The sequence below is a fragment of the Niallia sp. NCCP-28 genome, assembly GCF_023168165.1.
Classification (GTDB): domain Bacteria; phylum Bacillota; class Bacilli; order Bacillales; family Cytobacillaceae; genus Niallia.
The window spans coordinates 1-184,677 of record NZ_BQYJ01000007.1; the positions used below are offsets into that span (position 1 = coordinate 1).

Here is a 184,677-nt window from a genome sequence, read left to right on the forward strand (position 1 = left end):
TGTACATTATATGGTAAAATATGGAGTGTTAACTACCTCCTTTATTTATCCATGCCTCCACGAAGCCAAAAATAATCTGAACTCATTAACATCGTATATTATCTGAATAAAAGGGTTATGAAATCCTGCGAATAAGTGAGCATTCGAGAGATATCCGTATCAATCTGAGGGAGTTTAGTTAGGATTAACACAAACTTTCTAAATAAAACAATCTCAACTATAGTGAAAGGCATCTTGGTGTAATACTAAGGTGCCTTATATATTATTCAAGCAGGATTTTGTGTAGTTTTTCACTTAAACTAATCAACCCTTTTGTGAAAAAGAAGGATGCTCTTCATTTACCATTAAAAACGATTCCATGTTTGTTGGTTAGACAGTTCATTTATCACCGAAATGCTGACAATTTTTTTAAAAAAACCTAGGTAAACCTAATCGGTTCCCTTAAAGGGGAGAATGGTCCTTTTTAATTGGTATTAGGAGACTTGTAAAGAATATAGACTGGAAAACGCAAAAATTTCTTCCAGTGAACTTTCGTCTAAACGGAATAAATCATACAAATCAAAATATTTTTTGCATTAATCCCTTTTGTATATGGTTTAGAGTTTCGCAAGCTCGATTCGCAACCGCTAAAGGAAAACCACGATACAAAATTGTCGGTCAATCAGGGCACAAAACTATAGAATGTAATTGTGACCCAATCTATCCGAATAGAGGGATGATCCTAATTAGGTCTGAAGTTGCTTATGCTTGGGATGCTAATTTTAACTAAATCATAACTGATACCAAAATATTTAAAGAAGAACACCTTCACGATTTTGTCAGAAAAAATGCAAGACTGAGATTCATTTATTACCCACAGGAACTTACTGAAAATGATACACAATCAATGAGTGAGTATCAAAATGACCTTTAACGATTTAACGGGAGAGAACGCTATATTGATGGTTTGTATACAAATTCCACATATACTTCTATGGCACACTTTTGGTTGATTAAAGAGATGTTGAATGAGTGGCGATTTGTAACAGATATTGATACACCCTTGTTGTTCGCAATATAATATATATAGTGTTTTCAAATGAATTTAAGGGATTTGATGCTTACTCTTTCTTGTGTTTAACAGTCCGAGGAAAATCCAGAAAAAACAAGCTTTTACTGAATTCAAAGAAATGCGCAGGATTTAATTAATTGGGGATTAGCCAATAGAATAGAAAGTCGTTCTTTATAAACCATCGCTTACGAATACTTAACAGATATTTTTAAACATAAGGGCCATTCTTTTCAGAAGGAGATTGTTTTGCTCACCCATAGCTATTTAGTAAATTAGAAGAAGGCTGTCTGTTTTGGAGAGACCTTTGACTACTGCAAGAGGCGATGGAAAGAGCTATATTTATTCTAAATTTAATCCTTAATATGCTCAAAGGGCTTTGACCATCTAAGAAGCTATTACAATTTTTGTTTTCCTTACCAAACTGGCGATAAAAAACGAATGACTCCGACTCAACGTTTAGGTATCACGGATAAGATTTTCAAAATAAAAGATATTCTATATTTGAGATAACAAGATCGAATTACTTTCCCTGTGTTGAAATAAAATATATAATATTAATGGAATTTAAATAGGCGATGGAGTTCGCCTTTAACCGCCGAATGGCTAATGACTCCTGCTGGTAACATTATTACTGGCAGGAGTCTTTTTATTTTTAAGAAATAGGGAGGCAGCAGAATGATTTACTTTTGGGTAGGAATTGCAGGGACACTAGGAGCTATTTTAAGGTATATGATTGGAGTTTCATTATTTACAAATAGCACATTCCCATATGCGACATTAATGATTAATTTGATTGGGAGTTTTCTTTTGGCTTGGTTAACAACTAATTTATTTAAAAGGCTCTCGATTTCTCCTATCATTGCAACGACGTTAGGAACAGGATTTGTTGGGTCCTTTACAACCTTTTCAACTCTTAGCGTCGAAACTGTCAATTTGTTTCGGGCTGGAAATATTGTTTTGGGCTTATCTTATGTATTCGTAAGTATTATTGGTGGATTAGCGATGAGCCGCTTAGGTTTTAAAGTAAGCCAGGAAGTGCAAAAATCTTGACAGTAGCACATATTTTATTAGTTGGTATTGGCGGTTTTTTCGGAGCGATTTCTCGATATTCAATCAGCAAGAAACTAAACGGTAAATCAACATTAAAACTCCCCCTGGGAACTCTTACAGTAAATCTATTGGGAGCCTTTCTACTAGGGATTATTACTAGTGCTAAAGCAGATACGATGATAGCTCTTCTGCTTGGAACTGGTTTTATGGGAGCTTTTACAACCTTTTCCACACTCAAATTAGAAATGATACAATTACATTTAAGTTTATATAAAAAGATATTTACCCTCTACACAATCATCACCTATGGTGCAGGTATTATCCTAGCTTACTTAGGATATTTAGTCGGTAACTTCATTTTGTGAAATTAATGTTAAAAGAGCATCGAATTCGATGCTCTTTTTCGTTGTTTTGATGTCTATTTCAATTGCTAAAACTTATACTGAAATCTAGGGGAAACTTAATGTTATTTTAACAAAACTCCCCATCTAGAGAACCCGTTAAGGTAAACCTAGAATCTTTTTGATTGTTTAATTATTTATTCTTCTTATAATTTTCGTAATTCTTATTACCACCAGAAAGATTATAGATATAGTTAAACCCTAAGTTACGTATAACATTTTTGTGCAGTATTCCCAGTCACTCCACCATTACAGTAAGTTTACTGTTGGAAAATTGGGATCAAGTTCTTTACATTTCCCACGCAATTCGCCTAGTGGTATATTTATTGCAGTCGCCACTTTTGATACATTATATTGTTTTGGTGGACGTGTATCAATAACTTGAATGGCTTCTCCCTCTTGGGTGTAATTAGCTTATTTTTCTTATCAATAGCTTTTTGCAAAGCCATCCCAGTATACATAGCTGGATCTTTAGTTGTGCTGAATGGTGGTGAGTAGGCAAGATCAAGATGGAATAAGTCTTCTGCTTTTTCCTTAAACGTAAGAGCTGTTACAAAAGACATCAATTCTTTTATCCACTCCTTCTTCAACTACTATTTGTACACCTAAAACCCTTACAATTTTTTCCTTAATAACTATTAATTTCTCCCAAATACTCTGAACTAGCTGGTTTAATATTATGAAGTATTTCAATATCATAGCCTTCTTCTAACGCTTCTAGCTCATTCATACCTGTTTGACTAACAGCTAAATCAAATACACGTAGTATACCTGTGTCTAAAATACCTCTATGTTCTAAAGAGCCACCCGTAAATCATTTTCTTGTCTAACTTTAATGCTCTAACCATCGCTAAAACAATTGGTGTTAAATTATGCCCCATCATTTGCGAAAAACGCTGCAACAATAGCCCCCTAGAATAGCAACGTAAACAAACATCTTCAAGCTGTTACCACCAGCATCTAGCTTCTGCCATATGTAAAGCTGCCCATTCAAAAAATCCAATTTCATCTAAGATTAATGAAATAATAATGAATGCAACAAATGCCATTGTTGCATTCCGTACAATCCCTGTTACGTCAACGAGATCATTAAAATCAACTACACCAACAAGAAGCGCTAATATTGCTCCGCCATTAATGGTGAAGTGAAAGGTACAAGATTTAGAATAATACTTTAGGATTTAGAATAAATATGGTAAAGGCGATGTATAAACTACATACTACGGGCGAAGAAGAATATTATTCAGATTCCTATAAGCATATCGATTTAATCATCGTTGATGAAATTGAACGATTAAAACTGCAAAGTTTAGAACAACTTAGGGATATTTACGATCAAAACAACGTAGCAATGATATTAATTGGAATGCCAGGAATTGAAAAGCGATTAGCTCGTTACCCTCAACTATACTCTATAATTGGTTTTGCTCATGAATTTGACAAACTAAGTAAAGATGAAGCTCATCATATACTGGAGTATAAATGGGAAGAACTTGGACTAAAAATAACTATTAAAATAAGTGAAAAATAAAACTTAAATTTACACATTAATACAAAAAGCTATCCTTAATTTTTATTTAATATGATTTAGCAGTATTTAACCCTTCGACTAAAAGAGAAGAGAAATTGGACTGGTGTAATTAAGAACTCTTCTATCTATTTTTGGTTTAATTGCGTAGATGAAGTTAATATCATAAATAAGGATGAATGGCATTACTAACTTGTTCAAAGTTCTGAAATAGTAAAAATAACTGCCCAGGTAAGTTCCCTTAAACAATAATCACCAAATAATCATATATATTTAATTCCTGTAGCATTTGGTATTTTTTATGAAGATGACCTAGCAAAGGATAAACAATAGTTTTTGGGTTTATCCTTTTTATTTGTTTATTTATGCATGGAGGACTATACTTTATGAAATAAAAAAAGCCCTGAGAAAATATCAGGACTTTAGCTTTATCATCTAGAAGTATAGTTCTAATTTGAAAACTTACTTACTTATCAGAATTCCGATTGATTAGCAAATATTTTTGCACTTTCTGGAAAAATAGATTTTCCTTAATCTCTTGTACCGATAAAAATAGTTTAGCCATATCCATTATCTTTTGTTTCTCAATTAGTATCTTTAAAAATAGATATGGGTATAAGTGCTCAACCAATACTAATTGAACGGATAAAATGGGCGGTTGAAGAATTGAAGAAAGCAAATACAATGCATATAGCAAAGCCAAATATCGTATGCTGTCATTATCAAAATAACGCTAATTTATATGGTGCTTTATATCATTTGTTAACAGAGAATGATAGATTAGAAGGTCGGGTTACAGCATATAATTAAAGATTATATTTTGGTTGGGGAAAAGGTATATTTCAACTAGAAATTCTACTGCAGATCCTTCAAAACCTACAAAAGTGGCTTCGTTTGTCTCCTTACTCATACCAGACATGACAAAACTTAATTCTCCAGAGAGTAAATTACCCCCGTGACGTATCTTGCCGTTCAGAATAATCCCACCACCTACGCCACTCCCCAATACAAGTACAACAGCGTCCTGTTTACCTTTAATGCTACCTAGCCATAGCTCCGCTAAGGCTGCGCATCTTCCATCATTTTCTATTGCTACGTCAATATTGTAATGATCAGCTAACTTTTTCTTTAGATTCACATTGTGCTGAAAAGGAAAGGATCCACCGTTATATATAATTCCTTTTTTTGTATCAACAGCACCAGGGCAGCTAATTGCAATTTCTCTGATATCCTTACTGTAATAGTCATCAATTACATGAAATAATTTTCGGTCGAATTCTTCTATATTTTTACGTGAAATAGGACAGCTATCACTTTTGTAAGCTTTTAAGTGGTTATAACGCTCCCAAATAGGATGTTTAAATAATCCATTTATTGATATAGAAGTTAGATATGGAAATAATGTAGATGTGTATGGAACAGCTATTAAAGAAATTAGAATCATACTATTATTTATAAGTGGCATACTTTATCTATTTGGTATTTACTATTTAATTACAGGAATTAAGAGGTAACACTATTATGAAATGAATGTGCGATATTTTAGGAGGTATCGCATTTTCTCTTGCACTAAGAGAGTAGAATTCCTTATAGAAGAAACGCTTGTGTCATAAACATGGCATTATTCCTGTAATAATTAACTCAAAAAGGCTGAGTTTGTGAAAAAATGCACTTAAAGAAACAGGGGCGATCGTTTAACAACATATAGCAATATAAAAGATTTTTCAGTGCAATTTAACGCCTAAACTAAATGAAAAATAACTCCTAAATTGACAGTCCGTTGTTTTGGTGTCAATTCTTTTAAGTTACGACTCATACAAAAAAAGAAACATCTTCTATAATATTAAATGCTTCTACTTTTTTTATAAACTTTCATTTCTTTTCTTCTATACATTGCGAAAATAACTCTTGTACTAGTTCTAATCTTCGATTCCCTAAAAAGATTATTTGTGATAAAAATGCAAATGAAACAAATACTAAAAAAATAAAATCTATATATCCAAAGCTACTAAAAATATTTAACATCTCTACATAATCCATAGTAGAAATATAAAAGCACCTTAAGTATCATACTTTGACTCAACTTAGGGTGCCTTAGTGTATAGTACTATTCAATATTATAGTAAGAAAAAACAGCTTTTTTGACTTTTTTGCCCAAGTAAGAAGAACACTCAGGGGAAAATAACTTTTTTATTAAACCTTCAAACTTACCTTTACTAATGATACCATGTTCAAATGCACAACATAATATTCCAATGGTTCCTGTACATTCAACATTATATTCGTTACAGATACTTATAACTCTTTTTTCATTTGATGTGCAGTAGATCATCTTTTCCCTTGCAATTGCGATACATTCTGCATCATAGTCAGAAAGAGCAGGCTTGTCCTTTAAAATTTTACTCAAAAACTCGTACGATTCAACCTTTTCTATGGCAGTTGGTTGATATTCTAACCATTCAATATTCGATTGAATAGTTTCGAGAATAGCCTCACGTTCTAAAATACTTTGTGGTATATAGACTTTTACAAATACTTGATTAATTAAGGATATACATTGAAGCTCTGTAAAATCATTCAGAATGTTATTATCCAGCACTCCTACTTTTCCCATAAGATTTTTAATCTTCTGTGTATTGATCTCCATAGTCCTCTTCTTCAGCCCATGCTTTAACGAGCAGGCGTGCCTCCTTGTCATTTAATGATAACAACTCGGCAACCTTATTTGTAGTCACCTTATCCTCCAAGTACAATCTACGAAGAATGGATTTTAACTTCTTATTTTTTTCTATTGGTTCTATTGGTTGAGGCTCTTTATGGTCAAATCCTGAATTTTTGAGTTTGTTAAATAGGGCACCAAATGTTTTTTGCTCTATATAACCTTCCTCTTTTAATGCCATTAATAATGATTTTGCACTTACACCGAATTCCTTTTTCACTTCAAAAACACTATTAAAGTTAGATATAAAACCTCTAAACAGTCTTTTATAACCTCTTAATTTATGTCTAGGAATCAAGAAATAACCCGCAAATTTATCAACAATTTTTTCATTAATATTATTACGCGTTTTACTATAAGTTAACTCTCCTGGTTCTCTATCATAATCCTCTCGATGAAATATCAGATGCCCAAGTTCATGTATGACACTAAATATCTTTCTTTCCTCAGGAATATTAGGGCTATCATTTATTATAATAAAGGCACCCTTATCTTCTGAATAGGCAGATAATCCAAATATTTTTTCGTTATCTAACTGTAAAGCTAAAACATTTATATTATTTTTTTCTAAAATTGAGTAAATATCGTAATCAAGAATTTCTTCTACTCCAAATGCCATTCTTTGTTTTTCAGCTATTTCTCTTATAATTTCAAGATCATCATCAGTAAGTTTATTTTCTTTTAAATGTAACTTATATGCTTGAGGTAAAAAAGCTACATTATTTTCTCCAGCCAACTCTAAGATTCGGATGTATTCATTTAGAAAATTGTTAAGAGAAAGGGCTAAATCATCTTCAAAGTTTTCTTGAGGATTATCTGCTCTAAACATAAAGGACATGGATGAATCCTCATCAGATTCTAAAAACCATTTAAATGGTAAGTTAAACTTAGTAGCTAATCTGAATAGTCTTGCACTATCGATTACCTGATCCCCAGATAAATATTTAGCAATCGTAACTCTAGTCACCCCAATAATGTTACCGATGTCCTCATTAGTTAATCCTTTAGATTGCTTTAATCTTTCTATGTTTTGTCCAATCACCTTTGCAATGTTTTCCATCTACACACCTCCTCTTAATTTAACTTGAATGTTAAAAATAATTTACCCTAAACAGATTATATTATACATTGAGTGTAAAGAAAAGTTTCTTTTTTGCTTGACCATATAAAAAAAAACAACTATATTAATAATTGTAGATAGTTGTTTTTTCGCATAGACCAATAAAACCAATCAAAACTGATACTGCAATATCAGATAATAGGTTTGTCTACGTTCCATATTAATTTCAATCCAATACATTATATAAGAAAATTTCTAGAAAGGCAATGTAATTTGTCTTATTAGAAATGAATATATAAGGAATATAGACTTATCTTTTGATTCGGTAAGGAAGGAGAATTAATCAAATAGGTCTTAATGCGGGAATACCTCCATCTAACAAAACTATTGGAGGCAAAAATAATGAATATTATTTACTTGCAAGAAATGACAGCAACAATTCAAAGATTATCCCGTTATAATGGAGGTAAATCAGACCGGGTTAAGGTTCAAACTCTTCTTGAAACAGTTGAACCAATTTCCGAAGGTCAATTCTGGTATATTCCTTCTGGATCTACTGTTCCACCACATGTTTTAGAATTTCTTCGTAAAGATGCAGAATCAAAAGGTGAAGTATTCCAGCTGCCAATGATTCCACTTAAGGCAGATATCCTTGAAAGCACTGAAGATATACAAGAACAAGCAATTGCTGGAAATCTTCGAGAAGTATTAGACGATGCAAATAAAAACATTCTTGTTTCTATCATGAATCGAACTGAGCTCACAAAATTACCTGGACAATCCAAAGAAGGTCATTTTGTCTACGAAGTTAATTATGAACATAATATCTATGAAATTCCTGGTCAACCAAACCACTATGAATTTGTAACACAGCTTCCGTTTTCAGGATTACAGTTAGATCCAAGTGGAGGTAGAGTCGAACTAGTAGTAGTGCTTCCTACTGGAGCTGTAGTTGATGCTAACTTGACTAAGGGTATTGATGAACATAATGCTGAACTGCAAGAATACATTACTTCTATTCCTGCTACAAATAAAAATGTTGTTTCTTTTGAATATAGATTAGATCCAACTTTCACTGTACATTATTCATATAATGATTAATAATATGCAAGGGACTTACTAGTCCCTTGTTTTTTTGTTCTCTACGCCCTATAATTCTTAAACTAAAGAAGTGTAATTATTCACAAATTTATTTGAATGATGAGCCTCCGAGTAGATTTTTTGTCCCTTTTAGCTGGCGGGCTCAGGACACATTTATCTTATCAAGAGGTCTTTTTTCTTTCAAATCTCATTTTCAGTTAATATAGGAATGCTGCCACGTTAGTCATTTAAATATATAACCTTCAAAGAGCACTTGCTAATCTGAAAATCTGTGAAAGTCACCCATATAGATAACCAAATTATACCGTCAGAATAATATAAAAACCGAGATGTCATTAGTTAGACATCTCGGTTTTTTTAACCTTTTATTCGCAATAACCGTAATGCATTTAAAATAACGATTAAAGCTGCTCCTGTATCACTTAATACTGCCATCCAAAGTGTTAACCACCCTGGGAAAATCAATACTAAAGCAATAACTTTTATGAGGATAGAGAACCAAATGTTTTGCTTTATAATGCTTAAAGCTTTTTTACTTAATTTAATGGTATGTGGCAGTTTCTCTAAATTATCTGCCATTAACACAATATCTGCTGTTTCCATGGCAGTATCTGTACCAGCCCCACCCATTGCGATTCCTAAATCAGCCGTTGCCAATGCTGGCGCATCATTTATTCCGTCACCAACCATTGCTACTTTGTATCCTTCTTCTTGCAATTTCTTTACCGCATCGACTTTATCTTCTGGAAGTAAATTAGCAAAATATCGATTTACATTCGCCTTAGAAGCAATCAATTTAGCTGTTCCTTCATTATCTCCTGTTAACATAACCGTTTGCTTGATACCATTAGATAATAGTGATTTTAGCGCAACGGCAGAGTTTTCACGTATAGTATCAGCAACCGAAATAACTCCCAGAATATCGGTTTTTGTCCCTATGATAACTACTGTCTTCCCATTATTTTGCACTTCATTTACATACGCTTCAACCGTACCTAATGGGATACTCATTTCTTTAAACAGTTTCAGGTTTCCTGCATAGTATATTTCTCCAGTGATGGTAGCTTGCACACCTTTTCCTACAATGTTTTTGTATTCTGCTCCATCTTTAGCTGGCTTCCCTAGTTCTCTTACATGATCTACAATTGCTTTAGCAATAGGATGAGTAGAATATTCTTCCAAAGTAAGAGCTATGGATAGCAATTCTTCTTCAGAACCATTAAAGGTTTTAATGTCTGATACTTTTGGTTTCCCTTCTGTCAGCGTACCCGTTTTATCAAAAGCAATTGCATTGATGGCCCCAGCAGCTTCTAAGAAAGTTCCACCTTTTATTAGGACACCATTTCTAGCAGCATTGCCGATAGCAGACACAATCGCAACAGGAGTGGAGATAACTAGCGCACATGGACAAGCAACCACTAATAACTCAAGCCCTTTATAGAACCATTCTCCCCATGTTCCCAATCCTATCAATGGAGGAATAACAATAACTGCCAAAGCAGCTATAAATACGATAGGTGTGTAGATACTTGCAAATTTGTCCACAAATGCTTCTGTTGGTGCTTTTTGTTCTTGTGCTTCTTCTACTAAATGAATGATTTTAGAGATAGTAGTATCTTCTACCAACTTCGTTACTTTTATTTCTAATAAACCATGTTCATTTATTGTACCAGCGTATACAGAATCACCTATAGCTTTATCTACTGGTATAGATTCTCCTGTTATAGGTGCTTGGTTTACACTGGATTCACCTTGAACAACATCGCCATCCAAAGCAATTCGGTCACCAGGTTTTACCACGATAGTAGTACCAACTGAAATCTCCTCAACTGGCTTTTTGATTAAGTCATTTCCAATCTTAACCCAAGCCTCCGATGGAGATAAATCCATTAAACTTCGAATAGAATTTCTAGTTCTTTCAATGGACTTTGTTTGCAGGTAATTTCCGATGGCGAACAACCATACTACTGTGGCACCTTCCAACCATTCTCCAATTAAAGCAGCTCCAATTGCGGCCGCAGACATTAGCACGTTCATATCAAGGGATCGGCTCTTAATGGCATAAAAGGCACTTTTCACTGGTTTATACCCACTAATTACGATAGCACCAGCATATAAAATAGTGGATACAATCATCGGAACAGATATATAAGATAGTAAAAAACCTATGACTATAAGAAGACCTGAAGAAATAATAATCCAGTTTTCTTTTTTACTTTTCGGTTGTTCCACCGATGATTTCTTATTTAATTTCAAACTAGCACTGTACCCAATTTTACCTACTTCTGAGATTATTTCGTCTACACTATTGGTATGTTCTATTTTCATTTTTCCTGTAGAGAAATTAACACTTACTTCTTTAACGGAAGGGTTTTTTTGAAAGTGGTTTTCAATACTTTTTGCACAGCTGCCACAGTCCATTCCCACGATATCATAAGTTCGTAAATTTTTGTTTTGTTGCAGCACTTCAGCCGAATATCCAAGTTTCTTTATTTCCTTTTCAATAGAAATGAATGAAGAAGAATTAGCTGCGTGTACTTGCATTTTTGCCGTACTATAGTTTACTTTTACTGTCTCGATACCTGGTAATGATCCTAATCCTTTTTCAATGGTCTTGGCACAAGCAGGGCAATCCATCCCAGTAATAAGGAAATCTTGCCTTTCTCCAGCATTAGTTTCCATTATATTTTCTTCGACTTCAATTGTAGTACTACAACAAGAGCTAGCCTTTTCTTCAGACTTACTAACTTGAGAAGCACAGCAATCACTTACTTTTTCAGCTGACTCCTTACTGCAACATGAGTCCTTCTCCGGCTCTTTAGTACTGTTACAGCAGCTACTTGCCACCGGTATCACATTAAATAGCTCAGATGTATTCGATGGTTGCTTTTTATTGGTCGAACAGCAACTTGAGCTTATTTCTTTCATTTCTTCTTTCGAGGAACTTGAACTGCAACATGTACTTTCGTCTGTCTCTTTGGAATTACTGCAACAGTTGCTTTCAACTAAAATCACTTCAGAACTTTCTTCTGTAATTTTCGTTTCGTTAGAACAACAATTTGTTGTGGTAACTAGTTTATTATCTTTATTTTCATTGTTTGAACTACAGCATTTTTCAGGCACTATTATTCACCTCACTCCATATGATTTTCACAACAAATAACGTCATTCTGAACATCATTTAGAACTACATCAAACATATCTAATAAATCACGAATATATTGGTTTCTCAGACTATAAAAGCAATATTTGCCTTCATTTCTTCCAACGATAATGCCACAACCCTTTAAACAGGCTAAATGTTGAGAAATATTCGATTGATTTCCTTTTATCTGCTCGACAATTTGTGATACAGTTTTCTCCTCATTTTTCAGACATTCTAGAATCTGAATTCGAGTTTTATTCGAAAAACCATGAATTAGTTTGACCTTCATATCCAAAGTGCTATTTTGCATAATTACCCCCTCGTATTAGTTGTTTCTAATATGTCTAATGCCATCATATTAACTTTTACTAATATGTGTGTCAATAAATTACTGTTTTTTAATGTGAGAAATAAATTCTTAAATAAAACTAGCCAATTAAAAAAGTCTGGAGATGTCTCTATCTCCAGACCACACTTTATTTTATGAAACAATATACATTAACGATAAATAAATACTTACTAAAGAGAGAATTCCCAAAACGAGTGACAAATACGAACTTTTTTTCTTAAAGTAAAATACAACTGTTAGTATTAAAAATACAAGGGTTAACAATAAAAATAGAATACTTATTAAGCTAATACCTACTTGTAAGTTTACTCCTAACTCAACTTCCCCTTGATGGAAGACTTTAAAGATTGGTGATACAGACTCTTCTGTTATGGCTGTTTCTTTCGGTGGAGATTGTTGACTTAATGCTGATGTAGCTGTAAAAACAAATAAAATTATTATACTTTCAATCCTAGCCCATGGTTTAGGATTAAAGTTTTCTTCTTTATTAAGTCTTCTTTTAATAAAAAAACCATTAATAAATGCATACACCAGTAAAGGGATAATTAAAATATGCTTTATTAGTAATGATTGACCATATGGAATCATCCAGGAATTATAGTAATTATTAAAGTCGATATCAAATGTCATTAGAACAATACCGCTAATTGCTGTAATAACTAAGCAAGAAATAGCTACTGGTGTAAACCATTTTAAAAACGGCAACCAATTTGACTCATCTTTGGAAAACCAACTAATTATAAATAGGATACCAACCCAAACACTTACAGCAGTCAGATGTGTACTATCACTCAAAAATCCCTTAACAGGATTCAATGAACTCGCATGACTTGACCAACCTACTGCGCTAATTAAGATTAAGGTAAATAAAATACCAACAATGTTTTGTATTGTTTTCCGGTTGTTAAAAAAAACTAGAAACGGAACAAATGTTAGAGAAACAACAAAAGTGAATAACCAAGACTTTCCGATTTGAAATGTAAGCAGAACTGAATTTACCGCGTCAGTAAATCCAAGTAGTGAATTAAGATGCAAGATAAGTGGTAATACCGGAATAAATGAAAATATTACTATTCCCCCAAGAGAGATTAGTAATATTTTTCTAGGCAAATATATTAATGGCTTATAGTTATTAGGGACAAGATTCAAAAGAAAGCTTCCCATAATAATTGAGTAGCAAATATATAATAAAGCTTGAGTAACTGTGATTATGATAAACATTATACCGATTTATTTTTCCTTGTTACTATATATGCTGCAACTATAATAATTACTATTATCCCTACTAATATTAAAATTGCAGGAATTAATACAGTAGAAGGATCGGAATTTGCTTTCTCATATGCAGCATGTTCCTCTGGAGACATAGTTGAATGATCTATTTCCTCTGTATCCTTTTTCGTGTCATCTTTAGTTGTTTCTTCTTCTTTAGCATCTTGTTGTGTTGTTGCTTTCTCATCTGTTTCGGCTTTCAACTGATCCTCTTCTTCTCCCACAGGAGCATCAACTGTAAAAGTAAACTCTCCCTCAATAATATGACCATCTACTCCAATAATTTGCCATTGGATATCATAATTATCATTTTCTAATGGAGAAGTAAACTCCCCGATAAGTTGGTTATCCGTTTTTTCAATATTTTGCACTTGTATCACTTTGTTTTCCGAATTTATTAGTGTAAATGTACTTCCCTGTTCAATTTTAGTTTCAAATGTTAGTGTGATTTTTTGCAATTCTTCCTTTACTATCTCCTCATTCCCAGGTGATGAACTTTCCAACCCAGTATGAGCAAATGCATTATTTGTCCATACAAAAAAGAAACTAATAAAAAATATATACAAACCCTTTTTCATTTTTTCCCCTCTTTTTCTCTAGTCATTATATTAACAACATCGTTATAATGATAACATGATTCTAATTATTATAATTGTGACAATTTAGTGAATAAGTATTAATTTATACTAATACTTGTTGAGGTATATGTTTCAATTATAAGTTTAATGAAATTGCCTGACTCCCCATTTGTTCCCAAGCCTTTATAAATGGTTGTATAGGTACCTGTTTATTTTTCTTACCATCAATTGGATCATTGAAATAGATATTAGCTTCATCATAACCTGTTATTAAAACAGAGTGTAATCTATAAGTGATATTAATTTCGCCTGATGGAGTATTCCATTTTTCAAATGAAGATGACGGCAAATAATCATAGCTTGCATTTGTTATAATCCAGATAGGTCTATTATTAGAGAGATATCTTTTTAAGTCCTCTAAATTACTTCCGGTCAAATTTACTATTTTCCCTGGAAGATATTCTTCAGCTAAATCCAGAATAGGTTTATGATATACACCATACCCAGGATTATTAAAAGAATACATATCACCTATAAATCCATCATTTGGATTTCCCCAGAATATCTTTCCATTTCTCTTAGTTAATGGAGTTTTATCCTTTTTTACTTTTTTAGCTAAGTCCATTTTATTAACCTTAATATCGTAATATTGGAAAAACATTGCTAAACTAGTTACTTCACATCCTCTTGGTAGTTCAGGAAATTGTTTAATTATAGGTGCATCAAGAATTATGTTTTTTTTGACTTTTCCTCTATTTTCATCCTTTTCATTCCATTCTTTGTTTATTTCCTGTGCTGGTTTTTTCTCTATTCCCTCCTTCTTTTCACTGCTTGTAATGTCAACTTCCTTTTGTAAAAAAGACTCCACTTGCTTGCTATTATAAGTAAACAAGCTTATTAAGATTAAGAAATAAAAGGCAATTAAAGAAGGAATCATAGTTCTAATACTTTTTGAAATAAAAATGATTATTAAGGTAATTAATACTAAGCCCACAAGTACAATAACAATATTTTGCATATCGACTTCTCCTAATTAATTTTACAGGTGAAATTCAACATCAGTATATATCCATAAAAGTAAATTGCAAAAAACAGCATCATTATCAGCTTAGTTACTAAATAATGATGCTGTTTTAGCTAATTATTAGGATTAAGAAAAAGGATCGTCATTTGTTACTTTTAGTATTCTCATAGCATTCAATACTGCGATAAGTGTAACTCCTACATCAGAAAATACGGCTTCCCACATTGTTGCAATACCAAAAGCCCCTAACAATAGAAAGATTGCCTTTACTCCTAATGCGAAAATAATGTTTTGCCATACAATACGTCTAGTCCGCTTAGCAAGTGAGATTGCCGTGGCTATTTTAGAAGGTTCATCTGTCATAATAACAATATCAGCCGCTTCAATTGCTGCATCTGAACCTAACCCCCCCATAGCCATTCCTACATCTGCTCTAGCTAATACTGGAGTATCATTAATACCGTCTCCAACAAACAAAATTTTGTCTTTAGCATTCTTAGAAGCATCTAATTTCTCTATTTCTTCTACTTTATTTTGAGGAAGTAACTCTGCATGAACCTCATCTATTTCAAGCAGTTCTCCTACCCTTTTCCCAACCACTTTAGAATCCCCTGTTAACATAACGGTCTTCTTGATGCCTATTCTTTTTAGTGTTTGTATCGCGCTATAGGAGTCCGCTTTTATTTGGTCTGAAATTGCAATGGAACCTACGAATTGTTTATCGTATGCAACATAAACAATCGTACCAATTTCGTTATTCCTGTAAAAATCAACCTTTTCTTTTTGCATAAGTTTATCGTTTCCAGCTAGTATTTCTTTTCCGTCCACTACTACAGAAATACCATGACCAGCTATTTCATTATAGTCTTGAATTAATTCTTCCTTTATCTTATCTCCAAAGGCCTTTCTAATTGAGTCAGCAATTGGATGATTGGAGTGTGTTTCAGCGTAAGCAGCAAACTTAATTATTTCTTCCTCTGAGTATCCATTAACAGGATAAACCGAGTCTACTTCAAATACACCTTTTGTAAGGGTTCCTGTTTTATCAAATACGACATACTTAACATCATTAAGTGCTTCCAAATAGTTACTACCTTTTACTAATATTCCTTTTTTAGAGGCTGCTCCAATTCCACCGAAAAAGCCTAAAGGAATAGAAACAACTAAAGCACAAGGACAGGAAATAACTAAAAAGATAAGGGCTCTATATACCCAGTCTGAGAAGGTAGCTCCACTAAAAAGTAAGGGTGGAACAATAGCTAACAGTAATGCAATAATTACAACAACTGGTGTATAGTAACGAGCGAATTTAGTGATAAAGTTCTCCGTTTTAGCTTTTCTATTGCTAGCATTTTGTACTAATTCTAAAATTTTAGAAACAGTTGATTCTCCAAATTCTTTTTTTACTTCTACCGTCAGAAGACCATTTTTGTTAATAAAACCACTTAATATATCACTTCCCACAGTTACATCACGTGGCACTGATTCCCCTGTTAATGCAGATGTGTCAACGCTCGAAGTTCCTTCTAATATAACACCATCTAATGGAACCTTTTCTCCAGGTTTAATTACAATAATATCGCCAATTTCAACATCTTCGGGTGATACTTTTTTGACATCTAATCCAACTTGAAGATTGGCAAAGTCTGGTCGAATATCCATTAAACTGCTGATTGATTTTCTAGAACGATTAACTGCAATTGATTGGAATAGCTCACCGACCTGATAAAATAGCATTACGGCTACACCTTCTGGATACTCCTGAATAGCAAAAGCACCGATTGTAGCAATAGCCATAAGGAAATGCTCATCGAAGACTTGCCCTCTTGTTATATTTTTTATTGCTCTTAATACAATATCGCCACCAACTATAACATAAGCAAGTAAGAACACCATCAATTCGGTCATTCCTGTTATTGGCGCAAAAATCCCTAAACCAAAAATTAGTCCACCTAAGAATAAACGACTAATCATTTTTTTGATATCATTACTTCCATGCTCATGGGAATGGGAATGGCCATGATTATGGTCATTTGCATCATTGTGGGAATGGTCATGATTATGGCTATGAGCATGACCATGGCTTATGAGTTTAGTATTCCTTCTCCCACTTTGTTTTTCAACTAACTTAACATGTGGCTCTAAACGATTAATTGTTTTCTTTGTATTTAATAATATACTTTCTTCTTCGTTACTTTCGTATCGCAAGGATATTGTCTGTGTAGCAAAATTCACATTACAATCCTTTACACCATTTATAGACGAAACTCCTCTTTCAATTTTCATTGCACAGTTAGCACAGTCAAGACCCTCTAATAAAAATTCCTTTTTTAACTGTTGTCTGACTTCTTCCATAAATACTCTTTCCCCTTTCTACAAGCGTTCAAAAACTTATATATGACCAAATATTCATATAACCATATATGTATTATATACTATCCAAAACAAGTGTCAATGGTTATCAACTTTTAAGAATAAAAAAGGATGGTATACACTCCACCATCCTTTTACCCCATATTCTTTCTAAATAATCTTCTTATTAATGGTGTTGTGCATGATCAATCATTTGTTCTAATACACCCATTACATGCGCATCATCACACGAATAAATCATAGTAGTTCCTTCTCTTTTATATTTAACAAGCCTCAAATTTTTCAGAAAACTTAATTGATGAGAAACAGTTGATTGTAACATCTCCAACCTTTCTGCTATTTCATTTACAGAGTGCGGTCTTTCTGCTAACAAATGCAATATTTTTATCCGTGTTGGTTCAGAAAGAGCCTTAAACGTTTGAGACACTATAAATAATGTTTCCTCATCCAGTTGATTTATATATTGTTTTGTCTTCCCCTCATTTTTTTCATGTAAAGATCCCATTATGTAATCCCCTTATTTAGTTCTAATTTCTCTATTATAGCATAAATATATAATTCCCCTTTTTTATTTACTAAAAAAAGCAACTGTTTACTATAATTCTAATGGGATATATTACACATTAATCTAAACTACTTTACCTTCCCGTATTTAAATATTATTTGTGGTATACAGAAAATTATTTTTTTAAAGCTAAAAGTCTTAATGCATTAAAAACAACAAGTATTGTGGATCCCTCATGTATTAAAACAGCTAACCCAATTCCAGTAAAACCAAATAAAGTTGCAGGTATCAGGAAAGCAGTAACGCCTAAACTTATCCATAAATTTTGCTTTATTATGGATTTACTTTTCCTACTTAGATTTATTGCGAAAGGTAAATCATTTAAATTATCTGCCATCAAGGCGATATCTGCTGTTTCTAACGCAACATCTGACCCTGCAGCACCCATTGCAATACCAACAGAACTTTTTGCCATAGCAGGAGCATCATTAACACCATCCCCTACCATAGCAACCTTCTTTTCAGTTTCTTTAAGATCATTTATTGCTTTAACCTTATCTTCAGGTAGTAGTCCTCCCCAAGCCTCTTTAATTCCGATTAATTTCGCAATACTATCCGCTACTCGTTGATTATCACCTGTAATCATTATCATTCGTTTTATTCCGTACTTCCGCAAACTTTTAATAACAGATTCAGCCTCTTCTTTTGGAGTATCCATCAGTCCAATAATACCCAGAAACATTTCTTCTTTTTTTACTATCATCGCAGTATTTCCATTTGACTCCAATTCATTTAAACTGTTTGATAAATCATCGGGTAAACTAATGGAGAGGTGCTCCTCAAATAAACTTCTGTTTCCAATATAAATGGTTTCATTATTTAACTGTGCCGTAACACCTCTTCCCGTAACGGCTTTTAAACTATCTGCTTCTTCTATTGGTCTATTTCCGAGTTTCTCTACTCCACCTTTTACTATGGCGGCTGCTAGTGGATGATCACTTAATTTCTCTACCGCAATAGTAGTTAATAATAACTCTTCCTCACTAACATTATTAACAGTTACGATTTTATTTAGTTTTGGTTTACCCTCCGTCAATGTTCCTGTTTTATCAAAGGCTATTGCTTTTAATTCTCCTAAATTTTCAAGAGGTAACCCACCTTTTATTAATACACCTCCACGAGCAGCTCTTGCTACTCCACTTAATACAGCACTTGGCGTAGAAATAGCTAATGCGCAAGGGCTTGCTGCAACCAAAACTGCCATTGCCCGATAAAAGCTTTCACTAAATGTTTCATCTAAAACAAGAAAAGCAAAAAGAAGTAAAAACACCAATATAAGTATAGCTGGGACAAAATACTTCTCAAAACGATCAGTAAATAATTGAGTAGGCGATTTCTGTGATTCCGTTTCTTTCACTAATTTTATTAAACGACTTAAAGTCGAATCGTTAGCCTCTTTTAATACCTTAACTTCTAAAGTATCAGTACCATTAATGGTTCCAGAAAACACTCTACTTTCAGAAGGTAGATTTTTCTCCGATATATTATCTGGATTACTTATAGGAATTTTATCAACAGGCATGCTCTCACCCGTTATTGGAGCTTGATTAACACTACTCTTACCTTTCACGACCACTCCATCAGCTGATATTTTGCTATTAGGCTTTACAATTACGATATCTCCGATTGTCAAATCCTCGATAGGCACTTCTTTTTGATCTTTTCCAATTCTGACAATAGCTGTTCTAGGGGCAATATCAGCAAGGGCAGATATTGAATTACGCGCTCTATTCATCGCAAAATGTTCTAGTGCATGTCCTGCACTAAACAAAAACAGTAACAATGCACCTTCAGCCCACTCACCTAGAAAAGCTGCCCCAATTGCTGCCAAGATCATTAGAAAGTCTATTTCAAATTTTCCTTTTTTTATAGATGAAATAGCTTCTTTAAGCGTAAAAAATCCGCCAAAAAAATACGCTATAACATACAAAGTAATGGATATTAAACTGACATTATCTTTCGTTATACTTATCAGATAACCAATTCCTAATAAGGCACCACATAGTAATGAAAAAATAAGTTCTGTATTACCTCCAAAGATTCCTCCGTGATGGTGATTATTTTCATGGTTTTCTCCTTTATGAATTGAATCTTTCTGCTTTTTATTCTCCAAACTAATTACCTCCATTGGCTGGTTCGTTATTCAGTGTAGTATTTCCTTAAATATGAGATATTGAAACAATTTCTTTAAAATATAATAGGCTTTATTAAGTGAATACTCGTTTCATTTATCCTAAGTGGTTAGAAAATAAAATAATAATCAATAAAAATCCAATATAAATTTAACTTATCCTAATTTTATGAGAAAAAACTCTGTTCAATATTTTAATCAGAGTTTTTTCTCAGTGTATTCATTGCTTTATATTACTGTGGTTCTCTAATTTCAACTGGTTCTTTCAACTCAAATGGATTATTTATTTCAATGAATGGTTCGTTTGATTCTTTAATTCCTAAATTATTTAACAGACTTATATCATCTGGATTTCCCATATTATTTATTACACCTAAAAACTTATTTTTATTAAACATATTTTTTCACCTCCCAAATCTATTTTTATCTAAACTAAACTTTAATATGAATGATATTTTTTGAAATTTTCTCCAACCATACAAAGTTCATTTTATTATTATAAACCTGAATACATTATTCATTTGCGGAGATAATATTTTTGAAAAGTAGATATGAGGAGGGGGAAAAAATGAGAGCACAAATTCTATCTACCCCACATTTAATTTTAATTATTATAGGAATAATTGGTGGTACACTTGCTAGGGTACTTATTTTAAGAGAGGACTATAGACAATATCCCACCTATCCAAATGGGGTTCTTAGCCAAATTGCACTTGGTTTTGTTGCATCAACATTAGGGGCAACTTTCATCCCTGCAATAATGACAAATAACGTTACAGCTGCTACTTTTTTAGCTTTGGCAATAACTCAATTTCAGGGTGTTAGAAAGTTAGAACAAGACAGCCTAAAATCCTTAGAAGAAACCGAATACACAAAACGCGGAAGTGCTTATATCGATGGTATTTCGAAGACCTACGAGGCGAGAAATTATATAGCTTTATTTGTTGCATTAACAATAAGTGTCATAGCTGAGTCACTCGAAACAATGCCAGTGTTCATCCGTATAAGCTTGGGAATATTAGGGGGAATTTTAATCTTTTTAATCTTAGTCCGTTTCTCAAAAGGGAAAACTATATCTGATTTTGCAGTAGTAAACCAAGCAAAGATAATTATAAAAAATAACGAGCTTTATGCAGATGATATGTTTATTTCTAATCGTATAGGTAGTATTCGTGGGCAAGAGATGATACTTCAAGAGGGGATAGCTGTTATTTTAAGCCCTAAACAAGAACACTATAGAATCTTCCTTGATAATTTTGGCCAAAGACAAGCTATTTTATTTGAAATCACCAGAACTCTTGGCTTAAAAAGGTACCATTTTACCAGAAAAGATTATTCTAACGGGAGAATTGCTTTTGTAATCGTACCTATAATTCATAATATTGATAATATGATTTCTTCTATTCTTCGCACCCCTGTTCTTGAAACAGTCCAAAAGAATCATAAATATTTACAAAAAAGGAGAAATAATTGTGGAAGACATTAAAATTTTTGCCGTTATTGGAAGCAGTAGTCATACAAATGAAACAATTAACTCTGGAAATGCACTTTTCATTCAGGCAAAAGAAGAGAAAGAACAGCAATCGTTAGTAAGGGAAGTAGCCCTAGCTGTTAGAGGGGATACAGTAAAATTAAGTAATGGTTTATATCTTGTTATAACTGCTGATCGCTAATTTTAGGAGTTAAGTGCTTTCGACTGAGATATCTTGGAATTATAATATGAAGATTTTACTTTGTCCTTTTTTCCTAATTTTATAGGTACTAAAACATTCTTTGGATTGTCAACATTAAATCAAACAGCTTTTTTAAGGGACGATTGTTTGTAGTCAATGGGGCTTACATAACCTAGTGTTCCATGGATTCGAAGCTTGTTATAACAGTTAACATAGTCACTGAATTCTAGCGTTAAATATTCTAAACTATCAAATTTCATTTGGCTAATAAACTCTGTTTTAATGATTTTAAATGTAGCTTCCGCTACAGCGTTATCATATGGACAGCCTTTCATGCTTAAAGAGCGACCAATCTGGAAGGCCGCTAACGTTTGGTCGATGAGCTGGTTTTTAAACTCGCTACCACGGTCGGTGTGGAACAGCTGGATATCCCGCAGATCACCTTGAATAGAAGAAAAAGCTCGTGCGACAAGGCTCGCATCTTTGTTGGTTCCTGTACTGAAACCAATGATTTCTCGATTAAAAAGATCGACAAAGATACATACGTAATGCCATTTATTTTTGACTTTAACGTATGTTAAATCACTGACCACTACTTTTTTTACTTCTGTCTGCTGAAACTTACGTTTCAATTCGTTTGCCTGAGCCGACTCATTACAGGGAGTTTTCTGTGGCTTGAACTGTGCTACTGTATAGGAGGAAACTAGCCCTTGCTCCTCCATGATACGGCCAATTCGTCTTCTAGAAACTGTAAATCCACGCTTGTAAAGCTCGACTTTAATCTTACGCGTGCCATAGGTGTTGCGATTTTGTTTAAAAATTTCTATAACAGTGCCTGTTACGTCGTCTTCTGACTGACGTTCTTTGGCCTCATAATAAATAATACGTACTACGTGAGATTTGTAGGACGCTGCACATTGCTGATACCGAGTATTTGTCTTTATTTTGCTTAATGACATTTACTTTCGTCCCATTATCAGCGCGGCTTGCTTTAAAATGTCGTTCTCCATTCTTAGCTGTTTTAGTTCCTTGCGGAGTTCTAAAAGCTCCTGTTGTTCAGAAGAACGATTGTCTTTTTCTTTAAAAGAACCGGAGGTTTCATCCTGGTTGATCCACCGGTCAAGAGATGACGGAGTCAGATCATATTCATCAATAAAGGCTCGTTTCGTTTTTCCATTCTGGTATAGCTGCACCATTTGCTTTTTAAACTCGGGCGTGAAAGTACGGCGTTCTCGTTTTGTCATAGTGGGTTCTCCTCATCTGTTTTAGATCAAGTGTACGTGACCTTAATTTTTCTGTCCAGATAAGTGTAGACGCTCCACTTAAACCTTACCTATTCGATAATGTCTCTTTTAAATTTTCTTAATTAACTTTGCTATAATCTCTAATGTTAGTAGGATAACCCTTTACCCACCTACTATTAGAAAGCATAAATTTCCGCAAACAACCAAGCAAATTTATGCCAAAACAGGTAACAATAAAAAAACTTTGAATATGACCAACGGCTGCATAACTTACCAAATAAAAAAGAAAACTGGACATATTAAACCATGCCCAGCTTAGAATACAATACATAAATTATTTTATCTTTATTAATAATATCCCCAAATTAAAGTTAAAAGTGTTCCAAAAACAGTTACCAAGGCGATAAAAACTCCGTAATAAATATTAATGTATATTACATTTTTATCTTTTGATTCACCTGCATGCATGAAGATTACTAATTGTACAATTGCCTGAATAAAGGCAGTAACTAGTAATATAGTAGATCCAACAGCAAATGACATATCCAAGAAATAAACAGTTAGTGCAATTGCGGTTAATATTAAGGAAGACACAAACCCAATCACATGTTTCTTTGGAAATAATTCACCCATTCTACATCATTCCTTTCAAGAACACAAAACTATAAAGGAAGATCCAAACTACATCGATAAAATGCCAATATAGTGAGAATATAAAAGCTTTATTGGCAGTTCTTTCATTTATCCCATCTCTTATTACCTGCAAAATAATCATTGTTCCCCAAAGAATTCCAAATGCTACGTGAGCTCCATGAGTTCCTAAAAGAGTGAAGAGAATGGCAGTAAATCCGCTAGTTTGCAGAGTAGCACCTTCATGTATATAAACAACAAAATCATAAATTTCGACTCCCAAGAATGCTAAGCCGAGTAATAACGTAAGAGCGAAAAAAGTGACCATTGCTTTCTGCTTTCTTAATCTCATAGCATTTATACCAAGGCCAATGGTAAAACTGCTTGCCAATAACAGTATCGTTTCAATAATCACTGGTAATATCTCGAATATTTCAGCACCTGTTGGTCCAGATCCTGTCCGATCAACGAGAGTAAAGTAGGAGGCAAAAAGTGTTCCAAACAACGCAATTTCAGCTCCTAGAAATATCCAAAAACCAAGTATATTTAACCGATTTTGTTCTGTACTATATTCAAGAGGCAAAGTATGATCTATTTTCATTATTTCGGACCTCCTAACGAATTTTCTATTTTCTCTACTGTTTCCTTAGGAATATATCTTCCGTTATCTTTTTCGTTTGATCTAAATGCTAAACAAATAAAGATAGCTACTGTTGCTATAATTAATAAAATCCAAAGTGCAAATACAAAGGCAAATCCCCAAACAAAGAAGATAAAACCTAGAACAAAAGGCATGCCACTGTTATTTGGCATATGAATTTTATCTACTTTCCCTTTAAATAACTTATAACCCTTTTTCTTTGAATCCCAAAATGCTTCTGTTGAATCAACTGTAGGAGTTATAGCAAAATTGTACTCTGGGACAGGTGATTTAGTTGCCCATTCTAAAGATCTTGCATCCCAAGGGTCGGAAGAAATATTTCTTGGTGCATTCTTGAAGCTGTAAAGAATATTGTAAACTATTAGGACAAACCCAACTAATAGTCCTAAAGCTCCTATAAAGGAGATCATATTCCATATACCAAAACCTGTTGACTCAGAATAGGTATACATTCTTCGTGCCTGACCATCTAATCCTGAAATGAACATTGGGAAGAAAGTGACACAGACGCTTATAGAAATAAACCAGAATGCCCATTTTCCAATTCTTTCGCTTAGCATGTATCCAAACATCTTTGGCCACCAATAAGTCAACCCAGCAAGCATTGCAAAAACAACCCCAGGAATAATTACTAAGTGAAAGTGAGCTACTAGAAACATTGTATTATGGTATTGGTAGTCAGCACTTGCCATTCCAAGCATTACTCCAGTCACTCCACCTATTGTGAAAATAGGGATGAATCCTAGAGAATATAGCATCGGAACCGTAAACTGTATTTTACCCTTCCTTAAGGTAAACAGCCAGTTGAAAATCTTAATACCCGTTGGTACCGCAATAGCCATTGTAGTAACAGAGAAGATACTATTTACTAATGCACCTTGTCCCATAGTAAAGAAATGGTGAACCCATACTAAGAAGGAAAGTACAGAAATTGCAACGATCGATATTACCATTGATTTATATCCATATAAATTTCTCTTAGCGAAGGTTGGAATAATTTCACTGTATATACCGAAAGCCGGCAATATGAGGATGTATACTTCTGGATGCCCCCACACCCAAAATAGGTTAGCCCAAAGCATATCCATCCCACCATCAGTGGTTGTAAAGAAGTTCGTACCAAACAGTCGATCCATTGTTCCCATGATTAATGCAATGGTTAAAATAGGAAAGGCAAATACAATGATTAAGTTTGTAATCAGTGCTGACCAAGTAAACATCGGCATTTTCATAAGAGTCATACCTGGAGCTCTCATTTTTAAGATAGTAGTAACAAAGTTAATACCTGTTATTAATGTACCTATTCCAGAAATTTGTAGTGCAGTCATGTAATAATTCGTACCTACAGATTTACTAAACTCAGTTCCGGCTAATGGGAAGTAAGAAGACCAACCAGAATCTGGTGAACCTCCAACTACGAAAGAAATATTGAATAACATGGCTCCAAAGAAATATAACCAAAAACTAACTGCGTTTAGCCTTGGAAAGGCGACGTCTCTCGCACCGATTTGCAGCGGTACTACAAAGTTCATAAGAGCCATGATAAATGCCATCGCCATAAATATAATCATAACTACACCATGTGTAGTAAAGATTTCATTATATTCCTGAGCATTTAATAAATTATTATCTGGAACCGCTGTTTGCGCCCTCATCATAATGGCATCGGCTCCACCACGGAAAAGCATTAATAATGCTGAGATTAAATATAAAATACCTATTTTTTTATGATCTACAGTTGTTAACCACTCTCGCCATAAATACCCCCACTTTTTTGTATACGTTATAAACACTAATGTCCCTATAACGGTAAGGGCTATTGCAACCATAGAAGCATAGATTGTTGGCCCTGGATTTGGAACAGCAAATCTATCGAAAAAATCCATACGGTAGTACTCCTTTCAGGAAAAAGATTTATTATTAATGGTTCATACCATCCATGTTCGTATCTGACATATTACCTGTCTCATTTGAATCTGCGGAATTCCCTTTTTCTTCATCTTCCGTATTCGCTTTCATATCATGAGGCGGTGGAGAAAAGCCCAAATGAGTTCCATTATAAGTTGACTGACCCAAATGACCAGGTTTTAACAATTCATTAAATTTTTCCTCTGTTAGTTTTTCTGCTGTACTTTTTACTTCTGTTACCCACTCCTTATATTCATCCTCCGGCATTGCCTGAACATTAAAAGTTTGCTGAGCAAATCCTTCTCCAGTGAAATTTGCATTACGACCTGGATATTCACCTGGTACATCTGCAGCTAGATTTAAGGTGTTCAGCATATCAGCCATTGCATATTTCTGGCCACCTAATTGCGGGATCCAAAAGCTAGAGATAGGTCCGTAAGAATATAACTTAAACTGTATTGGTCGGTCTGTAGGAATAAAGAGGTAGTTAACTGTCTCTATATCCTCTTCTGGGTAACTAAAGTGCCACTTCCAATTGGATGACGACGCATAAATAACAAGTGGTTCTTGACTATATCCCTTTGGTATATCTTCCACTTCATAGGTAGATTTGATTGTTATGAAGGATAAAAAAGCAACAATTAGAATAGGTATAGCTGTCCAAATTATTTCTAATTTTATGCTACCTTCAATATGAGGCGGTTCGTAATCCTCTTTTTGTTTGGAAGCCCTGTATTTCCATACCATATAAGAATATAAAGCTAATACAGAAACTACTACGATAGCCATTGTCCATATAGATATCTTAATAATATCGGCAGTTATTCTTCCTTGTGGGCCTTTTGGATCCAAAACCATTAGAGGCTCACACCCTGTTAAAAGAACAAGACTTAATATAGCTGTAAAATAAACAATCTTTTTTGTTTTCATCATCTGTATCCTTTCTTTAAAAAATTTGATTAATAAAGTCTTATCCCCCCTCACACTTAATCACTACATGCACACCTAACCATATTTAAATAAATATATATGTGCAATCATTCATTTAAATCTGATATTTTCACTATCTTTATAATGGTAACATATAAAAATAAATGTAATTGTGACGAAATTAAGAAGTAATATTTTTCCATTTTATTATTTAGTTACCAGATACTTCTGTGTTTTTGCTATTCAATATAAAACAAAATGTATTATAATAATACATGTTCACTTAGACATATTAAGTTAATCGTCAAGTGAGATACAATAGACATAAAAGAGGTGTAAATATGGAAACTAGCTACCTTAATAAATTTAAAAAATTAAATAATATCATGGTTATTTATCTTTTTATGGTATTTTTAATATGGTTAAAGACCTACTTTGTACAAATAACACAATTTAAATTAGGGATTGAAAACCTCTTACAGCAGTTTTTATTATTTTTAAACCCGCTTGGTTCTTCTTTATTATTTTTAGGCATAGCATTGCTATTTAAAGGACGAAAAAAATACTATCTACTATTTGGCTTATATTTCTTTCTATCATTCTTATTGTATGCAAATGTTCTATACTATCGTTTTTTTAATGATTTCATTACCCTGCCAACTTTAACCCAAACTCAAAACTTTGGTGATGTAAGTAGTAGCCTTTTTTCATTATTAAAACCGTATGATTTTCTATTCTTTTTTGATTTTATTATGTTACTAATATTATTTGCAGTAAAATTTATTAAAATCGACAATAGAAACTTAAAAAGAAAGCAGAAACTGGGTTTGTTTGCTATTGGTTTACTCTTGTCTATAGGTAATTTGATTTTAGCGGAGACAGATAGGCCACAATTATTAACAAGAGGATTTGATAGAAATTATATTGTAAAGTATTTAGGTTTATATAACTACACTATTTATGATGGTATACAAAGTACAAGAGCTTCCGCACAAAGGGTATTAGCTTCAAGTGACGAAATAACAGAAGTTGTTAACTTTACTCAAGCAAATTATGCTAAGCCTAACCCAGAATACTTTGGTATTGGTAAAGGAATGAACGTTATATATTTCCACTTAGAGTCCATTCAAAATTTTGTTATAAACTATAGTTTAAACGGCGAAGAGGTTACTCCGTTTTTAAACTCACTAACACAAGATGAAAATACTTTATATTTTAATAACTTCTTCCATCAAACAGCACAAGGAAAAACCTCTGATGCAGAATTTATGATAGAAAATTCACTCTACGGCTTGTCTAGGGGTTCTGCCTTTACAACTAAAAGTGGTAATTCTTACCAAGCTGCACCTGGTATTTTAGGACAACAAGGCTATACTTCTGCCGTTTTCCATGGTAACGCAGGTAGCTTTTGGAACAGAAACGAAATGTATAAGTCTTTAGGTTATACTAATTTTTTTGATGAAAGCTATTATGATGATGTAGACCCTGAACAAATGACCGGTTATGGTATTATGGACAAGCCATTTTTTCAAAAGTCCGTTCCTTTACTTAATTCTCTGAAACAGCCATTTTATGCTAAGTTTATCACTGTTTCCAATCATTATCCTTATACGATGAATCAAGAGGAAACTTCTATAGAGCCTGCTACTACAGAAGATAAATCTGTAGACAACTATTTTCAAACAGCACGTTACGCAGATGAGGCTTTAAATAACTTTTTTGATTACTTAAAGAAAACTGGTTTATATGATAACTCTATTATCATCATGTATGGAGACCATTACGGAATTTCAGAGAATCATAATACAGCAATGGAGAAAGTGATTGGAAAAGAAGTAACTCCCTTTGAATCAGCTGCACTACAGCGTGTTCCTTTATTCATTCGTGTACCCGGCCAAAAAGGTGGAACGATTGAAGAGTATGGTGGACAAATTGACCTGTTGCCAACACTATTACATCTTCTGGGTATTGATACGAAAAAATATATTCAATTTGGGACAGACCTTTTATCTGAAGACCATAATGAACTTGTACCATTTAGAAACGGTGACTTTGTAAGTCCAACCATATCATCAATTGATGAAAAATTTTACAATTCAAAAACGGGAAAGGTAATACAGGATGAGCAAACCATTGAGGCAAAAAGGCTTCTAGATAAGGTCACTACCACCCTTTCTCTTTCCGATAAAGTAGTAAATGGTGATCTTTTAAGATTCTATACTCCTAAAAACTTTAAACCGATAGATCCAAATGATTACTTTTATACAAGAACTGATAATGATAAAGAATAAATTTCATATCCAACAGAAAGAACCTATCTAGTAACTTACTGGATAGGTTCTTCTGTTGGATGAAATATAACTTTGGTATTTGATATTATTAATATGCTTGTTTTAATAATTGGTTTATTGTAATAATTAGTTCTTCGTCGTCATGTCTATAAAAATTCTCTGACCCTTTTCTACACTCAATATATTTTACATTTGTTAAATAGTTTACTTGATTAGATATCATAGAACTAGACATTTTCAGTCTGTCAGAAATCTGATTTATTGTTAACTCTTTTTTATATATCAAAGATAATATTTTTATTCTTGTTGGATTTGTAAGTACTTTACAAAGACGTGAAAGTCCCTTTATATTTTCATCAGATAACAAAGAGTTGATATCTCTTTTCATTTACTTATCCCACCATCTTTCTAAAAAATAAATTAGAATGCATCTATATTCTTAAATGCGCACTCATTCATATATAGAATATATGAATATCCTTGTATTTGTCAAACTTTATACCACCAAATTTATTAGTAGGATTATTATAGGTTCCTTAGTAACTTTTAGTAACTTAATAGCCACTTCTTAGGATAAGTAGTGCAACAATTAGATTGCATACAGTAACAAACCTTATCTAGGACTTCTAATTTGTTAAACTGCCTGGGATATTTTTAATATGCCTCTCAACAGCTTTCAATGAATTTGATGGGAAAATTGACAACTTATGAAGAATCAAATTATAATCTGAATGTTTTCAAGAGTATAGAGATTAAGGTCAGGTCTATGGGAATAATAAAGTGGTTGATATAGGAATCCTTGAAACTTTTTTATAAAATTAGGTTATCAAAAAAATATGTTATTTCAAGCAAAACTTATGAACATTGTACATATTTCTTAGAATCAGCAAATACCCCTTTCTGCAAAAATTCCAGTACAACAATTCAAAAAGCCAGTTACCTAGGAGGAACTGGCTAATCTGATATTCATTATACTACACATAGTATTAATAATTGTGGTGAAAAAACGACACCAAAATACAATAGCTCTTATATCTAGTGCATAGTTGGCGTGTTTCACACTCTTGTCTATTATTTATTCCTTTTTAAAGTAAACTTTCTTCTAATGTTTTCATTTGAAAGAAATATCCTTCTTTGTTCAAAAGCTCTTGGTAGGAACCGTATTCTATAATATTTCCTTGGTCCATTACAATAATTAGATCCATTCTGTCTAATCCTTGCAGCCTATGACTGATTAGTATTAAAGTATCCTCTTTTGCATATTCGAAAAGTCGCTGATAAATACTTTGTTCTGTCAGTGCATCTAATGATGAAGTGGGCTCATCTAATAACCACAGATGTCCTTTCTTTAGGAAAGCTCTAGCAATGGCTAATCGCTGTTTTTCTCCTCCTGAAAGATTTTCACCGTTTTCTAATACTTGCTGATCTAATGAAAATTGTTCAAGATTTACGTTAGTTAAGGCAGCTTTCAACTGATCATCTGTAAGTTCAGCTCCAGCTAATTTTAGATTTTCTCGGATGGTACCATAAAAGAAATGATTTTCCTGCAACACTACCTTTGCTTGTTCCCAGATTGCTTCGCCTGCAATACTTGCTGTATCTTGTTTATCCCAGAATACTTTACCGTTTTGAACTTGTAGTAACTTTAAGGCAATTTGCAGTAATGTGGATTTTCCAGAACCACTTGCACCTACAATTGCTACTTTCGATTTAGATGGTATCGTTAATGAAAGATTAGGGATTGTTGTCCGCCAATCGCCTTGGTGTGTAAACTGGATTTCTTTAAAGTGTAGTGATGGGGCATTATCCGGTAATTTAAATATAGTCGCCTTAGTCTCATTAACCTGTACGTCTGGGTCTTCTACTACATCATATAAACGCTTGGAAGCATCACTGCTTTCTTGCATATAGATTGGAAAGACGGCCATTGGTGCTGCAGGCTCAAAGACAGTAAGGGAAACCATGACTAGCATTGCCAAAAATATCCCTTCTAATGTACCATTCGTAACTAAATATGCTCCAAAGGCTAAGACAAACCAGCTGACTACAAAGGTAATAAATCCATTAAACGATTGACTGGATATTTTATTTATATTTTTAGCTTTTTGTTGAGCAATATAGGCTTCTGATTGACTTATTAAATGATTTTGTTTTGTTTGTAATTGTTGAAATAACTTTAAATCACGAAAGCCAAACATCATTTCTGTAATATATGTGGATAATTCACCACGTTCATTTCTAACTTTGCCATTAATCTTCACTTGTCTTAAGGTAAATAGCGCTGGAATAAGGACGGTGGTCAATAAAAATCCAATTAAAAGGATTACAGCAATCTCCATTGAATAGAAGCTAGCAAAGAAAATGGTACTAATAAAAACAAGTAATAACACCATTGGTGGGTAAAAAACTCTCAGAAAGAAATTTTGTAAACTTTCTACGTCTCCAACTACACGTGCTAGTAAATCTCCACTTCTATACTTTTGAAAAACATTTGGAACAAGTGGGGTTAATTTTTCAAAAAAAGCCACTCGCAAATTACTTAAAATGGTAAATGTTGCTCTGTGGGAATAAAGACGCTCTCCGTATTTTGCCCCTGCTTTAACTAGACCTAATAATTTTACAGTTGATGTTAATACAATTAATGTATAAAAGGGAGGGGTTAAGGCCGATTTAGAAATAAGATAACCACTTGCTGCAAATAAACCTACACTACTAATTCCAGCAATAAAGCCACAGATAACCGCAATAACGATATCTTTTTTCTCTATTAAAACTAGTTTAATTACTTTTAGCAAAGCGCTCATTGTTTAGCCCCCCCTTTTTGAATGGTAACAATTTTTTTATATGCTGGGATATTCTCAACCAAGTATTCATGCGAACCAGTTGCTTGTAACTGCCCATTCTCTAGATAGAGAATCTGATCTGCATTTTTAATGGTATGCAATCGATGTGCTACCGTTATAACAGTCGCCTTTTCACTTAGCATTTCAATCGATTGCTGCAAGATACTTTCCGTAGCAAGATCAAGTCCTCGTGTTGGCTCATCAAGTAAAACTATATTCGGTTTTTTCAGAAAGGCTCTGGCAATGGATACCCTTTGTTTCTCGCCGCTAGATAATCCCCTGCCTGCTTCCCCTATTTCTGTTTGAAACCCTTTTTCTAAAGATTTTATAAGTGGTAAAAGCCCAGCCAATCTTGCAGCCTCTTCTATAGCTGTTTCTTCTACCTTATCTGTAATCCCCATTGATATATTTTCGGCTATCGTACCAGAAAAAATATAAGGGTGCTGTGAAATGTAAGAGATCTGATTTAACCAGGAAGCTTCTGTATAGCTAGTCAGCTCTCTACTATTAATTTTAACTGACCCATGATCTGGAGTTATCATTCCTGCCAATATGTTAAGTAAAGTAGATTTCCCTGTTCCACTTGCACCAACTATGGCAATCTTTTGTTTTGGCAAGAACGTAGCAGTGACCGGCTTTAATTGAAAGTCCCCAACAGGATAGGTATATCCTACTTGATCAAGTAATATAGTTGGAGGAACATCCTGCTTTGGCAGCTCTTCTTTTCCCCATAACAACAAGTTTTCTTGTTCCTCAAATTCTTCTAATACTTTTTTCGTCGCTCCCATACTTGCTCTGCCATTATGGAATGTTGTTCCTAGTTCTTTTAATGAAGTAAAAAACTCAGGAACTAATATAAGAATTAAAAAGGCCGTAAAGAATGACATGTTTTCATAAATAATCATCTGTATAGCCAATTCCAGTGCAACAATTCCTATACTTAACATGGAGATAAGTTCAAGTGCAAAGGATTGTGTAAAAGCAATCTTTAGTATATCAAGAGTTGTGTCACGAAAACTCAAACTACTTTTTTCTAATTCATCCTTTTGACGTTTCGTTTGGTCAAATAACTTTAACGTAACGAGTCCTTTTAATGCATCTAAAAAGTTACCAGAAAAAGAAGCTAGTTTTTCTAACTTCTCTTCTGATTTTTTTTGCGTTTTAATTCCGATGATAATCATATAGATCGGAATAAAAGGAGCGGAAACTAATAGTATTAAACCTGAATTGATATGTTGTGTAAAAATGATTATTAGCACTAAAATCGGTACAAAGGTGCTCTGCATCACTTGCGGAATAAATTGACTATAAAAGCTATCCATCTCATCCACACCATCAAGCAGCATACTAACCTTTTTACCTGTTTGCCCTTTTTCTGCTAACTGAATAGAGCTACCAGCATATTTCGTTAATAATTCTTTACGCGTAGCATTCTTTACATCGCTCGCAATGGAAACACCGATACGTTTACTTAGATAATCAGAACTAGATCTAATCAATAGTATGAATAATAATAGGATTAACCATGGTATAACTGCTGAAAAGGTTTGATGATTCAAGAAGACACCATCCACTATATTCGTCATTGCGAAAGCCTGTGTAATAACGGCTATACCAAGTATTAATGTTAATCCCATTAAAAGAAAAATTCTTTTTTTATATAACCAGATGGTCTGCTTTAATTTTTGCATAATCAATTCAGCCCTTTGTTCAATCTCATTATTTTTTACCCTTCGCGTAATCTGCATCAAATAAGAACAGACGCATTAACAAAATCAGGGAAGGAACTAATAATAGCAGTCCAGCTATAAATGCAACAATAAGTGCAATTCCCATCGAAGGATTTGTAACACTATTTTCTATACTGATTTGCGGATATAGTAAATATGGAAACTTGGCCATGCCGTATCCAAAAAAGGCAAAAAGAAATTGCAGCATAATCGCTATAAAAGCAACACCATAATACTTGCCAATATACAATAGACTAATCGCAATTAAGAAAAATGCCATCGATAGACCAAAAACCCACCATAAATCAATCATATTTTCGTAATTTTGCTGATTGCGCTGACTTAAAGCTATCATGGTTGTAAGTGCCATAATAATGGTTGGTGTTGCCCAAAAAAGTGCCCATTTTCTTACTAAATGAAGTGCCGGTATATCATTTGCTCTTGATGCATAGTACGTTATAAAGCTCGCACTAATAAACAGGACAGAGACAATAGCCAAACCAACAATGCTCCAAGCTAATGGACTAGTAAATAACTCAAAGTATTTTAATGATACGTGTCCATTTTGTTCTGTAATGAATCCGCCCTCAGAAATCGTTAAGGCAACCGATAGAGAGGCTGGGATAAATAGCCCTGTTGCACCATATAGAAACATATAAATATTACTTTGTTTTGACCCATAATTTTCAAAAGCATAAAAGGAACCGCGAATAGCTATCAAAATGATGGCAAAACTTGCGGGTACAAGTAATGCTGATCCATAGTAATAGGCTGTTGATGGAAAGAATCCAACAATACCAACAAAAAAGAATACTAAAAATACATTTGTTACCTCCCAAACTGGAGATAAATAACGTGAAATAATTTTATTGATAATGTGATCTTGTTTCGTAACTTTTGCATAGTAAGCGAAAAAGCCTGCACCGAAATCTATGGATGCCACTATTAGATATCCATATAAAAATATCCATAATACACTAATCCCAATTACTTCATAGCTCATTTTTTATCCCCCTTATTAAGTTCAGGGTAGTATTTCTCTAATTCGAGTTCCACAGGCTTATCTTTAAATAATTTCCTTAAAGTAAGGACAAATAGGGTTCCAAGCACTAAGTATAGTGCTAAAAATAAGAAAAACATGTGAACAATATAGGGAGATTTAGTTGCTGCCTCTTCCACTGTCATATATCCTCTTAAAATCCATGGCTGTCTGCCCAGCTCTGCAAATACCCAGCCAAATTCGACTGCTAACATCGCAAGTGGACCACCTAAAGCGAGTAACCATAATATAAACTTGTTGTGGACATCCCATCGTTTAAATCTACTTAATACTAGATACAAGGACGAAACCCCTAATAAGAATAATCCAATCGAAACCATCAAATCAAACAAATAGTGAATGATTAATGGTGGTCGTTCTCCTTCTGGTGTTTCCTCAAGCCCTATTACCTCACTCGTAAAATCACCATTTGCTAAAAAGCTTAAAAAACCTGGAATTCGGATCGCCCCAACTACTTCATTATCTTCATTTAACCATCCGAAAAGAACAAGATCAGCATTACCCTCTGTTTCAAAGTGCCACTCTGCAGCTGCTAATTTTTCTGACTGGTACTTGGCTAGGTATTTTGCTGACAAATCTCCACCTAATGCAGTTAGCAAAGAGAACACAACCATAGAAATAACAGTCATTTTTAATGCTTTCTTATGATATTCTGCAGCACCTTTCTTTTTTAAGAGTGCAAACGCAGCAAGGGCAGCTAAAATTGCAGCAACTGTTAAATATGAACCTCCTAAGACGTGAAAGACTCTTGTGGGAGTTGATGGGTTTAACATGGCTTGCAATGGATTTACTGCAGTAAACTCACCATTCACCATGGTAAATCCGTCTGGTGAATTCATAAACGAATTCACTGTACTAATGAATACCGCCGACATACCTGCACCGATAATGACAGGTAAAGATAATAACCAGTGTGTATATTTCCCTTTAAATCGATCCCAAGTATATAAATAAATCCCCAGGAAAATTGCTTCAAAGAAAAATGCAAAGACTTCCATAAACAGCGGCAATGCAATCACATTGCCGGCAAGCTCCATAAAGTTTGGCCAAACTAAAGATAACTGTAGGGCTATAGCCGTTCCCGTAACCACCCCAATAGCTACAGATATCACAAAACCTCTGGACCAACGTTTAGCTAATAATTCATAATGTTTGTCTTTCTTCTTAATACCAATAAATTCAGCTAACGAAATAAATAATGGTACACCTACGCCTAAAGTAGCAAAAACAATATGAAAAATTAGTGTCATAGCGGTAATTAATCTACTTATTGTAACTGTATCAAACTCCATTTTAAAGCCTCCTCAAATGTTAATTTATGTGAAATTCTGAACAAGTTTTTGTATACTTATATACTCTTAAACAATAGATTGTCTGGTTTAAACATTTATCATTAAAGAACTTTTACACATATTTATCAATACCTTGTTCATATAACAGGATTTCTTTCTTTATAAGAACTATAGATAATCCTTATACAACTATCAACCATTCTAATCATGTAAATGATAGATTGTATTTTTCTATTTTCACTATGTATACAATGTTATCATGGAAGTATATAAAAAAATGTGTACAAATAGTGTACGTTTTGTGTACAATTCCGTAAGGGTATTTTTACCACTAACTTCCGAAACCCTCAACTTTACAAAAATTGAACTCCTAAACTCCAAAACGGCATAAACAGCAAGAGCATCATTAGAGACTGAAATCAAAAAGATTATGATAGTGTTCTATTTTTATTTTTACTCAAACAAAAAGGATCCAATCCTAGTTCCTATTTAATTAATAAAAAAAAAGGATTTCCCCTTTTTTTGCTTACTTTGCAAAAGTTTGTTACCAAATCTGACATTCACTTCTCTTCTTTAGTTAAAATCCATTCCCTTTTGATTGTAGAAGTATAGAGACCTTGTGTCCTCTCTATAGACAATGTTTTATCCAATGCCTTGTTTCCTATGCTTGTAGAGTCTTATTTATTTTGCCTATTTTAACAAGCAAGATAATAAAATAACTGTTAGAACTATTAAAATTAACTTTTCTAATTGTATATGAAAATGTATTAATATAAACACTGATTCAAGACTAAATTCCTAATGCAACTTTTAAGTTCATATGGTTCTCCTAGTGCTTCTGCATAAGATAATTGAATTAATAATGTTCTATTAGTAATTTTTTAGCAACCCTTGATTCCACCATAACTCTATCAAGTGGTTTGTACCTAAGGTCATACTCCTAAAGCATTGTTCCAAACTTAACGCCTGTCTTGATCCAATAGAATATGACTACAAAGCTTTCTTAACCAAGACTGTCACTTAATAGAGATTTCCATTCTGATACACTATCTGCAGTTGTCTTAGAACTCGGTTCTATGTGAATGAGAGTCCGAATGCCACCAGTTAGAAACATACAGACATATAAATGTGATAAAAGGAAACTATTAAATTTTTGTTGATTAACTAAACTATTGATCCTTTATGCCGAAACAATATAAGGTTCTATACCTTACTAAGGGCCTTAAGAGGAAAGCTCTCACACACTTACTTCGCTTTTCTTTTAGGGCCTATATTAGCATGGAATTCATATAATTTTAAACCACGGGTTCTATACAAACATAAGGAAAGAATATATACCTTCATAAACAATTCGTTTAATTGAGGATTGCTGTCTTTATTTATAAAATTAACCACCGTATGGCAGCCTAAATTATTCATGGAAAAAGCTACTTTATCTTTAGCTTTACAGTGAATGCAAGTTTACCTGCTAATGGTTTTCCATAATATTTCATAAACCGTTACATAGCCTAGTGTGCTAATTCCAGCTCCCATGAACATAGTTGTTATTTTTGGTGATGCAATGTTTAACTCCATCCCTACATACACATTGATTGCTAGTGCAGCCGATAACATAGCGCATAAAATCCAAAAAATGTTTATACCGGCTTTTGAAATTAATAGAGAAGTCATCAAAACCATCCCTTCTGGGATATTATGAGCCAATGTTACTTTCAAAAGGGAAGTATCAGTTTCACCAATATTAATTCCAAGAGCTATACCTGTAGGGATACTGTGGATGAATAAAGCGAAGAATAATAAAAATATAACTTTCATATTTTGTATACCGTTATACTTTATGTTATGAGTATATTTTTCTACAAGCACAATAAAAAAAATACCTACAGAACTTCCTGCCATTAGACCAAGGATATCATATCTAGCTATGGCTTCAGGAATAAGTTCAAATCCCAACATTCCAGCTAAAACTCCACCGCCCAAAAGGGGCAAAAAGTAATATTTATCTCTCAAAAAAGGGAATAATATTCGAATGAGTCCTCCCCCTAGTACTATCCCCATAAAAACTAAACTCATAATGATTAAACTGACCTTAATTTCTACAGACATTCCACGCCTCCATATAGAACTAGTTTTAACAAATATATTCAGAGGTAAAATTCTATATTCCCTTAGCTTATTGTTTTAATTAATATTTTTTGAGTCCAAATTAATATTAAAGAGTTTAATCGTATAAGATAGGTTAACGAATAACTTATATAGCATTAGAAGATATACACTCTACATTATTTCATTATTTTACGAATGATTTTAAACCTTTGGTACAAAATATGTGTGTAAAATCTATTGTAGAGAAGAGGGATATTAATGGAAAATTGGTTTTCTATTGTTCCGTTTGTCATCGCCGTATTTGTGGCAATGACAACCCGACAAGTATTAGTTGGTCTAGGATTGGGACTTCTAATTGGCTCATACTCATTAAAACCCGGAATCTTTAACTCTTTGTCTAAAATGAGTGATTATGTGTTTATTGCCATTTCAGATAGAGACAACCTTAGAATCATCATTTTTCTATTTGTTTTCGGAGGGCTTGTTGGTATGATGCAAGTTGCTGGAGGCATTAAAGGATTTGCAAAAACAGTACAGAAGCGAATTAAAACCGAGCGAAGCGCCTTAATCGTTGCATGGTCTACGATTCTCGTCACCTTTATGGATTGCGAGTTTAGGATTATGACTACTGGACCAGTTATGAAGGCTGCAAAAACATCCGTTGCCATTACGAGGGCAAAGCTTGCATATGCAATCGACGTTTCCACCGTTCCAGTAATTGTCCTAATGCCTGTGGCCACAACTTACACTGGATATATGGTTTCTGTTGTAGGAGGTTCGTTAAATCAATTAAATATTAACCGATCTCCTTATCAGCTTTTTTTAGCAAGTATCCCTTTTAATTTTTGGGCTTTGTCAATAGTGACAATCGGTATATTTGCAGTACTGACAGGGCGATATATTGGAAAAGGAATTGATTCAAATAATGGTCATAACGTGTCTGAAATTGAAGAAGAGATTCACAGGGAAAGTATTGAATCCGAATTAGAAAAGGTAGAACCAAAAGCGATGAACCTTATTTTACCTTTACTTTTACTTCTATCTAGCACATTTTATCTAATATGGCAAGATGGTTTACATAAGGGAGCAAACTCGTTCTTAGATGCAATGCAACAAGCTGATGCAACGCAAGCAATGTTAATTGCCCTTTTTGCGACAGTCATTTTTTCTTTATGTTTGTTCCTTCTACGAAAGGAAAAAATCTCTGAATTAATGTTTCATTTCATTGATGGCGGAAACCAAATAATAATGGCTATCATACTATTAGTACTCGTTTGGGCACTTGCAAATATGGCGGAAGACCTTGGGTTTTCCAGCTTCATAACAGGAACAGCAGGAACCTTTTTGTCAGGGGCTTTTGTACCGGTAGCAGTTTTTTTATTTGGTTCGCTTATAGCTTATTTTATAGGTTCATCTTGGGGTACATGGGGTCTTTTAATGCCTCTAGCAATTTCATTAGCAGAAGCTACCGATGCTTCACTGCCACTGGCGGTGGCAGCAGTGTTTGCCGCAGGATCCTTTGGTGACTTCACTTCGCCCTTAGGAGAGACAACCGTCACTACTGCTTCAGTTTTTGATTTGCCCGTTGTTGATTATGCTAAGGCCAAATCCGCTTCCTCTTTCGTAGCATTGGGTGTCTCAACTATTTTGTTTGTAATTGCCGGCTTATTTTTTTAAAGTTAGGGTTCCGCCAACAACCACATATGTTAGCGGGATTCTAATTATAACTAACTAATTGGCTGAATTATTCTTTTTAACAGTCTAACTTCAAAGTAGAGCAACTTTCCTATAATATTTTAAATTAGGTCCTTTTTTGGTTTCCTTATATTTACATGAATAATCACAATAAATTTATACCTTCAATAGTTTTAGTGTCCAGAAAGGGATAGCACACCAGTATGAGTGGTAACATATCTTGTTTTGCATATATCCCAAATGAAATTACTACTACAAAAACAAGTCCAGCTATACCCTACTCTTAAGACATAACTCCCATTATATGCAATTAAAGGATAACAGAAGAACCAATAGCGCGATTACAGCTGAAGAATGCAAAAAAATAATAAAGCCTTATAGCAGCATCAATGAATGCAACAAATCAGTTACCGTTACAAACATTTCCTCTATCCATAGACCAAAAGAAACTGGTTCAGGTCATTGCTCCTAAGCAAAATCAAATAAATTTATTCCTTTTACGACTCCAAGTTTTGCAGACATAGAAAAAAATAGCCATTAAGTTTAAAAATATCACAACCAAAAAAGTAACATAGCGTATAGATATACTCTCCAATATCGTCTCTAAGTTGCCCGGACATAAATGCCCGATCGAGGAATGTCAACAACTTCTATATCCACGCGTTTTGCCACCTAAATATCATGAGCATATTTTTCTAATGTCTTCTATTTTAATGATTCTGCATCCATACTTTTCATCTTTTATCCATGGTGATATACCTAATTAAATAACTAGAAAAAAATTACTTAATTCCATTAACTCAATATTAAAGTTTTGATTATTGCAATTCCTATTAAAGAATAAAAACATAAAATTTACTAATCTAGTATAAATTTTTATTTTCCTGGCTATCCTTCATATATAGAGGGAGTTGAGAAGTATGAAAAAATTAATTCTATTATTTTGTTTTTTCTTATTAATAACTTTAACAACAAATGAAGCTAAAGCTTTTTACCAAGATAATGAATTAAGTCAAATTACACAAATTGCAAAGCAAAACAATATATTTATTAATAATTGGTCTATGTATATTAAAGAACCTATTAGGAAATATTCTGATATGAAAGATCTTGATAGGACAATAGATGATATTAAAGACACTGAAAAAGATTATAGTTGGTCAAAAAAGAAATTTGTGAAAGATTACTATAAAATTGAAGGCAAGAAAAAAACTTCTATTGCAGACCTAGAGGAGAAAGTTCTAATCATTATATACTCACAGAGCGGTAAGTATAATTTAAGTGTCACCTATGATATAAAGGGCAAATGGGATGAAACTAAATGGCCAGCAATCTTCAATATGTATAAGAATAAAATAGAGGATTATTCGGCGTTTTATACCGTCCAAGGAACAAAAAATATTAATCAATCTTTGTATACTGAAGCATCTAAACTATTAACTAATTTTTCAGGAGAAGAAATACAAAGTCTAAATGAAACAAAATTCGTTTCTCTATCCGCATATACGAAACGCTGGGAGAATAAACTCCCTCTTGGTGATAACCAATACATGAACCTCCATATTGCATACAGAGAAACTAGTGAATCTACGAATCAAGTAAAAGTAACAATTGGAACACCTATTATCACTTCCGAGTATTAAATAGCAAATACGAGATATCGCATAATCAGACACTTCTTCGTTTTATTATCTTAACTTTTCATACGTAGTTTCCATAATGCAATTAAAATAAAAATTAAAACTGTTCCTGTATTACTTAATACTACCATCCAAAGCTTTACCACCCTTGAAAAATTAATATATGGAAATATTGGAGTTCAAAATAAGTATTGGACCTAGCTCCATTCCTTGATAATCCTGTGCTTTAGCTACGTGATGATGTTTAGCGATATACATACCAATTACGATGGTTTAAGTTGTGAAATCTAAGCTAATGTATGATTTTGGTTATGATTTATGTGAAATTCTGAGTAAAATTTTTTGTCCCTTTTAGCTTGCCGGCTCAAGACACAATTATCTTAAAAAGAGGACTTGTTTTAAGATAATTTTTAACCAGGGATTATCCCTTTTAGAAATACCGCTTGAAGGTCATTTACGCTTCCTTCAGCATCATCGTTCTTTTTTATATTCATATCATTATCTTGTCTGGAAGTATTTTTACTTTAAATAATGTGTTTTAAAATTACTCTTTAGTATGACAAAACGTTCTAAATTGCTGTAGCTACTTAAATAAGAGACAGATTCTTGATAAAAGTAGATAAAAGCATAACTATAATCTCCTCTCACTGAAAGAAAGGCTCTTAATCATTCACTACTATCCTATGAAGAAAATTACGAAATGCGCTCGTCCTTGTTAAATACAGTAAGTGATACAAGATTACCTGCCAAAGGGTTTTTCTTTCTCGTTATAATTTCAAACTTAACAGTATTTAATGATTACACAGTTAGGATTCCTCTCTTTAAGGAAAACTTCAAAATAGAATAACCAAAATATAAATCAGAAAAGAAACTGAATTTTTTTCCGATCTTTATTTTGGCTTTTTTAAAGGGCAAAGGTCCTTCCCTACAACTACTTATTGATTTTTCCATTCCAGTTCAATTGTTGAATGGGTAATGTTCAGGTCAGAAGTGACGTCCCGTACAGACTTCTTAATTACCTCACAATCACTCAGGCGGTTTCCTGTGACACAAAGGTGTGCATTTAAGGCAGTTTCTTCTCCATCGATGGACCAGATATGCAATGAAGAAACCGAAACAACCCCCTGTATCCTTTCAATTTTCGATTGAATTTCTTTTATATTAACGCCATTTGGTACACCTTCTAAGAGTATCTTCATGGTTTTAATCAAATTTCGTACAACATTAATTAAAATAAACAAGGCTATCGCAAGAGACAAAATCGGATCAAGAATATGAATATCCTTAAACAACAAAACAATACTGACCATTAAAACAGCTGCCCAACCTAAAACGTCTTCTATCATATGCCAGGAAATAACACCTTCGTTGATGGAGTTCCCCTTGTGCAGCCGAAAAGCGGCAAATCCATTTAAGAGTACTCCTACAATGGCAAACCAAAACATTCCCTGCGCATTGGAATGTACCGGATTAAACAACAGAGGAACGGCTTTAGAAATAATAAAGACGGATCCCCCAATTAAAACCAAAGAATTAATTAATGCACCAAGGAGAGAGAATCGCTTATAGCCAAAAGAAAATTGTTGATCCCCTTTCTTATTAGAAAATTTTTGGAGAAACCATGAGAGCCCCAACGAAAGAGAGTCTCCTAAATCATGAACAGCATCCGACATAATAGCAACACTGTTAATCAAAAAGCCGCCAATAAATTCTAATAATGAAAAAAGAAGATTAATCCCAAAGGCCAATTTAATATTTTTTGCAGACGCATGAGATTTTTCCATTTACTTTCTCCTTTCATTTCTAATTCTTGTTTTTCAAATAACATTCTTATTAATGTCTTTTACCTTATTTTATAAGTATTAAACTAATCCACTTGTTCATATATGCAAATAGGATTAAGGTAGGTAAATTCTCCTATTGGAAACAAAATCGAAACAATATTCATTAGCTTTGGTTTTTTATATAATTGATTAACCTACAAACTTAATTTAGATATGTCAAAGACTTTTTTGGATTTATAGAGGTAACTATTAATGATTGTGAAAATACTGAATTAATCTTAATAATAGATTTTTCTATAGTCAATCGTAAAGAAGCATTAAAGTATATAGAGAAGTTAGGCAGCCTAGCAGCCTATGATAACCCATCTCTTGATCAGTTGCGTTTAAACTAACAGGTGGTACGATTGAAGAATATGACGGGCAAATTGACCTGATGCCTCCCCTTTTATATACTGGGTATTGATACTAAAAACTACATCCAATTTGGCATAAACCTTTTATCTGAAGGTCATAATGAACTTGTACCATTTAGAAATGGTGACTTTGTGAGTCCAACCATATCAGCAATTGATGAAAAATTTTACAATTCAAGGAAAGGTAATACAGGATGAGCAAACCATTGAGGCAAAAAGGCTTCTAGATAAGGTCACTACCACCCTTTCTCTTTCCGATAAAGTAGTAAATGGTGATCCTTTTAAGATTTTATACTCCTAAAAACTGTAAACCGATAAATCCTAATGATTACTTTTATACAAGAACTGATAATGATAACGAATAAATTTCATATCCAACAGAAAGAACCTATCCAGTAACTTACTGGATAGGTTCTTTCTGTTGGATGAAATTTAACTTTGGTATTTGATATTATTAATTTGCTTGTTTTAATAATTGATTTATTGTAATAATTAGTTCTTCGTCGTCATGTCTATAAAAATTCTCTGACCCTTTTCTACACTCAATATATTTTACATTTGTTAAATAGTTTACTTGATTAGATATCATAGAATTAGACATTTTCAGTCTGTCAGAAATCTGATTTATTGTTAACTCTTTTTTATATATCAAAGATAATATTTTTATTCTTGTTGGATTTGTAAGTACTTTACAAACACGTGAAAGTCCCTTTATATTTTCGTCAGATAACAAAGAGTTGATATCTCTTTTCATTTACTTATCCACCAGCTTTCTAAAAAATAAATTAGAATGCATTGCTATATTCTTAAATGCGCACTCATTCATATAAAAAGAATATCCGATAATTATCATATTTGTCAAATCACTATGCCAACCGATTTTATATAGTAGGACAACTAAAAAAATATAATTTTTCTAAAATAAATCTGTTTTTAAAGAAAAATAACATCCTATTAGTAGATATATTGAAAAAAGCGAAACGCTTTTTTCAATATTCGTTAATAAATTCTAAAGCAACAAAGTACTGACCTATTTTTAGGTCTTGTATAAATTTAATGTTGATGATCATGCATAGGTTCATTTTTCACTTGGCATAAGACCTCATTTTCATGGTTATGCTCGCTAGTTTCCAATTGAATTGTTACATGGGTAATTCCTTTATGCTCAAGTTCATGTTCAATATCACGTAGAATAATTTCGCCTTCTGCAATAGTTAATTTACTGTCTACAACAGCATGGCAAGAAAGTGCATTCAATCCACTAGTAATCGTCCATATGTGTAAATCATGGATTTTAATAATACCCTTTGTCCCCTCAATTGTTGTAATGATATCTTTAACATCTATATTTTTAGGAGTTCCCTCCATTAATACATGGATAGCATCCTTAGTAACATAATAGCCACTTCTTAGGATAAGTAGTGCCACAATTACACTAGCAAGAGGGTCAGCCCACCCCCAACCAAAAAACATTATTAATAAAGCAGCAATTATTGCTCCTAATGAACCAAGCATGTCACTAATGACATGTAAATACGCCCCTCGCATATTTAAGTTATGTTCCGTATCACCGCTACGCAACATTATCCAAGCAACCAGTATATTGACCAATAACCCGATAAAACTGATTAACAGCATTCCTGTTGTAGCAACTTCAGGTGGGTTAGCAAACCGATCAATTGCTTCATAAAATATAAAAAGAGAGATCAGTAATAATGTTACTCCATTTATTACTGCAGCAATAATTTCAAAGCGTTTATAACCGAATGTCTTACTATGACTTGCCGTTCTTTCAGCTAATTTAAATGCGATAAGAGCAATCATTAAAGAGATAGAATCACTTAACATATGGCCTGCATCTGATATTAACGCTAAGCTGTTTGTTAAAAATCCTCCAAATGCCTCAATAACCATATAAATAGTAATAATACTAAAAGAAATCAATAAAACTTTTTTATTTGTCCCACTTGCATGATTATGGGAATGGTCATGTCCGTGTCCCATTGTTCTTCCTCCTTATGAATTTCATTTAATCCTGTATCTTGCACCATCTTCTTTTCTTAATATCACATTCTTTAAAGTGTATCGTAATAAAGAAAAAAATACACTGTAATTATATGAACATATATTCATATTAATAATATGCTTATTTCCTAAATAAGTCAAAATTTTCGAGTAGATGAAAATTCACATTATCACATTACTTGCCTAATTATCATTAATAACTTATGCTTTACTCATAATATGTTTTACAATGTATTTTGCATCGTATCCAACTCCTTGAAGTAAGGATGACCCCCTTCTATATTGCCACGGTAAGCCAATAAAATATAATCCCATTACGTTTGTGACACCCCGTTGATGAATTATTTCACCTTGTTTATTATATATTTCATTAACCTTCAGCCAAGGTAATGGATTTTTAAAACCTGTAGCCCATATAATATTGTTTACTCTTAATGATGATTGATCTTTAAAAATAATTTCGTCCTCTTTTATATCGATTACCCTTCCTTTGATAACTATTTTCTTTTTTCTAATAGTATGTTTTAAATCGTATCCGAATATTGGATCTCCCTTACTCTGAATGAATTTCCCTAACCTAGTGTTATAATTTTGTTTTAATAAACCTATTTTATCAAACCACCAAAAAATACTTTTTTTTAGTAATATTAAAGGTAAATACAGTAACTTTTCACCATGTGATAAATAAGTATCTTTTTCTTTAGACAATTCAACAGCAATCTGAGCACCGCTATTTCCCCCACCAACAACTAAAACATTACCATCTGCAAGTTGCTGAGGGTTTTTATATTGCGATGAATGTATTTGAAATATCCCTTCTGGTAATTTTCTTGAGAAAGACGGAATTTTAGGTGTTTGAAAAGCTCCAGAAGCAACTATAAGGTTTTTCGCCATATATTCTTTATAATTTGTTTTCACTAAATAATAGCCGTCTTGTTTATAGGCACTTTTTACTTCAACACCTAATTTAATTGGTATGTTAAACTTCTTGACGTAATTCATTAAATAGTTCGCGACTTCATCTTTTGTTGGGAAACCATGTTTATCTCCTTCCATTTTCATTCCCGGAAGAGAATTATACATACGTGGAGTGAATAAAATTAAAGAATCGTATCTATCCCTCCAACTTGACCCTATTTCTGACCTCCTTTCAAGAATAACGACATTTCGATTTAATTTGTTCAAATGATATCCAATAGAAATACCAGCTTGACCAGCCCCTATAATTAAAGTATCATACATATTTAACTCTCCTCTCTTTATATGATTATACATTCATATAATCATATTATTTGAATTACTTTAGAAAATCAACTAAATATACCATATTTTTCAAACACAAACACATCTATTTATTTTTAAAAAATTTAATAACAAATAAGTTGACTCTGCTTTATTGCATATTTTAAACTTCCGGAAATACATGAATCAAAACAAAAAAAGTTAAATCACATAAAATACTTTCTTAATAGACATAATTATAAAAGGAAGAAAAGCCTACTAATAATTTTGCCATAGAGAAGAGAAAGTAAATAAAATAAAAACGAATCCCACTAAGCAAAGAAGTATTTAAAAAAGAAGTTAATGTTATTTTAATTAAAATTAATAACATAACAATCTTCCAAAAATTATTATAATTAAATACATGGATTGTATAAATGTTTTATATTTAGAAAAACTAAAATTTCAAAGCACTGGAGAAAGAAATGAAAAACTTTACAAAGGACTTATCACTACAAATTCTAAAAAATGAGATTAGTGTAGAAAAACTTTTGACTCAATATCCGGAATATAAAGGAGATGTTTTAAAGGAGATAAATGCCATAATAAATTCAAAAGATTCTAATTTAATTAACACAATAATTGAAAAATACACTTTAAATGCAAAAATAGCTAGTAAAAAAATTGCAAAGAGTGGGTATAACGAAAAAACATTAAATGCCTTTATGCCAAATATAATCAAAGCCCGATTTGCCATATTTTTGTTACAAAGGCTTATCTTCGCTTCTTCTACAAATAAAATAAAAAACAAAACACGGTTAAATATATGGGACGGATTTATTTTACAGAAGCTCCTATTTGAAAAAGATTTAATAAGGAAACCAGTCTCATTAGGTTTATTTACGTTCTTTTGGAAATTCATTGTAAATAAAAAAGTTTTACTACCTCTTGTGAATGAGAGAGGAATTTATTGTTTTTATACAAAACAATTAATTAATAATCTCTCAACTATATTAGACGGTAAATATTGTGTAGAGATTGCAGCAGGGGATGGTACATTAACTAAGTTTTTGAAAGACAAAAATATTAACTGCATAGCCACAGATGACTTTAGTTGGGATTATTTTATAAACTATCCCGATTTTGTTGAAAAAGCAAATGCAAAAGCTGCTCTTAATAAATACAATCCAGAAGTTGTCCTATGTTCGTGGCCCGTTCCTAATAATTCATATGAGAAACACGTTTTTAAAACTAAATCAGTTGAATTATATATTGTAATTGGTACAAAAAAACCTAAAATTACTGGCGATTATGATGCCTATTATAACGCTGCGTCTGAAAACTTCACTATGGAACTAGATGAACGATTGTCTTCTCTCATTTTACCACCATCGGAAGATAATGCTGTTTATCTCTTTCGCCGAAAGAACAACTTTAGCTAATTCTGCTATACTATAAATTGCTAACAATAGGTAGCAGAATTATAATTAAAATTATAGATAACAATACACCCATCATAATTACAATGTATTCGCTGTTTTAACCATTGAAGATACTGTCAGGACAAACTCTAGCTTAAATAACATTTTTCGCTGTATGGCTTAAGCATTTAATTTACGACCGCCAAACAGTATAGGCCAATTTTGCTGGTACCCTTCTGATGAATGTCTAATGTATATATGCTGAGTATACAAATTTATTATGTTTCCAGCTTCCTTCAATAAATTCGTTTATAATTAAATTGTTTGTTAAATTTACGGTTTAAATTTAAATTCATTCGACGATAGCCAAATATTGCTTCAATCTTATGATGAATTACTTTTATTTCCTTCAAAAGTTCTTCATTTTTCGTATCCTTTAGTAGTCGGGGTGCGGTTTTGACATTTATAGTAGGAGGGTAATCAGGCGATCCCTGCCATTTTACATAGTTGAATAATAGAGTACTTTTCCTTTTCATGTAATTCTTGAATAGCTATTTATTTATCCATGTAACGAACTTGGTTTAATGTCGCCTCCTTTTTAAATCCTCTAACTTTTATAAGAATGCATTTTCAGCAAGTATCCGTTCGTTTCCTCTTTCAAGTCGTTTCATTTCAAGTTTAAAATTTTCTTCTGCGGTTAACTCCTGTTCCTCTTTGTTTCTTCCTCATTTATCTTGAAGACCATCTGAGCCACTAACTTCATATTTCAAAAATGAATAATCCCCAGTTAAATAATCTCTAACTGGCAGTCTCCATCGTTTTAAAGCGGGATAAGTAATGTTTATTTATTACAAAGTTCGTAAGAATCATCCCCCACCTTTAAGCAACGAACTTTTTGTTTTTTGTCTGCCAATTTTAAGGAGAGCATATCACTGGATTAATGCCCTCTTTCTTCATATATTTAGAGTCATACACTTATTTATTAAATTCTTTCATCATAAAATATCTTTTTTCATAGAAGAGTATTATATTTCCTTCGCAATATAAAATGGTTACATGAAAGTTCTTTTAACACTGTTGAAACCAATTTAATTCCTAAACCTTCCTTCCGATATAAACTATGAATAACTATATCTTCTATATAGGCTCTAGAGTTCCCATCTGACACTGCTCTTACTAAGCCAATCAAAGATTCGTCCTTCCAAGCACCAAGGGTCAGTACTTTATTTAATTTATCCTCTTTATCTTGAAATACTCTCTCCTCTAACAACTCCGAATTCCTATAAAGTTTGATAACTTCTTCGTAATCAATTGGTCTTTCATTACATGCCATTATTTTCACTATTACATTACTCCTACAACTATTTATTGAATGAAACACATTAATTAGTACTTTATCAATAACTCCCTCAATAAACAAACATTTATCTCTAAAAAACGCAGTTTCACGTAGTGAATGAGCGTAATCTTTCTTAACATGGTATTAAATATTAAAAGTCGTAGGATATTTTAACGTTGCAGGCAGCCTGGATAGTAGGATGGTACGTCATTGTCCCACTGGCTTTCGCTTCGTTGCTTACTGGTATAATTATAATATATCACTTGGCACACCATAGGGTTTATTCAAGCACTATTGAGTTCTCTTCAAACTTATTCCATTATCGTTTTCTATTGCATATGCCATTAGTGAGCGCTTTAGCTGCTAAAACAAAAAGAAGGGATACTGCCAATTTTGTTCTACCAAGTGAACTTTTCCATCCAGGGGTTGGTTTACTTGTGTTAATCCTGATTGTAATCTTGTCTGTATATAAGCCAATGGGATTGACTCCCTATGGTTGGCGTAAACACCAAGAGTTGCGTAAGATGTGATAGAACTTATATTCATATTTATCTACTCTAATAAAGTTATAAAAAAAGTCGTAATCAAATTCGTTCAAGTTCCTAAATTTAATAAAAACACAAAGGGGTCCCCTTTGTGTTTCATGTTTGTTTACTTTGCAAAAGAATGATTTCCAATTCTCACCGTTACTTCTTTAATTAGAATCCACTCACTTTTTGCTGTTTTGGGATTGTAAAAATACAGGGATCTACTCCCTTTCCCTCTATATGCTACTGCCTCATCTACTACTCTATATTCTACCGTAGTTGGGTTATTCTTTATTTTCCCATTTTGAACTGGCGAAAAAGCATAATATCCATTAGAACGTTCATATATTACTTCTCTTATTGTATTAGGAAAAAAGATTACTATCTACACGGTTTAGAACTACAGTCGCGCTACTGCAACCTTTCCAGAATAAAGTTCTCCCTGTGCTTCGGCATAAATCAATTGTGCTAATAAAGTTCTTTCGCTTTCAGTAATTGGTTCTGGTAATGTCAATCGTTGTCCTACATTTAATTTATTAACTTTTAGATTATTTGCTATTTGTATAGATCCTATAGGAAATCCATTTTGCTGACTTATTTTTCACAGTGTATCTCCAGATTTCACTGTGTATAATGAAGATGCTTCTGAATTTATTCCAAAAAATAACGATAATAGTATTACTAGTAACGTTGAAGATAAAAATTTATTGTTAAAGTCCATATACCCCCCTAGTACTAAAGTCTACGAGAACAATATTATCAACGAAACTATTTATACACTACCTCCAAAATTTTCCTATGCACTTTAAAGCCTGTGATTTAAAGGTTACTAAAATGTGTTACTTATTTCCACTTGAACTGTAATTCTGTTAATAAGTTATTCTTAGTTTAACTTTAATGAAAGGGCTTGGCTCCCCATTTGTTTCCAAGCATCTATAAATGGTCCTAATTGTACTTTTTTGTTCTTTTCACCACTAATGGGATCATTAAAGAATACGAAAGAATTATCATACCCTGTAATTAGCACAGAATGTTCTTTATACGTTATTTCAACTTTTCCATTTGGTGTCTCCCATTCCTCAAAAGAGGTATTAGGCAATTTTTTATAACTTGTGTTAGTAATTATCCAAACAGGTCTGTCATTTGAAAGATATAATTTTAATTCCTCAAACTGTTTTCCTGTTAAATTTTCTATTTTGTTTGGTAGATACTCTTCTGCCAACTCCATTATAGGTCTATGATAAACCCCATATCCTGGATTGTTATACGAATACATGTCTCCAATATATCCTTGATTTGGATCTCCCCAATGTATCTTTCCATTTTGAGTTGTTAAAGGAGTTGAATCCCTTTTTATGTTTTTAGCAAGTTCCATTTTATCTGTTTCAACTTGATAATATTGTAAAAACATTGCTAAACTAGTTACTTCACAGCCCCTAGGCAACTCTGGAAATTGCTTTATTATAGGTGCATCTATTAAAATGTCATCCTTAATTAGTTCTAAATTAGATATTGTATCTACTTCATTATCTTTGTTATTTAGTTCTTTAGGGTTTTCCCTTGTCTGTTTCAACAAAGACTTCGGTATAGAAATATCTATCGCTATTTCTTTGCGTAAAATTTCATTGACTTTCTTATTATCAATACTAAATAAAGACAATATTATGATTAAATACAAAGAAATAAGTGAAATTATAACTAATTTGGTTCTTTTCACAAGCAATATTATTAAAATACTTATACACAACAAACTTATCATAATCAAGACAATAAACTGAAATTGCATTATTATTCTCCCTAACTACTTAATAACATGAGTTTATAATCAATTCATCAAAAAAGTATGGAGAAAAGAAGGTAATTTGATTTCTGCACAATTTCTTCAATAATAATTTCTATAATAGAAAAAGTTATTATTAAAGCAAAATTAAAAAGGTGTGGAAAAATGACTGTGTATAGAAGGAGAATTTATAACAATGGACAAATCTCTGTTCCAAAAAAAGTACAGAATCTGTTGAACTTAAAAGATGGAGACCTTTTATTTATTGATATATTAGACAAATCTATTATAATAATAGCAAACCATGATAATAAAAATTTAAATCAATGTTATTTAAGCAGGAATCGTATTTCTATACCAAAGGAAATACGAAATATACTTGGAATAACAAGTGATACACCACTTATTATGGGCATCACAGATGATGAAAAGGGAATTTTTATACACATAGAGACTGGTAAGTAATTCCACTGATTTAACATTTCAAAATAAACTAAACTAGTTTATTAAAAACTTTAGAAAGAAATAGAAAAAGAACACCTTAAAGTGGAATTAAAACACAATAAGGTGTTCTTTTATAATCTTAAGAAACATCAAATCATTTAGTAGAAATTTCATTTAGTTTCCTATGCAATTCTTTATTTTCGATTTCCAAATTAATAATTCTTGCATCTAGTTATTTATTGTTCACCTTATCTTTATGTCCTCCATGACTTTTCATCATAAATAACATCATAATTGGACATATAAGTACTAGTAAAATAGATAACCATTCCATTTTTTATCACTCCTTTACTTTTTATTAGGATAATATTCAAACAAGGATTTTTTACGAGAAATTACGAAAATATTTTCAAATTTTTAAATCAAAATGAATAATATACATAGATGAATAAATTTCAATAAAAGTAGTGCAAATAGATAAATTAATAACTTGAATAATGAACTGTTTTTTATAAAGATTTTTATTCATTTTAATTTTAAGGTCGCTAAATTTTTCTCGCATAACAGAAAAACAATACTCTCCTTTTTTTCTTCTTTTTTTAGAGGTACGAAAACGAATCGCATCGAGGGGACACATATATAAATGTCCAATCCGCTATAGCATATTAATTTCTCTTTCCTTTAACTTTCGATAAAATGAAGCCTGACTAACCTTTGTAAAGGCACATATCTCATTTACCGTTTTATCTGTCAATTTCCCCCTTTTGGGTTCCATATTTATATTAAATAATTCAAAAAAAAACATTAACTTAATTAAACTTTTTTTAATCAAGTTAATGATAAAATAATTATTGTGATTAATTGGAATTTTTACAATGGAATATAGTCGAGTGGGTTGACAGCATTCGATTTAGACGCATTCCACTGACCTTTATGGAGTTCAAAATGCAAATGCTGACCAAATGATTGTCCAGTGTTACCTATAATTCCTACCTGTTGCCCCTTAGAAATAGTTTCTCCTGCCTCAACGACTCTACTATCCATGTGCGCATAAACAGTTGTATAGACCTGTCCATTAATAGAATGAGAGATAAAGACTACATTGCCATAACTTGTGGAATAATAAGATCTACTAACAACTCCATCAGCAGCAGCAACTATTGGAACATCGGCACTATTAGCAATATCTATACCAGCATGAAACTTGTTCCATCTTTCACCAAGAGTAGAAGTTAAACGCCCCTGAACTGGAGCTGTCCACGCTCCTTTTGCCTGTTTAGAAATAGTTGTATTCGAATCATTATTTATTGAAGAATTACTTGATCCAGTTTTATTTTTAACTACAGTTTCCTTCTCAGATTCTAATTTTATTGCTTTTCCAATAGCTTCATCTTGAGAATTAAGCAATGAGTTTTGTTCTTCCAAACTTAGTTTTTCATTTTCTAAATCTTTTTCTTTAGACTTTAAGGATTTCATAATATTATCCTTTTCCTTCTTTTGTATGTCTAAATCGCTTTTTAGCTTCTTTTGAGATTCACCAAAATTTTCAAGTTTTTCTAACAGGTCTTTTGCTTGATTTTGCTTATCTTCTAACAATTTTTTTTCATCCAAATGTTTTTGTATTAACTCTTGATCTGCAGTGATTATGGTTGTTACCGCTCCCGCTCTGTCTAGAAAGTCACTAAAACTTTGTGATCCTATTAAAACATCTAAATAGTTAATAGTTCCAGTCTCTTGATAGGAACGAGCTCTTTCCTTTAGCAACTCCTCACGTTGCTGTATGCGCTCTTTAAGAGTTTTTATCTCCGTATTTAACTTTTTAACCTTAGTGTTTGCTTCTTTAATATTTTCATCGTTTTCACGTATTTCGCTATTGGTTTTGGAAATCAATGTATCCAGACGTTTAATTTCTGCATTAATATCATCTTGTTCCTTTTTTATGTTTTCAAGTTCTTCTTCTGCTTTGTCTAAACCACTTTGGACTTTACTACGATTTTCTTGTATATTAATTTTTACATTTTGCAAATCCTTCTCAGAAGATGCTAATGCTAAAGATGTATTATTAAATAAAGTTAATGAAGCAGCAATCCCAATCGTTATGGTAGATTTCTTAATCAATAATTTACTCATTAGTATTTCCTTTCTTTTTAATTCTCTAGTAACAAGCAAAATTATAACATCACATTTTGTCGAATTTGGAGATGAAAATTATTACAATTACATTTCATTGTAATATCCTGATAAAATTTAAGGAGTAATTTACCACAAAATGTATGATAAAGGAGTACTTTATTCATAATAAAAATCCTATAGTGAATTATACTACCTACCTCCCTGCATAATTTCTTCATACAAATGTAGTATTATAAAAATACAATAAAAATTCAGGTGAGCTAATGAGAAAACTTTCAATAAAATTAGGAATTCTATTTTGCATAATTATTTTCGGACTAGAAGCATTTATGTTTTCTTATCTTCATAATTCTATAGTTAATGCCAGAATTGATGATGAGCTATCATCCTTACAAGCAAGAGGTAACTCTCATAGAGATATTCTAGAGAAACATTTTGTAGAAGATTCCATTAGTCACGTAATTTTAATGGAGTCAGAGGCTTTAACAGATGTAGTAATTGTTAATCAAAAAGGAGAAGTTCTAGGTTCCTCATTTGATAATGAAAATTTCAAGAAATACTTAATTTACCCCCAAAAAACAGAAATAAAGAAAAAGGGGGAAATTGTAGAGGATGACTGGAAAAATAAACCTTACATTATTACTATAAGTCCGATATTGCAAAAAAAGGAAATTATCGGTTATGTTTACATGTACCAAGAAACAGACTCCATTCACACTTTAATTGGAAGGTTAAATGAGCATTTTGTTCTTGCTGGTATAATTGCACTTCTTTTAACCTTTATTGTGATTATACTCCTTACTAAAGCTTTAACTAAACCACTCGTAAAGATGAAGGAAGCTACTTATCAAATAAGTAAAGGGAATTTCTTAGTCGATCTCCCAAAAACAAGTAATGATGAATTAGGAGAATTAGCAGTATCCTTAAAAGAATTAGCAAGAGACTTAAATTTCTTAAAAAAAGAGAGAAATGATTTTTTGGCTAGTATTTCTCATGAACTTAGAACGCCGTTAACTTATATAAAGGGTTATGCTGATATTTCTCTTAGAAAAAATATTGAAGAGGAAGAAAAAGAAAAGTACCTTCGAATTATTGTAGAAGAAGCAAATAGACTTTCTACTTTAATAGAGGACTTATTTGAGTTAGCAAAGATTGATAAAAACACATTTCTCATCCAGAAACAACAAATAAATCTATATGAGCTATTAGTGAAATTACAAATAAAAATGTCACCGGCCTTTAAAGAAAAAGAAATCGATTTAACAATTAATTGTCCTAGAACTTCTTCTTTACATGGAGACCCAGCGAGAATGGAACAAATAATATTCAACTTATTGGATAATGCTATGAAGTACTCTCCAAAAAACAGTAAAGTAGAAGTTATAGTAACAGCTAGAAAAAAAGAAACGGAAATAATTATCCATGATAATGGAAACGGAATACCCGAAGAGGATCTTCCTTATATTTTCAATCGATTTTACCGTGTTGACAAGTCAAGAACAAGATCTTTAGGGGGTACTGGACTAGGTTTATCCATTGTACAAGAATTGGTTCAAGCACATGAAGGAACAATAAGAGTAGAAAGTAAGCTTAATATCGGAACAACATTTATACTATCTTTTAAAACGTATGGAGGGGAAGTCAATTGAAACAAATCTTAATTGTAGATGATGAACAGCAAATGCTTGATCTAATTGCTCTGTATTTGTCACCATTAGGCTATCACTGCAAAAAAATAAATTCAGCAATTGATGCTTTACTTTATTTAGAATCAAACCCCGTTGATCTTATTTTATTAGATTTAATGATGCCTGATATGAATGGCTGGGAAGCATGTATAGAAATTAAAAAATACTGGGAAACTCCAATAATAATGCTTACTGCAAGAACAGATAAAAAAGATGTTGTTAAAGGGTTAAATACAGGGGCAGATGACTATATATCCAAACCTTTTGATGGTGAGGAACTTGTTGCTAGAATTGAAGCAGTATTAAGAAGAAAAGGTAATAGGTCCGAATTGATAGAGTTTGATGGCTTAGTCTTAGATCAAGAGTCCTTTGATTTACAATACCAGACGAAGAATATTCCTCTAACTCCAAAGGAATTTGCTCTTATGAAACTTTTTCTCCAAAACCTAAATAAAGTATTCACTAGAGACCATCTGATACACTCCATATGGGGACATGGAGTAGAAACTGAAGATAGAACAATAGATTCACACATAAGAAATTTGCGTGACAAACTTAGAAAGGCTGGTTTTCCTTCAGAGGAATACTTATTAACAGTATGGGGTGTTGGATACAAGTGGATTGGAAAAGAATCTGATTGAAGAACATCTTTATAGAGTATTTACCAGGGAACCCCATCGTCATAGCTGCTGTTACTATAATTGCAAATATTATAATAGCAATTTTTGGAGTTATTCCTAGTGCCTTTCTTACTACTATAAATATTATTTATTTTGATTTAAAATTAGCAATTATTATTTCAATAATTGGTGAATCATTAGGTGCTATAGTAAGTTTTATCTTATACCGTAAAGGGTTAAAACGCTTTACCACTAAGTATAAGATAAAAAGTCACTTCTTAAAAAAGTTACAAAACACAACTGAATTTAATGCCGTAATACTTATAATCCTGTTAAGAATTCTTCCTTTTATTCCTTCATGTGCCGTGACATTAACAGCAGCATTAGGTAGCATTAGAATTATCCCGTTTACTATAGCTAGTACAATAGGAAAAATTCCATCGCTTCTAATTGAAGTTTATTCCATTAATAAGGTATTCAATATCAATTTATCTGGATGGAAAGAGACAATAATATATTGCTCAATAATCCTGTTATTAATATATATTTTAAAAGAGTTAAAAAAAATAAAGCAACAAGATAAAAAATGGAGATAAAGTCACCTATCATAGAAAAAACAACAAAAAATAGGCTTCTGAAAAACTGGTGCCTATTTTTTGTAGATGTTAAATTATCTAAGTTTTTCACATTCCTGCCTTCTTCTATACCAGATTAATAGTACAGCGGCAATAAAGAATATCAAAGAAATTACTTGTGCAACCCGTAAGTTATCTGTAAGCATTAAGCTATCCGTTCTTAACCCCTCAATAAAAAACCTCCCAAAAGAATACCACATTATATAACCTAAAAATAGTTCTCCCTTTTTAAGGGTAATAATTCTTCTAACAACAATTAATAAAGTAAAGCCAAGAATATTCCATAAGGATTCATACAAAAAAGTGGGATGATAATACGCGCCCTCAATATACATTTGATTAATAATAATATCTGGCAAATTTAAATTCTCCAGAAAATCTCTAGTAACCTTGCCACCGTGAGCTTCCTGGTTCATAAAGTTCCCCCAACGTCCTATTGCCTGACCTAGTATAAGACTAGGTGCTGCTATGTCAGCCAATTGCCAAAAGGATAAACCTTTCTTTTTAGCAAAAACCCAAGCAGTCAGGACCCCTCCTATAATAGCTCCATGTATCGCAATACCCCCTTCCCATATTGCCACGATTTCTCCTATATTCTCTTTGTAATAGTCCCACTGAAATAAAATATAATAAATCCTGGCACTAATAATTGAAATAGGTATAGCCCATAATAAGAGATCGGAAAAAATGTCTTTAGGAAGTCCTTGTTTTTTAGATTCATTAGTAGCAAGAATCCACCCAAGAAGTAAACCAGCTCCAATAATTATTCCATACCAATAAACAGTGAAATTTCCAAACTCAAAAGCGATTCTATTTAACTGTTGTATGTTCTCCACAAAGATTCACCTCGTTTTAAATTTTCAAGACTGAGATTTTGTTTCAAATTTCCGGTATTGCATTTTTCTTTCTTATACAAAGAAAATACGTAATGCCAATAGAAATAACACTTAGCCAGAAAGTAAAATAGCCTATTTGCGGAATATAATTATCCAATACACTATATCTTGGCATCATGTTAAATAGATAATCAATCACATCATTATGAAGAGTCCAAATTGCAGCAACTACTAGATGCCAACCTTTTATTTTATAGAAACTTTTATATAGTAAACCCTGAATTGCCATGGCTCCATGGGAGAAAATCAGCATGTAACTAGACCAATCTAAATATCCTATCTCTATCAGAACTAATACATTCATTACAACTGCCCATATTCCATATTTAAATAACGTTACAATAGCTAGAGCCTCAAACAAAGGTAAATTTGTTCTTAAAATCAAACCAATTAATACAAACACAAAAAACAAACTAGCTGTTGGGCTATCAGGAACAAAAATTAGATATTTATTAGGTGTAACCGAAAGTTGACCACCATACCAAATAAATCCATATAATGTGCCTATAATATTGACAACTAATAGAATAAACAACACCTTTTTATCCCTTAATAATAAAGTAAAATTCAAATGTTCCCCGTCCTTTATCGGTTACTATTTTTATTAGCAGTAAAATGCTGCCCTAAAAGGCCGCATTTTATCCTATTTTATAAGATAAATTATTCTGGCTGATTATTTGCATTTTTATCAGGAGTAAAAGATGGCTGAAACCCTTTATATTTAACCATTGTTACCATACCTGCAGAAGCATGATGTAAATCATGGCAGTGGAATAGCCAATTCCCAGGATTATCAGCTTTGAAAGCTATTATATACTCATCTCCAGGTTCTAGATTTACAGTGTCTTTAATAATAGAAGCTCCCTCAAGATTTTTTCCGTTTTTACTTAGAATTTGAAAAGATGTACCATGTAAATGCATAGGATGGTCTTCACCTTTAGAGTTATTAACAAGCTTTACTTTTACAAGGTCCCCTTCTTTAACTGAAATATTTTCTGTATTCGGAAAAGCCTTTCCATTAATTGTGTAAGCCGTATTATTATCTAATACCTCTGTATTTAGGTTCATTGTATATTTAACATCATATTTCTGATTTAAAGTGAACTCACTTTCTTTTGAGGAACCATAATTTGTGTAAGTGAACTCTGGAAGTTCTTTCTCCTGATTCGGTTTGTCTGTAGATAAGGAACTTCCTTCATATTGTAGTTTCACTTTCATTCCAGCAGTTCCTTCCATATTTCCATGACACTCCAGAAACCACTCCCCTGGGTTATCTGCTACAAACTCAATATCATACCGTTCACCTGGCGATATAGAAATTAACTGATTTTCTATTACTTCTGGGTTGTCTATTTCTTGCCCATCAATCGCAACAACCTTAAATTTCTGACCATGCAAATGCATTTTGTGTGTCATATACCCAATATTAGCCAAACGGAGTCTTACCGTCTCACCCTCCTTCATTTTTAAAGGCTCAATAATCTCACCACTTTTTCCATTGATGGTAAAGATGTCATATGCGCTCATATCGTCCATCGTCATGCTTGCACCATCATTACTCGTATCCATATCCATATCTTCCATTTCATCACTTTCACCCATGTCCATACCTTCCATATCACTCATATCCATACCTTCCTCTGGATTACTCATCCATTCGTCAAGCATTAACGTATAATCACGATCGTATGTTTTTTCTTTTGGTTCAACAATTAAGGCACCATATAGACCTTTATCAAGTTGATTAACACCGTCTTGATGAGTGTGATACATATAAGTGCCAGGAGTTTGGGGTGTAAACTCATAAGTAAATGTTTCACCTGGTTGTACAGCATTTTGAGTAACACCCGGAATACCATCCATATTATTTGGGAGAACAAGTCCATGCCAATGTATAGTTACAGGATCGGCTAATTCATTTTTTAAGTTGATTTTTACTTTCTCCCCTTGCATTACACGTATTTGAGAACCTGGAACCGAACCATTAAAAGTCCAAGCATCTACACTGACTTCTTTTGTCAATTGATGCTTTGCTTCTTTCGCGACAATAGAAAACTCGTTCCCTTTTAAGATTTCAGGTTCAGTTGTTTCTTCTGTAGTAATCTTCTCAGGCTGATTTTCAACATCTGCTCGATTTGTATTTTCGTTTTGTTTATTTGAGCATGCCGAAAGAATTAACAATATAAATCCAATTAATGCTATTATTTTTAATTTCATTCTCTCTCCTCACTTTCATGAATTATCATATTAAAAATAATTGGAGATTTTATGCATTTTATATGAACAAAAGTTCATAAATTTTAACGTTTTAACCTAACAAAAACTAGAACTTATTGGTAGAAATAAATCTGCAACAACAATAAACAGTAGTTACTTAAATAAAACAAAGAACCTGCAAGATATTTGCAGGTTCTTTTATCAACTTATCTAATAGGTTTCCATCTACGGAGGAATAATGTATTTCCTACAACAGATACGGAACTAAAAGCCATAGCACCACCGGCAAGTATTGGATTTAATAAACCAATTGCCGCAACAGGGATAAGGATGATATTATATGCAAATGCCCAAAACAAATTCTGGCGTATCTTTCGCATCGTTGATTTCGAAAGAAGAATTATATCGACTATCCCCATCAAATCTCCCCGCATTAAGGTAATATCAGCAGCCTCCATTGCAACATCAGTACCAGTCCCAATTGCAATTCCTACATCAGCCGAAGCAAGTGCGGGAGCATCATTAATTCCATCTCCAACCATTGCAACAACTTTTCCTTCTTGCTTCAGTTTTTCTACTTCGGCAGATTTGTCTTCTGGCAGAACTTCAGCAAGTACTCGGTCCACACCAACTTGCTTGGCAATAGCTTCTGCTGTAAGTCGGTTGTCCCCAGTAATCATGATGACCTCAATACCTAGTTGCTTTAGAGCCTTAATAGCATCTGTAGATGTTTCTTTAACAGTATCTGCCACAGCAATTATGGCTGCTAGACTTTCATCAATAGCCATAAGCATAGCAGTTTTTCCCTCACCCTCGAATTTTTCCATAGTATCAATAGAAGAACTAATATTCACCTTATTTTGAGCCATAAGCTTTTTATTACCGATTAAAATCCTTTGATTATTGATACTAACCTCAATCCCATGCCCCGGTATAGCTTTAAAGTTAGTTGCATTTAATAAATTTAACCCTTTATCAGACGCACTGTTTACAATAGCTTCACCAAGTGGATGTTCTGAACCTTTTTCTGCAGTTGCAGCAATTTGTAAAATTTCATCTTGAGAAAGATTTCCGAAGGGAACAATATCTGTTACATCAGGTTCGCCCTTTGTAATAGTACCGGTTTTATCTAACACAACTGTTGTTACACGCTGTGAGTTTTGTAGATGTTCTGCACCTTTTATAAGTAATCCATTTTCAGCCCCTTTACCTGTCCCTACCATCACAGCTGTTGGTGTGGCTAATCCTAAAGCACATGGACATGCGATAACTAGTACTGCAATTGTACTAACTAACGCTGGGGTAAATCCAAGAAGTACGAATGTAATACCAAATGTCGCTAAAGCTATTACAATTACAATTGGTACAAATACTGCTGATATTTTATCTGCAACTTGCTGAATTGGCGCTTTGGATCCTTGGGCTTCTTCAACTAGTTTAATTATTTGCGAAAGAGCAGTATCTTTTCCAACTTTAGTTGCCTGGAATTTAAACGAACCATGTTTATTCATAGTAGCACCAATAACATTATCTCCAGCTTTCTTACCAACAGGCATGCTTTCTCCTGTTAACATAGATTCATCAACTGTAGTATTTCCTTCTATAATTATTCCGTCAACTGGTATCTTTTCGCCTGCCCTAACGAAAATAATATCTTCTGTTTGAACATCTTCTAGTGGTATATCCACTTCCATACCATTACGGATAACTCTAGCTGTCTTTGCCTGTAAACCCATTAATTTTTTTATAGCCTCAGAAGTTTGACCTTTTGCCCTTATTTCCAGTAGCTTTCCTAAAACAATTAGAGTCATAACCACAGCTGCGGCTTCAAAATAAAGAAATTGCCCAGTCCCCATTATGGTAACAACTAAACTGTATAAATAGGCCGCTGATGTTCCTAGCACTACTAGTACAGCCATATTTGCGCTACCTCCTCGAACTGAATTATAAGCATCGCGGTAATAATGACCACCAACATAAAATTGAACTACTGTGGCTAGTAAAAATTGAATCCAAGGATTTAAGTGGAAAAACCCTCCATTTCCGTACTCCATCATAAAATCTGATATCATCATGATTAAGAAAGGTATAGATAAAATAGCACCAACAATAAATTTTATTTTTTGTTTTCTATATGCTTTTTCTCGAGCACTTTGTTCATAATCCCCATCATTTTCACTAATTAATTTTGCATCATAGCCAGCCTTCTTTACTACATTAACTAATTGATCTACATTGGTACTTCCCGGAATATATTCAACACTGGCCTTCTCTGTTGCAAGATTAACAGTAGCATTTTTCACTCCGTCTACCTTATTTAATACTTTTTCAATACGAGTAGCACAAGCGGCGCATGTCATACCTATGATATTTAAATTTACTTTTTCTTGTTCAACCCCATACCCTGTTTTGTTAACTTTTTCAATTATTTCCTCAATTGAAACTTGTGATGGATTATAGGTCACTGCTGCTTTTTCTGTAGCTAGATTTACATTTGCTTGTTGAACGCCTTGCACTTTTGATATGTTTTTTTCAATACGAGTTGCGCATGCTGCACATGTCATTCCAGTAATATTTAGTGAAACATTTTCACTAGTATTAGGTTTTGGTTGTGCTAATGAACCATTTTCTGTTGACATTTTATACCCTCCTATAACTTTCATTTACAGTTATAAAATCCTTTATTAATTTGACACAAAAAAGGTTTTATATTCTCTTCATAGTCCACATAAAAAATACCCCCTACAGGTATATTTATTTTATAAAGAGAGGGCAACGTTATTTTTTAACGTTCGCCCCTGTTAGTATTACTGTACTTCGTAACCCTGATCATCAATTGTTTCTTTAATTTTATCTAATGTAACTACCTCTTTATCAAACTCTACAAATACAGATCCGGCTCCAAGATCAACTTTTACATTTGATACGCCATCAATTTTACCTACACTACCTTCGATTGAGTTTACGCAATGATTACAAGACATACCCTGTACGTTCAATTTTACTTTTTCCATAATTATCTTCTCCCTTATTTTTTCATTAGTTTTTGTATTGTTACTAAAACTTCATCTAATACTTCTAAGTCACCTTCTTGTATTCGCTCAACAACGCACTCTTTCAGGTGACCCTCCAGTAAAATCTTTGCAACGCTATTTATAGCAGCTTGTGTAGCAGATATCTGTGTTATGACATCATCACAATAAGTATCTTTCTCTATTAATCCTTTTATACCTCGTATTTGACCTTCAATCCGATTTAACCTAGTTATAAGGTTTTGTTTGACCTTATTGGAGTGATGGCTTTTTCGATCACTTGAAGTGGAACAATGAGTTTCCTCTAAAGACTCATCATTATCTAAAAAAGATGTCATTAATACATTCACCTCCACAAACAAAGTATACTATACCCCCGCACCCTATGTAAAGCCTAAAGTTAATTTTTTCTTCTATTTATCGCTGGTCATACCCAAGGGTTTTTTTCAGCTTTGTCTTTGTAATAAGATTTTATAGAAGAATAAGTCACATATAACTCCCCTTGTTTTAAAAAGGATTTAAATGGTACTGTAGCAAACGTATGTATGAAATAAACCTAAAGTAACCTAGGCGTACCCTTTTCAGATTTTAATTAAGTTACTTAAGATCAACGTGTATATGGTTACTTAATATTTGATGACCATCACATTTTGTTGTGATTATATCCGATTACTATATTCCTATCTTCTTTCATTTCCTTACATACATATTCTTCTTCAAAAACCTGTACATCCTTGTTATTTTTAGAAATCACTATATTGTCTGGAATATCGACTAAATTCCAATTTTTATCTAACTTATAATTATTTCTTATAAGAACTACTTCTTTTACTTTTTCTTTACTATCCACCACGGATTTTGTTTTTTCATTTTGCGCGGTTATACATGCTGCTAAGATAAGGATGATTAAAGAAAGGAATGTTGTTTTTACTGCCAATTTGAAATTCATTCTCTTTTCTCCATTCCATTGTTCTAGTGGTTAATATAAATTAAAATTTGGAGAAAGTGTGGATTTTTAATCTTTACACCAAATTTATATGTTTATAATAATCACCCGCACAATTAGTACTGGAAATATATTTAATTATTTACTTCCTCTACTTGTTTATAATATTCACTAAACACCTCTGCAAATTTTTCAACCGTATTTGAAAGTTCCTTCTGTGTATTATCCACCCCACCAAATTCCAGGAGAATAGAATTACTTGATAAATCTTGATTATAAACTCCATTACCTTCATCTTTACTTTTCACAAAAACTCCTCTACTAATCCCAGGAATTTTATTTTCTAATCTTTCGTTTAAATCTTTGGCCAATTTAAGATTTCGTTCATAGTTTTTATTATCCTTTCCAACTACAAAGAATAATCTTGCATATTCGATTCCATCATAATTTAATGTAGTTATTTTTCTTGCCTGTGAATCCCTATGTATATCAATAAGGTATACTAAAGAGTTTTCCTTGGCAGTTGCTTCTTGTACGATTTCTCTTGTTAAACTATAAGATTGTGAATAACCCCAACCCTTCTTTTTAAGTTCTGCAGTTACATTGGTAGTACTATGTTCAGTCCCTATACCTCTCTCTAGTAATTCATTCTGTAATTGGGTACCCACTTGAATAACATTTCTCGTTTCATCTATGCTAGACGCCTGATTAGGATTTGTCACACCTGAAAGTTGTGGTAAAAAAGCTTCCCAACTATGAGTATGATATATATAAACAACCTTTTTATCAGAAGTATCCTTCTTTGGGGTTTCAATTTTCTCTTCATTAGAGCTGCTATTTTTATTACTGTCATTTAAAAGAATGGCATCATTAGGAGGTGGAGACTCAATTGGCAATGTTGCTAAATTCGTTCCTTTCCCCGCAATAGCTATCTCTGTATTAAATTGCGAAAATCCTACTAATTCTCTTCCTAAAAAGGTTCTTATATCATCTGGCCAAATATTTGAAGTAACCCAAACCACACCGTTTAAAATGGAGGGTTTTACTATTTCTTTGTTCACATCTGATAAATTAAATTGTACAATTTCATTTGCTAATAAAGAGGAAAGCATATCTGCATCTAGTTGCTTTGTAGAGGTTGATACAATATCTGAAGAAAGCTTGATATCTAATTTCAGATAATTTATTAGGAAAATACTAAAATACATCACTAAAATAATAGCTAGTAGATAACCATTTACTTTTAGAATCATATTAGACCCTCCTTATTAGATAGTGTTATCTACATATTTATATGTGATAGATTCACCAGTAGTCTGCATATTTTCTGCACATTAATAGAGATAGAATTTTTTAGAATGGTATAATCTACTTCTCTTGCATAAAAAAATGGCATACTCATTATGGTAGCCATAGTTAAAACCTTCAATATTCTTCTGTTATTATGGGGCTTCCAATTGTTAAATTATAAGCGTTTTGGAGATCTTTATTAGTCCTTATACCAAATTGAACATTAAATTTATTTTTTTTACTACTAGTTAAATAATTTTCCCACGACTTGTTATAGGCTGTAATTGAGACAAAATCATCCTCAACTAATTTTTCAATAGATTTTACTGAAAATTTTTTTACAAGTAAAGTTGAAATTTGTTCAATATTTTCTTGCTTTTTCATTAATGCCTTGACTGTAAAATAGTATTCTTCTTTCTCATCTATGTTAATAATACTTTTTTGTATTCCTCTTTATTCCAACCCCTATTTTTATAACTATAGGTTTCCAAAATATTATATTTATCAGTTTCTTTAAATGCAGTTAGGGTAATTAACTGTTCTCTATTCTTCTCTTTTAATGAACCAGTTAACTTAATATGATGGTTTTCATCTTTCTCCACTTCCCAGTTAAACTGTTGATATTTTTTCTTCAACTCAGATTTTCTTTTATAGTGGAATGTCAACACCAAACTGGACAACTTTTATAAGGCCTGTTTCTTGAATTCTACTGGCGTTAAGTAACCGAGTGTTCCATGAATTCGAATATGGTTAAACCAATGAACATAATCATTTAATTTCAGTTTTAGCTGTTCAAGAGAAGTAAAATGGGCTCCATTTGCGAATTCCGTTTTGAAGACTTTGAACATAGCTTCGGCGACGGCGTTATCGTATGGACATCCCTTTGTACTCAAAGATCTTTGAATCCCAAATGTTTCTAAAGCCTCGGAAAGTAGTTTATTATCAAACTCTTTTCCTCGGTCTGTATGAAACAGTTGAATGTTATGAAAGTTACCTTTAATGCTTGCCAATGCTTTATATACCAGGTCAGCTGTCTTATTTGGACCAGCACTATAGCCGATAATTTCTCGGTTGAAAAGATCGACAAATAAGCATACGTAATGCCATTTTTTCTCGACACGGACGTATGTTAAATCACTTACAACTACTGTTAATGCTTCTTCTTGGTTAAATTGACGTTTTAACTCGTTTCGGGTAGGAGCTTCATTACTGGATTGTTTATATTGCTTGTATTGTGCCACCGTATAATTCGATACCAAGCCTAGTTGTTTCATAATCCGACCGATTCGACGACGAGAAACGATCCAGTTTTGCTTCTTTAACTCTACTTTGAGTTTGCGAGTACCATAGTTACAACGACTTCCCTTAAAAATGCGTTGAATTTCATTGGAAAGCTCCACTTCTTCTCTTTCATGGGCTTCTTTTTCGCACAAATTGGCTTGATAGTAGTAACTACTTTTGGGTATATGGAGGACGTTACACATTGCTGATACTGAATATTTGTGTGTGTTATTTCGAATCACATTTATTTTCGTCCCATGATCAGCGCAGCTTGCTTTAAAATGTCATTCTCCATCATTAAGCGTTGGTTTTCTTTGCGTAATCTCATTAACTCGTTCTCTTCCTCTGTACGATTATCTTTCGCAAAAAAGGATCCAGTTTCTTGATGATTTTTAATCCAACGATCTAATGAGGATGGTGTGATTTCATACTCTCGGCAGATATCCGCACGGGACTTTCCATTTTCATATAGCTTTACTAATTGAAGTTTAAATTCGGCTGTAAAAGTTCTACGTTGGCGCGGCATTGTACCAAGCTCCTTTAGGTTAGTATGTTTAGTGTACTAGCCCTTATAAATTCTGTCCAACTTAGTGTAGCCGATTCATAGTATTTCTTTAATGAAGAATCACTCTTCTCCTCTTTTTTTGTGAAGATAGACCACTGAGCAATATTAGCATTTATCGATTGGAGATTATCAATAGTTTGTAGTAATTTATCCTCTTTTCCAAGGACCTTAAAATTAAAATGAAAAAATAAAGAAATTAAAAGGACAGAAGCTGTTGAATAGATAATTGTTTTCTTCATATAAATATCCCCCTTCTAGCTTCATACTGTCCTATTTTAATTGTTTTTATACCTAATAGTCTTTTAATCTATTAAGCAAATATTAACTAGCAAAAATATGAAAAGGTTATAAAGCAAACTCTATAACCTTTTCTATCAAAATCAAAGACTTTCCTTGATTCGATCTATTCCCACTCGCTTAACAAATTTATAAAATTTTTCTCTCTTCTTACCTTCACAAATATATAATTCTATGATTTTATCAGCCTTTTGATATAGTTGCTCTGGTGAAAGATCCTTAAATAATAATGTTCCTATTTCTGCATCTTTCCCAGTACTTTCCCCCCCAATATACAAGGAATAAGTATCTTTTATTTTCATTACTCCTATATCGTTTACTAATGGTTCACCACAACCCACGGGACAACCAGTATAAGCAAATTTCAAAGTAAATGGTACTTCCCTACCTGCAACTCTTCTGTTCAATTCCTGTGCTACAGGCATACCTTCCTCCTCAGAACCTTTACAAAAATTACATGTACGTAGGCTTTTCACATAATTGCCTACTGGATAACAACTTAATCCAGACATCCTAAATTCCTTCATTATTTCTTGAGCATTACTTTTTGGAATCTCTAAATATATTTGTTGGAAGGTAGTTAATTCTACCTCTTGATTCTCATCTAAATATTTAGCCAGAATCGATAGTTGCCTTGCATTTATTCTAGCTCCGAACTGGATACCACCGTTAACAGTAATTTTTATCTTTTCAGCCCCCATTTTGTCCAACTCCCATATTAATTTTAATGATAAAAAAAGGCTACCGTAAGGTAGTGACCCCTTAAAGTTAGAGTTTTTATTACACAGCTAATTGGCTGGCATGAGTTCGGAATTTTACCGGACTCATGCCGGCCAGTTTTTGTTTAATTCGATCGTTGTTATAGTAATGGATGTACTTCTCAATCTTCATCTTCAAGGCTTCATAAGAAATTAATTGTTCTCCGTAATACATTTCCTGCTTCAGTAAGCCAAAGAAGTTTTCCATTGCTGCATTGTCTGCACATGTTGCTTTGCGAGACATGCTTTGGTACATCTTATTTTCTTTCAATGTGTGTACCCATTTGTAGTGCTGATAGTGCCAGCCTTGATCGGAGTGAATGGTGGTTCTATATTTGGCACGCTCTTGAATAATAGGAAGCACCTGTTTTAATGAATCCATCACAAATTCCAGCGTTGGACTTTTAGACATACTAAACCCAATAATTTCGCCGTTATATAAATCCATGATAGGGCTTAAATACAACTTCTCATCATTTGTACATTTGAATTCCGTTACGTCGGTCACAACTTTTTGAAGGGTATGTGGTGTGTGGAAACGACGGTTCAAACGATTTTTCGCCACTTTCCCAACCGTACCTTTATACGATTTGTAGCGTGATTTACGCACGAATTTTTCGCATTTCAAACCTAGTTTCTTCATGATACGTTGTACTTTCTTATGGTTAACGGGGTAACCTTGCGTTTTCAATTCCGCATGAATACGACGGTAACCATATCTGCCTTCATGCTTCTCAAACGTCTCTAAAATCAGCGTTTCCCACGTTTCATTTGGATTCTTTTGTTTCATCTGTTTGATTTGATATTGATACGTTGCCTCTGGAATTTTCACTTGTGTTAAGACATCTTTTAATCGGAATCCTTCTTCTTTAAGTTCGAAGGCGATGGCTGCTTGTGCTTTTCGAGGAAGGCATCCGGATTCTCTCGAAAAGCCTTCAACTTTTTTAAATAGGCAACCTCTAAACGAAGCATTTCATTTTCACGTTCTAACTGTTCCTCACGTGACATTGGTTTATTCTGTTTATTCGCTGTTGTTTTTGGTTTTTTAGACATAGACGGGCGCCCCTTTGCTTTTTGTTGCAGGCCCTCTATTCCTTCTTTTTCTAATTTACTGTTCCAATTGGCGATTAAACTCGGATTATTTATCCTAAATTGAATCGCTGTCTCTTGAAAAGAAGCACCTGTTTGTTTCATAAAGTGTAATACATCCAATTTGAATGAACAGGGTATTCCTCATTAACTATTTTCCGTTGTAACCCTTCCTCGCCAAAAGCTTTATAAGCACTTACCCAATTCTTAATTGGCGAAGAAGATGGAATACTGTATTTTTGCGCCAATCGGTCATAACTTAAAGCACTTTGCAAATACTCTTGTACAATTTTCAGTTTGAAATTCCCACTATATTTAGCCATAAAAAAACACCCCCAAAAGTTAGATTTCAACTCTAACTTTTGGGGTGCAGCACTTAAGATAGCCTTTTTTATTATTCTACTGGAGATAATTCACTTTCAGTAACCCATTGATGGTTCGTTACTTTTTCTCCCCCTGTAGTTGGAGTGTAATCGACCATATAAACCGTTGTTTTCTCTGCAGAATCAATTGTAGCCTTTGCCCCATTCATGCCTTCCATATGAGCTGCATTGATTATTACTTCTGTACCTGGCTCAATTGCTTCATCCCCAGCATCTTCAATTTCTTCTTGAATCACCCATTTATGGTCTGTTACTTTCTCTCCACCTGTTGTAGGTGTGTACGATATCGTATAAACAAATGTATCATAAGCACCTACAATAGTTGCCTCAGCACCGTCCATGCCTTCCATATGGTCTGCATTGATGATAGCATTACTTCCTACATCATACTTAGGATTTTCAGCGACTTTTAAACCTTCAGGCACTTCTCCTGATCCTGACATATCCATACCTTCCATATCTTGAGAAGACATATCCATACCTTCTTCTTCACTTGAGTTTGAGCTATTATCGTTGTTATTGTTAGAACAAGCAGCTAATAATAAGACCAATAGAGTCAAGATAAGACTGCTTTTCATAAAAGTTTTTTTCTTCATTTTTCCTCTCCTTTTTCTGGTTCAATAATTAGAATGCTTTTTCTCATAAAAACATCTGAAAAATGATGGGAAATATTGATTAGAATTCAGCTTCTGCTCCTCCCTATGTATTTTTCCCTATTTTACTAAGAAAAAATGCATAAATTATGCAGAATTTTTTATCCTAAATTAAGAACATCCTTATAATACTAAATAATAACAATAACGGAACAACTGAAAAAACAAAAATCCAATAAGTTATTTATTTGGTAAATAACTTATTGGATTTGTTCTATTGATAAATCAGCTTAAGAAACCATTTTTCGGCAAATCTCTGCGCATTTAAAACAAGACTCTGCACATTTTTGGCAGTGTTCATGATGACTGTGTTTTTTACATTCTTCTCCACATTTTTCACAAATCTCTGCACATAACAAACATATTTCCTTCATTACTGGACTATTAGACTGGATAGCCTTAGCGGCTAAGCTACAAATGTCTGCACACTCTCTATCTAGCCTGATGCAATCGACCATCATTTTAACGTCATCCTCTTTTAAACAAGCATCAAAACAGTAATTGCATGCCTCCATACATTCTAAACAAGCTTTTACACATTCTTCGTAAGTCATATTCATATTATTACCTCCTCAATAGTTTTAGTAACAATATTATACTTCCCATAAGATATTTAAATAAACTACATAAAAAATGCATATTTAATAGGATTTTGTTTAATTAAATGCAAAATTTCTACACAATTTTTTTATAAAATGATGAAAAAAACGCTAGGAGAATTATGATGAAAAAAATCTTAATCATAGGAGGAGACAAAGGGTATTATTGGTTTAAACTCCTAAAGAGATACGGATTTGATTGCATTGAACCCGTAAATCCTAAAGATATGATTAATTCTATTATTAGTCAAAACATTACTATGGTATTAATAGATAACTCCTCACTAAAACTAAAAGTGGAAGACATATGTAAGGAAATTAGAGTTGTTTCTTCTGTCTTTTTAGTAGTAATTAGTAATAATACTAATGATTCACTGGTTAGTATCCTTAAAAATGGTGCGGATATTTGTTTAAAAGAACCAATTTATGAAGAAGAATTATTAGCTAGGATAAACTCATTATTCCGTACTCTACCTAAAGTGAAGAGTGAAGTCTATACATTTAATCATTTACAATTAGAGAAAAGTAAGCATGAATTGACTTATAATAAAAAACTGATACCACTTTCTCAAATTGAAATTAAAATTATAGAATTGCTGATTAATAATCCTAATAAAGTTCTAACCCCCAGTTCCTTAATAAAAAGTATTTGGACACACAATCCTATTAGTCAACAAACTCTTCGCTCATACATTAGAAACATTAGAGATAAAATTAGAGAAACAGGATTTCCTATTGATAAACATTTAGAAACAATATGGGGTGTTGGTTATATTTGGAAGCAAGATGGTTGATTTTATTACGGTTATTATAGTTGATTTTTTCACTCTCTTTACCTCCCTTTAAAGTAATTTTTCCAAAAACGTTTATGATTATGCTACAACCCTAGCGACATAAAAAGGACTTCCCTTTAATTAGGAAATCCCTGTTATACTTAATACGAGGAATTACTCTTCAACACAAGAGTAGAGCTATTCCTTTACTTATAAACAAAACACTCTCTGTCTAGAGAGTGTTTTGTTTAGTCAAAATTGTTTCCCTTTTGGGTTATCTCATTCACTTTTAAAATATGTATCCATTATAACATTACCTGTTATTTTATAAGTTTTTGTAATTCTTTTACCGTTTTATCTTTTTGTTCAAATAGGTTTTGAAGTTGATTGTTTTTTGCTTTTTCCATAGTGGATATGACACCGTTTAATCTATTCTTCTCTGTTTTTTCTTTTGACTCTAAATTGCTAATTTTGTAATTAAGAACTGTTTTAGAAATCGATCCCCTTTTAAATTGAGAATTCCATTTGTCCTTTTCGAAACTAGTTGTTAAACCTAGTAATTTAATCTCTGTTTCCTTCCCTTTTATATCGTTATCAAAATGTAATCGAATGGCCTGTGTTTTGTATTTAACAACAGCTTTATTGATTAAAGTAATATTATTCATAATCTCATCTGTTCCAGCATTCATTTCTATTCTTTTAGATTCTTCTTTTTGCATGGAAGAGATATTGTATTCCATCGATTTCCCTATAGAGGCTAATTGTTTCGATTGAGAATCATTTAATTGTGCGATCTTCTTTTCAAAATTCTTCTCTATGTTCGTTTGTTCCGTATCTATATTACTTAATTTTTTATTATACGTTTGCTTCGCTTGTGTAGCATTCTTCTTTTTTTCCTCTTTATACACTTGTAACGCTTCATATCTTTGTTCCGTTATTTTAAATAGCTGACTTTTCTTTGTGACTTCCTCTACTAGAATAAGGCTCTCTATTTCTGTCTTTACTGTTTGTTTTTCCTCTTGATAGTAATCCAACATGGAATTATTCAAGTATCTTAAAATCTCATTTTCCTTCTTGGGTATACTTCCACTTGTATCAACATTAGAAGCTGCTTCTACACGTGTGTTTTCCAAAGTAATTGGATTAACCAATCCTCCAATAGTCAGTATTCCTGTAAGTGTTAATCCCATCATAAATTTCTTTTTTCTATCCATCTATTCATCTCTCCTAAGCTTTAATAGAGTAATTATATAGGGTTAAAAATAGTGCAATTGTTACTTATGTCAGTATAATCAAAAAAAGTTATTCGACATTATCCCTGACACTGTGAAAAACCTTAGTTGGTATTAACTTTCAACAGCTGGTTGTAAATGAAGCAAGAACAGCGTATTATGTTCGTTAAGTTAATGCGATGCGATAAAACTATAGAAAGAAGGATATTTATGCTTAAATTAGGGCTAAGAATATTAGATCGGTTAGGTACAAAAGAAAACATTACCTTTGGTTCCGTTTATATTGCGTTAGGCTGCATTTATAAATTAGAAGAACAAATTCTATATGTACGTAAATTCGCTGAAATAGATCCGGATTATGTTATAACTTTAAGAAAGTATGTGGAGAGAGAATCTAGGAGAACAGGAGATATGGAGATTGCTAAGGGCTGGTATAAAGCCATTTCTATTGTGGATTCTGAGAATGATGAAAATTAAAAGTCAAACCTTTAAAGACATAGGTTTTAATGGCTTATGGTTGGGTCACTCTTGGAATCCCAGTAAACAAGAGTGCCCCAACCACTTGCATGTAAGGTGATAGCAAGCAAATGGATTTAAACTTGCTACTCTTATATTATTCCCAAAGTTATAACATTTATGTATAGTTATATCGCACCTGGAGTCACAATGTAAAAAAGGTTTAAAATAACAAAAAGAAGAGGATATTACTCCCCTTCCTTTTATTGAGTTTCGCTAATAACTTTTGGTTAGAAGTGACGAGCTTCTACCCTCTTATTATACCATGAATAGGAACTGATTCTTGAATCATTAAATATTAGTAACTCGCTGAACTCGGTGATTAAATTTTTCTTTCCAATAGCCTGTAGTCATATCCTCTATAGCTACCCCATTGGAACTTTGAGCACCAATGAATTTACCATCACCTATATAAATACCGACATGCCCATCCTTTTTATATGTATCAAAAAAGACTAAATCACCTGGCTGCATTTCCTTCTCTTCAACAGCAGTACCCCTATTTTTTAATGTCTCCGTACTTACTGAGCTTTGTTCTCCTAACTGAACCCCTATTTGATTATACGCCCAATAAACGAAGCTAGAGCAATCAAATCTACCGTTCTTTACATCCTCTTGATTGCGACCACCACCAAATACATAAACGGAGTTTCCAATCCACCGGTTACCTACAGTAGTAACGTCATACTCCCCACCGGATTTCAGTTGAACATCTCCATCCTTAGAGATTTGGGTACCATTTTTGAAGTTTTCAGCTAAGTTGATTACTTTTTCCACATACCAGTCTGCATGGTTATAATGCCAGATAGCTTTTCTCGGATCTGTGGCAAATCCATTACTAGATAAATAGTTAGCAGCTGCAGCTACTCCATCTGCAACGCTATAAGGGTCTGCTTTGCCGTCATTATCTGCATCCACACCATAACCATTTCCCTTTTTGATTGTTTCTAGGTCAGTAATATCTACATCCTCTCCAACCAAACCTCCGCTCGATTCATACTTGTACCCAACCCAAGTACTTGGAATGAATTGCATGCTACCAATTGCTCCAACCGAAGAAGTCATAGTAGGACTAGTGGAGAAGCTTGTCTCTATGGAATGAATGGCAGCCAGATAGTACCAAGGTACACCATATTCTTTTTCTCCGTACAGATAGTACTTCATATACTGTGATGGAACTCCAGTAACGCTTGTATCTATAGATGGACTAATAACAGTAGTATTAGAAGGGATATTACTTTGACCAAAGAATGCACTTCCCTGTTCTGCTCTCTCCTCTTCATTGCTGATTGCCTCTTCTATTAGGTTCTTTTCTTTCTCTATTTTCTTGTTTTTTTCTAGGAGTTGTTGCTTTTGTTCCTTGGAAGCTGCTTCTTTTTGTTTCAGCTGCTCCACCAATTGTTCCTTTTCACTTTGTTGTTCTTGTAGCTGTGAAACCATGCCTTCTAATTCCACTTGGTTACTTTCCAGTTCCGACGTAGCTTCATTTAGCTCTTCTTGCAGCGTAAGTAATTGACTTACCTGTTGAACGTTATCCAATAAATATTGTTGTTTATTAACTGTCGTAATGGCAGGAATTCCAAGGATTAGATCTTGATGGACCATTTTACTTAACTGACCATCTGGATCTATTTCCTTCATTTGTTTGTTAATCGTTTCTAACCGAGAAGAAATAGATTCTAATCGTTCCTGTTCTTTTTTTATGGTAAGTTGATTCTGCTCCAACGCCTTATCATACTGGTTCAATTGTCGTTCCAGAATAACTCGTTCATTTTTATAAGCGTTTATCTCTTTATCCATCTTTGTGACTTGTTCCTGAATGCTGTCTTGATTACTTTGTAAGTGATCGGATACCGTTTGACTTTGTTCTTCTGCACTTACATGCGTTGTTCCAATTACCCCAACACTTAAACAAATAGCAGCTATTTTCTTCATATTTCCTCCTTAAATATAAAAACCCCTAAGAAGACATAGGATTACTATATCTCCTTAGGGGCTCTCCCTTTATTTATATTTGATTATTAAATCCCTTTACTAAAGTCACTCCACTATCCCTGCAGCAATCGTCTGAAATAAAGGGCGTAACGGACTTTTTCGTTTCTTCATTATCTTTACCATTTGAACGATTTCTCTGAGCTCTGTGTCGGATGAAACTTCAATTATTACTTCCCCTAAAGCTTCCCCCCTCATAATAGAACGATTAGAGCAAGGTACCGAGATGAACTTTTCTTTTTTCAATATATTTCTGAGAAACCTCTTGTCGTGCTCGTGTGCAACCGATTTAGGGTCTGCCTCTAATAAGTATGCCTCCATATTCACTTTTCCTTCTCCCTTACGCTACTTCCTCGGCGATAGTGTCGTTTACCTTGTTCGCAAACTCCTGAAGGTTCCCTTTTTCTAGGATAGAGATTTGAATAGGGATAGAATGGCCAGCATTATTGGTTACAATTAAGGTAGATGTATAAGAATTAAATAGCGGCACGATTCCTAACACCAAAAATAAAAGACCAAATAAATTAAAATTAAATAACTCTGGTATACCAATCAAGGTAAAAACTAAACCAATCGCAAAGCGTTTTAAGTGGAATTTTGTAGAGGTAGAAACGCTCGCAATAGATTTCAAAGGCATCGTTACTTCGTTTTTTCCTAATGGCAAAAGGCTAAATAAGGTGTTGCGATCATATCCCTTAAATCGTTTATTCGTTAGCGCTAAATCAGTAGTTAACCACCTTAACACCACATTGGTACAATAAGTATCCTCCATAATCACTCTTTCATTTTTAATTTCTGACATGATTAAAATCACTCCTTTTAAAAATAAAAAAGCCCCTAGAAGAGAACATACCTGTGGCATGTTCTACATCTAGGGGCTCTCCCTTTAGTGTTATCTAAATTAAGTTAAGTTTATCAATGTAACGGGATATTGTAAAGAAGGAATAAGGTACTAACCTAAATCCCTATTATTTTCATCCTTAATCAACCGTTTTTTAATTATTTCAACTCTACTCATTTGTTTACTGTAACTAATCACGAATAATAAATTTTTCTCTTTCTTCATCTGTAAGATCCTTTGGCTTTTTCCCATGTTCAGCACAATATTTAGACAATGCTCTGAATCGAATTTTAGGTTCATTAGTTTCCTTTGGATCTACAAAGATGCCATCTGGAAAATATTTATCTGCCTTATCAAATTCCTTAAGCATATCATTCCTCACCTCTTCATTATTGTTTCCAACATGAAGATTCCGCAAAACACTATAATCTGATAAATCACGAGCTATTTTACCCATTGTATAGCACCTCCAGGAAAATACCTTTTTGCTAGTCTCTGACCAATGTTCTCATCAAAAATGATTAATTGACTTTTCTCTTCGAATAATTCGCCACCAAGCTCATTTGATGTGTAAAAATTAATTGTTTCTGTCTTAGATGTTAAATGCATATAACCATCGCAACCATTCTCTAAACTATACTGGCAAGCAAAGGCAACAAGATTATTTCCTACACCTTTATATATTCTAAAATCGTTAACTCCATACCTCTCTAATCCAATCCTGTAAAGCTTATTTTCCTTAGAAGATTCAGCTGAAACTAGTTGTACTCTATATTCCCCCTTATACACTCTTAAGGCAACTATACCTTGAGCTATTCCAGGGTATTCTTTTGTCTCTAATGAAAAGACTTCACAATCTTTATTAAAATCATTTTTAAAATTGAATACCCAATTTGGAGGAATATATTCTCCTACTTCATTTTTACCCACTCTACGGTAATAACAATCTACGAATTGACGCGTCCTGATATTATATAGCATAGTCTCATTCACTTTCTATATATATTATACAATTATACCATATTCTAAAATCATAGAATCCAAGCATTTAATAAATTCAAACTTTTCAGACATATAATATAGTAATACTATAATGGTTTAATTATGTTTTTTGATTTATTCTCCCTGAGCAACAGATACTGTATCCCTGTATTTAAACTTCTTTTAATGTCAACCTGATGTCTATGGAAATTTTAAGTTCTTATAGGTGCAAAAATTATGAGTCATTCTCCCAAAACAAAAGGACAAAGATCAACTCTTTATCCTTTACTTTTTTTATTTTGATATTAAAAGGCTCTACTCCTATTAACTTGGAATAAAGCCTACTTTTTTATAAAGATGCAACCTTAGAAAGTTTAGATAACCTTCTTCTATTTATTAAATTACTGATTTTAAATGCAAGAGATTCTTTTCGCTTCGCTGTAAATTCAACTGTAGCCGATTGTTCTTCTGAGGCTTTTAGCATCTCATAATAACGAGCTCTAGCTGAATCCAATATCTCATTAATATCAGAGACTATGATAGCTCTTTGTTTGTCTCCAAAAGCATCCATAAGCAACAATTTTAATTCATCAACTTTTTGTTTTTCTTCATCAGTCAATACATCCAATAATCGCATAGGTCAATGTTCTCCTTCCATGATCCTTAAAGTAACTTCGGCCTTATTTGTTATTTACATTATACTACATTTGAGCCAATACTAAATCTAATTAAAGAAGAAGCAATTATTGTTCCTTCTTATTTTTAGGCATTGGTAAGACTTCCTTTACTATGCTATCCACCTTTTTCATTTTAGGTTCTTATAGGTGCAAAAATTATGAGTAATTTCCAAAAACAAAAGGACAAAGATCAACTCTTTATCCTTTACTTTCTTTATTTAGATATTAAAAAGGCTCTATTCCATTTATCTTGGAATAAAGCCTACTTTTCTATAAAGATGCAACCTTAGAAAGTTTAGATAACCTTCTTCTATTTCTTAAATTACTGATTTTAAATGCAAGAGACTCTTTTCGCTTCGCTGTAAATTCAACTGTTGCAGATTGTTCTTCTGAAGCATTTAACATTTCATAATATCTAGCCTTCGCTGTATCAAATATTTCTCTAACTTCTTGTCCTAAAACATATCTTTCCTTATCACTAAAAGCATCAAGAATAAGCAATTTCAATTCATCTACTCTTTGCTTTTCTTCAGCAGTTAATACATCCCTTAAGCGCACCATGGTCATTTCTCCTTTCTCTTTTTGCCTCAACGTTCTATATAATTATTAATATTATACCACAAATGACCTTTTGCTAAATATGAAGAAGGAGCAATTTTTATTGTTCTTTCTTTTTTTTATTAGCTGGTGGTAATTCTTCGTTCTCCTCTAAAACAAGTGAATTTACAACTTCGCTGTTCTTTAATGTTTTATCTTTCTCGACCATATTAATTGCATTTTCCCCTGCATATCCGCCTAAAATTGCTGTTAAAAAGATACGCTCCATTCCATTAGGATCTGCAAATAAAATCGCAACAACTGCAACAACTGCACCAAATCCAATGTCTAAGAGTACACCTGGGTTAAAAGTTGTTTTATGGTTTCTTGGTTTTTTAATAGTATTGTTTCTTTTCGCGTGAGTTAACAAACCCATAAAACCGCCAATACAACCCGCAATAACTAAATTTTCCAACAAACTTATCACCTCTTTATGCTTAATTGTCAATAAACGCAAAAAAGCCTTTGAGATAATAAACCCGATATTTACGCAAAGTAAATAAAGAGTCTATTAGCCCAAAGGCTGCTACGTTTATTAGTTAACCTGCTAATCTAAAAAGATTGCAAAAAAAAGTAAAAATGAAAAAGTAAAATACTTTTCTATTTTACTATATTTTACGTTAACTACCAACTAGTTTTATATTTTTCTCTTTGAACTTAAGAGATTTGCTTTTCCCCTATATTTAATTTCTGATATTGCAGGATCAGATCATCTAATTTTTTACTTAATTTAAGTGTTTTATCTGACCTAAAACCTTCGCTTAATCCTATATTAATCATCTCATTTCTAACATTCTCTATGCGATCTAAGATCTCTTCCAATATTGTTCCTCTCCTAACTTCGTATGTATTATCTCCGTTCCCCTAATATCTGTAAATCCATATTTTATCTATACAATCTCCTCATTCTAAACTGAGCGGCTGTCTTACCATTTCCTAATTCTTCATAAGATTTTTAGCATGATTAAGGTAATCTAGAACACTTTTTACAGTAGTAGATGCTTCATCCAGGATTGATTCTTTTACTACATTTGTATTAAAGACATTCTCTTCACTGTCGGCATATCCTGAAATACTCCAGATATTAAGGCTATTATTTTTCGCTAATTCCTCTGCTTCTTTATATAAATCCGTATATTCATAATCATTATAAAGATAAGCAACTTTAGCTAATCCTTCTGCTATAAGTAAATACTGTATACTCTTACCACCGACAAAAGCATGGACTAGTAATCTTCCATATTTATCGGTTTCACCAGCCTTAGGATCACTCTTAATTTGTATCTCTTTCCCTTCCACAAGCTGTGAAAGAAATGCTTGTGCGTCTTGTCCGTAAGGTTCATTTTTCCCTTTTGTAATCTCTGGAGTGTTAATGGATAAAAGGCGGGCTTTCGATCCATCTTGAAATACAACGGTATCACCATCAATAACCCGTTCAACGGTCATCGTTCGCATCTCTTCTATTGTAGATTCTTGTGTTTCTTCTGTGCCATTTATCAGATTTTCAAGGAATGAGCCACTCTCACTTGCTGAATCCTTTGCAACTTCATATGTTTTCCTATCTGTATAATCCATTAGATCACTAGAAGAACAGCCACTTAGCAAAACAATCATACATATGGCGATAATTACATTTTTAAAATTTCTCATTAAAGTCCCACTCCTATATAGAAAAATAAAAGAACACCAATATACCACTAAAACTTACCTAAAAGTTGTATTCGAGGTGTTCTCATCCATTTTTTATTTAATTATCTTAACTACATCCAGATCCTTTTCCTCTTTCTCTTTGTTTATCCCTCAAGCCTCTCTGTACACTTTAATTAATAATCAACTCTCTAAATCCATCTCTTTTTTGCCCCCTTTTAAAAACAAAAAGAAGCCTTCAGGCCTAAACAAAATTTGCATACATCGAAATGAAATACAAAATTTGTTTTTTAGGCCCAAAGGCTTCTTGTTTATTAGTTAGTCTGCTAATCCATACGGATCGCTAAAAAATTGAAATTTAAAATAATATTACCAATACATCTTACCATATTTTTCTTACTTCATCTATTTGAACATGAAAAATTTCGCTTTTCTCTTCTCTATCCTCTCTTTTAATTCTTCATACTCTTGTAGTAATTCCTTTGTTCGAGCATCTCTTTTCTCTTTCGGATCACCAAATTCTACAACTTGGTACTTTGGTTTAAACGGAAAGATTTTTCCCATTTCGTACACCCCTTCTTAATTTCCATCATTAAAATAATTAGAAACAATGTCTGCTAAAAGTTCTTCCATCGTTATATTTTTTTCATCAGAAGCTTGTTTCACTTTCTTCTTGAGAGAAGAGGGTACCGCAAAAGTTAATATCTCATGATCACTATCAATATATATACCTTTACGAGATGGAGTAATACTTCCCTCTTTAAGGTGAAGATTTAAGAGGTCAACGATTTTTTCGTTAAGCAAATTGTCTGGAAATACATATGGCTTTATTTCTAAAGTTAATATAGACTCTTCTAATCCTAATTTCATATTTTTTGGCCCCAGGTGACTATAACAAATTTCAATAAAATCATAGAGAGGGTAGTCAATCTTGTCCTGATAAGAAAATGCGAATGTAGCATATCCCTTTTTAGATACATAACCATGGTCCACAATAAGTGTTTGTGGTAAGTAACCGTTACCCTCTATTTCATTTATTGTTATCCTTAAACCTGATTTAGTTACCAGCACAGGTTCATAATCTTCTATTAAAATCCTTGCCTCCATACCATCCTGGTTAGCAAAGCGTTGAAACCATGCAGTTTCTAAATCCTTATCATAAAACTCCTTTTTTTCTGCACGCTTTTTACCTAGATACTTTTTAGAGAAACGATCAAATTCTTCTTTACTTATGAAATTAAGTTCTCTTCCTTTATATATGTGTTTTTCTGCTTTTAATAATCCTTTAGCTACATATTGAGAAATAGTGACAGTATGTAAATTTAATATCTTTGCGACATCACCAGTTGTATAACCTGGCTTTTCTAATTCTTTCTTAAGACGAAGTAGATCTGCTTCATAAAAGTATTTTCTATTATCTATATGCCAACTCGCCTCATTCGAAGGAGTAAGTTTGCCTTCCTTAACATATTTATGAATTGTTGTTACCTTAACATTTAACAGTTCAGCCGCTTCCTTCGTAGACAGCTCTTTACTGTACTGTTTATCATCCATTTAGTTCACCCTTAATAATCATATTTGGGTATATTATATCATTTGAAGACCGTTTTTATAAACACGCTAATAAAATAGGTAACTTTTATAAAATAAGCACTTAACTTTATATTACATCATGAATCTTCGGTTTCTCTTTTTTTGATTGCCTCATTAATAAGGGTAGCTGCATTCGTACAATATTCCTTCACCAGTGATTCTAATTCTTCCTTTGTTGGATTTGGTAAGGCTTCACTAACGGCTGTAAACTGTTTGACTTGAGATTTACCTCCTCCTAACATAAGACTTACCTCCACTACATTAGAATAGAAAAATCTATTTACCTCGACACGATAACCATCTTTAAACTCATGTAGAAAATAAACTGTCTTCCTCACTCTTACCTTTTTTCTAAACCCAATTTCTCTTTCTTCTTTTTTAAAGGCTGTTTTCGCATAGATTGTTGCTATTTTGACCATCTTTATAAGAGGTGATAAAATACTCTTTCAGGAGGCGGTTTTTCTATGATGAAAGATATCTATGCCCATTTTTCGGATTTAACTAAAGATGAGCAAATTCAACTTTTTAACCTTTTAAAAGAAGATTTCATAGATAATAATGATGCAGATATGAAAGATGCGTTTACAATAATTAGAGAAACCCGTTTTAAAGAGGGCTTAGGTTGCATTCATTGTGGAAGTGTGAAAGTTAAGCGTAATGGGAAGTACAGAGATAGACAAAGGTATCTCTGTCGTGACTGCGGGAAGTCCTTCAATGACCTCTCTAATACACCGATTTCTGGGACACGATATCTTGGTAAGTGGGCTAAATACTTTCAAATGATGGTAGAAGGATACACTCTACCGAAAATCGCAAAGAGGTTAAAAATCCATATCTCTACTGCATTTTACTGGAGGCATAAAATCCTTTTCGCCCTGCGTTCAATTGGATATCAAATGTTGAAAGGGATTATCGAAAGCGACGAAACCTTTTTTAAAGAGTCTCTAAAGGGGAGGAGAACTTTGGACAGGGAACCTAAGAAACGTGGAGGTAGAGATAAAAAGAGAGGTATTAGTAATCTTAAAATTGCTGTTGTGGTCGCTCAGGACCGAAGTGGGCAGGTCATTGCTCAGAAGGCTGGAACTGGTCGAGTAAGAGCTGAAGAAATTGACGCGGTTATTGGAAGTTATATTGACCCGTCTTCTTTGTTATGCACAGATACAGCTACCAACTACAAAAAATTCGCTCTTATCAAGTCACTAAAACACGAACCCATCAATCTGAGCAAAGAGGGATATGTCAAAAAAGGCATCTACCACTTGCAGAACGTGAACAACTACCATAAACGATTAAAGGGGTGGATGGATAGATTTCAAGGAGTGGCTACAAAATATTTGGATAATTACCTTTATTGGTTCAGCTTCCTTCAACAAAGCAAGAAGTTGGCTGAAAAAGAACAGATAAACCAAATGCTCCTCAGTTCTTGTCAAAACTCAAATAATATAACTGTGAATTTCTTACGAGAGATATAGAAAAGCCATTCTGTTAAGGAACGGCTTTAATTGTTATTCATTTAAGGAATTCTGAGACAACATTTTTCTAATTATTCTTATTTGACCTCTATGGTTAATTTCATCTTCAAATACGTGAAACCAAATAAAATAGTTGTTAGATTGGTGGTTATCCCATATTCTGTTTTCGTACAACCAAACATCATCTAGATTAGCGAATTCTTTAAAAGTTCTATTTCTAACTTCTTCTAGTTTGGCTATATAAAACTCTAAGGGATGTCCTTTGATATGTGTCCTGCCTTTATCTCCAAGACTGTATGGTGCACCCCATTCTTCCATTTCTTGTCCGTTCGGTTTCCGACCATCAAAAATCTCTATTTGAAACCCCTTTTCAACAGCAGCCATATGCAATAAAAGGGCACCGATACTATTACTATCCTTGCTCGGTAAATAGTCTAATTCGGCAGTCGTTAAGCCATTTACGGCTTCTAAAGTCGTTTTTCTAGCATAGTTCATTTGCGAGACAAGATGACCTATTTGGGAGCTAAATCCATCTAATTTTTCAATCTTAAATTCCATAGAACTTGCACCTCATTTACTCGGATAGAAATCTGGATATCTTTTATAACAATAATACCATAAAAAGTAAATTTTATCCTTGTCTTTATTGAAAGCAACAATTCTTACGAAAAGAGCCTTTTTAAAATAGTATTTTTCCTCCATGGAATTTTTTCTCCTTCTAGAGTAAATCTAATTTTTGTTAGTAAATCAATTTAACATCATTTAAACAAACGTAAAAATTAACTATAAATTTAACTATAAAATCATAATTAATTTTATCATAAACTTCCAAATGTGGTAAACACATAACTTATAAGTATTATTTATTAATAAAACTAACTTATATGATACTGTTAAGAGTTCCCAACTTTTTTTACTCTTATAAGGAGGTGTATAGAATGAATGATCTTGTTAGAGTAATCGGAGAAAGAATAAAATACTTCCGCTTAAATAAAGGGTATACGCAAGAAAAACTAGCTGAAATCGCCAACATTCATTCCGCTTATATTGGTGGTGTGGAAAGAGCAGAGAGAAATATTTCTCTTGGAACATTAAATAAAATAACGCAAGCATTAGAAATAGAAGCTAAAGATTTATTTAAACCAATTAGTGAAACGGAACAAATTATTAATAAGGACGTTTTGTTAACAACACATATGAACCTTTTAAGTTCAAGATCCCAGGAAGAGCTTATACTAATCCATGAATTAGTAAGTAATTTAGTATCTATATTGGATAAAAATCAAACTAATGAAGATTAAACAGTAAAATTAGTGTATAGAGGGGATTGTTTATGAAAGACCCAGGAATGTTAGGTTAAAGAGAACATACTCCTGTTCAAATGGGAGATTCAGGTGAAGGTATACAAATTAGATTTTGGTTTTAAGATAAATAAGATTCAGGTAAAATTGGTGTGAAAACTAGAAAATATCCAGGGGAATAGATGTAAGGATTTAGCAATTAATCCTCAATGGTGGTTGAATTTTGCTTTAAACAGATTTATATATCCACTTACTATTGGTATGGTTCATTTTTTATTCGAGTGGAATAATTTAATTTAGCATGCATATATGTGTATTTTTCTACTCTACTTTAAAATAAATTATTTTCGGCAGATTTTCACAATATCATCGTGCTCTTTACGTTTTCATAACAAAAAGGGATAAATCACTAGTGTGATTTATCCCTTTTTGTTATTTCTTTACATAATTACCATATATCCAACCAAAGCTTTTACCATCTTTGATTTTATACCAGTTGTTCTTTTTCTCGACTACTTCTACTACTTTATTTTTAGCCAAATGCTTATAAGTCTTTGCTTTTCCACTGTCACTTGTATGAACAGCGGCTTTATCTTTTGTTACTTTCATCTTGTATAGTGTATTTTGCGTTAGGTTAGTGGATACATATTGATTCCAAACCCAGCCATAACTTGATCCGTCTTTGATCTTATACCAAGTACCTTTTTTCTCTACTACTTCCACAATATTATTTTTGTACAAATGCTTGTATGTTTTAGATTTTCCACTATTACTTGTATGTATAGCGGCTTTATCCTTTACAATTCTTAAATCGTACAATGATTGTGGTGTTAGATTAGTGGATACATATTGGTTCCAGATCCAACCATAACCTGTTCCATCTTTAATTTTATACCAAGTACCTTTTTTCTCTACAACCTCTACAATATTGTTTGTATAAAGGTGTTTATACGTTTTGGATTTACCACTATTACTCGTATGAACAGCAGCTTTTTCCTTAGTTACTCTTAGTTCATAAAGTACTTTTGATGGTACTTCTGGTGTTAAGTCAGTGGATACATATTGATTCCAAATCCAACCATACGTTGAACCATCTTTAATTTTATACCAAGTACCTTTTTGCTCTACTACTTCTACAATGTCATTCAGGTTCAAATGCTTGTACGTTTTAGAACTGCCACTATTACTTGTATGAACAGCTGCACTATCCTTTGTCACTCTTAAGTTATAAAGAACTGTTGGTACTTCTGGTGTTAAATCAGTTGATACGTACTGGTTCCAAATCCAACCATACGTTGAACCATCTTTAATTTTATACCAAGTACCTTTTTGCTCTACCACTTCTACAATGTCATTCAAGTTCAAATGCTTGTACGTTTTAGAACTTCCACTATTGCTTGTATGAACAGCTGCATTGTCCTTTGTAACTCTTAAGCTATAAAGAACTGTTGGTACTTCTGGCGTCAAATCCTTTGAAACATATTGATTCCAAATCCAACCATAAGTTGAACCATCTTTGATTTTATACCAAGTACCTTTTTGTTCTACCACTTCTACAATGTTATTTAACTTCAAATGCTTGTAGGTTTTAGAACTACCACTGTTGCTTGTATGAACAGCAGCATTATCCTTAGTTACCCTAATTTTAAAAAGTGTCGGTAGATCTGTATCAGATCCCTCTTCATCTTTACTACTATCTTTAATGTAGACAGTTAAGTCTGCTTCCACATGATTATCATCCATTACAGCCATTGTAAATACTTGTCCATTTTTTGTAACAGTATCATGAATTAACCCGAATAGATTATAAGTTTTAGAATCTGGAGCATAATATCCAAAAACTTGGTCATTACAAGCCCCCGATGCAGATGCTGGATTTGCTTGTGTATTTTTAGCAGCATCAATTGTCATAGTACATTGTGCTTTTTCTAACTCAGCCGCTTTAATCCCGATTGGTATTATTGTTAGAAAACTTAAAATAACTACCAATAGTATAGTAAGATGTTTTTTCATTATTGAATTTCCTCTCTTTTCCCCTTTATTAATAACTATGTATGTATATATATGTATATTTTACTATTCCATCTAATAATTTTAAATACGAAATAGTAATAAAAACACAGGACTTTTTAACTATTTGTGTAAAAGTCATTTTATTTGCAATAAATAATATCGCTCAATATCCAGTGTACATCCTCTTAAAATACTCACCTCTCATTCTTTTTTGAACGCAAAAAAGCCTTTGAGTTAACACCTCTTTAAATACAAACGTAAATAAGAGTATGTTAGCCCAAAGGCTGCTGAGTTTATTAGTTGAGACTGCTAATCTAAGTAGATTGCAAGAAAAAGTAAAATATAAAATATATACAATATTATTTTACTTCAATAGCTAAGTATTTTCAAATAGAAATTTTGAATAATTCATCTAAAACCCTCTTATAAAGTATAATATATGTAACTAGTTATACTATTATCAGTGAAAGGATTATCAAATGACTATCTTAGATAAAGAAAAAATACAGGTAATTAATCTTCAAAACAACCCAAGTCTTAATAGTGAGCAAATTTATATCCCATCTAAACAAAGTGCCAACGTTTTGTTTAGATTTATGAACAAATTAGAATTCCTAGAAGATATTATTTTAAAAAAGGCAATAATTCCAAGATACTACGAAGAGAAACTAGATTATTTACAACTTGATAGCCTAGAAAAAATCGCAATTCCCATGAGTTGTTTTTGTGATATCCATTTAAATAAACTTGCTCCTCACATGGAAAATTACGGATTATACGGGATAGGATTGAGTAAAGAATGGGGAATTAAAAGAGGAATTCAACCGATACATTACGTTAATCAACATTCTAATTTACTATCAGATTTCAAAGAAGTTATTAATAAAACTCTTTCTGCACAAACGGAAGAAGAAAGAAGTACCTATACAGTTTATAACAATCTAATTTTACATCAATTATTTTATATGAAACCAATCGAAGGAGAAATGAGATATTCAGTTCAGAACAAAAGTAAGTACGAAAAAAGAAATTTCCACGATGAAAAAGAATGGAGATTTATACCTAATATAAATGGAATAGATACAGATCTTCCCCTGGTTATTAGTCAAGACCATTTAAATCCCAAAAGTTATAATACTTATTCAGATGGATTACGCCATAAGCCGGAGTTGTGGCTGGATTTTGAATATGATGCCATTAAATATATTATAGTGAATGATCAAGCAGATAGAAGTGAATTGATTTCATACATTGTCCATAACTGTAAAATAAGCGAAATAGAAAAGTACACCCTAATTTCAAAGATTTTAGTTTTTAATGAATTAAAAGAGGATTGGTGATTATGTTTACAAATTTTGAAAAAGCATTTTTTAAGCAAAATGAAATAGATCAAAAAATCCCTGCCGAAGTAATGCAATCTTTAAATGAAAAATTACCAGAGGGGTTTGTTTATACAGACTTAGGAGAAGGAGCTGCCGGACTCTTACCTAATACCGGAGGCGACTTCCAGCTTTCAGGTTTTAGTGTTCAATTGCCAGCTGATCTCCCTGATGATTTAAAACCATCAACTTTCTTTGAATTAATAGAATATATGTATAGAACGCAAACAAAAATTAAACTTATATCTAAAAATAATATTATAAAAATTAACAATAAAGAATTTGATATAGATGAATTACTAAAGCTCCCTTTTTCTGATTTGGAAGTAAGAGATTCTGAATTCTATATGGTGCCTAAACCATTTCAAAATCCCTTCAAAGTTATCCTAGAAAGTGATGAAGTTAAGCGGGAGTTTTTAATGAAAAGACAACCATATCCACACATGCATAAAAGTCTATTCAAAAGTATTGATAATAGTGTATTAGAAATTTCTTATTTAATCGATGAAATAAATAATCAAATTAAATTTAACTTTACATTAGATATTGATAAAACGAAGGACATCAAACAGTTGATAGAAGCATTAAAAATATATAAAGCTTGTATGAATGGACACATAAAAATAAATAAACAACCACTACCTCAAGCAACAGATAGTAAAACTGAATTAACTTCAATCGATGAAAATATTAATTTCTGGGTAAAGGTTTTGAAACTCCAAAGCTTATTAGGGGTAAATTTTATACCTACGTCAGAAATAAAACACAACGATGTTTTATTAGTCGAGGAACTTTATCGCTCCTTATATGAAAACAAGCCATTTAAGGAATATATTAAATTAAATGATTTAACCCTTAATGGAGTACGTGGAGTTAACCCTAAGGAATTAATAGATCAAAGCTTATCATTCCAATTTATAAGGAATAGCAAAAAAGAATTATTTGGTTGTGAAATCGAGCTTTTCAGCTTGATTGGCTACTTCGATTTTAAAGTTATTGGTGTTAATATATTAGATAATGATAAATACATGTTAGAAACTGAACCTACACCAACAAAAAAAACCTTTCAGACAACCATACACTTTATCAATGAAATAAATGCTAAAAGGTACCAAGAAGAAAAGGATATGGATGTTTTTCAAAACGCAGAAGAAATAATTTTATAAGTTACTGGACAGCAGATTACCTGCTGTCTTTTTATTTTTATATAAATATATTATTTTTTACGTTATTATTAACATTATAATTAAATATAAAAGTTATAATAGTTTATATATAATAGACAAATAAACTGTTTTTCTATATATCCCTAGATTATTATAATTTATCTAATTAACTTTAAAGATATTATAAATGTATTAACTTTATATTTAAATAACAAAAATTTATTAAATATTTATTAACTTAAAATAAATAAAATAAAAAACTATGCCTTTTATTCAAATTTTAAAAAAGAGGATAAACTTATGAACAATTACCCTACTAATCACAAAATTACAAACAATAGTATAATTAACTTCGAAAATTTCAATAATACAAAAGAATTAACAACCTTTATGTTAAACGAAAAATTATATACAAGATTATTAGTAGAGACAGATTTTTTAGATAATCCCAATGCCCTCCAATTTAGCGATCTAGAAATGATATATCTATTTGTACATAATAAAAAAGACATGAATGAAAAAAAGAACAGAATGACGAACACTAAGCAAGAGTACTTAAGAGATCTTTTAATTATTTATAAACAACTTTTAGAAAACCTAACTACTTTCCAAATTAAATTAAGCTATCAAGTATTGGGCCATGCTCCTTCCTTATTTCAATCGTTAACTCATAGCAATTTAAGAAAGTATCAAGAATGGTTGTTAACAGCTCCTTTAGGAAAAGGCGGAAAGCCTTATGCAGCTGCAACATTAAACCGAAAAATGATTATCCTTAAAAGTTTTTTATCTTACCTATATATAAATGAATATATAAAAATCCCCTTACATGAAAAGATGTTAAGCAGCAACGTGAGGGATGCAGATATTCCAAATAGAGACCTTAGCTCAAATGAGGTTCTTCAATTACTTGACTACTTTAAAGGACACCCAATTCTTCATTGTTTTATTGCCGTCCTTTCTACAACAGGCTTAAGGATTCGAGAATTGTGTAGTAGCCGGATTTCAGATATTACTTATCAAGATGGTGATTACTGGTTGAATGTAATGGGGAAAGGAAGGAAACAACGAGAGGTTCTATTGCACCCTAATATAATAGAAGAAATTAGATTGTTTAGGATAAGAAGAAGATTAGAATTCAAACTAGATACTACCGATGATTCTCCTATTTTTACAACTGCTACCGGAAACCCTTATAACTATAAATACTTGTCTAACTACTTAACGAAGCATATTAATAAGGCCGACATTACATTTATCAAAATACGCAGAACACCAATAACGCCTCACTTCCTGCGTCATGCTTATGCAATAATAAGTGCGGAGAACGGAGCAACATTAGAATCAATAAGTCCTAGTTTGGGCCACTCAAGCTATCGAACAACAGCTCGTTATTTAGAAAAACGACTATCACGTAAAAACAGTGCTTCTCATACATGGAAGAATTCAAATATAATTAATAGTCTCTGACAAGGGATTAGACTTAGAACAATTAAATAGATGGAATTTATTTAATTTATTAAAAAATATAAACATAAAAGGGATTGCTTCTTTAGCAAACCCTTTTATGTTTATATTCCCTTCCTTTTAAAACTTACCAGATCAAAGAAACAGCTTATTTTGTCTGCTGTGTGTAAATCACCGGACCAATGTTGAAAGGCTTTATTTTCTTGTAGAGAATTCTCAAGTATACCTACAAACCTCACAGTATTACCTGATTCTAACTCACCACAAGCCTCAAAATCCTCTTTAATCTTTTCAATGCTAGAGTTATTAAGATACCTTAACCAAGTTCTTAATATACCAGCTACTATGTCAGAGAGCTGTGTAAATTTATTTTCATGTGAATGTAAAAATTTATAGTTATTAAGCGGTATATCATTTATTAACATTGATACACTATTAATCTTTTCTTCAATAGTTGCCTCTTCATCAAAATAGTGATATGAGTTTTTAAATATTATTATTCTAGTTAAATATATGTCTTCAAAAGAGGATATTAATTCTAGATTTTTATTATTTTCCAACAATTGAAGACCATCATTTCTGGCAGATTTTAAGGATTGACGAAAGTACTCCATTAAAAAATCCTCTTGCCAATCCTCAAATTCTTTATCAGAAAGCCAATTCAAAATACTTTCAACAAAACCATTAACATCCGTAATGTTTGGATAGTTATAGTATCTTAAAATAGAAATAAAGTTCTCCTGATCGATTTTGATATATTTATATAATATAGTTTTCAGCTGTGTAAGCATCTCTCTAGGTAATAAGTAAACTTCCCCTAAGGTATCAATTAAATCCACTAGGCCATAATACAAATTATCTCTATATGAATAATGTATCCAAATCTTATTGTCTTCTATCCATTTTAGAACTAATCCTATCTTTTTTGCTTTCATAGTTGAATAAAAATCTTTAGCCCCATTTGAAGCTTGCTTAAATTTTATTTCTTTCATGTTTTTCTGAGTTATTAACTGAGCAAATAACTGTTCTACTTTTTCATTAGATATGTGATTTTCACTTCTATGTACTATTCCACCAAGAATGAAAAAATCATTTTCATTTACATTAAAACCTTCATTTGTAATTTTAAATTTCTTAGGATTATTTGTCTCATCATAAAAAAAGGAATAATTAATATCTACATTTTTCAAATCATTCATCTGAATAGCTCTTTCTCTTTGTAAAGAGACGTCCAAAATAGTCATCATTAAATATTACCCTTCTATTTACATATTGAAGACTTCCGATTTGTGCATGTTAATCTTAATTCCACCTATATCGCTTCAATTCACCATAATCAGATTTTCAAATTAATTACTTTATGCACTCAATAACTCATATAATGATACTAATCTGAACCAATTATATTGATAATCAAAAAAGACATAATTATAAACATCATCGTTAAACTTACTTCGGTATACAATACCAGTTATACCTTTACTTTTTGCACATTGGGCTATAAAGTTTGGGACAAGATAATCTAAGCCAGAGGAGCTTTCCAAGCTATAAGTGCAAAACTCAACAAGTGGATGCTTTTTATTAGTTAAATCAATCATTTTTACTGGCTCGATTAACTCCCATTCAATTACATCAACCGTTGTATCTTTATCTTTTACACACTCTCTAATAGCAATCTCTTTATTATCACAAGTATATAATTCTCCTTGCCCTACAACATTATATCTACCTTGTTTCGATAATCCGAAAGGTGCCGAAAACATTTCTGGTTGTGTATATGGGATTGGTCGCTTCTTTTTATCTCTTGGTCTTGCCCTAAATAATTTTATATTCTTCTCTAAACTAATAGTTTTTACAGTGTCTAGTTGCTCTATAATTCTGCGACCTACCTCGTGTTCTCCTCCAAGCATTGGATAATCTGCCAAATGCAAATAAAACGAAACAGCTTCATTTTTAGAAATACTCTCTAAAAGATCCGTAGCCCCAACGGTACTTACAAATGATTTGACAGGTATTTCTTCTTTACCACTGCTTTTTACAATAATAGTATTAAACTTATTGTTCTCAATATTTGATTTAATAGAATAATCATCTGGTGAAATACCTTTAAAAATTTTATTAGCAGATTTATTATCTACATTAGAATAAAATTGATTTAATGTTTGTATCGGAACAACAAGATTCTTAGAAAATTTAACGGAGCTAATCTTATTAGATGTTGTGCTCAAAGCAGTTGAGATTCCAGTTATAGATTTACCTACAGAAGCAGTTTTCCAAGTATCTAAGATCTCTGTTATTGGTTTTCTTACAGAAGTTGCAGTCTTCCAGGCCTCTAAGACTTCCGTTATTGGTTTTCTTACAGAAGTTGCAGTCTTCCAAGCATCTAAGATTTCCGTCATTGGTTCACTTACAGAAGTTGCAGTTTTCCAAGCATCTAAGATATCCGTCGTAGGTTTACCTACAGAAGTTACAGTTTTCCAAGTATCCAAGATTTCTGTTATTGGTTTCCTTAAAGAGGTTGCAGTTTTCCAAGCATCCAAGATTTCCGTTGTAGGTTTACCTACAGAAACAGTTTTCCAAGCATCTGAGATTTCTGTTGATGTTTGGTTAATCAACATTGATTCAACTAATGATTCGGTCTTATCTTTGTTTTCATTGGTCATATATTAGCTCCTGATTTCGAATTAAATATACAAAGAGTATTATAAATTTTCATTTACATTATTAATATACCAGATTCTAGCAGAAAATCTAAATATAGATTAACCTTAAAACCAAAATAATTTTACATGATATTCTAAAAGGCAACCTTAAAAATCTAATCGTCCAATAGTTAATAAAGCTTACAAGATAAAAAGGTAGCAATTAAGCTCTAAACCTGCATATAATACTTATCGTATTAGCCTTCATTAAACGTTTAATAATAATCATATTTACATTTTAAACGTAAACATATAACAGCCAATTTTATGATTTATAATCCAGTTATTGGCCATATTTTAAAAGATGCTTCCCCTAATATATGCGAAATTGGAAGGGTTCCAAATACTCGACTATCCGTACTATGATCTCTATTATCACCCATAACAAAAATTTCACCATCTGGTATACTCATAGTTTCAAAATCCTCAGTTTCTTCCTTTAGAAAAGACTCCTTAACTATTCTTCCATTAACATATAAATGGTTATTTTTATATTCTAATATTTCACCGGGTAAACCTATAACACGTTTGATTAATACGGAATTATCCGGAAGGGTAAACATGATGATATCAAAACGTTTTGGTTCCCCTATTTTATAACTAACCTTATTCAACAGAACATAATCATGGTCATTTAAAGTTGGATACATGGACTCCCCATCTACCTTACCTAAGGAAAAGAAGTAAGATCTTATAACAAATAGACAGATACATGCGACAATAAATACAAGAAGTTTATTTCTAATATATTTCTTATTCATTAAACGGTACTCCTAATTAAGCTAGTGGTTTTTCAAAGTTATAAATGATATGTTGCTGGTTCAACGTATCCGATGTAATAAAGTCTGCTCTACAATATCATCTATCACACCATGTTTATCCTGTTCCCCTATAGTTGGATTGGACATCTTATTTTTCTGGAATTGAACATAAGATCTTGTCAGATATTTAGTTAGAATAGCTTCTGTTTGTTCTAAAAACAATTTTGCATGGTAAGCACTTTTAAAAGTTATTACTGTCCCTTCTAGCAATTCATTAAAGGTACGTGTGGTATAAATCATCTTTTCAAATTGACTATTATATGGGTACATCCTTAATTTAATGTTTTTCTCGCGCTCTTTCAGTTTTACGCTGAAGTCTCCACCATTAAATTTTGGTTTCAACAAGATATATTCTAAGAATTTGTTATTAATAACACTTACCTTAATCCTTAAGTTATGGCACCGGTTTGCACTATCTTCATGATCATGTTGGAATTCATGTTCTATGGAAAGTATTTTTAATTTTGGTTTATGTAAATTCATATGTTTTCCTTTCTTTCTATGTTTTTAAATGCATTTATTTAGCTTTATATTAAAAAACTTCTCCCCTTAGAGGTAACGCCTGTTTCAATCGTTAAATCCAATCATAAACATCCTCTAAGGTAAAATGAGATTCTGATAAAGTTTCTGGAAATGACTCTTCTTGCTCTAATATCCTATGCATTTTATTAAGAGCTTCTGGCATTACGCCAAAACTGAATAAGTATCTATGCTTCACTGAGTTACTCTCTCTATAGGATTGCCTAACATAAATATAAAATTTCCCTTTTGTATATTTCTTTGTAAGATAGCCTGCTTTACCCATTTAACCCCTCACTTCGCCCTGTTTCCCCTACATAAACTTATATGGTCCGTGTAGGGTAAACCACGTTTTAAATATGGATTTATCGCCGTTATAAGTAAGTGATAACAATCTTAAGCCAGCCTAATATAGATATCCATAAAGGAACACTCAAAAGAGTTCCCCAAAATAACCCAACACTAAAGCTGCCGTCAGAATGATTCCATGTTACAACCTCTTTCATATGCTGTTTTTTCGTTACTGAAATTTATAGACAATGCTTTGTTTAATAGAATCCCAAGGTTCCATCTTTACCATTCTTTTTGAATCCCTTAATTAGAGATGTTGTACCGGTTGTAAGTAGTTTCTCTATATTAACCTTGGTGATGGTTACGCCTGCCTTCTGTTTGGGAATGCTAAAAGTACAGTTATTGGCGGAATAATTACTGCATCCATAAAATTTATCTCTCTCTATTAAATTTCCACCACAAGATAAACATCGTCCTATCTCTTTTGGTACTATATCCTGAATTAATTGCTCAGAGAAGTTCCAAGTCTTAGATTTCTCCTTTAATTCATTAAGAACAATCAAACTCATCTTTTCTGTTCTTTTTAAAAAATCATCAACCGAAGCTTTCCCATTTTTTATATCATCCAGATACCTTTCCATACGTCCTGTAGTTAGAACCGAAGTTAAATAACTATTCGCTCCTAAAGCCTCAATTAAAACCCTTCCTGCAGGTAGTAATAAACCTGATTATCTTGAACAGATATGTATTTATCTTTAACTTTGTTTATAATTTCATGTATGGTAGCGGCAGTTCCTAACACTAGTTCTTTATTCTTGAAATCCTCTTTTTCCCTGACCCAATTACCAGCGTTACTCATTATCTTGATAAGATCTCCATCTGTAAATCTAGGTTTTGGTTTTGTAAATCCTTCTTCTAATGAATGAGATAAGAGTATTCCTGTTTCTCCCTCATGTACAAGAGGAAGCATCTTCATTTCTAACTCTGTGTCTTCTTGTTCATCAAGGGATTTATTATATAGTTGTTTCCAACCATTTTGTGTGATTACTTTCCCGTTTGCCTTAAATGTAAATTGGTCATCGATAGAGAGGATCATTTCTCTAGACTGATATATGTGGTCTGGATAATGAGCAGCGATTAATGATTTAACAATTAAATCGTAGATCAGTCTCTCTTTACTACTAATGAATGAGTAATTACTAACATCCTCTGTAGGAAGAAGCGCAAAGTGATCCGAAACCTTAGAAGAATCTACATACCTCTTGTCATCTGTAATATCCTTCATAGCATCATTTAGGAGCGGTTTGTAATCCTCTAACTCATTTAGCTTTCGTAGAATATCAGGGAGTGTAGCTGCTTCCTCCGCTGTTAAGTAACAACTATCAGTCCTTGGGTAAGAAACGAGCTTCCACTTCTCATATAACGATTGTAAAAGCTTTAGCACGCGATCCGAAGAAAACTTATATAATTGATTAGCCTTTGATTGCAGAGTGGATAGACTAAATAGTTGAGGCGGCTTAACGATGTGCTCCTTCTCTTCAATGGAATAAACCTTTGGGCTTTTATTCTGGCAGAAATCCCTTACTAATAAGGCAGCTTCCTTATTAAAAATGTGACTTTCCTTATCGTTAAACCACTTTGCTGTTATGGTTCCATTCTTAAATTGTGTAGAAATGTAGAAGTCCCAATAAGATTCACTTTCAAATGTTTCAATTTCTAATTCTCTTTGATAAACAATTCCCATTAAACTGGTTTGTACTCTTCCAGCATTCATTGTTATATTCAAACCTTTTTCACCCATCAAAGTCGTTAACGCTCTTGTTGTATTGATCCCAATTAACCAATCAGCTCTTTGCCTCGCAATACCCGCTTGATATAAATGATTGTATTCCTTATTACTCTTCAGGGATTTAAACGCTGTCTCTACTCCATTTTTCGTGAGGGATGAGGTCCATAAACGTTTCACAGGCTTTTTGTTTCCTAAGTAATATAAAATTTCATCTATGAGCAGTTGTCCCTCCATGGCTGAATCTCCAGCATTAACAATTTATTTAATGGATGGATCCTTTAGAAATTTTCGAAACGTTTGTAAGGAACGATTTTTACTAGGAATAACCTTTAATTTAAATGTTCTAGGTACGATAGGTAAGTCTTTAATATTCCACGACTTAAGAGATTCATCATAGTCTCCAGGATTATAAAGTTCTAAAATATGACCAACTGCAGATATAAAGACAGCGGAATCAGGAAATGTCTTGCATGGTTCCACTAAGATATGATCACCTACCTTTTTATGTGGAAATGGTGCTACTAATTGATTCATCTGAATAGGCTTTTCGCAACAAACTAACACTTTCCCCAAAATCTCTCTCCTCTTTTCTGGTTAACTTTTAAGCTTTAGGAAGCGGCAATGGTATCTATTGTTCTTTAAATGCATTGGTTCTCTATTTTGTTTTGGTGGTAACGGTTATAATGTATCAAAATGGAAGCACCCACTTCTGGATGAACAAAATACTCATTGTTTTCTAGAATGTCTTCTATCGCTTGCTTCATTTCTGAAGCACTCATATTTTTAGAGAGAAACCCTGTAAATAAGTGAAGATCTTCCGGCAATTCAGGACCGTCCTTAAGTATCACTAATTTTGCGCCATCTCTCTTTTGGTTTTCTAGCTGAGTAAAGGAAGAAGCTTCTTTTAGATGGGTTGAGGTTACTACGATTAATCTAGGTGATTCATCATTAACCTTAAGATCACTTTTAGATATAACAGAGTATTTTGCTCCAAACATAATATCTATCACATCTTTTAATCCACTTTCGAAGCTAATGTTACTGCCTCCTACTACACAGATATCTGCACTCATAAATAATTCTCCTTTTTAATAAAAAAAGACCCTTTTCCAAAAAAACACATGCTGCATGTGCTTCAATGAAAAAGGGTCCTTCCCTTGATTTATGATATTGATTTCATTATAATCCAACAACATTACCTTATCAATAGCTTCTTTTCCAATTGCGTGGTCTAGGATAACGGGTTTTAGTTATATCGCCATTGAATATAAGCGCATATTGACCATATCCTTCCTCATCTACTACCCAGGCAATTCTAGATGCAAGGCCTAATGATGATTTATGGTCATGAAGAGGAATTGGTGAACGATATACATTTGCATGCCATCTTTTTTCTACCTCATCAACATCTTTAACGATAGAAAATTTGTTTGCAGATCCGTTTATAATCCAGCAACCGTAGGTTCCACATGGGGCGACAAACCAGGTAGCATCTAAGTCCGGTTTCATAGGATATTTAGAAGCATCTAATATTGCTTTTTGCTCCAATACTTCTTTTAACATGGAGTCATCGTCAATATTGTTAAGTGCCTTTGGTTTAGGTCGCTCATAATTCTCATCAGGAACTATTTTACTGAGGAAGTGAGTGCATCCCAACACTTCATATGTACTATCTACATTTACATTCGATTTAATCGAGCAGCTTTCGGTTATTTCATCATAATATTCACAAGAGTTTCTACAAGTTAGTTTTTCCTCTGTATTTTCTTGGTTTGTTGTATTATTTACAACCAATTTCAGCAATGTTATCACCTATTATTCAAAATATCTGCAGCTCGCTTAATTCTGTCCTTTTTTAGTAAAGGCATATCATTAGTAACACCCGTTTTTAACAACTTTTCTACGTGGATTATCTAATATCATTTTAACTTCTGATTCATTTACCTTATATCGAGCTGGCATACTTGTACTTCTCCTTACACTGCTCCAAATACTACTGGCATGATGCTTGTTAAGACAAATAATAATCCAGCAGCTACCCATAATCTTTTACTCCATCGCCCGAACTCTGGATGTTTTAAAAATTTAAAGAAAAGGAACATGGCGAATCCTATGAGAACCATCCCTAAAACGGTAAAATAACCAGTAGTACGAATTAAACGAATCACATCTGATGCAATCAGTGTAACATTTGTGCTGTTAATTGTAAATAACAAGATTAGAAAAATTCTAATTAAGAAGAATGCGATTGGCACCCATATCAGTAATCCAGTAGATCCCTTCATTACTTGCCCTGTTTTAGTGATAATAGAGTAACCTAACCTTACAACTCCAAATAAAAACATTAACACAAAGATAGCAGAGAAAAGGAAGGAAACTGTAGGAGCATATGCATTAATATTCGATGTCCAATTTACAACATCACTACTAAAAGATGATCCTTGATTAAAATTAATAGGGCTTGCGAATGCTTGAATGGGAAAAGCTATAGCTGCCACTAATAGCATTAGTAAAGGTATTCCTCGCTTTTTTATATTCATTTAGTATTCCTTCTTCGAATCATTTTTAAATCGGAAGGAAGTAGTAGATTCATAGGATATATTAGCCATACGCCCATTTAGCACTTGTAAATGCTCTACATATTTGTAATCTTTTTTTCCGTAATCAATTATTTTATCTGCAGTGGCCATCCATTGATTCAAGCATTGATGATTAATTCCTGGGTTATCTTTGAGATGAGGAACTATTTTCTTCCCTTCGATCTCCAAGATAAAGTCCACTTTGGTAACCATATGGTTATTACCAAAGAAAACAACTTCTTTCACAAAGGATTGAAACTTAACAACCCTCATAAATGGATTATATAGAACCTCTTGTACTCTATGCTTATTTCCATTGCATTCAACAGGAACTGGAACCGTTACTACTAGTCTAACCTTATTATGTTCCATGTCTCCTTCCGGCAGTACCTTTAAATTCGCAGTAAAATTAATATTTAAGGCTTCGCACATTGGTGAGATCCAGTTGAAATCAGCATAAACCAAATTATCTTCAATTGCTTCGTAATAATCATCAGTTTGGTTAATCCCTTGAATACCTTTTCCATCCAACAACAGTGATTGTTCACGAGCACTATATTTCAAGTGAAAACTATTAAGGTTGTACTTTTTCTCCCTTAGTACATTTATGATGGTGTTAATATTTTCTTCTGTTAGCATTGGCTGAATAGTCACTACAACTATCCCCTTTCCTGTTTATTGCAGTTTTCTTTCCTTGCTTACTTTATACATTATAGACATATAAATAACTCAACTTTGTCGAATTTTGTCAAAAACAAGCATCTTTTGACTCACTAAATAAAATACACAATAAATCTTTAGACTCATTTTGATGCAATGTCTATTTTTTTATGTATTTAATACCATAGGAACATCTGCTCCAAATATACATAAAGATATATATTTGGAGCAGAAGGTGACCATGATTGGTCACTTCCTACAAACTATATAGCTCTTGAATAGCTGTTATTGAATTCTATTTCTTCGTCCGGAATGAGATAATCTTCCGATATAGTTGAATCTAAAAATGTAATATTTAATACTTCAATGTTTCTTCCATGGCGGATGACATCAACAGCTAACAAGTCACCTCGTTTCAACCCCTGTGCATCCTCTCCAGCGTTTATCCAAGCGCGATGGCCATCAGATACATGTAAGTATTCTTCTTCTGTACCAATGATCGACACCACCCAATGTTGTTCACCTTCTAAACAATCTCCTATTTTTGCGGATGCTAATTGTTCAAAATTTGCTGATGAAACATCAGAAGTATCGCCATTATCTGAATCATAGTCTGATAAACTGATACAATCAGAATCAATCTTTTTATCGAATAGAACATTTCCTTCTACTTCTTTCTCTTGAATTGATTCAAAACTAGAAAGCTCTAATTGCAATTCCGCTAGTAAAGCTTCAGCCTCTTGGTTTAGTTCCGTTTTTACTACAAGAGGTTTTGACAAAATTGTAGGTTCCTCAATCTGTGCAGTTACAGCATCATCTGTAGAGAATTCTTCCTCTTCCATCTCAAAACAATAAAACTCTCTAGGATATAACTCATTTTGCAAAAAGTAATTTTTCATTCTTAAATCCGTACAATAAACAAAAAATATATTTTCAATTAGGTAATATAGGCATACAAGCCAATCCATGGTTATTGTAATCGTCATAAATTTTTCCCCCTTATGATTAAAGAAGCGCAAATGCTAATTGTCCACTGATAACTGCATTTTTCTTCTTTTTGATTTTATTGATATCATCGTTAGTCATTTCAAATAATGATATTTGCTCTATTTCTTTGATCCTTGTACTTTCTTTCCTTTCGATTTCTGTTAGATAACCAACTATCTCCCCATCTGCAACACTATCCCTGCCAAAGGCTTCTTTTCTAAATAGTTTTTAAAGCTATCAACAACTAATTTTTTAGCCTCTTCTAAATTGCCCTCACAATATGTAGTAAAAGTATGAGTCGCTTTTTTAGTATGATCACTGAACCAGTAGTATTGATTCAAACAACCTTGAAAATTCTAAATAAAAGCGAATATTGTTATTCTTCAAGTTGTAGGATATTTGTTTGAACCATAATGAATTACCTGTCCTTTATAGATTGCTATCTTTTTGTTTTGGCTTTTTGCCATGTTAATCTTCCTCACCTTTGTTTTAATTACCATCATCAACCGTTTTAAACGAAAACTAAACGCAAAAAAGCCTTTGGGGTCAATGATAGAAAACAGCTAATTTATTTCAGCTATTCTTATTCATCAACCACAAAGGCTGTAAGTGTATTATTGTCTGTCTGCTAACCCTAAAATGGATTGCACAAAAAAAATAAAAAATAAAAAGTAAATTAATATATGGGTATTATATCCTGTTTATATTAAATGGACAAGCTCTTTTCAGAATAAATCCACGGACGATTTCCCTATATATAATATTTAAATAAATTGTATTTATTAATCTTTGTATTTATTCCGGTTAAAAATTTTTTAATGGTACCTTAAAAATTTTTTAACTTATCATACCTTAAAAAATTTTTGACCTATAAAAATAAGCCGTTTTGATACCTTAAAAAATTTTTAACCTATGAAATTTGATACCTTAAAAATTCTTTAACCCTACCTTAAAAAATTTTTAAGGTAGGGTTAAAAATTTTTTCACCCTGCATTAAAAACTTTTTAAGGTATAAGAGTAATCTAATTGATAGATAAACTAAATGAATTTACATGTCATAAAAACCACTAGTTTATATTGGGAAATGGATTGTAAATAATTCATCTTAAAGTAAGATTTTATTTATTTGTTACCATTTTTCTTGCTTGTTCCATTAGATCAACTAACCCTTTATATGCCTCCTCTTTAGAATGTAATTTCTTCTGTAAATACTTATTTTGATTAATTAATTCATTAATTTTGTCATGTAAATCTTGTTCATGGCTATTACTAACTTCGCTTTGATGATTGAATATTTTCGACTTATTATATATTTCTTTTAAATAATGAATGATGCCGTCAAATTGATCAGCATTTGTTGTTTTAAATACTTGCTCCTCTTCTCTTGAAAGTTCTGTTACTAACTCCTCCACTAGAGGTTTCCCCTGCTTTAGTTGTTTTCTTTGCACTTTTGCTGCTTCTATATTCGATTTATATTGCTTTCTTACGTAAGCATTCCATCTAAATCCACAAGCAGCACTTGTACGAGATAATTGTTTCCCTACTTCTTCAAATGCTTGAAGCTGCGTACTGCCCTCACTAATACTTCGCAGTACAACATCAGCTAATAGTATGTCTTCTTTTTCTGTCCAGGAATCTTGTCTTGTTTTTGGCATAAGAAATCTCTCCTAGTGTTTTTTATTACATATTATTCGGGTCATAGAAAAGTAAGACTCAATTATGTTATTTAAATGATCAATTCCCTCACTTTTATTCAGCTGACAAACAAAACAGAGTAAGATACTAAAATAAAAAAGATGTGCCAGTTAGACACACCTTCGGAATTATTGTTGAATTACTATAGCGTCAATCGATTTATCATACTCTCGAATAGCATTCGAGATGAGATCTGCATATTTATTCTCCAGCCAATCTTTACAAAACTCATTAGGAGCTAGTACATAACAGTTGTTTTGCGTGAGTTTTATAGAAATTCCTTTAAACCATGTATCAAATGAAGGTTTGGAAAGCTTCTTAGACACATAGGTAAGTAGATAATTTAACATATTGGCTTCATGTTTATCCATTTCTGCTTTTCCATAGTCAAGTACTACCTCTTCATTTAATGCTAGAGGTTTGTTATTATTTTTAATAATTTCTCCATATTGTTGCCAGACACGATATATTTCTTCATAGTCCATTTGATTTTCAAGATTTATTTTCTCGTTGTTTCGAATCATTTCATTTACATACTTGTCATGTTCTGCTCTTAACTTTTTAGGAAGTCCTTCCTTTTCTTTTTTCATAGCTTTCTTAATATGAGCCGAAACATTATCTGGAATTTCTAATTCCTTATTCCCTTCAAGTAATGCCTTAGTTAATAAGGGTACTTTCTTTCTGATTTTGAAAATTGGGCCTTCTTCCTTTTCTCTTGATCGGTTTATAACATTGAATTTATAGACAAACCCATATCTCTCCAATATTTCTAAGTAAGCATGTATAGTAGGTCTTGATTTATCCATTTTAAGACTGATCATTTCAAAATTAGGAAAACACCAATCTTTATTCCCATAAGTATATCTTTTTAAGTGGGCATATAAAGCTAAGCCCTCAGCGTTTATAAAGTATCCCCAGTAATCAAATAAATAGTTATTTAGAATGGTAAGCTCTCCGTCAATATAAGGGATATTTTCGCCATAAGCATCTAAGGAAAATTTTCTTACTTCCGTTTCTGAATATACGACCTTATCTAGTTCTGGAACATAGTAAGTTAATTTACTTTCGTCCTGTTTAACTAATTTCATTCTTTGCTCAAGATTCCCCGTATCAATTGTTCTGTAATACTCTAATTTGTCATTTTTTCCTTTTAAGTTTAACTTTTCAGATTCCATACTATCCTCCAGGGATTACCTATTAAAGACATATATGTAGGTTTTTTCTTGAAATTAAATGCTTATGTGATAGAATAAACGGAATGTAATAATTAAGAAAAAACCCCTTGTCGTTTCTATTAACCTCAGGTCCTAAACTGATAGGTTAGTAAATTATAGGTGTTTTTTTTACATTAGTAAACAAAATACATAAAAAGGACCCCACAAGAAAACTACCGTAGCTATAGCTCGGTTTTTTCAGTGTAGGGTCCTTCCCTTTTTGTATACTATTGTTCTTATTATTAAAGCATACTTCTCCTTAAATCTCAATGTCTGTCAACCATCCATGTTTATGAATAATAGAGGTTGTAATAAACACAACACTTTTGGGGTGTAAGTAATTAATAGAAGTAAATCTATTAAATCTATTTAAACTACTACACTTCTCTTTGTTTGTGCTTGTTTATATAAATCTATTTAACTTGTTTATACTTGTTTAACCTGTTTACAGATCTAGCAAACTGTTGGGGCAGTAAGGCTTGAGCAATTAAAGCACAACACTTTTGGGGTGAAAGCACAACACTTTTGGGGCAAAGCACAACACTTTTGGGGTGAAAGCACAACACTTTTGGGGTGTGAAAGCACAACACTTTTGGGGTGAAAGCACAACACTTTTGGGGCAAAGCACAACACTTTTGGGGTGAAAGCACAACACTTTCGGGGTGTAAAAGCACAACACTTTTGGGGTGAAAGCACAACACTTTCGGGGTGAAAGCACAACACTTTCGGGGTGTAAAAGCACAACATTTTTGGGGTGTAAAAGCACAACATTTTTGGGGTGTAAAAGCACAACATTTTTAGGGTGTAAAAAGTAAACGTTCTATTTTCTTAAAACACAACAAATTTGGGGCCAAAACATATCATTTTGACTGATTTAAGTGTGTTCTTAAAGATTAAACACAACATTTTTGGGGTGGTGCATAATGAATATTGTTTAAAACACAACGTTTTTGGGGTGAAATAACACATCTTAGGGTGTAAAGCACCTCATTTAGAGAATTTAGTTTGGAAGATATGTACATATAGAGTACTAACAGCAAAGATAAACACAACACTTTTGGGGTCAATTTACACAGTATCAGAAAATAAAGCCCCTCATTATTAGGATTAGTTTGAACGATGAATACTATTAGAGTACTAACAGCAAGAATAAACACAACACTTTTGGGGTCGGTATTTTATAAATACCTAAAACAAACATTTTTTAGTTTACGTTTGTTTTAGCTTACGATAAAATAAAACTACCAATATTCTAGGAGTATAAATTGTCATGGAAAATAATAGAGAGATTATTTTTAAAGATACAAACTTAGTATCAAAGGCAAACTCAATAGTAGAAGCAACCTATAAGTTAGGGGTAATGGAACAAAAGATAATATCTGTAATAGCTTCTAATATCCATCCCAATGATAAGGATTTCCAAACCTATACTTTTTCTATTAAACAATTCGGGGATTTAATTGGTTCAAAGTCGAAGAACTTATATAAAGAAGTTGATAAGATAACAACCCAATTAATGCAACCCTTTTTATTTATTAACCACGAAGGGAAACCAACCCGTATAGCTTGGTTATCAAAAGCAACTTACAATATAAACGAGGGTTCTGTAACAGTTCGCTTTGATCCAGATTTAAAACCTTTCTTCCTTTTGTTAAATCAGAAATTCACTAGGTATAAACTAGGGAATATTCTGCATCTACGTAGTAACTATTCTATTCGTCTATATGAGCTTTTAAAAAGTTATGAGGGTTTAACAGAGAGAACCTTTACGCTTGAAGAATTACGGGCTAAATTAGGGCTCCAAGACAAATATCCAGTTTGGATTAATTTTAGGCAGAGAGTTATTGATCATGCCCAAGCAGAACTTGCTAAAAAAACAGACATATCCTTTACTTACGATGCAATCCGAAAAGGACGCTCTATACATAAGATAAAGTTTAAAATAAAAACGAACAGTTCTTCTGACCAGATAATAAAGATAGAAGAAGATACTTATTCTCAGGATGTTATTGATATTCAGCGACTTGGTCTAGAAATAGGAATGAATTTGAATAAAAAAGTTATCACTGAATGGCTTAATTACGGAAAGAATAATATCGTTGAGTTGATGCAATCTATTAAATATGACGATACTATAAAAAATCCTATTGGCTATATTTCAGCTGTACTTCCTAAAAAAGCAACAACCGACGAACAACTTGCCTTATTTGACGATGATAAATCCATTCTTATTGAAAAAGCTATCCGGGAATTTATTATGAGTAAGTTACCTAAACGGAAAGTTACAAGAATTGAGAAGATACCACATTATATGCATAGAAATGACGCTTTAGAAATCCTGAAGAAATATTTTGATGAAGAAGAATCTAAAAGAATTTGGGAAGAGCAAGGCGCTGAAATAACTGAAAAACTTTATGAAGAAAGTCAGAGCAAATTGATAAAGGCACCTTCCTTATAAGGTGCCTTTTTATGATCTAGTCAGTTTATTAGCGACTCAATTTCATTAATGAATAAGGCTTCTTCCATATTGGAGCTTAGTATTGTAGCAATTTCTGGTGTAACTTCCGCTTCAATATCTTCAATGTCCTTTAATCTTGCTGGGGCTTCTTCTCTTATCGCAGACATTAATATGGTTACTTCGTGGAAGCTCTTATTATCAACCTGCTTTATACTGTCCTTTGAAAGGGAGTATAATTCTACTAATGTATTTTCCTCTATATTATTAAAACAAGTTTTCTTAATTGTGTATTTATCTGCCACTAGTATCATCCTCTTTTTTGTATTCTTACCACAAAAAAAGCCAACTAAACATATGTTTAATTAGCCGGTTGCGCTACTAGCTTCAAATCATCCAAGCGCCCAAATAAAGATGATTTTTCATCGCTTCTAAGTATAGTGACTTTATACCTATATTATATTCAGTTTTTACCAAAATGCAACTTTTCTTCTTTAAAGTATTTAATAAACTTTTATTTTTATATCCGCTTCTTTTTTTTCTACTGCCTCTTCTTTTTTTTCTGGTGTAAAACAGACGGAGATATTTCTATTTCCTATTACCTTATTTGCGTAGGGAAGTAATTTTTCTGTTTTTTCATAGTTTTCTAGGCTACGTTTCTCGCCACGTTTATCATTGTCTCTAAAATGACTAAAATAGATTTTATTATGTTCGTTATCTTTTGATGTCGGATAGGAATGAGAACATACTAATCGATCAAAATTTTCTTTTCCAGCCTTTGTGGGAGTTGCTTTGTCTAATATTCTATAGAAATTGTGTAGGCTAAACTCCCTTCTTTCCGTGCCGTTAAGTTCTAAGAATTTCATTAAATCTTTAAATAAATCCTCTCCTAACCTATTAGGAAGCTCAAAGCTTTCGAAATTATCACTTTTTTTATAATCTAATGGCAAGGTCAAATATTGGTGTGTCTTTCTTTTAAATAGACCTAATATATATTCTTTGGGTTGTGAATTATCTGTATAGGGTCGCTTCTTTATGATTTTATAATCATATTTAAAAATCGCACATATCTCCAGGTCTTTTTTATAGGGGATGTTATTAATAACTTGATAGTCTATTTTTTTATTTTTCATTGATTTTGCGAGAGAAAATAAATTATTTAACCTGTAACCTCTACTCATCTTAACCCTCCATTAAATAATTGCTCGTGCTTTTTTTTATTCCTCATCAACTTAAAACTTAACTCTAATCTCATCAGAATCATCTTCTAATACAATCTCTTTTACTGATATCTAATATTGTGTATCGATGCAGAAACGGTGCCTATACCACTAGCAGTTTCTATACTATAAAGTTTGATATTTTAATAGAATATAGTTCAAAAGTTTCGATACTATTTTACCATATTTAACCTTTTATATACACTAAACTCTATTTTTGGAACGATATCAATGATCCTTTTTCATCATAGTATCTAAAAAAAAAAGGACTAGCTCTTGGCTCATCCTTCGTCTCGACATGAAATTAGATAATTTCATATTTTTTTAGTATCGTTAGCAGTAAATCAAATTGCTTGTTAATTGTAGTCCTTTCTTCCCCTACTGGAAACGCTATAGGGTCTTTTGTGCCTGTTACAAGGTAGTCACTAACACGGTTATTAGCAAGGAGTTTATCCTGGATAAAGCTTTCAAAAGCCCTCGCAGTAAGCTCAATAATATCTGCCCAATATAGCTTATTACCTTTATCTAGCTTCATTGAAGCTGAAACATAATTAGAGAGATGTGATGGATAAGGAATTTTTTCAACTCTTTCTCCTGTTTCTTTTTCATGAAACCATGCTAAGGATAAAGCAAACTTTTTTAGATCTCTTTGCTGTTTGGTTAGTATTTTCTTTTCCATATCAGTTAAATCACCTGACCCATAATACTTTTCCATCTCAAGAGAATCCTCCAAATCAATTCTTTGCATTTCAGTATATTCTTCCATGCAAGCTAAAAGGTCTCCATTATAATTTCTATATATCTTTCTAAACTCTAAGCCCCTATACGAAACGCCTGATTTATTGGTATTTTCGAAGTGAGAAATACTATTTCCGCTCCTAATAGTCTTTATCAGGTCCTCATAAGCATTAATAACCGTTTTATCTATGTGGGAACCTAAAGTATCTACATTGGAAGCATATCCCCTTCTAGAGGTATCTGCATGGCTTAAACAATAGATATAATGATCAAGAGCATGCCACCATTCATGAGCCAGAACACCTAGTGATCCTTTGTTTTTCGTCATATTAATAACTCTCGAAAGAGCTTCATAATGTGCAAGAGCTTGTCCTCCTCTTCCTCTAGCTCCATATGCCATACCTAATGTTCCCACCTAGAGAAAGTGTTTTATAATCAATATCTAAAACCTCTGCTAAATCCATCATGGCTTCTGAAGAACGAATCAGATGCTCTATAGCTTTTTCATCGTCTAATGGCAATAGGTAAGACTTTGAAGTTATCTCCATCTTTTCCCCTGCCCCACACCGTACGTGCGACTTTCACCGCATACGGCGTTCCATCGAGTCTTAAGTCTCTGTAAGACTATCCATATTACACCTCACAATGTAATAGGACTCCTTATCCTCACATCTAGTTATTTATAATCTCTCTATATTTACTTAGTTTTTTGTAAACTTTTACGTCCTTTTCGTCTAATTCTTTCATATGAATTTTAGAGTGACATGTTTTGCATAGTGTAGCCAAATTGTTTAATTTGTTCACCTTATCTATTGGAAGTTTGGGGTTTATATGATGGCAATGCACAATAGTAGAAGTTACGTTCCTTCCACAAGCTTTGCATTTACCTTTATCCCTGTTACATGCGTAGTCCCTGTTTAAAACAAATTCAAAGTTGTATTTATCTGAACTAGTTCCTGTATGCTTTAATTTACGAAGTACAATATTATTCATATAACTTTCATCGTAGATTGTAGGTCTAGCTCTCTTTAATTTACGTTCAGATTCCTTTTCATATAATATTCTTCCATGTTTCGTGTATGGTGTCATTTCTGGTTTGAAGTTTAGTGCCTTTATACATTTTGTATAAGATAACTTCGTCAATCCTATTTTCACCGAGTCCACTTCGATATAAGGTCTTTCAGCTGCGCTATCTTTATGCCTATCAGTTCTATTGTCTAGTTTATTGGCAGGAATCAACCATTCTCGATAGTTTCTTCCTTTGTATAGTTTAGAAAAAGATTTACACATAGAGTGATATAGCATGCTGTCTTGTTTGCTGAACAGTTTTGCGCTATTGGCTATTTTGTAGTAATTGCTGATACCTATTAGTTCCATATTGATAGTTTCAATTTCCTTAGCAATATCCCAAGGATTGGTATTGAATCTAATGTTTCTGATTTTCCTTTTAACATTAGCAGTTTTTGCATGGAATTTTATCGGATTAGGTACCGCTTTACCTACTATGCTATTTTTTAATCTTGACTTCTCTGCAAATATGTCGAATCCCAAGAATGTCATTCTTTGTTCCCTTAAATCAGTAATGAATGTTTTTTCTTTGGATAGTTCGATTTTCAGTACATGTTGGTAATACTTCTCAGTTTTGAGTAATAGTCTTTCGGCATTTTTCTTTGTTTTAGTTAATATTATCCAATCATCAGCGTATCTTATGAGGAAGCAAGGTTCATGACGTTTCTTAACTTTTGCAATTCCTTTGTTTTTATAGTCTTTCAGGGAATATCTAGCCGGGTGCTCCTCGTATTCTTTTGCAATTAACCGGTCAAAGGAGTTGAGATAGATGTTGGCTAACAAGGGAGAAATAATTCCACCTTGAGGAGTTCCGGAATCAGATTTTTGGATATGTCCATCTTCCATGATTCCTGCCTTAAGCATCTTTTTTACAAGCGTTAAGATTCGTTTATCCCTTATTCCTATGCCCCATAATATGTTTATCAGTTTGTTATGATTAATGTTGTCAAAGTAGCTTTTGATGTCACCTTCAACTGCATAATAAGTTTTGCTTTGTCTTATTATGTTAATCACTCTAGCGATTGCATGTTCCGCTGAACGATAAGGTCTAAAACCATAACTATGTTTAAAGAATTTTGCCTCTGCTATAGGCTCGATTACGATTCTGACCAATTCTTGAATGATTCTATCTAATATAATCGGTATCCCCAGAGGTCTTTTCTTACCGTTAGACTTTGGTATCCAAACACGTCTGACTGGAGCAGGTTTGTAATTATCAATCACTTCACGAATGATTTTAATTAACTCCCCATATTCCATTTGTAGAAAGTGATTTATGTCCTTTTTATCAATACCGTGAGTAAAACTGCCCTTGTTGCTTTTAATATTGTGAATGGCTGTTTTAATGGTTTGCTCTTCCTTCATAATTTCAACTAGGTTGAAGAACGGTTTGTTTGAATTGCTGCTAATTTCATATAGATTATCTAGTTTTTCTCTGAGTTGTGTTTCACTTTTGATAGGTAGTCTTTTATCCCTCATTATTACACCCTCATTACATTATATTTAGAGAGTTAATGGTTAACTGTTTAATTCCCACATTCCACTTATAGTAGAAAGGTTCATTTAGACTAACTTTCTTGTGAGTTATGGATAAGTACCCGACTGGTCCCCTTCGCTCCATAAGAGTTACCCCATTTCTTCACTACTACGGGACCGCTGCCACTCAATTATTTCTCTAATGGCTCCTCTTAAGCCTTGAATTAATTGAGCTTCCCACGTTCCTCTATTCCTATCCCTTATTTTACTGTGCCTTAGATTCTTACTTTACGCCGACGATACTCACCAACCTTGATTAACCGTAACATGTTGGCTCGTCATTACTAGCAACTACGACACTAGTAAGACGTGGAATCATACATATTCCCATATTCATATAGTTCATCCATTCTCGTGGTTTTCTTCCTTTGACCTATATTAAGAAGAAGATTCGGTGACGACGCTTCAAACATAAGTTCCTTGCGTAATCATAGCTCAGTTTTTAAGGACTACCGCATTATTTTGATTGTTTATAGGTACAACCTCAAATTACGACTTTACCTAGCTCTACACCATTTACCCAAGAGGGGGTATCTAGCATATAGGAGTATCATAGTCAGGAGATTTTGGATAAAATCGGTTATTTCTCCTGGATAGGGATTTCACCTATCAAATTGGAATAGAAGTTAGGCTTATATACATTCATAAGCCCTTCAATTTCACGCTACCGCGTTTATATGAGAACGTGGCGCACCATAATTCCCGAACTGAACGCCTCTATATCCGAAAAAGGATATTATGTCTTCTGGTTTTTGTATACTACTTGGACTTCCTCCTTTTCTATCAGGACGTTCTGGTAAGTCCCTTAACCATGAAGAGGATTTTTTCTTTGGTTTAGAAACAGACTTTTTAGTTAATAACTCTTCCCAGCTGTTTATTAGAAAGGCTGTTTTAAAACTACTTCGAAACCCACCTTTTAAATAGAAGTCTCTAAATTTAGATCCAAGAACACCTAAGCGAGCAGGACCATTATATTTGTCTTTATGTTGTCTTTCTGTACGTAATTGATTACCTAGACGGTTAATAAAAGGGGCTACATCATCAATTACTCGAAGATCTTCCATACAAATCAATAAATATTGGGCAGCTTCCATAAAGGATTTACGCCCTTCTCTTGTTTGGTTTGCCGGTATATTATCAACACGATGAAGGATTAATTGCTTTAGTTTCGCAATAGCCGGTTGAGTTCCTTTTTCCTTTTCTGCCTCGAAAGAGAAATACTTAAAAAATTGTTTTTTAGAAATTAGTTCTTCAGATAACATAGGATTAATTTTTTCTATTATCTCTAATAGTTCTGAGCTTTGCTTTTCTTCAAATGCTTTTCGCAGCTCTGCAAGCTCTTTTCTCGAACCTCCTATAAGCTCTCCTACATCATAAGAAACCTTATTTGTAGCTTGTTTCTCTGTTCTAATATCTCTTATCTCAGTTGTCTGATCCATAAATAAACTTAATTGATTAGTCATTTATTTTTCCTCCTATATAAAAAGGACTAGTGGCTTTACCGCTAATCCTCTCAAATTCTTTATATTAGTAAGATTGATATTCCTCTTTGATTAGTAACTACACTAACTTTTTTATTACCCCTTTAGGACTGATTAGTTTTACAGAAACATCCCTTTTGGTCTTGGTTTTAGTAATAGTTGTTTTTCCGCCATTATCATGATTTTTCACTTCACTCTCGACAACTTTAGAGACGACTTCGATTCCTTGTACAAGATGATAATTATCTCCTTCACCTATTTCTCCATTAATAGCTCCACTGGCCATTAAAAGGGACAGCTGACCTTGATTTAAGGGTAGAATAGGATCTCCTCCAATGACCAATTGTCTTGGCTTGGTACGATTAATAAAAGCGGTAAAGACTTTACTATTCTTTATTCCTTCTACAAAATCACTTTTATTCCCAAGCTTCGTGTAGAATGTCTTTAATTCTTGAATACCAGCGGGAACTTCCCATTTTTTATTAGCTCTTATAATATGGGCAATTGAGTTCACCTTTGTTTGAACAAAAACCTTTGATTCCATTTGAAGTAGAAATTTATATAAATCCTTATTAACTTCCTTATCTTTACCACTCTTCTTTCTTCCAATGAAAATACAATGATTATAATCGTCGTAGTCTTCATCCAAAAATCGCATAATCCCAACATCGAAAAAATGGGATGCTAGAAATTGGGCAATCTGGTTATCTGCAAATCGATAGGAAGGAATAATATAAATCATTATGCCTCTTTTAGATAAGTACCGAGTATTGCGATATAAATCGTTCCATTCCTTCTGATCAGAAGAGTCATCTTCCCTGATATTCATACTATTTGAAGGATTTAAAAATAGTAGCAATACAGCTTCGTTTTGGATAATCATGCTTTCTATGGGAGCATTTATACAATGCTGTAGGATCTCCTGTGCCTTTAAAGCTCTCTGTGTGTTTGTTTCTATCCCATACGTTGTAATCTTACAATTATCATTCTGGAAAGGCTGTGCAAGCTGATGAAGAATTTTTCCTTCTCCGCAATTGGAATCAAACCATACTCCACTACCTGTTACACTTAATAACTTTAATAGCTTATCCCCTTGTTTTTCTGACATTTCAAAGAAACCGCTGCTTACTTTACTTCCTACATTGTTCATTATTAATTTCCTCCTAAATTCTAAGTACTCTGTAATTAGAAAAACGTTCATTCTAAAACAGAATGAACGTTTCTCTTTCCTCTTTTGTAGGTTCTAATTAAATATCGAAGAAATAACCTAAGAAATCTCTTTTTATTCGAACTAATAAACTTACGTCTTTTTGATAATTTGTGCTCATATTATAATTTTTATCTCCTTTAAACCTCCACATAACTTTGTCACCAATTGCTTCTTCAATAGATTTTACAAAATTAATGACTTCCTTAACTGCGTATTTTTTTGAGTCCGATTTAGCATGATAAATGCGACGATCTCCATTTTTAAAGATTATCTCTGCACTCATTCGTGTAGTTCTTTCATAAACATTAACTGTCTCCATATGCCTTCTACAATCCTCAAATACCTCATGATTGATTGATAATTTATTAGTAGTTGTGTTCATTCTTCTTCATTCCTCTCATTTATAAAATTTGTTTATAAAACGCAAAAAAGCGCCCAGAGAGATCGTTTAATAAGCATAACAATGCCATTAATTTCGATCCCAAAGGACGCTGCGTTTATTAAGTAACCTGCTAACCAAAAGTGGTTGCTGAAAAATTAAAAATAAAAATATATTTATACACTAATATTACTATCTAAATTTGTGATATTCAACTAAATAATTATGGGTACCTAAGAATTTAAGTTTTCCCACTGTAAATGTGAAACTGTTCGTTATAAAATATGTATATAAGGAGGATTCTATGGATAAATTACAAAATATTTCAATATCAGCACTGGTAGTATCGATTATAGCTGTTATTTTAAGCTATTTAACTAATATGAAAGTAGAAGCACCACATCCTGATGGTAATTCAACTACGATGGATATTAGTTATATTTATGGAGAGGCTGCAGTAATATTTAATAAAATAGAGCCTTACGGGATTTGGGGAATAATAATTTCATTTGTGGCATTAATTTTCATTAGATACTATCGTAGGTCTTATTAAGAAAAAGAGATACCTGAACTAAACTGGTATCTCTTTTTATGTTAACTAATGAATTATTGAGAAGATGAAGATATAGATTTTTTATTTCTTAATGTGTCTATCTTAATATACGTTAATCTTCTCCATAAAAATTCAATTGGGCCTTGTTTAAATAAGAGTAACCAAATGTAACTTAACCAGATTTGGAACACAGCCACTATAAAGGAAATTATTATTAACTTAGTTGGAGGCAATGTTCCATACAAATGGAATACCTTAAAAATGACGAACCCTATTATGTTTTGCAGTAAGTAATTACTCATAGAAGTTCTACCGATATTGCCAATTAAGGAAAGACTCCCTTTGAGCTTGGTTATCATCAATAAAATACTCAGTCCGTAAAATAAAGACATAAGCGGATTACCAATAGATTCAGCTGCTTGCAAGTATAGTAATGAATTCGGCTTAACAACTGGGAGTAGTTTAATAGTTAATCCCACAAGCCCAAATACTACCCAAAACACATAGTGTTTTTTAGTTATATTCAATAGAATGGATTTACTCTTAGCAATCAATACGCCAATTAAGAACATAGGGAATATGCTCATATAGAGATATGGTAAGTTTCCTGGCTGGTAGGTATTTAGCCAATCATATAAATTTTGTAGAAATCCTACTGTTCCGCCTGATTGGTAATTCATTATAACCGAAACTATATAATTGTAATCAAGATATTCAGCCGGATCATAGTTATAGCCAATAAGGTTATAGAGAATTACGACATTAGGCAGTAAAACAATGGCTATCATTAAACTTATAATCCATTTTGGGGCCTTATAAAGCGGTAATAATAAAAATCCAAATAATGCATAAACGATTAATATGTCGCCATACCATATAAATAAAGCATGGAGTATTCCTATCCCCAGCAATATAAACTGTCTCTTAGAAAAAAGTATGTAAGGGTTATTCCCCTTTGCTGCAGATCGTTCCATAAATATGATAAAGCTGAATCCGAATAACATGGCAAACAGAGAGTAAAAATTCCCTTCCGCCAAGATAAATAATAACTTTTCAATTAACCGGTCATGACTTGATGTCCATAGGCTACTTGGAAAGCTATCATATAAAATCGGAGTACTTAGAGGCAGTATATTAGCAAATGCAATACCTAATATAGCAAAGCCTCTTATGACATCAATGGAATGAATCCTTTCTAATTTATTCATTTCTTATCCCTTCTTTCAGAAAAAAAGACTCCCCAAACATGGCAAAGATAACCTTCGCTAAGTTTGGGGAGTCCCATTAGTCTAATTTTTTATTAAATAAAGCATAGCAACTATTGTATATGTAGTCAATATCCTTTAAATGCTATACTTTTATATTTTTTGTTGAACACTCTAGTATCACTTCTGGAGTAACAGTATATTCACGTAGTCCAATTCAAACATACGGTAAAATAAAAAAAGAAACTCGTGTTTCGAGTTTCTTCTATCATTAATTGTTACTTTTGTTATTTAAGTTTAATTCATCCAACATTCCATCAAGTTCTTTAAATATTTGAGCCACTTTATGATCTCTTTCTTGACGACGCTTCTCGTTTAGTTCAAGTTGACTTTTAAAATGGATCGTTTGAACTGCATTAGTTTCTTGCATAGTATCCTTCTTTTCTACTTGTACGGTGGACATTAGGAACGCCTCCTTCTTTCTGTTGATAAAAGATAAGACTTAAAGCATGGAATAGCCGAAATATTTCTTCATTATTAATGATATCACTATTTCTTAACAAATACCATGCTTTACGATTAATGTCATCGTACATGTGAAAGTTCATTATCCAGGCTTTTTTTCCGTCCACTCCTAACTTCATTCGAAAAGAAATAATATTATAATTATTTCGAGGTTGGTTAGTCCTGGGTTCTTTTAACTTTCCTTTAGAAACAGCTACTACGGAATAATCCTTGTACTTATTATTGTCTATATTGATTGTTTCAGGACTGGCACCTGTTGTACCAACGTCATAAATCTTTTTCAATTCTTTTTTTCCCAATTCCTCATAAATAGTAAAACCAGAAATAAATCGTAGATCTGTTATATCATAAACACCATTTGCAATTCTAAATAGAATTACATTCACATCGGCTTGTAACTCGATTAAGTAGCGGAGAATTATGTCTGTTTCGGTTGCCTTATCTCTGATTTCTCTTATGAACTGTTTCGATTTTTCTATCTTAACAGTAAATTGTTCTTTTAATAATTGATTCTCCTGTTTTAACTCGGCTTTGTCCCGATTATACTGTTCTGTAACAACACTAATAGTCTGAGAGACATTCTCTTGTTTTGTCAGAACTCCCGTCACATAATCATAGAGTCCTGCATACGAAATGTCATTTTCTACTGCATAACTTATTAAGTCATATTCCTGTTTTCGTTGCTTTTTGTAGGAAGGTAGATGAAATGCAGGATCGTTAAATATCAACATTCTTTTCAAATAAGAGGGGACTAACAATGCAAATAACACGATCAGTACGCCCAATATAAACAATCCCTTCAAATAAATTGGCCACTCTGTTAATATTCCAGTGGAAAAACCAGCTAGGATACTCCCGATCACTGGAATAACAGTAATATTTACATTCTTAATGCCTTTAAAAATCTTTAATAATTTTTTCATGTCTTTAAATAGAAGAGTAATCAAATGTGGTATCCTACCACTTTCTGCGTCTATCCTTCTATTAATTCTTTGTATTTTTCTTAAAACAGGATCTACTTCACTGGAAATCCGTTCTAGTGAAGTATGATAGTTAGTATTTTGATTACTCATATATTCATCTCCTCTAATAAATCCTGGTTGATAGTTTATAATCTAGTACTCCTCTAATCTATGAGAATAAAAAAAGAGACCTAGCTTGATCTTGATAATGCGAATGCTTCTAGGTCTCTCCATTATTTTACTGGTTTAATGTTTAATGGCTCAAAAATACACCATTCTTTAAAATCCTTATAAGCTTGCGGCAAAGAGGTAGAAAATAATAAAAATTCCTCTTCTATTCCTACAACATTGAGTGTAGCTGCATATAAGCTTAAATTAATATTCTTGTTCGAAATTCCTGAGAATTTTCCCTTCGTCACTAACATGTTTGTATTATCTTTAACTACCAATGTAGAAAGAGTTCCTTCCTTCCATAAAACAGGAAGAAACTCTTCTTTAATAAGTACATTTTGGTGTTCGAGATTAGAAATACTAAAAAAATTCATTCTTCTCATCCTTTCCTCTTCCTCCCATTGATTAGTTTATAATGCTACGTAACTTAGCTATATTTACACTAATACCAAGGCCCTTAAATCTTTCCTGTACCAAGTTTCTAGCATGGTTTTCCTCCATTGCTAATACCTCGATTTCCTTTATTAGTTTTTGATCAGCAAATTGCACAAAGAATGAAACGATATAATGTTTCCTTTCTGTTGCTCTCCCTTTGTATCTTTCATCTCTTGGATTCACGATTCTAACTTGTTCTGTATGTAGATAGGTTAGTAGCTCTCCAGATTCTATTTCTATTAAGGCATTTTCGTCTTGAAGTATATTTATGATGGTCGTTTTGCCAGAAGCTATTTGATGCCCATCCATGTATATACAATACGGTTCTATTCGGTACATGTTTTTTTGAGTAAAAAATGTAATACTCATGCTATAACTTCCTCCCCAAACGAAAACAAATCGAATTCTTTAGGAGATAGATCTTCCCTAATAAAATCGATTTGTTTTAAAGTCTCTTTTAATTTTAATTTTTGATTCTTTCTAATTCTCTTCTGAATAATTAAGGAGTCATTGACCACAGTCAAAAAAATATCTCCTAACACGAATAATCCTCTGGCATCAATCATTTTACAAGAAGGCCTCTTCATTAATTCATTTATCCAATCTTGGGAAGTCTTGAATGGATAGTCCAGGATACAATCAATATTAGTTACTTGTGCCCCCAGACATCCTATAGATAAGTTGAATAAATGGTAACCTCCTGAAATATCTCCGTTAAAATATACCCGGTAACCTTTTAGTAACTCTCTAGATTGATTTTGAAAAGGTTCTATACGAAAGGTACTTCCATCCATATTCCATTCCAAATCATTTTTCTTTTTTGTAAACCTTAATCCTTTTAATGCATTTTCTAACTCATTGGGTTCCATAGGGACAAAACAAGTAAGTTTGTACATCAAATTCCTCTCCTATCTCTTTTTCTTCTTTAAAACACAAAAAGAGCCTTTAGGACAGTCTTTAATAAAGCAAGTTTGCTTAGACTGAACCCAAAGGCTCTAAATTTAGTAAATAACCAAAGAAAAAATAACAAAATGTAAAAAAATCTATAGGTTCATTTTACCTTTTTTATTTACTTGTTTCAATAAGTGTATTTAATTAATGAATTGTTGTCTCGATTTCAATTTGTTTAACGAGCTCATAGGCTTTCTTTTCACTAATATTCTCGGAAGAAGCTAGATCATCATAAGTTCCCATTTCCAAAACTAATTTATATTCACTTGTAAGTTGTTCTATTGGTGTTTCTGTTAACTTAGCAGCCATGACTTCATCTTCCACGATGGAAGAATTGGAATAGAAAATTTGTTTGTTTACAGAATAAATCTCGACTAAATTCCCTTCTGAATGGAAATAAGACTTTTTCGTATAGTAATTTACGCTTTGTTCACCATTAATAAGCAAATGATTATGTAATAACATAGTATCAATCCTTTAATATTTTTATCTTTCGTTTCATTTTCAAGTAGTTTTCAACTCGGTTATAATTTCATTTTAAGGCAGAAAGACTATCACTTTGTGTCAATTATGTCAGTATTATATTAAAAAGGAATAAAAATCTTTTACTACATTGTTAAAATTATAATTAATTCTTATATGACTCGTAAAGCCAATATCCCCAACTGGATAACGGCAGTTTTTTTATTTCATTAATTTTCGATATATGAATCGTTGAAGCAATAAAATCAGTACAGTAAATACATAAATAAATATGTAAGTTATTAAAGAACCCAAGAGTAGAAACAACCCGAATATTGAATAAATTGCATGCCCTGCATTTATAATTGAAAAGTATTCATTGCTATAAGTAGTAAGATCATTTATTAAAAATACAATAGTAGGAAAAAGAGCCAATAAAAATACAAAAATAAAATTTTGTTTTAAAGTCATGATTTCTTTTTTTAATATCAAATAGTTCACTAGTATAGTAAGAAAAATATTTATGAGTAATACCATTATTCTATTTTTTCCTTTCTAATCAAAATGGAGAATTAATCTTAATTATTTTAGATTTTACTATCCTTTGAATTCTTTTTACTATGACTTATAAGTTATAACTTATAACTTATAATCAGATAATAATTTATAAATATGGGATAATTATACTATAAAACAAACTTCTGGGATATGTGTTGGTTATCAACCTATTTATTGATCTTAGATAAATAGGTAAGGCAATCTATAAGAATAGTAGCAGATACCCCATTCCGCTAATCGAAATGTAGGAGCTAAAGCAATTAACCCACCAGCATTTGCTGGCGGGTTTTATTTTTTATTACATATTATTGATTAATCCTTGTATAGCTGCTTGTACAAATCCTTGTACATCTTCTTTAAGCAAGTATTCTATTACTGCCCCTAACAACATCTCTCCTAATCCAATCAATAGTTTTTCAACTAATTTTCCTGGCATTCTCCAGTTCACCTTTAATTTGATCCCTAATTCAGTAACCTCTTTTGTTTTTGTAAAATTAAAATCTAATTCTGTTTTCATCTACAAGTTCTCCTTTTAGTAATTTATTAATAGATTTGATTTTCACTCTAGTAACGGGGAATCTGCTTATTTATGACGCTAGATTCCCTGGATTTTTTGTTTATGCTAATTTCACTGTTAACTTCCTTCTTGCAAACCTTAAACAGTAAACACTCTGTTTTCAGACATTCATTTACTAAAGAGCAACAAAAAAAGAGCTGATTTAAAATCAACTCTTCTCCTCTCTCATATATGTTGCTAACTGATCGATTCCATTTTAAGTAACCCCTTCACTATATATAGCAATAGCTTTACTGTTTGTTGCACTTTTTTAGAGAATTTAAAATATCTCCTTATTAAAGAGGGCTTAAAACCTGTATGTTTTACAGGTATCCACGAGAAGGTTTCACTTTCTATGTGTTTGAAAGGCAAAGAAATTAACAGGTTTTTCAAAAAAAGTTCCGAAATGTATAATTTTTTTTGTTTTGACACAAAGATATTTAATAAAAAGTAAACAGAAAGGAGAATTTAGATGACAAAAGAACCAGCCAGCTACAGGATAAGACCTAAGTTAAAGAAGGAAATCGATTCTTATCTCTCTCTGTTGAAGGCCCAAGGACATATCGAAGATTACGGAGAAATGCTTGAAATTTGCTTTCCTCTATTCAAAAGAAGAATGGACATAGAAAAGTTAACAGGGTTTCGAAAAGAAGCAGTTTTATCCGTGGAGAGGGCTTATGAGACCTCTTGGGATGCTATTAATAGGTTATCCTATGAACATGAAATGGAGATAAAAGCAGTTAAATCTGCGGCAGAATTCGAATCGGAAAGATACGAACAACAAATAGACGCTCTCTTGATATATAAAATGAAACATGAGGAATCTGAAAAGATTATTGCCTCTCTAGAAAAAGAATTAGAAAAGGCCCAAACTACTATTGAAAAGGATAGAAAGCTTCATTATAAAGAAATGAAAACCTTAGCTTCCTCTAAATTACAACTATTACCCGTTGAAAATGATAATGAATTAGCAAATTGACACATCCTACATCCTTTAGATGTGTTTTTTCGTTTACATGTTTACGTGTTTACTGTTTACGTGTAAACATAATAAAAGAAAAACCTTCTGTCAAAAACAGAAGGTTTCCTTTTAATACACTCTATGATATTTGTAAACTTTTAAAACATCATCTATTATCTCAATGTCAACAGTATCTTGCTTGATGACTCCATTGGTATACTTAACCTCAAAATCAAACTGAGCGGGACCTTTCTTTAAATTGGTTGGATACTCTTGATGCTTTTCATCGTAGATGAAACCATCATATAGAACATCCGATAATGAAGATAAGGTCTTTGTAATCTTAACAGGAGTGTTATCGGTTTGTTCCGCTATAAGTGTTGTTTTAACATACTCAATAGGATAACTAGAAACATCTGCCTGCAGGAAAAACTTTTCGCCGCTATAGAATTTATCTAAAGAATGACCTAATTCATTGTGCTTTTCTAACCAATCTTCCGCATGGTTCACATGCCCAATTATGATTAAAGGTTTGGCGTAAAACCAGGTTTCCACCTCTGTCGTATCATATCTATCGTTCACTTCAACCGATAGATCATACCGACCTTTTTCGCTTTCTTGTTGTTCATAACATACCGTACTACCAGAGATTACTCCATTTTTCTGGAGGACTAACGATTTTGTCGTATAATTTTTATTAATATAAAGCTTTACATCCATTTTTTGTCCATCAGGGTCTTTCACATCAACACAGATATTTACTGTATCACCTTCAAAAACATCATCAGGATTATACGATAATGTCACTTCAGGTACTCTGTTTTTTACCACCAGTGATTTTGTTTTACTAGCTGTTTCCCCACTGTCGTCCTTCACTATTAATCTAATTTTCCACTCTCCGATGGTATCAAATACCCTAGAAGGATTTACACCAGTTGAAAAACTATTCCAGGTAAAGGAATTTGGTGCTTGGTATTCCCACTGATATGTTAATGGATCTTTGTCTACATCATTTGATTGGTTCTTAAATGTAACATTTGTGTTGTTATAGATAGTCGAAGGACTAAACGTGAAATCCGCAACCGGTGGTCGGTTTTTCACTTCGATTGTTTTACTAATCGAATCACTTGCGTTACTACTATCTGTAACGGTTAGTTTCACTTTCCAACTTCCTTTTTGATTAAGGACCTTGGTAATATCCTTAACGGTGGAGATTTGCGTCCAAGTGGTTTCATTTGGTTTCTGCATTTCCCATTTATACGTAAGGGTATCTCCATCTTCATCACTAGATTTGTTTGTAAACGTAAGATTCGTGTCATTATAAACGGTTGTTGGATTATAGATATAATCCGCTTTTGGCGGTCTATTTCCAACTGTCACTGTTTTTGTCATCGAATCGCTCGCTTTGTTGTCATCCATAACGGTTAAACGAACCTTCCAATCGCCTTTTATCTCAAGAACTTTACTCGTATCTTTCTCCGTCGAAATCTGAGACCATGTAGTTGTGTTTGGTTTTTGAACCTCCCACTTATAAGTTAGTTTATCCCCATCAACATCTGTTGAGGTATTTTTAAATACTACATTGGTTTCGTTATATATGTCTTGTGGACTGTAGGTAAAATTAGCAACTGGCGGCCTATTTAATACTTTAACCGTTTGAGTGACACTGTCACTTGCGCCATCCCCATCTGTAACCGTTAAACGAATTTTCCAATCTCCTTTTTGAGGGAGTACTCTGCTGGGTTCTTTATCCGTCGAAAAGCTCGTCCAAGTAGTTGTATTCGGTGCTTGATACTCCCATTTATATGTCAAAAGATCTCCGTCTTTATCCGTTGAAGCATTGGAAGCTTTAACTACCGTATCATTATAAATAGTTTTAGGACTATAAGTAAAGACAGCTGTAGGAGGTCTGTTTCCTACATTTATAGTCTTGGTTACATTATCACTAGCTCCCGTTACATCTGTGACAGTTAGGCGCACTTTCCAGCTGCCCTTTTTGTTTAAAATACGATTAGGATCCTTAGATGTCGAGAATTCCGTCCAAGTCGTAGAGTTTGGTTCTTGAGCCTCCCATTTATAGGTGAGCGTGTCCCCATCCTCATCGGTAGATAAGTTCTGGAAACGAACATTCGTATCATTATAAATGGTGTCAGGGCTGTAGTTGAATTTGGCTACCGGCGGTCTGTTATCTACTGTTAGAGTTTTTGTAACAGAAGTAGAAGCTTCACCATCATTTACAGTCAAACGGATTTTCCAGTCTCCACGTTCCTCGAACACTTTCCGTGGATCTTTTTCTTTTGATAAGTTATTCCAACTGTCCGTTCCCGATTTTTGATATTCCCAAGTATAAGAAAGTGTATCTTTATCTAAATCATTCGATTTGTTGATAAAAGTGACCTCTGTATTGTTATAAATGGCTGTAGGATTCCAAGTGAAGTCTGCAACCGGCGGTCTATTTATGACATATAAATAGTGGCGAACGGATACTTCTTCTTCCCCATCCGATACAGTTAGCTGGAAGGTATAGTTTCCTTTCTCCAAAGTGAATTTATCCGGAGTTTGGTCAGTCGAGAATACTTGGTAATTCGAATCATCTGAACCATAAGGTTTCCTTTCCCATTTATACGTAAGAGAGTCTCCATCCACGTCACTGGAAGTATTAATGATGCCAATAGAAGTATCATTATAGACGGTGTTACTAGGATCAAAAGAGAATTTAGCAACCGGCGGTCTATTTATGACATATAAGTATCTTCTAACCGATGCCTCTTCTTCCCCATCTGAAACGGTCAATTGGAAGGTGTAATCTCCCTTCTTCATTTTGAAGTTTTCTGGTGTTTTATCCGTTGAAAAGACTTCATAGTTGGAGTCATCCGATCCATAAGGCTTCCTTTCCCATTTATACGTAAGGGAATCTCCATCAATGTCAGAAGAAGTATTAACTATTCCTATAGAGGAATCGTTGTATACTGTATTGCTTGGATCAAACGAAAATTTAGCTTCTGGCGGTCTGTTGTTTACATACAGGTAATGCCTAACGGATGACTCTAATCTCCCATCAGAAACAGTTAGTTGGAAAGTGTATCTTCCTTTAGCCAGTTTAAACGTTTTAGGCGTTTTAGATGTAGAGAACACTTCATAGTTCGAATCGTCCGACCCATAAGGTTTCCTCTCCCATTTATAGGTTAATGTATCTCCATCTGGATCAGAAGAGTCATTTATTAATCCTACAGAGGTATCATTATAGACCGTGTTGCTTGGGTCAAAGGAAAACTTAGCAACTGGTGGTCTATTTGCTTGGAAGTCAAGAATAGCTTGAGATCCTTGGAAGGTCCAATAGGATGTTTGAGCCCATTTCTTTTTATTTTTATCAACGGGGCTAGTTACGCCATACCAAATTGCAGTTTGTGATTCTTCATAATCGATTGTAGTGTACTTTTCACCTAAGTTAAAATAACGGTCATCACCTAAGTCTGCAATAACACTAGGTGCTGACTCTCTAGGTTCTTTTCGTCTTAAAACACCAGTATTATTCATTCTAAGTAAATCTGTATTTTGTCCACTTGATAATGAAAGTTTCCCTCCACTATATTCCTTATCAGTGAAGTCAAATGGCAGTATTAAAGGAGAATATACAATGTGATCATCAACTCTTTTTACAATAAACAGTTGGTATTTAGAATTTTCATCTTCGGCAAATAGTTCTTCTAAAGGTAAGTACGCTTGATAATTAACATCTGCGTATCTCATATTACAATCGTCAACATTTTTATTTGTTGAACCAGCAGGACATTCATTCCAAACACCGGACCCTTGGTTGTTATATTCAAGATCCTCAGTTGCATCAGCTTCCCATTGGATTGTTTTATAAATCTTTACTGAGTTTAAATCACGTTCCCCTGCAACTTTCTTTGCTGCGATATAAGTATCTTGATTAGTTGAAGTATGTTCTTTATAACCCATTATTACTGACCAACCACTAAAATGAATATAGGGTTGCTTTCCCTTACCGAAATCTTTGTTGACTACCTCATATCCGTTCTCAACATACTTATTCATGTAAACATCTGAGATAATTCTTCTACCTGTTGTATTTGGAAACTCTTTATCTCCAACAGTGGAATTCCAATTAGTTTTTACTTTTGAAGGTACATTGTAAATATCATCATCCCCTGGAGCTGCATAAGCACTTGGAATAACGAAAAGAAACAAGCTAAAGAATACTACTAGTGGCATTACATATATGAATCTTAAATATCTCATTTGCCTCCTACTTTCGAAAGGTAGGCTTTTTTAATGGCAGTTGTGTCATTAAATTTCCTCACTCTCCTAGATTAGATTTAGCAAAAAAAAAACAACCCAAGAAACTATAGATAGAGAGACTCTATCTATAATTCTTGGGTTGTTCCCATTAGTTTTATGTAATTTTGCTATATATTAATTCTATAGCAATTTAACTGTTAAATCAATATATATTTAGCGCAAATTCAACTAGTTCATACATATAACGATAACGTTAATTATTTTTATATTGATAAACCGCTGCTTGTCTAATCATGGATAGATTACCTTTAAACCAGCGAGGACTTTCGGTAGTCATTACTGCAATAATAGAGGGACCTTCTATATTTTCTAATATGTGATAATTAGAATTAGAATAAACAAAAGGGTAGCTATCTGTGTTGCTGTCATCAATAAACTCTAAGTCAACAAGATAAAGATCTTGTTTGAAAAAGGAGGAATCAGTTGGGTTATAAACATATCCTGCAGTACTCGATAAATCTAGGTTATTTTCCAAACTAGCCTTAAAGTTTTCCATCGCTTTGTTTTGGTCGAAAACAATCTTACCTTCCGAAAGAGCTTCCTGTTCAACAGCCAAACCTGAATCGTGGACTGCTATTTCGGTAGCGTTTTTCAGCTGCCTAATGGCGGTTTTATCGGCATCTAAATTAAATTGGATTTGAGTAATTAATGCAAACAGTAATACAAATATGATGGTTCTTAATGTAGTAGCCATGAGATTGCTCCTAGTTTACATATTCGCTTAAGATTTTAGTATGTTTCGTAATGGTGCTTGGACCTTGGTTGAAAATATCCAATATGAAAATAAAAGTTCGAGGTACCTGTATACTGGCTTCCATATACTCATTTCTAGGAGTTAATGTTTGAGTAGCTGTTATGTTAATTTTCGATTCATTAAAGTTATAATTTTCAACCAATGTTTGTTTCATATCTTCTACAATACTTGGTGAGAATTTACCTTCTATAGATGCTTGCTTAGCCCCTTCAGCAAGTACTACTTCCACAGCCTCACGATTAAGACTATCTATATAGGCAAGTATGGGAGCGAACATAATGTTCACCGCAATAAAAATCGTCATCCATTCCGCTAATGCTTTAGCCATATCAAAACCCCCTTATTTTTATAAAAGGAAAGGAGCAATTATAAAATAATAGTTGCTCCTTTCTTTTATTCTTTATTTTCCTGAGCCATCAGGTAGGTTTGTTTGCATGTTAGTTACCTTTGTTCCATATGCGCTTGTTTCACTGTTAATTAGGTTGTAACCTCCAATGAATAAGAAAGCTGAGATACAGATTACTGTTATTGCGATTCCTAAAAATGTTGATAATGATGTTTTCATGTTAAATTGTCCCCTTTAATAGTTAATTTTTAGTTGATGTTCGTTCTGTAACATTTCTTCATGTTTCGTGTTTTTATCGGCTAATGCGCCAAAACTAATTCCAATGACCAATGACACCATGATAATGGCCGTAGCCGCTAGTATCATATAAACAGCAAGCGTCTTTGACATGTGTTGCTTCCTCCTTCTTAACTGCTGTCATTAGTGTAAGTCGCCACATCATCAGACAGATCCTTCATCAGATAATAGAGACCCCCAAAGATAAAGGTACTAATTACGATAGCTGTTAAAGCAATTGTCATATAGGTTGCGATGGATTTTTTCATGGAAATCACCCCCCTTAAATAAAAAGTAAGTATAAATGAAGCGAACAGTAAGCAAACAGAATGTTTAGCCTCTTGTTTGTTGTAAAATTAGCGTTACCATAGAAACAATTAAAACAAGGAAGTTCAGTATAATTAAGAAATGCGTCACCTTTACTGGAATGTTTAAGACATCGTTTGTAATCTTTGTTTTTCTTCGGTAGTTTTCTATTTGATTCTTCACAAACATTTGATGCATGCCTCTTAGTTGTTGCAGAGCTGTTTGTCTGTCCATTCCATCCAGGTTTTTAATTACTCCAATTAAAGCGGCCGATTCCTTAGAATCTATCTCCATTAAAAAGTTATCTAATGCGGTATCAGATCCTAAATCACTCGTCCAAGTAGATAATAGCCTCGTTAATGGTTGTTCTAGGTAGATGAAGTAAGGCTTCATACTTCGAAGAACATTATAGGTATTGATTCTGTTTACCGTCATCATCTCTATTTCATTGATTAATAAGTCATAAAGCATAAATACTTCGGAATGTACTTTTGCTTGTTGAAAGTTAACTACTCTTTTCATGACAAAGTTAAATATAGAGAAAGGAAAACTCGGTAATGAAAATAAAATCAAGATGAGAATGACGATACCACTGATATAACTTGTTTGAGTGATGGTTCCTTCCAGTAGCAATGGGATTAGTACATAGTAGATAATGAGAAATCCATATATACTTCCAAATAAAAGGTAGTACCTAAGCCCATTTAACCCAAGAGGATATTGTGCTCTTCTGAGTTGGTCCTCCGCTTTAGAATGTTTAGATCCTTCAATTAATTTGTTTCTGCTTTTTTCAATGCTGGAAGATAAACGAATTCTATAATTTTGGCGTTCTGCTTTCGTACTAAGGCCGGTATACACTAAGATTCCAGCAATAATAGATAAAGAAATGACAATTAGATATACAATGACATTCATCAATTTAAAAAGTACAATTTCATTTTCCATCTTGTTACCTCCCGTCTTTATAAATCATTTTTTGGACTCTTTAAGAAGATGGAAATAATGATGGAAAAAATAACACCGACTAAACATAGACAGAAAAGAAACAAGTTCCATTTCCCTCCAAATTGTAAGGAGAACCAATCCTGAGCACCACTTGAATAGTAGCCTAAGATTAACGATCCAATGAATAGCGGTGCAGTAATAAACCCGTCATAAATCGAATCTTGCATTTGTGACTTTTCTTCTTCTAACATCTCTTCTGTATCTTCCATTTGTTTGGTTAAAACCATCAAGGCATTTGAAACTTTTTCATTATACAGATAGGCTTTTAAAATAATGCTCCCTAGACGTTTGGACCAATTGGTATTGGCTGTATACGTAAATACCTGGACACTTTCTTTTAATTCCTTTTCGCTACGTGATACTTGTAAATCAGAAATTAAACGGATGGTTACTTTTCTGAGATCCTCATTCTTAATTTGCTTTTGGGTTTCTACTAATGCATAGTACATATCCTGTTGGTTGGCACTATAATTTTGCGTTAATCTTTGTACGATAGATAGAAACTCTAAGCTCATGAGATAGCGAATCTTGTTTAATTTCAATCGCAAAAATATATAGGGAATAGTGGAAAGTAACAATCCAAAAATGGCAGCAACGACCAAGTCATGGAGTGCTATGAAAAAAAGAACGAACATGGAAAACCCTATAATCCCACTAAAAAGAACAAAAACTTGAGCGTCTAACTCATTCCGATTATCGCTTGTGGTCCGAATTAGGAGTGAAATATGCTTCACTAAAGGATTTCTGCTAACTGGGCTTTCCTTTACATCTAAATTCTTTTTAATTCTTCGTATCCTATATTTATAATTCCAGTCACTATAGGTAACTTTTAGCGATTCCATCATGATTAAGTAAGCAACTCGCAAAGCTACTACGAGCAAAATACCATAGAGAATGTAAATTACACCGATATGCCAAATCCAATGTACGATGTTAACCATTAGAATTCTCCAGCATGTCATGAAGTAGCTGATCTTTAATCAGTTCATAATCAGACATAGGCGACTCTTTTGCTTTTCTCGCTAAGTGATTAATTAATATTTTGGCATCCTCTAGACTTTCTCCCGCCATTAAAGCAAGTAGTTCTTTTGAGATATTAGAAGAATAGTAATACTGATTTGTAGTCGGACTATAACGAACTAAATCTTGCGTTCGGTGGCGTCTTTTCTCCTCATCCCAAATGATTTCCGTTACCCCAATGACACGTTTCCTTCTCCTGTCTCTATCAGCACTCATTGTTACAATAATATCTATGTTTCTAGCAACCCGCTCCAACTCATTTTCAAAGTTCCGGTTAGGAAACTCATCTAGGATATGTCGTGTAATTTGGGGAACGACATGTTCTACCGTTGTTAAGTGGTAGGTAGAGTATGCTCCTCTTTCCCCACGTTCACATGCCTGAAGGTAACCCTCCGTCTCTAATGATCGAATTTCACCAACAACTATAAAATCATGTTCCATCCGTAATAAACGTGGAATGGCGTGATGTAAGTCACCCTCTTTTGCCTGTATCTCAAAGATGAGTCGGTTCATTTCTTTGGATAAGTTTAATTCAAAGTGTTTCTCTAATACGCCAATTACATAAGAAGGATCTCGTTCTTTAATCATGGTTTTCATAAAGGTTGATTTGGCTGAACGTACCCTTCCTGCGAAGATGGTATTGGCCATAACTCTAGATAAGGAGCGGAAGAAAGGTATATCATCTTCCAATATTGTTCCTAAACGGGCCTGTTCTTCTAAACCGAAATTTTTCACCACAAATCGGCGGAACATAATATAGTTTTCCTTTCCCCGCGGCTTTTGTATCATGGTGATACGGCTACCATCTTCTCTTTCAATCTCTAATTCTGGAGATTGTTCATTGATAATGGCATCCTTGATTCGGATAGTAAAAGCCTTCTTGATTCTTTCGACCCTTTCAATACTTTCAAATTCTTCCTCTTGTTTTACAAAAGTACCGTCTACATCAATCCAGAGTTGAGTTCCTCTTATTACGGCTGCTTCACTGTTTGGCATCTTGTCCCACTTATGAAGAATGCTGACTCCCCATACTTCATGGAAGATAGCTTCTGATAAAGAATTATAAAAAGATGGATAATCCGTCGAAGAGATATTCTCTTTATGAAGCACCTCGTTAATCTTCGTAATGAAATAAGACATGGCTTGCTCATCACCGATAACTGCTCTATGTTGCCGTTCTAGCCAAATGTTGCTATTGTCTTCTACAATATCTGTTATGTCATTTGGTGTTTTTTTATCAATGGACCCATCAATGACAATCTCTTGTAACTGACTTCTTACTTTCGTACAAATATCTTTAAAGGAGCGGGTTCTAGCATATGTATTTATTCTAACTACCTGCTTCAATCCATTCTTTGAAATGGTATCAGCCAACCATTCTGAGATAACAAACTCCTTTTGAATACCAATTTCTCTTTCCATGCTGTTCAGGTTCACTCACTCCTTTCTAATTAAAGAGAGAAAATAATCCTCTTTTCTCTTTCGTTTTTCCGATAGGATTAATAGATTCAGAAATATTACCTTCTGAGATAATTAATTTTGATAGGAAATCTATCTCTTTTGAATAAGCACTTTCCGTAAAGTCGTATAGTAACTTTCTTTGATAAGCAGCCATTGTTCCAAGTTCTTTCACGTCTGGTATAGTCGATATCTTCACCATATTTAACTCATCTTCTAGATCTTTTTCATTGATGAGTGTGTTTCCAGGTTGGTATTTATTAATAATGAGCAAGAAATCATCGGCGCTACCACCTGCAGGTTCAATTAGCTGATGAAAGACATAAGGGAAGTAACCACGGTAACCCTTTACTTCCTGATTAGTTACTAAGAATTTTAAACCACTAGATAGGTAAGACTGAACGGTTGGAGCAGTATCAAAATGAGTACCTGCATCAATCAAAATAACATCGAATATTTGCTGTGCTACCTGGATTAGATGTTCAATCTCATATGGTTGGTACATTCTCTGCAATTTAATATCTCGATTTCCTGCTAAGTGATAGAAAGAGTCATTGTAATGGATTGCTTCTGACAATCTCTGTACCGTTAAATTCTTTAGGTTAAGATCTACTTTCAAATCATTCAAATATTGGCCTTCATAATGGTAAAGATAATCAGCTGGGTCCCAACTGTTAAGACTCAATACTAATACCTTTTCATCTGTTTTTTGAGATAAAGAACGAGCAAGATTTAGAACCGTTGTAGTGACTCCTGCTCCACTATGTGTTCCGAAAAAGCTAATAATTCTTTTGGTAGAGGTATTATCTTTTTCAAATAATCTAGCTGTAATTTCGTCTACGAGCTGTTCCTCCGTACTGTACTCATTCATGACATGGATTTTAACAGCTGCTGCTACTTTCGAAATTCGTTTCGTTAAAATATCACTCTTTAATGCAACTGGTTTGAAGAAAATAGTCTGATTAGGATATAGCTCTCTAATATGGTTTAAATCATCGATTTGTATCATTTCACCATCTAAAAAAATGGCATCAATGTTTTTTTCTGTATTAGATAATGAGCTAGTAAGAAAGGCGGTCAGCCCCTCTTCCCGTTTCTCAAATAACTGTTTATACGTTGAGTTTTTTGAAACAATAAGTAACTTCATGTTTTTAGCCTCCTTCATTAATAAGTGATATAGAGCTTAGCTTCATTCCCTAACACTTGGTCCATTAACATCGTAAAATCTTCATCATTTAGGATTACTTCTAGATCACTGATAGTTGATGTAGCATTTAACCTTTGATCCTCGGTAGTTTCTTCTGTAGTTGCAGAGACGACTTCTTTGTTACCAGAATCCTTTACGTATACTACTTTGACATCTTCTAAAAATGGCATAGCACTGGTAGAAGCTTTTTCACTACCTTTTGAATTTTTACTGGACGAGCCATCTTCTTGCATACTATTGGAACCATCTTTGCTCACTAGATAAATATCTACGGTATCTTTCCTTCTAAGAGAGCCTGGCTGTGCGTAAATCATATCCTTCGTGATAGGTCGAATCGCTTCTCCCTCTTCTTTATTTGGAACGATTTCTTCCACATCCAACATATTGCCAGATATCATCGAGTTACCATCAATTAATTGGCTAGAATCTATGCCGATAATGGAATTGATATCTTTGGCTAGTACTACATTGCTAATAAGGGTTTCCTTTGGTCTTCTTTCAGTAGTAATCTTATCTGCAGTTATTTTTTCGCTTTTTTGTATTTCCTCATTGGCTTTCACTACTACTACTTCAACTGAATCAATTCGATCTCGTAAGAACATATCGTAGACAAAGATGAAAGCTATTGTACAAAGTGCAGTCATCAAGCCGAGAGTAATTTTGACAGAGGGTCTATTTAAAAACTTCATTATTTTGTTTTGCCTCCTGATTTGATTTTTGGATAGAGATTTTTTTATGGAATATACTTCTTAAGAATCCACCTTTCGTTTTATTGGTTAATACTTCTTTTGGTAGAAGCAGCTCCGTTATAGGTGAGAACAGGTTGGATATTTTCAATGGATAGTCCTTTTGATCATTTAGGAAAACTCCTTGATATTGTGCTTGGAAAACATCCGTATCTATAAAGGAAGGCAAGGTTAAAATCAATTTCTCTGCTAGTAAATCCTTAATTAATGGATTATTGGTTATCCCTTCTGAAAAGCGATTACCAATAAAATGAAGCTTTTCAGATTGGATGATCGACTTCAGCTTTGGACTCTCTTCTAGTTGTTGCAGAAGCGGAACATCTGGAGTCACTACCATTAATGCAATATCCGCAATATCCAATAAGTCTTTCGTAATTTCTTTATCCCAGCTCGTTCCGATATCAATGATGTTAATTAAAGCATCACTGGAATATAGAACCTTTATAAATGTCTCCAATGAAATGTCATTTGGAGCTTCATAATCTGATGTTGGGTTTTGGCAGATGATTTGAACACCATCTTTCGTCCATTCACTTGTCTGGTTTGGAATTTTATATTCCATTATTAATTCTTGAAAGAGGCCCCTATAATTTGGAGCATATTGAGTACCAAAAAAACGATCATAAGTATACGGAGTAGTTAGTGGAGACTCCATGTAACTAACCGAGATACCTGTTCTCGCAATGTTCCTTGCTAAAAGGTGAGAAACAAAGGAGCTGCCGTTTCTTGCCGAGGGACTTCCAACTAAAACTGTTTTTCGTTTAACGGGTATCCCAATTACTTTCTCTGTATTGTTATGTACATGAATGTTATAGTCCCGCTTGATCACATTCTTTTGAACCACTTTTTGTACTACTTTTTTCTCTACAACCTTTTGAACAACTTTCTTTTCAACCACTTTCTGAATGACCTTTTTTTCAACTACTTTAACGGGTCTAACCGTTTTTTCTTTCTTCTCTTTATCCTTTTGCTTTTCTAATTCCAACCGCTCCTCTTCCTGTTTAGCAGCAAAAAGAGGAATAGTAGTAGATAAGTACTTCTCTACCTGAGAGAATTTAGGCGGTTCTGAAAGCTGTTGAATAAACTGGTCTAAATCAATGGTGTTTTGATTAAAGATATCCATGATACCGACACTAACTAAAGTAGAAAGATACGGATCTTTTGTCGGGCGTTCACATAAAAAGACAATACGCATTTGATTATCGTATTGGATACGACATTGTCTAATGTAGGCCAGCAATTCATTATCTCTATCCACTTGTTCCGCAAAGGAACTTTCCAAGTAACGGTCATGGATAATTAAAATATCTGGGGTTTCGAGATCGACAATTTCTTCTAAATATCGTCTATGTAAAACCTCTTGATTAGCTAGGGTGAATAGGCTTGTATGCTTGTCAAAAGCATCGCACAAGATTTCTGTATAATTACGATCCCCAACCGCTATAAGTACCTTTTTCATGAATAAAAAGCTCCTTTAAACACAAAAACACCCGAACAGAAAAACCTACTACACGCATGTGTAGTATGCTTTACGTTCGGGTGTTTCCCGTTAATTTATATGATGTTTTTATCGTTCAATTTAAAGTTATAGTCTAGTTAATTATAGCTGATCTCAATACTTCTTAAAAGAGAATCACTAATTTACTTTTTCATAATATCATTTGGTCTTAAAAGTATCAAGGGGAAAAAGATATTTTTCCCAAATTTAATATTTAAGATTTAAAATAGTTGTCTTTAAGTCTTTTGGTATCTATAAATCTATGATTCCCATCGGGTAGAGTATACTTCCTTGATCCTGCTGTTATTGGTTCACCTTCTGAAACCTTTTTAAAATAAAAAAAGGAACCATCCTTTTCCAACATTAAATCATGTCCTTTATCCTCATAATATTTACCTTCAAGTAACTCAAATGTGTGATTAGTGTTTTGGGTAGCTATTATCTGTATATCTAGATTAGTAGGTTCTATATCTTTTATATAATCCGAAAAGGAGAAATTATTTTTTTCTAACCTATTATCAGTGTTTATAGGTAATAAGAATACCACAATTAAATCAGCTGCCATAGTATCTGTTGCAGCGTATGGTACAGGATCTTCATTTCCTTCAGCATCAGGATTATATAGATATATATTAACATCCATGCTAACAACAACATTTGCAGCAATTACAATGTTATCACCGTATATAGTAACATCTTCTAAGTTAATATCGGTTATATCACCATTTAAGGATGGTGTTACATAACCACCCATAAAATAATCAGGATGAATATCTCTCGGAGAGATTTCATTAAAGTAAGCTTCTACGTCTACTTTAATTGAATTAACAAAGTTTTTTGTAATAAGTTCTGTAAGAAGGCCATTTCTTAATTCAATCTCAATATGAGGTAAAAAGTCCTCATACAACATTTTGATATGAAGGTTTTCATCTTTAAATAGCGTGTTAATAATTTCCTCGTTGTGTGCAAAGAAATCATTTGTGTTTTTATAGGCAACTATATTTACATCATCAATTAAATCAGGATGAAGAGGATAAGGATGTTCTGCCGGACTTTGATTAGCATCCGGAGCTCCAAAATCTTTAGTGTTATTGGTAATGAAAAAGCAGTTCTCTAATTGTTGTTTTTGAATGAATAGCTTGTATGTATTCCAGATTATAGCATCACGAATTTCTTTTCTTGCATGTTTAGAACCTTTGCTTTTAACAATAAATGGTGGTTTTTCATTCATATCCAATTCAACAATAAGAGGAAGTAGATCAATATCGTAAGGTACCCAATCTAATTGATTCTCTGCCTCTAGCTTTACATAAAACTCTTCGACACAATTTATCATTAATTCTAGCTCTTTTTCAGTATCAATTGCGATAGAGGGAGTAATTAAATACCGACTTACCATATTATAAGCCTGGGACATTTTATTAAGCTGTTCCTCTATAAAGGCTTTATGACCTCTCAACATCTCTTTATATACCACATCATTTATATATAATTTCACATCTTCATGTTTGGCTAATTGAAGTAGTAATGCATTTTTTCCTTTAGTTAAAAAGGGGTCTCTATAGATAAGATTAGTGTCCAAAAAGATATTCATTGATATGTGCTCTCCTATTTCTTGAATAATGGTAATTATATCAAGAAATGCCTTTTTTGTGTTGGATCTTTAATTTTGGCTTTGAAGGTTTGCAAATCTTGAAAAGCTAAACTTTAAAAACTCTTTATACGTTTAATAATTTTTGGTATGCTTGTTAAGCTAAATATGAAAAAGGGTGATGAAGTTGAGCGAAGAGAAGTTCAACGGGTATGATAGTTCAATTATTTATGACTATAAGGAATATCCTGACAAGAAAAGTGGTCGCTGTGATAATTGTGACAATGCTCAGTTTAAAAGTTCTGCTAAGAATTTCACTTTTATTCGGGAATGCCGTAAATGCGGAATGAAAAAAAGTATTTAATATCTATTTTTGCAAAAATAAAAAATTAAAAGGCATGGGATTATATATCCCATGCCTTATTTTATCTTAATGCTAATCACTTTAGATTCCTTCTTCATATCTGATAACTTTTTTGCGAATTTTTTTACCGCTGGATCTTGCTTCTTCTTGCTACTTTTCATTTCATCTCACCTCGTAATTGTCTATAAAAAAATTATTACCAATAAAATCTTAAAATATACAAGTATAGTTAAATAAAATTGTTCTAATCCCCTCTCTGCTTGTCTATATATCTATTAGAGCGGAAAAGTGGAATAGTGACGTAGAGATAAGGACATTTTTTGTAATGGGAGAGGATAGGATGGGATATATCAATCCTTTATTTAATGAACAAAGAATAATAAAGGAACAGAGTAAACCAGTGTTACTTCCGGAAATAAAGCAGGAGAAAAAAGTAAAAGTAAGGCAGATTAGAGCTGATAAAACACACAAATTAAAATTTCCAGTAACCAATATAGAAAGAATGAAGTTGCAGTCTTTGTGTAAACAAGTGCAAAGATCCTTAAAAAGTAAAGGGGCAGAACCAATACAACAAACAAAGTTGAATACGTTATTACTTCATTATGGTTTAAATAATCCAGCTATTTTGGAATGGGACTGGCCATACAAAGACTCTAAACACTATATGCATACTAATCTTTTAGAAACTGTTTTTGAAAGGGAAATTGGAGGACCATATGGTTTGGCAATACGTAAAGGGCTATCTGAGCGAAAAACAGCATATATGGTGATAATGTCAGTATTAAAATGGTTAGAAGGAGGTGGTAATATTGAGGAAATCTTTTAGTGGATTAGATATTTTAAATGGAAGGATGACTGGTGCATATAAAGGTTTTTTCCAAAGTTTTTTTTCCTCCAAAAAATACATCTCAATAAAGCTACCTTATTACGATTACCTTAGAGGACAGGTTTTTATACAAGATCTTAAAGATAATTATCCCGAGGCAATAACCTCTTATATTGATATTGGTCATTTAATTGAATTGTTGTACAAGGACTTTTTGAATCAAATAAAGAGAGGTGTAAAGAATGAAGATGTTGCTATATACCTGAAACAAAGTATGGAGAAGTACTTTCCAGTAAAAGTGGTTGAGAAAAGAGTGTTTAAACAAGTAAACCATCACTTGTTTAAATATGAAGAAATGGCGGAAATGGACGAGGATGAGGAAAATGAAGAAAAGTTTGCATATATAGAGATACGTTATTCAGAGAAAGTGATATTGAGGGGAGAAATCCTTTTATATGATCTTACTCCATTCCTAGATAATACAACTATAACGGTAGAACAACTGATTTCGATTATATATCTTGATTTTATCAAACGGGTTCAGGAGCATGGGAATTCAGTCACTGTCCAGCAGACTATCCTGAAAAAGCTTCAGAGTAAATAGAATGAGACTGAAAAGGTGTATTTGGAATGGAATTCCCAATACACCTCCATTATTCACTGCAGTTTAAAACTATAGTTTGAAATCTTCTTAACAATTGCATCTTTATTTTCAGCATTTGTTAGTTTTTCTGTTATACCTTCTATATTCCCATCCGCTATTGAGCGGAAATATAAGGTATCTTCATCTTTTACGATTATAAAGTTACGGCCCTCTCTTTTAGAAAAAGAGCTTTCTATATCTCCATATACTTCTTCAGCAACAAGTCTATATACTTCATACTTATCAACTTTCTCTCCAGTTTTTTCTACAGATGTAATATTATAATTGGTATCATCTTTATGTTCATCTTTTATAGTCCAAGAACTTGGAGAATCTACATGTATAATTTCATTCGTAGCATGAATGCCAATATAAGTATCTCCTACTGGAAGTAATCCAGCAGCAGTCGCTGTTTTACTCTCCTCTTTTGTAGCACAAGCTGTTAAGGTAATGATGGTTAATAAAGATAGAATTAAAGATATAGCATATTTTTTTAAATTCATTCCGTTACTCCTTTACTAGTGTTTCTAAATAAAATGCATAGGTACTTGGTTATGTAATGACTTTTGGTTTATTCGAAAAGGGCTAATACCGATAAAAAGGAATTAGCCTCTTTTGATTAAGTTATTCAATGGTCTTTATAAAAGAAATAAATTTGTCCAATAAATTAGAGTCATAATATTTGTCCTTTAATTCAATTAGTTCGGACAGTATTCTTTCTTTTTTTAATGGTTTTTGATAAATACGACCATTTAACATGGTGTCATAGGAATCAATAATTCTAATTATTCTGCCCAAGAGTGGAATGTCATTCCCTGCTAAAGAATAATAACCACTTTTGTTGATATTTTCATGATGGAATAGAATACTTTTTGCATAAGTACGGGGAAAATCAGCTGTATCTAAAATTATCTCATAACCGTACCTGGTATGTTTTTTTATTTCTTCATATTCTGATTTAGTAAGTTTCCCCTCTTTATTAAGAAGTTTAGAGGGAATAAGAAGCTTCCCGCAATCATGGAGAGAACCTAACTCAAACATATTGGAATTCTCCATGCCAAGAAGGCCTCTAGAAGCTTGCCTACTCTTATAGAGTGTTCATAAGTAGCGGTGCAATGTGATCTGAGAGACTCTAATAATGTTTCTACAGTGAATTGTGTAGTTACAGCCATTTATTCCTCCTATATAGGTAAACGGATACGATTCAAACCTTCTTTATGTGGTTGGAAGAAAGAAGTGTTTAGCCCCTCTTCCATAAACTCTTCTACACAAAGAAGTATATTAAAGGGATACGTATCTAATAAAAGTTCTTTTTGAATCTGCTCAGCAATACTTAGAGTGGATGTATAAAGGATAACCATTTGGACATTCTCAGGGAAGTCACTTACTGGTAGACAGCCATATTTTTCGTGAACATATTTCCAGTTTTCCAGTTTATCACGAAAATACCCTATGTAATTCTGGTTCATTTGAGCACGATCAATTAGAAAATTTATGTTACCATTCTGTGTTTTTATTTCCCCTACTCCTAGCGGGAACTTATATCGGTGATTATTCGCAATTCTTGCATTCCATTTCCACTTGCTTAGTACTTTTCTTTCAATAAGTTGGCAGCGGAGTTCGTTCATTGCTACATATCTTTTAATACCACCAATACCGTAGTTATCCCAACGGTTAGGGTCCATATAGAACTGGTCATTGTAATAATGCTTAAGTAATTTGAAGCCCGCTACTCCTAATGTAAAGGGAGCGGCTGGTTTAATCGCTTCTTCTACATCTGTACGGATTCGTACTTTCCATCTTTCCACTATTCCATTGGTGCGTAAGCGGTCCAATCTTTTAGACGTGTCTGATCGGCTCATGATTGGTTCCATATACCGACGTAATTGTTCTTCCGTAGCACATATAGCATCTCCTAATACCTTTATAAGGGTAAAGTCCTTATCATCAATGATTTTTCTATTTAAGAGTGTTATTGCACCTTCAATACCTGTGTAAGGGAAATATTTTTTTGGGAGTATCTTGCTACCTTTTAGTAGAGGGTGGTCCCAAAAAGGAACCTCCCCATTTCTGGTAGTAAACATAGGGTATTCAATTTCTTGTTCCATCGTATTCATTACTCAAACAAGAAACTTGCTGGATCTTTTAATTTCTTTTTACCCCTTGGATAACCTGTAATGGTTACTCTTGCTTTTCGATTCTTTTTGTCTACGCTACGTACTACACAAGATACGATATCCCCAGGCACAGGCTCATCTAAATAGTTTGGCTTAATCCCTTTCACTTCTAAGCCAACATCCAGCTGCACAAAAATACCATGAATAGGGCTGACAGCTGTTACTTTACCTGCAATTGTATTCATTTCCTTTAATGTTTCTAGCTTATTAAACGGGTCTTCAATGGTAGCTCTTCTGCTTACTTGAATTAAGAAGTTTTCTTTATCGAAGCGGAGTACCTTCACTTCAATTTCTTCTCCACGATCAAATAATGTTTCTACACTTCTGCTTCTATCCCAACTCCAGTCATTCGGCAGCATGTAGCAGTCAGCACCATTTACTCGAACGAAGATACGTCGTGTAGTGGGATTGAAACCACGCACAATACCTTTGAATACTGTATTCTTTAGTTCATTGGTTTCCTCTAGTTCTGTTAACTGTTCCATGAAAGCAGCTCTTTTCATGTTGTCTGCTTCCCGAACACTTACGATTGCTATCTTATCTTCTAGGTTTAAGTTAGTTATGATAAACTCCTGGATACTCCCAGTAAATCCATTTAGAGATTTGTACTCATGATCAGAAAATTCATTACTAGGGCAATAAGCTGTTATATTACCCTCGAGTTGGAAAACTGCTACCTCTATTGATTTATCTACATAACTACCGTCTTCTAAGACTTTGGATGTTTTATAACCTACGGAAGTAACTACCCCTTTAATGATTTCTCTATTTCTTCGGATTCTTGCTAATTCCTCTAATTGTTGGTCGTTTGTCCATGATGCTTGAGTTAATTCTGCCACTTATTGTTCCTCCTAAAAATTAATTTGAGTAAATAAGCAAAAAAAAACAACCCAAAACAAAAGTAGTGATAACTACTTCGTTTTGGGTTGTTCCCATTAGTATATTTGGTTATTTTGCTTACTCGTTTTCTTAATAAAGAAATTTTACCCTAGATTTCTAATTATTTCAAGGGTTGGTTTATGAATCGAAGGGTTGAATAAAACCATCTAAAGGAGAGGAAGTGCTTTTTTCTTCCTTTTTCACCTGATTTACTTCTGATTGCAATTCTTTAATCAGAGCTAATTCCTCGTCTCCCAACTTGGATTGCTTTACTTCTTTTTTTTCTTTTAATTCTATTTCTGTTATATACATTTGCTTATTAAATAAGCTGCCAAGATCAAACTCTTCAATTTTTGCTGAGTTTTTTTCGTGGTCATTAACTTTCTCTTCTTTAGTTAATAAATTCGAATTAATTAGAGGTACAGATTCGTTAGGTTCGCTGCCCAAAGGCTCCAAAATTGTTATTTGATTTTTAATAGCTAAATTAGAATGGTTTGAGTTCTTATTAATCCCATTTGATTTAAAAGTAGGTTTTTGTTCTGGTGCTCCACTTGGATTTACAGAAAATTTGATTACATCCTCTTCTAATTTCTCTTCCTTCTTTTCTTTCATAAGATCAGGAGGGGCAGCTTTAACTTCTTCAATACCTTGTTGAATCAATTCTAAATCATTCCCCTTAGCTTTCCTTCTCTCTTCTAACCATATATCCCCGTTTTCTGGTAACACCTTCACAACAGCTTCTTTAAATTCAGCTCTTGGTACAAAATTGGCATCTATTTGTCGTACAGGTACAGGTTTATTATTTACCACAATTTTAATGGCTGCCTGGAAAGCTTTCTGATAGATAATATCGCTAGGAGAAAGGATTGCTTCTTTCTTCTTTTGATAGCTACTTCCAGTCCTAAGCATAGGTTGTTCCTGAAGAGGACTAACAGCTTGTTCATTTTTTCCTTCTTCGAATTTTTCATCTTCTCCAAATATCTCTGAGAAGAGCTTTGCATCATAGGAAGGGATGTCTCCATAAACCATCTTATGCCGGAGCGTACCAAGTAAAGTTTGCATATACGTCTCTCCGTATTTATCAGCTAGCTGTGTAATGGTTTGGGCAACAACGGTAACGATGGCTTTATATTTACGACTTTGTGCTGGAAATTCTTTAAATGGTTGAAATATATAGTCGGGAAACTCATCCGCAATTATATGCGCGAATGTACTTGTATTCGGTTTACGACGGAAGACAGCATTCTGCAGACTAAGTAAGACGAGCTTACCTAGGATATTAGAAAGGCCAGCTAGTTCCCCTTTTGCAGTATTAACTAAGAGGATTCCCCCTTTTTCTAAATGTTCATCGAATGAAAAGTTCGATTTCCCGAATAGGACTCTGCGAATAAGAATGTTCGCTCCAATGTCATTTAAAGTGTTGCGCAACCCCTTTACATACTCTCCTTGAGCATCAACATATACATCTTGTCCTCTATATTCACCATGAGCTACTTTTTCAGCTACCGCATTACCAGCAACTCGAAAAACTTTAGGAATATGGTTCATATCAAACCATTCATCAATTTGCTTCACGATTGCCCAATGGTTACGATCATCCCGATTCTCTATTAAATCGAAGTCTGGAGGTATGGTGTCTTTTAACTCAAGGTGCATTTGTCTAACTAGTTGTGGGTTATCATACATTCTTAGTAATATATCAAAAGTTACCTCTTTATCCGGATTATGAAGCTTCAATAAATAAATATAGTTTTTCAAATGGTTTCTTTCACTCTGTTTGAAGAAGTCATTTCCTCCACCTTCCGCCAATCCCTCAATGACCATTGCGAAGGCTTCAGCAACTTGATCAACAGGTCCTTGCATAGGATTAATCGAAGGCGTATTCTCGTTAGTTGGATCTATATAGAAGACAGACTCTTCTGGAATACCATGTGCTTGAACTAATTGATAAGCCTTCTGGCATAAGTCGTTAGAAGGTTCAATGATACTAATACTATTCAGATACTTCCCGCGCACATCCTCTGAATCATAATTCTCTAATTTAGAGATCTTAGGATAATCATTGATAAACTTAGTCATCCAGTGAAGGTCTTGATTTATTATGGGCAGTAACAATGCCGCTGTTTTACCAGTACCGATGGAACCAATAATGATATTATTAAGTGTTCTATCGCGACCTGGTTGTATGATTAATTCTTTGGTTTCGGAATCTGGACCTAATACTACATCTGGCCATTGTTCAGTATCACTTTTCCTAAACCATTTCTGTAAGAGTGAATTCTTATATTCAAATTCATAAAAAGCAGTCTTAATATCCTCTGAGTATTGGGAATACTGCCCACCTAACCACATTAATATCATTCCAGTTACTACAGAAGGTGTAAAAATAATGGTTATAAATAAAGTGTTAATATCCCCTACAGCTACAGCGAACCAAATATTATCTACCTGAAGTTTTTCAATAAGATTTCCTAGATACGGAATTAGAGTATTGTAGACAGGCATAGTAATCAACCATAGATAATAAAAGGTGATCCCCAAAAACATGTTCCAGAACCATATAAGCCTCCAAAAAGGAGTTTGAAACTTTTTGTACTTGGTACTTATTAGCCAACCACCAATTAGTATAACCGTGGATATGGAAAATCCAATAAATCCTGGATACATGGTACTACCGAATAAAACGAAAGAAGCAATGCTTCCTGTGAATTGACCAGTCATGACAAATAGATAATTTACTATGGAGCGGATTGATAAATATAGAGACAATACCCCTATGACTGAAATGGAGATAGCGGGAACTTTTGGGTGAACTCTCCAATTACTCAATCACTCTCACCACCTCATTAGTCGGTTTAGGTGTTGGTATCTTTTTATAATGCCATACCTGTGTTTGTGAAAAGGACGTATTTTGGAAATCTCTCGGGATTACATCATTCTGCATAGCGGCTGTGCTTAGATATAAAACATTCAATTTGTCGACTTCTCGTTTTATTCTTTTAGAAGAAATTAGAGTTTCTAAATAGGATATCTTATCAAGTGTGTCTACACTTCCCTCTTCGGCTAATTTAAAAATAATATCCATCTTCTTATTACTTACATGATCAATCACACTAAAATGACTATCCGCATATAACTCTTCAGATACGTCGTTGGAGTAATATGCACTAGCTTCTCTTGGTTCCATCGTGTAATCAATATCATCATTTAATTGTACAGAAAGGACAGCTAATTCTAACTCGCTCTCTTTATGACTTCGCGTAATTGGGTAGACACCTTTTAGGATGTTGCTAGCAATACTTGAGCCTCTGTAGGCAGAGCAAACATAAAAGTGTAAGTTTTCTAACCGGTGCGCGAGTTTGTTAATAATAAGTTCTTTGATATTGAGAACCCGAGTTTCTCGAGTCGAGGCATACTCAGTCGTATATATTTCAGATCTATTATCAGCAACAACAAATAATACAAAATGATTTTCCGCTGGTCTGGCCTTTGCTAATTCCATGTAGTTATCCACTTTTTCATGAATTCTATTTAGATTCTGAGAACCTGTATCAAACTCGATATTAAGAATTCTTCCCTCAGAAGTTTCGATCTTCCAGTCAGGAATAATAATGGTTTCTTCTTTGTTAAATTTAGTTTCGTCTGACAAATAAGTTCTGTAATTAGGATGGGTAGAACTTATTATAGATAGTTTGTCTTTCATTTCAATTAAAGTATCTATTACAACATCTTGAATTCCAAAATAGTGACTTGGTTGTTTGATATTCTTTATGTTTACTTCTACTAACTCTCCATCTTCAATTACCCTTTCATTACGCAAAATATGAAATCCGTTTTTTCCAATTTTATAGCAGGATACAGCTGGTTTCCCTAATGTGCGTAAATAATCAATAGATACGATATCGTTAGATAACCATCTTTTTAATTTTGATTTAATCGTAGATTCTGGAGAGTTAAGAATGTATCGTCCATAACGCTTTATTTGTTTAAGGGTTAAGATTCTGTTTGTGTAGAGTAACTTCAACAGTTCTAAATCCTTCGTATTGATCCAGGCTCCTTTTCTTGTGTATTTCACTGAATACCAAACTTTTTGATCTTTTTCCACTTTTCCCACTCCTTATTTTTGACAAAAAAAAGACCCTATCAAATAAGAAGCAGTGATACTACCTCTTAAATGATAGGGTCTTTCCCTTTGGATAAATTAAACTGAAATTAGTATAACATTGGAGATAAAGGGACACAAGAGTGTATATATAAACTGTATAAATATAATGCTTCATACAGGATTTTTAGAAATGAATAAACAAATTTAATGTAGTTGGTTGGGTTCAAATCTTAAGGACTTTTAGGGTACTAGTTCACGGGAAAATTGATCATTTTGAAGATGAAAAAAAGGTATGAAGTCTGGATTTCAGAGGGCGATTGAACCCTTGATATCACTGGGTTTCTACCAACTCTATAGAATCCGCGCACCTTAGACGGATGTAAAACAAGACTTAGGGTGGAACCTGGGGTCTTGAACTCAACAGATTTTGAGAAAATTGGAGTGGAGTATTTCATGAATAATATTTTGTATAAAAACAGCTAATAAAATGCTAGGGAAATCGTAAGGAAAATATAGGTGATCAGTTTTCAGGACACCAATAACCAGGTGGTTTTTGAAAATAAAACAGAAATAATAACAACATTACATGAGTACCTTTATATTTTCTAAATGATTATTGAATATCCCATATATCAATTTGAGAAATGGTGACCGATGTAGAAAAAGCATTATATGTTATAAATAACTATATGCAATGCAGTTCTTTTTAATGATGGATCCCCTCTTATTGCTTAGTGTAAGATGGTAATAAAAAGAGTTTTGAGTCAGGAGGACTATAATGTTTGGATCATCATTAACAATATTAATAATTGGTATTATTTGTTTAGTATTAGGTTTCTATCTCCGTAGAAAATGGCTTATAGGAATATCATTTGTTCCTTTTTTAGTTGTATTTATTGGCATAGTTAGTTTAATAATTGAAAAAATGACTTAGGCATGAGCTTAAGTTATTTTTTTATACAAATATTTACATGAGTGGATTGATGCGTAGGATATAAAAAAAATTTCAAGTGAATCTGTTGCTTCAATCATTAATTTCAAAGAAATTCAGCATTATCAGCAATAATTGCAGGTAATATCAGCAATTATTGCAGTTATTACCTGCAATAAGATCGTTGCTCTAAACGTACTAACAACAAGCATTGGTATATAGGGATAAATTAATAAAGTTTTATATTTGACTGGTAATAATTTCTTCGATATGATTAGTGTATTAAGAGTATTGCTGTTATTATCAGCTATTATTGCAGCAATAACTGCTGCTTATATCTGAGGTAATGAACATAGATATACTTTGGAAGGAGGTTTTTGAATTTATGAGTACAATAAGTGCTGGAGAATTACTAGATATTTTAGGCGATCGTTTAGGAAATGAAGGCCTTTGTTTCTTAATTGCACTTGCCGAATCAGATAGACCTCTTTTGAAAGCTCAATTAGGAGATCGCGCTCAAGAATTACATAAGAATGGTACAACAGCTTTAAATTCAAGGCATCATTTAGACATACTTACAGCACGGATAGAAGGCGCAGGATTAGTCGATGTTACTGAAGTAGGTCGTTCTAGACTATATTCTTTGTCCAATTTAGGTAATATTTTAATCGAGCATTTACAACAAGAAAAATAAATCTAGGTGCTTTTATCAAATAAACAAAAAGGTTTTGATAACTTATGAAAAAAAGACAAAGGTTTAAATTAAACAAAGATAAAAGGAGAGAAAATGCAAAAATGACAAAACAAACTATTAGCAATACTAGTATACCGGTCAATACGACTGTTGGATTAAAGTTCGGTTTTATTGGATTAGGTATGGCAGGATGTAATATAGCAGCTGAATGCGCTAAATATACCGATAGTAACGGAGGTAGTCCATATAGCGCTGTTCTTGTAAACACCAACATTAGAGACTTCTCTAAAGTGAAACATAAAAAAGATGCTTTTACAGAAGTAAGACTGAGTGGATATGAAGGCGGAGCTGGAAGAAATATCGAAAAAGGTGAAAAAGCATTTAAGGATAATAGTTCAGAATTTTTAAATGCTATTAAACCACTATCTGATCGTGATTTCATCTGGGTAGTAGCTGGATTAGGTGGTGGTACTGGTACAGGTGCAATAATTGAGGCTGTTATAACTCTTGCTGAGAGTGGATATGCAGAGAAATTAGGTTTAATCCTTACCTTACCTCGTCATAATGAAGGCGGTAATGTGTTAGGTAATGCATTTAAAAGAATCCAAGAAATCGGTAAAATTAAGGATGCTATTGGCTCAATAATTATCGTAGATAACCAGAAATTATATACAGACTTCCTTAAAAAAGAAGAAAATAAAGCCAAAACAATGGACGATTTCTTAACATATTGTAATAGATATGTCGCTGACACTTTACACGAGTTAAACACTATTACCAATGCATATGAAAATATGACAATGGAATACTTTGATTCTAGTGAATTTGAAAATACAATTAAACAATCAGGTTACCTTACTCTTTCTAAACTTACATTAATTGATAAACCAGATGTTTCAAATGAAGCACAATTTGTAAGCAAGCTTAAAGAATCTATTGAAAATGGTGTTTTATCAGATGGTTATAACTTTGAAACAGCACAAACAGCTGCTGTAACTACTATCGCTAATGGTGGACAAGTAGACTATATCACTAATATGGCGTTTGAAAGTAAAGTGAAAGAAGTTATTGATAGTATGGCTCCTTACCTAGATGAATATCCAGTAGCTGGTTATAAAGCGAATAATACTGTTGGGATTAATATTTATACAATCTTTACAGGTTTAGAAACCCCTACTTGTCTCGGGATTATCGGACAAAAATATGACGAATTTATAAAGGCTAAGAATGCAGCTAAGAAAAATGATGAAGTTTTAGAAAGATTAAACTCTTTAAATCATGAAAAGAAAGAAACAAATAAACCGAAAGATCTTAGAGCATTGTTAAGCGGTAACTCTAATAAAGATGAAGAGAAAACAAATGCTAGCTCAAATTTACGCGGTTTATTAGATAGATAGATAGAAAATAAATCTAAAATAAAAAACTCAAAGGAATTACTTTCCTTTGAGTTTTTTATATAGAAATCCCTTATATACCAATGTTTAGCGCTATCGAACGATTAGCAACGCATTTCTAGAATCGTACATATTTCTTAAAATCAATTACACATTTGATTAATTAATAGCTATGTTAAATGTAAAGGTTGATAGAATGGGTGCCCTATCTTTTATTTTTTGCCTTTTACATCAAAAACAAAAATTCAGTAAAAATGGATTATATTTCATCTGGCTTTAACGAGCTGCTTTCGGTATCAATCTATGAGGCATTCTGTTTACAGAGGACAATTGGATTACTCATTTTATTTATTGATTAGCAAAGTGACCACCAATGTTTTTTATGCTAAATCAACCAAAAACTATAACTTAGCCCAATCAATTAACACTGCGTACTCATCCTATTCTTTTTTTCTTCTACTCCCATTTGAGTTTGGTTACAATCCTCATTTTTTCGGGTCTTCCGTTTTCTCTAGATCTATCACCATTGCTTCTTCTGAATTTTTTCCTACTCGAGATCTGAGTTGAGTTTATATATTTAGATGATCTGGCATTTTCTTTTAAAATCTTATTGTATCAACACTTAACGCTCTCAAACGATGAGTAGCTCTGTGTTCGAACGGTACAAACGATGCGCAACTACAACAATCGATTACATAAATGAATCGTTTGAATGTGTAGTCTATCGGTAGTTAGCGTATAGAACGATTCGATTATGTATTTGAATCGATATAAATGATTGTTAATCGTTCAATTGGATATCGTTTAAGTGCGTTATTGTTAGCGCTGTGGTTCGTTTGCGAGAGTTTTTAATTGCGTTACCAAACGGTAACGCTGTAAAACGTTTGTTTCCGTTGATTTATCTAAGTGATTTAGGTAGTATTTGATTAGGAGTATCAAGGGAAGGAGAGTAACTATGGAAGAGATAAATGTGAAAGAGTTACTGATAGAGAACTTTAAAGATGACCCTATATATAAACTATGCCAAATCAGTAAATTAGATGATTATCTATTTGATGAAAATATATTAGCTCTTCATCCTGCAACAACTTATAGTACGGTTGAAACTGGGAAAATACTAGGGAAGAATGATTCGACGATTAGAAACCATTTTCGTTCTGATCTAATAGAATATATTGAGCCAGAAAAAGCAGGGAAATACTTTAGATTAAATTATAAAAGCATTTTTCGCTTACATATGATTTTTCTATTAATGAATAAAGTTGGTAAAACTTCAGTGGACATTTTGGTGGAAGCTGGAATACATGCTTCTCAAATGTATGGTGGTTCAGGAACTGGTAAAACGAATAATAAAGAGGAAGACAGTCTACGTGTTATAAGTAACGAAGCACCAGATGAATTATTTGAGAAAATGGATTTAATTGAAAAGCATCTTGCTACTCAATCTATACAAATGGCTATGTTAGCCTATGAAAAGAAAATTACAGACTGTGATTTTGATATTTTACAAAATCAACATGCTATTGAACTTATTAAGCAAGAAGAGTATCAGCGCTATTTAGAAGAAAAGCAAACAAGACTTTTAGCGTCAGCATTAAAAAAGACTTATAAGAAGTCAATGTTTGGTTTTGTAAAAAGAGATGAGAATGCTAACATTGAAAGTATATCTAAAGAAATAGAAGTTGCTCTACAGGAAAAAAAGGAGCAAGTTATTAAGGAAAAGGTAAAATCCCATGAAGATAGGATAGCGGAGTTAAAGGATGAAAAGTTAAAACTCCAAAATTCGTTAGAAGACGAAAGAAAGAAACTATCCTTTCAATATCAAGATAAACTAGAAACTAGCAACTAATGCTAGTTTCTTTCTATTAAATAGACTATTAAAAAGTTAATTTAAAAAATACTAGAGACTACTAGTTAAATAGATTGAAAATTACGATAACTTGTTTTATAATAGTTTATATACAAATTATGAGGTGAAATGCTATGTTTTATTTAATTAACAAAAAATCTGAAAAGGTAATTGGAACATTAATAGTTGGAGCAGCTGCAGCACTATTAGTTGGATCAATTATACTGTCAGTATTATAAGAAATAGTAACTAAAGAACCTAAGCTTAAGTTTTTGGTATCCCAAAGACTCAAGCTTAGGTTTTTTAATGTTCTAACAGCTGTGTTATGCATTTTTCGTTATCTTTTAGAGTATGTAAGAACTATAAATTAAATAACAGAAATATACCAAACCACACCATAAGGTGTAATTTTCACCTAAAGATCGACATCAGATTTACCTTAAATCTTATTCTATATTATTAAAAAATAAAATAAGGTATTTACTATATGTGTCTTCTTTATTGAATATATCATTAATAAAAACTAGAATAAATATAAGAGGGGAGGTAGTTTAATATGCCCTATGGGTTTATAAAGCATTTGGAGAAAAGAGGATTTAGTCAAGTTACGCTTATTGGTTATGAAAAAGTAATGGGACAATTTTTTTCCTATTTAGCTAAACTATATCCTGAAAAAAAAGAGCCCTTTCAAATTAGTTCGAAAGATATCAAAGATTATATCAGAGCTCAAGAAGAGAAAGAAAAAAGCCCTTCGACCATTAATAAAGAATTAGCAATAATTAAATCTTTTTTCAATTATTTATGGGAAATCGATAAGGTTCCTGTAGATCCTGCTGTTAAAATAAAAAGGTTAAAAGCAAAGAAACTGGTAGAACTAAATACTTTTTATGAAGAACTTAATAGTTTACTGGATCCTATACTAACTCATAAAGATTATCCAATAGTAAGAAAGGCCATTTATGTCCTAGCTTTAAAAGGATTAAAATATTCTGATTTTCTATTCAAAAAAGATAACGTACTTATAAGTAATACACAAGATCAAGTGGAGATTGTATTAGAGAATAGGACTATCTTACTTTCAGGACAAGAGGCAAGTATCTTTATTGAATTTTACAATCAATCGCTATTTAATAGTTCGGATTTTGTATTTACCTCAAAAATTTATCTTAAAAGGAAAAATGATTTTGGTAACCTTGAGAATTATGGTCCTATCCAACTAATGACTATTCTCAATCATTTGAAAGTGATTTCTTCTGATTTTAATTTGGGAGAAAACTTAACTCTGACTATTTTCAGAAAATCCATAGCTTACTTTATGTATACAAAGCAAAGAGAATCTCTGCATTCTATAGCTTATAAATTAGGTATTGAAGAAAATACCGCATTGATCTATTTAAAGTTAATCACAGAAAGCACTGCTGAAAAAACATATTGAAGGTAATTTGGCATATAGTGTATACTTAAATTAAATATAATACTTTAATGGGAAAAACCCAGAATAAGCATGGTCTATATTTTCTAATATTAGACTAAGGCTTATTCTGGGTTTTTTTGTTGGGAGAAGATAAGTCTAATGGTTAATAAAAGAAAGCTATTTGTTAAAAATTTAGTCATTGCCTCTCTAATGAGTGAAGGATATCTAGACCCTTTTTCATCGAAAGTGGAATTAAGAGTCCCTTATGATATTAGGAAAACGCAATACTTATTGAGTTTGATTAAGGACTATAATCTTGAAGATGGTATTACTGTTTTAGCAAATAAGAGTGTTTTTATTATTCATCATTGTGATGAATTAGTTTCTTTAACTAAGCAATGGTACAAAGATGGGCAAAAGATATTCAGTATGGTATTGGATTACAATCTCATTAATATGGAGTCAATCATCTTATCCAATATCCTCTTTGGTAGGAGAGAAGAGTTTTACATTACTATCCCTACAACGATACATAAAGACTTTTTAAAAGCTATTTCCATTTGTATTTCAAAGCATATTGATGTCCCAGTCAACTATAAACCAAATCAAATCAATATTTTAAATGTACAAGATTATTTTAAAAAGGTTGCAGGTACTTTACCTACCTATCACATTGCTGAGTTAATTACTTTTCTTACAGAAAAGGAGAAAAAACGTATTAGAGAGGAGATATCGATTTGAAAATAACTCCGTTATTGTTAAGCGGTATTATTACTTCTGGTTTTATTTTAACAGGGTGTACGAATGGTGATCCATTAGTCAAGGAAGCGAAAAAAATTAACGAAAGTCAGAAGAAGGAAGAAAGCCAACAGGGAAACAATGAACAATCCGATAAGGAACTTCAAGAATTTTATGAGGAACAGGCCAAACCAATGGAAGAAGTTATAGAAGAGATGGATAAAGAAGAAGCTACCCTACTTACAACCGATAAGGATATAGAAGCAAAGGAAGAATTTACGGACGTAGAGGAATTTGCTCGCTATACAGCAGATATTCTTTATAAATTTCAAACCTTGCAGCTGGATGCTAGGACATATTATCAATTCATGAAAACTTACGGTACGGAAGAATTAAAAAATAGCTTACCGCAAGAGGAAGATGCCATAGCAATTTATAAATCTATCCAAGATGCTTATCTAAAAGAAAATATGCATGGAGAATCTTATCAAGTAACCAAGCCTGTGTTAGACAGATTGGGTAGAAATGGATATTTTTACAGAGAAGTATTAAGTACCAAAGGGGAAGAGTATTTTATTACCACCATCATAAAAGAAGATGGATCATGGAAGTACAGTAGCGATGATCTTTCACCACCTTTTGAAGTGAAAAATTAAACTGAAACTTTGATAGATCAATGTTTCATTTCAATTCAGCAGTAAATTTTAACAATCTTTTTTTAAACGGAGCATCTATTTTATAAATAATCAAACTTTATTTCTAAACAACTTAAGGAAGAGGGACGAATAATGACCATTTTAACAGCTGAAGAAATATATAGTTACACGGAAAATAAACTAAAGGCACATTATCAAAATGATAGTAATAAAAATGAGGAACTATCTAGGTTGCTTGACTACTATAATCTAATGCTTGTAGAAAGAGTGAGGGACGAAGATAAAGAACGTCTAAGAGATGAATTGTTTCAAACCATAACGCATCAGATATTTAACGGATACTTTTTAGTTGTAGAAATTTTAAATAGGGCGAAGGAAGAAATTTCGAACGATAATCTCGAACAACCTGTTGGTGTTCTTACGCAACAAATTCCAGACTTGTTAAGAGGGGTAACTGGTGAGGATTTTGAATCAACGATAACCCATGAGCCGTTCAGAAAGTTATCTAGTTGGCTTATCACCGAATACGAGGGTATTTACCCTCAATTAATGGATTTAGCGGTAAATACCGCTGTTGTAGGATCAAAGTGGGCCTTTTTAGATGAAAGAGAAAAGAGAGAATTGACGGGAGAAAATCAAGTTGAGCTAACTTTGTTTGCTGATCCGATGGATGTAACCTACCTTAATCCAGAAACCTATATTACAGCAGATATCCTAAATGAACAGGCGGAATTATGGACGATTACAAGAACGAGATATAATGGTTTTGAAAAAATAGGTGACCTTACCCTTATTAAATCGGTTTTAAATGATGTAAGGTTAAATATTTCTATTAAAGCTAACTTGCCTGAAGCAGAGAGAAACCTTGTTATTGATGGATTAATCCAAAAGGTGAAAGAAAGCAATTTACTAAGGGAATTGAACCTTCAAATTACAATTACTGCTGTAGAGGAATACTTTGAGATTATAAACGAGATAGATAATGATTTGGAATGACAAGATAGAAAAGGGAGTAGATACTGTGTTATCTGCTTCCCTTTTACGTTAGGGAGGAAAGTAGATGACACCTTTAAGTTTTTTTATATACGTGCTAATAGCTGTTCTGATAACGAACGTACCTTTAGTAGGAAAATATGTTTCTGTTATCGCTACTTTAGTACATGAAATTGGACATGGTATAGCAGCTATACTATGTGGAGGGAGATTAAAACAGATACATTTATATGCAAACACAGAAGGGATGGCCTTAACAACTCATACAGATTGGTTCAGTAAATTCATCACTACTTTAGCAGGTTATATATTTACATCCGCATTTGGATTGTTTTCCATCTGGATGATAAGTAAAGACGCAACAAAGCTATTGATATTTACTTACCTAGCCTTCTTGGTGCTAACACTGCTTCTGTGGATTAGGAATTTTTACGGTTTTATCTGGATCATTAGTTTTGGTAGTTTGTTTTTATTGCTTTTAGTCTATTCAACTGATTTTTATCAAGAGCAAATCATCTACTTAATTACTTGTATTATCTTCACGGAATCCATCAAGAGTGCATGTATCATTATGTATTTGAGTTTTAAGTATCCACATGATGCTGGGGATGCGACTAGTCTCAAAGAGATAATAAAAGTTATACCCGCTTCTATATGGGGTATCTTGTTCTTTGTGCAATCATTGTATTTCGGCTGGCAAGGAATACGACTAATTCTTAATCAAGTGTAGTATGTTAAAAAGCTTTTGATTTATCTGTAGCAAGTTTATATTTTTATTAATATATATGTTGTAATTTTTTTGGATTTTGGTGATTGCTTTTTTTGTGACCTGATCCTTGTAACCAACTCCTATAGGTGGCGAAATATACATGCTAACTCCCTAATTCTCGATTTTTATACGAAAAAAAGCCTTTGAGGTATTGATAGAGAAAAACAGCATAAAATTATGCTGAAATTAAAGAAATCTATCAACCACAAAGGCTGCAATGTGTATTAGGTTACCGCATATCCAGTAAAGAGGATTGCATAAAAACGAAAAAATATAAAAAAGTTATAACGGGATTATACTATTGAAAATACAATGTGACAATACAACTAATTTACAGAGAGAAGAATTTAATAAGTATTAAACATTTGGATGAAGAGTTTTTGCACGGTATAAACAATCCAGTTTGTACATTAATTAGGATCTTTATATTCTCAATCTATTTTTCAATCCATTTTAAGTAAAATGAGAAGAAGGGATCGACAATATAAATTCGGTCATTCTGAAAATCAATGGCAGGCTCTCTATTTGTATGGTCTTTTGCTAATTCAGCCATTTTTTTAAGAACTTGGGAGACTTGCGTTTTATTTGGCATTGATTCCGAAGTTAATAATTCCTTGAGTTTCTCTCTAACTGTATCAACAGTAATAACAGTTTCATGAGTAAGATCGGAGAGGGCTATCATAACTGCATAATAAATGTCTCCTTCACTTCCATTTTTAAACTCTCTTTGTTTCCTATCTCGAGAAGGACCTGCTACCAATTTATCATAAAGTTCTTTAGAGGAATGATCTTTTACTATCCTTTGGTAAAATTTTTCATAATTAATATTCTCTGGTAAGTACTGCTTTTGCGGCATTTTTTCTACAACCTTATTTAACCTACAAAACCAATAACAAAAATCCTGCATTAAATGGGGGCTTTTATAACTTTCGCTAATGAAATTTTGAAAGATAGAATCTGGGCATTCAATATCTAAGGCCTCAAACCCTTTTTTTGAAATCTCGTAGAGTTCCTCTCGCTCCCATGGTTCAATTCCTAATTGTATAACTCTGCCATCCATTTCTTTTTCAACTTTAATGGAATCTACTCCTCTATGAGGTACTGAGCACAATATAACTCTTAAACCAGAAGCAATAGGCTCTTTTAAAGCACGAATTATTTCTGTTTGAATTTCAGGGGTACAATAATGAAAATCATCTATTATTAGTACTTTGTTTGTTTCTAGAAGAGATTCTATAGCAAGATGCAGAGGGTTAGGTGTAAATGTCTCTGATTCTTTTCCTGTAATTTTTTCAGATTCTGATTTTGAATCCGTACCTTCTAGTCTAGCTTTAAACCAGCCCCAAATCCCAGCTTCTCCAACTACTTTGATAGTTGATGTTTCTTTTTGCTCAGCTTCTTTTCCTTTATCTCTATTATAGCTATTAGCTACAGCCAACTTATTGATAATTGTGGACCATAAAACTTCACTAGTTTTAATTGCTCCACCTGATATGAGAATAAAGTCATCATTTGATATTGTTTTCTTACATAATGTTGTTTTCCCAATCTTAGTAGGACCAGATATAGAGATTATTTTACCTTTTATTTCTAAATCCAAAGCTAAATTATATTCCAATTCTAAACTTTCTCTTGAATTATAAGTTATACTAGGGACACCACCAGCTGTAAATACTTCAGAGATTCTCATAGTAAGTTATCGTCCTTTTTCTATATAACTCTTATGATTTTTCATAAGGTGTTTATCTTTTATATTATAAAAAAACAGACATCATCACAATTATTTTGCAATGTTTACTAGTAATAAAATACTGTATTCATTTAAGATTATTAATTTATAGTAGATTGATATAATTATATATTTTAATATGATATAATTATAAAAAAATAATTTAAAAGCGAAAACCGCTAAAGCAGACTCTTACATAGTAAGAGTTGTTTTAGCGGTTTTTTGCGTTCTAAACATTAAACAGAGGGGTAAACAATATGAAATTTAATCAGATCACTATTGAAGATGATGTAGAACGATTACTCATCTTACGAAAACGTCTTAATTTGAATCAATTTCAGTTAGCGAAGGAATTAAAGATAAGTAAAAGTTACTTAGTTAAAATTGAAAATAGATCCTTGCCGTTGTCATCTGCTTTTATAAAAAAAATAAATGATTATCTGAACCGGGAGAAGATACTTTATGAAAAAAATCTATACTTCGATAAATAATGCTGATCTCTTTGCTGGTTTAGACAGCCCTACATTTGAAATTAACTATGTAGAGGAAAAAAAAACAATAGAAAATATGGAGGAATATGATTTAGTTGTTCTTATGATCTCTTCCGATTCTATTCTACCAGCTCTTGAACCTGTTGACACAGATGTTTTTGTTTTAGATGAGAATGGCTTACTTAAACAGATTCCTACCCATATCAAAGTATTTCCTGATATGAGTGCACTGAAAAAAGCAATTCTATTATGGACGCTTACTAATAAGAGTATAAAAAGATCAAAGGAAGGCTCTCCTAAACCAAAGCAGACTCAAAATGAAACAGCTGCTGTATTACAAACCGACAATAAAATTACGGGAAATAAACCTCTACAAAAGGAAGAGGATCCATTTAATAAGGAAAATGATAAGGATAAGGATAAGAAATCACCAACGGATGACGATATTGTAATGAATGAAATAGAAGAAGTGAATAGTGCCCCTCCTATACTTATTGAAGAGGATTATCCTTCTAAAGAAATGCCTGCTGAATATGAAGAAGCAAAAAATAAGGTGAATATTATGCGTAATTCCTATGTGTTTAAAGGAAAAGCATATCCAAACAATCAGACTATTGGAATATGGTCGCCACTTTCTCGTATTGGAGTAACCACTTTCATCATCAATTACGCCATTTTTCTACAGGCTAATAAAATTCAAACCGCTGTTATAGAAGGGATCAAGGGTAAGTACCTTCAACATATCATTGAAAGATATGAAGAAAAGCCGAGTAATTATAAGTCTTTTATGGAGGTATTCCATCTAGAGGATAAAGCTATTCTAAATATGGATATCAGTCAAATCCATTGGTATTACAAGGGAGTTTTGTGGTTACCTATAGGAGATAAGGATAAGGATTATATCTGGAATGAAAGCTTTTTAAATGTGTATTTCCAATTTTTCCGTTACCATGATGTAGTTCTGGTGGATTTACCGAATGGAGAAATGCAACAAGAAACCTTGGCTAGTTTACAACACATGGATGAATTATGGATCGTCATAGATAATTCCATGGATATTCTACTATGGAAGAGTTACATACAAAGTATTCAAAAAGACTTTAATAAGCCTATCAAGCTCTTATTTAATCGAAAAATGCCATTCAGTAAACCGGAAGAGTTTGCGAAAGAATTAGAATTACCTTTGGTGGCAGCATTACCGGATCTAACAGAAGAACATTACAAGAACCAATTTGAGAATCACGCACTCATCGAGCATACCGCCGTTTTCAATAAGTTACTAGATCCTTTTCGCTTAATTACACAGGAGTTAGGTGTTGAAATCCCACCATCTAGGAAGTTAATGATGATGAACTACCTAAGGAAATTTATCCCCTTAAAAGGTTGATTCTGAATCCTTGCTAATGCTATTATGAAAACATAATTTTTATTGAATTTTTCATTTTTTAGCTATCTTTATAGATAAGCAGGGAACTAAGAATAGAACGGACTTTGGTTCGTAGTTTTGTGAGGTTTTTGACCAACATAACTACCCAAAGTCCGTTTTTTTTTACAAAATCGGGGGTGAAGGTATTGAAATTAAAAGAAATCAAAAAAGTGTTAATGACAGGAAAAGGCGTTATTAAAATAAGTATGCATACAAAGGAGCGCTTAGTAAAAAGAGGATATTCTAAAGGAGACATAGTAAGTGCTATTTTTACAGGCTCCGTTAGTGAGATTCAAGGGTATAACAAAATTTCTATTTTAGGTAGGGATAAAGATCATAATCCAATTGTAGTAGTTATAGCCAAAAAAAGGGCATCTTACTACAAAGTAGTAACAGTGATGCCCCCTATAGACCGAAGTAGATTCAGAGAGTGCATTTAAATAAAAGAATTAAGTTATGGAGGAGTGTGCCATTATGGTTAAATTAATGAGAAAGACAAGACTACAAGATTGGTATGAATACTATCGTACTCCATGTCCTATCTGTGGTCATACAGGAGGATGTATGGGGCATAAAGACGGAGAGGTAGTTGCTTGCATTAGAGTAATTAGTGAAAAGCATTTTTCTAAAAACTCTGCTTTACCTAGTTATTTACACTACTTAAAAGGCGAATCAAAAAGAAAAATTAGTAAAGAAGAGGTATCGGAGTTTACCCAAGGAAATCAGAAGAAAGAAGATGTAACACTCGATACCGTTTATCAAGCGTTCCTTGAATCGCTGGAGCTTGATGATGTTCATTATGAGCACTTGATATCCAAAGAAAGACAACTTTCCGATAAGCAAGTAATGATTAGAAATTATCGCAGCTTTCCAGACAAGCCATGGAATGTAGTGAAAAAAATTACGGAACTCACGGGTATGGAGGACTTTTCAGGTATTCCTGGATTTTATCAGTATAAAAACTTTTGGACTATCGCTGGAATGAAGGGGATCTTAATTCCTTTCCGAAATCACTACAACCAAATTGTTGGATTTCAATATCGAATTGATAATCCACCTAATGTAGCTGAGGTAAAAACAAATGGAACCGATTTAAAGGCAAAAGTACTTACTCAACCAAATACGGTGCAAATTTCTTTAAAAGGAGAAATCCTTCAGGAAACGAACATTCCCGTTTCAAAGGAATGGACTACCATCTCTCAAGATAATGAAATACTAGGTTGGGTGAGAGTAGTGAAAGGAAATCGATATTATTGGTTGAGTTCTTCTAATAAAACGAATGGGACTGGGTCTGGTAATCCTGCGCCTTTACATATTGCTGTCCCATCCTCCCAACTCGTTAATTGGGAGCCTGGTAAACTTCATAAAGCGAAGTCAGCATGGTTAGGTGAAGGTCCACTAAAAGGTGATATAGCTGTAGATTGTATGGAGAAATTATATGATCCATTAGAGTTAGAGGATATAGGAACAACTTTTGTTTCTTTACCCGGTGTTGGTGCATGGAGGTTAGCTATTCCGGTATTAAAAGATATGGGTGTTGAAACAGTTAACTTGTGTTTCGATGCAGATGCAGTTTCCAATCCCCATGTTAGACAACATTTAATGGAATGTGCCAAGCAATTAAAAGTAGATGGATTTAGCGCAAACCTAGTTATCTGGAATGCAGAAGAAGGCAAAGGAATAGATGATCTCTTTTTATCTAATCAATTGCCACACATCAAAAGAATGTTTTAAATAAAGAATAATATTTAAAAAATGAGCCCCTAAATTAGGCTCTTATTTCTTTAGTAATAGGACACGATTAAGAAGAAGCTATATGTTCTAAAGGAAAGTTTTGCAAAGGATTATCGTATAGGTTTGAATTCAGCATCTACTGATGGTAAAATTACACTACCCAATAATCATTGTATTATAGGGGATTTAATAAAACCGAGCTTATTAGAAAAGGGTGAGGATTTTGTGAGAAAAATAGTTAAAGAAATTGAAGATAATAATACTACTTTCAACCATAGAGCTCATGAATATGAACCCAACAGAATTGAAACCCTTCTTTATTTAGATGAGGAGGTTTCCCGAACAAATTGGAAACCTACAATAGGTGTGTTAAGTCCCGTTGAGGCCCAACAGTTTATTACTGAAGCCTTTGAAGAATTAAAGACTATAAATTTTAAAGAGGTAACAGCAATTTTAGAGAAATAATTGATTTGATTTATATTTATTCCAAGGACTCTTTCATAGAGTCCTTTTTTATACCACAAGCTTGGAGGATTGTTTGAATACAATAGTAAATAGTAAAAGAGTGAATATAGAAGGGAGTAAAGTAATGGTTAGAAAGAAGGTAAACAATATGTCTATGCTTTCTGATGATGCAGTACTTAGTCCATTTGAAGACGAACATGTGGAAGTGAAAGTTCCAGAGTATATAAAGGTTGCAGACGCCGCAAGAATAATGGGGGTTAGCACACAAATGATCCGTAAATTTTGTGTGGAAGGGAAGCTTAAAGCACAACAATCTATGCCAGGAAGTGGTAGGTGGAAAATAAAAGCTTCTGAGCTGATGCATTACCCCGGATGGGATGATTTTATTAAAAGAAAAAAAGCTACAAGGGAAAAATCAAAAGCACTAGCAGAGTTTATGGATGGAAATAACGGGTCATTGTAGAGTCTGTTGATCTTGAAATAATCCATCTATATAGTCCTAATTTATTATACGTTTTCTAAGATCTATACTTAAAATAAGAATAACAGGTTATATGTACCCAACTTTAACTTAATCCTACTAAATCAAAAGTAGCAAAAAATGGCTTGACCGCTTAAAGCTTTTTTATTATGATAAGGGTACAAATAAAAAACGAACGGGAGTGCCCCGAAAAACTATGAGTAGTACATATTCACGTATGTATATACCCATAGCTTTTCGGGGTTTTTTTATGTTCATTTTTTATAATTTTCTATTCTCAGGAGGATAAAAATATGAATTTCGCAATTCAAAAAGCAAAAATGGTTAGGGATATTCCATATTACTTAACCGCAGCATTCATGGTTTATTTGTTTACTTCGGTTCCAGAAAATGCCCTGGCAGCGTGGAAAAAAGCAGGGATTGCAACAAACGGAGGATCTGCACAAAACTCCAAAATCTTTGATGATTTAAACAATGTCATTTACCTAATTACAGCGGTTGGTGGATTCTGGTCCCTAGGATGCCTAATCTTCTCTGGTATGAAATTATCCGCAGCGCAAGGTGGTAATCCACAAGCTCGTACACAAGGTATTATCGGTCTAGTAATGGCTGGTGTCGGTGTATTCGTTATTGTTAAAGCGAAAACAATCGCAGGTTATTTCGCAGGATTTGGAGCTTAATATATACACTATTAAGCAAAAATTTAACCCCTCTATGAACAATATAGAGGGGTGCCTTTATAAAGGAGAATGAAGTTGAGAAAAGTGACTGTACCAATTGATATGAGTAGCGAACAGAAATCTATATTAGGAATTATCTCGACTAGGCAACTTATCTATTTGATTTCAGGTGGTGCGATTGCATATGCCTATATCCCTTCTGTTTTCAAACTATTCCCAGGAATTATCGCAGGAGTTATAGGTTGTGTTATTTCCGTCGTTCCTCTAGCCGTAATTATCTTCATTTTTGGATTTCTAAAGAAAAGTAAACTACACCTCCATTATGATCAATATTTCCTGATTAAGTTAGGGTATAAAAACCAAATTGGAATTTGGAGAAGAGGTACTAAACCGAAAGATTGGATGGTGAACAAATAATGAGCACACTGTTACTTATGGCAGCTATCGTGGTTGGTGGTTGGATTTTCTTCCGAGTTCTAGAGAAACAACCCATATTACCATGGAAAGAGAAAAAACATACCAATGTTCCACTAAATACGAATAGTAAAAATAATAAGACGAAAAAAAAGAAACATGAAGTAGAAATCGAACAGGAACCAAACCTTTTTGAAGAATTGTTCAGTGATGTGAGGGATGTGACAACGCACATGATTCGATTTCATGATAACTCCTTTACGATGATCGCTGAAGTTGATCCAGTAAACTATTTCTTAAAAAACCAGGACGAACAAGAAGCAATTGATATTACGGTAGAGAGCTGGACTGCCACTCTCAATTACCCAGTAGGAATTTACCTGCAAAATCGGTTCATTGATGTGTCGGAACCGATAGAACTAATGGCAAAAGCAATGAAGGAATCGGAAGATTTAAATGAAGCCGCACTAAGTTACGGACAAGCTATGATTGATGATATCTTGGCCTGGCAGAGAGACACACCACGTTATGAAACAAAAAGATATTTGATCTTCACGCATAAAATCAAGGCTAGCGATATAACAGCTGACTCAGAAGATGAATTAGAAACAAAGGTGATGGAAAAAGCTTTTGCGGAGTTGATGAGAAGATTGACCTCCGCTAGAAATCAACTTCGAAAAGCGGATATTACCGTAAACCTAGTACCTACAGAAGGAATATATGAATTACTCTATTACACATTTAATAGAAGAAAAGCGTTAAAACATCGATTTAAGGATCTTGTAGAACAAGAAAAAAATGCTTTATATATAACGGCTGAACAATCGCAAAACCGAATTGAATTGGTAAAGGAGGCAATTGAACAACATGAAGCTGAAACAGAAACCACAACCAAAAGAGAAACTGCCTAAAAGCAAAGGGAAGAATACAAAGAATAATCCGAAAGAAAACGAGGATCAAATAGATTTCCAAATGGATACAAAACCCACCATGTGGGAAATTATATCTCCCGATGGCTTTAAGATAAACGCAGAAGATTATGGAATCATTAAAAACTCATTAGGTACTCAAACATACTTTAGACCGGTTTACATCCCTAGGGATGGCTATCCGCGGAAAATGCAAACAAACTGGTTAAACAATCTGGCTTCTAGTGGAGAGATGGATCTCTTTTTGGACATTAATAAGGTTGGGAAGTCCGATGCTATTAGAATGTTGCAAAGACAAATCACCATGTTAGAGTCTAACTTATCGTTCCAAACCAAAAGAGGAAACATTGATCAGATCAACGATCTGACCTCTAAAATCCAAGACACGGATACACTCATGTCTGAAATTCAATTTAGTGAAAATGACATTTTTAATGTAGGGACACTAGGCATCTTATATGGTCAAAGTGAAAAAGAATTGAACTATTTTAGCGAGACTTTAGAAGATGAAATGAGCAGTAGCTTCTTCTCCTTAACGTCCACTTGGGGAAGAGTAAAAAAAGGATTTAGAAGTGTCCTGCCATTTGGTAAAAACGAAATTTCTGATTCTTTACGGAACATTGACCGCCGGGCATTATCCACTTTTGCTCCATTCATTAGTGGTAGTGGGAAATACGTTGGTGGTGTTCCGCTTGGAATCAATAAAATAACAGGCCAATTAGAGTTTATTAATAGTTTTGGAAACGAAGAGTTCAGACCAGATAACTACAACATGTTTATTGTTGGTACATCGGGTTCTGGTAAATCCGTATCTTTGAAACTCTTAATCGCAAGGGAATTAACGGGAGCCAACATTTATAGTAGATTAATTGATCCTGAGGGTGAATTTGTTAAATTAACGAAGCGTCTTGGCGGTATTAATTTAAATATTAGTGAAGAAGAGGATATCTGTATCAATCCTCTAGCGATCAACTTTACAGATATTCCATTAGAAGATGGAGATGAAGAACTCGAATTCCTAGAAGAATCGGATGAAAAAGAGCTTGTAGAAAAGGAAGGAAAAAAATACATTCGCTTCGTTCCCTTACGGGAGAAGACCAATGACATTATCGATTTCTTTGATATTATCTGTCGCGGGAAAAACTCAGAAGATGAGGGACTTAATGTCTTTGAGCGTAACTTCCTAGAAGAAGCCATTCAATATGTTTTACAGGAACAATTTGAATACACATCACACCCTAGTTCTTTGTTTAAAGATGAAGTCGTAAAAGTTGAAAATCAATTGATTCAATCAAAAGTGAGAAAACCTGAGCCAACTATATCTGATATCAATAACTATTTATTACAGAAATATAGTGACGAACCTAGAGTACAACGATTAATTGCTGCCATTAAACCATTCCTAAAGACAGGATCTAAACCGATATTTGATGGTCAAACGTACCTAGGAAGAGGAGTAACGCAAACGCTGGATTCGGCAAGGCTTGTAAACTTCAACATTAGTTCGATGGAAGAAGGCTTTTTACGACCAATTGCTTATCATGTTATCTTGAACTATTTATGGGAACATTTCGTTAAAAATCTAGATAACGCTACGAAAAAGAAATTTGTTTATGCCGATGAAGCTTGGACGCTTTTGAGCTCTGAACAAACAGTGGATTTCTTAGAAAAGATGGCGAGACGCTCTAGGAAACGTAATGCCGGATTACGCTTAGCAAGTCAGGACTTTGTCCGATTTGTTATCAATGATAAAGCCAGAGGGATACTGCAAAATACATACGCTTATCTTTTCTTAAAACAAAGTAAACTCGATCTAAAACATATTAAAGAGAACTTTGATTTATCTGCCGGTGAACGAGATATCCTCTTCGGGAACCCAGATAAAGGGGAAGGCATTTTACGGGTTGGTAAATCATCTGTATGGTTACAAACCAATCCAAGTGAACAAGAGTTATTCTTTATTGAATCAAATCAGGCTGTTTATGAAGAAAATCTAACTAAAAAGCAACTGCAAACTTACTAGGTCGGGAGGATGAACAAATATGATGAATAAACTTTCCGAAATAATGGCCGACCTGTTTGCCAAAATGGGAGATATGTTTGCGGAGCCTTTCAAGAAGATACCGACCTTACATAACCTCATTTATGGAGGAGACGAGAAATTAGCATTTTTAACTTTTACTGAAAAAGAGATTACAAATGTATACGTACCTGGGATGAATATGTTCATTGCAGTAGCTGTGTGTGTCATCTTAATCAGTATTGTTATTGCAGGAATGAAAATTTCCGCATCAGGTATTAATCCATCGAACAGAACCTATATCATTGATTACTTTAAAGAATTAACGATTGTTGCTTTATTATTTGCTAATATCTATGCGATTTATAGTTTGTTGTTCTTAACGAACCAAAGTATTGTAAACCTATTTAATAGTGAAAGTGACTTATTGAATTTAAAAGATACGATAGAAATCACTGCAAGCAACGGAGTGCTTGGTATGCTAGCCATTCAGTTAATTAAGATTGGTCTTGGAGTATGGGCGTATTTTTACTATACGATGAGAAAGTTTACACTCATGCTTCTATTAATACTAGGACCATTAATGTTGGCTCTTTACCTCATACCTAAAACGAGAGGTATGACGATTGGATGGGCAAAAGAGTTAATTGGAACTGTTTTTGTCCAATCTGTTCATGCGGCCTGTTATTACATTATGAGTAAGATGACGACTACAACCAATGGGGTTGAGGGAGTTATTTTGATGATGGTATTCATCCCTGTTACTGAATCCGTTCGTGCTCTCCTTGGTCTTGGTGGACAAATGAATGATCGATTATCAAAGACGGCCGCCATGATGGGTGGATCTGCCTTAATGGGAATGTATGGTGCAGCAAAGGGTGCCATGGACGGTGTATCCGTAGGGGATGCCTTGAAAAAACTTCGTGGTGGTCGAGGTAATTCAGAGAAATCTGGGGAGAAATCAAATTCAGAAAAAGAAGGGGAAGGAACGGGTACCAGTGACTTGAAAAGTACACTTGGTGGAAATACCGGTACCGATACTGGCACTACTCCAAAAGCAGAAAGAATGTTAAAAGGGGGAGAAATCCTTTCCAGAGGCGGTAAAGCTGTTTTTGGTGCCGCTGGAACATTAATTGGTTCCCCAATGGGCCCGATGGGCTCCATGGTTGGTTCTACAGTAGGTTTTAATGCTGGAGGAGCTATTGGTGGATTGGCAGGTCGCGCAGGCACAGGAGCTGCCCAACTATTAGGAAGCCAAGTGAAAAAAGGGGTAAAAGCAGGCTGGGATAAAGGAAAAGGCGTCATGAAGGCGGAGTCCAAGGCAGATGAAAAAACAGCTAACTCTGTAGCTGATAGCCTTACTTCTGATTGGGCGGAAACCAATGAAGCGGACTTTAAAAAGGATTTTCAAGAACGATTCCCTGATGCCCACGAGTCAAGTGTAGAGGCCGCTTGGAATGATGCGAAAGCTGCCAAAAAAGATTATTTCCTAAATGAAGCACGCAATAACATTGCTGGTATCAAAGGAAATGAAGGGAAAAATGCAAGAGCCTCTGATTTAATTAAACAATCATCTGCCAACTTAACAAAGAAGTGGGCGAATGATACCAATAACAAAAAGAACTTTGATACTAAATTTAATCAAGAGAATAAATTACCGGCTAATGCAACTCCTAAGCAGAAGCAGGAACACAATAATAAGCGTGCAGCTGCATGGAAACAAGAAGTCAATGCGAAACAAATGGAAATTGAATCCGCAGCAAAAGAAGTAGCTAGCGAAATGGGTAACGGATCAGACTATGGACTTTCTTTTATTAGTAGAGCTGGATTTAATGAGAACCTTGCTGATAAGTTATCTGGAGGATTTTCATTAGATAAAGCCAATGAAGTAAGTAATAAACTAGCTAATGAATGGGCACCAAAATTAAAAGAAGATTTTATGGATAAATATGATCAAAAGTATGCTCTACCTAAGAATGCTTCTGTTGAACAAAAACAAACACATGAGAACAATAAAGAAGTAGCTTGGAAGAATAACCTAGGACAACAGAAAAATAAGATAGCAAAAATCTTAAAGAGAGGTAGCAAGGCAGTAGCTTCCGGTAAAGGTAGTTCTACCAATATCGGTCAACAATTAGCTATAGAAATCGGGAATGAATTAGGAATACCAGAAGTTAGCCCTCTTTCGCAAAAACTATCTAACCAGATAGTTGAAACGATGGGCAATATAACTCCTAATAGGGAAAAAGCTTTATCTAATAAGAGTATTAGTTCCGCTGATTCTGTCAAGAGTGCTACATCTTCAGTTAAAGGTTCTTCCTTATATTCTGGCAAAGAGGTCAATATCCCTTACTTAAGAGATCAATTAGCTGGAGTGAAGGTTAATGAAGCAAGAAATGCTTATGTGAATAATAGTAGTCTCCCTAAGGAACAGGCTGTAGCCAAATTTAATAGTGGCAAAGCACAAACTGTATATGAAAATGCAAGACAATCTTTGCCAAGAAGTATCCCGCTTGATAATAAAATTATACAAAATAAAATTGGGAGAATGGCCACAGCTGTAGGAGCTGGAGTTGGTACTGGAGCGTTAGTTGGAGCTGCAAATCTTTCCGGTCTTACTGCAATCAAAGGGGTAAGTGACTTCATGGCAGATACCAAATTAGGCCAGGGGGTCAAAAAGGGTGGGGCTCATGCTTATACCACATTTAAAACAGAAATGTCTAATTTACAGAGTGTATCAGGAGCGACTCATCCTGTTCAACGAGTTAGTTCTGCTGCTGTACAAGCAGTTACTCAAGGAGCAAAAACTGGTTTCGCTACAGCAAAGAATCATATTGCGGACAATGTAGAAGGAAAACAGGCAGGCTTCAAGAATGTCATCGCCTATGCCTCTGGAATGGTGGGTGGAGTGGCTGGTTACCAAAAAGGTGCGAATTATGCCGCTTCTAATAATCGTAATATGAAAGCATTCGGATTGAAAGGATTAAACCCCTATAATAATGCCGTTCAAAAACAAACGAGCGAAATTGCAGACATCTCGCATTTAGCTCAAACGGTAATTGGTCCAGATGGTCAACAAACCATCGCAAATGGGGCCATCCAAATGGTCACAACGAATGGAGAGACCCTCCTTCAAGTAAGAGATAAAACAGGTCAAACACAATCCGTTTCTAGAATGGCTTCTGGACATTCTGGATTAAGGAAAGGGCAAAAAGTATATCAAGATCTTACCGTTCAAAACGGAAGTCTTGTTCCAACTTCTAATTCTTATCAATATGATAGTGGTGGTTCCAAAGTTTCTGCACCACCTATCCATGTGAATCCCAATAAGTTGGTCGCAAACAGAAATACGCCAAAAAATCCAAGAGTAATAAAAGAAGTACAAAGTTATAACCAACAAGTAGATAGTGGACAGTATTACATTAAAAATGCGATGTCTGAGATGGATGACATTCGAATGGTGATTGATCGTAATAGAAGCTATATGGTCGGCCAAAAAGATGGACAAGATTATCGTATTAGCCCATATGGTAGTGGTGATGCTCGTTTAACGGTAAATGAAGTAATCGAAACAAAATGTGAAGTGAACAATAGAAAGCTAGTGCCGACAACTTATAAGAAAAATGATGTAAAGACGGAGAATTATACTACATCACTTAAACCAAATGATCTTATGAATTTCGAGCCACCAAATAAACGGATTTTGATGAGAAAACAAGCCGAGCAATATCGAAATAAAGCATTTACTGGCTCATTAAGAGGTTTGTAGCATGGCGCAAAATCAAGAAAACAAAAATACTACTGACTCCATTAGTGAAAAAATGACCGATAATTTGAAAGGTTTAGCAGGTAAAATTGCTAAACCTTTCAAAAATAAATTTAAAAAACAAGCAGCCAAAATGGCTAAAAAGGCTATTAAACTCGCAATAAAAGTTTTAAAAAAAGTACTGGCCAAAATGCTTGCTTGGCTTATAAGTACAGTCGGAGTTCCTACTCTGCTTGTGGTCGGTATTTCTGTCATTTTAGCCCTCCTTATTTCTTTAGCTATGTCTTTCTTATGGGCAAGTGGAGATGATTTAGAAGGGGACGACAAAGCCATTCATGAGTATATTGTGGAACAATCAGAAGCCACTGTCGATATGGATAATCCTATTGAGAAGCCCTACCGGGTTCCAGAAGGATTAATAGCCTCTACTATTATGCTAGATGTGTTTGATGATAAAAAATCTGATTTAGATAGTATCAAAAAGATTATTAAGAAAATAGCAACCGAACTAGCACCTGAGTTTGAATACGGAAATTATGATGAATGGAAAGAAAAGCAAGTGATCGTCTACGAAGATGGTAAAAAAGTAAAAGAAGGAAAGGTAGAGCACACGAAAAATGAAGTAAGCAAACTGGAGTCTGTTCAGTATTGGAATGGGTCCACTATCTTTAACTATAAAGCTCATACATCGGATTGGAAATCGAAAGAAGTCATTACGCACAAAACCATTCAAGTTCCAAAAGAAGTGGAGTATATGGAAACACTAAAGGTCCCCGCTTCTATTGCAGATATAACAGACAAAACTTACCCTTACTTTAATCCAAAGAGTAAAAGTTGGAAAGATCTTCTGAAAGAACAGGTTAGACAACAAAACCAAAAGGTCGATACTACTGGATATGTAACCGTTCATCTAAAGAAGACAAAAACGGTAATGGTCGATAAAGTAATTGAAGTAAAAACCATTACGAAAACAAGAAATCAATATTTTACCTCTACACAAAATGTCACGCAAGATTATGCTAATTTTGATGCGATTTTAAATTCTTTAGGATTAGGTCTAGATGATAAGAAATTAATAGAGGCAAACTATAGCTTTATGGGTGGATCTATTAATTATACAGATTGGTTAAGTCAAAATGGTGGGGTTTATGGATACGATGACATTAGCTATGACGGAACGGTTATACCTGGTGCTGGAGTTCCGGCTCAATATATGCCGATCTATTTAGCAGCTGAGAAAAAATATGGTGTGCATTGGTATACGTTAGCGGCTATTCATTCAAAAGAAAGTGTGTTTGGAACGATTGATCCTATGGTATCTCCCGTTGGGGCAATTGGTCAGATGCAATTCCTGCCAGCAACTTGGGTAGGGTGGAGCTATGACATCGGTGGTGGATTGGTAGCTGCAAGCGTAGATATCACAAGCCCAGGAGTCATCAAAAAAGGCGGTGGACTTGGTGTTGATGGTGATGGAGACGGCAAAGCTGATCCTTATAATGTAACGGACGCAGTCTATACAGCTGCCAACTACTTAGCAAGTAATGGCTATTCTACCGATAAAAGAAACGCTATCTGGCACTATAACCATGCGGAATGGTACATTAACGACATTTTAGCTTTAGCAGAAAAATTCAAAACAGCTGCTACATATGAAGGTGGAACGGAAGGTTCACCTACCTTAAAACCTGGTAGTTTTATTAAGCCAACTACTGGAACGGTAACCTCCGGTTACGGTGCTCGATGGGGGACGAAACACCAAGGTATAGATATCGGTCTTGGTGGCAGAAGCAATGTGAAAATATACGCTGCTGCAGATGGTACAGTTTCAAGATCCTACCTATCATCCTCTTACGGTAATGTCGTTTTCATTCAACATAAAATTGATGGCAAACAGTATGAAACCGTTTATGCTCATATGCAAAATAGAGCAGTATCTGCGGGAGCAAAAGTAAAACAAGGACAATTCCTCGGTTATATGGGTGGTACCGGAAATGTTACAGGTCCCCATTTACATTTCGAGGTCCATCAACCAAGTTGGAACATTTCGAAGACGAATAGTATTGATCCAGCTTTACTAATTGACTTCAAATAACAAGGAGACTAGGAATTCAATGAAAAAATTATCAGTTTTATTACTATGCCTTATTAGTATTTTAGCTGGTTGTTCTTCAAACAGCAAGGCAAACGTAAAAGTAACGGAAGACAATGTGGAACACCTCGTAAAATACGACGAGTCACTACAAGGATTTATTACAGAAATGACAGATATTCTATTAAACTATAATAATGCTTTAGATGGACTGTATACGAATAGTACAAGTAATAGCCAATTCGCTAAGATCATGACAGAGAGTATTGGCAAATCGAATGAGTTAGTCACAAAAGTGGAGGCACTTGATATCGAGCCTGACCTTTTTGAAACACACCAAACCCTTATAGCATTAGTCAATCGTTCCCATCAGTTACTCTTAACTTCAGTTGATGCGGCCAACAATGCGGATGAAACATCGTTTGATAAAGACAGTTTACGCCAAGAATATCTAGCTATTAAGCAGGAACAAGCTAATATTGCCAACCAGTGGAAAATACTAAGGGAAGAGTTAGCCGCTCAAGCTAATAAAGAGGTTCAAGAATGACAAAAAAATCTTTTTTAATAATGATTGGAAGTACGTTAACACTCTTATGTGTCGTATACTTTATATTTCTTCCTTCTCAAAAGGAAGCACCCATGGATTTAAAGGCAACGCAAGAACAAGTAGCTGCCCAGATTGAATCCGATAACGAATATACAGAAAAGACAATAGAATGGGCTACTGAACAAAAGGAAAATCTAGATGTGGGCTTTATCGAACCTCATACAGAAAAAGTTAACGACGTTTCTCCTCAAAGAGACGTTGTTAACTACTTTATTACGGGTATCTTAAAACAAGATGTAGAATTGTTTATGTCGACTTTTCAAACAGAAACCATCTCCAGTGATTTATTTAAAGTAGAGGAAACAGATAAACAAAAGGTAGCGCAAGATATCATAAACCGCATATCCAAAAACAATTCCATAAAGGGTGTTAATTTTAAAGAAAAGAAAGGTGTTTTTGGTGGGGAAACTAATGAGGTTAAATTGGAATTTCAATATAAAGACGGAAAGTCTAGCCTTGTTACTCTTTCTTTAGAATCTATAGAAGAAGCGCATTCAGATCATGCCCATGATGATATTTTAGTTATTACAACCTCTTCATGGGATATCATCAAGCAAATAGAAAAAGAGTGATACCTAGCAAATGCTATCTATCACTCTTTTTTTGTGCCTGTTTTCTTATTTCATGTTTCGCTTCACTCCACGATCCAAAAATCCAATTAAATTGCCTAGAAGAGGGTAGGACCTGTTCTTTCGCGTATTCATCCCATTGCGTCATCGATGAACCAATAAAGGACTTTCTATGCTTAAGGGCCAAACTTATTAATTCCTCTTTGGAGAAATTACGTTGTTTTGGTTTCCCTGCAAAATCCAAGATTTCTTCATAAGTAAAATGCTTTAAAATGGTCTTATAGGTTGGTAGTTTATGCTCCTGTGCGTATTCATCCCATTGTTTGCGTGTTTTAAATTCTTTTCCATGCTTTTTCAAAACATCTTCAATCTCACCCTTAGAGATAACGTCTCTTTTCTTTTTTACGTTCAATCCAAGTTCTTTTCTTAGATTTTCCCACGTACCAAATACAGATAAATAGGTTTGAGTAGAAGGGAGTTTATTGTCACGATAGTATTTAGTCCAACTAGTAGATTTTTCAATATGTTCTATATGCATACGAGCAATGTTTAATAAATCCTCTTTGAAATATTTCTGCGTTCTTATACTGATTCACTCCTTTCATTAGTATCTACCTTTGCTAGAGATTCTCTCATAATCCTAATTACATCCTCATTTGTAGCATTTAATGCCTTAACATACGATACTTTCTGATCAAATTCATATTTATCAGTAGCATTAGATATAGCAGTTAAAAGCTTTTCTTTAGTTTTGAAGTAATATTCCTGTGTTCTTTCAGCCTGTTCAGTATACTCTCGCCTTTCACCAACTGGACTTAAATAGTTTTTAAAATCTTTAAGCTCATAATCTGGTAAATAAAATTTAATTATGTCCGTTTGATCTTTAAAATCAATAAGTTTATAATCTTGGAATTGGCTCTGGTTATGATTCTCTTCTACAGAATGCATTAACGTAATTATTAATTTTCTCCCCCCCATCCTATGGTCTATTTTTTGAAATTTACCTATGTCATCAATGAACTTTTGAATATCCAACTTGATAACAGTAAATTCATCGGGCAACCAAGGGTTCATAGTACAGTACTTTAGTGATGGATCAGGTAAAAGAAGAAAAATTTCTCCTGTATTACTTTCACCTAATAGGAACCGCGTATCACCATACATGGGAAGCTTGTTAAGAAATTCTATAGCCTGATTGTAATCGAATTCCTCGCAGTACCTTTTTAATACCTCTAAAGGAGTCATATTAAGTTCTTCTTCTGCGATAGTCTCTGGAGACTTCATTCCGTAATTCTCCATATACCATTTGTCTTCTGCTTCTCGTAACTTTTGCTTTTTGGATTTAATCCCTAAAGATTGAAGTATTGCGTAAATAAGGAAGAAAGTTAGGAAACCGACCAGAATAAACGGGGCAAGTAAAGTAACAATGATTATTGTTCCAACCTTACTTGAACAAAAGATGGTAACCATTATTCCTATTACTAATACCGCAAAAATTACAATCGCTAGGACAATACAAATTTCTAATATAAATAGAAAAACAGCAAGCCCTGTTGTACCTGGATCATTTTCATATATTAACCCAATTTTATCAAAGAAACCTACTACCCCAATCTTCCGAAGAAAGGGGAGAATATGATCCCATTGATAAACAGCTACGATTGCGAGGATGATTCCTAATATCCCGAATCCTCCCGTTTCTTTCCCTCTCCCATATTGCAGCATGCCGTTAAGAGCACCTAATATAACATTCATCCTCTCACTCCTTAATAAAATTTAGTTATGTATGTACTTTATAATCATAATATATGTTACACTGTTTGTTTTTAATTATAGGGCATATATCCCGCTCAGTCAATGACAGTTATGTCTATTTTCTCATAATATACCTCTTTTTTCCTAGGTTTCTAACAAGCTACTATATAGTCCTCTTTCTAATGGTGATATCATTAGAAGTGGAGAGGAGTACGTACTAAAATGTTAAATACACCCATAAAACCAATGCTTCTTCAGCCCGCTCCGGAGCTTCCGACAGGAGACAATTATAGCTGGACAATCAAATATGATGGGCATCGCGCATTATTACATTATAAAGACGGCCGCATCAGAATCTACACTAGGCACAAAAATGAGGTAACCCAAAAGTACTTGGAATTCGAGTTTATAAAGTTACCTGTGCAAAACTGTATATTGGACGGAGAAATGATTTGTTTTGACAACGATAAGGATGTACCTGTTCCATGTTTTGATAGCCTTATGACCCGTTTCCAAGCCTCTAATCCCACCAAAATAAATGATCTAATGCAAGAACTACCTGTCCAATTTGTAGCTTTTGATCTTTTATTTTTAAATGATAAATCTTTACTAAATGAACCGTATTATAAACGTTTATCTCTACTTAATAAGCACATTCCCAACCAAAACAATTTATCCGTTGCCCCTGTATATGAAAATGGAGCTACGCTATTTAATCGAGTCATTGATTTAGATCTAGAAGGAGTAGTGGCCCGAGATAATAATAAGCCTTATTATTTGGATTCCCGACCTCAAAATGTCATCTTCAAAACGAAGAACTATCAATATTCCACTGTCTCCATTAGCGGAATAAGAAAAGAAAAATTCGGCTGGATTATGAAGGAAGATAACAAATACAGAGGAATATTAGAATTTGTTCCACCCGATGAAAGAAAGGCTTTTTACCATATTACAAAGCAATTGATTATAGATGAGGATAAAGACTTTATTTATTTGGACCCACTCATTAAGTGCGAAGTGAAATATCAATGCCTATCCAAAAATGGGTATATGCGAAGTGCTAGCTTTCAGAAATTCATTGTATGATGAACCTAATAAATTGGAATACCCGCTTAAAGAAGCGGGTATTTATTTTACCAATATTAGTTTATTTAGGAATCGTCGTACATTGATAACGAACATAAGTTCTGTTATTATTACCATATAAAGAACTGGAGAGAGCTAATGTGGATAATTTAAAAATAAAACAAAACGAAGTAAACGATTATTTATTAGAAAATAACACCCTTATATACGAAGCCATGGAGTACAATTGGCCATTAAATTTCTAATATAAAACAGAAAATAACAATGAAACCATTACTGGTACAACTGTATTTATTGACTATCAAAGGGATGAATTGCGCATTCAAAAAACAAATGGTCATTTTCAATTTTTGTCCTTTAGTTCCATTAAAAAAGTATCTAGAAATAGGTGAGTATGATGTTTGATTATAGCCAATTTCCTAACCGCCCCATCATCTGTGTCGATATGAAGAGTTTTTACGCCAGTGTCTCTGCAGTTATGCTTGGGCTTGACCCTTTAACTTGTCACTTAGCAGTTGTAGGGAATACCGATAGGCAAGGAAGTGTCGTTCTAGCAGCATCTCCTGCCATGAAAAAAGATTTTAAAATAAAAACAGGTTCCCGCTTATTTGAAATCCCAGATGATCCACGAATTGTAATAGTGGATCCAAGTATGTCCGTTTTTATTAGAGTGAGCACAGAGATAACGAAGTTGTTTTATCGTTATGTTCCACCTTCAGCTGTACATGTTTACTCTATTGATGAAAGCTTTTTAGATTGTACTGGTATGGAAAAGATTGAGGGTACTGCAGAAGATATCGCAAGAAAGATTCAGGCGGATCTCTTCCATGACTTTGGGTTACCTTGCACAATCGGTATTGGTCCCAATATGCTTTTAAGTAAATTATGTTTAGATTTGGCTGCCAAGAAATCGCAAACCGGTATTGCGGAATGGACATACGAGGATGTTCCCAGCAAGCTTTGGCCATTATCTCCGTTAAGTGAAATGTGGGGGATAGGGAGCAGAGTAGAAAAGACCTTAAATAGTATGGGTATTTTCTCTGTTGGCCAATTGGCTAGATACGATCTTGGTTTACTTGAGAAGAAATTCGGTATTATGGGAAATCAGTTATATCATCATGCATGGGGAATTGATTTATCCGAAGTAGGAGCTCCCATATTTAAAGGGCAAGTTAGTTTAGGTAAAAGCCAAGTGCTTCTAAGAGATTACAAAAACAGAAAAGAAATAGAAGCTGTTATTTTAGAAATATGTGAAGAGGTATGTAAAAGGGCTAGAACAAACAATCAAGCTGCCAGAACCATTAGTTTTGGTTTAGGATACAGTAGGGATGAGTACGGAGGAGGTTTTTATCGCTCACGTACTATTGAAGCACCTACTAATGTAACCATGGATATATATAAGGTTTGCCTGGAATTAATGGAAGAATTTTATAGGGGGCAGACCGTCAGACAAGTATCTATTTCACTTACTAAGCTAGAGAAAGATACAGATGTACAGCTCGACCTCTTTGACACCAACAGTTGGAAAAGGAAGAAGTTGGGATATGTTGTGGATGAAATTAGAAATAAGTTTGGTTCCACAGCATTATTACGTGCCATTTCCTATACACCTGGTGGTACAGCTATACATCGTTCTGGATTAGTAGGGGGGCATAAAGGTTAATATTGCAACAAGGCTTCAGCTGAGCATTGTTTACGATTATCTGCTTTGGGTTTTTATTAAGTTCAAAACTCAGTAAATAAGTATGGTAAGTTGTATTTATTGAGATATAATGTTTATGTCTTATAATTTCATATTCCGCTTTGCCAGCAATAGAAATATTGCTGGCTTTTTTATACAAGAAGTTAGTATTATTATTGAATAAGAATACGTAGGGAGGAAATAAGGTTATTAAAACTATGGGCTATCATAGAAGATTCTAAACGATTAGTCTTTAAATAAAGTAAACCTAGAAATAATCCCATTCCACAATAAATAATCAATCCTACTACAGAGAACCCGGATACTAAATGCAATCCGCCAAATATTAAACTACTTAGCATAAGTCCAATGTATGGATGGCTGGCAAAAATATGTCCAATAAGTATCTTCCTAAAGAAAAATTCTTCTATGATTGGTGCTAGAATGACCGTAGAAATGACAGTGACTAAACTAGTCTGAATAGCTACTTCCAAGTTCTGTTGATTTTGAGGAGTTGCGTCCCCTAAACCACCGTTTATAAAGACGAAAACAATACCCGCAATACCCGAAACTAATATCTTCCATAGGAATATGTACAAGGCATTCAAAAAATCTTTCCCCTTTACAATGGGTCTTTTCCAAGTGAATACTGAGGTACTAGAATAAAGAAAGAATACAAAACCAAGTATGAGCAATTGAATACTAATGTTTAACCAAATGATTAACAAATCATTCTCGACATGATAATTCTTGAATGCAAGATGCTCGGTTTTCCCTACATCTCCTAAGTATAGAACAAACTTCAGTCCTCTCGGCACTACTGTCATTATTAGTATATAAGTCGCAAAAATCCATATGTATTTGTTCTTGATGAGGTGTTTCAAAGCTATGTCTCCTTAGATTTAGAATATTTATTATGCTAGATTATATTACCGTTTCAATACAAAAAAAGGTAAATTATAGAGAGAGGATCTTTTTTAATTAGGCTATGTTAATGGTTAGGGTTGATTTTGCGTGAGGTTTTTTTATTTGTTAAATGTTACACTTAAACTAATGGGGCAGTTTAGTTGAATAAAAAATACAAAATTATACATATTTAGAATCTTTTTTAACAATTAAACGTATAAAATAAAAACACTCAATCTGTAGTGATGGAATGATGAAATTGATGTTTATGCTTGCAGCAATATAAACATTCCTGTTTTTATTTTGAAAAGGATCTACAGTTATTTTACTATCGTTATTCTTAATCCTTCTTGTAGTATATTTTAGTAAACTAAGATTTAGGGAAATGGATAAAATTGTATTTCAGGGAGGAGGATTTTATGAAGAATGATAATGAAGATAAAGAAAAAAGTAAAATAGATACTGATGACGGTTGGAATAGAGCATTATATGGAAGTCCAACTATAGGTGGTTTTATTGTTATTGGAATAATTATAATTATTATTTTGTATAATGTCTTTTTTTGATTAGGAATAATTGAGATTGGATAGTGTAAGAGATATTCTTCAAATCCCAAATAAACAGAAGTCGGCTGCCGATCGGCAGTTTTTTTAATGTTCCAAACAGGGCAGTTTTGTTTAAGTTCATTTATTTACAAGTTTATTAATTTTTTCTTGTTTGTTGAACAATCTGGCTATGTTTAATTAGAGTAGGATTTCTTTTTCAGAAAAGGTAGCAAATGATGATAATGTATATATATGTTAAAGTAATTAATATAGAATGGGGGGATTTCATGCCTGCAAGTAATATTGCGTTTATTTGTATTGCTTTGAATTTAGCATTAAATATATTGGCGTTTACTCCTATCATTTATATCAATTTCGGCTTTGTTTTAATTCCATTTTTTTCATTTTGTGGAGCTTTACTAGGAGTAGGTGCAATTGTGTTAAGAGAACCTTTACTCAAATCAATTCTTGCTATAGTATTAAACATTGCTTATTTGAAATTTTTCTTTGAATTTTTTAAATATTAAATACTGTTAATATAATGATGTAATTATTTATGAAATAAACATGGCAGCATTCCTATAATAAGTTTAGAGCTCCATCTTGTGTCACAAACGGGGCAGTTTACTTTAAGTAGAATACTTCACAAACTTAATACTAAGCGAGCTATTCCTAACGCATTTGGTATTAACTGGATTTCAGGTAGAGGTCTGAGTTTTACGTTCATATATATAATGCTAGGGAAGATGATTATGTGTATGCAGAAGAAGGTTTGGATTATTAAAAGAGCATTGCCATTAGGCAATGCTTTTTTCTTATTTATCTTTTGGATCGACATGTTTGTAATCCAAAAGTTTAATCTTCATATTTCCGCTTTGATTAGATTGATCAATTCCAAAACTTATTGTGTCTTTTCCTAAAGCACCTTTTTTCTGAGGCGTAATATTTACTTTGACAACATAATTATAATCTAATTCATTACCTTTTTCAGACTGGATTACATTTACAAAGTCTTTTGAATTACCATGTCCATATTTAATAAAAAATGAGTTTGGGTCTTCTTGTTTATAGTAACTAGCAACAGCCCTATTTATTTCATCACCTAATACACTTAGTATTAAATGGTCGGCTGCTTGGTTTGGCGTATTTTTAACTTCTGCTGCATTAGTACTAAACCCACTTAGTGAAAATAAACAAATTGCAAATATAAAACTCAATATTTTTTTCATTTTCCTATTTCACTCCTTAAAATTAGATTTTTTTTAATTATCATTTGTAGATTATCTAAAAATATACAATTAAATTCTAATTATTTATATAAATGGATACCTTCACTAACGATATAAAAGAGGAAAAGAACATTGTTAGGTGCAATAGTAGAAATCGTCATTTTTAATGCTAAAATATTTGTGTGGAACTATCCGGTCAGGATTACTGTAATAAATGAAAAGTATCTTTCTTGTGTCGCAAACGTAGCAGTTTAGAGCAATAAGTATTTCAATAAATTAATGCTGCTGCTCCATGAAGAACTATTAAATCAATAACATTCCATATTAAAATATAGTCCAGTCAGATATCATAAAGATATACTTTTTTAGTAGTAAACGGTAGATTTAATTGATTCCAATACCATTAAGTATTACATGTTTGGAGGTAGCATATTGCAAAATTGGAATTTTGATAATGGTTCGAAAAAGAAAGTTAGGGGCTTAAGAAGACGATTTAAAGAATTAAAACGAGAATTTCTAAACAAACGCAGAGTATTCCTAACCCACATAAAAGTGAATTAGGTTATTGGCATTTACACTTGCCTTGGAATCAAGAGTATATAAATTTTAGGAATACCCCAAATAAATTCAGAAGAGCTGTTATGCAAATACTTATTGATCAAATGATTAACCTGATTCAGAAGGATCAAGCTGATTATAAAACTTATACCATTATCTCTCTTCCTAGTTTGTTTGACTCACAAATTGCTGTAGTACCTGATAAAACATGGTTTGATGGTTATTTTAACAGAGATACTAAAGAACAACGGTGGTTACCTTTAGATAAGGAAAGAAATCTTATTAAAGAATGGAATTTATCTCTTCCATTGAATTTAGATATAAAAGGGTTTAAAGAGCTACTTTTAGATGATGAAGTCTTTGAACAAGAGATTTGGTTTATAGGAGAGCTAAAATAACATCTGAAATAAAACAGGGATTTGAAGCAATCTTATAATAAATGTAGAGTACCCTCCTTATGTAACAATCGTGGCAGTTTAGTTTAATAACAATAATTTGAAATTTCCTAATGCAACATAAATGCAATCATATTTTATTAATGGTGTAGTTAATGAAAAAATATTTTGACAATTATTTAAGTAGATAATAAAATAGAAAAAAACTGATTGTAATAAATGGTAAATAAAAACCAAATAAAACATGCGATGATGAAGGGTAGTAAACATTAGGAACACTTTAGAGAGCTGATGGTTGGTGAGAATCAGTGTGGGAATTTTGTTGAATGGGCTTCTGAGCAACCAAGCTGAACGAATAGTAGGTTATGGCGGAAAGTCTCACCGATAAAAGAGACAATGTATCGAGCAATTATAAATTGTTTCTGTACAGTAAAGTGCGTTTATTTTTAATAAACGAACGAAGGTGGTACCACGGGGTTTCTCGTCCTTTTTTAGGATGAGGGACCCTTTTTTTATACTGAAAATTAAGGGGATGTGTAGTTATGAGTAAAGATGGGGTAGATTTGGAGCGTATCGTTTTTATCGGAAGAACATTCGAGGAATATATGGCGATGTTTTCGCTTTCGACAGAAGAAATGGAAGGAAAAAAGATTTTGGACTGTCCGGCAGGGGCGTGTTCTTTTACCGCTATCAGCCAGCAAAAGGGACTGGACGTGACCGCCTGTGACATCGCATATTATCATCCGGGAGAAGCTCTTGCCAATAAAGGAGAAAAAGATCTTATACACGCGATGGAAAGCGTAGAAAAAGCAAAAGCACAGTACGTGTTTGACTATTTTAAAGATGTGACAGATTTAGCGCAGTATCGGACCCGCGCGCTTAATGATTGTGCAGCTGATATGAAACAAAATCCTGAGCGCTACATTCCTGTTACATTGCCTTCACTACCGTTTGAAAGTGAACAATTTGACTTGATTCTCTCTGCTCACTTTTTGTTTACATACGGTGATCGCCTTGATAAAGCATTCCACCAGAATGTGATTGAAGAATTGCTTCGAGTAGTAAAAGAAGAAATTCGTATCTTTCCACTTGTTGACCTTACTGGGAACAGATACGAGCATTTAGATGAGATTGTGAAAATGCTCAAAAATCAAGGGTATGAAGTTGAAGAAGTTAGAGTGCCATATGAGTTCCAAAGAAATGCAAATACAATGATGAAAATTCGAAAGAAAGATAAAGAGTAAGAGTAAGGTAAATGTTTATTCCAATTTTACTTTTTATCGGAAAAAAACAACTGATAAAATGATGTAACATAATGAATGAAAAATGAGAGGGTATTATGATTGCCAAACAAGGGCAAAAAAACAGGGGTCCAATTTGACGGTTATCTACTATAAAAAAATTGTGAAATAATGCGCTTAAAGTAACAGGGGCATTAATCCAGTAAGGATTAATGCTTCTTTATTACTCTGTTACTAATAGGGCAGGTGTGCGGTTGGAGTCAGAGACCTTGGCACGTTATACATCGATATGATACGGCAACTCGGGAGACCCTATCGGTCTCTTCTTTATAGAAGAGTATGGTGTACAAGCGATAATAAGCAAGGAAACCAAATGCTGTTTAGGGAGTCGGATAGCAGCGTAGTACCAATGAAGTTGGGTAATGCCGATGGAGGAAAGGCTAGCTACCAGTTATCACTCTTATTAGGGAAACATTTACTACACACAGAGGTAGGGAGAAGAAATGGAAACAAAACTACTAAGGATAGCAGAATTAGCAAAATCTAATACCAAAATGAAATTTACATCTCTTGCGCATCTATTAAACGAACAATCACTCACTCATTGTTATTTTGAGCTGCCGAACAAGAAGGCAACCGGTGTGCATGGTACAACTAAAGAACAGTACACCGAAAATCTGGAAGAAAACATAATGGACTTGGCAAGTAGACTAAAAAGCAAAAGTTATCGCCCTGTCCCAGTTAGACGAATGTATATCCCAAAGCTTAATTCTGACAAGAAAAGACCATTGGGGATACCCGAACACGAGGACAAAATCGTACAAAAAGGTATTGCCAAAGTACTTAATGCAATTTATGAGAATGACTTTCTAAATTGTTCATTTGGGTTTCGGCCAAATAGAAACTGCCACGATGCGTTGAAAATACTAAACTTTTATATTGAAAAGAGAGCAGTAAGCTATGTAGTAGATGTAGATATTAAAGGTTTCTTTGATAATGTTGATCACAAATGGATGATGGAGTTCTTGAAACATAGAATAGCCGACCCAAACCTTCTGAGAATAATCAGTAGGTTTCTAAAAGGTGGATATATGGAAGAAGGTAGGAGATACAAAACGGAAACTGGTACACCGCAAGGTGGAGTAGTATCGCCTATCTTAGCAAATATTTATCTCCATTATGTTCTCGACTTATGGTTTGAGAAAGTGGTTAGGAAGCAATGTGAAGGACAGGCTTATATAGTAAGGTATGCAGATGACTTCGTATGTTGTTTTCAACACAAAAGAGAAGCTCAACAATTTTATGAGTCTTTAAAGTCGAGATTAAAGAAATTTAATTTGGAGATAGCTGAGGATAAAACGAAGGTCATTCCCTTCGGGAGGTTTGCGGAACATAACGCAAAAAGAATAGGAAATAGCAAACCAGCAACCTTTGATTTTCTTGGATTTACCCATTATTGCAGCAAAAGTAAACAAGGGAAATTTCGTGTAAAACGGAAGTCGAGCAGGAAGAAAGTCCAAGGTAAACTCAGAGAGACTAAAGAATGGTTGAAGACAAATAGGAATAAATCTATTCATTTAATTATGGATAGATTTAAAAGGTCACTTATAGGTTATTACAACTATTACTGCATTACAGACAATACGCAAACTGTGAACGGTTTTAAAGAGAAGATTGAAGAACTACTATATAAATGGCTAAATAGAAGAAGTCAGAGGAAATCCTTTACCTGGGATAAATTTAGACTCTTTCTAAAGAAGTTTCCACTTCCAACTCCAATAATTAAAGTAAACATTTATGAATTAAGAAAAGAGATTAGCTATATTCTGTAAAAGATAATTAGGAGGAGCCGTGTGCGTTAATTGCGCAAGCACGGTTCTGTGAGGGGGGAGAGTACAATTTACCGTAAGGTAGAAAGGCTCTCTTCTACTCGACTATTGAAAGAAGATGAAACCAAAATTTCATTTAAACGTATTATTCTATAATCATTTATTTCTCTTAAAGGGGGACAAAATGCTTGCAAATTCCTTAGTATTAATGGGATTAGGTATAGTAATAATAATTGTCGGTTTTCCATCAAACAAAAAGGAAAGACTTCGTTCCATTAAAGAAATCTACAATTGAAAGAATTCGGATTTAAGGAGGAATTTTTATATGTCATCATTAATGTTAGGACTGATACTAGGTGCCTTTTTAGTTATAGGGATTCAACAAATTATCTACACTTTAATATGGGTATATACAGGGGAAAATATGGGGATGATACGAAACATTAGAACCGCTATAAAGAATTCGAAGCATAAGAAAAAAGTAAAAAGTGTAGAAAGTTATTAAGAAATTCGTAAATTATTGTTGTGGTTAATCATTTTTAAATTTACCAGTTAACAAGTTTTTTTCTAAACAGCCGCCATTAGCATATAGGTTCAAGCAGGGCTTTCCTTTAATAGAGGAGAAGCCTTTTGCCATGTCACAAACAGGGCAGGATAGTGGTGCGAAATGTTCCTAG

176 protein-coding genes, 7 pseudogenes, 2 riboswitches and 1 other annotated feature are annotated in these 184,677 nt (G+C 33.3%); of the genes and pseudogenes, 59 read left to right on the forward strand and 124 right to left on the reverse strand.

What is annotated here, in order from left to right; all coding sequences use genetic code 11:
* Window positions 1-1,322: 1,322 nt before the first annotated feature.
* The 3 genes and pseudogenes from NCCP28_RS23985 to crcB (NCCP28_RS17610) all read left to right on the forward strand — a co-directional run.
* Window positions 1,323-1,561, forward strand: a pseudogene (locus tag NCCP28_RS23985) (insertion element protein); the annotation flags it as partial.
* 52 nt (window positions 1,562-1,613) lie between these two features.
* A riboswitch (Fluoride riboswitch) is annotated at window positions 1,614-1,674 on the forward strand.
* Between the two features lie 52 nt (window positions 1,675-1,726).
* On the forward strand, window positions 1,727-2,101 hold the full coding sequence (crcB, locus tag NCCP28_RS17605) for a fluoride efflux transporter CrcB (RefSeq protein ID WP_182103065.1): 375 nt from the start codon (window positions 1,727-1,729) through the stop codon (window positions 2,099-2,101).
* Window positions 2,098-2,466: a fluoride efflux transporter CrcB gene (gene crcB / locus NCCP28_RS17610; protein ID WP_182103064.1), complete on the forward strand. Its 369-nt coding sequence runs from the start codon at window positions 2,098-2,100 to the stop codon at window positions 2,464-2,466. Before crcB (NCCP28_RS17605) ends, crcB (NCCP28_RS17610) begins: the two co-directional genes overlap by 4 nt.
* A 169-nt stretch (window positions 2,467-2,635) precedes the next feature.
* Here crcB (NCCP28_RS17610) and NCCP28_RS17615 read toward each other — a convergent pair.
* Together NCCP28_RS17615 and NCCP28_RS17620 are read right to left on the reverse strand one after the other, a co-directional pair.
* Window positions 2,636-3,313, reverse strand: a pseudogene (locus NCCP28_RS17615) (rhodanese-like domain-containing protein); the annotation flags it as partial.
* Window positions 3,303-3,638, reverse strand: a pseudogene (locus NCCP28_RS17620) (ArsB/NhaD family transporter); the annotation flags it as partial. The pseudogenes NCCP28_RS17620 and NCCP28_RS17615, both read right to left, overlap by 11 nt.
* Before the next feature lie 98 nt (window positions 3,639-3,736).
* Between NCCP28_RS17620 and NCCP28_RS17625 the strand changes: the two are divergent.
* Window positions 3,737-4,018 (forward strand): annotated as a pseudogene (locus NCCP28_RS17625) (AAA family ATPase); the annotation flags it as partial.
* 805 nt (window positions 4,019-4,823) lie between these two features.
* Here the strand turns inward: NCCP28_RS17625 and NCCP28_RS17630 are convergent.
* The 3 genes from NCCP28_RS17630 to NCCP28_RS17640 form a co-directional block, all read right to left on the reverse strand.
* Window positions 4,824-5,495, reverse strand: a complete 672-nt coding sequence (locus NCCP28_RS17630; protein ID WP_182103061.1) for an ROK family protein — start codon at window positions 5,493-5,495, stop codon at window positions 4,824-4,826.
* A gap of 642 nt (window positions 5,496-6,137) precedes the next feature.
* Window positions 6,138-6,677 carry a PIN domain-containing protein gene (locus tag NCCP28_RS17635; RefSeq protein WP_182103060.1) on the reverse strand — a complete coding sequence of 180 codons (540 nt, stop codon included), beginning with the start codon at window positions 6,675-6,677 and terminating at the stop codon, window positions 6,138-6,140.
* Window positions 6,652-7,809 (reverse strand): helix-turn-helix domain-containing protein, encoded by a 1,158-nt coding sequence (locus tag NCCP28_RS17640; protein WP_182103059.1) that lies wholly within the window; start codon window positions 7,807-7,809, stop codon window positions 6,652-6,654. The genes NCCP28_RS17635 and NCCP28_RS17640 overlap by 26 nt, the downstream gene beginning before the upstream one ends.
* A 402-nt stretch (window positions 7,810-8,211) precedes the next feature.
* Between NCCP28_RS17640 and NCCP28_RS17645 the strand changes: the two genes are divergently transcribed.
* The gene (locus NCCP28_RS17645; protein WP_182103058.1) at window positions 8,212-8,910 is read left to right on the forward strand and encodes a hypothetical protein; all 699 of its coding nucleotides are present in this window, start codon (window positions 8,212-8,214) and stop codon (window positions 8,908-8,910) included.
* Between the two features lie 357 nt (window positions 8,911-9,267).
* On the opposite strand, the gene NCCP28_RS17650 is transcribed toward NCCP28_RS17645, so the two are convergent.
* The 9 genes from NCCP28_RS17650 to NCCP28_RS17690 form a co-directional block, all read right to left on the reverse strand.
* Window positions 9,268-11,838, reverse strand: coding sequence for a heavy metal translocating P-type ATPase (locus NCCP28_RS17650; protein ID WP_182103068.1), 2,571 nt, complete (start codon window positions 11,836-11,838; stop codon window positions 9,268-9,270).
* Between the two features lie 206 nt (window positions 11,839-12,044).
* Window positions 12,045-12,365 (reverse strand): ArsR/SmtB family transcription factor, encoded by a 321-nt coding sequence (locus NCCP28_RS17655; protein ID WP_127739801.1) that lies wholly within the window; start codon window positions 12,363-12,365, stop codon window positions 12,045-12,047.
* 171 nt (window positions 12,366-12,536) lie between these two features.
* Entirely contained in the window at window positions 12,537-13,553 is a 1,017-nt protein-coding gene (locus tag NCCP28_RS17660; protein WP_237944438.1) for a copper resistance D family protein, read from the reverse strand.
* 71 nt (window positions 13,554-13,624) lie between these two features.
* Window positions 13,625-14,254 (reverse strand): copper resistance CopC family protein, encoded by a 630-nt coding sequence (locus NCCP28_RS17665; RefSeq protein WP_182103057.1) that lies wholly within the window; start codon window positions 14,252-14,254, stop codon window positions 13,625-13,627.
* A 136-nt stretch (window positions 14,255-14,390) separates the two neighbouring features.
* Window positions 14,391-15,272: a C39 family peptidase gene (locus NCCP28_RS17670; protein WP_237944437.1), complete on the reverse strand. Its 882-nt coding sequence runs from the start codon at window positions 15,270-15,272 to the stop codon at window positions 14,391-14,393.
* Window positions 15,273-15,404: 132 nt separating this feature from the next.
* Window positions 15,405-17,633 (reverse strand): heavy metal translocating P-type ATPase, encoded by a 2,229-nt coding sequence (locus NCCP28_RS17675; protein WP_182103056.1) that lies wholly within the window; start codon window positions 17,631-17,633, stop codon window positions 15,405-15,407.
* A gap of 184 nt (window positions 17,634-17,817) precedes the next feature.
* Window positions 17,818-18,156 carry an ArsR/SmtB family transcription factor gene (locus NCCP28_RS17680; protein WP_182103055.1) on the reverse strand — a complete coding sequence of 113 codons (339 nt, stop codon included), beginning with the start codon at window positions 18,154-18,156 and terminating at the stop codon, window positions 17,818-17,820.
* Window positions 18,157-18,331: 175 nt separating this feature from the next.
* Window positions 18,332-20,329, reverse strand: coding sequence for a heavy metal translocating P-type ATPase (locus NCCP28_RS17685; RefSeq protein ID WP_220459910.1), 1,998 nt, complete (start codon window positions 20,327-20,329; stop codon window positions 18,332-18,334).
* Window positions 20,330-20,580: 251 nt separating this feature from the next.
* Window positions 20,581-20,745 (reverse strand): hypothetical protein, encoded by a 165-nt coding sequence (locus tag NCCP28_RS17690; protein ID WP_182103053.1) that lies wholly within the window; start codon window positions 20,743-20,745, stop codon window positions 20,581-20,583.
* A gap of 170 nt (window positions 20,746-20,915) precedes the next feature.
* On the opposite strand from NCCP28_RS17690, the gene NCCP28_RS17695 reads away from it, so the two are divergent.
* Together NCCP28_RS17695 and NCCP28_RS17700 are read left to right on the forward strand one after the other, a co-directional pair.
* Window positions 20,916-21,833 (forward strand): YIEGIA domain-containing protein, encoded by a 918-nt coding sequence (locus tag NCCP28_RS17695; RefSeq protein ID WP_182103052.1) that lies wholly within the window; start codon window positions 20,916-20,918, stop codon window positions 21,831-21,833.
* Complete coding sequence (locus NCCP28_RS17700) at window positions 21,820-22,020, forward strand: capping complex subunit for YIEGIA (protein ID WP_182103051.1); 201 nt, start codon at window positions 21,820-21,822, stop codon at window positions 22,018-22,020. Before NCCP28_RS17695 ends, NCCP28_RS17700 begins: the two co-directional genes overlap by 14 nt.
* A 119-nt stretch (window positions 22,021-22,139) precedes the next feature.
* Here NCCP28_RS17700 and NCCP28_RS17705 read toward each other — a convergent pair.
* From NCCP28_RS17705 to qoxA, 5 genes and pseudogenes are all read right to left on the reverse strand, one after another.
* Window positions 22,140-23,264: pseudogene (locus NCCP28_RS17705) on the reverse strand (IS3 family transposase).
* A 348-nt stretch (window positions 23,265-23,612) separates the two neighbouring features.
* Window positions 23,613-23,897 (reverse strand): cytochrome aa3 quinol oxidase subunit IV, encoded by a 285-nt coding sequence (gene qoxD, locus NCCP28_RS17710; protein ID WP_127739816.1) that lies wholly within the window; start codon window positions 23,895-23,897, stop codon window positions 23,613-23,615.
* Window position 23,898: 1 nt separating this feature from the next.
* Window positions 23,899-24,495, reverse strand: a complete 597-nt coding sequence (gene qoxC / locus NCCP28_RS17715) for a cytochrome aa3 quinol oxidase subunit III (RefSeq protein ID WP_127739817.1) — start codon at window positions 24,493-24,495, stop codon at window positions 23,899-23,901.
* Window positions 24,495-26,441 (reverse strand): cytochrome aa3 quinol oxidase subunit I, encoded by a 1,947-nt coding sequence (gene qoxB, locus NCCP28_RS17720; protein ID WP_127739818.1) that lies wholly within the window; start codon window positions 26,439-26,441, stop codon window positions 24,495-24,497. The genes qoxC and qoxB overlap by 1 nt, the downstream gene beginning before the upstream one ends.
* Before the next feature lie 34 nt (window positions 26,442-26,475).
* Entirely contained in the window at window positions 26,476-27,393 is a 918-nt protein-coding gene (gene qoxA / locus NCCP28_RS17725) for a cytochrome aa3 quinol oxidase subunit II (protein ID WP_127740026.1), read from the reverse strand.
* 341 nt (window positions 27,394-27,734) lie between these two features.
* On the opposite strand from qoxA, the gene ltaS reads away from it, so the two are divergent.
* Entirely contained in the window at window positions 27,735-29,684 is a 1,950-nt protein-coding gene (ltaS, locus tag NCCP28_RS17730; RefSeq protein ID WP_127739819.1) for a lipoteichoic acid synthase, read from the forward strand.
* A gap of 88 nt (window positions 29,685-29,772) precedes the next feature.
* Here ltaS and NCCP28_RS17735 read toward each other — a convergent pair whose 3' ends face one another.
* The 6 genes from NCCP28_RS17735 to NCCP28_RS17760 all read right to left on the reverse strand — a co-directional run bounded on the left by NCCP28_RS17735 (window position 29,773) and on the right by NCCP28_RS17760 (window position 38,715).
* The gene (locus NCCP28_RS17735) at window positions 29,773-30,072 is read right to left on the reverse strand and encodes an ArsR family transcriptional regulator (protein ID WP_127739820.1); all 300 of its coding nucleotides are present in this window, start codon (window positions 30,070-30,072) and stop codon (window positions 29,773-29,775) included.
* A 697-nt stretch (window positions 30,073-30,769) separates the two neighbouring features.
* Window positions 30,770-32,488, reverse strand: coding sequence for a thiol reductant ABC exporter subunit CydC (cydC, locus tag NCCP28_RS17740; protein ID WP_127739821.1), 1,719 nt, complete (start codon window positions 32,486-32,488; stop codon window positions 30,770-30,772).
* Window positions 32,485-34,218: a thiol reductant ABC exporter subunit CydD gene (gene cydD / locus NCCP28_RS17745; protein ID WP_127739822.1), complete on the reverse strand. Its 1,734-nt coding sequence runs from the start codon at window positions 34,216-34,218 to the stop codon at window positions 32,485-32,487. The genes cydC and cydD overlap by 4 nt, the downstream gene beginning before the upstream one ends.
* A 28-nt stretch (window positions 34,219-34,246) precedes the next feature.
* Window positions 34,247-35,260, reverse strand: a complete 1,014-nt coding sequence (locus tag NCCP28_RS17750) for a cytochrome d ubiquinol oxidase subunit II (protein WP_127739823.1) — start codon at window positions 35,258-35,260, stop codon at window positions 34,247-34,249.
* Complete coding sequence (locus NCCP28_RS17755; RefSeq protein WP_127739824.1) at window positions 35,257-36,609, reverse strand: cytochrome ubiquinol oxidase subunit I; 1,353 nt, start codon at window positions 36,607-36,609, stop codon at window positions 35,257-35,259. The genes NCCP28_RS17750 and NCCP28_RS17755 overlap by 4 nt, the downstream gene beginning before the upstream one ends.
* A 1,461-nt stretch (window positions 36,610-38,070) precedes the next feature.
* Window positions 38,071-38,715 carry a ZIP family metal transporter gene (locus tag NCCP28_RS17760; protein WP_127739825.1) on the reverse strand — a complete coding sequence of 215 codons (645 nt, stop codon included), beginning with the start codon at window positions 38,713-38,715 and terminating at the stop codon, window positions 38,071-38,073.
* A gap of 258 nt (window positions 38,716-38,973) precedes the next feature.
* Between NCCP28_RS17760 and NCCP28_RS17765 the strand changes: the two genes are divergently transcribed.
* Both NCCP28_RS17765 and NCCP28_RS17770 read left to right on the forward strand, forming a co-directional pair.
* On the forward strand, window positions 38,974-40,392 hold the full coding sequence (locus NCCP28_RS17765; RefSeq protein ID WP_127739826.1) for a Na+/H+ antiporter NhaC family protein: 1,419 nt from the start codon (window positions 38,974-38,976) through the stop codon (window positions 40,390-40,392).
* A 938-nt stretch (window positions 40,393-41,330) separates the two neighbouring features.
* Window positions 41,331-42,053: a YwmB family TATA-box binding protein gene (locus NCCP28_RS17770; protein ID WP_127739827.1), complete on the forward strand. Its 723-nt coding sequence runs from the start codon at window positions 41,331-41,333 to the stop codon at window positions 42,051-42,053.
* Window positions 42,054-42,985: 932 nt separating this feature from the next.
* On the opposite strand, the gene NCCP28_RS17775 is transcribed toward NCCP28_RS17770, so the two are convergent.
* From NCCP28_RS17775 to NCCP28_RS17790, 4 genes are all read right to left on the reverse strand, one after another.
* Window positions 42,986-43,834, reverse strand: coding sequence for a cation diffusion facilitator family transporter (locus tag NCCP28_RS17775; protein WP_127739828.1), 849 nt, complete (start codon window positions 43,832-43,834; stop codon window positions 42,986-42,988).
* Between the two features lie 867 nt (window positions 43,835-44,701).
* Window positions 44,702-45,001, reverse strand: a complete 300-nt coding sequence (locus NCCP28_RS17780; RefSeq protein ID WP_127739829.1) for an ArsR family transcriptional regulator — start codon at window positions 44,999-45,001, stop codon at window positions 44,702-44,704.
* A gap of 299 nt (window positions 45,002-45,300) precedes the next feature.
* Entirely contained in the window at window positions 45,301-46,251 is a 951-nt protein-coding gene (locus NCCP28_RS17785; RefSeq protein ID WP_127739830.1) for a cation diffusion facilitator family transporter, read from the reverse strand.
* A 222-nt stretch (window positions 46,252-46,473) separates the two neighbouring features.
* Window positions 46,474-47,514, reverse strand: a complete 1,041-nt coding sequence (locus tag NCCP28_RS17790; RefSeq protein WP_127739831.1) for a flavin-containing monooxygenase — start codon at window positions 47,512-47,514, stop codon at window positions 46,474-46,476.
* A gap of 464 nt (window positions 47,515-47,978) precedes the next feature.
* On the opposite strand from NCCP28_RS17790, the gene NCCP28_RS17795 reads away from it, so the two are divergent.
* A complete protein-coding gene (locus tag NCCP28_RS17795) occupies window positions 47,979-48,935 on the forward strand; it encodes a class I SAM-dependent methyltransferase (RefSeq protein WP_127739832.1) in 957 nt (318 codons plus the stop codon).
* 275 nt (window positions 48,936-49,210) lie between these two features.
* Here the strand turns inward: NCCP28_RS17795 and NCCP28_RS23900 are convergent, their stop codons facing one another.
* The 4 genes and pseudogenes from NCCP28_RS23900 to NCCP28_RS17810 form a co-directional block, all read right to left on the reverse strand.
* Window positions 49,211-49,450 (reverse strand): helix-turn-helix domain-containing protein, encoded by a 240-nt coding sequence (locus NCCP28_RS23900; protein WP_366881137.1) that lies wholly within the window; start codon window positions 49,448-49,450, stop codon window positions 49,211-49,213.
* Window positions 49,451-49,926: 476 nt separating this feature from the next.
* Complete coding sequence (locus NCCP28_RS17800) at window positions 49,927-50,247, reverse strand: GNAT family N-acetyltransferase (protein ID WP_235856665.1); 321 nt, start codon at window positions 50,245-50,247, stop codon at window positions 49,927-49,929.
* A 657-nt stretch (window positions 50,248-50,904) separates the two neighbouring features.
* Window positions 50,905-51,501: pseudogene (locus NCCP28_RS23905) on the reverse strand (cell wall hydrolase).
* 162 nt (window positions 51,502-51,663) lie between these two features.
* Window positions 51,664-52,566 (reverse strand): C39 family peptidase, encoded by a 903-nt coding sequence (locus NCCP28_RS17810; protein ID WP_127739834.1) that lies wholly within the window; start codon window positions 52,564-52,566, stop codon window positions 51,664-51,666.
* A 159-nt stretch (window positions 52,567-52,725) separates the two neighbouring features.
* Between NCCP28_RS17810 and NCCP28_RS17815 the strand changes: the two genes are divergently transcribed.
* Complete coding sequence (locus NCCP28_RS17815) at window positions 52,726-53,025, forward strand: AbrB/MazE/SpoVT family DNA-binding domain-containing protein (RefSeq protein WP_127739835.1); 300 nt, start codon at window positions 52,726-52,728, stop codon at window positions 53,023-53,025.
* 211 nt (window positions 53,026-53,236) lie between these two features.
* Here NCCP28_RS17815 and NCCP28_RS23670 read toward each other — a convergent pair whose 3' ends face one another.
* Together NCCP28_RS23670 and NCCP28_RS17820 are read right to left on the reverse strand one after the other, a co-directional pair.
* Window positions 53,237-53,338 (reverse strand): DUF2933 domain-containing protein, encoded by a 102-nt coding sequence (locus NCCP28_RS23670; protein WP_259347179.1) that lies wholly within the window; start codon window positions 53,336-53,338, stop codon window positions 53,237-53,239.
* Between the two features lie 536 nt (window positions 53,339-53,874).
* The gene (locus tag NCCP28_RS17820) at window positions 53,875-55,134 is read right to left on the reverse strand and encodes a murein hydrolase activator EnvC family protein (protein ID WP_127739836.1); all 1,260 of its coding nucleotides are present in this window, start codon (window positions 55,132-55,134) and stop codon (window positions 53,875-53,877) included.
* A 266-nt stretch (window positions 55,135-55,400) separates the two neighbouring features.
* On the opposite strand from NCCP28_RS17820, the gene NCCP28_RS17825 reads away from it, so the two are divergent.
* From NCCP28_RS17825 to NCCP28_RS17835, 3 genes are read left to right on the forward strand one after another with little or no spacing between them, the layout of a single operon-like run.
* Complete coding sequence (locus NCCP28_RS17825) at window positions 55,401-56,786, forward strand: sensor histidine kinase (protein WP_127739837.1); 1,386 nt, start codon at window positions 55,401-55,403, stop codon at window positions 56,784-56,786.
* On the forward strand, window positions 56,783-57,466 hold the full coding sequence (locus NCCP28_RS17830) for a response regulator transcription factor (protein ID WP_127739838.1): 684 nt from the start codon (window positions 56,783-56,785) through the stop codon (window positions 57,464-57,466). The genes NCCP28_RS17825 and NCCP28_RS17830 overlap by 4 nt, the downstream gene beginning before the upstream one ends.
* Window positions 57,463-58,041 (forward strand): TVP38/TMEM64 family protein, encoded by a 579-nt coding sequence (locus NCCP28_RS17835; RefSeq protein ID WP_127739839.1) that lies wholly within the window; start codon window positions 57,463-57,465, stop codon window positions 58,039-58,041. The genes NCCP28_RS17830 and NCCP28_RS17835 overlap by 4 nt, the downstream gene beginning before the upstream one ends.
* 74 nt (window positions 58,042-58,115) lie before the next feature.
* On the opposite strand, the gene lgt is transcribed toward NCCP28_RS17835, so the two are convergent.
* From lgt to NCCP28_RS17925, 18 genes and pseudogenes are all read right to left on the reverse strand, one after another.
* Complete coding sequence (gene lgt / locus NCCP28_RS17840) at window positions 58,116-58,916, reverse strand: prolipoprotein diacylglyceryl transferase (protein ID WP_213084036.1); 801 nt, start codon at window positions 58,914-58,916, stop codon at window positions 58,116-58,118.
* Between the two features lie 43 nt (window positions 58,917-58,959).
* Window positions 58,960-59,547: a lipoprotein heptaprenylglyceryl N-acetyltransferase LhaT gene (gene lhaT / locus NCCP28_RS17845; RefSeq protein WP_127739841.1), complete on the reverse strand. Its 588-nt coding sequence runs from the start codon at window positions 59,545-59,547 to the stop codon at window positions 58,960-58,962.
* An 89-nt stretch (window positions 59,548-59,636) separates the two neighbouring features.
* Window positions 59,637-61,193, reverse strand: coding sequence for a multicopper oxidase family protein (locus tag NCCP28_RS17850; protein ID WP_127739842.1), 1,557 nt, complete (start codon window positions 61,191-61,193; stop codon window positions 59,637-59,639).
* Window positions 61,194-61,399: 206 nt separating this feature from the next.
* Window positions 61,400-63,832 (reverse strand): heavy metal translocating P-type ATPase, encoded by a 2,433-nt coding sequence (locus NCCP28_RS17855; protein ID WP_182104212.1) that lies wholly within the window; start codon window positions 63,830-63,832, stop codon window positions 61,400-61,402.
* 168 nt (window positions 63,833-64,000) lie between these two features.
* Window positions 64,001-64,207, reverse strand: a complete 207-nt coding sequence (gene copZ / locus NCCP28_RS17860; protein WP_127739844.1) for a copper chaperone CopZ — start codon at window positions 64,205-64,207, stop codon at window positions 64,001-64,003.
* Window positions 64,208-64,221: 14 nt separating this feature from the next.
* The gene (locus NCCP28_RS17865; RefSeq protein ID WP_127739845.1) at window positions 64,222-64,563 is read right to left on the reverse strand and encodes a metal-sensitive transcriptional regulator; all 342 of its coding nucleotides are present in this window, start codon (window positions 64,561-64,563) and stop codon (window positions 64,222-64,224) included.
* A 305-nt stretch (window positions 64,564-64,868) separates the two neighbouring features.
* Window positions 64,869-65,174 carry a hypothetical protein gene (locus NCCP28_RS17870; RefSeq protein ID WP_127739846.1) on the reverse strand — a complete coding sequence of 102 codons (306 nt, stop codon included), beginning with the start codon at window positions 65,172-65,174 and terminating at the stop codon, window positions 64,869-64,871.
* A 131-nt stretch (window positions 65,175-65,305) separates the two neighbouring features.
* The gene (gene spoIIP / locus NCCP28_RS17875; protein WP_127739847.1) at window positions 65,306-66,424 is read right to left on the reverse strand and encodes a stage II sporulation protein P; all 1,119 of its coding nucleotides are present in this window, start codon (window positions 66,422-66,424) and stop codon (window positions 65,306-65,308) included.
* 172 nt (window positions 66,425-66,596) lie between these two features.
* A complete protein-coding gene (locus NCCP28_RS17880; RefSeq protein WP_127739848.1) occupies window positions 66,597-66,845 on the reverse strand; it encodes a YwmB family TATA-box binding protein in 249 nt (82 codons plus the stop codon).
* A 38-nt stretch (window positions 66,846-66,883) separates the two neighbouring features.
* Window positions 66,884-67,096: a hypothetical protein gene (locus NCCP28_RS17885; RefSeq protein ID WP_127739849.1), complete on the reverse strand. Its 213-nt coding sequence runs from the start codon at window positions 67,094-67,096 to the stop codon at window positions 66,884-66,886.
* Window positions 67,097-67,144: 48 nt separating this feature from the next.
* Window positions 67,145-68,268, reverse strand: a protein-coding gene (locus NCCP28_RS17890; protein ID WP_127739850.1) for an IS3 family transposase whose coding sequence is annotated in 2 segments (ribosomal slippage) — window positions 67,145-68,022 and window positions 68,022-68,268 — 1,125 coding nt in all. Because the reading frame shifts where the segments join, the coding sequence is not laid out codon by codon here.
* A 14-nt stretch (window positions 68,269-68,282) separates the two neighbouring features.
* Entirely contained in the window at window positions 68,283-68,546 is a 264-nt protein-coding gene (locus NCCP28_RS17895; RefSeq protein WP_127739851.1) for a hypothetical protein, read from the reverse strand.
* Between the two features lie 141 nt (window positions 68,547-68,687).
* Window positions 68,688-69,305, reverse strand: coding sequence for an NAD(P)/FAD-dependent oxidoreductase (locus tag NCCP28_RS17900; RefSeq protein ID WP_127739852.1), 618 nt, complete (start codon window positions 69,303-69,305; stop codon window positions 68,688-68,690).
* Between the two features lie 79 nt (window positions 69,306-69,384).
* Window positions 69,385-70,251, reverse strand: a pseudogene (locus NCCP28_RS17905) (IS3 family transposase); the annotation flags it as partial.
* On the reverse strand, window positions 70,212-70,556 hold the full coding sequence (locus NCCP28_RS17910) for a helix-turn-helix domain-containing protein (RefSeq protein ID WP_127739854.1): 345 nt from the start codon (window positions 70,554-70,556) through the stop codon (window positions 70,212-70,214). The pseudogene NCCP28_RS17905 and the gene NCCP28_RS17910, both read right to left, overlap by 40 nt.
* Window positions 70,553-70,774 carry a helix-turn-helix domain-containing protein gene (locus NCCP28_RS17915; RefSeq protein WP_127739855.1) on the reverse strand — a complete coding sequence of 74 codons (222 nt, stop codon included), beginning with the start codon at window positions 70,772-70,774 and terminating at the stop codon, window positions 70,553-70,555. The genes NCCP28_RS17910 and NCCP28_RS17915 overlap by 4 nt, the downstream gene beginning before the upstream one ends.
* Before the next feature lie 71 nt (window positions 70,775-70,845).
* Window positions 70,846-71,430, reverse strand: coding sequence for a YdhK family protein (locus tag NCCP28_RS17920; protein ID WP_127739856.1), 585 nt, complete (start codon window positions 71,428-71,430; stop codon window positions 70,846-70,848).
* A 287-nt stretch (window positions 71,431-71,717) separates the two neighbouring features.
* Window positions 71,718-72,047 (reverse strand): four-helix bundle copper-binding protein, encoded by a 330-nt coding sequence (locus NCCP28_RS17925; RefSeq protein WP_127739857.1) that lies wholly within the window; start codon window positions 72,045-72,047, stop codon window positions 71,718-71,720.
* Between the two features lie 164 nt (window positions 72,048-72,211).
* On the opposite strand from NCCP28_RS17925, the gene NCCP28_RS17930 reads away from it, so the two are divergent.
* Entirely contained in the window at window positions 72,212-72,880 is a 669-nt protein-coding gene (locus tag NCCP28_RS17930; protein ID WP_164849716.1) for a response regulator transcription factor, read from the forward strand.
* 299 nt (window positions 72,881-73,179) lie between these two features.
* Here NCCP28_RS17930 and NCCP28_RS17935 read toward each other — a convergent pair whose 3' ends face one another.
* On the reverse strand, window positions 73,180-74,073 hold the full coding sequence (locus NCCP28_RS17935) for a hypothetical protein (RefSeq protein ID WP_127739859.1): 894 nt from the start codon (window positions 74,071-74,073) through the stop codon (window positions 73,180-73,182).
* 156 nt (window positions 74,074-74,229) lie between these two features.
* Between NCCP28_RS17935 and NCCP28_RS17940 the strand changes: the two genes are divergently transcribed.
* The gene (locus NCCP28_RS17940; RefSeq protein WP_248562703.1) at window positions 74,230-74,568 is read left to right on the forward strand and encodes a hypothetical protein; all 339 of its coding nucleotides are present in this window, start codon (window positions 74,230-74,232) and stop codon (window positions 74,566-74,568) included.
* A gap of 330 nt (window positions 74,569-74,898) precedes the next feature.
* Here NCCP28_RS17940 and NCCP28_RS17945 read toward each other — a convergent pair whose 3' ends face one another.
* The 13 genes from NCCP28_RS17945 to NCCP28_RS18005 form a co-directional block, all read right to left on the reverse strand.
* Window positions 74,899-76,542, reverse strand: coding sequence for a C40 family peptidase (locus NCCP28_RS17945; protein ID WP_164849717.1), 1,644 nt, complete (start codon window positions 76,540-76,542; stop codon window positions 74,899-74,901).
* Window positions 76,543-76,647: 105 nt separating this feature from the next.
* The gene (locus tag NCCP28_RS17950; RefSeq protein ID WP_248562704.1) at window positions 76,648-76,920 is read right to left on the reverse strand and encodes a hypothetical protein; all 273 of its coding nucleotides are present in this window, start codon (window positions 76,918-76,920) and stop codon (window positions 76,648-76,650) included.
* Window positions 76,921-76,939: 19 nt separating this feature from the next.
* The gene (locus NCCP28_RS17955) at window positions 76,940-77,401 is read right to left on the reverse strand and encodes a hypothetical protein (RefSeq protein ID WP_127739862.1); all 462 of its coding nucleotides are present in this window, start codon (window positions 77,399-77,401) and stop codon (window positions 76,940-76,942) included.
* A gap of 229 nt (window positions 77,402-77,630) precedes the next feature.
* Window positions 77,631-77,897, reverse strand: a complete 267-nt coding sequence (locus NCCP28_RS17960) for a hypothetical protein (protein ID WP_225314822.1) — start codon at window positions 77,895-77,897, stop codon at window positions 77,631-77,633.
* Window positions 77,885-78,370: a hypothetical protein gene (locus NCCP28_RS17965; protein WP_237944435.1), complete on the reverse strand. Its 486-nt coding sequence runs from the start codon at window positions 78,368-78,370 to the stop codon at window positions 77,885-77,887. The genes NCCP28_RS17960 and NCCP28_RS17965 overlap by 13 nt, the downstream gene beginning before the upstream one ends.
* Before the next feature lie 400 nt (window positions 78,371-78,770).
* A complete protein-coding gene (locus tag NCCP28_RS17970; RefSeq protein ID WP_127739864.1) occupies window positions 78,771-79,058 on the reverse strand; it encodes a hypothetical protein in 288 nt (95 codons plus the stop codon).
* 310 nt (window positions 79,059-79,368) lie between these two features.
* Complete coding sequence (locus tag NCCP28_RS17975) at window positions 79,369-79,659, reverse strand: hypothetical protein (protein ID WP_127739865.1); 291 nt, start codon at window positions 79,657-79,659, stop codon at window positions 79,369-79,371.
* A 97-nt stretch (window positions 79,660-79,756) separates the two neighbouring features.
* Window positions 79,757-80,110: a DUF4257 domain-containing protein gene (locus NCCP28_RS17980; protein WP_225314823.1), complete on the reverse strand. Its 354-nt coding sequence runs from the start codon at window positions 80,108-80,110 to the stop codon at window positions 79,757-79,759.
* Between the two features lie 242 nt (window positions 80,111-80,352).
* A complete protein-coding gene (locus NCCP28_RS17985; protein WP_127739867.1) occupies window positions 80,353-80,517 on the reverse strand; it encodes an aspartyl-phosphate phosphatase Spo0E family protein in 165 nt (54 codons plus the stop codon).
* A gap of 114 nt (window positions 80,518-80,631) precedes the next feature.
* Window positions 80,632-81,345: a thermonuclease family protein gene (locus NCCP28_RS17990; RefSeq protein ID WP_127739868.1), complete on the reverse strand. Its 714-nt coding sequence runs from the start codon at window positions 81,343-81,345 to the stop codon at window positions 80,632-80,634.
* 402 nt (window positions 81,346-81,747) lie between these two features.
* A complete protein-coding gene (locus NCCP28_RS17995) occupies window positions 81,748-81,906 on the reverse strand; it encodes a hypothetical protein (protein WP_164849718.1) in 159 nt (52 codons plus the stop codon).
* Between the two features lie 15 nt (window positions 81,907-81,921).
* Window positions 81,922-82,896: a helix-turn-helix domain-containing protein gene (locus tag NCCP28_RS18000; protein WP_127739869.1), complete on the reverse strand. Its 975-nt coding sequence runs from the start codon at window positions 82,894-82,896 to the stop codon at window positions 81,922-81,924.
* A 116-nt stretch (window positions 82,897-83,012) separates the two neighbouring features.
* Complete coding sequence (locus NCCP28_RS18005) at window positions 83,013-83,177, reverse strand: hypothetical protein (RefSeq protein ID WP_164849719.1); 165 nt, start codon at window positions 83,175-83,177, stop codon at window positions 83,013-83,015.
* A 222-nt stretch (window positions 83,178-83,399) separates the two neighbouring features.
* Between NCCP28_RS18005 and NCCP28_RS18010 the strand changes: the two genes are divergently transcribed.
* Entirely contained in the window at window positions 83,400-84,407 is a 1,008-nt protein-coding gene (locus NCCP28_RS18010; RefSeq protein ID WP_127739870.1) for an IS1595 family transposase, read from the forward strand.
* Between the two features lie 33 nt (window positions 84,408-84,440).
* Here NCCP28_RS18010 and NCCP28_RS18015 read toward each other — a convergent pair whose 3' ends face one another.
* Window positions 84,441-84,965 carry a DinB family protein gene (locus NCCP28_RS18015; RefSeq protein WP_127739871.1) on the reverse strand — a complete coding sequence of 175 codons (525 nt, stop codon included), beginning with the start codon at window positions 84,963-84,965 and terminating at the stop codon, window positions 84,441-84,443.
* Between the two features lie 380 nt (window positions 84,966-85,345).
* Here NCCP28_RS18015 and NCCP28_RS18020 point away from each other — a divergent pair, with 380 nt between their 5' ends.
* Window positions 85,346-85,708, forward strand: coding sequence for a helix-turn-helix domain-containing protein (locus tag NCCP28_RS18020; protein ID WP_127739872.1), 363 nt, complete (start codon window positions 85,346-85,348; stop codon window positions 85,706-85,708).
* A 432-nt stretch (window positions 85,709-86,140) separates the two neighbouring features.
* On the opposite strand, the gene NCCP28_RS18025 is transcribed toward NCCP28_RS18020, so the two are convergent.
* Window positions 86,141-87,721, reverse strand: a complete 1,581-nt coding sequence (locus tag NCCP28_RS18025; protein ID WP_127739873.1) for an SH3 domain-containing protein — start codon at window positions 87,719-87,721, stop codon at window positions 86,141-86,143.
* Between the two features lie 479 nt (window positions 87,722-88,200).
* Here NCCP28_RS18025 and NCCP28_RS18030 point away from each other — a divergent pair, with 479 nt between their 5' ends.
* From NCCP28_RS18030 to NCCP28_RS18040, 3 genes are all read left to right on the forward strand, one after another.
* Window positions 88,201-89,061, forward strand: coding sequence for an abortive infection system antitoxin AbiGi family protein (locus NCCP28_RS18030; protein ID WP_127739874.1), 861 nt, complete (start codon window positions 88,201-88,203; stop codon window positions 89,059-89,061).
* Between the two features lie 2 nt (window positions 89,062-89,063).
* Complete coding sequence (locus NCCP28_RS18035; RefSeq protein ID WP_127739875.1) at window positions 89,064-90,266, forward strand: abortive infection system toxin AbiGii family protein; 1,203 nt, start codon at window positions 89,064-89,066, stop codon at window positions 90,264-90,266.
* A gap of 300 nt (window positions 90,267-90,566) precedes the next feature.
* Complete coding sequence (locus NCCP28_RS18040; RefSeq protein ID WP_127739876.1) at window positions 90,567-91,733, forward strand: tyrosine-type recombinase/integrase; 1,167 nt, start codon at window positions 90,567-90,569, stop codon at window positions 91,731-91,733.
* Between the two features lie 101 nt (window positions 91,734-91,834).
* On the opposite strand, the gene NCCP28_RS18045 is transcribed toward NCCP28_RS18040, so the two are convergent.
* The 15 genes from NCCP28_RS18045 to NCCP28_RS18115 form a co-directional block, all read right to left on the reverse strand.
* Window positions 91,835-92,977, reverse strand: a complete 1,143-nt coding sequence (locus tag NCCP28_RS18045) for a DUF3800 domain-containing protein (RefSeq protein WP_127739877.1) — start codon at window positions 92,975-92,977, stop codon at window positions 91,835-91,837.
* Between the two features lie 111 nt (window positions 92,978-93,088).
* The gene (locus NCCP28_RS18050; RefSeq protein WP_127739878.1) at window positions 93,089-94,393 is read right to left on the reverse strand and encodes an RES family NAD+ phosphorylase; all 1,305 of its coding nucleotides are present in this window, start codon (window positions 94,391-94,393) and stop codon (window positions 93,089-93,091) included.
* Window positions 94,394-94,704: 311 nt separating this feature from the next.
* On the reverse strand, window positions 94,705-95,193 hold the full coding sequence (gene lepB / locus NCCP28_RS18055; protein ID WP_127739879.1) for a signal peptidase I: 489 nt from the start codon (window positions 95,191-95,193) through the stop codon (window positions 94,705-94,707).
* Between the two features lie 60 nt (window positions 95,194-95,253).
* The gene (locus NCCP28_RS18060; protein ID WP_127739880.1) at window positions 95,254-95,736 is read right to left on the reverse strand and encodes a hypothetical protein; all 483 of its coding nucleotides are present in this window, start codon (window positions 95,734-95,736) and stop codon (window positions 95,254-95,256) included.
* A 91-nt stretch (window positions 95,737-95,827) separates the two neighbouring features.
* The gene (locus tag NCCP28_RS18065; protein WP_127739881.1) at window positions 95,828-96,058 is read right to left on the reverse strand and encodes a hypothetical protein; all 231 of its coding nucleotides are present in this window, start codon (window positions 96,056-96,058) and stop codon (window positions 95,828-95,830) included.
* A gap of 262 nt (window positions 96,059-96,320) precedes the next feature.
* Window positions 96,321-96,704 carry a topoisomerase C-terminal repeat-containing protein gene (locus tag NCCP28_RS18070; RefSeq protein WP_127739882.1) on the reverse strand — a complete coding sequence of 128 codons (384 nt, stop codon included), beginning with the start codon at window positions 96,702-96,704 and terminating at the stop codon, window positions 96,321-96,323.
* Window positions 96,705-96,757: 53 nt separating this feature from the next.
* Complete coding sequence (locus NCCP28_RS18075) at window positions 96,758-98,086, reverse strand: DNA topoisomerase (RefSeq protein ID WP_127739883.1); 1,329 nt, start codon at window positions 98,084-98,086, stop codon at window positions 96,758-96,760.
* A gap of 24 nt (window positions 98,087-98,110) precedes the next feature.
* Window positions 98,111-98,425: a hypothetical protein gene (locus tag NCCP28_RS18080; protein WP_127739884.1), complete on the reverse strand. Its 315-nt coding sequence runs from the start codon at window positions 98,423-98,425 to the stop codon at window positions 98,111-98,113.
* 65 nt (window positions 98,426-98,490) lie between these two features.
* On the reverse strand, window positions 98,491-98,925 hold the full coding sequence (locus NCCP28_RS18085) for a hypothetical protein (RefSeq protein WP_127739885.1): 435 nt from the start codon (window positions 98,923-98,925) through the stop codon (window positions 98,491-98,493).
* A 130-nt stretch (window positions 98,926-99,055) separates the two neighbouring features.
* A complete protein-coding gene (locus NCCP28_RS18090; RefSeq protein WP_127739886.1) occupies window positions 99,056-99,655 on the reverse strand; it encodes a hypothetical protein in 600 nt (199 codons plus the stop codon).
* A 173-nt stretch (window positions 99,656-99,828) separates the two neighbouring features.
* Window positions 99,829-100,392: a hypothetical protein gene (locus NCCP28_RS18095; protein ID WP_127739887.1), complete on the reverse strand. Its 564-nt coding sequence runs from the start codon at window positions 100,390-100,392 to the stop codon at window positions 99,829-99,831.
* Window positions 100,393-101,085 (reverse strand): hypothetical protein, encoded by a 693-nt coding sequence (locus NCCP28_RS18100; protein ID WP_127739888.1) that lies wholly within the window; start codon window positions 101,083-101,085, stop codon window positions 100,393-100,395.
* A gap of 269 nt (window positions 101,086-101,354) precedes the next feature.
* Entirely contained in the window at window positions 101,355-102,077 is a 723-nt protein-coding gene (locus NCCP28_RS18105) for a hypothetical protein (protein ID WP_127739889.1), read from the reverse strand.
* Between the two features lie 1,119 nt (window positions 102,078-103,196).
* Entirely contained in the window at window positions 103,197-103,733 is a 537-nt protein-coding gene (locus tag NCCP28_RS23675) for an RsfA family transcriptional regulator (RefSeq protein ID WP_127739890.1), read from the reverse strand.
* Between the two features lie 168 nt (window positions 103,734-103,901).
* Window positions 103,902-104,948, reverse strand: a complete 1,047-nt coding sequence (locus NCCP28_RS18115; protein WP_127739891.1) for a DnaA N-terminal domain-containing protein — start codon at window positions 104,946-104,948, stop codon at window positions 103,902-103,904.
* A gap of 1,309 nt (window positions 104,949-106,257) precedes the next feature.
* Between NCCP28_RS18115 and NCCP28_RS18120 the strand changes: the two genes are divergently transcribed.
* A complete protein-coding gene (locus NCCP28_RS18120; protein ID WP_127739892.1) occupies window positions 106,258-107,445 on the forward strand; it encodes a replication initiation protein in 1,188 nt (395 codons plus the stop codon).
* A gap of 20 nt (window positions 107,446-107,465) precedes the next feature.
* Here NCCP28_RS18120 and NCCP28_RS18125 read toward each other — a convergent pair whose 3' ends face one another.
* From NCCP28_RS18125 to NCCP28_RS18160, 8 genes are all read right to left on the reverse strand, one after another.
* The gene (locus NCCP28_RS18125) at window positions 107,466-107,747 is read right to left on the reverse strand and encodes a hypothetical protein (RefSeq protein WP_127739893.1); all 282 of its coding nucleotides are present in this window, start codon (window positions 107,745-107,747) and stop codon (window positions 107,466-107,468) included.
* 53 nt (window positions 107,748-107,800) lie between these two features.
* Window positions 107,801-107,884: riboswitch (cyclic di-GMP riboswitch) on the reverse strand.
* A gap of 61 nt (window positions 107,885-107,945) precedes the next feature.
* Window positions 107,946-108,623, reverse strand: a complete 678-nt coding sequence (locus NCCP28_RS18130; RefSeq protein ID WP_127739894.1) for a DUF6037 family protein — start codon at window positions 108,621-108,623, stop codon at window positions 107,946-107,948.
* Window positions 108,624-108,966: 343 nt separating this feature from the next.
* Window positions 108,967-109,800 carry an LPD1 domain-containing protein gene (locus NCCP28_RS18135; RefSeq protein ID WP_127739895.1) on the reverse strand — a complete coding sequence of 278 codons (834 nt, stop codon included), beginning with the start codon at window positions 109,798-109,800 and terminating at the stop codon, window positions 108,967-108,969.
* Window positions 109,784-109,948 (reverse strand): hypothetical protein, encoded by a 165-nt coding sequence (locus NCCP28_RS18140; RefSeq protein ID WP_164849720.1) that lies wholly within the window; start codon window positions 109,946-109,948, stop codon window positions 109,784-109,786. The genes NCCP28_RS18135 and NCCP28_RS18140 overlap by 17 nt, the downstream gene beginning before the upstream one ends.
* 124 nt (window positions 109,949-110,072) lie before the next feature.
* Window positions 110,073-111,947 carry a group II intron reverse transcriptase/maturase gene (gene ltrA, locus NCCP28_RS18145; protein WP_127739896.1) on the reverse strand — a complete coding sequence of 625 codons (1,875 nt, stop codon included), beginning with the start codon at window positions 111,945-111,947 and terminating at the stop codon, window positions 110,073-110,075.
* 716 nt (window positions 111,948-112,663) lie between these two features.
* Entirely contained in the window at window positions 112,664-113,467 is an 804-nt protein-coding gene (locus NCCP28_RS18150; RefSeq protein ID WP_127739898.1) for a hypothetical protein, read from the reverse strand.
* Window positions 113,468-113,564: 97 nt separating this feature from the next.
* Complete coding sequence (locus NCCP28_RS18155; RefSeq protein WP_235856657.1) at window positions 113,565-114,635, reverse strand: DUF6094 domain-containing protein; 1,071 nt, start codon at window positions 114,633-114,635, stop codon at window positions 113,565-113,567.
* A gap of 97 nt (window positions 114,636-114,732) precedes the next feature.
* A complete protein-coding gene (locus NCCP28_RS18160; RefSeq protein ID WP_127739900.1) occupies window positions 114,733-115,077 on the reverse strand; it encodes a DUF6018 family natural product bioysynthesis protein in 345 nt (114 codons plus the stop codon).
* A 301-nt stretch (window positions 115,078-115,378) separates the two neighbouring features.
* On the opposite strand from NCCP28_RS18160, the gene NCCP28_RS18165 reads away from it, so the two are divergent.
* Complete coding sequence (locus tag NCCP28_RS18165; protein WP_127739902.1) at window positions 115,379-115,627, forward strand: hypothetical protein; 249 nt, start codon at window positions 115,379-115,381, stop codon at window positions 115,625-115,627.
* A 53-nt stretch (window positions 115,628-115,680) separates the two neighbouring features.
* On the opposite strand, the gene NCCP28_RS18170 is transcribed toward NCCP28_RS18165, so the two are convergent.
* From NCCP28_RS18170 to NCCP28_RS18205, 8 genes are all read right to left on the reverse strand, one after another.
* On the reverse strand, window positions 115,681-116,835 hold the full coding sequence (locus NCCP28_RS18170) for a DUF418 domain-containing protein (RefSeq protein WP_127739904.1): 1,155 nt from the start codon (window positions 116,833-116,835) through the stop codon (window positions 115,681-115,683).
* A gap of 268 nt (window positions 116,836-117,103) precedes the next feature.
* Complete coding sequence (locus tag NCCP28_RS18175) at window positions 117,104-117,295, reverse strand: hypothetical protein (RefSeq protein ID WP_127739906.1); 192 nt, start codon at window positions 117,293-117,295, stop codon at window positions 117,104-117,106.
* Window positions 117,249-118,430: a hypothetical protein gene (locus tag NCCP28_RS18180; protein WP_127739908.1), complete on the reverse strand. Its 1,182-nt coding sequence runs from the start codon at window positions 118,428-118,430 to the stop codon at window positions 117,249-117,251. The genes NCCP28_RS18175 and NCCP28_RS18180 overlap by 47 nt, the downstream gene beginning before the upstream one ends.
* A 122-nt stretch (window positions 118,431-118,552) precedes the next feature.
* Window positions 118,553-118,873, reverse strand: a complete 321-nt coding sequence (locus NCCP28_RS18185; protein ID WP_127739910.1) for a hypothetical protein — start codon at window positions 118,871-118,873, stop codon at window positions 118,553-118,555.
* Window positions 118,874-118,895: 22 nt separating this feature from the next.
* Window positions 118,896-119,294 carry a hypothetical protein gene (locus NCCP28_RS18190; protein WP_127739912.1) on the reverse strand — a complete coding sequence of 133 codons (399 nt, stop codon included), beginning with the start codon at window positions 119,292-119,294 and terminating at the stop codon, window positions 118,896-118,898.
* Entirely contained in the window at window positions 119,291-119,821 is a 531-nt protein-coding gene (locus NCCP28_RS18195; protein WP_127739914.1) for a hypothetical protein, read from the reverse strand. The genes NCCP28_RS18190 and NCCP28_RS18195 overlap by 4 nt, the downstream gene beginning before the upstream one ends.
* 199 nt (window positions 119,822-120,020) lie before the next feature.
* A complete protein-coding gene (locus NCCP28_RS18200; RefSeq protein WP_127739916.1) occupies window positions 120,021-120,341 on the reverse strand; it encodes a hypothetical protein in 321 nt (106 codons plus the stop codon).
* An 853-nt stretch (window positions 120,342-121,194) separates the two neighbouring features.
* Window positions 121,195-121,413 carry a hypothetical protein gene (locus tag NCCP28_RS18205; RefSeq protein WP_127739918.1) on the reverse strand — a complete coding sequence of 73 codons (219 nt, stop codon included), beginning with the start codon at window positions 121,411-121,413 and terminating at the stop codon, window positions 121,195-121,197.
* A gap of 511 nt (window positions 121,414-121,924) precedes the next feature.
* On the opposite strand from NCCP28_RS18205, the gene NCCP28_RS18210 reads away from it, so the two are divergent.
* A complete protein-coding gene (locus NCCP28_RS18210; protein ID WP_127739920.1) occupies window positions 121,925-122,431 on the forward strand; it encodes a hypothetical protein in 507 nt (168 codons plus the stop codon).
* Between the two features lie 111 nt (window positions 122,432-122,542).
* Here NCCP28_RS18210 and NCCP28_RS18215 read toward each other — a convergent pair whose 3' ends face one another.
* The 13 genes from NCCP28_RS18215 to NCCP28_RS18275 form a co-directional block, all read right to left on the reverse strand.
* Window positions 122,543-126,163: a PKD domain-containing protein gene (locus tag NCCP28_RS18215; protein ID WP_248562705.1), complete on the reverse strand. Its 3,621-nt coding sequence runs from the start codon at window positions 126,161-126,163 to the stop codon at window positions 122,543-122,545.
* A 766-nt stretch (window positions 126,164-126,929) separates the two neighbouring features.
* Window positions 126,930-127,430, reverse strand: coding sequence for a peptidase M23 (locus NCCP28_RS18220; protein ID WP_127739924.1), 501 nt, complete (start codon window positions 127,428-127,430; stop codon window positions 126,930-126,932).
* Window positions 127,431-127,440: 10 nt separating this feature from the next.
* Window positions 127,441-127,818: a hypothetical protein gene (locus tag NCCP28_RS18225; protein WP_127739926.1), complete on the reverse strand. Its 378-nt coding sequence runs from the start codon at window positions 127,816-127,818 to the stop codon at window positions 127,441-127,443.
* Window positions 127,819-127,890: 72 nt separating this feature from the next.
* The gene (locus tag NCCP28_RS18230) at window positions 127,891-128,055 is read right to left on the reverse strand and encodes a hypothetical protein (RefSeq protein WP_164849721.1); all 165 of its coding nucleotides are present in this window, start codon (window positions 128,053-128,055) and stop codon (window positions 127,891-127,893) included.
* A gap of 15 nt (window positions 128,056-128,070) precedes the next feature.
* Window positions 128,071-128,226, reverse strand: coding sequence for a hypothetical protein (locus NCCP28_RS18235; protein ID WP_164849722.1), 156 nt, complete (start codon window positions 128,224-128,226; stop codon window positions 128,071-128,073).
* 17 nt (window positions 128,227-128,243) lie between these two features.
* Window positions 128,244-128,381 carry a hypothetical protein gene (locus NCCP28_RS18240; protein WP_164849723.1) on the reverse strand — a complete coding sequence of 46 codons (138 nt, stop codon included), beginning with the start codon at window positions 128,379-128,381 and terminating at the stop codon, window positions 128,244-128,246.
* A gap of 64 nt (window positions 128,382-128,445) precedes the next feature.
* A complete protein-coding gene (locus tag NCCP28_RS18245) occupies window positions 128,446-129,363 on the reverse strand; it encodes a hypothetical protein (RefSeq protein WP_127739928.1) in 918 nt (305 codons plus the stop codon).
* A 17-nt stretch (window positions 129,364-129,380) separates the two neighbouring features.
* A complete protein-coding gene (locus tag NCCP28_RS18250; protein ID WP_127739930.1) occupies window positions 129,381-130,364 on the reverse strand; it encodes a hypothetical protein in 984 nt (327 codons plus the stop codon).
* Window positions 130,357-131,880, reverse strand: coding sequence for an ATPase, T2SS/T4P/T4SS family (locus NCCP28_RS18255; RefSeq protein WP_235856658.1), 1,524 nt, complete (start codon window positions 131,878-131,880; stop codon window positions 130,357-130,359). Before NCCP28_RS18255 ends, NCCP28_RS18250 begins: the two co-directional genes overlap by 8 nt.
* Window positions 131,881-131,890: 10 nt before the next feature.
* On the reverse strand, window positions 131,891-133,048 hold the full coding sequence (locus tag NCCP28_RS18260) for a P-loop NTPase family protein (RefSeq protein WP_127739932.1): 1,158 nt from the start codon (window positions 133,046-133,048) through the stop codon (window positions 131,891-131,893).
* A gap of 17 nt (window positions 133,049-133,065) precedes the next feature.
* Window positions 133,066-133,710 carry a hypothetical protein gene (locus NCCP28_RS18265; protein ID WP_248562706.1) on the reverse strand — a complete coding sequence of 215 codons (645 nt, stop codon included), beginning with the start codon at window positions 133,708-133,710 and terminating at the stop codon, window positions 133,066-133,068.
* Window positions 133,711-133,780: 70 nt separating this feature from the next.
* Window positions 133,781-135,313, reverse strand: coding sequence for a P-loop NTPase family protein (locus NCCP28_RS18270; RefSeq protein WP_127739936.1), 1,533 nt, complete (start codon window positions 135,311-135,313; stop codon window positions 133,781-133,783).
* A gap of 253 nt (window positions 135,314-135,566) precedes the next feature.
* Entirely contained in the window at window positions 135,567-136,946 is a 1,380-nt protein-coding gene (locus NCCP28_RS18275; protein ID WP_127739938.1) for a PIN domain-containing protein, read from the reverse strand.
* A gap of 178 nt (window positions 136,947-137,124) precedes the next feature.
* Here NCCP28_RS18275 and NCCP28_RS18280 point away from each other — a divergent pair, with 178 nt between their 5' ends.
* The 3 genes from NCCP28_RS18280 (at window position 137,125) to NCCP28_RS18290 (ending at window position 138,737) form a co-directional block, all read left to right on the forward strand.
* Window positions 137,125-137,307 (forward strand): DUF8096 family protein, encoded by a 183-nt coding sequence (locus tag NCCP28_RS18280; protein ID WP_127739940.1) that lies wholly within the window; start codon window positions 137,125-137,127, stop codon window positions 137,305-137,307.
* A gap of 340 nt (window positions 137,308-137,647) precedes the next feature.
* Window positions 137,648-138,133, forward strand: coding sequence for a hypothetical protein (locus NCCP28_RS18285; RefSeq protein WP_127739942.1), 486 nt, complete (start codon window positions 137,648-137,650; stop codon window positions 138,131-138,133).
* Window positions 138,117-138,737, forward strand: coding sequence for a hypothetical protein (locus NCCP28_RS18290; RefSeq protein WP_127739944.1), 621 nt, complete (start codon window positions 138,117-138,119; stop codon window positions 138,735-138,737). The genes NCCP28_RS18285 and NCCP28_RS18290 overlap by 17 nt, the downstream gene beginning before the upstream one ends.
* Before the next feature lie 53 nt (window positions 138,738-138,790).
* Here the strand turns inward: NCCP28_RS18290 and NCCP28_RS18295 are convergent, their stop codons facing one another.
* The 6 genes from NCCP28_RS18295 to NCCP28_RS18320 all read right to left on the reverse strand — a co-directional run bounded on the left by NCCP28_RS18295 (window position 138,791) and on the right by NCCP28_RS18320 (window position 145,937).
* On the reverse strand, window positions 138,791-139,279 hold the full coding sequence (locus NCCP28_RS18295; protein WP_127739946.1) for a hypothetical protein: 489 nt from the start codon (window positions 139,277-139,279) through the stop codon (window positions 138,791-138,793).
* A gap of 121 nt (window positions 139,280-139,400) precedes the next feature.
* Window positions 139,401-139,817, reverse strand: a complete 417-nt coding sequence (locus NCCP28_RS18300; RefSeq protein WP_235856659.1) for an HD-GYP domain-containing protein — start codon at window positions 139,815-139,817, stop codon at window positions 139,401-139,403.
* Window positions 139,818-139,957: 140 nt separating this feature from the next.
* On the reverse strand, window positions 139,958-140,860 hold the full coding sequence (locus NCCP28_RS18305; RefSeq protein ID WP_237944429.1) for a replication-relaxation family protein: 903 nt from the start codon (window positions 140,858-140,860) through the stop codon (window positions 139,958-139,960).
* Window positions 140,861-140,892: 32 nt separating this feature from the next.
* Entirely contained in the window at window positions 140,893-141,792 is a 900-nt protein-coding gene (locus NCCP28_RS18310) for a S1 RNA-binding domain-containing protein (RefSeq protein ID WP_127739951.1), read from the reverse strand.
* 178 nt (window positions 141,793-141,970) lie between these two features.
* Window positions 141,971-144,661, reverse strand: coding sequence for a type IV secretory system conjugative DNA transfer family protein (locus tag NCCP28_RS18315; RefSeq protein WP_127739953.1), 2,691 nt, complete (start codon window positions 144,659-144,661; stop codon window positions 141,971-141,973).
* Window positions 144,654-145,937 carry a replication-relaxation family protein gene (locus tag NCCP28_RS18320; protein WP_164849724.1) on the reverse strand — a complete coding sequence of 428 codons (1,284 nt, stop codon included), beginning with the start codon at window positions 145,935-145,937 and terminating at the stop codon, window positions 144,654-144,656. The genes NCCP28_RS18315 and NCCP28_RS18320 overlap by 8 nt, the downstream gene beginning before the upstream one ends.
* Window positions 145,938-146,715: 778 nt before the next feature.
* On the opposite strand from NCCP28_RS18320, the gene NCCP28_RS18325 reads away from it, so the two are divergent.
* From NCCP28_RS18325 to NCCP28_RS18365, 9 genes are all read left to right on the forward strand, one after another.
* Window positions 146,716-146,871 carry a hypothetical protein gene (locus tag NCCP28_RS18325; RefSeq protein WP_248562707.1) on the forward strand — a complete coding sequence of 52 codons (156 nt, stop codon included), beginning with the start codon at window positions 146,716-146,718 and terminating at the stop codon, window positions 146,869-146,871.
* Between the two features lie 382 nt (window positions 146,872-147,253).
* Window positions 147,254-147,562 carry a hypothetical protein gene (locus tag NCCP28_RS18330; protein WP_127739957.1) on the forward strand — a complete coding sequence of 103 codons (309 nt, stop codon included), beginning with the start codon at window positions 147,254-147,256 and terminating at the stop codon, window positions 147,560-147,562.
* Window positions 147,563-147,606: 44 nt separating this feature from the next.
* The gene (locus NCCP28_RS18335) at window positions 147,607-148,959 is read left to right on the forward strand and encodes an FtsZ/tubulin family protein (protein WP_127739959.1); all 1,353 of its coding nucleotides are present in this window, start codon (window positions 147,607-147,609) and stop codon (window positions 148,957-148,959) included.
* Window positions 148,960-149,911: 952 nt separating this feature from the next.
* Window positions 149,912-150,805 (forward strand): hypothetical protein, encoded by an 894-nt coding sequence (locus tag NCCP28_RS18340; protein ID WP_127739961.1) that lies wholly within the window; start codon window positions 149,912-149,914, stop codon window positions 150,803-150,805.
* Window positions 150,806-151,361: 556 nt separating this feature from the next.
* Window positions 151,362-152,240 (forward strand): tyrosine-type recombinase/integrase, encoded by an 879-nt coding sequence (locus NCCP28_RS18345; RefSeq protein ID WP_127739963.1) that lies wholly within the window; start codon window positions 151,362-151,364, stop codon window positions 152,238-152,240.
* Window positions 152,241-152,378: 138 nt separating this feature from the next.
* Window positions 152,379-152,960 carry a hypothetical protein gene (locus NCCP28_RS18350; RefSeq protein ID WP_127739965.1) on the forward strand — a complete coding sequence of 194 codons (582 nt, stop codon included), beginning with the start codon at window positions 152,379-152,381 and terminating at the stop codon, window positions 152,958-152,960.
* Window positions 152,957-153,613 (forward strand): CDK-activating kinase assembly factor MAT1, encoded by a 657-nt coding sequence (locus NCCP28_RS18355; RefSeq protein ID WP_127739967.1) that lies wholly within the window; start codon window positions 152,957-152,959, stop codon window positions 153,611-153,613. Before NCCP28_RS18350 ends, NCCP28_RS18355 begins: the two co-directional genes overlap by 4 nt.
* A 132-nt stretch (window positions 153,614-153,745) precedes the next feature.
* Complete coding sequence (locus tag NCCP28_RS18360) at window positions 153,746-154,609, forward strand: hypothetical protein (protein ID WP_127739969.1); 864 nt, start codon at window positions 153,746-153,748, stop codon at window positions 154,607-154,609.
* Between the two features lie 64 nt (window positions 154,610-154,673).
* Window positions 154,674-155,336, forward strand: a complete 663-nt coding sequence (locus tag NCCP28_RS18365; RefSeq protein WP_127739971.1) for a M50 family metallopeptidase — start codon at window positions 154,674-154,676, stop codon at window positions 155,334-155,336.
* 475 nt (window positions 155,337-155,811) lie between these two features.
* On the opposite strand, the gene NCCP28_RS18370 is transcribed toward NCCP28_RS18365, so the two are convergent.
* A complete protein-coding gene (locus tag NCCP28_RS18370) occupies window positions 155,812-157,065 on the reverse strand; it encodes a P-loop NTPase family protein (RefSeq protein ID WP_127739973.1) in 1,254 nt (417 codons plus the stop codon).
* A 296-nt stretch (window positions 157,066-157,361) separates the two neighbouring features.
* Between NCCP28_RS18370 and NCCP28_RS18375 the strand changes: the two genes are divergently transcribed.
* From NCCP28_RS18375 to NCCP28_RS18440, 14 genes are all read left to right on the forward strand, one after another.
* A complete protein-coding gene (locus tag NCCP28_RS18375; RefSeq protein WP_127739975.1) occupies window positions 157,362-157,595 on the forward strand; it encodes a helix-turn-helix domain-containing protein in 234 nt (77 codons plus the stop codon).
* Entirely contained in the window at window positions 157,567-158,982 is a 1,416-nt protein-coding gene (locus NCCP28_RS18380) for a P-loop NTPase family protein (protein ID WP_127739977.1), read from the forward strand. The genes NCCP28_RS18375 and NCCP28_RS18380 overlap by 29 nt, the downstream gene beginning before the upstream one ends.
* 176 nt (window positions 158,983-159,158) lie before the next feature.
* Window positions 159,159-159,461: a DUF4258 domain-containing protein gene (locus NCCP28_RS18385; RefSeq protein ID WP_235856661.1), complete on the forward strand. Its 303-nt coding sequence runs from the start codon at window positions 159,159-159,161 to the stop codon at window positions 159,459-159,461.
* A 34-nt stretch (window positions 159,462-159,495) separates the two neighbouring features.
* Window positions 159,496-160,755, forward strand: coding sequence for a DUF3854 domain-containing protein (locus NCCP28_RS18390; protein WP_164849725.1), 1,260 nt, complete (start codon window positions 159,496-159,498; stop codon window positions 160,753-160,755).
* A 123-nt stretch (window positions 160,756-160,878) separates the two neighbouring features.
* Window positions 160,879-161,220, forward strand: a complete 342-nt coding sequence (locus tag NCCP28_RS18395; protein WP_127739983.1) for a hypothetical protein — start codon at window positions 160,879-160,881, stop codon at window positions 161,218-161,220.
* A gap of 73 nt (window positions 161,221-161,293) precedes the next feature.
* Window positions 161,294-161,683: a helix-turn-helix domain-containing protein gene (locus NCCP28_RS18400; protein ID WP_127739985.1), complete on the forward strand. Its 390-nt coding sequence runs from the start codon at window positions 161,294-161,296 to the stop codon at window positions 161,681-161,683.
* A gap of 311 nt (window positions 161,684-161,994) precedes the next feature.
* Window positions 161,995-162,381, forward strand: a complete 387-nt coding sequence (locus tag NCCP28_RS18405; RefSeq protein ID WP_127739987.1) for a pilin — start codon at window positions 161,995-161,997, stop codon at window positions 162,379-162,381.
* 84 nt (window positions 162,382-162,465) lie between these two features.
* A complete protein-coding gene (locus NCCP28_RS18410) occupies window positions 162,466-162,798 on the forward strand; it encodes a PrgI family mobile element protein (RefSeq protein WP_237944446.1) in 333 nt (110 codons plus the stop codon).
* A complete protein-coding gene (locus tag NCCP28_RS18415) occupies window positions 162,798-163,706 on the forward strand; it encodes a hypothetical protein (protein ID WP_127739991.1) in 909 nt (302 codons plus the stop codon). Before NCCP28_RS18410 ends, NCCP28_RS18415 begins: the two co-directional genes overlap by 1 nt.
* On the forward strand, window positions 163,663-165,747 hold the full coding sequence (locus NCCP28_RS18420) for a VirB4 family type IV secretion system protein (protein ID WP_127739993.1): 2,085 nt from the start codon (window positions 163,663-163,665) through the stop codon (window positions 165,745-165,747). Before NCCP28_RS18415 ends, NCCP28_RS18420 begins: the two co-directional genes overlap by 44 nt.
* 22 nt (window positions 165,748-165,769) lie before the next feature.
* Window positions 165,770-169,513, forward strand: coding sequence for a type IV secretion system protein (locus NCCP28_RS18425; protein ID WP_164849726.1), 3,744 nt, complete (start codon window positions 165,770-165,772; stop codon window positions 169,511-169,513).
* Between the two features lies 1 nt (window position 169,514).
* Window positions 169,515-171,602 carry a peptidoglycan DD-metalloendopeptidase family protein gene (locus tag NCCP28_RS18430; RefSeq protein ID WP_235856663.1) on the forward strand — a complete coding sequence of 696 codons (2,088 nt, stop codon included), beginning with the start codon at window positions 169,515-169,517 and terminating at the stop codon, window positions 171,600-171,602.
* Between the two features lie 19 nt (window positions 171,603-171,621).
* Window positions 171,622-172,146: a hypothetical protein gene (locus tag NCCP28_RS18435; RefSeq protein ID WP_127739997.1), complete on the forward strand. Its 525-nt coding sequence runs from the start codon at window positions 171,622-171,624 to the stop codon at window positions 172,144-172,146.
* Window positions 172,143-172,778, forward strand: a complete 636-nt coding sequence (locus NCCP28_RS18440; protein WP_127739999.1) for a hypothetical protein — start codon at window positions 172,143-172,145, stop codon at window positions 172,776-172,778. The genes NCCP28_RS18435 and NCCP28_RS18440 overlap by 4 nt, the downstream gene beginning before the upstream one ends.
* A gap of 13 nt (window positions 172,779-172,791) precedes the next feature.
* Here the strand turns inward: NCCP28_RS18440 and NCCP28_RS18445 are convergent, their stop codons facing one another.
* Both NCCP28_RS18445 and NCCP28_RS18450 read right to left on the reverse strand, forming a co-directional pair.
* Window positions 172,792-173,313 (reverse strand): hypothetical protein, encoded by a 522-nt coding sequence (locus NCCP28_RS18445; RefSeq protein WP_127740001.1) that lies wholly within the window; start codon window positions 173,311-173,313, stop codon window positions 172,792-172,794.
* A 44-nt stretch (window positions 173,314-173,357) separates the two neighbouring features.
* Window positions 173,358-174,530: an NfeD family protein gene (locus NCCP28_RS18450; protein ID WP_127740002.1), complete on the reverse strand. Its 1,173-nt coding sequence runs from the start codon at window positions 174,528-174,530 to the stop codon at window positions 173,358-173,360.
* Between the two features lie 222 nt (window positions 174,531-174,752).
* Here NCCP28_RS18450 and NCCP28_RS18455 point away from each other — a divergent pair, with 222 nt between their 5' ends.
* Together NCCP28_RS18455 and NCCP28_RS18460 are read left to right on the forward strand one after the other, a co-directional pair.
* Window positions 174,753-175,616 carry an ATP-dependent DNA ligase gene (locus NCCP28_RS18455; protein WP_127740004.1) on the forward strand — a complete coding sequence of 288 codons (864 nt, stop codon included), beginning with the start codon at window positions 174,753-174,755 and terminating at the stop codon, window positions 175,614-175,616.
* 397 nt (window positions 175,617-176,013) lie between these two features.
* Entirely contained in the window at window positions 176,014-177,279 is a 1,266-nt protein-coding gene (locus NCCP28_RS18460) for a Y-family DNA polymerase (protein ID WP_127740006.1), read from the forward strand.
* Window positions 177,280-177,470: 191 nt separating this feature from the next.
* On the opposite strand, the gene NCCP28_RS18465 is transcribed toward NCCP28_RS18460, so the two are convergent.
* Entirely contained in the window at window positions 177,471-178,181 is a 711-nt protein-coding gene (locus NCCP28_RS18465; RefSeq protein WP_127740008.1) for a CPBP family intramembrane glutamic endopeptidase, read from the reverse strand.
* Between the two features lie 441 nt (window positions 178,182-178,622).
* On the opposite strand from NCCP28_RS18465, the gene NCCP28_RS18470 reads away from it, so the two are divergent.
* Window positions 178,623-178,769, forward strand: coding sequence for a hypothetical protein (locus NCCP28_RS18470; protein ID WP_164849727.1), 147 nt, complete (start codon window positions 178,623-178,625; stop codon window positions 178,767-178,769).
* Window positions 178,770-179,035: 266 nt separating this feature from the next.
* The gene (locus NCCP28_RS18475) at window positions 179,036-179,275 is read left to right on the forward strand and encodes a hypothetical protein (protein ID WP_127740010.1); all 240 of its coding nucleotides are present in this window, start codon (window positions 179,036-179,038) and stop codon (window positions 179,273-179,275) included.
* A gap of 288 nt (window positions 179,276-179,563) precedes the next feature.
* Here NCCP28_RS18475 and NCCP28_RS18480 read toward each other — a convergent pair whose 3' ends face one another.
* Window positions 179,564-179,977: a DUF3888 domain-containing protein gene (locus NCCP28_RS18480; RefSeq protein ID WP_127740012.1), complete on the reverse strand. Its 414-nt coding sequence runs from the start codon at window positions 179,975-179,977 to the stop codon at window positions 179,564-179,566.
* A 533-nt stretch (window positions 179,978-180,510) separates the two neighbouring features.
* On the opposite strand from NCCP28_RS18480, the gene NCCP28_RS18485 reads away from it, so the two are divergent.
* The 4 genes from NCCP28_RS18485 to NCCP28_RS18500 all read left to right on the forward strand — a co-directional run bounded on the left by NCCP28_RS18485 (window position 180,511) and on the right by NCCP28_RS18500 (window position 184,505).
* Window positions 180,511-180,933, forward strand: coding sequence for a DUF3916 domain-containing protein (locus NCCP28_RS18485; protein ID WP_235856668.1), 423 nt, complete (start codon window positions 180,511-180,513; stop codon window positions 180,931-180,933).
* Between the two features lie 237 nt (window positions 180,934-181,170).
* Window positions 181,171-181,422, forward strand: a binding site (T-box leader).
* Window positions 181,423-181,472: 50 nt separating this feature from the next.
* Window positions 181,473-182,174, forward strand: coding sequence for a class I SAM-dependent methyltransferase (locus NCCP28_RS18490; protein ID WP_127740016.1), 702 nt, complete (start codon window positions 181,473-181,475; stop codon window positions 182,172-182,174).
* A 500-nt stretch (window positions 182,175-182,674) separates the two neighbouring features.
* Complete coding sequence (gene ltrA, locus NCCP28_RS18495; RefSeq protein ID WP_150911178.1) at window positions 182,675-184,003, forward strand: group II intron reverse transcriptase/maturase; 1,329 nt, start codon at window positions 182,675-182,677, stop codon at window positions 184,001-184,003.
* A 322-nt stretch (window positions 184,004-184,325) separates the two neighbouring features.
* Window positions 184,326-184,505 (forward strand): hypothetical protein, encoded by a 180-nt coding sequence (locus NCCP28_RS18500; RefSeq protein ID WP_127743159.1) that lies wholly within the window; start codon window positions 184,326-184,328, stop codon window positions 184,503-184,505.
* Window positions 184,506-184,677: the final 172 nt, after the last annotated feature.

Bases quoted from the DNA above. Each gene is read 5' to 3' on its own strand.
- NCCP28_RS17675 (WP_182103056.1), bottom strand. From the start codon at position 17,633: ATGGAAGAAGTCAGACAACAGTTAAAAAAGGAATTTTTATTAGAGGGT.
- NCCP28_RS18455 (WP_127740004.1), top strand. From the start codon at position 174,753: ATGTTAAATACACCCATAAAACCAATGCTTCTTCAGCCCGCTCCGGAG.
- NCCP28_RS17825 (WP_127739837.1), top strand. From the start codon at position 55,401: ATGAGAAAACTTTCAATAAAATTAGGAATTCTATTTTGCATAATTATT.
- NCCP28_RS18280 (WP_127739940.1), top strand. From the start codon at position 137,125: ATGAAGTTGAGCGAAGAGAAGTTCAACGGGTATGATAGTTCAATTATT.
- NCCP28_RS17970 (WP_127739864.1), bottom strand. From the start codon at position 79,058: ATGCGATTATTGGATGTATTGACTGATGAAGAAAAACAAAAAGTTGAT.
- NCCP28_RS18425 (WP_164849726.1), top strand. From the start codon at position 165,770: ATGAATAAACTTTCCGAAATAATGGCCGACCTGTTTGCCAAAATGGGA.
- NCCP28_RS18440 (WP_127739999.1), top strand. From the start codon at position 172,143: ATGACAAAAAAATCTTTTTTAATAATGATTGGAAGTACGTTAACACTC.
- NCCP28_RS18235 (WP_164849722.1), bottom strand. From the start codon at position 128,226: ATGTCAAAGACGCTTGCTGTTTATATGATACTAGCGGCTACGGCCATT.
- lepB (WP_127739879.1), bottom strand. From the start codon at position 95,193: ATGAATAAGAAATATATTAGAAATAAACTTCTTGTATTTATTGTCGCA.
- NCCP28_RS18300 (WP_235856659.1), bottom strand. From the start codon at position 139,817: ATGTTTGAGTTAGGTTCTCTCCATGATTGCGGGAAGCTTCTTATTCCC.
- NCCP28_RS17690 (WP_182103053.1), bottom strand. From the start codon at position 20,745: ATGTTTAATAAAAATAAGTTTTTAGGTGTAATAAATAATATGGGAAAT.
- NCCP28_RS18085 (WP_127739885.1), bottom strand. From the start codon at position 98,925: ATGAGTGCAGATATCTGTGTAGTAGGAGGCAGTAACATTAGCTTCGAA.
- NCCP28_RS18295 (WP_127739946.1), bottom strand. From the start codon at position 139,279: ATGAATTTAAAAAAATATGCTATATCTTTAATTCTATCTTTATTAACC.
- qoxC (WP_127739817.1), bottom strand. From the start codon at position 24,495: ATGAAAATAGATCATACTTTGCCTCTTGAATATAGTACAGAACAAAAT.
- NCCP28_RS17990 (WP_127739868.1), bottom strand. From the start codon at position 81,345: ATGAGAAATTTTAAAAATGTAATTATCGCCATATGTATGATTGTTTTG.
- NCCP28_RS17910 (WP_127739854.1), bottom strand. From the start codon at position 70,556: ATGAAACAAACAGGTGCTTCTTTTCAAGAGACAGCGATTCAATTTAGG.
- NCCP28_RS17650 (WP_182103068.1), bottom strand. From the start codon at position 11,838: ATGAAAGAAATAAGCTCAAGTTGCTGTTCGACCAATAAAAAGCAACCA.
- NCCP28_RS18155 (WP_235856657.1), bottom strand. From the start codon at position 114,635: ATGAACAATGTAGGAAGTAAAGTAAGCAGCGGTTTCTTTGAAATGTCA.
- NCCP28_RS18305 (WP_237944429.1), bottom strand. From the start codon at position 140,860: ATGTTTACTACCAGAAATGGGGAGGTTCCTTTTTGGGACCACCCTCTA.
- NCCP28_RS18405 (WP_127739987.1), top strand. From the start codon at position 161,995: ATGAATTTCGCAATTCAAAAAGCAAAAATGGTTAGGGATATTCCATAT.
- NCCP28_RS18340 (WP_127739961.1), top strand. From the start codon at position 149,912: ATGGAAGAGATAAATGTGAAAGAGTTACTGATAGAGAACTTTAAAGAT.
- NCCP28_RS18430 (WP_235856663.1), top strand. From the start codon at position 169,515: ATGGCGCAAAATCAAGAAAACAAAAATACTACTGACTCCATTAGTGAA.
- NCCP28_RS18050 (WP_127739878.1), bottom strand. From the start codon at position 94,393: ATGACCAATGAAAACAAAGATAAGACCGAATCATTAGTTGAATCAATG.
- NCCP28_RS18105 (WP_127739889.1), bottom strand. From the start codon at position 102,077: ATGACGATTACAATAACCATGGATTGGCTTGTATGCCTATATTACCTA.
- cydD (WP_127739822.1), bottom strand. From the start codon at position 34,218: ATGCAAAAATTAAAGCAGACCATCTGGTTATATAAAAAAAGAATTTTT.
- NCCP28_RS18195 (WP_127739914.1), bottom strand. From the start codon at position 119,821: ATGTACAAACTTACTTGTTTTGTCCCTATGGAACCCAATGAGTTAGAA.
- NCCP28_RS18075 (WP_127739883.1), bottom strand. From the start codon at position 98,086: ATGGAGGGACAACTGCTCATAGATGAAATTTTATATTACTTAGGAAAC.
- NCCP28_RS17780 (WP_127739829.1), bottom strand. From the start codon at position 45,001: ATGAAAAGAGATATCAACTCTTTGTTATCTGACGAAAATATAAAGGGA.
- NCCP28_RS18480 (WP_127740012.1), bottom strand. From the start codon at position 179,977: ATGAAAAAAATATTGAGTTTTATATTTGCAATTTGTTTATTTTCACTA.
- NCCP28_RS17815 (WP_127739835.1), top strand. From the start codon at position 52,726: ATGACTGTGTATAGAAGGAGAATTTATAACAATGGACAAATCTCTGTT.
- NCCP28_RS18160 (WP_127739900.1), bottom strand. From the start codon at position 115,077: ATGAACACAACTACTAATAAATTATCAATCAATCATGAGGTATTTGAG.
- NCCP28_RS17855 (WP_182104212.1), bottom strand. From the start codon at position 63,832: ATGTCAACAGAAAATGGTTCATTAGCACAACCAAAACCTAATACTAGT.
- NCCP28_RS18210 (WP_127739920.1), top strand. From the start codon at position 121,925: ATGACAAAAGAACCAGCCAGCTACAGGATAAGACCTAAGTTAAAGAAG.
- NCCP28_RS23670 (WP_259347179.1), bottom strand. From the start codon at position 53,338: ATGGAATGGTTATCTATTTTACTAGTACTTATATGTCCAATTATGATG.
- NCCP28_RS18040 (WP_127739876.1), top strand. From the start codon at position 90,567: ATGAACAATTACCCTACTAATCACAAAATTACAAACAATAGTATAATT.
- NCCP28_RS17795 (WP_127739832.1), top strand. From the start codon at position 47,979: ATGAAAAACTTTACAAAGGACTTATCACTACAAATTCTAAAAAATGAG.
- NCCP28_RS18360 (WP_127739969.1), top strand. From the start codon at position 153,746: ATGACCATTTTAACAGCTGAAGAAATATATAGTTACACGGAAAATAAA.
- NCCP28_RS18490 (WP_127740016.1), top strand. From the start codon at position 181,473: ATGAGTAAAGATGGGGTAGATTTGGAGCGTATCGTTTTTATCGGAAGA.
- NCCP28_RS17915 (WP_127739855.1), bottom strand. From the start codon at position 70,774: ATGGCTAAATATAGTGGGAATTTCAAACTGAAAATTGTACAAGAGTAT.
- NCCP28_RS18225 (WP_127739926.1), bottom strand. From the start codon at position 127,818: ATGGCTAAAGCATTAGCGGAATGGATGACGATTTTTATTGCGGTGAAC.
- NCCP28_RS17635 (WP_182103060.1), bottom strand. From the start codon at position 6,677: ATGGAGATCAATACACAGAAGATTAAAAATCTTATGGGAAAAGTAGGA.
- NCCP28_RS18070 (WP_127739882.1), bottom strand. From the start codon at position 96,704: ATGGAAAGGTATCTGGATGATATAAAAAATGGGAAAGCTTCGGTTGAT.
- NCCP28_RS18285 (WP_127739942.1), top strand. From the start codon at position 137,648: ATGGGATATATCAATCCTTTATTTAATGAACAAAGAATAATAAAGGAA.
- NCCP28_RS18065 (WP_127739881.1), bottom strand. From the start codon at position 96,058: ATGGGTAAAGCAGGCTATCTTACAAAGAAATATACAAAAGGGAAATTT.
- NCCP28_RS18325 (WP_248562707.1), top strand. From the start codon at position 146,716: ATGTTTGGATCATCATTAACAATATTAATAATTGGTATTATTTGTTTA.
- NCCP28_RS17995 (WP_164849718.1), bottom strand. From the start codon at position 81,906: ATGGGAAAAATCTTTCCGTTTAAACCAAAGTACCAAGTTGTAGAATTT.
- NCCP28_RS18200 (WP_127739916.1), bottom strand. From the start codon at position 120,341: ATGTTATTACATAATCATTTGCTTATTAATGGTGAACAAAGCGTAAAT.
- NCCP28_RS18275 (WP_127739938.1), bottom strand. From the start codon at position 136,946: ATGAATATCTTTTTGGACACTAATCTTATCTATAGAGACCCCTTTTTA.
- NCCP28_RS17865 (WP_127739845.1), bottom strand. From the start codon at position 64,563: ATGACATCTTTTTTAGATAATGATGAGTCTTTAGAGGAAACTCATTGT.
- qoxD (WP_127739816.1), bottom strand. From the start codon at position 23,897: ATGGGTGAATTATTTCCAAAGAAACATGTGATTGGGTTTGTGTCTTCC.
- NCCP28_RS17775 (WP_127739828.1), bottom strand. From the start codon at position 43,834: ATGGAAAAATCTCATGCGTCTGCAAAAAATATTAAATTGGCCTTTGGG.
- NCCP28_RS18150 (WP_127739898.1), bottom strand. From the start codon at position 113,467: ATGACTAATCAATTAAGTTTATTTATGGATCAGACAACTGAGATAAGA.
- ltrA (WP_127739896.1), bottom strand. From the start codon at position 111,947: ATGAGGGATAAAAGACTACCTATCAAAAGTGAAACACAACTCAGAGAA.
- NCCP28_RS18350 (WP_127739965.1), top strand. From the start codon at position 152,379: ATGGTTAATAAAAGAAAGCTATTTGTTAAAAATTTAGTCATTGCCTCT.
- crcB (WP_182103065.1), top strand. From the start codon at position 1,727: ATGATTTACTTTTGGGTAGGAATTGCAGGGACACTAGGAGCTATTTTA.
- NCCP28_RS18220 (WP_127739924.1), bottom strand. From the start codon at position 127,430: ATGGCTACTACATTAAGAACCATCATATTTGTATTACTGTTTGCATTA.
- NCCP28_RS17810 (WP_127739834.1), bottom strand. From the start codon at position 52,566: ATGCAATTTCAGTTTATTGTCTTGATTATGATAAGTTTGTTGTGTATA.
- NCCP28_RS17680 (WP_182103055.1), bottom strand. From the start codon at position 18,156: ATGGGATCTTTACATGAAAAAAATGAGGGGAAGACAAAACAATATATA.
- NCCP28_RS18500 (WP_127743159.1), top strand. From the start codon at position 184,326: ATGTCATCATTAATGTTAGGACTGATACTAGGTGCCTTTTTAGTTATA.
- NCCP28_RS18170 (WP_127739904.1), bottom strand. From the start codon at position 116,835: ATGAATAAATTAGAAAGGATTCATTCCATTGATGTCATAAGAGGCTTT.
- NCCP28_RS18345 (WP_127739963.1), top strand. From the start codon at position 151,362: ATGCCCTATGGGTTTATAAAGCATTTGGAGAAAAGAGGATTTAGTCAA.
- NCCP28_RS18390 (WP_164849725.1), top strand. From the start codon at position 159,496: ATGGTTAAATTAATGAGAAAGACAAGACTACAAGATTGGTATGAATAC.
- qoxA (WP_127740026.1), bottom strand. From the start codon at position 27,393: ATGAAAACAAAAAAGATTGTTTATTTTACAGCTATATTAAGTCTTGTT.
- NCCP28_RS17765 (WP_127739826.1), top strand. From the start codon at position 38,974: ATGGAAAATTGGTTTTCTATTGTTCCGTTTGTCATCGCCGTATTTGTG.
- NCCP28_RS17670 (WP_237944437.1), bottom strand. From the start codon at position 15,272: ATGCAAAATATTGTTATTGTACTTGTGGGCTTAGTATTAATTACCTTA.
- NCCP28_RS18095 (WP_127739887.1), bottom strand. From the start codon at position 100,392: ATGAATATAAAAAAGCGAGGAATACCTTTACTAATGCTATTAGTGGCA.
- NCCP28_RS17955 (WP_127739862.1), bottom strand. From the start codon at position 77,401: ATGTCAGAAATTAAAAATGAAAGAGTGATTATGGAGGATACTTATTGT.
- ltaS (WP_127739819.1), top strand. From the start codon at position 27,735: ATGGAAACTAGCTACCTTAATAAATTTAAAAAATTAAATAATATCATG.
- NCCP28_RS18250 (WP_127739930.1), bottom strand. From the start codon at position 130,364: ATGGTTAACATCGTACATTGGATTTGGCATATCGGTGTAATTTACATT.
- NCCP28_RS17920 (WP_127739856.1), bottom strand. From the start codon at position 71,430: ATGAAGAAAAAAACTTTTATGAAAAGCAGTCTTATCTTGACTCTATTG.
- NCCP28_RS18435 (WP_127739997.1), top strand. From the start codon at position 171,622: ATGAAAAAATTATCAGTTTTATTACTATGCCTTATTAGTATTTTAGCT.
- NCCP28_RS18165 (WP_127739902.1), top strand. From the start codon at position 115,379: ATGGATAAATTACAAAATATTTCAATATCAGCACTGGTAGTATCGATT.
- NCCP28_RS18130 (WP_127739894.1), bottom strand. From the start codon at position 108,623: ATGAGTAGAGGTTACAGGTTAAATAATTTATTTTCTCTCGCAAAATCA.
- NCCP28_RS18335 (WP_127739959.1), top strand. From the start codon at position 147,607: ATGAAAAAAAGACAAAGGTTTAAATTAAACAAAGATAAAAGGAGAGAA.
- NCCP28_RS17655 (WP_127739801.1), bottom strand. From the start codon at position 12,365: ATGCAAAATAGCACTTTGGATATGAAGGTCAAACTAATTCATGGTTTT.
- NCCP28_RS18020 (WP_127739872.1), top strand. From the start codon at position 85,346: ATGAATGATCTTGTTAGAGTAATCGGAGAAAGAATAAAATACTTCCGC.
- NCCP28_RS18365 (WP_127739971.1), top strand. From the start codon at position 154,674: ATGACACCTTTAAGTTTTTTTATATACGTGCTAATAGCTGTTCTGATA.
- NCCP28_RS18185 (WP_127739910.1), bottom strand. From the start codon at position 118,873: ATGAGAAGAATGAATTTTTTTAGTATTTCTAATCTCGAACACCAAAAT.
- NCCP28_RS18035 (WP_127739875.1), top strand. From the start codon at position 89,064: ATGTTTACAAATTTTGAAAAAGCATTTTTTAAGCAAAATGAAATAGAT.
- spoIIP (WP_127739847.1), bottom strand. From the start codon at position 66,424: ATGATTCTAAAAGTAAATGGTTATCTACTAGCTATTATTTTAGTGATG.
- NCCP28_RS17640 (WP_182103059.1), bottom strand. From the start codon at position 7,809: ATGGAAAACATTGCAAAGGTGATTGGACAAAACATAGAAAGATTAAAG.
- NCCP28_RS17975 (WP_127739865.1), bottom strand. From the start codon at position 79,659: ATGGTGCGCTTAAGGGATGTATTAACTGCTGAAGAAAAGCAAAGAGTA.
- NCCP28_RS17940 (WP_248562703.1), top strand. From the start codon at position 74,230: ATGAAGCAAGAACAGCGTATTATGTTCGTTAAGTTAATGCGATGCGAT.
- NCCP28_RS17630 (WP_182103061.1), bottom strand. From the start codon at position 5,495: ATGCCACTTATAAATAATAGTATGATTCTAATTTCTTTAATAGCTGTT.
- NCCP28_RS18370 (WP_127739973.1), bottom strand. From the start codon at position 157,065: ATGAGAATCTCTGAAGTATTTACAGCTGGTGGTGTCCCTAGTATAACT.
- NCCP28_RS17895 (WP_127739851.1), bottom strand. From the start codon at position 68,546: ATGAAGAAAACAATTATCTATTCAACAGCTTCTGTCCTTTTAATTTCT.
- NCCP28_RS18060 (WP_127739880.1), bottom strand. From the start codon at position 95,736: ATGAATTTACATAAACCAAAATTAAAAATACTTTCCATAGAACATGAA.
- NCCP28_RS18175 (WP_127739906.1), bottom strand. From the start codon at position 117,295: ATGTCCACCGTACAAGTAGAAAAGAAGGATACTATGCAAGAAACTAAT.
- NCCP28_RS17755 (WP_127739824.1), bottom strand. From the start codon at position 36,609: ATGGAGTTTGATACAGTTACAATAAGTAGATTAATTACCGCTATGACA.
- NCCP28_RS18460 (WP_127740006.1), top strand. From the start codon at position 176,014: ATGTTTGATTATAGCCAATTTCCTAACCGCCCCATCATCTGTGTCGAT.
- NCCP28_RS17870 (WP_127739846.1), bottom strand. From the start codon at position 65,174: ATGAATTTCAAATTGGCAGTAAAAACAACATTCCTTTCTTTAATCATC.
- NCCP28_RS17750 (WP_127739823.1), bottom strand. From the start codon at position 35,260: ATGAGCTATGAAGTAATTGGGATTAGTGTATTATGGATATTTTTATAT.
- NCCP28_RS17820 (WP_127739836.1), bottom strand. From the start codon at position 55,134: ATGAGTAAATTATTGATTAAGAAATCTACCATAACGATTGGGATTGCT.
- NCCP28_RS17950 (WP_248562704.1), bottom strand. From the start codon at position 76,920: ATGGAGGCATACTTATTAGAGGCAGACCCTAAATCGGTTGCACACGAG.
- NCCP28_RS18115 (WP_127739891.1), bottom strand. From the start codon at position 104,948: ATGGAATCTGAAAAGTTAAACTTAAAAGGAAAAAATGACAAATTAGAG.
- NCCP28_RS17645 (WP_182103058.1), top strand. From the start codon at position 8,212: ATGAATATTATTTACTTGCAAGAAATGACAGCAACAATTCAAAGATTA.
- NCCP28_RS17925 (WP_127739857.1), bottom strand. From the start codon at position 72,047: ATGAATATGACTTACGAAGAATGTGTAAAAGCTTGTTTAGAATGTATG.
- NCCP28_RS18265 (WP_248562706.1), bottom strand. From the start codon at position 133,710: ATGTTCTTACGAGATCGAATTGATTCAGTTGAAGTAGTAGTAGTGAAA.
- NCCP28_RS18215 (WP_248562705.1), bottom strand. From the start codon at position 126,163: ATGAGATACGCAGATGTTAATTATCAAGCGTACTTACCTTTAGAAGAA.
- NCCP28_RS18030 (WP_127739874.1), top strand. From the start codon at position 88,201: ATGACTATCTTAGATAAAGAAAAAATACAGGTAATTAATCTTCAAAAC.
- NCCP28_RS18450 (WP_127740002.1), bottom strand. From the start codon at position 174,530: ATGAATGTTATATTAGGTGCTCTTAACGGCATGCTGCAATATGGGAGA.
- NCCP28_RS18475 (WP_127740010.1), top strand. From the start codon at position 179,036: ATGCCTGCAAGTAATATTGCGTTTATTTGTATTGCTTTGAATTTAGCA.
- NCCP28_RS17735 (WP_127739820.1), bottom strand. From the start codon at position 30,072: ATGAAAAGAGATATCAACTCTTTGTTATCTGATGAAAATATAAAGGGA.
- NCCP28_RS18045 (WP_127739877.1), bottom strand. From the start codon at position 92,977: ATGATGACTATTTTGGACGTCTCTTTACAAAGAGAAAGAGCTATTCAG.
- NCCP28_RS23675 (WP_127739890.1), bottom strand. From the start codon at position 103,733: ATGCCAAAAACAAGACAAGATTCCTGGACAGAAAAAGAAGACATACTA.
- NCCP28_RS18380 (WP_127739977.1), top strand. From the start codon at position 157,567: ATGAAAAAAATCTATACTTCGATAAATAATGCTGATCTCTTTGCTGGT.
- NCCP28_RS18330 (WP_127739957.1), top strand. From the start codon at position 147,254: ATGAGTACAATAAGTGCTGGAGAATTACTAGATATTTTAGGCGATCGT.
- NCCP28_RS18120 (WP_127739892.1), top strand. From the start codon at position 106,258: ATGGAAAATAATAGAGAGATTATTTTTAAAGATACAAACTTAGTATCA.
- NCCP28_RS17770 (WP_127739827.1), top strand. From the start codon at position 41,331: ATGAAAAAATTAATTCTATTATTTTGTTTTTTCTTATTAATAACTTTA.
- NCCP28_RS17695 (WP_182103052.1), top strand. From the start codon at position 20,916: ATGAGAGCACAAATTCTATCTACCCCACATTTAATTTTAATTATTATA.
- ltrA (WP_150911178.1), top strand. From the start codon at position 182,675: ATGGAAACAAAACTACTAAGGATAGCAGAATTAGCAAAATCTAATACC.
- NCCP28_RS18245 (WP_127739928.1), bottom strand. From the start codon at position 129,363: ATGGAAAATGAAATTGTACTTTTTAAATTGATGAATGTCATTGTATAT.
- NCCP28_RS18000 (WP_127739869.1), bottom strand. From the start codon at position 82,896: ATGGATGATAAACAGTACAGTAAAGAGCTGTCTACGAAGGAAGCGGCT.
- NCCP28_RS18445 (WP_127740001.1), bottom strand. From the start codon at position 173,313: ATGCATATAGAACATATTGAAAAATCTACTAGTTGGACTAAATACTAT.
- NCCP28_RS17960 (WP_225314822.1), bottom strand. From the start codon at position 77,897: ATGGGTAAAATAGCTCGTGATTTATCAGATTATAGTGTTTTGCGGAAT.
- NCCP28_RS17880 (WP_127739848.1), bottom strand. From the start codon at position 66,845: ATGAAAAAGCAAGAAAATATTGAACAAATTTCAACTTTACTTGTAAAA.
- NCCP28_RS18205 (WP_127739918.1), bottom strand. From the start codon at position 121,413: ATGAAAACAGAATTAGATTTTAATTTTACAAAAACAAAAGAGGTTACT.
- NCCP28_RS18375 (WP_127739975.1), top strand. From the start codon at position 157,362: ATGAAATTTAATCAGATCACTATTGAAGATGATGTAGAACGATTACTC.
- NCCP28_RS23900 (WP_366881137.1), bottom strand. From the start codon at position 49,450: ATGAAAAGGAAAAGTACTCTATTATTCAACTATGTAAAATGGCAGGGA.
- NCCP28_RS18180 (WP_127739908.1), bottom strand. From the start codon at position 118,430: ATGAGTAATCAAAATACTAACTATCATACTTCACTAGAACGGATTTCC.
- NCCP28_RS17945 (WP_164849717.1), bottom strand. From the start codon at position 76,542: ATGAAGAAAATAGCTGCTATTTGTTTAAGTGTTGGGGTAATTGGAACA.
- cydC (WP_127739821.1), bottom strand. From the start codon at position 32,488: ATGAGCGCTTTGCTAAAAGTAATTAAACTAGTTTTAATAGAGAAAAAA.
- NCCP28_RS18005 (WP_164849719.1), bottom strand. From the start codon at position 83,177: ATGTTAGGAGGAGGTAAATCTCAAGTCAAACAGTTTACAGCCGTTAGT.
- NCCP28_RS18015 (WP_127739871.1), bottom strand. From the start codon at position 84,965: ATGGAATTTAAGATTGAAAAATTAGATGGATTTAGCTCCCAAATAGGT.
- NCCP28_RS18415 (WP_127739991.1), top strand. From the start codon at position 162,798: ATGAGCACACTGTTACTTATGGCAGCTATCGTGGTTGGTGGTTGGATT.
- copZ (WP_127739844.1), bottom strand. From the start codon at position 64,207: ATGGAAAAAGTAAAATTGAACGTACAGGGTATGTCTTGTAATCATTGC.
- NCCP28_RS17930 (WP_164849716.1), top strand. From the start codon at position 72,212: ATGAAAAAAATCTTAATCATAGGAGGAGACAAAGGGTATTATTGGTTT.
- NCCP28_RS17760 (WP_127739825.1), bottom strand. From the start codon at position 38,715: ATGTCTGTAGAAATTAAGGTCAGTTTAATCATTATGAGTTTAGTTTTT.
- NCCP28_RS18135 (WP_127739895.1), bottom strand. From the start codon at position 109,800: ATGGCATATGGAGCTAGAGGAAGAGGAGGACAAGCTCTTGCACATTAT.
- NCCP28_RS17665 (WP_182103057.1), bottom strand. From the start codon at position 14,254: ATGAAAAAGGGTTTGTATATATTTTTTATTAGTTTCTTTTTTGTATGG.
- NCCP28_RS18010 (WP_127739870.1), top strand. From the start codon at position 83,400: ATGATGAAAGATATCTATGCCCATTTTTCGGATTTAACTAAAGATGAG.
- NCCP28_RS17785 (WP_127739830.1), bottom strand. From the start codon at position 46,251: ATGGGACACGGACATGACCATTCCCATAATCATGCAAGTGGGACAAAT.
- NCCP28_RS17900 (WP_127739852.1), bottom strand. From the start codon at position 69,305: ATGGGGGCTGAAAAGATAAAAATTACTGTTAACGGTGGTATCCAGTTC.
- NCCP28_RS17800 (WP_235856665.1), bottom strand. From the start codon at position 50,247: ATGGCATGTAATGAAAGACCAATTGATTACGAAGAAGTTATCAAACTT.
- NCCP28_RS17850 (WP_127739842.1), bottom strand. From the start codon at position 61,193: ATGAAATTAAAAATAATAGCATTAATTGGATTTATATTGTTAATTCTT.
- NCCP28_RS18260 (WP_127739932.1), bottom strand. From the start codon at position 133,048: ATGAAGTTACTTATTGTTTCAAAAAACTCAACGTATAAACAGTTATTT.
- NCCP28_RS18470 (WP_164849727.1), top strand. From the start codon at position 178,623: ATGAAGAATGATAATGAAGATAAAGAAAAAAGTAAAATAGATACTGAT.
- NCCP28_RS18240 (WP_164849723.1), bottom strand. From the start codon at position 128,381: ATGAAAAAATCCATCGCAACCTATATGACAATTGCTTTAACAGCTATC.
- NCCP28_RS18270 (WP_127739936.1), bottom strand. From the start codon at position 135,313: ATGAAAAAGGTACTTATAGCGGTTGGGGATCGTAATTATACAGAAATC.
- NCCP28_RS17790 (WP_127739831.1), bottom strand. From the start codon at position 47,514: ATGTATGATACTTTAATTATAGGGGCTGGTCAAGCTGGTATTTCTATT.
- NCCP28_RS18140 (WP_164849720.1), bottom strand. From the start codon at position 109,948: ATGGAGATAACTTCAAAGTCTTACCTATTGCCATTAGACGATGAAAAA.
- NCCP28_RS18420 (WP_127739993.1), top strand. From the start codon at position 163,663: ATGAAGCTGAAACAGAAACCACAACCAAAAGAGAAACTGCCTAAAAGC.
- NCCP28_RS18025 (WP_127739873.1), bottom strand. From the start codon at position 87,721: ATGAAAAAACATCTTACTATACTATTGGTAGTTATTTTAAGTTTTCTA.
- NCCP28_RS18230 (WP_164849721.1), bottom strand. From the start codon at position 128,055: ATGAAAACATCATTATCAACATTTTTAGGAATCGCAATAACAGTAATC.
- qoxB (WP_127739818.1), bottom strand. From the start codon at position 26,441: ATGGATTTTTTCGATAGATTTGCTGTTCCAAATCCAGGGCCAACAATC.
- NCCP28_RS18190 (WP_127739912.1), bottom strand. From the start codon at position 119,294: ATGAGTATTACATTTTTTACTCAAAAAAACATGTACCGAATAGAACCG.
- NCCP28_RS17935 (WP_127739859.1), bottom strand. From the start codon at position 74,073: ATGGATAGAAAAAAGAAATTTATGATGGGATTAACACTTACAGGAATA.